Source organism: Azospirillum sp. A23 (assembly GCF_042938965.1).
In the GTDB taxonomy this organism is placed as follows: domain Bacteria; phylum Pseudomonadota; class Alphaproteobacteria; order Azospirillales; family Azospirillaceae; genus Azospirillum; species Azospirillum melinis.
This window is the reverse complement of record NZ_CP170667.1, coordinates 670,620-898,303: the sequence shown is the minus strand read 5'-3', so window position 1 is coordinate 898,303 and position 227,684 is coordinate 670,620. Positions and strand designations below refer to the sequence as shown.

Annotated in this window: 208 protein-coding genes, 5 tRNA genes and 2 other RNA genes (1 of these 215 only partly in view); 101 read left to right on the top strand and 114 right to left on the bottom strand. The window is 67.5% G+C overall.

All coding sequences use genetic code 11. The features are described 5' to 3' along the window. Positions 1-37: 37 nt before the first annotated feature. From ABNQ40_RS21620 to ABNQ40_RS21585, 8 genes are all read right to left on the bottom strand, one after another. Positions 38-1,054: a DNA-directed RNA polymerase subunit alpha gene (locus tag ABNQ40_RS21620; RefSeq protein ID WP_098739536.1), complete on the bottom strand. Its 1,017-nt coding sequence runs from the start codon at positions 1,052-1,054 to the stop codon at positions 38-40. A 135-nt stretch (positions 1,055-1,189) separates the two neighbouring features. After that, positions 1,190-1,588, bottom strand: coding sequence for a 30S ribosomal protein S11 (gene rpsK, locus ABNQ40_RS21615; RefSeq protein WP_012974490.1), 399 nt, complete (start codon positions 1,586-1,588; stop codon positions 1,190-1,192). 15 nt (positions 1,589-1,603) lie between these two features. Continuing rightward, entirely contained in the window at positions 1,604-1,972 is a 369-nt protein-coding gene (rpsM, locus tag ABNQ40_RS21610) for a 30S ribosomal protein S13 (protein ID WP_012974491.1), read from the bottom strand. A 197-nt stretch (positions 1,973-2,169) separates the two neighbouring features. Then, positions 2,170-3,552, bottom strand: a complete 1,383-nt coding sequence (locus tag ABNQ40_RS21605) for a hypothetical protein (protein WP_109049821.1) — start codon at positions 3,550-3,552, stop codon at positions 2,170-2,172. 168 nt (positions 3,553-3,720) lie between these two features. Beyond that, on the bottom strand, positions 3,721-4,197 hold the full coding sequence (locus ABNQ40_RS21600) for a tetratricopeptide repeat protein (protein WP_247879776.1): 477 nt from the start codon (positions 4,195-4,197) through the stop codon (positions 3,721-3,723). Between the two features lie 362 nt (positions 4,198-4,559). Next, positions 4,560-6,701, bottom strand: coding sequence for an elongation factor G (gene fusA, locus ABNQ40_RS21595; RefSeq protein ID WP_098739534.1), 2,142 nt, complete (start codon positions 6,699-6,701; stop codon positions 4,560-4,562). Between the two features lie 229 nt (positions 6,702-6,930). Next, entirely contained in the window at positions 6,931-7,278 is a 348-nt protein-coding gene (locus ABNQ40_RS21590; RefSeq protein ID WP_109049819.1) for a RidA family protein, read from the bottom strand. A 93-nt stretch (positions 7,279-7,371) separates the two neighbouring features. Further along, on the bottom strand, positions 7,372-8,136 hold the full coding sequence (locus ABNQ40_RS21585; protein ID WP_391348846.1) for a trypsin-like serine peptidase: 765 nt from the start codon (positions 8,134-8,136) through the stop codon (positions 7,372-7,374). An 87-nt stretch (positions 8,137-8,223) separates the two neighbouring features. On the opposite strand from ABNQ40_RS21585, the gene ABNQ40_RS21580 reads away from it, so the two are divergent. Next, a complete protein-coding gene (locus tag ABNQ40_RS21580; RefSeq protein ID WP_109490982.1) occupies positions 8,224-10,476 on the top strand; it encodes a DNA topoisomerase in 2,253 nt (750 codons plus the stop codon). Between the two features lie 6 nt (positions 10,477-10,482). Next, entirely contained in the window at positions 10,483-11,796 is a 1,314-nt protein-coding gene (locus ABNQ40_RS21575; protein WP_146255500.1) for a hypothetical protein, read from the top strand. Positions 11,797-12,557: 761 nt separating this feature from the next. Here the strand turns inward: ABNQ40_RS21575 and ABNQ40_RS21570 are convergent. Next, complete coding sequence (locus ABNQ40_RS21570; protein ID WP_109050275.1) at positions 12,558-12,854, bottom strand: hypothetical protein; 297 nt, start codon at positions 12,852-12,854, stop codon at positions 12,558-12,560. Positions 12,855-13,069: 215 nt separating this feature from the next. Here ABNQ40_RS21570 and ABNQ40_RS21565 point away from each other — a divergent pair, with 215 nt between their 5' ends. Next, entirely contained in the window at positions 13,070-13,972 is a 903-nt protein-coding gene (locus tag ABNQ40_RS21565; protein WP_109050276.1) for a DMT family transporter, read from the top strand. 154 nt (positions 13,973-14,126) lie between these two features. Here ABNQ40_RS21565 and ABNQ40_RS21560 read toward each other — a convergent pair. The 11 genes from ABNQ40_RS21560 to ABNQ40_RS21510 all read right to left on the bottom strand — a co-directional run bounded on the left by ABNQ40_RS21560 (position 14,127) and on the right by ABNQ40_RS21510 (position 27,096). After that, positions 14,127-14,201: transfer RNA gene (locus ABNQ40_RS21560), tRNA-Val, on the bottom strand. Between the two features lie 104 nt (positions 14,202-14,305). Then, positions 14,306-14,578, bottom strand: a complete 273-nt coding sequence (locus ABNQ40_RS21555; protein WP_012974523.1) for an HU family DNA-binding protein — start codon at positions 14,576-14,578, stop codon at positions 14,306-14,308. 198 nt (positions 14,579-14,776) lie between these two features. Next, complete coding sequence (gene lon / locus ABNQ40_RS21550) at positions 14,777-17,191, bottom strand: endopeptidase La (protein ID WP_109050277.1); 2,415 nt, start codon at positions 17,189-17,191, stop codon at positions 14,777-14,779. Positions 17,192-17,397: 206 nt separating this feature from the next. Beyond that, entirely contained in the window at positions 17,398-19,425 is a 2,028-nt protein-coding gene (locus tag ABNQ40_RS21545; protein ID WP_158285593.1) for a methyl-accepting chemotaxis protein, read from the bottom strand. Positions 19,426-19,754: 329 nt separating this feature from the next. Beyond that, positions 19,755-21,017: an ATP-dependent Clp protease ATP-binding subunit ClpX gene (clpX, locus tag ABNQ40_RS21540; protein WP_012974526.1), complete on the bottom strand. Its 1,263-nt coding sequence runs from the start codon at positions 21,015-21,017 to the stop codon at positions 19,755-19,757. A 286-nt stretch (positions 21,018-21,303) separates the two neighbouring features. Then, a complete protein-coding gene (clpP, locus tag ABNQ40_RS21535) occupies positions 21,304-21,930 on the bottom strand; it encodes an ATP-dependent Clp endopeptidase proteolytic subunit ClpP (protein ID WP_109050279.1) in 627 nt (208 codons plus the stop codon). Between the two features lie 112 nt (positions 21,931-22,042). Further along, on the bottom strand, positions 22,043-23,386 hold the full coding sequence (gene tig / locus ABNQ40_RS21530) for a trigger factor (RefSeq protein WP_109050280.1): 1,344 nt from the start codon (positions 23,384-23,386) through the stop codon (positions 22,043-22,045). Positions 23,387-23,477: 91 nt separating this feature from the next. After that, a tRNA-Leu gene (locus ABNQ40_RS21525) sits at positions 23,478-23,562 on the bottom strand. 137 nt (positions 23,563-23,699) lie between these two features. Further along, on the bottom strand, positions 23,700-25,253 hold the full coding sequence (locus ABNQ40_RS21520; protein ID WP_109050281.1) for a malonyl-CoA decarboxylase: 1,554 nt from the start codon (positions 25,251-25,253) through the stop codon (positions 23,700-23,702). Between the two features lie 113 nt (positions 25,254-25,366). After that, positions 25,367-26,830, bottom strand: coding sequence for an NAD(P)H-hydrate dehydratase (locus ABNQ40_RS21515; protein ID WP_391348840.1), 1,464 nt, complete (start codon positions 26,828-26,830; stop codon positions 25,367-25,369). Between the two features lie 190 nt (positions 26,831-27,020). Next, positions 27,021-27,096: transfer RNA gene (locus ABNQ40_RS21510), tRNA-His, on the bottom strand. A 368-nt stretch (positions 27,097-27,464) separates the two neighbouring features. On the opposite strand from ABNQ40_RS21510, the gene ABNQ40_RS21505 reads away from it, so the two are divergent. Both ABNQ40_RS21505 and glnA read left to right on the top strand, forming a co-directional pair. Continuing rightward, positions 27,465-27,803 (top strand): P-II family nitrogen regulator, encoded by a 339-nt coding sequence (locus ABNQ40_RS21505; RefSeq protein ID WP_012974531.1) that lies wholly within the window; start codon positions 27,465-27,467, stop codon positions 27,801-27,803. Between the two features lie 294 nt (positions 27,804-28,097). Next, complete coding sequence (gene glnA, locus ABNQ40_RS21500; RefSeq protein WP_109050284.1) at positions 28,098-29,507, top strand: type I glutamate--ammonia ligase; 1,410 nt, start codon at positions 28,098-28,100, stop codon at positions 29,505-29,507. Between the two features lie 46 nt (positions 29,508-29,553). Here glnA and ABNQ40_RS21495 read toward each other — a convergent pair whose 3' ends face one another. Further along, positions 29,554-29,847 (bottom strand): hypothetical protein, encoded by a 294-nt coding sequence (locus tag ABNQ40_RS21495; protein WP_199235346.1) that lies wholly within the window; start codon positions 29,845-29,847, stop codon positions 29,554-29,556. Between the two features lie 175 nt (positions 29,848-30,022). On the opposite strand from ABNQ40_RS21495, the gene ABNQ40_RS21490 reads away from it, so the two are divergent. Together ABNQ40_RS21490 and ABNQ40_RS21485 are read left to right on the top strand one after the other, a co-directional pair. Beyond that, positions 30,023-30,217: a hypothetical protein gene (locus ABNQ40_RS21490; RefSeq protein WP_109050285.1), complete on the top strand. Its 195-nt coding sequence runs from the start codon at positions 30,023-30,025 to the stop codon at positions 30,215-30,217. Between the two features lie 74 nt (positions 30,218-30,291). Then, positions 30,292-30,492, top strand: coding sequence for a hypothetical protein (locus tag ABNQ40_RS21485; protein WP_109050286.1), 201 nt, complete (start codon positions 30,292-30,294; stop codon positions 30,490-30,492). A gap of 72 nt (positions 30,493-30,564) precedes the next feature. Here the strand turns inward: ABNQ40_RS21485 and gatA are convergent, their stop codons facing one another. The 4 genes from gatA to ABNQ40_RS21465 form a co-directional block, all read right to left on the bottom strand. Further along, positions 30,565-32,046, bottom strand: a complete 1,482-nt coding sequence (gene gatA, locus ABNQ40_RS21480) for an Asp-tRNA(Asn)/Glu-tRNA(Gln) amidotransferase subunit GatA (RefSeq protein WP_109050287.1) — start codon at positions 32,044-32,046, stop codon at positions 30,565-30,567. Beyond that, positions 32,046-32,333 (bottom strand): Asp-tRNA(Asn)/Glu-tRNA(Gln) amidotransferase subunit GatC, encoded by a 288-nt coding sequence (gatC, locus tag ABNQ40_RS21475; protein ID WP_042691134.1) that lies wholly within the window; start codon positions 32,331-32,333, stop codon positions 32,046-32,048. The genes gatA and gatC overlap by 1 nt, the downstream gene beginning before the upstream one ends. A gap of 88 nt (positions 32,334-32,421) precedes the next feature. Further along, entirely contained in the window at positions 32,422-32,739 is a 318-nt protein-coding gene (locus ABNQ40_RS21470) for a hypothetical protein (protein ID WP_109050288.1), read from the bottom strand. Positions 32,740-32,865: 126 nt separating this feature from the next. Continuing rightward, entirely contained in the window at positions 32,866-33,408 is a 543-nt protein-coding gene (locus ABNQ40_RS21465; protein WP_109050289.1) for a GNAT family N-acetyltransferase, read from the bottom strand. Between the two features lie 73 nt (positions 33,409-33,481). Here ABNQ40_RS21465 and ruvX point away from each other — a divergent pair, with 73 nt between their 5' ends. Further along, on the top strand, positions 33,482-34,027 hold the full coding sequence (ruvX, locus tag ABNQ40_RS21460) for a Holliday junction resolvase RuvX (RefSeq protein ID WP_391348833.1): 546 nt from the start codon (positions 33,482-33,484) through the stop codon (positions 34,025-34,027). A gap of 23 nt (positions 34,028-34,050) precedes the next feature. On the opposite strand, the gene ABNQ40_RS21455 is transcribed toward ruvX, so the two are convergent. Next, entirely contained in the window at positions 34,051-34,485 is a 435-nt protein-coding gene (locus ABNQ40_RS21455; protein WP_247879839.1) for a hypothetical protein, read from the bottom strand. Positions 34,486-34,502: 17 nt separating this feature from the next. Continuing rightward, on the bottom strand, positions 34,503-35,444 hold the full coding sequence (gene thyX, locus ABNQ40_RS21450) for an FAD-dependent thymidylate synthase (protein WP_109050290.1): 942 nt from the start codon (positions 35,442-35,444) through the stop codon (positions 34,503-34,505). A 120-nt stretch (positions 35,445-35,564) separates the two neighbouring features. On the opposite strand from thyX, the gene ssrA reads away from it, so the two are divergent. The 3 genes from ssrA to ABNQ40_RS21435 all read left to right on the top strand — a co-directional run bounded on the left by ssrA (position 35,565) and on the right by ABNQ40_RS21435 (position 36,877). Beyond that, positions 35,565-35,925: a transfer-messenger RNA gene (ssrA, locus tag ABNQ40_RS21445) on the top strand. 79 nt (positions 35,926-36,004) lie between these two features. Beyond that, the gene (locus ABNQ40_RS21440; protein ID WP_109050291.1) at positions 36,005-36,502 is read left to right on the top strand and encodes an SspB family protein; all 498 of its coding nucleotides are present in this window, start codon (positions 36,005-36,007) and stop codon (positions 36,500-36,502) included. Between the two features lie 12 nt (positions 36,503-36,514). After that, on the top strand, positions 36,515-36,877 hold the full coding sequence (locus ABNQ40_RS21435) for a TfoX/Sxy family protein (RefSeq protein ID WP_098739512.1): 363 nt from the start codon (positions 36,515-36,517) through the stop codon (positions 36,875-36,877). A 37-nt stretch (positions 36,878-36,914) separates the two neighbouring features. Here the strand turns inward: ABNQ40_RS21435 and ABNQ40_RS21430 are convergent, their stop codons facing one another. Then, complete coding sequence (locus tag ABNQ40_RS21430; RefSeq protein ID WP_109050292.1) at positions 36,915-37,610, bottom strand: COQ9 family protein; 696 nt, start codon at positions 37,608-37,610, stop codon at positions 36,915-36,917. A gap of 24 nt (positions 37,611-37,634) precedes the next feature. After that, positions 37,635-38,195: a peptide deformylase gene (def, locus tag ABNQ40_RS21425; RefSeq protein ID WP_109050293.1), complete on the bottom strand. Its 561-nt coding sequence runs from the start codon at positions 38,193-38,195 to the stop codon at positions 37,635-37,637. 216 nt (positions 38,196-38,411) lie between these two features. Here def and rpsU point away from each other — a divergent pair, with 216 nt between their 5' ends. The 3 genes from rpsU (at position 38,412) to ABNQ40_RS21410 (ending at position 42,227) form a co-directional block, all read left to right on the top strand. Then, positions 38,412-38,615 carry a 30S ribosomal protein S21 gene (rpsU, locus tag ABNQ40_RS21420; protein WP_012974546.1) on the top strand — a complete coding sequence of 68 codons (204 nt, stop codon included), beginning with the start codon at positions 38,412-38,414 and terminating at the stop codon, positions 38,613-38,615. A 221-nt stretch (positions 38,616-38,836) separates the two neighbouring features. Next, positions 38,837-39,670: a 3-methyl-2-oxobutanoate hydroxymethyltransferase gene (gene panB / locus ABNQ40_RS21415; RefSeq protein ID WP_109050294.1), complete on the top strand. Its 834-nt coding sequence runs from the start codon at positions 38,837-38,839 to the stop codon at positions 39,668-39,670. Between the two features lie 55 nt (positions 39,671-39,725). Next, a complete protein-coding gene (locus ABNQ40_RS21410; RefSeq protein WP_109050295.1) occupies positions 39,726-42,227 on the top strand; it encodes a ligase-associated DNA damage response DEXH box helicase in 2,502 nt (833 codons plus the stop codon). Between the two features lie 23 nt (positions 42,228-42,250). Here the strand turns inward: ABNQ40_RS21410 and ABNQ40_RS21405 are convergent, their stop codons facing one another. Beyond that, positions 42,251-42,634 carry a 2Fe-2S iron-sulfur cluster-binding protein gene (locus ABNQ40_RS21405; protein WP_109050296.1) on the bottom strand — a complete coding sequence of 128 codons (384 nt, stop codon included), beginning with the start codon at positions 42,632-42,634 and terminating at the stop codon, positions 42,251-42,253. 124 nt (positions 42,635-42,758) lie between these two features. On the opposite strand from ABNQ40_RS21405, the gene pdeM reads away from it, so the two are divergent. The 4 genes from pdeM (at position 42,759) to ABNQ40_RS21385 (ending at position 46,971) form a co-directional block, all read left to right on the top strand. Then, positions 42,759-43,496: a ligase-associated DNA damage response endonuclease PdeM gene (pdeM, locus tag ABNQ40_RS21400; protein ID WP_109050297.1), complete on the top strand. Its 738-nt coding sequence runs from the start codon at positions 42,759-42,761 to the stop codon at positions 43,494-43,496. A 77-nt stretch (positions 43,497-43,573) separates the two neighbouring features. Continuing rightward, a complete protein-coding gene (locus ABNQ40_RS21395; RefSeq protein ID WP_109050298.1) occupies positions 43,574-45,046 on the top strand; it encodes a deoxyribodipyrimidine photo-lyase in 1,473 nt (490 codons plus the stop codon). Positions 45,047-45,322: 276 nt separating this feature from the next. Further along, complete coding sequence (locus ABNQ40_RS21390) at positions 45,323-45,793, top strand: Fur family transcriptional regulator (RefSeq protein ID WP_098739505.1); 471 nt, start codon at positions 45,323-45,325, stop codon at positions 45,791-45,793. Next, the gene (locus tag ABNQ40_RS21385) at positions 45,763-46,971 is read left to right on the top strand and encodes a GTP-binding protein (RefSeq protein WP_109050299.1); all 1,209 of its coding nucleotides are present in this window, start codon (positions 45,763-45,765) and stop codon (positions 46,969-46,971) included. The genes ABNQ40_RS21390 and ABNQ40_RS21385 overlap by 31 nt, the downstream gene beginning before the upstream one ends. 50 nt (positions 46,972-47,021) lie before the next feature. Here ABNQ40_RS21385 and ABNQ40_RS21380 read toward each other — a convergent pair whose 3' ends face one another. Further along, positions 47,022-49,022: a M1 family metallopeptidase gene (locus ABNQ40_RS21380; protein WP_247879840.1), complete on the bottom strand. Its 2,001-nt coding sequence runs from the start codon at positions 49,020-49,022 to the stop codon at positions 47,022-47,024. Positions 49,023-49,100: 78 nt separating this feature from the next. Then, positions 49,101-49,706: a gamma-glutamylcyclotransferase gene (locus ABNQ40_RS21375; protein WP_109050300.1), complete on the bottom strand. Its 606-nt coding sequence runs from the start codon at positions 49,704-49,706 to the stop codon at positions 49,101-49,103. 121 nt (positions 49,707-49,827) lie between these two features. Here ABNQ40_RS21375 and ABNQ40_RS21370 point away from each other — a divergent pair, with 121 nt between their 5' ends. Continuing rightward, positions 49,828-50,892 (top strand): DUF2125 domain-containing protein, encoded by a 1,065-nt coding sequence (locus ABNQ40_RS21370; RefSeq protein WP_109050301.1) that lies wholly within the window; start codon positions 49,828-49,830, stop codon positions 50,890-50,892. 149 nt (positions 50,893-51,041) lie between these two features. Next, positions 51,042-51,809: a class II glutamine amidotransferase gene (locus ABNQ40_RS21365; RefSeq protein ID WP_109050302.1), complete on the top strand. Its 768-nt coding sequence runs from the start codon at positions 51,042-51,044 to the stop codon at positions 51,807-51,809. A gap of 43 nt (positions 51,810-51,852) precedes the next feature. Here the strand turns inward: ABNQ40_RS21365 and ABNQ40_RS21360 are convergent, their stop codons facing one another. The 4 genes from ABNQ40_RS21360 to ABNQ40_RS21345 form a co-directional block, all read right to left on the bottom strand. After that, on the bottom strand, positions 51,853-53,064 hold the full coding sequence (locus tag ABNQ40_RS21360) for an ATP-binding protein (RefSeq protein ID WP_109490985.1): 1,212 nt from the start codon (positions 53,062-53,064) through the stop codon (positions 51,853-51,855). Positions 53,065-53,163: 99 nt separating this feature from the next. Next, positions 53,164-53,613: a DNA polymerase III subunit chi gene (locus ABNQ40_RS21355; RefSeq protein WP_109050303.1), complete on the bottom strand. Its 450-nt coding sequence runs from the start codon at positions 53,611-53,613 to the stop codon at positions 53,164-53,166. Between the two features lie 51 nt (positions 53,614-53,664). Then, entirely contained in the window at positions 53,665-55,173 is a 1,509-nt protein-coding gene (locus ABNQ40_RS21350; RefSeq protein ID WP_109050304.1) for a leucyl aminopeptidase, read from the bottom strand. Between the two features lie 129 nt (positions 55,174-55,302). After that, complete coding sequence (locus ABNQ40_RS21345) at positions 55,303-56,703, bottom strand: RsmB/NOP family class I SAM-dependent RNA methyltransferase (protein WP_391348818.1); 1,401 nt, start codon at positions 56,701-56,703, stop codon at positions 55,303-55,305. 377 nt (positions 56,704-57,080) lie between these two features. Here ABNQ40_RS21345 and ABNQ40_RS21340 point away from each other — a divergent pair, with 377 nt between their 5' ends. From ABNQ40_RS21340 to ABNQ40_RS21330, 3 genes are read left to right on the top strand one after another with little or no spacing between them, the layout of a single operon-like run. Continuing rightward, positions 57,081-58,259 (top strand): murein transglycosylase A, encoded by a 1,179-nt coding sequence (locus ABNQ40_RS21340; protein ID WP_247879841.1) that lies wholly within the window; start codon positions 57,081-57,083, stop codon positions 58,257-58,259. Then, positions 58,256-58,798, top strand: coding sequence for a GNAT family N-acetyltransferase (locus ABNQ40_RS21335; protein ID WP_109050307.1), 543 nt, complete (start codon positions 58,256-58,258; stop codon positions 58,796-58,798). Before ABNQ40_RS21340 ends, ABNQ40_RS21335 begins: the two co-directional genes overlap by 4 nt. 57 nt (positions 58,799-58,855) lie before the next feature. After that, a complete protein-coding gene (locus ABNQ40_RS21330) occupies positions 58,856-59,620 on the top strand; it encodes an RNA methyltransferase (protein ID WP_109050308.1) in 765 nt (254 codons plus the stop codon). A gap of 42 nt (positions 59,621-59,662) precedes the next feature. Here the strand turns inward: ABNQ40_RS21330 and ABNQ40_RS21325 are convergent, their stop codons facing one another. Continuing rightward, entirely contained in the window at positions 59,663-62,212 is a 2,550-nt protein-coding gene (locus ABNQ40_RS21325; protein ID WP_109050309.1) for an HWE histidine kinase domain-containing protein, read from the bottom strand. A gap of 394 nt (positions 62,213-62,606) precedes the next feature. Here ABNQ40_RS21325 and ABNQ40_RS21320 point away from each other — a divergent pair, with 394 nt between their 5' ends. Together ABNQ40_RS21320 and ABNQ40_RS21315 are read left to right on the top strand one after the other, a co-directional pair. Next, positions 62,607-63,221 (top strand): NUDIX domain-containing protein, encoded by a 615-nt coding sequence (locus tag ABNQ40_RS21320; protein ID WP_109050310.1) that lies wholly within the window; start codon positions 62,607-62,609, stop codon positions 63,219-63,221. A 47-nt stretch (positions 63,222-63,268) separates the two neighbouring features. After that, the gene (locus ABNQ40_RS21315) at positions 63,269-64,177 is read left to right on the top strand and encodes a LysR family transcriptional regulator (RefSeq protein ID WP_109050311.1); all 909 of its coding nucleotides are present in this window, start codon (positions 63,269-63,271) and stop codon (positions 64,175-64,177) included. A gap of 31 nt (positions 64,178-64,208) precedes the next feature. On the opposite strand, the gene recN is transcribed toward ABNQ40_RS21315, so the two are convergent. From recN to ABNQ40_RS21265, 10 genes are all read right to left on the bottom strand, one after another. Then, positions 64,209-65,885: a DNA repair protein RecN gene (recN, locus tag ABNQ40_RS21310; RefSeq protein WP_109050312.1), complete on the bottom strand. Its 1,677-nt coding sequence runs from the start codon at positions 65,883-65,885 to the stop codon at positions 64,209-64,211. Between the two features lie 8 nt (positions 65,886-65,893). Next, positions 65,894-66,709 carry an outer membrane protein assembly factor BamD gene (locus ABNQ40_RS21305; RefSeq protein WP_109050313.1) on the bottom strand — a complete coding sequence of 272 codons (816 nt, stop codon included), beginning with the start codon at positions 66,707-66,709 and terminating at the stop codon, positions 65,894-65,896. Positions 66,710-66,835: 126 nt separating this feature from the next. After that, positions 66,836-67,561: a protein phosphatase CheZ gene (locus ABNQ40_RS21300; protein WP_246307267.1), complete on the bottom strand. Its 726-nt coding sequence runs from the start codon at positions 67,559-67,561 to the stop codon at positions 66,836-66,838. A gap of 206 nt (positions 67,562-67,767) precedes the next feature. Then, positions 67,768-68,862, bottom strand: a complete 1,095-nt coding sequence (locus tag ABNQ40_RS21295; protein WP_109050315.1) for a protein phosphatase CheZ — start codon at positions 68,860-68,862, stop codon at positions 67,768-67,770. 113 nt (positions 68,863-68,975) lie between these two features. Further along, positions 68,976-69,341: a chemotaxis response regulator CheY gene (locus ABNQ40_RS21290; protein ID WP_012974572.1), complete on the bottom strand. Its 366-nt coding sequence runs from the start codon at positions 69,339-69,341 to the stop codon at positions 68,976-68,978. A 245-nt stretch (positions 69,342-69,586) separates the two neighbouring features. Further along, a complete protein-coding gene (locus tag ABNQ40_RS21285) occupies positions 69,587-71,641 on the bottom strand; it encodes an aminopeptidase P family protein (RefSeq protein WP_109050316.1) in 2,055 nt (684 codons plus the stop codon). A 158-nt stretch (positions 71,642-71,799) separates the two neighbouring features. Then, positions 71,800-72,270: a TerB family tellurite resistance protein gene (locus ABNQ40_RS21280; RefSeq protein ID WP_098739485.1), complete on the bottom strand. Its 471-nt coding sequence runs from the start codon at positions 72,268-72,270 to the stop codon at positions 71,800-71,802. 96 nt (positions 72,271-72,366) lie between these two features. Further along, positions 72,367-73,257: a 50S ribosomal protein L11 methyltransferase gene (locus ABNQ40_RS21275; protein WP_109050318.1), complete on the bottom strand. Its 891-nt coding sequence runs from the start codon at positions 73,255-73,257 to the stop codon at positions 72,367-72,369. Between the two features lie 120 nt (positions 73,258-73,377). Further along, positions 73,378-74,574: a hypothetical protein gene (locus ABNQ40_RS21270; protein WP_391348809.1), complete on the bottom strand. Its 1,197-nt coding sequence runs from the start codon at positions 74,572-74,574 to the stop codon at positions 73,378-73,380. 159 nt (positions 74,575-74,733) lie between these two features. Next, entirely contained in the window at positions 74,734-77,079 is a 2,346-nt protein-coding gene (locus ABNQ40_RS21265; RefSeq protein ID WP_391348807.1) for an ATP-dependent helicase, read from the bottom strand. Positions 77,080-77,674: 595 nt separating this feature from the next. Here ABNQ40_RS21265 and ABNQ40_RS21260 point away from each other — a divergent pair. Further along, positions 77,675-78,355, top strand: a complete 681-nt coding sequence (locus ABNQ40_RS21260; protein ID WP_376956509.1) for a LuxR C-terminal-related transcriptional regulator — start codon at positions 77,675-77,677, stop codon at positions 78,353-78,355. A 328-nt stretch (positions 78,356-78,683) separates the two neighbouring features. Next, positions 78,684-79,355 (top strand): LuxR C-terminal-related transcriptional regulator, encoded by a 672-nt coding sequence (locus ABNQ40_RS21255; RefSeq protein ID WP_391348806.1) that lies wholly within the window; start codon positions 78,684-78,686, stop codon positions 79,353-79,355. Positions 79,356-79,364: 9 nt separating this feature from the next. Here the strand turns inward: ABNQ40_RS21255 and ABNQ40_RS21250 are convergent, their stop codons facing one another. Both ABNQ40_RS21250 and ABNQ40_RS21245 read right to left on the bottom strand, forming a co-directional pair. Next, the gene (locus tag ABNQ40_RS21250) at positions 79,365-80,069 is read right to left on the bottom strand and encodes an alpha/beta fold hydrolase (RefSeq protein WP_391348804.1); all 705 of its coding nucleotides are present in this window, start codon (positions 80,067-80,069) and stop codon (positions 79,365-79,367) included. Between the two features lie 274 nt (positions 80,070-80,343). After that, positions 80,344-80,892: a hypothetical protein gene (locus ABNQ40_RS21245; protein WP_391348802.1), complete on the bottom strand. Its 549-nt coding sequence runs from the start codon at positions 80,890-80,892 to the stop codon at positions 80,344-80,346. Positions 80,893-81,158: 266 nt separating this feature from the next. Between ABNQ40_RS21245 and ABNQ40_RS21240 the strand changes: the two genes are divergently transcribed. Both ABNQ40_RS21240 and ABNQ40_RS21235 read left to right on the top strand, forming a co-directional pair. Further along, positions 81,159-81,596, top strand: a complete 438-nt coding sequence (locus ABNQ40_RS21240; RefSeq protein ID WP_109052173.1) for a YccF domain-containing protein — start codon at positions 81,159-81,161, stop codon at positions 81,594-81,596. Positions 81,597-81,717: 121 nt separating this feature from the next. Continuing rightward, positions 81,718-82,392 (top strand): hypothetical protein, encoded by a 675-nt coding sequence (locus ABNQ40_RS21235; protein WP_109052172.1) that lies wholly within the window; start codon positions 81,718-81,720, stop codon positions 82,390-82,392. 9 nt (positions 82,393-82,401) lie between these two features. On the opposite strand, the gene ABNQ40_RS21230 is transcribed toward ABNQ40_RS21235, so the two are convergent. After that, positions 82,402-83,619: a DUF3095 family protein gene (locus ABNQ40_RS21230; RefSeq protein WP_109052171.1), complete on the bottom strand. Its 1,218-nt coding sequence runs from the start codon at positions 83,617-83,619 to the stop codon at positions 82,402-82,404. Positions 83,620-83,877: 258 nt separating this feature from the next. Here ABNQ40_RS21230 and ABNQ40_RS21225 point away from each other — a divergent pair, with 258 nt between their 5' ends. Further along, a complete protein-coding gene (locus ABNQ40_RS21225; protein ID WP_109052170.1) occupies positions 83,878-84,243 on the top strand; it encodes a hypothetical protein in 366 nt (121 codons plus the stop codon). A gap of 60 nt (positions 84,244-84,303) precedes the next feature. Continuing rightward, the gene (mutL, locus tag ABNQ40_RS21220; RefSeq protein WP_109491203.1) at positions 84,304-86,220 is read left to right on the top strand and encodes a DNA mismatch repair endonuclease MutL; all 1,917 of its coding nucleotides are present in this window, start codon (positions 84,304-84,306) and stop codon (positions 86,218-86,220) included. A gap of 36 nt (positions 86,221-86,256) precedes the next feature. On the opposite strand, the gene ABNQ40_RS21215 is transcribed toward mutL, so the two are convergent. Together ABNQ40_RS21215 and ABNQ40_RS21210 are read right to left on the bottom strand one after the other, a co-directional pair. Further along, positions 86,257-86,493 carry a hypothetical protein gene (locus tag ABNQ40_RS21215; protein ID WP_109052169.1) on the bottom strand — a complete coding sequence of 79 codons (237 nt, stop codon included), beginning with the start codon at positions 86,491-86,493 and terminating at the stop codon, positions 86,257-86,259. Between the two features lie 124 nt (positions 86,494-86,617). Continuing rightward, positions 86,618-87,229 carry an NAD(P)-dependent oxidoreductase gene (locus ABNQ40_RS21210; protein ID WP_109052168.1) on the bottom strand — a complete coding sequence of 204 codons (612 nt, stop codon included), beginning with the start codon at positions 87,227-87,229 and terminating at the stop codon, positions 86,618-86,620. Positions 87,230-87,375: 146 nt separating this feature from the next. Here ABNQ40_RS21210 and ABNQ40_RS21205 point away from each other — a divergent pair, with 146 nt between their 5' ends. Beyond that, positions 87,376-87,813, top strand: coding sequence for a helix-turn-helix domain-containing protein (locus tag ABNQ40_RS21205; protein ID WP_109052167.1), 438 nt, complete (start codon positions 87,376-87,378; stop codon positions 87,811-87,813). Here the strand turns inward: ABNQ40_RS21205 and ABNQ40_RS21200 are convergent. Beyond that, a complete protein-coding gene (locus ABNQ40_RS21200; protein WP_109052166.1) occupies positions 87,810-89,495 on the bottom strand; it encodes an alpha-amylase family protein in 1,686 nt (561 codons plus the stop codon). The genes ABNQ40_RS21205 and ABNQ40_RS21200 overlap by 4 nt on opposite strands. Before the next feature lie 311 nt (positions 89,496-89,806). On the opposite strand from ABNQ40_RS21200, the gene ABNQ40_RS21195 reads away from it, so the two are divergent. After that, positions 89,807-90,040, top strand: a complete 234-nt coding sequence (locus ABNQ40_RS21195) for a hypothetical protein (protein WP_109052165.1) — start codon at positions 89,807-89,809, stop codon at positions 90,038-90,040. Positions 90,041-90,135: 95 nt separating this feature from the next. Here ABNQ40_RS21195 and oxlT read toward each other — a convergent pair whose 3' ends face one another. From oxlT to ABNQ40_RS21180, 3 genes are all read right to left on the bottom strand, one after another. Continuing rightward, complete coding sequence (oxlT, locus tag ABNQ40_RS21190) at positions 90,136-91,482, bottom strand: oxalate/formate MFS antiporter (RefSeq protein ID WP_109052164.1); 1,347 nt, start codon at positions 91,480-91,482, stop codon at positions 90,136-90,138. Between the two features lie 663 nt (positions 91,483-92,145). Then, positions 92,146-92,706 (bottom strand): 16S rRNA (guanine(966)-N(2))-methyltransferase RsmD, encoded by a 561-nt coding sequence (gene rsmD / locus ABNQ40_RS21185; RefSeq protein ID WP_109052163.1) that lies wholly within the window; start codon positions 92,704-92,706, stop codon positions 92,146-92,148. Further along, a complete protein-coding gene (locus ABNQ40_RS21180) occupies positions 92,687-94,012 on the bottom strand; it encodes a pseudouridine synthase (protein ID WP_109052162.1) in 1,326 nt (441 codons plus the stop codon). The genes rsmD and ABNQ40_RS21180 overlap by 20 nt, the downstream gene beginning before the upstream one ends. A 105-nt stretch (positions 94,013-94,117) precedes the next feature. On the opposite strand from ABNQ40_RS21180, the gene ABNQ40_RS21175 reads away from it, so the two are divergent. Together ABNQ40_RS21175 and ABNQ40_RS21170 are read left to right on the top strand one after the other, a co-directional pair. Beyond that, positions 94,118-94,570 (top strand): nucleoside deaminase, encoded by a 453-nt coding sequence (locus ABNQ40_RS21175; protein WP_109052161.1) that lies wholly within the window; start codon positions 94,118-94,120, stop codon positions 94,568-94,570. Between the two features lie 243 nt (positions 94,571-94,813). Next, on the top strand, positions 94,814-96,319 hold the full coding sequence (locus ABNQ40_RS21170) for a PAS domain-containing methyl-accepting chemotaxis protein (RefSeq protein WP_109052160.1): 1,506 nt from the start codon (positions 94,814-94,816) through the stop codon (positions 96,317-96,319). Positions 96,320-96,393: 74 nt separating this feature from the next. Here ABNQ40_RS21170 and purD read toward each other — a convergent pair whose 3' ends face one another. Next, complete coding sequence (gene purD, locus ABNQ40_RS21165) at positions 96,394-97,680, bottom strand: phosphoribosylamine--glycine ligase (RefSeq protein ID WP_109052159.1); 1,287 nt, start codon at positions 97,678-97,680, stop codon at positions 96,394-96,396. Positions 97,681-97,753: 73 nt separating this feature from the next. Here purD and xseA point away from each other — a divergent pair, with 73 nt between their 5' ends. Beyond that, positions 97,754-99,388 (top strand): exodeoxyribonuclease VII large subunit, encoded by a 1,635-nt coding sequence (gene xseA / locus ABNQ40_RS21160; RefSeq protein WP_199235436.1) that lies wholly within the window; start codon positions 97,754-97,756, stop codon positions 99,386-99,388. Positions 99,389-99,424: 36 nt separating this feature from the next. On the opposite strand, the gene ABNQ40_RS21155 is transcribed toward xseA, so the two are convergent. The 3 genes from ABNQ40_RS21155 to ABNQ40_RS21145 form a co-directional block, all read right to left on the bottom strand. Further along, positions 99,425-101,344, bottom strand: coding sequence for a tetratricopeptide repeat protein (locus ABNQ40_RS21155; protein ID WP_109052158.1), 1,920 nt, complete (start codon positions 101,342-101,344; stop codon positions 99,425-99,427). A gap of 57 nt (positions 101,345-101,401) precedes the next feature. Further along, entirely contained in the window at positions 101,402-102,457 is a 1,056-nt protein-coding gene (gene pyrC / locus ABNQ40_RS21150) for a dihydroorotase (RefSeq protein WP_109052157.1), read from the bottom strand. A gap of 182 nt (positions 102,458-102,639) precedes the next feature. Continuing rightward, on the bottom strand, positions 102,640-103,233 hold the full coding sequence (locus ABNQ40_RS21145) for a hypothetical protein (protein ID WP_109052156.1): 594 nt from the start codon (positions 103,231-103,233) through the stop codon (positions 102,640-102,642). Positions 103,234-103,438: 205 nt separating this feature from the next. On the opposite strand from ABNQ40_RS21145, the gene hisS reads away from it, so the two are divergent. The 9 genes from hisS (at position 103,439) to ABNQ40_RS21100 (ending at position 116,130) form a co-directional block, all read left to right on the top strand. Next, a complete protein-coding gene (hisS, locus tag ABNQ40_RS21140) occupies positions 103,439-104,788 on the top strand; it encodes a histidine--tRNA ligase (RefSeq protein WP_109052155.1) in 1,350 nt (449 codons plus the stop codon). Between the two features lie 95 nt (positions 104,789-104,883). Then, positions 104,884-107,928: a transglycosylase domain-containing protein gene (locus ABNQ40_RS21135; RefSeq protein WP_391348790.1), complete on the top strand. Its 3,045-nt coding sequence runs from the start codon at positions 104,884-104,886 to the stop codon at positions 107,926-107,928. 184 nt (positions 107,929-108,112) lie between these two features. Beyond that, a complete protein-coding gene (locus ABNQ40_RS21130) occupies positions 108,113-110,134 on the top strand; it encodes a S8 family peptidase (protein ID WP_109052153.1) in 2,022 nt (673 codons plus the stop codon). Between the two features lie 132 nt (positions 110,135-110,266). After that, complete coding sequence (locus tag ABNQ40_RS21125) at positions 110,267-110,527, top strand: hypothetical protein (RefSeq protein ID WP_146255533.1); 261 nt, start codon at positions 110,267-110,269, stop codon at positions 110,525-110,527. Between the two features lie 210 nt (positions 110,528-110,737). Beyond that, positions 110,738-111,334 (top strand): 50S ribosomal protein L25/general stress protein Ctc, encoded by a 597-nt coding sequence (locus tag ABNQ40_RS21120; RefSeq protein WP_109052151.1) that lies wholly within the window; start codon positions 110,738-110,740, stop codon positions 111,332-111,334. Between the two features lie 95 nt (positions 111,335-111,429). Further along, positions 111,430-112,002, top strand: coding sequence for an aminoacyl-tRNA hydrolase (pth, locus tag ABNQ40_RS21115; RefSeq protein ID WP_109052150.1), 573 nt, complete (start codon positions 111,430-111,432; stop codon positions 112,000-112,002). 114 nt (positions 112,003-112,116) lie between these two features. Then, positions 112,117-113,217, top strand: a complete 1,101-nt coding sequence (ychF, locus tag ABNQ40_RS21110; protein WP_109052149.1) for a redox-regulated ATPase YchF — start codon at positions 112,117-112,119, stop codon at positions 113,215-113,217. Between the two features lie 148 nt (positions 113,218-113,365). Next, positions 113,366-115,036 (top strand): Na/Pi cotransporter family protein, encoded by a 1,671-nt coding sequence (locus ABNQ40_RS21105; protein WP_109052148.1) that lies wholly within the window; start codon positions 113,366-113,368, stop codon positions 115,034-115,036. A gap of 182 nt (positions 115,037-115,218) precedes the next feature. Then, positions 115,219-116,130 (top strand): EAL domain-containing protein, encoded by a 912-nt coding sequence (locus tag ABNQ40_RS21100; RefSeq protein WP_109052147.1) that lies wholly within the window; start codon positions 115,219-115,221, stop codon positions 116,128-116,130. Here ABNQ40_RS21100 and ABNQ40_RS21095 read toward each other — a convergent pair. Continuing rightward, positions 116,084-116,551, bottom strand: a complete 468-nt coding sequence (locus tag ABNQ40_RS21095) for an NUDIX hydrolase (protein ID WP_109052146.1) — start codon at positions 116,549-116,551, stop codon at positions 116,084-116,086. The two genes, ABNQ40_RS21100 and ABNQ40_RS21095, sit on opposite strands and share 47 nt — an antisense overlap. 122 nt (positions 116,552-116,673) lie before the next feature. Between ABNQ40_RS21095 and ABNQ40_RS21090 the strand changes: the two genes are divergently transcribed. The 7 genes from ABNQ40_RS21090 to ABNQ40_RS21060 all read left to right on the top strand — a co-directional run bounded on the left by ABNQ40_RS21090 (position 116,674) and on the right by ABNQ40_RS21060 (position 121,542). After that, positions 116,674-117,627 carry a LysR family transcriptional regulator gene (locus ABNQ40_RS21090; protein WP_109052145.1) on the top strand — a complete coding sequence of 318 codons (954 nt, stop codon included), beginning with the start codon at positions 116,674-116,676 and terminating at the stop codon, positions 117,625-117,627. Between the two features lie 122 nt (positions 117,628-117,749). Continuing rightward, positions 117,750-119,000, top strand: coding sequence for an MFS transporter (locus ABNQ40_RS21085; RefSeq protein ID WP_109052144.1), 1,251 nt, complete (start codon positions 117,750-117,752; stop codon positions 118,998-119,000). An 11-nt stretch (positions 119,001-119,011) separates the two neighbouring features. Further along, positions 119,012-119,419 (top strand): hypothetical protein, encoded by a 408-nt coding sequence (locus tag ABNQ40_RS21080; protein WP_109052143.1) that lies wholly within the window; start codon positions 119,012-119,014, stop codon positions 119,417-119,419. 134 nt (positions 119,420-119,553) lie between these two features. Beyond that, positions 119,554-119,946, top strand: coding sequence for an NADH:ubiquinone oxidoreductase subunit NDUFA12 (locus ABNQ40_RS21075; protein WP_098739448.1), 393 nt, complete (start codon positions 119,554-119,556; stop codon positions 119,944-119,946). A 103-nt stretch (positions 119,947-120,049) separates the two neighbouring features. Further along, positions 120,050-120,571, top strand: a complete 522-nt coding sequence (gene mlaD, locus ABNQ40_RS21070) for an outer membrane lipid asymmetry maintenance protein MlaD (RefSeq protein ID WP_391348783.1) — start codon at positions 120,050-120,052, stop codon at positions 120,569-120,571. Between the two features lie 118 nt (positions 120,572-120,689). Beyond that, positions 120,690-120,956 (top strand): hypothetical protein, encoded by a 267-nt coding sequence (locus ABNQ40_RS21065; protein WP_109052141.1) that lies wholly within the window; start codon positions 120,690-120,692, stop codon positions 120,954-120,956. A 166-nt stretch (positions 120,957-121,122) separates the two neighbouring features. Further along, on the top strand, positions 121,123-121,542 hold the full coding sequence (locus ABNQ40_RS21060) for a DUF2155 domain-containing protein (RefSeq protein ID WP_391348780.1): 420 nt from the start codon (positions 121,123-121,125) through the stop codon (positions 121,540-121,542). Positions 121,543-121,603: 61 nt separating this feature from the next. Here the strand turns inward: ABNQ40_RS21060 and ABNQ40_RS21055 are convergent, their stop codons facing one another. Next, complete coding sequence (locus ABNQ40_RS21055; RefSeq protein ID WP_085089866.1) at positions 121,604-122,266, bottom strand: alpha/beta hydrolase; 663 nt, start codon at positions 122,264-122,266, stop codon at positions 121,604-121,606. A 346-nt stretch (positions 122,267-122,612) separates the two neighbouring features. Between ABNQ40_RS21055 and epsC the strand changes: the two genes are divergently transcribed. From epsC to ABNQ40_RS21020, 7 genes are all read left to right on the top strand, one after another. Continuing rightward, complete coding sequence (gene epsC / locus ABNQ40_RS21050) at positions 122,613-123,398, top strand: serine O-acetyltransferase EpsC (protein ID WP_391348777.1); 786 nt, start codon at positions 122,613-122,615, stop codon at positions 123,396-123,398. Continuing rightward, on the top strand, positions 123,395-123,880 hold the full coding sequence (locus tag ABNQ40_RS21045) for an Rrf2 family transcriptional regulator (protein ID WP_014248224.1): 486 nt from the start codon (positions 123,395-123,397) through the stop codon (positions 123,878-123,880). Before epsC ends, ABNQ40_RS21045 begins: the two co-directional genes overlap by 4 nt. 45 nt (positions 123,881-123,925) lie before the next feature. Further along, positions 123,926-125,077, top strand: coding sequence for a cysteine desulfurase family protein (locus ABNQ40_RS21040; RefSeq protein ID WP_391348774.1), 1,152 nt, complete (start codon positions 123,926-123,928; stop codon positions 125,075-125,077). 185 nt (positions 125,078-125,262) lie between these two features. After that, a complete protein-coding gene (locus ABNQ40_RS21035) occupies positions 125,263-125,961 on the top strand; it encodes a molecular chaperone DnaJ (protein ID WP_391348771.1) in 699 nt (232 codons plus the stop codon). A 62-nt stretch (positions 125,962-126,023) separates the two neighbouring features. Then, positions 126,024-126,353 (top strand): ferredoxin family 2Fe-2S iron-sulfur cluster binding protein, encoded by a 330-nt coding sequence (locus ABNQ40_RS21030; RefSeq protein ID WP_109086201.1) that lies wholly within the window; start codon positions 126,024-126,026, stop codon positions 126,351-126,353. Positions 126,354-126,484: 131 nt separating this feature from the next. Then, positions 126,485-127,660 carry a tRNA 2-thiouridine(34) synthase MnmA gene (mnmA, locus tag ABNQ40_RS21025; RefSeq protein WP_391348768.1) on the top strand — a complete coding sequence of 392 codons (1,176 nt, stop codon included), beginning with the start codon at positions 126,485-126,487 and terminating at the stop codon, positions 127,658-127,660. A gap of 168 nt (positions 127,661-127,828) precedes the next feature. Then, positions 127,829-127,903: transfer RNA gene (locus ABNQ40_RS21020), tRNA-Met, on the top strand. A 114-nt stretch (positions 127,904-128,017) separates the two neighbouring features. Here the strand turns inward: ABNQ40_RS21020 and ABNQ40_RS21015 are convergent. Next, positions 128,018-128,932, bottom strand: a complete 915-nt coding sequence (locus tag ABNQ40_RS21015; protein ID WP_109052135.1) for a diguanylate cyclase — start codon at positions 128,930-128,932, stop codon at positions 128,018-128,020. Between the two features lie 254 nt (positions 128,933-129,186). Between ABNQ40_RS21015 and ABNQ40_RS21010 the strand changes: the two genes are divergently transcribed. After that, positions 129,187-131,133, top strand: a complete 1,947-nt coding sequence (locus ABNQ40_RS21010; RefSeq protein ID WP_391348767.1) for a sigma-54-dependent Fis family transcriptional regulator — start codon at positions 129,187-129,189, stop codon at positions 131,131-131,133. Between the two features lie 50 nt (positions 131,134-131,183). Here ABNQ40_RS21010 and ABNQ40_RS21005 read toward each other — a convergent pair whose 3' ends face one another. After that, on the bottom strand, positions 131,184-134,879 hold the full coding sequence (locus ABNQ40_RS21005; RefSeq protein ID WP_109052133.1) for a hydantoinase B/oxoprolinase family protein: 3,696 nt from the start codon (positions 134,877-134,879) through the stop codon (positions 131,184-131,186). A 167-nt stretch (positions 134,880-135,046) separates the two neighbouring features. Continuing rightward, positions 135,047-135,628: a GNAT family N-acetyltransferase gene (locus tag ABNQ40_RS21000; RefSeq protein ID WP_109052132.1), complete on the bottom strand. Its 582-nt coding sequence runs from the start codon at positions 135,626-135,628 to the stop codon at positions 135,047-135,049. 286 nt (positions 135,629-135,914) lie between these two features. Between ABNQ40_RS21000 and ABNQ40_RS20995 the strand changes: the two genes are divergently transcribed. The 24 genes from ABNQ40_RS20995 (at position 135,915) to lpxC (ending at position 164,000) form a co-directional block, all read left to right on the top strand. Next, on the top strand, positions 135,915-136,697 hold the full coding sequence (locus tag ABNQ40_RS20995; protein ID WP_109052131.1) for a TerB family tellurite resistance protein: 783 nt from the start codon (positions 135,915-135,917) through the stop codon (positions 136,695-136,697). A gap of 130 nt (positions 136,698-136,827) precedes the next feature. After that, positions 136,828-137,970, top strand: coding sequence for a hypothetical protein (locus ABNQ40_RS20990; protein ID WP_109052130.1), 1,143 nt, complete (start codon positions 136,828-136,830; stop codon positions 137,968-137,970). Positions 137,971-138,099: 129 nt separating this feature from the next. Further along, positions 138,100-139,932 carry an ABC-F family ATP-binding cassette domain-containing protein gene (locus ABNQ40_RS20985; RefSeq protein ID WP_109052129.1) on the top strand — a complete coding sequence of 611 codons (1,833 nt, stop codon included), beginning with the start codon at positions 138,100-138,102 and terminating at the stop codon, positions 139,930-139,932. After that, positions 139,929-140,807 (top strand): DMT family transporter, encoded by an 879-nt coding sequence (locus ABNQ40_RS20980; RefSeq protein WP_109052128.1) that lies wholly within the window; start codon positions 139,929-139,931, stop codon positions 140,805-140,807. Before ABNQ40_RS20985 ends, ABNQ40_RS20980 begins: the two co-directional genes overlap by 4 nt. Positions 140,808-140,814: 7 nt before the next feature. After that, complete coding sequence (locus tag ABNQ40_RS20975) at positions 140,815-141,507, top strand: N-acetylmuramoyl-L-alanine amidase (protein ID WP_109052127.1); 693 nt, start codon at positions 140,815-140,817, stop codon at positions 141,505-141,507. Positions 141,508-141,568: 61 nt separating this feature from the next. Next, an RNA gene (gene rnpB, locus ABNQ40_RS20970) (RNase P RNA component class A) lies at positions 141,569-141,970 on the top strand. A 779-nt stretch (positions 141,971-142,749) separates the two neighbouring features. Beyond that, positions 142,750-143,196 carry a division/cell wall cluster transcriptional repressor MraZ gene (locus tag ABNQ40_RS20965; RefSeq protein ID WP_247880098.1) on the top strand — a complete coding sequence of 149 codons (447 nt, stop codon included), beginning with the start codon at positions 142,750-142,752 and terminating at the stop codon, positions 143,194-143,196. After that, the gene (rsmH, locus tag ABNQ40_RS20960) at positions 143,196-144,170 is read left to right on the top strand and encodes a 16S rRNA (cytosine(1402)-N(4))-methyltransferase RsmH (RefSeq protein ID WP_109052125.1); all 975 of its coding nucleotides are present in this window, start codon (positions 143,196-143,198) and stop codon (positions 144,168-144,170) included. The genes ABNQ40_RS20965 and rsmH overlap by 1 nt, the downstream gene beginning before the upstream one ends. Further along, the gene (locus ABNQ40_RS20955; RefSeq protein ID WP_109052124.1) at positions 144,167-144,994 is read left to right on the top strand and encodes a hypothetical protein; all 828 of its coding nucleotides are present in this window, start codon (positions 144,167-144,169) and stop codon (positions 144,992-144,994) included. The genes rsmH and ABNQ40_RS20955 overlap by 4 nt, the downstream gene beginning before the upstream one ends. Then, positions 144,991-146,862 (top strand): penicillin-binding protein 2, encoded by a 1,872-nt coding sequence (locus ABNQ40_RS20950; protein WP_109052123.1) that lies wholly within the window; start codon positions 144,991-144,993, stop codon positions 146,860-146,862. The genes ABNQ40_RS20955 and ABNQ40_RS20950 overlap by 4 nt, the downstream gene beginning before the upstream one ends. Further along, complete coding sequence (locus ABNQ40_RS20945) at positions 146,828-148,303, top strand: UDP-N-acetylmuramoyl-L-alanyl-D-glutamate--2,6-diaminopimelate ligase (RefSeq protein ID WP_109052122.1); 1,476 nt, start codon at positions 146,828-146,830, stop codon at positions 148,301-148,303. The genes ABNQ40_RS20950 and ABNQ40_RS20945 overlap by 35 nt, the downstream gene beginning before the upstream one ends. Beyond that, positions 148,300-149,799, top strand: coding sequence for a UDP-N-acetylmuramoylalanyl-D-glutamyl-2,6-diaminopimelate--D-alanyl-D-alanine ligase (locus ABNQ40_RS20940; protein WP_109052121.1), 1,500 nt, complete (start codon positions 148,300-148,302; stop codon positions 149,797-149,799). The genes ABNQ40_RS20945 and ABNQ40_RS20940 overlap by 4 nt, the downstream gene beginning before the upstream one ends. Positions 149,800-149,808: 9 nt before the next feature. Beyond that, positions 149,809-150,894: a phospho-N-acetylmuramoyl-pentapeptide-transferase gene (gene mraY, locus ABNQ40_RS20935; RefSeq protein ID WP_098739423.1), complete on the top strand. Its 1,086-nt coding sequence runs from the start codon at positions 149,809-149,811 to the stop codon at positions 150,892-150,894. Between the two features lie 14 nt (positions 150,895-150,908). Further along, positions 150,909-152,330 (top strand): UDP-N-acetylmuramoyl-L-alanine--D-glutamate ligase, encoded by a 1,422-nt coding sequence (gene murD, locus ABNQ40_RS20930; protein ID WP_109052120.1) that lies wholly within the window; start codon positions 150,909-150,911, stop codon positions 152,328-152,330. Next, positions 152,327-153,448 (top strand): FtsW/RodA/SpoVE family cell cycle protein, encoded by a 1,122-nt coding sequence (locus ABNQ40_RS20925; protein ID WP_109052119.1) that lies wholly within the window; start codon positions 152,327-152,329, stop codon positions 153,446-153,448. The genes murD and ABNQ40_RS20925 overlap by 4 nt, the downstream gene beginning before the upstream one ends. Then, a complete protein-coding gene (gene murG, locus ABNQ40_RS20920; RefSeq protein WP_109052118.1) occupies positions 153,445-154,704 on the top strand; it encodes an undecaprenyldiphospho-muramoylpentapeptide beta-N-acetylglucosaminyltransferase in 1,260 nt (419 codons plus the stop codon). Before ABNQ40_RS20925 ends, murG begins: the two co-directional genes overlap by 4 nt. A gap of 8 nt (positions 154,705-154,712) precedes the next feature. Further along, positions 154,713-154,952, top strand: coding sequence for a hypothetical protein (locus ABNQ40_RS20915; RefSeq protein WP_244592762.1), 240 nt, complete (start codon positions 154,713-154,715; stop codon positions 154,950-154,952). Between the two features lie 7 nt (positions 154,953-154,959). Then, on the top strand, positions 154,960-156,378 hold the full coding sequence (gene murC, locus ABNQ40_RS20910) for a UDP-N-acetylmuramate--L-alanine ligase (protein ID WP_109052117.1): 1,419 nt from the start codon (positions 154,960-154,962) through the stop codon (positions 156,376-156,378). Positions 156,379-156,392: 14 nt separating this feature from the next. Further along, a complete protein-coding gene (gene murB / locus ABNQ40_RS20905; RefSeq protein ID WP_247880096.1) occupies positions 156,393-157,337 on the top strand; it encodes a UDP-N-acetylmuramate dehydrogenase in 945 nt (314 codons plus the stop codon). After that, entirely contained in the window at positions 157,334-158,281 is a 948-nt protein-coding gene (locus ABNQ40_RS20900) for a D-alanine--D-alanine ligase (protein ID WP_109052115.1), read from the top strand. The genes murB and ABNQ40_RS20900 overlap by 4 nt, the downstream gene beginning before the upstream one ends. Next, positions 158,266-159,225 (top strand): cell division protein FtsQ/DivIB, encoded by a 960-nt coding sequence (locus ABNQ40_RS20895; RefSeq protein ID WP_109052114.1) that lies wholly within the window; start codon positions 158,266-158,268, stop codon positions 159,223-159,225. Before ABNQ40_RS20900 ends, ABNQ40_RS20895 begins: the two co-directional genes overlap by 16 nt. An 85-nt stretch (positions 159,226-159,310) precedes the next feature. Next, the gene (ftsA, locus tag ABNQ40_RS20890) at positions 159,311-160,585 is read left to right on the top strand and encodes a cell division protein FtsA (protein ID WP_098741034.1); all 1,275 of its coding nucleotides are present in this window, start codon (positions 159,311-159,313) and stop codon (positions 160,583-160,585) included. 122 nt (positions 160,586-160,707) lie between these two features. Continuing rightward, positions 160,708-162,648: a cell division protein FtsZ gene (ftsZ, locus tag ABNQ40_RS20885; protein ID WP_109052113.1), complete on the top strand. Its 1,941-nt coding sequence runs from the start codon at positions 160,708-160,710 to the stop codon at positions 162,646-162,648. A 416-nt stretch (positions 162,649-163,064) separates the two neighbouring features. After that, a complete protein-coding gene (gene lpxC, locus ABNQ40_RS20880) occupies positions 163,065-164,000 on the top strand; it encodes a UDP-3-O-acyl-N-acetylglucosamine deacetylase (RefSeq protein ID WP_247880095.1) in 936 nt (311 codons plus the stop codon). Positions 164,001-164,263: 263 nt separating this feature from the next. Here lpxC and ABNQ40_RS20875 read toward each other — a convergent pair whose 3' ends face one another. Both ABNQ40_RS20875 and ligA read right to left on the bottom strand, forming a co-directional pair. After that, positions 164,264-164,683 (bottom strand): bacteriohemerythrin, encoded by a 420-nt coding sequence (locus ABNQ40_RS20875; RefSeq protein ID WP_109052112.1) that lies wholly within the window; start codon positions 164,681-164,683, stop codon positions 164,264-164,266. A gap of 213 nt (positions 164,684-164,896) precedes the next feature. Then, positions 164,897-167,263 carry an NAD-dependent DNA ligase LigA gene (gene ligA, locus ABNQ40_RS20870; protein ID WP_109052111.1) on the bottom strand — a complete coding sequence of 789 codons (2,367 nt, stop codon included), beginning with the start codon at positions 167,261-167,263 and terminating at the stop codon, positions 164,897-164,899. A gap of 161 nt (positions 167,264-167,424) precedes the next feature. Between ligA and ABNQ40_RS20865 the strand changes: the two genes are divergently transcribed. Beyond that, positions 167,425-167,961 (top strand): hypothetical protein, encoded by a 537-nt coding sequence (locus ABNQ40_RS20865; protein ID WP_109052110.1) that lies wholly within the window; start codon positions 167,425-167,427, stop codon positions 167,959-167,961. A gap of 30 nt (positions 167,962-167,991) precedes the next feature. On the opposite strand, the gene guaB is transcribed toward ABNQ40_RS20865, so the two are convergent. The 4 genes from guaB to ABNQ40_RS20845 form a co-directional block, all read right to left on the bottom strand. Next, a complete protein-coding gene (gene guaB / locus ABNQ40_RS20860) occupies positions 167,992-169,470 on the bottom strand; it encodes an IMP dehydrogenase (protein WP_109052109.1) in 1,479 nt (492 codons plus the stop codon). A gap of 104 nt (positions 169,471-169,574) precedes the next feature. Continuing rightward, positions 169,575-170,285: an RlmE family RNA methyltransferase gene (locus ABNQ40_RS20855; protein ID WP_109052108.1), complete on the bottom strand. Its 711-nt coding sequence runs from the start codon at positions 170,283-170,285 to the stop codon at positions 169,575-169,577. Positions 170,286-170,368: 83 nt separating this feature from the next. Beyond that, positions 170,369-171,391, bottom strand: a complete 1,023-nt coding sequence (locus ABNQ40_RS20850) for a Ppx/GppA phosphatase family protein (protein ID WP_109052107.1) — start codon at positions 171,389-171,391, stop codon at positions 170,369-170,371. A 113-nt stretch (positions 171,392-171,504) separates the two neighbouring features. Beyond that, positions 171,505-172,728, bottom strand: a complete 1,224-nt coding sequence (locus ABNQ40_RS20845) for an ABC transporter substrate-binding protein (RefSeq protein ID WP_109052106.1) — start codon at positions 172,726-172,728, stop codon at positions 171,505-171,507. A 586-nt stretch (positions 172,729-173,314) separates the two neighbouring features. On the opposite strand from ABNQ40_RS20845, the gene ABNQ40_RS20840 reads away from it, so the two are divergent. The 8 genes from ABNQ40_RS20840 (at position 173,315) to ABNQ40_RS20805 (ending at position 184,432) form a co-directional block, all read left to right on the top strand. Then, positions 173,315-174,661, top strand: a complete 1,347-nt coding sequence (locus tag ABNQ40_RS20840) for an AarF/ABC1/UbiB kinase family protein (protein ID WP_109052105.1) — start codon at positions 173,315-173,317, stop codon at positions 174,659-174,661. Between the two features lie 250 nt (positions 174,662-174,911). Then, positions 174,912-176,633: a methyl-accepting chemotaxis protein gene (locus ABNQ40_RS20835; protein WP_109052104.1), complete on the top strand. Its 1,722-nt coding sequence runs from the start codon at positions 174,912-174,914 to the stop codon at positions 176,631-176,633. A 98-nt stretch (positions 176,634-176,731) separates the two neighbouring features. After that, complete coding sequence (queA, locus tag ABNQ40_RS20830) at positions 176,732-177,760, top strand: tRNA preQ1(34) S-adenosylmethionine ribosyltransferase-isomerase QueA (protein ID WP_109052103.1); 1,029 nt, start codon at positions 176,732-176,734, stop codon at positions 177,758-177,760. Then, complete coding sequence (gene tgt / locus ABNQ40_RS20825) at positions 177,757-179,052, top strand: tRNA guanosine(34) transglycosylase Tgt (protein ID WP_109052102.1); 1,296 nt, start codon at positions 177,757-177,759, stop codon at positions 179,050-179,052. Before queA ends, tgt begins: the two co-directional genes overlap by 4 nt. Further along, the gene (gene queF / locus ABNQ40_RS20820) at positions 179,045-179,509 is read left to right on the top strand and encodes a preQ(1) synthase (RefSeq protein WP_109052101.1); all 465 of its coding nucleotides are present in this window, start codon (positions 179,045-179,047) and stop codon (positions 179,507-179,509) included. Before tgt ends, queF begins: the two co-directional genes overlap by 8 nt. Beyond that, on the top strand, positions 179,496-180,584 hold the full coding sequence (gene queG, locus ABNQ40_RS20815) for a tRNA epoxyqueuosine(34) reductase QueG (RefSeq protein ID WP_247880093.1): 1,089 nt from the start codon (positions 179,496-179,498) through the stop codon (positions 180,582-180,584). Before queF ends, queG begins: the two co-directional genes overlap by 14 nt. Before the next feature lie 125 nt (positions 180,585-180,709). Next, positions 180,710-181,909, top strand: a complete 1,200-nt coding sequence (eis, locus tag ABNQ40_RS20810; RefSeq protein ID WP_282187256.1) for an enhanced intracellular survival protein Eis — start codon at positions 180,710-180,712, stop codon at positions 181,907-181,909. 117 nt (positions 181,910-182,026) lie between these two features. Further along, positions 182,027-184,432, top strand: coding sequence for a methyl-accepting chemotaxis protein (locus ABNQ40_RS20805; protein ID WP_109052100.1), 2,406 nt, complete (start codon positions 182,027-182,029; stop codon positions 184,430-184,432). Positions 184,433-184,481: 49 nt separating this feature from the next. On the opposite strand, the gene ABNQ40_RS20800 is transcribed toward ABNQ40_RS20805, so the two are convergent. The 3 genes from ABNQ40_RS20800 to ABNQ40_RS20790 all read right to left on the bottom strand — a co-directional run bounded on the left by ABNQ40_RS20800 (position 184,482) and on the right by ABNQ40_RS20790 (position 185,545). Continuing rightward, on the bottom strand, positions 184,482-184,961 hold the full coding sequence (locus ABNQ40_RS20800) for a CYTH domain-containing protein (protein WP_109052099.1): 480 nt from the start codon (positions 184,959-184,961) through the stop codon (positions 184,482-184,484). Between the two features lie 147 nt (positions 184,962-185,108). Then, on the bottom strand, positions 185,109-185,327 hold the full coding sequence (locus ABNQ40_RS20795) for a hypothetical protein (RefSeq protein ID WP_158285633.1): 219 nt from the start codon (positions 185,325-185,327) through the stop codon (positions 185,109-185,111). Between the two features lie 62 nt (positions 185,328-185,389). After that, entirely contained in the window at positions 185,390-185,545 is a 156-nt protein-coding gene (locus ABNQ40_RS20790; protein WP_042694949.1) for a DUF3309 family protein, read from the bottom strand. A gap of 326 nt (positions 185,546-185,871) precedes the next feature. Between ABNQ40_RS20790 and ABNQ40_RS20785 the strand changes: the two genes are divergently transcribed. Beyond that, complete coding sequence (locus tag ABNQ40_RS20785) at positions 185,872-186,249, top strand: hypothetical protein (protein WP_109052097.1); 378 nt, start codon at positions 185,872-185,874, stop codon at positions 186,247-186,249. A gap of 22 nt (positions 186,250-186,271) precedes the next feature. On the opposite strand, the gene ABNQ40_RS20780 is transcribed toward ABNQ40_RS20785, so the two are convergent. Both ABNQ40_RS20780 and ABNQ40_RS20775 read right to left on the bottom strand, forming a co-directional pair. Then, positions 186,272-187,198 carry a phosphatidylcholine/phosphatidylserine synthase gene (locus ABNQ40_RS20780; protein WP_109052096.1) on the bottom strand — a complete coding sequence of 309 codons (927 nt, stop codon included), beginning with the start codon at positions 187,196-187,198 and terminating at the stop codon, positions 186,272-186,274. Continuing rightward, a complete protein-coding gene (locus ABNQ40_RS20775) occupies positions 187,195-187,893 on the bottom strand; it encodes a phosphatidylserine decarboxylase (protein ID WP_246307006.1) in 699 nt (232 codons plus the stop codon). Before ABNQ40_RS20775 ends, ABNQ40_RS20780 begins: the two co-directional genes overlap by 4 nt. A 131-nt stretch (positions 187,894-188,024) precedes the next feature. On the opposite strand from ABNQ40_RS20775, the gene ABNQ40_RS20770 reads away from it, so the two are divergent. Beyond that, positions 188,025-188,495, top strand: coding sequence for a hypothetical protein (locus tag ABNQ40_RS20770; protein WP_109052094.1), 471 nt, complete (start codon positions 188,025-188,027; stop codon positions 188,493-188,495). 20 nt (positions 188,496-188,515) lie between these two features. Here ABNQ40_RS20770 and ABNQ40_RS20765 read toward each other — a convergent pair whose 3' ends face one another. From ABNQ40_RS20765 to ABNQ40_RS20745, 5 genes are all read right to left on the bottom strand, one after another. Beyond that, positions 188,516-188,956, bottom strand: coding sequence for a DUF29 domain-containing protein (locus tag ABNQ40_RS20765; RefSeq protein WP_109052093.1), 441 nt, complete (start codon positions 188,954-188,956; stop codon positions 188,516-188,518). A gap of 76 nt (positions 188,957-189,032) precedes the next feature. Then, positions 189,033-190,121 (bottom strand): BMP family ABC transporter substrate-binding protein, encoded by a 1,089-nt coding sequence (locus ABNQ40_RS20760; protein ID WP_098739394.1) that lies wholly within the window; start codon positions 190,119-190,121, stop codon positions 189,033-189,035. A gap of 78 nt (positions 190,122-190,199) precedes the next feature. Continuing rightward, positions 190,200-191,129, bottom strand: coding sequence for an ABC transporter permease (locus ABNQ40_RS20755; protein WP_109052092.1), 930 nt, complete (start codon positions 191,127-191,129; stop codon positions 190,200-190,202). Beyond that, complete coding sequence (locus tag ABNQ40_RS20750; protein WP_109052091.1) at positions 191,126-192,202, bottom strand: ABC transporter permease; 1,077 nt, start codon at positions 192,200-192,202, stop codon at positions 191,126-191,128. Before ABNQ40_RS20750 ends, ABNQ40_RS20755 begins: the two co-directional genes overlap by 4 nt. A 27-nt stretch (positions 192,203-192,229) precedes the next feature. Further along, the gene (locus ABNQ40_RS20745; protein ID WP_109052090.1) at positions 192,230-193,807 is read right to left on the bottom strand and encodes an ABC transporter ATP-binding protein; all 1,578 of its coding nucleotides are present in this window, start codon (positions 193,805-193,807) and stop codon (positions 192,230-192,232) included. A 311-nt stretch (positions 193,808-194,118) separates the two neighbouring features. On the opposite strand from ABNQ40_RS20745, the gene ABNQ40_RS20740 reads away from it, so the two are divergent. Together ABNQ40_RS20740 and ABNQ40_RS20735 are read left to right on the top strand one after the other, a co-directional pair. After that, the gene (locus tag ABNQ40_RS20740) at positions 194,119-194,997 is read left to right on the top strand and encodes a YgfZ/GcvT domain-containing protein (protein ID WP_391348744.1); all 879 of its coding nucleotides are present in this window, start codon (positions 194,119-194,121) and stop codon (positions 194,995-194,997) included. Between the two features lie 96 nt (positions 194,998-195,093). Next, positions 195,094-195,636, top strand: coding sequence for a PRC-barrel domain-containing protein (locus tag ABNQ40_RS20735; RefSeq protein ID WP_109052088.1), 543 nt, complete (start codon positions 195,094-195,096; stop codon positions 195,634-195,636). A 42-nt stretch (positions 195,637-195,678) separates the two neighbouring features. Here ABNQ40_RS20735 and ABNQ40_RS20730 read toward each other — a convergent pair whose 3' ends face one another. The 4 genes from ABNQ40_RS20730 to crcB are packed head-to-tail and all read right to left on the bottom strand — an operon-like array spanning position 195,679 to position 198,547. Beyond that, positions 195,679-196,374 carry an ATP12 family chaperone protein gene (locus tag ABNQ40_RS20730; RefSeq protein ID WP_109052087.1) on the bottom strand — a complete coding sequence of 232 codons (696 nt, stop codon included), beginning with the start codon at positions 196,372-196,374 and terminating at the stop codon, positions 195,679-195,681. A gap of 3 nt (positions 196,375-196,377) precedes the next feature. Next, positions 196,378-197,079 carry an HAD-IA family hydrolase gene (locus tag ABNQ40_RS20725; protein ID WP_109052086.1) on the bottom strand — a complete coding sequence of 234 codons (702 nt, stop codon included), beginning with the start codon at positions 197,077-197,079 and terminating at the stop codon, positions 196,378-196,380. Beyond that, positions 197,079-198,146 carry an RluA family pseudouridine synthase gene (locus tag ABNQ40_RS20720; protein ID WP_109052085.1) on the bottom strand — a complete coding sequence of 356 codons (1,068 nt, stop codon included), beginning with the start codon at positions 198,144-198,146 and terminating at the stop codon, positions 197,079-197,081. The genes ABNQ40_RS20725 and ABNQ40_RS20720 overlap by 1 nt, the downstream gene beginning before the upstream one ends. Beyond that, positions 198,146-198,547 (bottom strand): fluoride efflux transporter CrcB, encoded by a 402-nt coding sequence (crcB, locus tag ABNQ40_RS20715; protein WP_109052084.1) that lies wholly within the window; start codon positions 198,545-198,547, stop codon positions 198,146-198,148. Before crcB ends, ABNQ40_RS20720 begins: the two co-directional genes overlap by 1 nt. Positions 198,548-198,656: 109 nt before the next feature. Between crcB and ABNQ40_RS20710 the strand changes: the two genes are divergently transcribed. After that, the gene (locus ABNQ40_RS20710) at positions 198,657-199,220 is read left to right on the top strand and encodes a cysteine hydrolase family protein (protein ID WP_109052083.1); all 564 of its coding nucleotides are present in this window, start codon (positions 198,657-198,659) and stop codon (positions 199,218-199,220) included. 7 nt (positions 199,221-199,227) lie between these two features. Here ABNQ40_RS20710 and ABNQ40_RS20705 read toward each other — a convergent pair whose 3' ends face one another. The 28 genes from ABNQ40_RS20705 to ABNQ40_RS20570 form a co-directional block, all read right to left on the bottom strand. Continuing rightward, positions 199,228-200,085 (bottom strand): dienelactone hydrolase family protein, encoded by an 858-nt coding sequence (locus tag ABNQ40_RS20705; RefSeq protein WP_109052082.1) that lies wholly within the window; start codon positions 200,083-200,085, stop codon positions 199,228-199,230. Positions 200,086-200,208: 123 nt separating this feature from the next. Beyond that, complete coding sequence (locus tag ABNQ40_RS20700; protein WP_109052081.1) at positions 200,209-200,946, bottom strand: ABC transporter ATP-binding protein; 738 nt, start codon at positions 200,944-200,946, stop codon at positions 200,209-200,211. Beyond that, entirely contained in the window at positions 200,939-202,186 is a 1,248-nt protein-coding gene (locus ABNQ40_RS20695; RefSeq protein WP_109052080.1) for a lipoprotein-releasing ABC transporter permease subunit, read from the bottom strand. The genes ABNQ40_RS20700 and ABNQ40_RS20695 overlap by 8 nt, the downstream gene beginning before the upstream one ends. A 137-nt stretch (positions 202,187-202,323) precedes the next feature. After that, positions 202,324-203,637, bottom strand: a complete 1,314-nt coding sequence (gene proS / locus ABNQ40_RS20690; protein WP_109052079.1) for a proline--tRNA ligase — start codon at positions 203,635-203,637, stop codon at positions 202,324-202,326. Between the two features lie 155 nt (positions 203,638-203,792). Next, positions 203,793-204,269 carry a hypothetical protein gene (locus ABNQ40_RS20685; RefSeq protein WP_109052078.1) on the bottom strand — a complete coding sequence of 159 codons (477 nt, stop codon included), beginning with the start codon at positions 204,267-204,269 and terminating at the stop codon, positions 203,793-203,795. A 17-nt stretch (positions 204,270-204,286) separates the two neighbouring features. Then, positions 204,287-205,186 carry a hypothetical protein gene (locus ABNQ40_RS20680; protein ID WP_109052077.1) on the bottom strand — a complete coding sequence of 300 codons (900 nt, stop codon included), beginning with the start codon at positions 205,184-205,186 and terminating at the stop codon, positions 204,287-204,289. 489 nt (positions 205,187-205,675) lie between these two features. Further along, positions 205,676-206,251, bottom strand: a complete 576-nt coding sequence (locus ABNQ40_RS20675; protein ID WP_109052076.1) for a DNA-3-methyladenine glycosylase I — start codon at positions 206,249-206,251, stop codon at positions 205,676-205,678. A gap of 21 nt (positions 206,252-206,272) precedes the next feature. Beyond that, positions 206,273-206,527: a DUF1467 family protein gene (locus ABNQ40_RS20670; protein ID WP_098739377.1), complete on the bottom strand. Its 255-nt coding sequence runs from the start codon at positions 206,525-206,527 to the stop codon at positions 206,273-206,275. 56 nt (positions 206,528-206,583) lie between these two features. Then, entirely contained in the window at positions 206,584-206,988 is a 405-nt protein-coding gene (gene mce / locus ABNQ40_RS20665) for a methylmalonyl-CoA epimerase (protein ID WP_109052075.1), read from the bottom strand. A 69-nt stretch (positions 206,989-207,057) separates the two neighbouring features. Next, positions 207,058-208,773, bottom strand: a complete 1,716-nt coding sequence (locus tag ABNQ40_RS20660; RefSeq protein WP_109052074.1) for a ribonuclease J — start codon at positions 208,771-208,773, stop codon at positions 207,058-207,060. Next, on the bottom strand, positions 208,770-209,543 hold the full coding sequence (locus tag ABNQ40_RS20655) for a type III pantothenate kinase (RefSeq protein WP_098739374.1): 774 nt from the start codon (positions 209,541-209,543) through the stop codon (positions 208,770-208,772). The genes ABNQ40_RS20660 and ABNQ40_RS20655 overlap by 4 nt, the downstream gene beginning before the upstream one ends. A gap of 46 nt (positions 209,544-209,589) precedes the next feature. After that, positions 209,590-210,402: a biotin--[acetyl-CoA-carboxylase] ligase gene (locus ABNQ40_RS20650; protein WP_109052073.1), complete on the bottom strand. Its 813-nt coding sequence runs from the start codon at positions 210,400-210,402 to the stop codon at positions 209,590-209,592. 10 nt (positions 210,403-210,412) lie between these two features. Continuing rightward, complete coding sequence (gene nuoN, locus ABNQ40_RS20645) at positions 210,413-211,861, bottom strand: NADH-quinone oxidoreductase subunit NuoN (protein ID WP_098739372.1); 1,449 nt, start codon at positions 211,859-211,861, stop codon at positions 210,413-210,415. A gap of 13 nt (positions 211,862-211,874) precedes the next feature. Then, on the bottom strand, positions 211,875-213,401 hold the full coding sequence (locus ABNQ40_RS20640; protein ID WP_109052072.1) for an NADH-quinone oxidoreductase subunit M: 1,527 nt from the start codon (positions 213,399-213,401) through the stop codon (positions 211,875-211,877). 25 nt (positions 213,402-213,426) lie between these two features. Next, on the bottom strand, positions 213,427-215,541 hold the full coding sequence (gene nuoL, locus ABNQ40_RS20635; RefSeq protein ID WP_109052071.1) for an NADH-quinone oxidoreductase subunit L: 2,115 nt from the start codon (positions 215,539-215,541) through the stop codon (positions 213,427-213,429). A gap of 9 nt (positions 215,542-215,550) precedes the next feature. Further along, the gene (gene nuoK, locus ABNQ40_RS20630) at positions 215,551-215,859 is read right to left on the bottom strand and encodes an NADH-quinone oxidoreductase subunit NuoK (RefSeq protein WP_014248409.1); all 309 of its coding nucleotides are present in this window, start codon (positions 215,857-215,859) and stop codon (positions 215,551-215,553) included. Positions 215,860-215,861: 2 nt separating this feature from the next. Next, a complete protein-coding gene (locus ABNQ40_RS20625) occupies positions 215,862-216,476 on the bottom strand; it encodes an NADH-quinone oxidoreductase subunit J (RefSeq protein WP_391348735.1) in 615 nt (204 codons plus the stop codon). Between the two features lie 18 nt (positions 216,477-216,494). Further along, a complete protein-coding gene (nuoI, locus tag ABNQ40_RS20620; protein WP_042693501.1) occupies positions 216,495-216,983 on the bottom strand; it encodes an NADH-quinone oxidoreductase subunit NuoI in 489 nt (162 codons plus the stop codon). A 116-nt stretch (positions 216,984-217,099) separates the two neighbouring features. Further along, positions 217,100-218,110 carry an NADH-quinone oxidoreductase subunit NuoH gene (gene nuoH / locus ABNQ40_RS20615; protein WP_098739368.1) on the bottom strand — a complete coding sequence of 337 codons (1,011 nt, stop codon included), beginning with the start codon at positions 218,108-218,110 and terminating at the stop codon, positions 217,100-217,102. Then, the gene (gene nuoG, locus ABNQ40_RS20610) at positions 218,103-220,166 is read right to left on the bottom strand and encodes an NADH-quinone oxidoreductase subunit NuoG (protein ID WP_109052069.1); all 2,064 of its coding nucleotides are present in this window, start codon (positions 220,164-220,166) and stop codon (positions 218,103-218,105) included. Before nuoG ends, nuoH begins: the two co-directional genes overlap by 8 nt. A 15-nt stretch (positions 220,167-220,181) precedes the next feature. Further along, positions 220,182-221,471: an NADH-quinone oxidoreductase subunit NuoF gene (gene nuoF, locus ABNQ40_RS20605; protein ID WP_109052068.1), complete on the bottom strand. Its 1,290-nt coding sequence runs from the start codon at positions 221,469-221,471 to the stop codon at positions 220,182-220,184. Between the two features lie 16 nt (positions 221,472-221,487). Next, positions 221,488-222,114: an NADH-quinone oxidoreductase subunit NuoE gene (nuoE, locus tag ABNQ40_RS20600; RefSeq protein ID WP_109052067.1), complete on the bottom strand. Its 627-nt coding sequence runs from the start codon at positions 222,112-222,114 to the stop codon at positions 221,488-221,490. After that, positions 222,111-223,259 carry an NADH-quinone oxidoreductase subunit D gene (locus ABNQ40_RS20595; RefSeq protein ID WP_244560922.1) on the bottom strand — a complete coding sequence of 383 codons (1,149 nt, stop codon included), beginning with the start codon at positions 223,257-223,259 and terminating at the stop codon, positions 222,111-222,113. Before ABNQ40_RS20595 ends, nuoE begins: the two co-directional genes overlap by 4 nt. Positions 223,260-223,366: 107 nt before the next feature. Next, on the bottom strand, positions 223,367-223,996 hold the full coding sequence (locus ABNQ40_RS20590; RefSeq protein WP_109052065.1) for an NADH-quinone oxidoreductase subunit C: 630 nt from the start codon (positions 223,994-223,996) through the stop codon (positions 223,367-223,369). Positions 223,997-224,083: 87 nt separating this feature from the next. Further along, the gene (locus tag ABNQ40_RS20585; RefSeq protein WP_174470176.1) at positions 224,084-224,629 is read right to left on the bottom strand and encodes an NADH-quinone oxidoreductase subunit B family protein; all 546 of its coding nucleotides are present in this window, start codon (positions 224,627-224,629) and stop codon (positions 224,084-224,086) included. Continuing rightward, positions 224,620-224,988, bottom strand: a complete 369-nt coding sequence (locus ABNQ40_RS20580; RefSeq protein WP_045580751.1) for an NADH-quinone oxidoreductase subunit A — start codon at positions 224,986-224,988, stop codon at positions 224,620-224,622. The genes ABNQ40_RS20585 and ABNQ40_RS20580 overlap by 10 nt, the downstream gene beginning before the upstream one ends. A gap of 314 nt (positions 224,989-225,302) precedes the next feature. Beyond that, positions 225,303-225,379 (bottom strand) — tRNA-Asp (locus tag ABNQ40_RS20575). Between the two features lie 199 nt (positions 225,380-225,578). Continuing rightward, entirely contained in the window at positions 225,579-225,806 is a 228-nt protein-coding gene (locus tag ABNQ40_RS20570; protein WP_109050839.1) for a hypothetical protein, read from the bottom strand. 161 nt (positions 225,807-225,967) lie between these two features. Between ABNQ40_RS20570 and ABNQ40_RS20565 the strand changes: the two genes are divergently transcribed. Both ABNQ40_RS20565 and ABNQ40_RS20560 read left to right on the top strand, forming a co-directional pair. Next, on the top strand, positions 225,968-226,252 hold the full coding sequence (locus ABNQ40_RS20565; protein WP_246307003.1) for a hypothetical protein: 285 nt from the start codon (positions 225,968-225,970) through the stop codon (positions 226,250-226,252). A gap of 96 nt (positions 226,253-226,348) precedes the next feature. After that, a complete protein-coding gene (locus tag ABNQ40_RS20560; RefSeq protein ID WP_247879911.1) occupies positions 226,349-226,798 on the top strand; it encodes a hypothetical protein in 450 nt (149 codons plus the stop codon). A gap of 10 nt (positions 226,799-226,808) precedes the next feature. Here ABNQ40_RS20560 and ABNQ40_RS20555 read toward each other — a convergent pair whose 3' ends face one another. After that, positions 226,809-227,276, bottom strand: coding sequence for a hypothetical protein (locus tag ABNQ40_RS20555; RefSeq protein WP_109050840.1), 468 nt, complete (start codon positions 227,274-227,276; stop codon positions 226,809-226,811). A gap of 174 nt (positions 227,277-227,450) precedes the next feature. Here ABNQ40_RS20555 and ABNQ40_RS20550 point away from each other — a divergent pair, with 174 nt between their 5' ends. Further along, positions 227,451-227,684: the 5' portion of a DsbA family oxidoreductase gene (locus tag ABNQ40_RS20550; protein ID WP_109050841.1), read on the top strand. The gene runs 420 nt beyond the window's last position; 234 of the gene's 654 nt are visible here — the first part of the coding sequence; it begins with the start codon at positions 227,451-227,453; its stop codon lies beyond the right edge, outside the window.

Here is a 227,684-nt window from a genome sequence, read left to right as displayed (position 1 = left end):
CCCGGAGACGGACGGGGCGCGGCAAACGGCGAGATGCTTAGTACGGCTCTTCCAGACGCTTGGCCAGCTCTTCGATGTTCTCCGGCGGCCAGTTCGGGATTTCCATACCGAGGTGCAGGCCCATCTGGGACAGCACTTCCTTGATCTCGTTCAGCGACTTGCGGCCGAAGTTCGGGGTGCGGAGCATTTCCGCCTCCGTCTTCTGCACCAGGTCGCCGATGTAGACAATGTTGTCGTTCTTGAGGCAGTTGGCCGAACGGACCGATAGCTCCAGCTCGTCCACCTTGCGAAGCAGGTTCTTGTTGAACGGAACCTCCTCGTGCTTCTCCTCGGAGACGGCGTGCGTCGGCTCCTCGAAGTTGATGAACAGCTGCAGCTGGTCCTGCAGGATGCGGGCGGCGAGAGCCACCGCGTCGTCCGGCTTGACCGAACCGTTGGTCTCCACCGTCATCGACAGGCGGTCATAGTCGGTGACCTGCCCGACGCGGGCATTGTCGACCTTGTAGGACACCTTGCGGACCGGGGAGAACAGGGCGTCGATCGGAATCAGGCCGATGGGCGCGTCTTCCGGACGGTTCTGGCTGGCCGGGACGTAGCCCTTGCCGGTCTCGACCGTCAGTTCCATGTTCAGCCGCGCGCCGTTGTCCAGCGTGCAGATGATCAGTTCCGGATCCATGACCTGGATGTCGGGACCGGTCTCGATCATGCCGGCCTTTACCTCGCCCGGGCCTTCGGCACGCAGGCGCATGCGCTTCGGGCCGTCGCCGCCCATGCGCAGACCCATCGTCTTGATGTTCAGGACGATGTCGGTTACGTCCTCGCGGACGCCGGGGATGGACGAGAACTCGTGCAGCACGCCGTCGATGTGGATCGACGTGACGGCGGCACCCTGCAGCGAGGAGAGCAGGATGCGGCGCAACGCGTTGCCCAGCGTCAGACCGAAGCCGCGTTCCAGCGGCTCGGCGACCACGGTCGCAAAGCGGTCGGCGTCGTCACCGGGCTGAATGTCCAGCTTGCTCGGCTTAATCAGTTCCTGCCAGTTCTTCTGAAGCACGGATCGACCTCAAGATGCCATCGGGTGAACACGAACCCGCGGGGCCCGAACCATTCCCATGCTGAGGGGGCCGCGATGGCTGCGGCCCCCTGTCCCGGAACGGTCGGTCCCCGCGGGTGCGGAAACAAAGCTAAATCAGACGCGACGCTTCTTCGGCGGGCGAACGCCGTTGTGCGGGATCGGCGTGACGTCGCGGATCGACGTGATCTGGAAGCCGATCGACTGCAGGGCGCGGAGCGCGGACTCACGCCCCGAACCCGGACCCTTCACTTCGACTTCCAGGGTCTTCATGCCGTGTTCCTGAGCCTTGCGGCCAGCGTCCTCGGCAGCGACCTGGGCGGCGTAGGGCGTCGACTTGCGCGAACCCTTGAAGCCCATGGTGCCCGACGACGACCAGGCAATGGTGTTGCCCTGCGCGTCGGTGATGGTGATCATCGTGTTGTTGAACGAGGCGTTCACGTGAGCGACGCCGGCGGTGATGTTCTTGCGCTCGCGACGACGCAGGCGCTGAGAAGCGGCGGAGGGCTTGGCCATTTTGCGTTCGTCCTCTTACTTCTTCTTGCCGGCGATCGGCTTGGCCGGACCCTTGCGGGTGCGGGCGTTCGTGTGGGTGCGCTGGCCGCGGACCGGCAGGCCCTTGCGGTGACGCAGGCCACGGTAGCAGCCCAGGTCCATCAGACGCTTGATGTTCATGGCGACTTCACGACGAAGATCGCCCTCGACGCGGTAGTCGGCGTCGATGGTCTCGCGGATCTTCAGGACTTCGTCGTCCGTCAGCTCGTTCACGCGACGCTCGGCCGGGATTTCCAGCTTCGCGCAGATTTCCTTGGCCTTGAAGGGGCCGATGCCATGGATGTAGGTCAACCCGATCTCCACGCGCTTCTGCGCGGGGATGTTGACGCCAGCAATACGCGCCACGCTACTCTCCTCAGTCTCGATATCTCAACGGCAGCCCGTCGGGCCGCCTACACACCGAGCAAATCCCGCCCGACACAAGACCGGGACCGGGAACGCACAATGTTACCCGCCACCCATGCAGGGCAGCGAGAGGGTGCGACTATAGGAAAACCCTGGAACTTGTCAAGGCCGATTACCGGCAGCAGCCCGACCGCCGGTCATTCGGCGGGAACCGGCACCCGAACCGCAGCCGGGACCGGCTCCTGGCCGGTTCCGGCCTCCCCAACTGCGATATCGGCGACCGCGACCGGCCCCACCGGTGCCCGGCCGGCATTCAGCAGGGCACGGTCGCGCAGCACCTGCGGCAAGTCCATGCTCAACTTCAATTCGATGTTCCGCCAGATCTGGCGCAGGCGCTGGACGTGCAGATCCTCGCCGATGGACAGCACCACCGATTCGAGATTCTCCATCGTGATGCCGCGCTCGGCCAGCAGCACCCCACCCTTCCCGTCCGTCTTGGGACAGTTCAATGCCTGGACCAGCCGCGGCCGCGACTCCGGGCGGCTCATGAAGCGTTCCACGTCGAAGATGGTGCGGATGTTGATGACGCGCAGCGCCTCGATCTGGTCGAGGTCGAGCGCCAGGATCAGCTGCGCCTGCGCCACCCAGTCCATCGTCTCGTAGATGCCGTAAGGTGTTTCGACGAACAGCAGGATCGGGTTGGCCGTGGCGAGATTCTGCACGTCCTCGATCTCGAACTCCGCCAGCCGGAACTTGATGGCCGAGTCGATGCCCAGGATCATGTCGATGGGATACTCACGGATGAAGCTCTGCGCCCGGGGATCGATCCGCCGGATCTGCAACTGCGGCACCCGGCTCAGCAGGGTTTGCAGACCCAGCTTGGGAAAGAAGCCGACCAGAAAGGCGACCAGCAGTTCCGGCACGCGGTCGCCCACCGCCTGCTCCGGCACCATCTGCGCCAGGTCCATATAGGCGTGATGCAGTGTGACCGCGGTAATGCAGGCGAGGATGATGTGCCCTGTCACCCGCAGGAAGGAGATCGGCGACAGATCGTAGTTGGAGATTCGGCGGATCAGATAATCGATCGACCAGACATAGGCGCCGAAGAAGGAAAAGGACAGCACCGCCACGGTCTGAAGCTGGTAATGAACCATGTCGATCCGCGTGATGCCATCGACTCCATACAAGGTCATGCCACTGAACAGGGGCTGGAAATGGTCCAGCCGGTCCTTGCTCAGCAACATGCCGCTGGAGGTCAGGAAACCGCTGAAGGACACCATGATGAAGACCAGAACCGGGAAGAAATAGGCCCGCCATTCCGACGGCTGCGTCCAATCCGGCCCCTGCGGCAGCGCGCGGTATTTGTAGGCGGCGAATTCGAAGGACGGAATCAGCTGGTCGTGATCCTGCCCTTCGATGCGGAAGACCGATTCGAGATCGGCAATGATCTTCTGGCGCACGTTCTTGATGTTGCTGCGGCCAATAAAGATCGTCAGCGGCAGGATGAAGGACAGGCAGAGCAGGCCGAGCGCGCTCAACACCCGCAAGTCACCGATCATCTGGATCGCATGGTCGAACATCCCGCCTCCGCCCGCGACGACGGCACATCCATCCGTCATGGACGCGCGGTCATGACACATCGACCGCATGGCGGTCGTAGCACCGGATGCTATACCCCTATAGCGGGTTTTTCATGATAGTTCTGCGCGCGATAGCCAGCGGGGCGATTGGGAGCGTCGGCCGGCCGCCTACAGATCGGTTCCCGCCCGGCGATTGCGGATCGCATCGGCCTGCGCCCGAACCCGCGCCAGATGCGGATTGATCTTCAGCGCCGCGTCGAAGGCACGCAAAGCAGGCCTCTCGTCGCCCAAAGCCAGATAGACCAACCCCAACTCCACCAGCGCCCCAAAATGGCGGGGCTCCAGCGACAGCGCGCGATGCAGATCCAACATGGCGCCGCGGTAGTCGCCCAGCATGTAGTGGGTGGCGGCGCGCTTGTTCCAACCTTCCGCATAGGACGGGTCGCGGGCGACCACGGCGTCGAACGCGTGCAGGGCCGAATCGTAGTCGTCGCCGTTCAGGCTGTTCACCCCGGCGCGCATGTCGCGCACCATCACCGGGTCGGGATGATCGAGCCAGAAGTCCCAGATATGCTCCTCCACCGATTCGGCATAGGTCGCGTCGGTGGTGGTGTTCAAAGCCTGGAAAAGACTGTCCAGACGCATGTTCCCCTGCCCTGCCCCGGCCGGCACCCCGAGGGTCAGCGTCAAAAGCACAGTCAAGGAAAAGAAGCGTCGAATCGTCATGCTCCAAATTTGGGCACGGATTCGCCGAACTGCCAACTATTTTTTGGTTGCAAAACGATAATGAATTGGTCATTGGCCGCCGTTCCGGTGCCTTAGGCCGCCGACCTATGTCCCTTATGCCATCGGTGCAGACGACGGATCGGCTTGGAACGGAAGGCCTTATGCCGCTGTTTCCATCCTCCGTCCCTTGAAACGGCGAACGGCCGGCGGATCGCTCCGCCGGCCGTCTGCTTTACCGGATGTCTCCCGATTGCCAGCCCCGAAAAGTCGGAGCCAAGCGATCAGGCGGCCTTGTTGCGGCCGGCCACGATTTCATCGGTGACGTTGCGCGGCACCGGCTCGTAGTGGCTGAACTCCATCGTGTAGGACGCGCGCCCCGAGGTCATGCCGCGCAGCTGGCCGATGTAGCCGAACATTTCGTTCAGCGGGACATTGGCCTCGACGGCGATGTTCGAACCACGCTCCAGCTGGCCCAGGACGGTGCCGCGACGACGGTTCACGTCGCCGATGACGTCGCCCAGGTAATCGTCGGGGGTGACGATCTCGACCTTCATGACCGGCTCGAGCAGGATCGGACCGGCCTTCGGCAGAGCCTCGCGGAAGCAGGCCTTGGCGGCGATTTCGAACGTCAGGGCGTTCGAGTCGACGTCGTGGTACTTGCCGTCCACCAGGCGGGCGCTGAAGTCCACAGTCGGGTAGCCGGCGAGGACGCCGTCTTCCTTCTGCATCTCCAGACCCTTCTTGACCGACGGAACGTATTCGCGCGGAACCGTGCCGCCGACCGTCTCGTCGAGGAACTCGAAGCCCTCGCCCCGCTCGCGCGGCGCGAAGACGATCTTCACCTCGGCGAACTGGCCCGAACCACCGGTCTGCTTCTTGTGGGTGTAGGTGTATTCGACCGGCTTGGTGATCGTCTCGCGATAGGCGACCTGGGGCTTGCCCATGTTGCCTTCCACGCCGAACTCCGTGCGCATGCGGTCGAGCGTCACTTCCAGGTGCAGCTCGCCCATGCCGCGCAGGATGGTCTGGCCGGTTTCACGGTCGGTCTCCAGGCGGAGCGACGGATCGGCGCGGACCATCTTGCCGAGCGCGATCGAGAACTTCTCCTGCTCGCCCTTGGTCTTCGGCTCGACCGAGACGCTGATGACGGGGTCGGGGAAGCGCATGCGCTCCAGGATCACCGGCGCGGAGGCGTCGCACAGCGTGTCACCGGTCTCGGTCTCCTGCAGGGAGACGAGTGCGATGATGTCGCCGGCGCGGGCTTCCTCGATCGGGTTGGCGTCCTTCGCGTACATCTCGACCATGCGGCCGATCTTCTCGCGCTTGCCGCGGGTCGAGTTCAGGATCGACATGCCCTTGGTCAGCACGCCCGAATAGACGCGGACGAAGGTCATCGAGCCGTAGGTGTCGTTCAGCACCTTGAAGGCCAGCGCCGAGAAGGGCGCGTCGTCGGAGCTGAGACGCTCGCCGTTCGGGTTGCCGTCCTCGTCCACCGTCTTGATCGCCTCGACGTCGGTCGGGGCCGGCAGCAGATCGACGACCGCGTCCAGAACCTGGCAGACGCCCTTGTTCTTGTAGGACGAGCCGCAGAGCACCGGCGTGAAGGCGCTGGTGATGGTGCCCTTGCGCAGGCAGGCGCGCAGCACGTCGGGCGACGGGTCCTCACCCGATTCCAGATAGGCTTCCATCGCCGCGTCGTCCTGCTCGAGCGCGGTGTCGACCAGCTCGGCGCGGAGCGCCGGGATGCTGGCGATGTTGTCCAGGTCTTCCTTGACGGTCAGGTTGAGCTTCTGGGCGAGATCGTCGGTGATCTCCCAGATTTCCCACTTGGCGTCCTTGTCGTCCGAGAACCAGACATACGCCTTCATCTCGACCAGATCGACCATGCCGCGGAAGTTGTCTTCCGAGCCGAGCGGGACCTGGATGCAGACCGGGCGGGCGTTCAGGCGGGCCTTGATCATGCTGACGCAACGCTGGAAGTTCGCGCCCGAACGATCCATCTTGTTGACGTAGCAGATGCGCGGCACGTTGTAGTTGTCAGCCAGGCGCCAGTTCGTTTCCGACTGCGGCTCCACGCCGGCGACGCCGTCGAACACCACGACCGCGCCGTCGAGCACGCGCAGCGAGCGGTTCACCTCGATGGTGAAGTCGACGTGGCCCGGGGTGTCGATGACGTTGATCTTCTTTTCGCGCCAGAAGGTCGAAACCGCGGCCGACTGGATGGTGATGCCGCGCTTCTGCTCCTGCTCCATGTAGTCGGTCGTCGTCGACGTCTTCAGATCCTTCGTCTCGTGGACGTCGATGATCGTGTGCTTGCGACCGGTGTAGTACAGAATGCGTTCGGTGGTCGTCGTCTTGCCCGCGTCGACGTGGGCGATGATGCCGATGTTCCGAATGTCAGACAGTGGCGTTTGGCGCGGCATGTTGCGGTTCCATTGCAGTAACGCGACAACCGAAGCGCGACCGTCAGGGGTCGTCCGCTTCGGCGGCAGAGGTTGGTCGGGGTTTTACGGGCGATCTGTTAAGGCGTCATTAACATTCCGTAAACCGACAAGCAATTTGTCGGAATATTGAAGCGCGCGGCCCTCACAGCGTTCGGGCCACGCCGGCACACCCCAACCGAGGCTGCCGGGTCGCCCCGTTTCCGCCGCCTTATTTAGCAGCGGTGACCTGAATTTCAACGAGATACTGGGGTGCGGCCAGCTTGGCTTCCACCGTGGCGCGGGCCGGCGGATTGGCCGGATCGACCCAGGCGTCCCAGGCCTTGTTCATCGCGCCGAAGCTGGCGATGTCAGCCAGATAGATGGTGGCCGACAGCAGCTTGCTCTTGTCGCTGCCCGCTTCCGCCAGCAGGGCGTCGATCTGGGCCAGGATCTGGATGGTCTGACGCTCGACGTCGGGCGTCGGCTCGTCGGCGACCTGACCGGCGAGATAGACCGTGTCCTTGTGGACGACCATCTGGCTCATGCGCGGTCCGGTGTGGAAGCGCTGGATCGACATGACGGAAAGACTCCGGGTTCCGGGGCTGAAAAGACGCGGGTACGTCTATGCCATTCGGGGCCGCGCGCGAAGAAAAAAATGCGCATCCGCCGCTCAGGGCTGACCCGCGGCGGTATCCTTCGCCAAAAGTGCGGCGAAATGCGCGGACGGGACCGCAAAATTGCGCACGGCCGGTGCGTTTCCGGCGGCGACGCCGACTCCGGCGACCGCCCACCCCCCGCCGCTCGCCCCGATGCCATCAGCCCCGGCGGCGCCCGCCGTCCGCACCAGCAGCGGCCCGCCGCTGGTCCCGCGCGTGGCGTCGCAGTCGTGCACAAGAAGCCCGGCGCTTTCCCCCAGCAGATGGCAAGCGCTGTCGGCCATCAGAATCTGCGCCCGATCCTGGCTGTAGCCACCGAGCATCAGCGGCATGCCGGGCCGCAGCGGCGCCACGCTGACGGGGAGCGGCGGCACCTGGTCCGGCGCTGGTTCCGCCAGGGTCAGCACCGCCCAGTCGCCGGCGAGCATCGGCACCGCCGCAGCCGGGTCGTAAGCGGGGTCCGTCGCCACCCGCGCCACCGTGACATGGCGGGTGAACTCGCCGCGGTCATAGCCGAACAGGACATGCAGCGACGACGCCTGGAGGAAGCGCCGGGTGCGCGGATTGAACAGGCAATGGCCGGCGGTCACCACCGTGCGCCGGCCGACCAGCGCCCCGGTGCAGCGTCCGGCCAGATTGGTCTGCACCCGCACCACGCTGCGCCAGGGATCGGCGGCGGCATCGACCGGCACCCGCCGGTCGCCCGGGCCAACGCCGGGGAGCAGGGGCCGCTCGGCATGGGCCACGGGCACGCCTGCCAGCATCGTCAGACCGGCCAAGGCTGCGACAACAGCGCCGTGCCGAAAGCCACGCCGGCCGCGCGCATGTTCTTGCTCCGTTTCCTTCATTCCCGTATCCTCCGGCGCATGGCGACGCTGATCATCACCGAGAAATCCAGCCAGGCGAAGGACCTGCGCGCGGCCCTGGGCGACCGCTACGGCCGCATCCTGCCGGCTGAGGGCCATCTGCTGCGGCTTGCCGAGCCTGACGAGGTCGATCCCGCCTGGAAGCGCTGGTCTCCGACCCTGCTGAAACCGGACGGTCTTTATCCGACCCGGCCCGACCAGGGCGGCAACAAGGCGGCGAAGCTGCAGGCGATCACCGCCGCGCTGCGCGGCTGCGACGAGGTGATTCTCGCCACGGACTGCGACCGCGAAGGCCAGTTGATCGGCCAGGAAATCCTGGAGCATGTCGGCTATCGCGGCAAGGTGCGGCGCGCGCTTTTCACAGCCCAGGATCCCAAGACCCTGCGCGACGCCTTCGCCACGCTGAAGCCGAACGACAGCATGCAGCCGCTCTACGAGGCCGCGGTGGCGCGCCAGCAGGCCGACCAGATCTACAACCTGTCGCTGACCCGCACGGCGACCAAGACCCTGCTGGCCCCCGGCACCCGCGGCGTCATCGGCATCGGCCGGGTGAAGACCCCGACGCTGGCCATCGTCTGCCTGCGCGAGCTGGAGATCCGCAACTTCAAGCCGGAGGATTACTTCGAGGTGGTGGCCACCGCCACCGTGGCGGAGGGCAGCTTCCAGATGCGCCATGCCCCAGCGCCGAAGGACCGCATCAAGGACCGCGCCACGGCCGAGGCAATCGCGCGTGCCGCCGACAACCACCGCGGCCCGCTGACCGTGACGATTGAGGAGAAGCGGCAGGCGCCGCCCAAGCTGTACGACCTGCCGTCGCTGCAGAAGACCTGCGGCCAGCGCTGGGGCTGGACCGCCGACCGCACGCTGGCGGTGGCGCAGGAGCTGTATGACGGCGAAGGCAAGAAGCTCATCACCTATCCGCGCGCCGAGGCGCGATACCTGTCGGAGAACCAGATCGCCGATGCGCCGGCCATCGTCGGGGCGCTGACCCGGCTGCGCGGCTTCGCGCATCTGGACATTTCCCGGCCGGTGATCCGCAAGGGCAAGTCCGGCCATTTCTGCGACAAGGCGCTGGAAGGCGTGTCGCACCATGCGGTGATCCCCAACGTCAATGTGCTGGACGATCTGGAATCGCGGCTCTTCCGGCTGAGCGATGACGAGAAGCGGCTGTTCGCGCTGATCTGCCGGTCGTACCTTGCGGCGGTGATGCCGGATTACGAGTATCGCCAGACCAGCGTGACCATGCCGGTCCCGGTGCCGACGCCCGGAGGGGCCAAGCCGGTCGCCTTCCGCGCCGTCGGCCGCATCCCGTTGAAGCTGGGCTGGAAGGCCGCCTTCGGCTCGGCTGAATCCGATGGCAAGCCGGAGGAGGAGACCGAGCAAACCCTGCCGCCGCTGACCGACGGCGAACTGGCGACCCTGAGCCATCCCAAGGTGGAGGCCAAGCGCACCCAGGCGCCGCCACGCTACAATGAAGGCACGCTGGTCGATGCCATGCAGAATGCCTGGAGGTTCGTCGAGGACCCGCCTCTGCGCGACCGGCTGAAGGAGGCCAAGGGCATCGGCACCCCGGCCACCCGCGCCGAGGTGATCAAGGGTCTGCGCAAGCAGAACCTGCTGGGGGCGGACGGCAAATGGCTGGTGCCGACCCCGGCCGGCCTGCATCTGTTCGAGACCCTGCGCGCGGCCGCCCCGACCCTGGTCGATCCCGGCACCACCGCACTGTGGGAAATGAAGCTGGACGAGGTGGTGACCGGCCGTGCCGATTTCCGCCGCGTGATCGATGCCATCGCCAGCGAGGCTCACCGGCTGATCGGTGCGCTGGTCGGACAACGCGGTACCGCGCTCGACCTCGGCCTGCCTGCGCCCAAGGCGCGATTCGCCCGCCAGGGCGCGACCGCAAGGGGGAAGGCAGCCCGCGGCGCTGCAGCAGCACCCGGTGACGCGGCCAAGCCGGTGCGCCGGCGAATGCGCAAAGCCACGGTTTCCATCGACGGGGAAGCTGTGGCGCCGAAGCCGCGGCGCACCCGCAAGGCAAAGGCCGATGGCAATGCCCCGCCGGCTGCCGCCGTTGCGGAAAGCACTCCGGTTGCCGATACGCCGATCTCCGACGCACGGCTTCGGCGCGAACCGACCGAGCGCATGCTCGCCTTCGCCCGCAGTCTGGCCGAGCGCAAGGGCATCGCCCTGCCCGACCCGTGCCTGCGCGATTTCGACCAATGCCGCAGCTTCCTGGATCAGCATGCCCGCTGAGCACCCTTGAATGGCGAGGGCGGCGGTTGCGTCGTCGCCTGGATTAGCGCGTTTTCGGCGATATTGGTTGCTGGATTTCATCCACTTTTCGAGCAATTTTCATGGGATACTCAATCATTGCCGAGCGCTCCCATGAGATTTTACCGTCGGGCTTCGCGTACTGTCACAGCCGCCGCGCTGACGCTGGTTGCAGCAGTCCCTGCGCTGGCCCAGAGCTTGCCGAGCTACGGCGGCGCCGGCGTGACGCAATGCATTCCCTTTGCGAATTTCCAGCCGGTGTCCTTCACCGACCCGCCGAAGCTGAATTTCAGCATCGCCGGCGACAGCACCATCCACACGGTGACGATGGACACCGGATCGGTCGGCGTCGCCATGTCGGCCACCAACATCCCGAACTACGAGACGCTGAAGACGGCGCCCGGTGCCAAGCCGGGAACCCAGTTCCTGTCGAGCAGCAAGGTTCTGTGGGTCGGCACCTGGGTGCCGATGACGGTGACCCTGTATGACCGCGCCGACAACAAGGTCGCTACCTCCGAGGTCTTCATTCTCGGCGTGGAGAAAGCCGGCACCTGCGACAGTTACCAGCATGACCAGCAGATCTGCCCTGGTCTGCCGGCGCCGGCCAAGCCGGTGCTGTACATGGGTGTCGGCTTCGGCCAGGAGGCGGATTTCCAACCGCAGGGTACGCCGGACAAGAACGTCCTGTTGAATCTGCGCAGCGTAAACGGTCAACCCATCGCCGACGGCACGCTGAACGCGGGCTACATCATCGGCCGGCAGGGCATACAGGTCGGATTGACCGCCGGCAACACGTCGGGCTTCCGCTTCGCCAAGCTGGCCCGTTATGCGCAATATCCCGGCGACTGGATGATGCCGCAAGGCTGCATCACCGTGAATCCGGAGGTGAACCGCGATGCCAACGGCCCGATCTGCACATCGGCCAACATCCTGATGGACACCGGCATTCCGCAAAGCTACGTGACGCTGCCGCCGACGATCCAATTCGATACGGTGGAGCAGACCGATCTAAGCGAGCCGACGAAGACGGTGAAGGTGCTGGCTCCCGGGACTTCTGTGGCCGTCAACATTCCAACCGCCGCCGATCCAATCGCCATAGACGCCTTCTTCGTTGGTACCGGAGCGCCGAACGAACCGGCGCAGGTAATCCCCTCCAGCACCGAACCGCCACCCCCCGCTCCCAAGAAGGCGCCCTTCATCAACACCGGCCGCCACGTCCTGCGGCAGTACCAGTTCCTTTACGACGCCAAGCAAGGCTATGTCGGCATGAAGGAACAGCCGAACCTCTGCGGCGAACAGTAAGCGTAACAAGGGGCGCCTACCTGGCGGATTCGCAGCGCGCCCCTTATCGCGGGACTTAATGGCCGCTGCTCCACACAGCGGCCTCCCAGGCACGCCCAAGTTCGAAGAGACCGGAACATCCCCCTGCAGCGTCGGCTGGGGGGGTGGACTGCAGGCGGAATCGTCTTCGTCAAGCCGAGGGCGGAGATCAGAATTTCCTGGAGGGGCTCCAGCCGGGCGAGGTCCTGCATGACGACAATGACCTGCCCTTCGCGCGCCGGCATCACCGCGACGAGTTGGACGGCGACACCGTCACAGACCGGGACGAAGGCCTCACCGCTGCGGCCAGCCGCTACCGACGCGATGGCTTGGTGCAGGCGGGCCGCACTTTGCGCCTCCCCAGAGGTCAACCGATTGCCCAGGCCGCGCTCCAGCACACCGCCGATGCGCAGACGGCGCACCATGAGCGAAGAGCTGTCAATGAGCCGGGCATCGGCGGTTACGACCGCAGATGCCACCCCCATCCGCTCCAGCAACGCCGCAATCGTCGCATGAGCCCGGTTGTCCATCGAAAGCGCCTTGCAGACTTGGCACGGACGAGTCGTCGACGTCGTACAGGGAACGTCGAACCGGCACCCAAATCTGCGCGTTTCAGTCGGCGTTCAGCCCGGGTTTGATACCGGTCATACGGAACGCCGTCTTAGAGCGCGGCTCAAAACCTCTCCTGGGATGATCAAAAACAATGGCTTGGAACCACAAAGGCAAGGTTTTGTTCCGCGCTCTTAGTTGCGGCGAAATTGGAAGCTCCGCTCTCTCGCCTGCGCCATCTTTGCGTAAGCGAGGTGTGCTTCCGGGTCGACAAGGATGGCCGGCTCGGCAATCCGGCCGCGCTGGACGCCGACCTGAAAAATATCGTCGACCGTGATGACTGTGGACCAGTCATGCTGGTGATGCGGCTCCCGATCCTCTGAATTCGCGAATATGACGACGTCCCGCTCATAAATCAGGATCGATCCCCTCACATCGGCTGCGATTTTGATCAAGTCGGAAAGCTTTGCCGGGATCTCGGTTGTTCCCATGGGCTTCCGGAATTCTCGAGCGGCAAATCCGCATTGCCAACGCTACTCACGGGTGGCACGATCAAAATGGCAATTCTGCCACTGAGTGGCAAATTTCGAGACTTGCACACCAGAACTGTTGCTGTCGCGCAACGCATATAAAGCGGCGCACAATGCCGCAACAAATAATTTCATACCCGGCAATGCACGCTTGGTGTGAAAAGAGGTCCTGAAGCATGCGAATCGCAACGAATGGCAGTATAGTCGCCGCTTCATGGGCTGTGGGCTCCGTTGTCGCATTCTGTGCAGGCAGCGCTGCAGCGAAACTGCTTGGAACGAAGCTGCCGGCCATAGAGATGACGTTCATCCGGTCTCTGGTCGCCGCGGTCATGGTGGCAGGAACATGGCGGCTTCTGGCCGACCTCAAGCAGGCCCGGGATTTACGGGGACATGCCATCCGCTGCCTGTTGGGGGTGGTCGCAATCTTTGGCCTGCTCTATGCCGTCACCGTCCTGCCGTTGGCATTGGCGATGGTTCTCTACATCAGCCGGACGTTGATGATGCCCATCGCTGGCCGGTGGATGTTGGGGGAAAGGTCAGGAGCATTGGTGTGGAGCGCCGTCGTGCTGGGCTTCGCGGGCGTCCTCCTATCGTCCTGGCCGGAGATGCAGGCCCCTGAATCGCGAATCGGTATCCTGGCCGCCCTGGCCGCCGCCGTGGCCTCCGCCGGATCGCAGACAGCTGTCCGCAGGCTAACCCGCACCAACTCGGCGCCGCTGATCGTCCTGATCTACAGCGCCGCCGCCGTCATCGGCACACTGCCAGCCGCCCTGCCGGCATGGGTGATGCCGCCCATCGCGGATTGGCCGGTTCTTGTTGTGCTGGGGCTGTGCGCCGCCGGTGCGCAGCTTTCCGCCGCTCGCGCTTTCGCTCTGGCTCCCGTCGGCTTCCTGGCGCCTCTGGATCTGCTTGGCGTGCCGGTCGGAGCCATCATGGGCTGGCTTCTATTTGGCGAGGTGCCGGGCATGCTGGCCGGGGTTGGCGGGATCTTCGTTCTGCTGGCAGCCCTGACTGTGATGATTATCCCCGCGAAAGCCGCAGTTCTCCGCCGTCCGGTTGAGCGGTTCGCGAAAGCATGAGATTCATGCACCTCGCGGCGTTCCTTTTGGAAGGGCAATGCCAGACCGCAGCCCTTCTTGCATTGCTCCCAGATAAGCGCGGCCCAAATGTTGCCCAGAAACGACGAAAGCCCCTGCGAGGGGCTTTGCATAGCAGCTAAGTCATTGAAAAGTTTGGTGGGCGATGAGGGGATCGAACCCCCGACATTCTCGGTGTAAACGAGACGCTCTACCGCTGAGCTAATCGCCCGAACTGGACAAGCCTTCGCACTCAAAGGCAAGCCGGCCGGGAGGGTGCCCGGCCGGCCGCACTATGCCCTGAGCGGACCAAAAACTTCAAGCGCTGATAGGCGCTTAGTTCAAGGCGTCCTTCAGAGTCTTGCCAGCCTTGAACTTCGGCTGCTTGGACGCCGGGATGTCGATCTTCTCGCCGGTGCGCGGATTGCGGCCTTCGGTCGCGGGACGCTCAGCGACCGCGAAAGTGCCGAAGCCGACCAGACGGACCTCATCACCGTTCTTCAAGGATTCGGCAATGCTGTCGAACACGGCGTCGACGGCCTTCGTGGCGTCGGTCTTGGACAAACCGGACGCTTCGGCAACATGCGCCACGAGATCGTTCTTGTTCACGCAATCCCCCTTCGAAATTCAGCAAATACTGAAAGACAAAAGCCGCCCCAGGACTTTTCGTCCACGACTTTTTGGAAGCAAAGGATAAGCACAGCGCTTGCCGCCCGTCAATTCCCGACGGGCGGCAAAGCGGCTCTTGTCCCAAAAGTCACGCCAACGGGTGGCGGTCACGATCCGATCGCGACCGCAGGTCCCGGATCAGTGACGCAGAGCCTCGCCGTCGGCACCCTTCTCCTGGGCCTTCGCCGCAGCCGCATCGACCTCCGGCTCGGTCCACTCGATGGGCTCCAGCGGACGAACCAGCGCGTTGCGCAGCACCTCGTCCACCGTGCCGACGGGCATGATCTCCAGCCCGCGCTTCACGTTGTCCGGGATGTCGGCAAGGTCCTTTTCGTTGTCCTTCGGGATCAGCACATGCTTGATGCCGCCGCGCAGGGCAGCCAGCAGTTTCTCCTTCAGGCCGCCGATCGGCAGCACCCGGCCGCGCAGCGTGATCTCGCCGGTCATCGCCACGTCCTTGCGCACCGGGATGCCGGTCAGCACCGAGACGATGGAGGTGGCCATGGCAACACCGGCCGACGGGCCGTCCTTCGGCGTGGCGCCTTCGGGAACGTGGACGTGGATGTCCTTCTTCTCGAACAGCGTCGGCTTGATGCCGAAGGCGATGGCCCGCGACTTGACGTAGCTCTCGGCCGCCTGGACCGATTCCTTCATCACATCGCCCAGCTTGCCGGTGGTGGTGACGCGGCCCTTGCCGGGCAGGCCGACGGCCTCAATCGACAGCAGCTCGCCGCCGACTTCGGTCCAGGCCAGACCGGTGGTGACGCCCACCAGATCCTCCAGCTCCGCTTCGCCATAATGGAAGCGGCGAACGCCGGCATACTTGTCGAGATTACGGCGCGTGACCGCGACCTTGGCGTTGCCGCCCGACTTCAGCAGGATCTCCTTCACCGCCTTGCGGCAGAGGTTGGCGATCTCGCGTTCCAGCGAACGGACACCGGCTTCCCGCGTGTAGTAGCGGACCAGATCGCGCAGTGCATCGTCGGAGATGGTGAACTCGCCCTTTTTCAGGCCGTTCGCCTCGATCTGCTTCTCGATCAGGTGGCGCTTGGAGATTTCGACCTTCTCGTCCTCGGTGTAACCGGCGACGCGGATGATCTCCATGCGGTCCAGCAGCGGCTGCGGCATGCGCATCGTGTTGGCGGTGCAGACGAACATCACGTCGGACAGGTCGTAATCGACCTCCAGGTAATGGTCGTTGAAGGTGCCGTTCTGCTCCGGATCCAGCACCTCCAGCAGGGCAGACGACGGGTCGCCGCGCCAGTCGGCGCCGAGCTTGTCGATCTCGTCCAGCAGGAAGAGCGGGTTGGAGGACTTGGCCTTCTTCATGCCCTGGATGACCTTGCCGGGCATCGAGCCGATGTAGGTGCGGCGGTGGCCGCGGACCTCGGCCTCGTCACGGACGCCGCCCAGCGACATGCGGACGAAGTTGCGGCCGGTGGCCTTGCCGATCGACTTACCGAGCGAGGTCTTGCCGACGCCGGGCGGTCCGACGAGGCAGAGGATCGGACCCTTGACCTTGTTCATGCGGTTCTGGACGGCGAGATACTCAAGGATGCGCTCCTTGACCTTCTCCAGACCGTAATGATCGTCGTCCAGCACCTTCTGGGCGAGCTTCAGGTCGCGCTTCACCTTGGTGCGCTTCTTCCACGGAATGGACAGCATCCAATCCAGGTAGTTGCGGACCACGGTCGCCTCGGCCGACATCGGGCTCATCGACCGCAGCTTCTTCAGCTCGGCGAGCGCCTTTTCGCGGGCTTCTTTGGAGAAGCGGGTCTTGTTGATCTTCTCTTCCAGTTCCGCCGATTCGTCGCGGCCATCCTCAGTCTCGCCGAGTTCCTTCTGGATCGCCTTTAGTTGCTCGTTCAAGTAGTACTCGCGCTGTGTCTTCTCCATCTGCCGCTTGACGCGGTTGCGGATGCGCTTTTCCACCTGCAGCACGCCGATCTCGCCTTCCATGAAGGCATAGACCCGCTCCAGACGCTCCGACACGGTGGCGCATTCCAGCAGCTGCTGCTTTTCCGGAATCTTCAGCGCCAGATGCGACGCGACGGTGTCGGCCAGCTTGCCGGCTTCCTCGATCTGGTTGATCGAGACCAGCACTTCCGGCGGAATCTTCTTGTTCAGCTTGATGTACTGCTCGAACTGGGAGACGACGGCGCGGCTCAGCGCCTCCAGCTCCTGGTTCTCGCCGGTCTTTTCCTCGACCAGCTCGGCCTGGGCCTGGAAGAACTCCTCATTGTCGGCGAACTTGGTGATGGCGGCACGCTGGCCGCCTTCCACCAGCACCTTGACGGTCCCGTCCGGCAGCTTGAGCAGCTGCAACACGGTGCCGACGGTGCCGACGCTGTAGATGTCGGCCGGAGTCGGATCGTCCTGCGCGGCGTTCTTCTGGGTGACGAGCAGGATCTGCTTGTCATCCTTCATCACGTCTTCCAACGCGCGCACGGACTTCTCGCGCCCGACGAACAGCGGCACGATCATGTGGGGGAAGACCACGATGTCGCGCAGCGGCAGGACCGGGTAGAGGGCACCACGGGAGAGTTCGATCATGGGCAGGGCCTCAATGAATGGATCGCCGCCAGCCCGGACTGGGCCTGACACAGCCCCCGCCTCGGGTTGAGCGCGGGGATCGCCTACGGCACCCGACTAACGTGGCACACGGCCCTGCGGCCTTCAAGGGGGTGACAACCCCCAAGGGCGGTTTCCAAGCCGCAACCTGGCAGGAAACCGCCGCTTCCCTCCCCGTTTTTGCCGGATCAAGCGGTTTTGAGGCGGTTCACATAGCCATCGACGGTCGTACGCAGGGTTCCGGCCTCATGCGACAGGCCGCGCGACGCGGTCAGCAGCTCTCCGGACGCGACGCGCGTGCTTTCGGCGGTGGAAGCGACCTGCCCGATGCTGCCGGACACCTCCACGGTGCCCTGGGCGGCAGCCTGGATGTTGCGGGCGATCTCGCGGGTGGCGGCATTCTGCTGCTCCACCGCGGCGGCGACAGCCGACGCCGCCTCGCTGATCGCGGCGACGGTGCGGCTGATGGCGTCGATGGCGGTCACGGCACTGCCGCTGACGTCGCGAATCTCCCCGACGCGAAGCTGGATGTCGTCGGTGGCTTTCGCGGTCTGACCGGCCAGATTCTTCACCTCGCTGGCGACGACGGCGAATCCCTTGCCCGCTTCGCCGGCCCGGGCGGCCTCGATGGTGGCGTTCAGCGCCAGAAGATTGGTCTGGGAGGCGATGGAGCTGATCATATCGACCACCGAGCCGATGCCGGCGGCACGGTCGGCCAAGGTCGCGACAATCCCGGCCGTGCTGCCGGCCTCGCGCACCGCGTCCTGGGCGATCCGGGACGCGTCGTCGATCCGGCGGCTGATCTCGCCGATGGAGGATTGCAACTGCTCCGCGGCGCTCGCCACCGTCTGGATGTTGCCGTTGGCCAGTTCCGATGCGGATGCCACGGAGGACGAGAGGGACGAGGCGCTTTCCGCGGCCGACGACAGGCGTTCGGAGTTGCTGCGCACGGAGTCCGCCGTGGCGGACAGATGTCCGACCACCGATTCGAGCTGCGCCACGAAATCCTGCGTCGCCCGCTCCATGGCGCGCCGGTTCTCCTCGCGCTGCTCCAGTTCCGTCCGGCGTCGGGCTTCGGCGGCGTCGGCCTCCCGGGCGCTGGTTTGCAGCACGTCGATTGCCGCGGCCATCTCGCCGATTTCATCGGAGCGATTCCGGTGGAGAACGTCGAGGTCACGCCGCCCGCCGGCAATCGCACCGACGATCCGGGCCAGTTCGACGATAGGGCGCGAGGCCCGGCGCGTGATCGCAACCGCCACACCCAGCAATGCGCCGAGCCCGGCGACGATGATTCCGGCCGCCAGCATCAGATGACGCAGAGCCGAGGCATGATGGCTGTCGGCCAGTTCCCGTCCGACGGTGAAGCCGGCGTCGCGGATCGTCAGGAGGTCCTGCAGCAGGGGCGAGGCCGAGCGGCGCCATTCCGCACCGTCCAGGTCATAGGGCCTGCCGGCCCGCGATGCGGTCAGCACGCGGGTCTTGAAGCCGCCAAAACCCTGAATGTAGCCTTTCCGGGCAGTCTCCAGCGCCGTGCGTAGGGTCGGCTCCATCTCGCCGGTGACGATATCGTCCTCGACCGACTCCCAATTGGCCGAGATCCGCCCTTCCAGCGTCATCGCCTCGGCTTCGGCTTCGTGGGTCATCGGCTTGCCGGTTCCCAGTGCGCGCAGATATAGGACCGACTGCTGGCCTGCCATCTCCCGCAGTTGGGCGGCGCGAACCGCGATATCGGCCCGGTCGCCGACGGTCGAATCGAGGTCATTCAAGCGATGGCCGAGGCGGTTCATCGTCACCCCGACCTGGCTCGTGACCTTGACCATGCCGGCGAAGAACTGCGCCGAGGCGTCCGCCGGGCGGCCGGACCGGTCCTTCACCAGCCAGCCGTCGACCTGGGTGCGGACGGTCGCCAGACTGTTGCCCAAGGCGGCGGTCTCGTCGGCGGACTTGGGGTCGCCCAGCGCCCTGGCAGCGGCAACGTAGCGGGCGAGCGCAGCGTCGGACTGCGCACGGGCCTTCTTGAGGGCGTCCCGGCCGGCGTCGTCGATCGCCGCCCCTGCCGTCAGTGGCAGGTTGACGACGCCGCGCTCAAGCGCCATCGACTCGTTCACAGCGGTGGCGGCGCCGAGCACGTCAACCACGTCCCTGGCGGCTGACGCCCGGCCGGCCGAGTTGATTTCCTGCACCGCAAGCCAGGTGGCCGGAACCGAAGCGACCACTCCAACGCACGCCAAGCAAACGTAAAGGAAACTGCGTATTTTCATTTCCCGCCCACCGCAATATTCGTACGCAAACAATGGATAGCGGAGATGCCAAACCTGGAATGAAGGCAGTTCACCCACCTACCCAATGTCTCTGCACCGACATTAGGGCTTTATCTTTTTACATTCGTTAAATTTGTTGAATTGATTCGCTTTTTCAGCGGTTTACATCAGGTAGGCCCAATACAGAGAATGGTTTTATTGGGATATCCGGCAGCAATCGGAAAAAGAAAAAGGGACGCCGGAGCGTCCCTTTTTTGATTTCCGCACCGGGAAAACCCAGACGGTCAGGCTCCCGGCGCTTCGCTGCGCCGCTCCGCATGGACGTAGAGCGGCTTGGCCCGCCCTTCGACCACTTCCTTGTTGACCAGGATGCTCTCGATGCCGGTCAGGCCCGGCAGATCGAACATCGGGTCGAGCAGGATGGCCTCCATGATCGACCGCAGGCCACGGGCGCCGGTCTTGCGGGCAATCGCCTTGTGGGCGATGGCGCGCATGGCGTCCTCGGAGAACTCCAGATGGACGTCCTCCATCTCGAACAGGCGCTGGTACTGCTTGACCAGGGCGTTCTTCGGCTTGCTGAGGATCTCGACCAGCGCCGCCTCGTCCAGATCGGACAGGGTGGCCAGAACCGGCAGGCGGCCGATGAACTCGGGGATCAGGCCGAACTTCAGCAGATCCTCGGGCTCGACCTCATGCAGGATCTCACCGGTGGCGCGCTCGTCGGCGGAGCGCACATCGGCGCCGAAGCCTATGCTGGTGCCCTTGCCGCGCTGGGCGATGATCTTGTCCAGGCCGGCGAAGGCGCCGCCGCAGATGAACAGGATGTTGCTGGTGTCGACCTGCAGGAATTCCTGCTGCGGATGCTTGCGCCCGCCCTGCGGCGGCACGGAGGCGACGGTGCCCTCCATGATCTTCAGCAGAGCCTGCTGCACGCCCTCGCCCGACACGTCGCGGGTGATCGACGGGTTGTCGGACTTGCGGCTGATCTTGTCGACCTCGTCGATGTAGACGATGCCGCGCTGCGCCCGCTCGACATTGTAGTCGGCGGCCTGGAGCAGCTTGAGGATGATGTTCTCGACGTCCTCGCCGACGTAACCGGCTTCGGTCAGCGTCGTGGCGTCGGCCATGGTGAAGGGAACGTCGATGATGCGGGCCAGGGTCTGGGCCAGCAGCGTCTTGCCGCAGCCGGTCGGGCCGATCAGCAGTATGTTCGACTTCGCCAGTTCGACGTCGTTGTGCTTCGTCCCGTGGGCGAGGCGCTTGTAGTGGTTGTGGACCGCCACCGACAGCACGCGCTTGGCGTAGGACTGTCCGATGACGTAATCGTCGAGCACCGCATGAATGTCGCGCGGAGTCGGAACCCCATCGCGGGACTTCACGAGGGTCGTCTTGTTCTCCTCGCGAATGATGTCCATGCACAGTTCGACGCATTCATCGCAGATGAACACCGTCGGACCGGCAATCAGCTTGCGGACCTCGTGCTGGCTCTTGCCGCAGAAGGAGCAGTAGAGCGTATTCTTCGAATCGCCGCTGCTGGACTTGCTCATCGGTACTCCGTCATCTCGCGGGAGGCGTGGCCCCTGGGGCCATGCCCGTTCGCGGCGCCCCCCGACGCCGGTCCTACTCAGGTTATCGCGGACGGCGTCCGCGACAAGGTCATGCGCCGTTTTGGCGACGCATCACGATCCGCATAGCCGGGTCCCTTGCGAGACTCTCCCCATTCGGGACCGGCTCCTTATCGGAACCGGTCCATGACCGGATCGTGTCACTGCCATTCAACAACAGCGTCACGACCCGATCAACCCTTTGTTGGGAGGGCCGAGGACCCGCGGCTCACGAATGGTGGTCGACGCCCGGGCGCTTCTCCACCACCTCATCGATCAGACCGAAGGCCTTCGCCTCTTCCGGCGACATGAACTTGTCGCGCTCCATGGCGGTCTCGATGGTGTCAAGATCCTGCCCGGTGTGCTTGACGTAGATGTCGTTCAGACGCGAGCGCAGCTTCAGGATTTCCTGGGCCTGGATTTCGATGTCCGAGGCCTGGCCCTGGGCGCCGCCCGACGGCTGGTGGATCATGATGCGGCTGTTGGGCAGCGAGAAGCGCTTGCCCGGCGCGCCGGCGGCCAGCAGAAGCGAGCCCATCGAGGCGGCCTGCCCCATGCACACCGTCGACACCTGCGGACGGATGTACTGCATGGTGTCGTAGATGGCGAGGCCTGCCGAGACGTAGCCGCCCGGCGAATTGATGTAGATCGCGATGTCCTTGTTCGGGTTCTCCGACTCAAGGAACAGCAGCTGCGAGCAGACCAGGCTGGCGACGGCGTCGTTCACTCCGCCGATCAGGAAGATGATCCGCTCCTTCAGCAGGCGCGAATAGATGTCGTACGCGCGCTCACCCCGGTTGGTCTGTTCGATGACCATCGGGACCAGAGCATTCATCTTCGGCTCGAAGTCGTACATGTGTTCTTCCCTGCCCCCGCAGTTGGCTGAACCGGTGATCGTTGCCGGCACGGAACCACATATAGGAACCTTTGGGGGCGGATGGTAGTCCGCCCCCACTCCTTTTGGGGAGTTAGGCCGCCGCAGACTCGTTGCCTGCTTCGTCCTCGTCCTTCGTCAGCTCTTCGACGCTGACGGTCTTCTCGGTGACCTTGGCCTGATCCAGGATGTGGTCGACGACCTTGTCCTCGAAGATCGGGGCGCGGAGGTTCTCGAGCGCCTGCTGATTCTGCTTGAAGAACTCGAACACCTGACGCTCCTGACCGGGGAAGCGGCGGGCTTCGTTGATCAGGGCGCGGTTGACCTCGTCCTGGGTGACCTGGATGTTGTTGCGGCGGCCGACTTCCGACAGCAGCAGACCCAGGCGGACGCGGCGCTCGGCGATCGAGCGGTACTCGGCCTTCAGATCGTCCTCGGACTTGTCGGCGTCCTCGCCGGCGGTGCCGTTCTTCAGCTCTTCCTGCAGGCGGGCCCAAATGCCCTCGAACTCGATGTCGACCATGCCGGCCGGCACCTCGAAGGAATGGGCCTCGGCCAGCTTGTCGAGCAGCTGGCGCTTCACGCGCAGGCGCGACAGGCCGTCATACTCGCCCTTGATGCGGTCGCGAATCGCTTCGCGCATCTTCTCCAGGCTCTCCATGCCGAACTCCTTGGCGAGTTCGTCATTGACCTCGGCCGGGACGTTCTTGCGCAGCTCCTTCACGTCGACCTCGAAGACCGTCGCAGCGCCCTTCAGGCGCTCGTGCGGGTAGTCTTCCGGGAAGGTGACGTTGACGGTGCGATGCTCGCCGGCCTTGACGCCGACCAGCTGCTCCTCGAAGCCCGGAACGAAGCGGCCGGCACCCAGCTCCAGCGGGTAGTCCTTGCCGTCCATGCCTTCCAGCGCCTCGCCGTCGACCGTACCGGCGAAGTCGATCACGGCGATGTCGCCGGTCTCGGCAGCGCGATCCTCGGTGACCGGGGCCTGGGTCGAATGGGCGGAGGCCAGACGGGTGACCGCCTCGTTCACCGCCTCTTCGCTCACCTCGGCGACCGGCTTCTCCAGCTCCAGGCCGGTGAAGTCGCCCGGCTCGACGTCCGGCAGCAGCTCGACCGCCATCTTGTAGGTGAGGTCGCCGCCGTCCTCGTACTTCTCGACCTCGATCTTCGGCTGCAGGGCGACGCGCAGGCCACGCTCGCTCAGCGCCTGGCGCGAGCTGTCGGAGATGGCGTCTTCCAGCACCTCGGACAGCACGCCGCCGAAATAGCGCTGCTTGATCACGGTGACCGGCACCTTGCCCGGACGGAAGCCCGGCAGCTGGACCGTACGGCGCAGCTCTTCCAGCTTGCCGTTCACCTTCTCTTCGATGTCCTTGGCGGAAATGACGACCTGAAATTCGCGCTTGAGGCCGTCGGTGCTGGTCTCGGTGATGTTCATCGGAACGAAAGCCTATCTCGTTGGTCCGGCCCGGCGGCGCCCGTCCGGGCGGCCCGAATCCGTGTTGTCCATGCGGTCCAAGGTGTTGCCATGGTGCGGGCGAAGGGACTTGAACCCATACGACCGAAGTCACTGGAACCTAAATCCAGCGCGTCTACCAATTCCGCCACGCCCGCGTTCATGGCAAAGGCAGCCGCGACGGGTGCGCAAACACCCGCCGGACCGCCGGCGAAGTCCGGTCTATAGCACAGCGCGGCGGAAGCAAACAGGCAAATTGGACCCGTCCGAGAGAGTGAGGCCCGGTCTTTTCGCGTCAGCCACCGGCCTTGCCCCCCGCCTTGCTCCCTGCCCTGTCCAGCGACCGTACGGCGGACGATGTGATGATGCGCCCCTCGCCGGTGTAGGCTTCGTGGTTGGCGTCGATCTCGCCCAGCCGGTAGCGGTAGTTGATCATCATCCCCAGCGACTGTTTCAGCCCTTTGGCCGACCTGTCGGCCAGCCAGTTCAGCCGCTCCATCCGGGCGCCGTTGGTCAGGTGGAAATGCGCGACTGGATCCAGCGCGCGGGCGCGGCCACGGCCCTTCGCCTCCTGCACAGTGGTCAGGTAATGGACGCCCAGCCGCATCAGCGGGCCGCGCAGACGTTTCTGCAACTCCTCGTCCTCAGCCCAGCCGGAACGGGCTAGCGCGCGGGCGAGCAGCGGTGATTCGTCGGCGCCGACATCGCCTTCGGTGGAAGCGTCCGCATCGTCCGCCCGGTCAAGTTCGGCCAGCCGCTCGGCGATGCGTTCGGCCTCCGTGTTGGTCAGCAGGGCGTCGCCGTCGCGGTCCAGCGCGCGGTCGAACCAGCGCCGGAACCCCGGAATGGGTGACAGGGTGGCGTAGCAGGTGATGTTGGGGAACTCGGTCGCCAGCCCGTCGACCACGCGTTTGATCAGGAAATTGCCGAAGCTGATGCCGGCAAGCCCGACCTGGGCGTTGGAGATCGAGTAGAAGATGGCGCTGTCGGCGCTTTTCGGATCGCAGACCGGCGCGGTCGGGTCGAGCAGCGCCTGCACATTGTCCGACATGCCCTGGACCAGGGCCACCTCGACGAAGATCAGCGGCTCATGCGGCATGCGCGGGTGGAAGAAGGCGAAGCAGCGCCGGTCCGAATCGAGCCGGTCCTTCAGGTCCTGCCAGCCGCTGATCTCGTGGACCGCCTCGTACTTGATCAGCTTTTCCAGCAGCGAGGCCGGGCTGTCCCAGGTGATGCGGTGCATCTCCAGGAAGCCGACGTCGAACCAGGCGCGCAGCAGATTCTTCAGATCGTCTTCCAGCGCCTGAAGCAGCGGTTCGCCGCGCGCCATCTCCATCAGCTCGGCGCGCAGGTCGACCAGGAACTTCACCCCCTCCGGCAGGGCGTTGAACTGGGTCAGCAGCCGCAGACGCGGCGGTTCCAGCGCGCGGCGCAAGGCCCGTTCGGCATGGCCGCGGGCCACCGGGTCGGCCGCCGCCTGGAAGGTCGCCATCGCGTCCATCACCGCGTCGCGGTCGACGTCGAAGTCGCGCGCGAGCATCAGAAGGAAATTGCGCCGCCCCTGCGGATCGAGCGCCAGATAGGTGCGGCCGAGCTGGGCGGCGCGGGCACGGGCGGAAACCTCGCCACCCCGCGATTCCAGGCAGGCCTCGATCTGCTCCTTAAGGCGCTCGGCGTCCTCCCTGGGCAGATGGGTGCGCGGCGGCGCGCCGACAGCACCGCGGGCCGAGGCCGCGATCTCGCGCCAGCGGGTGCGCAGGTTGTCCAGCGCGCGGTCGAGGAAATTGGGCTGCGCGGCCTGGGATGGCGGCACAGGCTCCAGAATGGTGGTGTCGGGTGCGTCGCTCATACCCCGGAGTCTGGCCCTGCCGGCGCTCTACCGCAAGGGGGCGCGCGGACGCCGTCGTCAGGGGTACCGCCAACGCCGCCGCCGGACCGCCCCCGGTCCGTCCTTGGCAGGGGTTATCCCTGCGCTTTCAACGCCTTCAGCACGCCGGGCAGCGCTCCCGCCAGATCGTCGGAGATCAGACCGGGACCGAGCGCGCGCCCGGCCTCGCCATGCAGCCAGACCGCGGTGCAGGCGGCCTCGAACCCGTTCATCCCCTGCGCCAGCAGCCCCAGCACGATGCCGGCCAGCACGTCGCCGGTCCCGGCTGTGGCCAGATCGGGCGGCGCATTGACGTTGACCACGGCACGTCCGTCCGGGGCGGCGACAACGGTGTCGGCCCCCTTCAGCACGACGACAGCGCCGGAACGCGCGGCGGCGGCGCGCACCCGCGACAGCTTGTCGCCGTCCATCCCCACCGAATCGCCGAACAGCCGGGCGAATTCCCCTTCATGCGGTGTGAGGACACAGCGCTGGTCGAGCCGGTCGAGCAGTTCGTCCGCCGATTCGGCAAAGCTGGTCAGGGCGTCGGCATCCAGCACGCAGGCGCGGCGGGCGTCCAGCGCGGCCATCACCGCGGCGCGGGTCTGCGCGCCCCTGCCCGCCCCCGGCCCGACCAGCACCGCATTCCTGCGCGGGTCCTGCAGCAGCCGGGCAAAGGCGCCGGCGTCCTCCAGCGGATCGACGATCACGCTGGCGCAGCCGGCGGCATAGACCGGAAAGGCCTCCGGCGGGCAGGCGATGGTGACCAGCCCAGCCCCGGCGCGGAGTGCGGCGACCGAAGCGAGCCGCGCCGCGCCCGTCATCCGCGCGCCGCCCAGCACCACCGCATGGCCTCGCGCATATTTGTGGCCGTCCAGCGCCGGCCAGGGGAAGCGGTGGCTCCACAGCGACGGCTCGTTGACCGCGGTCTGCGGCGCGATGCCGTCGAGCACCCGGTCCGGAATGCCGATGTCGGCGACCACCACCTCGCCGCACAGGGTGCGTCCGGGCAGCAGCACATGGCCGGGCTTGCGGCGGAAAAAGGTGACGGTCAACGCCGCCTGCGGTGCGGCGCCGAGCACCCGCCCGCTGTCGCCATGCAGGCCACTCGGCACGTCGACGGCGACGACGGTGCGGCCCTCCATCGCCTCGACGATGGCGCGGGCGAGGCCGTCGAGCGGCCGGGTCAGGCCGGCGCCGAACAGCGCGTCGATGACCAGGGGATTGCCCTTCAGGATGTAGGGATCGGCCGCCTCGATCGGGCCGGGCCAGCGCTCCGCCGCCACCGCGGCATCGCCGGTCAGGGCCGAGCGGGTGCCGAGCAGCGCCAGCCGCACCGGCCAACCGGCCTCCAACAGCAGCCGGGCGATGACGAAGCCGTCGCCCCCATTGTTGCCGGGGCCGCAGAGCACGGCGGTCGGATGCGGCGCCCAGCGCTCGCACACCGCCCGGACCACGGCGGCGCCGGCGGCCTCCATCAGGGCCGGACCGGGCACTCCGGCGGCAATCGTCAGCTGGTCGGCCCGATACATCTCCGCGACGGACAGAAGCTCATCCATCCCCCACTCTCCCCGACCCTGGCTTGCCTTGCCGTTTCCTGGGCGGGCGAAGATGCGCACGCCCGCTCTACCCGTAAGCGATGTCTTCACCCGGGAAAATCCACGCCGACATGCGAAAAACGTCCGCGACGGCGGTCAAGCCGTGCGGACGTTTATAGAACAGAATTTTTCCAAGACGCGAAGAAGAAGATGGGGCGATGGATGGGACTCGAACCCACGACCGCTCGGACCACAACCGAGAGCTCTACCAACTGAGCTACCACCGCCGCCGTCAGCGTTTCCGCCGTCGGGAGCCGCGTTATGCTCCACCGCGGCTGGCCGGTCAAGCGGCTTTTTCACGAAAAGCGAAAAAACTTCTTTCGGAGCGGACCGGCACCCCTTTCTCCCGTCCGATGGGACCTTCGAACGTCGGTTGGCGCGGAGCGCTTGCGCCAGTTGCACAAATATTGTTCACTCCGCTGAATCCTTCGGCAGCACCCTGCCCCATCGGACGGCATCCGACCGTCTTATGACCAGCGTCGATGCCGCCGGACCGGATCGGCCGAATGTGGCACGCTCCATGCTTACCGTCGTCGTTGTCGGCAGTGCCGTGGACGGTGCCTGCCGGCGTTGGCACCTCGTACACGAGAGACCCATGAAGAAGATCGAAGCCATCATCAAGCCGTTCAAACTCGACGAGGTGAAGGAAGCCCTTCACGAAGTCGGGATCAAGGGGATCACCGTCACCGAAGCCAAGGGCTTCGGCCGCCAGAAGGGCCACACGGAGCTTTACCGCGGCGCGGAATACGTCGTGGACTTCCTGCCGAAGGTGAAGATCGAGGTGGTGATGGAAGACTCCCTGGTGGAACGGGCGATCGAGGCGATCCAGCAGGCCGCGCATACCGGCCGCATCGGCGACGGCAAGATCTTCGTCACGCCCGTGGAGGAAGTTGTCCGCATCCGCACCGGTGAGAAGGGCGCCGACGCGATCTGATCGCGCGACGTCCTCGCCTCGACCGTTCCGACCGGCCTCCCTCCGACCAGCATCCGCCAACATGCGCCGCTTTCCCCTCCCCCTCATGCCGGCCCCGGCCGCACACCTCGCCGAACGGCCGAAGGCCGCCTATGGCGAACGTGCGACTTTTTGGGTTGGCGCGTTGTGCGGGGAAGAAAGGCGTGAGATAACGTCCGCCGCGAGCGCCGCCCTCCGCCGCCAAAGCCCCGTAGGGGCTTCGACAGCGGCTTGACGCAGCGGGATCCAACCCTCTTAAAGCGTGGAAAAAGAGACATGTCCGACATCAGCAAGGTCTTCGACCTGATCAAGGAACACGACGTCAAGTACGTGGACCTGCGCTTCACCGACCCGCGCGGCAAGCTGCACCACACCGCTCAGCACGTCTCCACCATCGACGAGGACGTGTTCGAAGACGGCATCATGTTCGACGGTTCCTCGATCGCCGGCTGGAAGGGCATCGAAGAGTCGGACATGATCCTGAAGCTGGACCCGACGACGGCCGTGATGGATCCGTTCGCCGCCCAGCCGACGCTGAACATCCTCTGCGACGTGTACGATCCGGGCACCGGCGGTTCCTATGCCCGCTGCCCGCGCGGCATCGCCAAGGCCGCCGAGCGCTACACCGCTTCGGCCGGCATCGGCGACACCGTCTTTTTCGGCCCGGAAGCCGAATTCTTCGTGTTCGACGACGTGAAGTATTCCGTCGACATGAACAAGGTGTCGTACGAATTCGCTTCGGACGAGGGTTCCTACTCGTCGGGCAAGGACTATGAGGACGGCAACCTGGGCCACCGCCCGGGCACCAAGGGCGGCTACTTCCCGGTCGCTCCGGTCGACAGCTGCAACGACCTGCGCGCCGAGATGCTGAGCGTCCTGGCCGAGATGGGCGTTCCGGTCGAGAAGCACCACCACGAGGTGGCCGCCGCCCAGCACGAGCTGGGCATCAAGTTCGACACGCTGGTCCGCACCGGCGACAACATGCAGTACTACAAGTACGTGGTGCACAACGTCGCCCACGCCTACGGCAAGTCGGCCACCTTCATGCCGAAGCCGGTGTTCGGCGACAACGGTTCGGGCATGCACTGCCACCAGTCGATCTGGAAGGACGGCCAGCCGCTGTTCGCTGGCAACCAGTATGCCGACCTGTCGGAGCTGGCGCTGTACTACATCGGCGGCATCATCAAGCACGCCAAGTCGCTGAACGCCTTCACCAACCCGTCGACCAACAGCTACAAGCGCCTGGTCCCGGGCTACGAGGCTCCGGTCCTGCTGGCCTACTCGGCCCGCAACCGTTCGGCGTCCTGCCGCATCCCGTACGTCGCCTCGCCGAAGGGCAAGCGCGTCGAGGTCCGCTTCCCGGATCCGTCGGCCAACCCGTACCTGGCCTTCGCCGCCATGCTGATGGCCGGCCTGGACGGCATCCAGAACAAGATCCACCCCGGCGACGCGATGGACAAGAACCTGTACGACCTGCCGCCGGACGAGCTGGCCAAGGTTCCGACGGTTTGCGGCTCGCTGCGCGAAGCGCTCACCGCGCTGCGCGAGGACAACGAGTACCTGCGCAAGGGCGATGTCTTCTCGGCCGACATGATCGACGGCTACATCGACCTCCGCACGGAAGAGATGATGGCCTTCGAGACCATGCCGCACCCGATCGAGTACAAGATGTACTACTCGGTCTGATGTTGCCTCGCAGCGTCCGGCAACGGGCGCTGCGGCCGGTCATGCATCATTCGAAAGCCGCTCCCGGTTCGCGCCGGGGGCGGTTTTCTTTTTTGGCCTCTTCGATCCAGGCGCCGACGTCCGGTGGCGTGCATCCCCTGCGTTCTGCGCAGTCCGCCTTGGCGCAGTTACAGGCGGGGAACAGGCAGCCATCGCCGTTCAGGTCGGTTGCCCGCACCGCAAGGTCATAGCGCACACCGCGCATGATGGCCGGTCCGGCGGTGCTGTAGCGCTCGTAATGCTCCACGACATGGCGGACGCGGGTGAGCAGTTCGCGCCGTTGATCGTGTCCCGGATCCATGCTTACGCCCCCAATCGCCATCATTGCCGACGTCTACAGTGACGCTGGAAAGCCTTCCCCTGTTCCGCCATCCAAGCGCAGTACGGCGCATGGACGAGGATAGAGGGCAGGAATGATGCAGCGGTCCGGCTGTTGCCACTGCAGTGATCAAGTTGGCTGACCAAGACGGGAGAGCATGATGGACCGCGATCAACTGCGCCGCGTCGCCAAGGCGCTGGGCGACGTCCGCCTTTACGAAAAGCATCACACCGGCGAACTCATCACCATGCGCCTGCGCGACTCCCTGGCCGACAATCCCGGCTATGACGAGGAGGAGGTGGACAGGAAACTGCTGGAACTGGCGCGGGTGGCGCTGGAGGCCGCGGAATAGCGGGGCCGGGGGTGACGATGCGGCGGATGGCCTGTTGGTGGGGATGAACCGAGCCAACGAAGGAGCGAGCCGCCATGGCCGACGAGAAGACGTCCGATATGCCGCAGAATGACCGGTCCGCCAGCGACCGTCCGGCGGGCAAGCCGGTCCCGGTGAAGCCTGCGGTCGAACCGATGAGCGACAAGGACGAAGCGCCGCCGGGCACGCCGGGGACGGGCGAGAACATCGATCCGAAGACCGGCGAGACCTATGTTCAGGGCATCGGCGGAGCGTAAGGGCCGCCACCCCCTTTCCAAACGAAAAGGGCCGGCTCAGGAGCCGGCCCTTTCGCTGTCAAGACGCCCGCGTCACGCCACGAAGGGCGGAACAGCGGTGAAGTTGGCTGCCTTCTCGACGACCTGACCGACGCGCAGCAGCGTCTCCTCGTCGAACGGGCGGCCGATCAACTGGAGGCCGAGCGGCAGGCCGTCGGCACCGAGACCGGCCGGGACCGACATGGCCGGCAGGCCGGCGAGGTTGATCGGAACGGTGAAGACGTCGTTCAGGTACATCTGCACCGGATCGTCCATCTTCTCGCCGATGGCGAAGGGGGTGCTGGGGGCGGTCGGCGTCAGGATGACGTCGCAGCTCTTGAACGCCTCGTCGAAGTCCCACTTGATGCGCGTGCGCACCTGACGGGCCTTGTTGTAGTAGGCGTCGTAATAACCGGCCGACAGCACATAGGTGCCGATCAGGATGCGGCGCTGCACTTCCTTGCCGAAACCGGCGCCGCGGGTGTTCTCGTACATCTCCTTGAGGTTGCCGCCCTCGACCCGCAGGCCGTAGCGCACGCCGTCATAGCGCGCGAGGTTGGACGACGCCTCGGCCGGCGCGATGATGTAATAGGCGGCCAGCGCATATTTGGTGTGCGGCAGGCTGACTTCGACCGGCTCGGCGCCGGCCTCCTTCAACCAGGCGATGCCCTGCTCCCACAGCGCGGCGATCTCGGCCGACAGGCCCTCGACACGGTATTCCTTGGGAATACCGACGCGCAGGCCGCGGATGTCGCCGGTCAGGGCGGCGCGGAAGTCCGGCACCGGCATATCGACCGAAGTGGAGTCCTTCGGATCGAACCCGCACATGGAGCGCAGCATGATCGCCGCATCCTCGACCGTGCGGGTCATCGGCCCGGCCTGATCCAGCGAGGAGGCGTAGGCGACGATGCCCCAGCGCGAGCAGCGGCCGTATGTCGGCTTGATGCCGACGGTGCCGGTGTAGCCGGCCGGCTGGCGGATCGAGCCGCCGGTGTCGGTGCCGGTGGCACCCAGCGCTGCACGCGCGGCGATCACCGCGGCGGATCCGCCCGACGAACCGCCGGCGACGATCTTCTTTTCCCAGGCGCCGGGCGCGCCGGGGCTCCACGGGCTGACCGTCTCGCCCTGATGGGCGGTGATGGTGGCGGAGCCCATGGCGAACTCGTCCAGGTTCACCTTGCCCAGCATGACGGCGCCGTCGCGCCACAGCTGGGAGGTCACCGTGGACTCATATTCCGGCTTGAAGCCGTCCAGGATGTGGCTGCCCGCGGTGGTGGCAACGCCCTTGGTGCAGAACAGATCCTTCACCGCGATGGGCAGGCCGTCCATCGGACCGGCGGTACCCTGCGCGCGGCGCTCGTCGCTGGCCTTCGCCATCGACAGGGCGGCGTCGGGGGTCTCGGTGATGAAGATGTTGAAGGGGCGCAAGGCCTCGACCGCGCGCACATGCGCCTCGGTCAGCTCGACCGCGGTGAACTCCTTCTTGGCGAGGCCGTCCAGGGCCTCGGCCATCGTCAGATGCGTGAGCGCCGTCATCACTCGACCACCTTGGGCACGACAAAGAAGCCTTCGGCCGTTTCCGGACCGTTCGACAGGACCTGCGCGGCGTAGCCGCCGTCGGTGACCTCGTCCTTGCGGCGGCGCAGCTTCTGCGCGGCGACGCTGGTCATCGGCGGCACGTCCTTCGTGTCGACCTCGTTGAGCTGTTCCACGAAGGTCAGAATCTGGCTCAGTTCCCCAGCCAGGGATTCCAGTTCCTCGTCCGGCACCTTGATGCGGGCCAGATGCGCGATCTTGGCCACCGTGGCCTTGTCGAGCGACATGCCTCTACTCTCTTCCAAAACATTGGAAATCGGCCGCGAAGCTAGCACCCGCCGGCTTCATCCGCAACGATTGCGGCCATTCCGCCGCTCAGAAGGCGCCGGCATCGCCTTTCGCAAGCCCGGCGGCCAGCGCCAGCGGGCATCCGCAGGACGGGCATTGGGTGCGCTGCAACGCCTCCACCACCCGCGCGTCGGGGAGAAGGACGCCCAGAGTCGTCTCCACCGCCGTGATCTGACGCTTGTGGTCGGCGCTGGCGCCACAGGCGGCATCCAGCATGGCGCCGTAATCCGAACCGGACTGCGCGGTGATCGCCTTCGCCCCACCGGCGGCAAACAGCCCGGCACCGCCGGCGACAAGTCCGGCCAGCACCGCACGCCGGTTCGCATCCGCGCCCAATTTGCTCATCCGTCCGCTCCGTCGATGGTTCGGGCCACGCGGCAGCCGCGCCCGAGGCAGCCGCGTCCACAGGCGACCGACTATACGCCTCATGTCCCGCCCCGCCAGCGGCCCAATCATTAAATATTCGGAAGGTCAGGCGGCGATGGGGGCGGCCGAACACCAGCTGGCGTGATCCATGCGCAGCTTGAGCAGCGCAATGGGCCGGCCCGATGGCGTCACCCGCGTCTCCAGCGCGACGGGCGCCATGCCCATCTTGGCATAGAGCAGCAGGGCCGGTGTGTTGGTGTTGAAACAGTAGAGCGTCAGTTCGGGCAGGCGGTAATGGTTGAAGGCGCGGTCGATCATCGTCCGCACCAGATATTCGGCGATGCCGCGCCGACGCAGGGCCGGATCGACACTGACATTGCCGATGCTGGCGGTGCGGCCATCCTCGAAGGTGGCGTAGTTTGCATAGCCGACCACACGCTCCCGCCCATTCTCCGCCAGGGTGACGACGGTGGGATCGCGGCGGATGCCCAATGTCGCCCTGACCTGATCCGGGGTCAGCGGCCAGACCGCCCGCGGAAACAGGAAATAAAGTTCTTCGGCCGTGCGGGGAAAGCCGCAGATCGTAGGGATGTCGGCGTCGGCAAGCGGCCGGTGCGACAGGAGGGCATGGGAGAGGGGGCTGCTCATACTTAGAAGAGTAAGTATCTTTAACAACAACTCAAGCGATCTTGCGGTGACAAGGCTGCGGCCCTATGGTCGGATGATGATCCACACTCTCTGCGAACTCGCGGCCCGGCTGGGCAAAAACCAACGATTGCTTGGCCTTGACGTCGGCACCAAGACCGTCGGGCTGGCGGTGGCCGATCCCGGACTGATCGTCGCATCCCCAATCGGCACGCTGAAGCGCACCAAATTCACCCAGGACGCACGCGAGCTGGGCAAGACCATCCACGATTACAGCATCGGCGGGCTGGTGGTCGGATTGCCGCTGAACATGGACGGGACGGAGGGGCCGCGCGCCGAGTCGGTGCGCGCCTTCGCAAATAATCTGCTGGAGCGCTCCGACCTGCTGGGCTGGGAGGCGGAGATCGCCTTCTGGGACGAGCGGCTGTCGACCTCCGCCGTCGAGCGCTTCATGATCGGCGAAGCCGACATGACCCGCAAGCGCCGGGACGAGGTGGTCGACAAGATGGCCGCCGCCTACATCCTCCAGGGCGCGCTCGACATGCTGGCCAACCAGCGCCGCCTCGCCGCCGAAGCGGACGAAGGCGAGCGGGACGACGAAGACTACGACGACCGGGACTGACCGCGGCCCCGGCGGCGGTTCGGTCAGGCCTGGCGTTCGGGCTGAAGCAGTGCGGCACGGCGCAGCAGTTTGGACGGGTCGACCCCCTGCACCAACATCAGGGCGCTTGCCTTGACGAGAGCGGCCCGCGTGCCGGGGGCGAGCGCCAGCGCGCGACAGTAACAGCCCTCCGCCAGATCGGCGTGGCCGGCAGCGGCCAGCGTCTCCGCCGCCGCCAGCAGGCCGTCCATCGCCATGGCGAGATCGCCGTCGAGGTTCAGCGCCCCGGCGAAGGCCTGCACCGCCCCCGGCAGATCGCCCTGGCTTTCCATCACCAGCCCATATGTGGCCCACCAGACGGCGACGCCGGGACGGGCGGTGATGGCTTGGGCAATCGCCTCCTGCGCCTCGGCCCAGCGGCCGGCCTGCGCGGCGATCAGGCCTTGGCGATAGATGCTTTCGGCCTGATCCGGCGTCATCGTCCTGGTTCCCCCTCTTACGACTCGCTACGGCCGAGCTGGTCCATCAGTTCGCGCCACTCGCGCTTTGACAGGCCGCTGGCCTCCTGGGTCACCGGCTCGCCGGCCAGCAGGCGCTTCACCACGTCCAGGCCGGTGCGCGACAGGTGGGCGCCGCCCATGCGGTATTCGGTGAAGGACTCGTAGACCGCCGGGACCCAACGCTTCACCACGTCCAGCATCGCGTCGGCATAGACGCGGATCTCATACTGGGCATGGGCATCGGCGCGCAGCGACAGGAAATGCAGAAGGTTGTGGAGATCGACCTTCCAGTACCACTGCGTGTAGTAGTTCAGCGACAGGTTCATCCGCGCCAGCTCGCGCGCCAGCCCCTGGCGGGAAGGATCGATGACCGAACCGTCCTCGCGGTGGTTCAGCATCTCCTCATAATGGCCGTAGGCGCGTTCGGAATCCTCGCGCAGCAGCCGCATCACATTGGCGGCCTCCTCGCCCTCCAGCACGTCGCCGCGGCCCTGGCGGTTGACCACGGCCTGGGCGCCCAGCTGTTCCGGCGCCGGCACGTAGAACTCGCGGTCGAGGATGGAATAGCGCGCCGAATATTCGTTCACGTTCGCGGTGCGGTGGCGAATCCACTGGCGGGCGACGAAGATCGGCAGCTTCACATGGAACTTGATCTCGCACATCTCGAACGGGGTCGAGTGGCGATGGCGCATCAGATACTTGATGAGGCCGGAATCCTCGCTGACCTTCTTGGTGCCCTTGCCATAGGACACGCGCGCCGCCTGCACGACCGCAGCATCGTCGCCCATATAGTCGATGACGCGGACGAAGCCGTGGTCCAGCACCTCCAGCGGCTGATAGAGGATGTCCTCCAGGGCCGGGACGGTGGCGCGGCGGGTGGTGGCGGTGACGGCGCGCAGGCGATCGATTTCGTCGCGCTGCTCGGGCGTGATCGGCATGGTGACTCCGGGGCTGCAACGGCCGGACTCTTAAGCAGTGCGGGACGAGGGTGCAAGCCGCCTTTCTGGAATGCGCCCTACCCGCGTCACCGCAACGCATTTGGCGATCACGTCACACAAGCCCTTCCCTTGCCGGGCGGGAGTGCCTATATTCGCGACGTCGGTTCGCCGACTATGGCGATAAACGCCTTGTGGAATAAGCGTTGTGGACCCGGGGGCGGTACCCGGCGCCTCCACCAACCATACACCGGACTCGTTGACCGGGGTCGTTGGGGGCGAAACAGGATCGACACGCGTAGTAAAGGCATGGTTTTCGCTCGGCATGGTTCCGCCGTTATCGGGCCGTTGCAATAGTTGCCAACGACAACGTTGCTCAGGCTCGCCTCGCTGCCTAACGGCGGCTGGTAGCCTAAACCTAATCCCCGAGGGTTAGCGCCTAAGGGTGGGGCCGTGGGCCGCCTAGCAACAGAAGGCCCACACCTCTCTTCCCAGCGTTTCGTGCCGGCCCTTGGCCAAGGCGGGACGCAAGACCGATCGCGTTACCAGGGACCCGCCCAAGCATGCCGAAAGAGCAGCTCCGCTATGACCGGATGGTCGAAACCGCGTTGCGAGGCGTTGTCCGCGACGCGCTGACCGAGGTTGCCGAGCGCGGCTTGCCGGGCAATCACCATTTCTACCTGACCTTCCGCACTGGCTTCCCCGGTGTCGAGATCCCGGATTACCTGTCCTCTCAGTATCCGAACGAGATGACCATCGTCCTCCAGTTCCAATATTACGGGCTGGACGTGACGGATGATCATTTCGAGGTCACGCTGAGCTTCAACAACGTGCATGAGCGGCTGGTGATTCCCTTCGCCGCCATCACAACCTTCGCCGACCCGTCGGTGAACTTCGCCCTCCAGTTCCAGCCGCTGGCCGCCGCCGAATCGGCGGAGGTCGCGACCATGCCGCCCCGTGCCGCCGCCGAGCGTGCGGAGGAGAAGGCAGAGGAAAGCGCCCCGGCCGAAGAGCCGAAGCGTGGCGAGGTCGTGGCCCTGGACGCCTTCCGCAAGAAGTAACTTTCCGAACAGATGCCCGCCCAGCCGCCCAGCGAGTATGTCGCGACACTCTGCGAGATGCTGGCGCCGCTGGGCGACGTGCGTGTGCGCCGCATGTTCGGCGGCTATGGCCTGTCCATCGACGGGCTGACCTTCGCGCTGATCGCCGACGAAATTCTCTATTTCAAGGCGGATGACGTGAACCGAGCGTCCTTTGCGGAGCTGGGCCTGGAGCCCTTCCGGCCGATGCCGGACAAACCCACCACCCTGTCCTACTACCCACCTCCCGATTCGGCGTTCGACGACCGCGATGAACTGCTGCCCTGGGCCCGGTCGGGGTTCGAGGCGGCGCTGCGGGCCGCGGCGAAGAAAGCCGCAAAGGCGAAGCGGACATAAAGCGCCCTCTCCCGCGTCGGGAGAGGGCGTATTCCCCTCAGATATTCTCGGCCATGTGGACCGTCGCGTTGCTCGCCTGGGCGCCGGTGGTGCGCTGGCGCATCTGACGGGCGAAACGCAGGGGGTTGGGAATGAGGTTCAGCATCGAGCCGAGCTTGCCGACCGACGAGGTCGCCTTGCCCACCGCCATCACGTCGGCCAGACGGCGGTCGATGAAGGCGCGGGTCTCGGCATGGTCGTCCGACTTGTCGTCCAGCCAATAGAAGGTGGAGGAGCTGACCACCGCCGCCAGCAGCGCCCGCTTGGTGTAGTGGTTGTAGTCGGTCGAACTGTCGCCGGCGGCGAACCACATGGCATCGACCGTGCGGTAAAGCAGCCGCAGGCCGAGCGCCACATTCTGCGGCATGGCCAGATAGGACAGCTGCCGGCGCTTGGCCTCGCGGTACGGCTCCAGCACCTCGAAATAAGTGCGAACGGCGAGCGAGATGCGCTCGCGCACCTTCATCTCGGCCAGCGGCTGGGCCTCCAGCCGGTCGAGCATCTGACGGTCGGCCCAGTCGGCGAAATGCTCCACCGCATCGGTGACGCCGCCGGGGAAGGCGCGCAGCAGCGCCGACGGCTCATGTCCCGCCGTCTGGGTGCCGTCGCGCAGGGACTGCAGGCTCCAGCCGTCGAAAACGACGTTGGGCAGGCTCGCCACCAGGATCTCGTCGCGAAGCGTGTCGATGCTCATAGCAAACTCTCCCTGCGCCGGCCCTCAGGTCCGGGACGGCGCGTCGGTGTCACGAGTCGCCGCGGCCAGCGCGGCGTTGAGGTGATGCATCTCCTCGGTGCAGACCAGGAGCTGCAGATCGTCCATGCGATCAAGATAGAGCACGCCATCCAGGTGGTCGACCTCGTGCTGGACCACGCGGGCATGGAAACCCGAAGCCTCCCGCTCGATCCGGGCGCCGTCGAGGCCATAGCCGCGGTAGCGGATGCGCTTGTAGCGCGGCACCAGCCCGCGCAGGCCCGGAATCGACAGGCAGCCTTCCCAGCCCAGAACCTTTTCGTCGGTCAGCGGCTCGATCACCGGATTGACCAGCACGGTGTTGGCCACCTCCTCCCCCTCGCCACGGTCGGCGGGGACGCGGAAGACGACGATCCGGCGCAGCTCGGAGATCTGCGGAGCGGCAAGGCCGACTCCGGGCGCGTCCAGCATGGTGGCAATCATGTCGGCCGCCAGCCGGGCGACTGCCGGATCGGTCGGGTCGGCGATGGGCTCCGCGATCTTGCGGAGTACGGGATTGCCCATCCGGGCGATTGGAAGCACTGGCATGTCTCTATATCTGGAGTGTGGGCACGGCCGGGGCAACCGTTTCCTGTGGTTCCCAACAGAGCTTATGGCCGGGCTTATGCTGGTGAACCGAAGACTCCCCTTCACAAAGGCGATGGGGCGTGCTACACACTGCGCCCACACAAGGGGTGCGCCCGCCGCGCATGCCTATTTGTTGCCTTGGCGCAACATGCTTCACTTGGAAGGGTGACGGTTAACGTGCAAGTTCTGGTCCGAGATAACAACGTCGATCAGGCCCTCCGCGCGCTCAAGAAGAAGATGCAGCGCGAGGGCATTTTCCGTGAAATGAAGCTCCGCCGTAACTACGAGAAGCCCTCGGAGAAGCGTGCGCGTGAGAAGGCTGAAGCGGTGCGTCGCACCCGCAAGCTGCTCCGCAAGCGGATGGAACGCGAGGGCTACTAATCGTCGGTCGCGCTTAGCGACTGCGAAGGGCGCGTGTGATGCGCGCCCAAGACCCCTTGTGTCTTGCACCCGACCGTCCCGCGAACCTCGCGTGGGCGGTTTTGGTGTATCTGCGCCATTTTTCTTGGCTCGACTGTGCGTCGGCCAAGCGTATTGAATGGTCAGCGAGCTGCACCGCCCCCCCTTCGGCCCGCTGCGTCCAGCCTTGGAAAGGCCCGATCATGAGCGCTTCCAACCTCACCGCCCGCCATTCGGTCCCGGCGCTGCGCGCCCGCAAGGGGGGCGAGCCCATTGTCTGCCTGACCGCCTACACCGCCCCGGTGGCCCGCCTGCTCGACCCGCATGTCGACATCCTGCTGGTCGGCGATTCGCTGGGCATGGTGGTCTATGGGCTGGACAGCACGCTTCCGGTGACGCTCGACATGATGATCGCCCACGGCGCCGCCGTGGTGCGCGCATCGGAGCGCGCCTGCGTGGTGGTCGACCTGCCCTTCGGCAGCTATCAGGAGAGCAAGGAGGCGGCCTTCCGCGCGTCGGCCCGCGTGATGGCGGAGACCGGCGCCCAGGCGGTCAAGCTGGAGGGCGGCATCGAGATGGCCGAGACCGTGGCCTTCCTGACCGCCCGCGGCATCCCGGTGATGGGCCATGTCGGTCTGACGCCGCAATCCGTGAACACGCTGGGCGGCTACAAGGCGGTCGGCCGCGATGCCGAGGCGGCGGAGCGGATCGTCGCCGACGCCCGCGCCATCGCCGAGGCCGGTGCCTTCACCCTGGTGATCGAAGGCACGATGGAGGCGCTGGCCCGCCGCATCACCGAGGAGGTGGCGATCCCCACCATCGGCATCGGCGGCTCGCCGGCCTGCGACGGTCAGGTCCTGGTCACCGACGACATGCTGGGACTGTTCGGCGCCTTCCAGCCGAAATTCGTCAAGCGCTACGCCAATCTGGGCGAGACGGTCAGCGAGGCCGCCGCGACCTACGCCGCCGAAGTGCGGGCCCGCGCCTTCCCCGGACCGGAGCATTGCTTCGGGATGAAGAAGGCGGCGGCGGTGTAACCACCCCCACTTCGTTCTTTCTACGTTCCAGGCGTTCCGGTACAGTCCGGCCGCCATGGATGCATCCCCCCCTGCCTTGATCCCGCCCAACGTCGCCGCGTGGTTCCGGTCGCGCGGCTGGGCACCCCACCCGCATCAGGTCGCGATGGTGGAGGCAGCCGAACGGGGCGAAAGCGCGCTGCTGATCGCGCCGACCGGTGGCGGCAAGACGCTGGCCGGCTTCCTGCCCTCGCTGATCGAGCTGGCGGAACGGCCGCGCGAGGGGCTGCACACGCTCTATATCTCGCCACTGAAGGCGCTGGCGGTCGACATCCAGCGCAATCTGGAACAGCCGATCGCCGAGATGCGGCTGCCGATCCGGGCGGAGAACCGCACCGGCGACACGCCGGAGGCCAAGCGCCGCCGCCAGCGCACCCATCCGCCACACATGCTGATGACGACGCCGGAAAGCCTGGCGCTGCTGCTGTCCTATACCGACGCCGACAAGCTGTTCCGCAATCTGCGCTGCGTCATCATCGACGAACTGCACGCCCTGGCCGGCACCAAGCGCGGCGACCTGCTGGCGCTCGGGCTGGCCCGGCTGTCGCGGCTCGCCCCCGCCGCCCGCCGCGTCGGGCTGTCCGCGACAGTGGCGGAACCGGAGCGTCTGCTGGCCTGGCTGTCGCGCCGCGGCCAGTATGACGGAAGCGAATCCTGCGACGTGCGCCTCGTGCTGGGCCGCAGCGGTGCCCAGGCGGAGGTCGAGATCCTGACCTCGCAGGAACGCGTGCCCTGGGCCGGCCACATGGCGATGCACGCCATGAAGGAGATCTACGAGCGTATCCGCCGCCAGCACACCACCCTGCTGTTCGTCAACACCCGTGCCCAGGCCGAGCTGGTGTTCCAGGCGCTGTGGCGGGTCAACGACGACAATCTGCCCATCGCGCTGCACCACGGCTCGCTGGCGGTGGAGCAACGCCGCAAGGTCGAGGGCGCCATGGCGCGCGGCGAACTGCGTGCAGTGGTCGCGACATCTTCGCTCGATCTCGGCATCGACTGGGCGGCGGTCGATCTGGTGGTGCAGATCGGCGCGCCGAAGGGATCGAGCCGGCTGGTCCAGCGCATCGGCCGCGCCAACCACCGGCTGGACGAGCCGAGCCGCGCCCTGCTGGTCCCCGCCAACCGCTTCGAGGTTCTGGAATGCCGCGCCGCGCTGGAGGCGGTGCACGACCACACGCTGGACGGCGAGGCGCCGCGGCCGGGCGGGCTCGACGTACTGTCCCAGCATCTGCTCGGCATGGCCTGCGCCGCCCCCTTCCTGCCCGACGAGCTGTATGAGGAGGTGGTCTCCGCCGCCCCCTATGCCGCGATGACGCGCGACGAGTTCGACGACGTGCTGGATTTCGTCACCACCGGCGGCTACGCGCTCGGTGCCTATGACCGGTTCCAGCGTCTGAAGCTGCGCGAGGATGGTCGGATGGCGGTGGCCGGCCCGGCGGTGGCGCGCCAGTACCGCATGAATGTCGGCACCATCACCCAGGAGGCGCTGTTGCGCGTCCGCCTGAACCGCGGGCCGGTGCTGGGCGAGGTGGAGGAGTATTTCATCCAGGGCCTGACGCCCGGCGACACCTTCCTGTTCGCCGGCCAGCTGTTGAAATTCCTCGGCGTGCGCGAGATGGAGGCCCAGGTCGCCAAGGGCGGCACCGGCGATCCGAAGGTTCCCGCCTATGCCGGGGGGCGGCTGCCGCTGTCCACCCACTTGGCCGAGCGCGTGCGCGCCATGCTGGCCGATCCGCGCCAGTGGAACGGCTTGCCGGAGGATGTGCAGGAATGGCTGCGGCTTCAGCGCTACCGCTCCGTCCTGCCCAGCCGCGACGGGCTGCTGGTCGAAACCTTCCCCAAGGCCGGCAAGCAGTTCCTCGTCGCCTACGCCTTCGAGGGGCGCAATGCCCACCAGACGCTGGGCATGCTGCTGACCCGGCGGATGGAGCGCTTCGGGCTGGGACCGCTGGGCTTCGTCGCCACCGATTACGTGCTGGCGGTATGGTCGCTGCGCTCGCCGACGGATATGGACGCGCTGTTCGACCAGGACATGCTGGGCGACGATCTGGAAGCCTGGATGGACGAATCGTCGATGCTGCGGCGGACCTTCCGCAATGTGGCTCTGATCGCCGGGGTGATCGACCGCCGCCATCCGGGACAGGAGAAGACCGGGCGGCAGGTCACTTTCTCCTCCGACCTGATCTATGACGTGCTGCGCAAGCACGACCCCGGCCATGTGCTGCTGCGGGCGACGCGGGCCGATGCGGCCGGCGGACTGACCGACATCCGCCGCCTGTCCGATTTCCTGGCACGGGTGCGCGGGCGCATCACCCACAAGGATCTCGACCGCATCTCGCCGCTGGCGGTGCCGGTGATCCTGGAGATCGGCCGCGAGCGCGTGGACGGCAGCGCCACCGACGAACTGCTCGCCGCCGCCGAGGCCGAACTGCTGGCCGAGGCGATGCCGGAACTGGCTCCGCCGCGGCCCGCGAAAACGGAAACGGGGCGCCCGCAGCAGGGACGGTTGTCGTTGTGACACCGCCCCATGCCGATCGCAGGTTACTTGCGCAGTTCCGGCTCCACACCCGGCTCGCCGCTGAACTCGACCAGAATGGTCTCGTCACGGACGATGAACTGGCAGGCCAGACGGTAGGGCGGCGGACGGTGGGCGTTCTCCGCCGCCTCCAACAGGTCCCGGTTCAGCTTGCCGTTGACGGACAGGGTAACCTTCTCCTTTTCGGTCAGATCGATGGCCATCGGGGTCTTCCCGTCGAGATAACTCACCTTGACGAGGCAGGACCCGCACTCGCCGTCCTGGCACTGGAACGGGATCGGGATGTCGTGCTTCTTCGCCAACGCCAGCAGAGTGCCGGTATCGCCGGCGACCGCGTAGACGGTCATGTCCTTGGGCATGTTCAGGCCGGTGAACGTCACTGTGGCCATGGGTATCCTCCGAGTATGGTTGTGATCCGCCATGCCTCCACGGCGGCGGCCCGTCCGGCTGCAAACATCATGCCCTTAAAAATTTCATGGATATTGGCCATTTCCGATGATCGCCGGTAAACGAATGTTGTCAGCTTCCTCCCAAGCTCCCGGCCCTGCCTGTCAGGGCGATGACAGCCGCGCCGCCCTGACACTCCGCGGCGCCGCTCTGCTTGCCGATCCGTCGGGCGCGCTGCTGTGGCAGGCGGAGAGCATCCTCGCCGTCGCCGACCTGCATCTGGAGAAGGGTTCGGCCTTCGCCGCGCGCGGCCGCTTGCTGCCGCCCTACGACACGCGGGCGACGCTGGACCGGCTGGCGGAGTTGATCGCACGGGACAAGCCGTCGCGCGTGCTGTGCCTTGGCGACAGCTTCCACGACCGTCGGGCGGCGGAGCGGATGGACCCGGCGGATGTCGGGCGGCTGCGCGCCCTGACCGAAGCCGTTGCCGACTGGGTGTGGATCACCGGCAACCACGACCCCGAACCGCCGCAGGGCTTCGGCGGCCGGGTGGTGGAAGAACTGTCCATCGGCCCGCTGACCTTCCGGCACGAGGCCGAGCCGGGAGCCGTCGGCGAGCTGTCGGGCCACCTGCATCCGGCCGCCGCGGTGGCGCTCGCCGGGCGGCGGGTGCGCGAGCGCTGCTTCGCCCATGACGGGGCCAAGCTGATCCTGCCGGCCTTCGGCAGCTTCACCGGCGGGCTGAATGTGCTGGACGCCGCCTTCGACGGGCTGCTGGCACCGGGGTTCGAGGTGCTGATGACGGCGCGCGGCCGGGTCTACCGTTTCCCCTGCGCCCGTTTGTCGCCGGACCGCGCGCGCTGACTCTGCCGAATGCTCTGGCCGAAGCGTGAGCGCAGCCTATATCGGGTGGTCCGGAGACGTCCAACCGAGCGCTGTGCATGTCCGCCTCTCCCATCATCGTCTGGTTCCGCAACGACCTGCGCCTTGCCGACAACCCGGCGCTCACCGCCGCCGCCCAGGCCTCGGCGGAACGCGGCGCGCCGGTCATCCCGCTCTACATCCTCGAAGAGGAGACCGGCGATCCCTGGCCGCTGGGCGGAGCGCAGCGCTGGTGGCTGCACGGCAGCCTGGAACGGCTGGCCACCTGCTGCGCCCGCCATGGCTCGCCATTGCTGCTGCGCCGGGGCGAGCCGGGGGCGGTGCTGGAAAAGCTGATCGCGGAAACCGGTGCGGACTGCGTGCTGTGGAACCGCCGCTACGCCCCCGCCCAGACCGCCCGCGACGCGACGATCAAGGAACGGCTGAAGGCACGCGGTGTCGATGCGCGCAGCTTCAATGCCGGCCTGCTGGCCGAACCCTGGACCGTCAAGAACAAGAGCGGCGGTCCGTTCAAGGTCTTCACCCCCTTCTGGCGGCATCTGTCGGCCACTCTCGACCCGCCGCTGCCGACCCGCGCCCCCGCCGCGCTGAAGGCGCCGAAATCCGCGCCGGCCAGTGACGCGCTCGAAAGCTGGGACCTGTTGCCGGCCAAGCCCGATTGGGCCGCGGGCCTGCGCAAGCGCTGGGTGCCGGGGGAGACGGCCGCGCGCTCGCGGCTGGCCGATTTCCTCGACGGGCCGGTCGGGGTCTATGGGACGGAGCGCGACCGGCCGGACCATCCCGGCACCTCGGCCCTGTCGCCCTATCTGGCCTTCGGAGAGATCGGGCCGCGGCAAATCTGGCACGCCGCCCGCCATGCCGCCGACGCCCGGCCGGAACTGGCACCCGGCGTCGAGGTCTTCCTGCGCGAAATCGGCTGGCGCGAGTTCCAGCATCACCTGCTGCACCATGCGCCGGAGCTTCCCGACAGCCCGCTCGACCGCCGCTTCGCCGACTTCCCCTGGCGCAAGGACGCGGCCGGCCTGCGGGCCTGGCAACGCGGGCGTACCGGCTATCCCATCGTCGATGCCGGCATGCGCCAGCTGTGGGAAACCGGCTGGATGCACAACCGGGTGCGGATGATCGTCGCCTCCTTCCTGATCAAGGACCTGCTTCTGCCCTGGCAGGAGGGGGAGCGCTGGTTCTGGGACACGCTGGTCGACGGCGATCTGGCCCAGAATGCCGGCAATTGGCAATGGGTGGCCGGCTGCGGTGCCGACGCCGCTCCCTTCTTCCGCGTCTTCAATCCCGTCCTGCAGGGCGAGAAGTTCGATCCGGAGGGCGATTACGTCCGCCGCTACGTGCCTGAACTGGACCGGCTGCCGCCGCGTTGGATCCACCAGCCCTGGGCGGCGCCCACCGAGGTTCTGCGGCAGGCCGGCGTCAAGCTGGGCGACGATTACCCGCGCCCGATCCTCGACCATGCCGTTGCGCGCGACCGGGCGCTGGCGCTCTACAACGAGCGCAAGGGCAAGGCGGAGACGGCCGACTGACGGGCAATCTTCATCGAACGGTCACCGGCACGCCTGCAAACGGTCATGCCGGCCCGCTATCCTGCCAACAGCGGCCCGGTGCGGCCGCCCTGCCCGTCCCAAATGGGTCAGCGAGAAGGACGGCGACCTCCGCCCCGCGGTCGCGCCACGTCCCGGCTCTTGAAAAAGACGGCCCCAAAAAAACAATCGCCACTCGGCAAGGCGGCCCCTCCCCCGGGGCCGCCTTTTCCCTTGGCCGGGTTGCAACGGCCAACAGAGTGTTATAAAGTAACACCCATGTCCGCGCTTCACGACCATACCCACTGCATCGCCGATGCCCTGACCCGTGCCGACGCGCTCTGCGCCGAACGGGGGGCGCGGCTGACCGCACTGCGCCGCCGCGTGCTGGAGCTGGTGTGGTCCAGCCACCGCCCGCGCGGCGCCTATGCGATCCTGGAGGATCTCAGCCAGCAGGAGGGCAAGGCGGCGGCACCGCTGACCGTCTACCGCGCGCTGGAGTTCCTGGTCGAGCAGGGGCTGGTCCACCGCATCGAATCGCTGAACGCCTATGTCGGCTGTGCCGCGCCGGGGGATGTCCATTCCGGGCAGTTCCTGGTGTGCGAGGCCTGCGGCGACGCCGCCGAGATCGACGATCCGGGTGTCGGCGCCGCCATCGACGCCGCGGCGGCCGGGCGCGGCTTCCGTGTCCAGCGCCCCACCGTCGAGGTGCGCGGCCTGTGCAAATCCTGTCAGGAGAATCCCCGTTGAGCGCTCCCGCCGCCCCTCCCGCCCGTCTTCCCGTCTCGGTGCTGACCGGCTTCCTCGGCAGCGGCAAGACCACGCTGCTCCAGGCCCTGCTGCGCAACCCGGCCATGGCCCGCACCGCCATCGTCATCAACGAGTTCGGCGAGGTCGGGCTCGACCATCTGCTGGTCGCCAAGGCGTCGGAGAACATGGTGCTGATGGACAGCGGCTGCCTGTGCTGCACCATCCGCGGCGATCTGGTCGACACGCTGCGCGACCTGTTCCTGAAGCGGGTGAAGGGCGAGATCCCCGATTTCGACCGGGTGGTGGTGGAGACGACCGGCCTCGCCGACCCGGCCCCGATCATCCACACCCTGATGTCGGACCCGCTGCTGGCCGCCCGCTTCCGCCTGGACGGTGTCATCGCCACGGTCGATGCGGCACACGGCTCGCTCCAGTTCGACCGCCAGCCGGAAAGCGTCAAGCAGGCCGCCGTCGCCGACCGCATCGTGCTGACCAAGACCGACGTCGCCACCCCGGCGGCGACCGTCGCCCTGATGCAGCGCCTCGCCGCCATCAACCCGGCCGCCCCGGTCATTCCCGCCGCCCATGGCGACATCGATCCGGCCAAGCTGTTCGACGCCGGTCTCTACAATCCGGAGACCAAGAGCCCCGACGTCGCCCGCTGGCTGCGCGAGGAGGCCTATCGCGACGAGCAGGCCAAGGCGCACGAGCATCATCATGGGCATCACGACCACGGGCACGAGCATCACGACCATGATCACCACGGGCATGATCACGGCCATCACCACGATCACGACCATGGCGACCATTGCGGTCCCGACTGCGGCCATGAGCATCATCACCACGACGCCAACCGCCATGACGACCACATCCGCGCCTTCTGCATGGTGATCGACCGGCCGATTCCCTGGAACGGCTTCGTCGACTTCATGGAAGCGCTGATCGCCCAGGCCGGCGAGAACCTGCTGCGGGTGAAGGGGCTGCTGAACGTTCAGGAAAGCGAGCTGCCCGTGGTCGTCCACGGCGTCCAGCACATGTTCCATCCGCCGGTCCGGCTGGAGGACTGGCCCAGCGACGACCACCGCACCAAACTGGTCTTCATCACCCGCGACGTCGGCCAGCCGGTGATCGAGCCGCTGTTCAACGGGCTGGTCTGGGGCGAAGGGAAAGAGGGATAAGGTCGAAGGCAGGGCGCCACACCCGCTGCATGTGTGGCGCCCGCTCTCTCCTACCTGTCCACCACCCGACGCAGCGGGCTGTCGCCGACGGTCCATACGCCGCGGTCCACTGCCTTCGCCCCCTCGAACACCAACCAGCTTTGCCGTCCGTAATGCGGCAGCGGCCGGAGCAGCGCGCGCAGCGCCTCGGCATCGACGCCCGACACCACCAGGGCCGTCCGCCCGTCCGCCGCACGCGACACCCACACCCTGGCACTGCCACGCCCGGCGAGTTCCGCTGGAACCGGGGACAGCCCCCGCCGCGCCAACTCCCGCGCCACCGCCGCGTCGGTTCCCACCAGCAGCACCGGCGCAGCCTTGTCGCCGCCCTCCTTCCCGGCATCGTCCATCAACCGCCCGGCCAAAGTCCGCGCCGCGTCCGCCGCGTCACCATCCGCAGCGATCACCCGCCCGGCACCCGGCCGCAGGGTGACGTCGCGCAGGATCAGCGGCGCCTCCCCCGGCGCCAGACGGCGGAACAGGTCGAAATCGGGGTCGACCGTCACCGCCCTTACCACCGCTTTGGCGGGCAGCCGAAGCGTCGCCTGTCGGCCGTCGAGACGGACGATGCGGTCCTCCACCCCGGCCGCCGTCTCCAACCGCACCGGCACCGCCAAAGCATAGGGCGCATCAGCCTCCTGCCGCAGGGTCAGCAGCACACCGTCGCCGTCGGCGCGGACATCGGCCAGGGTCAGCATCGGCGCGCCCCGCCGCTCCACCCATTGGCCGAACAGCCCGCCGAGGTCGCGGCCGGACGCCGCCTCGAAGGATCGGCGCAGGTCGGACCAGCCGGCATTGCGGAAGGCGAAGCCGCTCCAGAATTTCCGGATGCCGGCGTCGAAGGCGTCGCGGCCGATCTCCGCCTCCAGCATGTGGAACAGCATCGCCGCCTTGCCATAGCCGACGATCTGCGAGGCATCGTGCGTCTTGGACAGGAAGCCGGTCAGCGGCCGGTCGCGCTCCGCCGGCAGGGCGGCATAGTCGCGCAGCCAGTCGAGCCGCATCGCCCGCGCCGCGTCATCGCCGCGCGCCTGGGCGGCGGCATAGTCGGCCATGTAGGTGGTCAGCCCTTCCGCCCAATTGCCGCCCTCGCCCACCCTGACGCCGTTGCCCCACCAGTTGTGCATGATCTCGTGGGTCAGCGACTGACTGCGGATGAAGGGCAGCGGCAGCACCGCCCGGCCGATGGCGGTCAGGCAGGGGAAGCCCAGCCCGACCGGGGGCGGAACCGAGACGATGCTGAAGCCGTCGAAGGGATAGGCACCGATGCGCGCGGCCCCGGCGGCGATCGCCTGCTCCGACAGGCCGAGATAGCCGTCGGCCAGCCCGGCCTGTTCCGGATGGCGGTAGAGCCGCAGGCGCAAGGGTCCGGCCAGCCGTTCCTCCACCGTCCAGGCGCCGGCGAAGACGGACGGTTCCTCGACGCTGCGATCCTCCGCGAACACCGCGCGGTAGCCGCCGGCCTCATTCCCCTCCTCCACCAGCCGGCCGGTGGCGACCGCGACATAGGGGGCCGGCACCCGCACCGACAGGCGCCAGCTCGGCGGCTCGTCGGCGGCCGAAGCCGGATCGGGCAGCCAGCCGCCCAGCCCCGGCAGGAAGGCACCCTCGCCATCCAGCGCCAGACCGGTGCCGGCAGCGAATCCGGGCAACCGCCCGCCATACCGGATGGTCACCACCTCCGCCCCTTCCGGCACCACCAGCCGCAGACGGTCGCCGCGCCGATCCACCGGAACCGGCCTGTCGCCGGCCCGCACCTCCTGCACCGCCAGCGCCGGGTCCAGCCGCAGGGACTGCGCCCCGGCCGGCAGGGTCAGCCGGTCCACCGCCTCCATCCGTCCGGTGGCCGGATCGAGCGTCAGGTCGATGTCGTGGTGAAGCGGTGCGGCACCGGCGGGGGCGACCACGCCCAGAGACAGCACCGCTCCCGCGAAGGCCAGAGCCGGAATGCGCAGGATCGTCATGCCCATGAAGATGGTCGCCCCGACGACGGAGCGCCAGCGCGGCGTCACACCGCCCAGATCCAGCGCGGCATCACGCCGCCCAGATGCTGTCCAGGATGCCGTCCGCCTCCCTGAACGACCGCCGGATCACCCCGGAACGCCACGCACCCGGTCATACAGCTTCGACAGCCGGGCGTCGCAGATGCCAAGCTCCTTCAGATGCTCGACCGTGTTGGCGAGGTAATCGATGTTGGGGCCGCGCTGGCCGCAGCAGTCGGCGATGCGGCAGACGACCGACGCCTCGTCCAGACCGCGGCAATATTGCGGATGGCCGCGGTCGACGATGAAGCAGCAGGCGCTGACAGGCTCCCCCCCTTCAGCAGCCCCGCCATCGCGCAGGCGCACCCGCAGCATCCTCGGCAGATAGACGCGGTTGTCCATCTCCCGCTCCCACAGGTAATCGAGCGTGGCCGGCACATCGGCAGCCGCCACCCGGAAGACGATGCCGCGGCAGGAGCCGCCACGGTCCAGCCCCAGCACCAGCCCCGGCCGCTCCGGCGTCCCGCGGTAGCGGTGGGAGGCGACGCAGAAGCTGCGGTGGTATCCCGGCAGGGTCGCCGCGTGCCGCTCCACAAAGGGGAAACCGGGGTTCCACATCAGCGAGCCATAGCCGAAGACCCACAGGTCGGCGCCGGGCTCGACGGCGATGTCGTGCGTCCAGGCGGGATGGGGAAGCGATGAGTCGGGGGCCATTGAGGATCGCTGAGGAAGATCGCTGGGAAAATTCGCAGGGGAAAACAGGACCGAATCGGCAGCCACCGAGCCTAGCATGCGGGTTCCGGGGTCGCTATAACGGTACGGAGATGGAACGGACATGCCACCGATGCAACCCAACGCCCTTTCTCCCACGCCACGCCGCCTGCTGACCGGCCGCCGGATCGCGACCATCCTCGCGCTGATGATGGTGCTGCTGCCGGCCGTCGCCTATTCGCTGTGGTGGTGGCAGGCGGCCCGCACCGTGCGCGACGGACTGGAGAGCTGGGTCGCCGACCAGCGCGCCAACGGCGCGGTGGTGGAGCATGGCGGACTGACCGTCCATGGCTTCCCCCTCACCCTGCGGGCGGAACTGGACAAGCCTCATCTGGCCACGCGCGGTGCCGAGTGGCAGGGCGCGCGTCTGGTGGCGGAGGCCGCCCCCTGGAACCCCACCCACATCGCGCTCACCTTTCCCGGCGAACATCGCCTGTCCGTCGTCCAGCCCGGCCAGCCGCCGCTCGACATCCTGGCCCCGAATGGCGGAAACGGCGACCTGACCATGCGGATGTCGGGTACGCTGGAACGGCTCGCCCTGCGCTTCACCGGCCTGACCGCACAGGTCGCGGGCCAGACGGTGCCGGTCGCCGCGCTGGACATCGGCGCCGCCCAGCCGGAGCAGCCGCCGGCCGAACGCGGGACCGCCGGCCTGACCCTGACGCTGACCGCCGACGGGCTGACCCTGCCCGACGGCATGCCGCCGAACCTGGGCCGCGAGGTGAAGCGGACCGAACTGACCCTGCGCGTCATGGGAACCCCGCCGCGGCCGGAGCCGGCCAGCCTGTCGGCCTGGAGCCGCGACGGCGGCACGGTCGAGGTCGACCGACTGGCGCTGGACTGGGGGCCGCTGGGGGCGGTGCTGTCGGGCACGCTGGCGCTGGACGCCCAGTTGCAGCCGCAGGCGGCGCTGACCGCGGAAATCCGTGGCGCCCCCGCGGTTCTCGATGCGGTCAAGCCGATGATGCGCCCGAACGAGGCGGCCATCGCCAGGACCGTGTTGGCCATGCTGGCCCGTCCGACCGGCCCTAACGGCGAACAGGTGGTTACCGCCCCGGTCACCGTGCAGGACCGGTCCCTGTTCGTTGGGCCGCTGCGTGTCGCCGCCCTCCCCAAACTCGTCTGGTGACAAAAACGGGGCGGCACCCTGTCCGAACGGCGGAAATGCAACACCTGCCGGGGCGCATGACGGTTCCGTGACCGGCGCATCTTGTTTCACACGGCGCATCGGGTCAAATTGACGCAGTCCTTGTCGCGGCTGCCATGGTGCGTCGGTCGATGTGTCGGTTTCTTGCCTATTGCGGCGAGCCCGTGTTCCTGGAAACGCTGGTCTGCACGCCCTGTCATTCCCTGATCGAGCAATCGATGCACGCCGCGGAGGCGAAGACCGAGACCAACGGCGACGGCTTCGGCGTCGGCTGGTACAGCGAGCGGACCGAGCCCGGCCGCTATTGCGAGATCCGCCCGGCGTGGTCGGACGAGAATCTGCAATCGATCTGCAGCCATGTCCGCTCCCACCTGTTCTTCGCCCATGTGCGGGCGGCGACCGGCACCGCGGTCAGCCGGGCCAACTGCCACCCCTTCAAGGCCGGGCGCTTCCTGTTCATGCACAACGGACAGGTCGGCGACTGGCCGCGCCTGCGCCGTCGGGTCGAGGCGATGATCCCGGACGAGCTGTACAGTGTCCGCACCGGCACTACCGACAGCGAGGCGATCTTCCTCGCCGCCCTCGGCGAGGGGTTGGAGCGTGATTCGGTCGGCGCTTTCCAACGCGTGCTGCACGCCATCCGCGACAAGATGCGGGCGCTGGATATCACCGCCCCCCTGCGCTTCACCGCCACCTGGACCGATGGCGACCGGGTGTGGGCGGTGCGCTGGGCCTCCGACGACAAGCCGCCGAGCCTTTATTGGCGCCATGGCGAGAATGGCCTGATCGTGGTGTCGGAACCGGTCGATTCCCAGCGCGACCAGTGGCGTCCGGTGCCGCCCAGCGGCGGGCTGGTGGCGCGCGTCGGCGCCGCGCCGGAGATGTTCACCTTTCATTGAGCCGGGAGGATCCGGGGGGGGCGTCCGGCGCCCTCCCCTTACCTTACAGCAGCCGGTCCTTCGGCAGCAGGATCGTCACCGCCGTCCCACGGCCCGATGCGCTGTCCAGTTCCACCCCGCCGCCATGCAGTTCGGCGAAGCGCCGCACGATGGGCAGGCCCAGCCCGACCCCTTCATGCTGGCGCACCAGCGAGCGCTCGGCCTGGGTGAAGGGGTTGAAGATGCGCCCCATCAGTTCGGTGGGGATGCCCGGCCCGTCGTCGCGCACGGTCAGCCCGACGAACTCGCCGCGATCCTCCACCGTCACCGCGACATGGCCGCCGGACTGGGTGAACTTCACCGCATTGTCCAGCAGGTTCAACACCATCTCGCGCAGCCGCCGTCGGTCGATGCGCATGCGGAAGGACGGACAGGGCTGGACGGTCAGCGACAGCTGCTTGCCCACAGCCTTCGGCGCCAGCATGTCGGCGCAGCCGGCCAGCAGTTGCGGGATGTTGACGTCGCTTTCCTGGATCTCGATGGAGCCGGTGGAGCCGCGCGTATAGTCGAGGATGTTGTTGACCATGGTCAGCAGCGACCGGCCGCTTTCCTCGATCAGCTTCACATATTCCAGATAATCGGGATGGCCCAGCTTGCCCATCCCCTCGGCCGCCAGCACGTCGGCGAAGCCGATGATGGAGTTGAGCGGGGTGCGCAGCTCGTGGCTCATCACCGCCAGGAAGTCCAGCTTGGCGCGGTCTGCCTTGCGCGCCGCCTCCAGCGCGTCCGACAGTTCGGCGGTGCGTTCCGTCACCCGAAGCTCAAGCTCGCGGTTCTGTTCGGCGGCGCGGCGGTAGAGCTTGCGGATCTCCACCATGTTGCGGACACGGTGCAGCAATTCCCAGGCGATGAAGGGTTTGGTCAGGAAATCGTTGGCACCCAACTCCAGCGACTTGCGCCGGGTTTCCTGATCAGTCTGGGCGGTCAGCACGAGGATTGGCACGTAGTCGCCGTCGAAGATCGGCTTCAGCCGCTCCATCAGGTCGAAGCCGCTCATGTGCGGCATGCGGATGTCGATCAGCAGCAGGTCGAACGGCTCGGCCACGCAGAGGTCCGGCACCTTGCGCGGGTCGGTCTCGCCGCGGACCCGGCTGTAGCCGTCATGACTGAGGATTTCCCGCAGGAGTTCGACGTTGGACGGGTTGTCGTCCACGATCAGGATGCTCGCGTCCTTGACCTGCTGGGCGAGCGCCGGGTCGATCTGGCTCCTGTTCATCGGAGCATGCACCTTTGAACCGTCCGCATAGGCAATCAATTTTGCCCCTGAACGGATCGAATGCAATGGAAATGAACGGACACCGTCAAAGGCAGCCGCTCAGGCACGCTTTTCCCAACCGCCCCGGTCGGTCTGCTGCCAATAGGTCAGGCTGTGGCCGGCTGCCTTGCAGGCCTTCCAGCGCTGGCGGGCGGCCAGCACCGCCTCGTCGTCGTTGCCGTCGAACAGATCGCAGACGAGGTCGTACCCATCCATCCGGTCACTGACGCAGCCGTCCACCGTGACCAGCACGGTGGCGCTGTTCGGATTCTCGTCGGTGTCGGTCAGCCACACCGGCTGGCGCTCGGCGAAGCCGTCGCGCGCAGCACCGTGCGGCAGGAAGGAGCCGGGATCGTAGGTCCACAGGTGCTGGTTCAGCATGTCCACCCGCTCGGCTGAGCCGGCAAGCACGACGGCACGCCAGTTCCGCTCAAGAACCTTCTCCAGGATCTTGGGCAGCGCCTGTTCCATCGTGCGCCGTTGCAGGTGGTAGAAGCGGACTTCCGTCATGGCCCCTTCACGCACGCAGACATTTCCTTTCGCGATCAGGCCCTGCCGCGGTCAGGCTTCGTGGAAGTCGGCCACGAAGCGGTCGAGCAGCCGCACACCGAAGGCCGACGCCCCCTTCGGAACCGTGGCGCCGTCCTTCTTCGCCCAGGCGACGCCGGCGATGTCGATGTGCGCCCACGGCGTGTCGTTGACGAAGCGCTTCAGGAACTGCGCGCCGACGATGCTGCCGGCGCCGCCGCCCGAGCCGGTGTTCTTCATGTCGGCGGCCGGCGACTCGATCTCCTTGTCATAGGCGTCGCCCATCGGCATGCGCCACACCGGTTGGCCCACCTTCAGGCCGGTGGCCGTCAGGTTCATGGCGAGATCGTCGTCGTTGCAGAACAGGCCGGCATGCTCGTGGCCCAGCGCCATGATGATGGCGCCGGTCAGGGTGGCGAGGTCGACCATCAGCTTGGGCTTGTAGACATCCTGCGCGTACCACAGGCAGTCGGCCAGCACCAGGCGGCCTTCGGCGTCGGTGTTGATGACCTCGATGGTCTGGCCCGACGCCGAGGTGACGATGTCGCCCGGACGCTGCGCGGTGCCGGACGGCATGTTCTCCACCAGCCCGACGATGCCGACGGCATTGACCTTCGCCTTGCGGGCGGCCAGCGCGTACATGGTGCCGATCACGGTGGCCGAGCCGCCCATGTCCCACTTCATGTCTTCCATGCCGGCCGCACCCTTGATCGAGATGCCGCCGCTGTCGAAGGTCACGCCCTTGCCGATGAAGGCGACCGGACGCTTGTCGTCGGCCTCCGGGTTGCCGTTCCAGCGCATGACGACGACGCGCGGCTCGCAGGCGCTGCCCTGGGCGACGCCCAGCAGGGCGCCCATGCCGAGCTTGCGCAGCTTCTTCTGGTCGAGGATCTCGACCTCGACGCCGAACTGCTCCAGCTCCTTCGTCTTCTCGGCGAGGCTTTCCGGATAGATGACGTTGGCCGGCTCCGACACCAGATCGCGGGTGAAGCGGATGGCGTCGGCCAGCGTATCCAGTTTCTTGAAGGCCGACTTGGCCGCACCGTCATCCTCGACCAGCAGCGTCAGCTTGCGCAGGCTGGGCTTCGGCTCCTTCTTGTCGGACTTCCGGTCGTTGGTGCGGTACTTGTCGAACTTGTAAGAGCGCAGCTGCGCGCCGAAGGCGATCTCGGCAGCGGCGGATGCCGGCGACAGGGTGGTCCCCTCCGGCAGTTCGACCAGCAGCGCGGCCTCGTCGGCGGCCTTGTCCAGCTGCACGGCGATGGCGCCGCCGGCGGACTGGAGAACCAGATCGGTCAGGTCGGCGCCCTTGCCGATGCCGACCAGCAGGATGCGGTCAAGCTCGGTCCCGGCCGGGGCGAGCAGCGTCAGCGTCTCGTCCTTCTTGCCATTGAAGCGGGCGGCGGCCATGGCGCGGGCCAGCGCCCCGCCGGTCTTCTGATCCAGCTCGCGCCCGATCGGGCCGAGGCTGCGGTCGGCGGCGACGGTCACGGCGAGCACGCCGGAGGCCGGCAGGGACAGCTTGGCGAAGGAGAACTTCATCTGGTCCTCTTGAGGGGTTGGGCGAACGCGCCCGGATGGTCTCGACGGCGGAAAGCCTACCCCACCGATAAGGAGCGCGCCACCCCGGCTGTCAAGGGTGGGGAGAGGGAGAGGCCCCCTCCCCTGCACTCACGCATCGATCGCCTTGCCCAGCTCGACCGGATCGACCTCGCCCTGCTCCATTCCGACGTCCGCAACGCTCTCCTCCGACACCGTCTCCTCGGCGCGGCGTTCCAGCACGGCGGCAAAGAAGCCGTCGGTGTCGTGGCGGGCAGGCGTCAGGCGCAGGTACGGACCGTCGACCGGCGGCGGCGCGCCGGTCTCCTCCTCCGCCCAGACCTCGGCGACCGGCTTCACGATGAAGTCGTGATGGGTCTGCAGGAAAGCCTCGACCTGCGCCTCGTTCTCGTCATGCAGCATGGAGCAGGTGGCGTAGATCAGCCGCCCACCCGGCTTCACCAGACGCGCCGCGCTGTCGAGGATGTTGGCCTGAAGCGGCAGCAGCTGCTCCAGCCCCGGACCCAGCTGGCGCCAGCGGGCGTCGGGGTTGCGGCGCCAGGTGCCGGTGCCGGAGCACGGCGCATCGACCAGCACGCGGTCGAACTTGCGCTTGTGGCGCTTCACCCAGGGGTCGCGCTCGCTGGTCAGCGGATGCGCCTCGATGTTGTGCAGGCCGGCGCGGCGGAACCGCTCGGCGGCGCGCTTCAGCCGCTTGTCCAGCACGTCGCAGGCGACGACCCGGCCCTTGTTCTTCATCAGCGCGGCCACGGCCAGCGTCTTGCCGCCGGCACCGGCGCAGAAATCCACCACCTGATGGCCGGGCTTCGGCGCGACGGCCAGCGCGACCAGCTGCGAGCCCTCGTCCTGGATCTCGACCAGACCGTCCTTGAAGGCGTCGACGCTGCCGAGCGGCGGACGGCCCTTGACCCGCAGGCCCAGCGGCGACCATTGCGTGGTTTCCGCCGTGATCTGCGCCTTGGCCAGCGCCTTGATCGCGCTCTGCTGGTTGGCCTTCGGCGGGTTGATGCGCAGGTCGAGCGGAGCCGCCTCCAGCAGCTTCTCCATCTCGACCCCGAAGCGGTCGCCCAGCGAGGCGCGCATCGCCGCTTCCGCCCAGTCCGGACATTCCACCCGCACCGTTTCCGGCATGTCGGGATGCTCCATCGTGTGGCTTTCCAGCTTGCCGACCATCGCCAGCTCGTCGTCGGTCAGGCGGGCCGGGGCGAACTTGCCGCCGCTGAACATCTCCAGCACCACGCCGGCGTTGCGGTTCTCCTCCAGCAGCAGATAGGCCAGGACGCGGGCGCGCGGGGTGGCGCGCTCATAGCCGCCGCGCTCGATCCACCAGCCGAGCCGGGCATGGCGGCGCAGGATCGCGTAGGCCATCTGGGCGACGGCGGTGCGGTCCTTCGAGCCGATGTAGCGGCGGTTGCGGAAATAGGCGCTCATCACCGCGTCGGCGGGGCGAGGGGTCTCGTCGATCTCGGTCAGCAGATCGATGACCGCCTGGAGGCGGGCGGCGGGTGTCATGGCGTCTTGTCCCTTGGGGTGTCTCACGGCGACGAACAGGACCGGCCGCCCGCATCGTCCCCCCGTATGATCCGGGGGCGAGATGCGTTTTCGAACGGTCCTTCGCGTATGAGCTGTCGATACCGCGTTTGTCGCCTCCTGTCACGCCTTGCCGCCGCGCGTCTGCCCCGCTCGCCCCTTGGCTCGCCCCCCGCCTCCACCCCCCGTGACAAGCGGACGCGACCTATCCGAAAGTTCAGGTTGGGGATTGACGACTCGGGGTAACCACCGGCACAAACGGTCGGGTGATGTGACCTTGTCGTGACCGGACCGCCAAGGGCGGGAGACCGGTCGGGGGTCTTCGACGGACATATCGGATGCTGGTGGCGGAGTGCGCGATGGCGGCTGCGGCTGGGGTGGCGTGTGCGCGTGAGGTGAAGAAAGCCGCAGGCCGCGGCCTGCGGATGGCGCTGATGGGAGGGTTGCTGGCGACGCTGGCGGCCTGCGCCGGCACCGCCCCGACGGTGGACGGGCAGCGGCGAACCGCCCAGCGCCCGACCTGGGATCAGGTCTCGCCCGATTTCCGCCACCTCGCCGGCTGGATCGACGACGACCACGCCCAGGCGGTCCCGGCGGTGCAACGGACCTGCGGCTGGGTGAAGAACCAGCCGCCGGGCAAGTCGCTGGGACAGCTGCGCGCCGCCGGCACCACCGACGACTGGCGCGCCATCTGCGCCGCCGCCCGCGACCTGCCCCCCGGCGACAGCGAGGCGGCCCGCCGCTTCTTCGAGACCTTCTTCACCCCGCGCGACGTCAGCAACGGCGAGAACGGCCTCTTCACCGGCTATTACGAGATCGAGCTGCACGGCAGCTGGACCCGGACCGAGCGTTACAACGTCCCGCTCTATCGCATGCCGTCGCGCGGCAAGAACGGCATGCCCAGCCGCGCCCGCATCGAAAACGGCGCCTTGAAGGGCAAGGGCCTGGAACTGATGTGGGTGGACGACCCGGTCGACGCCTTCTTCCTGGAAATCCAGGGCTCCGGCCGGGCGATCATGGCCGACGGCTCGGTGGTCGGCATCCATTACGCCGGCCAGAACGGTCACAGCTATTACCCGATCGGCCGCCATATCATCGACATCGGCGACGCCACGCCGGAACAGATGTCCTTGCAGACGATCCGGCGCTGGCTGAAGGACCATCCGGCCGAGGCCCAGCGGGTGATGAACCTCAACCCCTCCTACGTCTTCTTCAAGGTGAAGCCCGAGGTTGGCGCCCGCGGCGCCCGCAACATGGAGCTGACCCCCGGCCGCAGCCTTGCGGTGGATGCCGAGCATATCCCGCTGGGCGTGCCGCTGTGGCTGGAGGTGCGCGACGCCCCGGTTCCGGGCGGCGCCATCAACCGGCTGGTGATGGCGCAGGACACCGGCGGCGCCATCAAGGGGCCCGTGCGCGGCGACCTGTTCTGGGGCCACGGCCCGCAGGCGGAGGAAGGAGCCGGCGTGATGAAGGCGCGCGGTCACTACACCATGCTGGCGCCGCGCAACCTGTCGGTCGAGACCGCCCAACGGAAATGACCGCAGAGGACCGCATCCGGCTGGAACGGCTGACCGCCCTGTCCGACCGCAGGGCGGCGCTGGCGGCATTGGAGGAAATCTTCTTCGCCTCCACCAGCCGGACGGAGTTCGCGTCCGCTGCCGAGCGCGCCGCCTTCCTCGCCACATGGACCGGCTGGTTCGTGGATGAGGCACCGCGGGACATCTGGATGGCGGTGGCGGCCGACGGACAGGCCGTTGGCTACCTCACCGGCTGCAAGGACAGCGCCGGCTCGGTCGAACTGGCCCGGCGCGTCCCGAAATACGAGATCTTCGCCGATCATTTCGCCGCCTACCCCGCCCATTTCCATGTGAATGTCCGGCCGGGCTGGCGGGAACACGGGCTGGGACGGCGGTTGGTCGACCGCTTCGCCGAGGATTGCCGGGAGGACGGCCTGCCCGGTGTGCATCTGGTCACCGCCGTCTTCGCCCGCAATGTCGAGTTCTACCAGCGCGCCGGCTTCACCGACGCCTGCCAGCGCGGCCCCCTGCTGTTCCTCGGCCGCCGCCTCAACACCTGACTTCCGCGGCGCTGCTGTGCTAGGCAGGGGCATCTCCCTGCCGGAAAGCCTGCCGCCATGACCCGTCCGCCCCTGCTGATCGAAAGCCCGCAGAACCCGCAGTTCAAGCTGTGGGAATCGGCGCTGGAAAGCCGGGGGCTGAAGAAGAACGGCAAGTTCCTGCTGGCCGGCCTGAAGACCGTTCCGGAAGCGCTGCGCCAGCATCCGGAGCGGTTCGAGCGGCTGCTGTTCACCGACCCGGCGCAAATCGTCGGCTGGCGCCTGCCGCCGGGGGTGGAGCCGGTGCAGCTGGCGCCTGCCCTGTTCCGGATGCTGGACGTGTCGGGCACCGGCTTTCCGCTGCTGGTCGGCGCCGTGCCGAAGATGCCGGCCATCGATTTGTCGCAGCCGCCGCAGGGGCTGGAGCTGCTGTGCGCGCTGGGCGATCCCAGCAACCTCGGCGCCCTTCTGCGCAGTGCTGCGGCCTTCGGCGTGTCGCGGATCGTCCTGCTGGAAGGGGCGGCGCATCCCTTTCACCCCAAATGCCTGCGCGCGGCGTCGAACGCACAGTTCACGCTGACCCTGCTGCGCGGACCGCGCTGGACGGCGGTGAACGAGGCGGCGGGGCCGCTCTACGCCCTGGACGGCGGAGGAGAGGATCTGACCCGCTTCGATTGGCCCGCGGACATGCGGCTGATCCTGGGCGAGGAAGGCCAGGGCGTGCCGGCCGACTGCCCGGCGACGCGGCTCTCGGTGCCGACCACCGGGGCGGTGGAGTCGCTGAACGCCACCGTGGCGGTCAGCGTGGCCCTGTTCACACGGTATGCGGCGGTCAAGGGGTGACCGCCGCGGGGGCTGGGCGACGGCGATCAGGTGACGGACGCCCTACCCCATCACCGACGCCAGCACCTGCACCACCTGATCCGACCCATAGGGCTTCTTCAAGACCGGCACATCGGCGAACCGCTCCGGCACCGCGGCGCTCTCGCCATAGCCGGTCGCGAACACGAAGGGGATGCCCAGCTCCCGCAGCCGTTCGGCCACCGCAACCGACGTCTCGTTGCCCAGATTGATGTCCAGCACGCCGACCACCGGCGGATCCTCGTCGATCAGGCGCAGGGCGTGGCGAACGCCGGCGGCGGTGTTGACGCGGCTGGCGTTGAAGCTGAGCAGCACGTCCTCCGTCGCCATGGCGATGATCATGTTGTCCTCCAGCAGCAGCACCGGGCCGCCAATGGAGAAATCGGCAGCAGGAACCGGCAGGCTGCGCCGGCTGCCGGTGGGCAGGCTGTCGGCGATGGTGACGAACCGCGCCGGGATCATGAAGCGGGCGCGCAGACCGGACAGGGCGTAGGTCACCTCCGCCTCGCCCTGGAGATCGTGGGGAACCGACCGCTCGATCACCGTGGTGCCGAAGCCGGTGCGCGACGGCGCCCGCACCGGTGGGCCGCCATTCTCCTGCCAGTCGATCAGCAGCCGCCCGCCCTCGTCGACCGACCAGTCGGCCTCGACCCAGCCGCTGCTGTCGCTGAGCGCACCGTATTTGGCCGAATTGGTGGTCAGCTCATGCACCACCAGCGCGAAGACGGAGAAGGCCTGCGGCGCCAGCAGCACCTCCGGCCCGGTCAGCCGCACCCGCTCGCTCTTGGCCGACAGATAGGCGCCGATCTCCGCCACGACCAGGGCCCGCAGCGAGGCCGGCCCCCAATTGTCGGCGGTGATCTGGTCATGGGCGCGGGCCAGCGCCTCGATGCGGCCGGCGACGATGGCGGCGAACTGCTGCACCGTTTCCGCTCCGGACTCGCTCTGCCGCACCAGGGCGCGGACGAGGCTGAGGATGTTGCGGACGCGGTGGTTCAATTCGGCGATCAGCAGTTCCTGCCGCTCGGTCGCCTCCTTGCGGGTGCGCCCGGCGACATCGGCCAGCCGCAGCACCACCTCCAGCAGGGTCACCCGCAGGGATTCGGCATTGCGCTCGTCCAGTTCGGTCCAGGGCTTGGAGCGGCCATGCACCGTCTCCTTCCAGGCCTCGAAGCTCTTGCGCGGGGTCAGGCGCGGACCGTTGGGACCATACTGCGCCGGCTTGGTCGGGTCGCCGCCCCAGGTGACGGTGCGGACCAGTTCCTTGCGGAAGAAAACCAGATAATCGCGCGGCATCCGCGACACCGGGATCGCCAGCAGGCCGCAGGCCCGCTCGGTGAAGTCGCGGGCCGGCGGATGCACCGCCCCCAACTGATCGGTCAGGTAGATCTTGCTGGGCGGCGTCCGGTGCAGGAAGCGCATGACGCCCTGCGTCTCCTCCCGCGTCGGCGTCTCGCCTTCCATATGCAGCTGGCCGTCGATGCAGCAGGCGAAGCCGTCGCAGTCGATCAGAGCCCGCAGTTCCGTCGCGAAGGTGACCAGACTGTCCAGCGGCGATTCGCTGTCGGCCAGCATCGACATAATGCGGACATGGGCGCGGCGGGCCTGGGCCTCCTGCTGGCTTTCCTGCTCGCGCTCCCGCCCCTCCAGCAGCAGCGAGACCATCTGGCCGAACAACTCGGCGGTGGTCCGGCGCTCGAAGGAGAGCGAGCGGGCATGGCGGTGGTGACAGGCGAACAGTCCCCACAGCTTGCCGTGCCGCAGGATCGACACCGACAGCGAGGCGTTCACCCCCATGTTGCGCAGATACTCGACATGGATCAGCGAGACGCTGCGCAGCAGGCTGAGCGACAGGTCCAGCGGCTGGCCCATCGGATCCACCATCGGCACGATCGGCACCGGCGGCGCGTTCACGTCGGAAATGCAGCGCAGCCAGCTTCGCTCATACAGGCGCCGAGCCTGCTGCGGGATGTCGGAAGCCGGATAGCGCTGGCCGAGGAAGCTGCCGATGCCATGCACCGCCGATTCCGCGATCACCTCGCCCGCCCCATCGTCGGCGAAGCGGTAGACCATCACCCGGTCGAATCCGGTGAGCGCCCGCATCTGGCGCGCCGCCTCGCGGCAGAAGCCGTCGAAGCCGCGGGTGTTCTGGACCCGCGCGATCATCGAGCGCAGCAGCGATCCCGAATCCTGCGCCCCCTCGCCCTCGCTCGGCTCCGCCTCGATGACGATTGTGGAGCCGGACAGATGGACCGCCACGTCGCAGACCGGGGCGATGTCGGACAGATGGACGCTGAAGGCGCGCTCGACGCTGCCGTTGATGTGGGCGACCTGCAATCGGCCGCGGATGGTGTGCAACGCCTCGCCCGCGAGGAAGGTGGCCAGCGGATGCCCCAGCAGATCGTCGGGTTCCACCCCCAGCCAGCGCCCGATATTGGCAGAGACATGGACGACGATCCAATCGGCCGTGACGGCGATCAGGAAGCCGGTCGGTTGGATAAGGCCCAGCTGGTGGATGGGCTCCCGGTCGCAATCGGTGAGGTCGACAGACCCCATAGGAACCGGGCCGCTCATCGAACGAAGACTTCAGACAAACGCGACCTCTGGCGGAAGCTGGACCGGCGTCGTTTGTCACGCGCAGCCAAGGGAATTCATCAACATTTTAGGCAGGAGCCTGGAACGCTGCAACGCTCCAAAATGGCTATTCCTATGTTCTCGTCTAGGCCTGTTAACTTAACATAGGATAAGATTTAGAACGTGCTTGCGTATGATAATGACTATCAGGCCTTGGCTGCACCGGCAGCGCCTTCGCTCCTCCAGAACTTTTCCTCAACTGCAAATAAGTATCGTTGCTGAAGGTCGGTGGCAGCCACAAATTTCCGCAAGGCGCCCTTTCATCTTCGGCGGGCTGCCCGCAAGCCGCTCATGACGCAGGGTAACGGCCGTTCCATGACCACCAAGGCGCGCCATGACGATCCTTTTTCCAGCCGACGATTCCATTGCCTCGGACGAGCGCATCCGCATCCGCGAGGTCACGCTGCTGTCCGACGACTGGTATGTTCTGAAGAAGACCATTTTCGACTATCGGCGGAGTGACGGCAGTTGGCAGACACTAAGCCGGGAGACGTATGACCGTGGCAATGGGGCGGCCCTGCTGCTCTACGATCCGACCCGCGCCACCGTGCTGCTGACGCGGCAGTTCCGCTTCCCGGCTTATGTCAACGGCCATCCGGAACCGCTGCTGGAGGTCTGCGCCGGCCTGCTCGACGACCGCAGCCCGGAGGAGGCGATCCGGGCCGAGGCGGCCGAGGAACTAGGCGTGACAGTCCAGGCGCCGCGCCGGGTGTTCGACGCCTTCATGAGCCCCGGCTCGGTGACGGAGCGGCTGGCCTTCTTCGTCGCCGAGTACCGCGCCGCCGACCGCAGCGAGGGGGGCGGGCTCGCCGAGGAGGGCGAGGACATCGAGGTGGTCGAGTTGACCTTCGCCGATGCCCTTGCCATGGTCGGCAGCGGGGAGATCCTGGACGGCAAGACCATCATGCTGTTGCAGTATGCCGCCCTTCACGGCCTGCTGCCGCGGTGACGGCCTCCGCCCGCCCCGCCGGACCGGGCGATTCGGACGGGGACTGGATGATCGACGACGCGGATTTGGGCAGCGGGCATTTGGACTGGGAGGACATCCGCGCCTTCCTGGCCACGGCACGGTGCGGCAGCCTGACCGGCGCGGCCCAGCGGCTGCGATTGAGTCCGCCGACCCTGGGCCGCCGGCTGAAACGGCTGGAGGACGCGTTGGGCGGTTCGCTGTTCGACCGGCTGCCCAACCGGCTGGAACTGACGGCGCTCGGCCGCTCGGTGCTGGACAGCGCGGCGGTCATGGGCGATGCCGCCGCTGCTTTTGCCCGTAACGCCGACCGGCTGTCCGCGACGGCGCAGCCGGTGCGGGTGACGGCGACGACCTCCGTCTCCGCCTTCCTCACCCTGCATCTGGCCGACCTGCTGGCGGAGACCGGCGCCGACCTGACCATCCTCAGCACCCGCAGCGCCCTGAACCTGGCCCAGCGCGAGGCCGACATCGCGTTGCGCATGGACCGGGTGCCGGCCGAAGGCGATCTGGTCACCCGCCGGCTGGGAGGCTTCGGCTTCACCCTCTACGCGATGCGGGGGCTGCGCGACGACTGGTCCGGACGCTGGGACGGCGCGCCCGTGGTCGGGCTGCCGGAAACACGGCGGCGGCCATCGCAATCGGGATGGGTGGACGACACGGTCCGGGACCGCGGCGCCCGCATCGTCGCCCGGCTCAGCGAACTGCCGATGCGGCTCGACGCCGCCCGGCGCGGGATGGGGCTGACGCTGCTGCCCTGCGTGCTGGGCGATGCCGAGCCGGCGCTGGTCCGCGTCGTCGATCCACCGGCCGCCCTGCGTGAGGATGTCCATCTACTGGTCCACCGCGACCGGCGCGATGCGCCGGCGGTGGCCGCGGTGGTGGATGCTCTCGTCCGGCTGTTCCGCCGCCATGCCGAGGCGCTGGCGGCGGAATAGCATGTCTTTTCGGAGCATACGCTCCGAGGGATCAGCCGCGGCCGGCGATCAGGCTGTCGGCCGCCGCGCGGGCCTCGGCGGTGACGGTGGCGCCGGACAGCATGCGGGCGATCTCCTCGCGCCGCTCGTCGCCATCCAGTTCGGCGACGCCGGTGGTGACCTGCTCGCCCTTCTGCGACTTCTGCACCTTCAGATGGACCGCACCGCGCGCCGCGACCTGCGGGCTGTGGGTGACGACCAGCACCTGCAGGCCATGGCCCAGCGTTTCCAGCCGTTCGCCCACCGCGGCGGCGACGGCGCCGCCGATGCCGGTGTCGACCTCGTCGAACACCAGCGTGCCGACGGTTGAGGTCTGGGCCAGCACCACCTTCAGCGCCAGCATGAAGCGCGCCAGTTCACCGCCCGACGCGATCTTGTTCAGCGCGCCCGGCGGCGAGCCTGGGTTGGTCGCGACCTGGAAGGCGACGCGGTCGATGCCCGACGCGCTCCATTCCGACTCGTCCACCGGCTCGACCAGCGTGCGGAACTTCGCCTTCTCCATCTTCAGCGGCGCCAGTTCGCCGGCGACTGCCACGTCCAGCCGGCCGGCAGCCTCGCGGCGGGCGGCGCCCAGCGCTTCGGCGGCCTTGTGGAAGACGGCGCGGGCCTGTTCGGCTTCCTTCGCCAGCTTGGCCAGCAGGTCGCCCTGATCCTCGATCAGCAGCAGGCGGCCGGCCATTTCCTCGCGCAAGGCGGCAAGCGCATCGACATCGACGCCATGCTTGCGGGCAGCGGCGCGCAGCGCGAAGAGCCGCTCCTCCAGCTTTTCCAGCGCCCGCGGGTCCATGTCGACACTGCTGGAGACTGCCTGGAGGGCGGCAATCGCCTCCCCCGCCTCGGTCGCGGCCCGGTCAAGGGCGGCGATCACCGGATCCAGCGTGCCGCCGGCCCGGTCGGCGATGCGGCTGAGCGTGCGGATGGCCGAGGACAGGGCGCGCTCGACGCCGCGGTCGCCCGACAGTTCGGCATAGGCAGCGTTCATGCCGTCGACCAGCTTCTCACGATGCATCAGCACCGCGCGGGTCTCCGACAGTTCCTCCTCCTCGCCGGCCTTGGGGGCGAGGGCGTCCAGCTCGGCCACGGCGTGGCGGAGATATTCCTCTTCGGAGCGGGCGCGGGCGATGTCGGCGGCGGCGGAATGGCGCGCATCCTCCACCTGCCTCCAGGCACGGTGGGACGCGGCGACCTGCGCCGCCTGGGCCGACAGGCCGGCATAGGCATCGAGCACGCCGCGGTGGGTCTGCGGGTTCAACAGCCCGTGAGTGTCGAACTGTCCATGCACCTCGACCAGTTCGGCGCCCAGCGTCTTCAACAGGCCGACGCCGACCGGCTGGTCGTTCACCCAGGCGCGGCTGCGCCCATCGGTGTTGACGGTGCGGCGAATCACCAGCGCACCATCGCCGGAATCGGAGTCGAGACCCTGTTCCTTGAGGATGGCGAAGGCCGGGTGGTCGCCCGAAAGCTCGAACTCCGCGGTGACGGAGGCCTGATCGGCGCCGTGGCGCACCAGGCCTGAATCCGCGCGTGCACCGAGGGCCAGCCCTAGCGCGTCGAGCAGGATCGACTTGCCGGCGCCGGTCTCACCGGTCAGGGCGCACAGGCCCTTGCGGAAGGACAGGCTCAGTCGCTCGATCAGGACAACGTCCCGGATCGTCAGCGACACGAGCATGGAGCGTCCTAGAACAGGGAGTTCCAGGCTCGATTGAGCCACGACTTCTCGTTTCGCTCGGGACGCAGATTGGCGTCCACCAGCAGTGCGTAGCTGTCCGTGTACCATTCGCTGCCGGGGAAGTTGTGGCCGAGCACGGCCGCGGCGGCCTTCGCCTCGTCGGTCACGCCCAGCGCCAGATAACACTCCACCAGGCGGTGCAGCGCCTCAGGCACATGGGACGTGGTCTGATAGTTTTCAACGACGGCGCGGAACCGGTTGATCGCGGCGGTATACTGATGCTGACGCAGGTAGAAGCGCCCGACCTCCATCTCCTTGCCGGCAAGGTGATCGTTGGTCAGGTCGATCTTCAGCTTCGCGTCGCGGGCATATTTGCTGTCGGGGAAGCGGCGGACCACCTCCTGGAGGGCGTCGAGCGACCGGCGCGTCATCCGCTGGTCGCGGCGCACGTCGGTGATCTGCTCGTAATAGCACAGCGCCCGCATGTAATAGGCGTAATCGACATCCGGGCTGCCCGGATGAAGCTGGATGAAGCGGTCGAGCGCCAGGATGGCGTCATCGTACTTCAGATCCTGGTATTGGGCATAGGCGGCAAGAAGCTGCGCCTTGCTGGCCGCATCCGCATAGGGATGCTGGCGCTCCACCTCGTCGTAGAGCTTTGCGGCCTTCTTGTAGGATTCCTCGCGCATCGCCGCGTCGGCTTCCGACATGAGCTGGTCGGCCGGACGCTCGACATATGCGTCCTCCTTGGTGGAGGAGCAGGCGGAGAGGGCGGCGGACAGGAGAATGGCCGTCAGCGGCAGGCGGTACGGGCGAGGAAGCATCGTCGTCTTGGGCGCTTTCGAAGTTGCCCCTGTATAGCACGCCGGGGTAAGGGCGCCGCAAGCGGTAACGCGGGGGTGGGCGATATGCCCCTCCCCGCCCGCGGCGGAATTTGGATCGGAAGCGCCTTAGCCGAACAGCGCGTCGATGTCGGCCTGGCTGATGTTGCCGCTGTCGGGCGTGGCCTCGGCCGGACCGTGCAGGTCCAGGTTCTCGTCCTTCTTGGTGACGGACGGCGGCAGCGGCATCGCCTCGAACTCGCGCCTGTTCCACAGGCCCATCATCGCGTCGACCCGCTCCTCGATGAAGGACATGGCGCGGACGACCTTGGTGATGCGCTGGCCGGTCAAATCCTGGAAGTTGCAGGCCTCATAGATGCGGACGATCACATCGACCATGTCGTTGACCCGGTCGTTGTGATAGCCCTCCGGCAGCGACGACTTCAGTTCCGACACCACCTCTTCAAGCTCTTCGGCACAGGCCATGATGGTGTTGGTCGCGGCCTCCGTCGCGGAAACGACGGCACTCAGCTCCTGGCTGGCCTGCTGGAACTTGTCGTCGCCGGCCAGCGGATGGCGGATGGCGGCCATTTCCACCTTGGTCGCCTTGATCCGGCCGGAGATGTCGGCGATCTCCACCTGGATCTGATCGATCTGCGCCGCATCCATGGTCAGGAACCGGTCGAGCTTGGCGCCGAGATCGCCGATGGCGCGCAGCACCTCGGTGTTGTCGGCCTGAACCACCTGCGTCGGCGCCGGAAGCGCCGCCGCGGCGGCGCCATCTTCGATCAGCGCCTGGAACGGGTGCCCGGATTTGCGGGCTTTCTGAAGCTCGGCCATGAAGGGCTTGGTCATCTGCTTCATCCTCGGTCCCGCCTCTCGGAAACGGCCGCCTTGTGGCCTGTGGTGGTGGATGTCTGGTCGCGCGTCGGTTCTGCGTTCTGATCGGCTGACCCGTGCCCCATCCGGCCATCGGCGGGCTGGGGCGGTCAATCCGGGAAACCCATGAGGTTCTGTCGGCACAGGTTGTCGGTTCGGAGTCCGCCGGCCGAGGGCCGGCCTTACCCGAACAGAGCGTCGATGGCCGCCTGATCCAGCGGAGGCGGCGGTTCCGCCGCTGCGGGCGGCGGAGGCGGCGGAGCGGGCTTGGCGGCGGCCTTTGCCTTCGGTGCGGCACCCTGCGGCTTCGGAACCGGCTTCTTCGCGGGGGCGGGCGCATCGAACATGCTGTCGATGTCGGACTGGCTCGCCACCGCGGGGGCGGCTGCCGGTGCCGGGGCATCGAACATGCTGTCGATATCCGCCTGGCTGGCCTTGACCGGAGCGGCCACGGGGGCCGCAGCGGGCATTGGCGCGTCGAACATGCTGTCGATGTCGGCCTGGCTCGACTGTACCGGCGCCGGCATAGGAGGCGGCGGCGGAGCGGCAGGGGCGGCGGGGGCCGGACTGTCGAACATGCTGTCGACATCGGCCTGGCTGACGCCATGGCCATCCAGCTGCGGACCGTTCAGCAGATGGGCATCCGGACGGGTGTCCGTCTGCTCTTCCTTGACCATGATGCCGGCCAGCCCGTCCTCACCCCAGATGCTGATCATGGCCATGACGCGCTGTTCTATGTAGCGGAGCGCGTTGACGACCTTGCTGGTGCGCTGGCCGGTCAGATCCTGGAACGAACAGGCGGTGAAGATGTCGTTCACCTGGGTGTCGATGTCGCTGCAGATCGCCGGATCGGCGCCGCCGGCCCGCAGCTTCCCCGACAGGTCCATCAACCGCTCGGCGGCGTTCAGGATTTCGAAGGACGCGCGTTCGGTGGAGATGACGATGGCGTCCAGCTCGTTGGTCGCCGACAAAATCTTGTCGCCCGACCCGTCGGGGGGACGCAGCGCCGCCACTTCCCGCCTCGCCTGCTCGATCGAGGCGGCCATTTCCATCAGCTCGCGGCGCAGAACGCCGACATGCTTGCCGGCCTCCACCGCTTCGTTCTGCCGACCCCAGGAGTCGCGGAACTCCTGAAGCATGGCGCGCACTTCCTCCGTCGCGGCCCCGAGGGACCGCCGGTGGAGCCGCCGCAGGAATGCCCTGCCCTTCGCCGATCGGGCAATGGCGTCCTCGATCTGCTCGAACTCTTCATCGGACAGCTGCGGAAGCTGCTCCAAACCGGTCCACTCCCCAAACTGGATCAGCCGGCCGCCCCGCTGACCCGGGCGGCCGAACCGGGCGCCGGACGGCGGGTGCCGTCCTTGCTACTCCCACATCGCAAACCCGAAGATCAGCCGCCGATAACGGCCTGGATCTTCTGCTTCAGCGTGTCGGCGTTGAAGGGCTTGACGATGTAGTTGTTCACGCCGGCCTGCTTGGCGGCGATGACGTTCTCGGTCTTGCTCTCGGCGGTGACCATGATGAAGGGCGTCGCCGCCAGCTTCGCATCCGCGCGGATTTCCTTCAGGAGCTGCAAGCCGGTCATCGGCTCCATGTTCCAGTCGGAGATGATGAGGCCGAACTTGCTCTCACGCAGCTTCGCCAGCGCCGACACGCCGTCGCCGGCCTCGTCGATGTCGGTGTAGCCGATCTGGGTCAACAGGTTCCGCACGATGCGCCGCATGGTGGCGTAATCATCGACGACGAGGATCTTCATCTAGACGTCTCCGCAATAATCCGTTGCCGGTGTCTGACCGGCCGTTACGCCCACCCGGCGCGGGGGCTGCGCCGTAATCCGGGAAGTGATGCCGACTGTAGTGCCCTAACTGCCGCCAAAAGTCATCCCCTTGGGTCACACTGAAGCAGCTGGGTAAAGAACGTGTTACCACGGGCGGCAACATCTTGCGGAATCAGGGGCGCCCCCAGCCTCCGGCCGACAATTGCTACAGCCGCCCGCTCCGCTCACAGGGGTGCGGTCGCCTGCTCCAGCCAGCGGCGGGCCGCATCGTCGAGCAGCGGCGACAGCGACTCGCGCACCCTTGCATGATAAGCGTCGACCCAGGCGGCCTCCGCGTCGCTCAGCAGCGCCCGCTCGATCAGCGCGCGGTCGATCGGCACCAGGGTCAGCGGTTCGAACTCCAGCATCGGGCGCTCGGCCCCGGCCAGCTCACCCGCCAGTTCCTCAACCGGCTGGACGACGATCAGATTCTCGATGCGGATGCCATAGGCGCCGGTCTTGTAATAGCCGGGCTCGTTGGACAGGATCATGCCCGGCTGCAAAGCGACGGTGTTGCCGACCTTCGACACCCGCTGCGGCCCCTCATGCACCGACAGGAAGCTGCCGACGCCGTGGCCGGTGCCGTGGTCATAGTCCAGCCCCGCCTGCCACAGCGGCAGACGCGCCAGCACGTCCAGCTGCGAGCCGGTGGTGCCGCGCGGGAAACGCGCGGTGGACAGAGCGATGTGGCCCTTCAGAACGCGGGTGAAGCGGTCACGCATCTCCGCCGCCATCGCCGGGTCGGGCTCGCCGACCGCCAGCGTGCGGGTGACGTCGGTGGTGCCGTCCAGATACTGGGCGCCGCTGTCCAGCAGGAACAGGCTGCCCGGCTCCAGCCGGCGGTCGGTCTCCGGCGTCACCCGGTAATGGACGATGGCGCCGTTCGGCCCGGCCCCGGCGATGGTGTCGAAGCTGACGCCGCGGAAGCGTTCGTTCTCCCGCCGGCAGGCCAGCAGCCGCTCCACCACCGCCAGCTCGGTCAGGGTGCCGGTCGGCGCCGCTTCGGAGAACCAGTGCAGGAAGCGGACGAGGGCGGCGCCGTCGCGGACATGGGCGGCACGGGTGCCGGCCAGCTCCGCCGCGTTCTTGCAGGCCTTGGGCAGGGCACAGGGATCGCCGTCGCGCTCCACCCTGGCGCCGGCCAGATGCAACCGGTCGACGATCCAGGCCGAGGTGCAGGTCGGATCGGCCAGCACGCGGGCGGAACCGCGGGCGACGGCATCGAGCGCGGCACCGAACTCCTCGACCGGCCGCACCCGCACCCGATTGCCCAGATGGGCACGGGTCTGCGGCGCCAGCTTGCGCGGGTCGAGGAACAGCTCCACCGACGCATCGGCGGACAGGATGGCGAAGGACAGCGGCAGCGGCGTGCAGGGCACATCGGCGCCGCGGATGTTCAGCAGCCAGGCGATGCTGTCCGGCTGGGTCAGCACCGCGGCGGCGATGCCCTTCTGCCCCAGCTCGTCGGCCAGCCGCGCCCGCTTGTCAGCGGAACTTTCACCGGCGAAGGCCTCGTCCTGCGGCACGACCGGGGTGAGCGGCGCCGGCGGCTGGCCCTGCCACACCGAATCGAGCGGGTTGTCCTCGCACGCCACCAGCAGGATGCCGGCGCGCTCCAGGGCGGCGCGGGTCTTCTCCACCCAGCCGATGGTGTGCAACCAGGGATCGAAGCCGAAGCGTCCGCCTTCGGGCAGCGCCGCGACGATCCAGTCGGCCAGAGGGTCCTCGATCAGATGCCTGTACTCGTACAGGTCGGCCGGCACCTCGCTGCGGACCTGGAGGGTGTAGCGGCCATCGACGAAGATCGCGGCATGGTCGGTTGTCACCACCGCATTGCCGGCCGAGCCGGTGAAGCCGGTCAGCCAGCCCAGCCGCTGGGCGCGCGGCGGCACATATTCGCCCTGATGCTCGTCCCCGCGCGGCACGATGAAGCCGTCGAGGTCACGGCGCTTCAGCGCGGCGCGCAGATCGTCCAGCCGCTGCGCCGGACCGGGATTGGCCGTCGGCGCCTCGGCGGCGAGCTGCGCTTTCAGCGCGTGGAGCTGGTCGGCCAGGGCCGGCGGGAGGTTTTCGCCAACCAGGACGGTCCAGGCGGCGGGCTCCTCCCCCTCCGGCGCCGCCAGCACGCCGGCCAGCAGTGCGCGGACATCGGCGGGAGACCGGCCGGTCCCGGCCTCGGTCAGCAGGGTCGCAAGGGCGTCGTCGCCACGATAGGCAGCGGAGGGAATCGCGCTGGGCACGGAACCTGTTCCTCGGAAGAGTGAATCCTGTGGACACAGGCTAGGCACCCCGCCGGCCCTGCGCAAGCGGCGGGGTGGTGGCTATGCCGGTTGGAGTGGGGCCGGTTGGAGTGGGGCGCGGTTGGGGTGGGGCGCGGTTCCGGCCCCCACCCGATCCGTCACACCGGCAGCCCGGCGTCGTCCGGCAACCCCAGACGCGCCAGCACGCGCTTGCGGGCCTCGCCGCGTTCGACGTCGGAGATGTGCAGCAGGCCGCCGATCCGCCGCAGCAGGCTCGATTCCAGATCGTTCAGCACGCCGTCGGCGTAGGCGACCTCCCACAGCATCTCGATGATCCAGAGGCGGTGGCCGGGCGGGCAGCGGTCCATGATGACGCTGACGTAGCGGAGATAGGGCGAGACGTCCTCGGTGTCGAACACCGCGGCGGACAGCAGGTCCTGCGCCTCCTCCTCGCTCAGTTTGAAATGGCTGCGGACGACCGACAGGATGCGGTCGCGCTCCGCCTCGGAGATGGTGTCGTCGGTGCGCGCGGCCTCGACCATCAGGGCGGCGGCGGCGGCCTGCAGGGCATCCTCGCCCGGCTCGACGCCGTCGTCGCCCGTGAACAAGGACCGGATGCGGTTCAGCATGGTGGCTCCCCAGCAAGATTTCGGAACATCGTCCCTAGGGGAAGTCGCAAGCCGGCCCTTTTGTTTCAACGGCCCCCGAATTAACGCCTCACTGGATCAGCGCTTCACCACGAGAGTGGTCCATTCCCCGACCGGAATGCGCGCGACCAGACGCAGGCCCTGGTTGCGGTGGGCCTGGATGACGTGGCGTTCCTGCCGGTTCAGCAGGCCGGCAAGCACGGCATAACCGCCCTTCTTCAGGTGGCGGCGCAACTGCGGCGCCATGCGCGACAGCGGGCGGGCCAGGATATTGGCGGTGATCAGGGTGTAGGGCTTGTGCCGGCCGACGATACGGGTGTGATAGCCGTCGCCGCCCTGGGCGCGGATCATGCCCTTCTGACCGTTCAGCGCCGCGTTGATGCGGGTGACGCGCACCGCCTCCGGGTCGATGTCGACCGCCGTCACCGGCACGCGCCAGCGCTTGGCAACGGCCAGCGCCAGGATGCCCGAACCGCAGCCCATGTCGAGCGCGCCGCGTTTCCCGCCGCGCGGCAGCTTCAGGTGGCGCGACAGCCGGTCGAGCGCCTGGAGGCAGCCGTTGGTCGAGCCATGCTCGCCGGTGCCGAAGGCGGTCGCGGCATCGACCAGCAGCGGGATGCTGCCGGCCGGCACGATGCCCTCATGGTGGGAGCCGTGGACGAAGAAGCGCCCGGCGCGAATCGGCGGAAAGCCCTGGTAGCTGTGCGACACCCAGTCGATCGGCGGCAGGTTCTCGACAGCCAGCCGCGGCTCCTCGATGCCCAGGGCCTTGGCCAGCACAGCGACGCGGGACTGCAGCCGCGCCTCGTCCGGGGCGCCGTACAGGGTCGCCTCCACCAGCCAGTTGCCGCCTTCCTCCAGTTCGAAGGTCGACACCGCATCGGCATGGTCGCCCACCGCCTCGGCAAAGGCGGGCGCATGGGCTTCGGGAACGACCAGCGCGATGCGCCAGAGCGGGGTTTGCGACATGACAGGGGCTTTCCGACGACGACGCGAGAACAGAAGCCGCGTTTTTAGCATCAAGCCCGAAAGAGACCAAGGATTCCGGAGACCGTCCCGTTTCGATAAAAACCCTTACCGGCCGTCCTCCTAACGACCTGCCAGCCGGTCGGCGATGTCGTGCATGCCCTGGGCGCGCAGGACCGACTGGCGATGGCGCAGCAGGCGGCGCTCCAGCGCCTTTTCCATGGCCGTTCCGCCGAGCGTCGCACCGTCCGCCCCCTTCAACCGGTCGGCGAGGTCATGGGTCAGCACCGCTTCCACCTTGGCGTCGCGGCGGTCGAGCGGCTGGTCGCCGGCGATGCTCTGGCGCAGGCGCTCCAGCAGGACGGCCCGGCTCTGCGGCAGGCGGCCTTCCAGGGCAAGGCGGCAGACCCGGCGCAGCGAGGGGGCCATCGGCGCCAGTGCCGGGTCGGGATCGCGGTCGAACAGGGCGTCGGCAAGGGTGCCGAGCCCGGCATGGAGGCTCGGCTGCGCGCCCAGCAACTCCTTCACAGTGTCGGCGGATCCCATGATGTCGGCGATCACGCCGTCGAGCAGGACCAGATGCCGCGGCTCGACATCGTCGCCCGTCAGCGCCAGCAGCATGTCCAGCTTCCCGGCGAGCGGTCCGCCGGCCTCCAGATGCTGGGACAGCAGCATGAGGAACAGCGCGTCATGGCCCTCACGCCCGACCGCTCCGTCGATGGCGCGGCTGGTGCCCGGCAGGTCGGCGGCATCGAAGTGCGGCAGCCGGCGCCGCTCGGCCAGGGCATCGCGGGCGGCCCCGCTGACCGCCTCCACCAGCTGGCGCAATTCGCGGGCGCGGGCGGCGTGGGAAACGCCGTGGACATCGGCATGGTGGCGGGCGGCGGCATGGATGGCGGCCCCCAGCAGCGCGCCCTGCTCCTCCAGCCTGCGGAACAGCGGCCAGGAATGCAGCAGTTCGGTCGGGGTGATGCGCTGGGCGTCCAGATAGGGGCGCAGCAGCCGGCCGATCACCACCCGGCTTTCGAATCCGCGCAGGTCGTCCGGCGTGCGGCAGAAAGGCGCACCCTCCGCAGTGCCGCCCAGGGTCAGGCCCTTGCGCTGGGTCTGGGGCACCGTCTTGTGCAGGATCACCGTTTCCAGCGACAGGCCGGCGACGGTGCGGAACTTCACCACCTTCGCCTCTTCCACGCCCGTCGCCGCCAGTTGCGAGCGGGCGGCCGACAGCGCAGCCTCCTGGTCGGTATAGGCCCCCTCGATGCGCCAACGGCCTTCGCGGCGGCTCTGCACCTCGTAACTGACACTGCCCGTTCCGAACACGGTGGTTGGCCTCCGGCTCCGTTGCACCGCTGCGATCTTGGGCGGCTGCGGCCGCCGCGGCTGTGATGGCCGTCACAGTGCGGCAAGCCGTCCAGTGCCGTGTAACGGCATAGCGCGCCCTGCCGGCGGACGCAGCTTAGGATCAACCCGCCTTGTGACTCAGCTCGCCTTGTCGGCGGGCACGACGAAGCTGTCCATCACCTTCTTGCTGCCGGAATGGTCGAAGTCGATCTCCAGCTTGTCCTCCGACACGCCGACCACGGTGCCGTAGCCGAATTTCTGGTGGAAGACCCGCACGCCCTTGGCGAAGGGCGCATCGGGCCGCGGCCGCGGCGCCACCGCATAGGCGCCCTGGTCCAGCGTGATCGTCTTGGGCACCGGCGCCTGACGGGTGGAGCCGCGGAACTGGAAGCCGCCGCCGAAACCGCCCGCCGACCCGCCGGCCCCGTAAGCCCCTGCCCCGCCACCGAAACCGCCGCGCCCGCCGCTGCCGGCGAACAGGCCGTTGGCCGCCTCGGCCTCCACATTGTCCTGCGGGATCTCCTCGACGAAGCGGGACGGGACGGCGCTGACCCAGTTGCCGTAGAGCCGGCGGTTGGCGGCATGGCTGACATAGGCGCGGCGGCGCGCGCGGGTCAGGCCGACATAGGCCAGCCGCCGCTCCTCCTCCAGCCCGGCGATGCCGGTCTCGTCCAGCGCGCGCTGGTTGGGGAACACGCCCTCCTCCCAGCCCGGCAGGAAGACATGGTCGAACTCCAGCCCCTTGGCGCCGTGCAGGGTCATCACCGTGACCTGCTCGATGCCGGCGGCCTCGGCATTCTCCATCACCAGCGCGACGTGCTCCAGGAAGCCCGGCAGGTTCTCGAACTCCGCCATGGCGGTGATCAGTTCCTTCAGGTTCTCCAGCCGGCCGGGAGCCTCCGGCGTCTTGTCCTCCTGCAACATGCGGGTGTAGCCGGACTCGTCCAGGACGGTGCGGGCAAGCTCGGTGTGCGGCACCGTCGCCATCAGCGTCCGCCAGCGGAAGAAGTCCTGCAACAGCCCGCGCAGGGTGGCGCGCAGCTTCGGCTTCAGCTCGTCCGTCTCGGTCAGCGCCCAGCCGGCTTCGGTCAGCGACAGCCCCCGGGCGCGGGCGGCGGTGTAGAGGCTCTGCATCGCCGCCGGACCGACGCCGCGCTTGGGCAGATTGACGATGCGTTCGAAGGCCAGATCGTCGTCGCCGGAATTGACGACGCGGAAATAGGCCAGCGCATCGCGGATCTCCTGCCGCTCGTAGAAGCGCGGTCCGCCCAGCACCTTGTAGGGCAGGCCGAGCGTGATGAAGCGTTCTTCGAACTCGCGGGTCTGGAAGCCGGCGCGGACCAGCACGGCGATCTGCGCCAGGGAGGTGCCCTTGCGCTGGAGAGTCTCGATCTCCTCGCCGACCCAGCGCGCCTCCTCCTCGCCGTCCCACACCGCCTTGACCTTGACCCGCTCGCCGCCGTCGGCCTCGGTCCACAGCGTCTTGCCCAACCGGCCCTGGTTGTTGGCGATCAGACCGGAGGCCGCCGCCAGGATATGGCCGGTGGAGCGGTAGTTCTGCTCCAGCTTGACGATGGTGGCGCCGGGAAAATCGGTCTCGAAGCGCAGGATGTTGCCGATCTCGGCACCGCGCCAGGCGTAGATCGACTGATCCTCGTCGCCGACGCAGCAGATGTTCTTGTGCGCCTGAGACAGTATTCTAAGCCACAGATACTGCGCGACGTTGGTATCCTGATACTCGTCGACCAGCAGATATTTGAACTTGCGGTGATATTCCGCCAGCACGTCCGGATGGTTCTGGAAGATGGCGAGGTTGTGCAGCAGCAGATCGCCGAAATCGCAGGCGTTCAGGGTGCGCAGGCGCTCCTGATAGGCCCGGTAGATCGCCACCACACGGCCGCCCGCCACATCGCCGCCGTCGGCGTCGCCGAGCCGGTCGGGGGTTAGGCCGCGGTCCTTCCAGCGCTCGATGGCGCCCAGCACCTGACGGGGCGGCCACTTCTTGGAATCGATGTTCTCGGCTTGCAGCAGCTGCTTGATCAGGCGAACCTGATCGTCGGTGTCGAGGATGGTGAAGTTCGACTTCAACCCGACCAGCTCGGCATGGCGGCGCAGGATGCGGGCGGCCAGCGCATGGAAAGTGCCGAGCCACCAGCCCTCAGGCTCGATCCCCATCAGATGGCCGACACGCTCGCGCATCTCGCGGGCGGCCTTGTTGGTGAAGGTCACCGCCAGGATCTGGAAGGCGGCGGCGCGGCGCGTCATCAGCAGATGGGCCAGCCGGGTGGTCAGCACCCGCGTCTTGCCGGTTCCGGCGCCGGCCAGCACCAGGACCGGCCCATCCAGAGCCTCGACCGCCGCCCGCTGTGTCGGGTTGAGCCCGTCCAGATAGGCGAAGCGCTGCGCTGCCGCCGGAAAACCCGAAGCGGGACCGGCGGCGGGAGCGGCGTGGCTCAACGGATCATCATCATAAGCGTCTGACATGGCGTCCCGGCCTGGGGATGGACGAAAGGGAATGGACGGAAAAATCGGCTCGAACGTGCGAATGCTCTGTCGCGGCTGGAACGTATACAGCACAGAACGCCCCGGCACGACCCCCGTCGATGGCGGCATACCCCGCCCGGCGACGGAGAGCGGCCCGGCCACGCTTATGCCTAATGGCAAATTTCCGGGACATAGGACTCCAACCATCGGGCGATGACGTAGTTCTGCCCGGCCGAGGCCCTTCGTCGTTAAAGTCACCCGACACTATCGTTCAGTGTCCTTACGAAGTCACGGCATGACCGTTAACGATTTCCCCTTTTCTGTCACAGACAGTTATTCCACCCGACCAGGGCAAGCCGCATTATGTCCTCATCTTGTCTTATGCGGGCTTACGGCATATGTCCATTGCTCGACGCGAAATTTACCTAAGCGAAATTTTGCGCGGCGCAAATCGGGGGTATCTATGGATCACAAGGAGGCACCCCCGAACCCTGAGGGGGAGCGGACCGGACGCAGGAGCGGAAGGTCGGGGATGCCTCCGAAGCGCCACCCGGCGCGACTTTGATCGGAACGGAACAAAAGGCGGGCTTGGACCATGGATGCCATCAACGTTTTCCTCATCGATGCCAACAAGCTTTTCCGTGAGGGTATGAAGCGTCTGTTCGAAGGCACCCCCTTCAACGTCGTCGGCGAAGCCGGCAGCCTGCGCGAGGGCCTGTCGACGCTCGGCACCGGCCAGAACCCGGACCTGATCCTCATCGACCTGCCGAGCGGCGCCGACGAGGAAGTCGAAGCGATGCGCAGCCTGCGCGAGGCTCACCCGTCGATCCGGATCGTCATTCTGACCAACGATCTGGAAACCCGCCGCCTGTCGGCCGCGCTCGGCGCCGGTGCCGGCGGCTACCTGCTGAAGGACATCGCCTGCGAGGCGCTGATGCAGTCGCTGAAGCTGGTGATGATGGGCGAGAAGGTGTTCCCGACCCACCTCGCCGAGCTGCTGGTCAGCGGCCGCACCGAGGACATGGGCGCCGAGCTGCCGACCCGCCGCAAGGGCCTGTCGCAGCGTGAGGTGCAGATCCTGCGCTGCCTGCTGAACGGCAACAGCAACAAGATGATCGCCAACCACCTGAGCATCACGGAAGCCACCGTGAAGGTTCACCTGAAGAGCCTGCTGCGCAAGATCAACGCCTCCAACCGCACCCAGGCCGCCATCTGGGCGCTGAACAACGGCATCGGCGATCAGGCCGCCGAAACCGGCGTCGCCGCCACCGTCTGATTGCCGCCCGATCCGACGGATCGGCATACCGCTCTGCCGAATGGCCCCGCCCGCCTTCCGTCCCGGCCGTCCGCCCCTTCCATCCGGGGCAGGCGGCCGGCGGAGCGGGACGTTGCCTTTTGCAGCGCTCTTCCGTTTCCGCAGGCCGTCCGGGCAACCCGTGGCAAGCTCCCCGCCAGCCCCATGGCCGGTAAGGACGGCAGGCATAGAGGAAGCGGTCTAAGACCAAAAGCGAACTACAGCGTGAGAATGGACGTGCTTATGTGAACTGCGGGCCGATGACGCCATCCCGGTGTGAGATCGCCGCAACCTTCTGGAAATGCCCGCGATGAACGTGCTGATCGCCGACGATCACCTGCTGTTCCGAGACGGTCTGCGCCGACTGCTGGCGCAATTCGACGCCGACATGACGTTTTTCGAGGCAAGCACCTATGACGAGGTGAGGGCGCTGTGCGACGGCACCAGACCGTTCGACCTGATCCTGCTCGATCTGGGGATGCCCGGCTGGACCGGCTTCTCGGCGCTGGGCGACATTCATGTCAACCTGCCGAAGGCGCTTCTGGTGGTGGTGTCCGGGTCGGAAAAGCGGTCCGACCTGCTGGCGGCCCTGGAAAACGGCGCTGCCGGCTATATCCCGAAATCCTCCAGCGCCAAGGTCCTGCTGGGCGCCTTGCAGCTGGTGCTCGCCGGTGGAATCTATCTTCCCGAACAGGCCATCCGCGGCGCCGACCGTGTCGAACAGACGCATGGCGGCTATGGCGGGCACGGTTCCGGCGAGGCGATGGACGACAATGCCGGGATGGCCAATGCCAACGGCGACCAATTGACGCCACGTCAGCGCGATGTCCTCGCCCGGCTGCGCGACGGCAAGTCGAACAAGCAGATCGCCCATGAGCTGGGGCTGACAGAAGGCACGGTGAAGGTCCATGTCACCGCCATCCTGCGGCACCTCGGCGTCCGCAACCGCACCCAGGCAGCGCTGACCGCCCAGAGCCTGTAAGAAACTCCCTTACCGTTGCGCCCGCTCCACGGCGGAGACCAGCGCCAGCAGGGCGCCGCGCAGTTCGGTCGCATGGGTGCGCGGGCGGATGGCGGCGGCGTCGGACACGGCGACGACCGTCAGGGTGCGGCACCCCGTCAGCCCGCTTTCGAGCCGCGCGAACAGCCCGGCCGGGTCGCTGCCCTGAATTAGGATCACCGGCACCCGCACCGCCGGCAGTTCGGATTCAAGGTCCCCGAGATCGCCCGTCGGCATCGTCGGCAACGGCCGGCCGAAACAGGCGGTCAGCGCGTTCCAGCGCCGGCGCATCGGCGATTCGGCGCCGACATCGTCGACGATCATCACGCCGCCGACCTGTTCCGGGAAATCCAGCGCCGCGGCGATGGCGAGCGGCGCCGTCACCGCACCGGCGACCAGAACCGGCCGGCGCCCGCCACGCTCCACCAGCAGCGGGGAGAGCATCGCCGCTCCGGCGGCGGCCGGCACGGTCAGCCATTCCTGGCCCGCCGGAACATGGTCCAGCAGGCGCCACCACGCCCCCTTGCCGGGATGAAGGAAGATCACCCGCCGCCCGGACGGATCGCCGGCACGGTCGGCCGTGCGGTCTCCCGTCCAGGCAGCCCCCACCCCGTCCGCGGTCAGACCGTTCACCGGACAGCGGGCGGCGTCTGCCCGTCCGGCGCGGACGGTGGAAGGCTGGGTGTGAAAGAACACGGTCGGGTCCCCGATGGTGGCGTTCCGCGATGGGACCGTCCCACCGCCGAACCCAACCGTAACGAAGCCGAACCGAAGTCGTCCCGTTCGATAAATCGGGCAAAACCCTGAAAAGGGGCTAAAACCCCACCCTGCCCGCAAAAGGTTTCAGCCACCGTCGAAACACGACAAAAGCAAAGCAAATTCCATGACTTGCCGGCCGGTTCCCGGCCGCTTTCGATCACAGGCGGTCAGCCTGCCGATCACCGGCCGAGACAACTGCCGTGGCGACCGGTCAATGCAGCGTCACCTCCTCGCCTTCGAGGTCGGGTGCGACCGCCAGGGGACGGCGCAACTCGCCGACAAGGCTGCGCCACTCCGGCGCTCCACCCAGCTGTTGCAGCAACTGTGCGGTGAAGGCGAAGACCGCGGTTTCCAGCGGTCCGTTGTCCTCCGCATGGGCATTGACGGTCAGGCAGGATTCCGCTGCGCTCTCGAAGATGGCGGCGGCGGCGCTGGCACCCGGTCCGGGCTCCGGCAGCGGGACGGCCTGCGGCTTCTCTCCGCTAACGCGCAGGCGCGACAGGTTGTCGGCCAGCAGGCGGGTGCGGATGGCGTTGTCGACGGCGGCGGCCATGGTGTAGCCGGCCTCTTCCTCGACGGTGGCGCGCAGGATGCGCAGACCCGCGATCAGCCCGCGGACCACGTCGCCATTGCCGCCGCGCTTGACCGCGGCCGCGACGGCGGTGCCGAGGATGGCGGCGACCACCGGCGAGAGCGATTCGCCCTCGCCCGGCATGTTCGGCGCGTCGGCGCCGGCGTCGGTGTTCAAAGCCTCGTTCATGCGGCCTCCGATCCGTGTGATCCGGAAGGCGGCCCGCCGGCGGTGCTGCCGGCAAAGGGCCCGTCCGGATGCGTCGTCATGATGCCTGATTCGGATCTGTGGACCGTACGGATCCGGTTCAAGGCATGGATGGCATGAGGCTCTCCCTCTTTCGCGCCGCCGGACGGGGTGCCCCATCTTCGCATCTGCCGATATCTGTCCGGCCCACCTCTAGGCGCGCCGTATGACCATCCCCACATCTGCGGCGAAAGGGAGGGTTACGTGTCATGCCTCTGCTCAGTCTTCTCCTCAATCTGCTCTGGCTGGTCACGGGTGGCATCTGGATGGCGCTCGGCTGGCTGTTGGCCGCGGTCCTGATGGCCGTGTCCATCATCGGCCTGCCCTGGGCCAGGTCCGCCCTGACCATCGCCCATTACACCCTGCTCCCCTTTGGACAAACCGCCGTGCGCCGGGATGAGTTCCGCGGGCGCGAAGACATGGGCACCGGCGCGCTCGGCTTCATCGGCAACATCGTGTGGTTCGTGCTGGCCGGCTGGTGGCTGGCGCTCGGCCATCTGGTCGCGGCGGTGGGGCTCGCCATCACCATCATCGGCCTGCCCTTCGCCTGGGCGCATCTGAAGCTTGCGCTGCTGGCGCTGTGGCCGGTCGGAACCGAGATCGTGCCGTCGGAAGGCGTCGGCCGGGGGGTGACCGGCCGCATCTGATCCCCGCCTGCGGCATTTCCGACAATTTTATCGAAGCCGCACGGTCACCCGCATTCCGGTGCGCAGGAGTCCCATGCCTCCCCCGTACTGCCTCTTGTGAGGCTATCCGTTGGAGAGTGCCATGTCGGTATCCATGGTGAGTGCGTCGGCCGTCGGCCAGACCTATCAGCGGCCGCAAGGGCCAGGTAAAGAAATCCGCGAGGGCATCGACGGCCTGAAGAAGGCGGTGGAGTCCGGCGACATGACCGCCGTCCAGTCCGCCTACGACTCCCTGTCGAAGCTGCAGTCCGACAAGCAGGGCAGCAGCAGCGGGTCAAGCACCAGCGCCAGCACCGGTAAGGACCCGCTGTCGAAGCTGCTGTCCAGCGTGGGAGAGGCGCTGAAAAGCGGTGACATCGGTCAGGTCCAGCAGGCGATGTCCAAGAACGGCCCGCCCAGCGGCGGTCCCGGCGGCGCCGGCGGCCCACCGCCGAACGGCCCGCCGCCGGGCGACGAGGGCGGGTCGGACGAGCTGCGCAGCACCGTCGGCAGCCTCGCCCAGTCCCTGCAGTCCGGCGACGTGTCGGGCGCGCAGGATTCGCTGTCGGCTCTGTCGGATATGCTGAAGAGCGCCGCCGACAGCGACAGCGGGGACGACAGTGGCAGCGACAGCAGCTCCACCGACTTCCTGGGCACCCTGAAGAAGAATCTCAGCAGCCTGAGCAGTTCGCTCAGCTCCGGCGACCTCTCCGGCGCGCAGAGCCTGTTCGCCAGCCTGACGCCGCGCGGCTCGCAGGGTGTCGACATCACCGCCTGACCGGCTGGATCACGACAGGGCGGCGGCGGTCTCCGGTTCCGTCGCCTGCCCGGCCTTTTCCCGCGCCTTCATCGCTTTCAACATGACCGAAGCGCGCCAGAACCCCAGCCCGGCCCCATCGACGAAATGCACATGACGGTCGGCCGTCACGTCGCCGACCAGACAGGTGACGGTGGTCGCATCGGCCCGCGCGGTGCCGTAGCGGATCAAGCCGGCCTGCGCCGCCCGGGCCAGCAACGCCTCTATGGCATCGGCCTCGCCCTCCGTCACGTCCAGCACCAGCCGCGGCCCGCCGGCCGATTTGCGGAAATCGGTGCGCTCCGCCATGTGGCGGCGGTAGCGCTGCGGATCGAAGCTGCCGAGCGACAGGCCCAGCCTCAGCAGCAGGACCAGCAGTCCCGACCCGGCCAGCGCCTTGCCCACCCGGCGGACGCGCGTGCCCAGACTTGGCCCGAGACCGGCATCATCCCGGCCGCCGCGCACCTCCATCAGCAGGGAACGCCAGTCCGGCGGCCAGCGCGCCTCCAGCCGTTCCCCCACTCCCAGCGGGGCGGCGCCGGCGGTGGGCACGATGGCCTCGATGGCGCGCTGGACACGGGCAAGCTCCAGCAGCCCCGCGGCCCCCGGATCGACCGCATCGACGATCACGCACAGCACGGTTCCGCGCCGCGGCGGCACCGGGTTCCAGCGGCAGGAGACCGACTCCAGCCCAGGCAACGGCCCCTGCTGCGGCGGCAGGCGCCAGCGCGCATCCTCCTTCACCCAGGCATCGGCCGCCACCACCCCGGCACCCAGAAACAGGCCGAAGCTGTTGCCGTTGCCGACATCGTGCAGCGCCGCCATCACCTCCAGCCCCTGGTCGAGCAGAGCCTGCACCGGCACCAGCCCGACGCGCAGCGGCACGTCCATCACCTCCGCCGACCAGTGGGCGAGCGCGGACAGCGCCGCCCGCGCCCCGTCCTCCCGCCCCGGCGGCACCGCGGCGATGGCGCCGTCGCCGCCGAACTGGCAGGCGGCAGGCTCCTGCCCGATGCGCACCGCGTCGGACAGCACCGCGACCACCCCGGCGGCGACGAAATTCACGTCGCGATGGCGTCCCTGCGTGGCCAGCAGCGTGCTGCCGGTGACGTCGGCAACCGCCAGCGACCAGCCGCCGTCGAGCGCAGCATAGCGCCGGGGATCCGACGCCTCCGCGGCGAAATCGCGGATCATCGGCAACAGAGGCATGGCGGTTCCCCCAACAGGCGGCAACGGGACGAGGTCGAAGCCTAGCATGACCGCAGCCGAAGCGGCAGGGAGGAGGAACCCCGAAAGTCACAGCCCGGTCAGCGAAGCCGGCATCGTCAATGCGCGGTCCCGGCACGGAAATTACCGGGCCGTAACGAATGCTTACGTCATTAACCGTTGTTAAACGATGTGCCCCCAAAACTGTCTGAATATGTCGGTATGGTTTCAGGGTTTCGGAACAAGAGGACGTCGCTCTTCATGTCTTGGCTGTCGAAATTCTCTGGAGGCAACAAGGAGTCGGGCGGCGCCAAGTCCGCGGCCGAGCCGCGCAAGGAGCGCCCCTCCACCCCGCCGAAGATCGTCATCGACCATCACGAATATGTGCCGGAGGAGTTCGTCATCGGCTCTTTCCGCATCCGCCCCTATGACGGCGACCTGATCGCCAAGCAGAAGTTCGATTTCCGCCTGCAGTTCGACCTTGGCGGCGATCCGGTGGATGTTTCCTGCATGGGCATGGTGGTGAAGATGACGGCGGAAGCCGGCCTCGTCGCCCGCTACCAGCCGCCGCAGCCCTTCTACGAGCGCAAGCTGGTCGAATACATGAAGGCCCTGAAGGGTCTGTAAGCGCGAATAGCTGCCTGATGATGGTGGTGTCGGCCGACGGTCGGCACTATATCTATGGGCATGCCGATCCGTCTGCTCCCTGAAACACTGGTCAACCGCATCGCTGCCGGCGAGGTGGTCGAACGTCCCGCCGCCGCCGTGAAGGAGTTGGTGGAGAACGCCATCGACGCCGGCGCCACCCGCATCGACGTGGTGGCGCGCGACGGCGGCAAGTCGCTGATCGCCGTCACCGACGACGGCTGCGGCATGACGCCGGACGAGCTTGTGCTGGCGGTCGAACGCCATGCCACCTCCAAGCTGCCGGGCGACGATCTGCTCGACATCCGCTCTCTCGGCTTCCGCGGGGAAGCGCTGCCGTCCATCGGCGCCGTCAGCTGCCTGACCATCACCAGCCGCGCCCGCGACGCCGACAGCGCCTGGAGCCTGACGGTCGATGCCGGCGCCAAGGGCCAGCCGCAGCCGGCGGCGCTGGCCCAGGGCACGCGGATCGAGGTGCGCGACCTGTTCGCCGCCGTGCCGGCCCGGCTGAAATTCCTGAAAGCCTCGCGCACCGAATACGACCACATCGCCGATTGCCTGGAACGGCTGGCGATGGCCCATCCCGGCGTCGCCTTCACGCTCAGCGACGGCGGGCGCGGCGGCCTGCGGCTGAGTGCGGCGCAGGGCGACCTGCTGGACGCCCGGCTGACCCGGCTGGGTGCCTTGATGGGCCGCGATTTCCAGGAGAATGCCGTCCCGGTGACGGCGGTGCGCGAGGGGGTGTCGCTGGCCGGCTGGATCGGTTTGCCGACCCTGCACCGCCCGACCGCCAAGCACCAGCATCTGTTCGTCAACGGCCGGCCGGTGCGCGACAAGCTGATGGTGGGGGCGGTGCGCGCCGCCTATGCCGATTTCCTGCCGCGCGACCGCCACCCGATGCTGGCGCTGTTCCTCGACATCGACCCGCAGGAGGTCGACGTGAACGTCCACCCGGCCAAGGCCGAGGTGCGCTTCCGCGATCAGGGTCTGGTGCGCGGCCTGATCGTCGGCTCGCTGAAGCACGCGCTGGCCGAGGCCGGCCACCGTGCGTCGACCACCGTCGGCCTCGCCACGCTGGGCGCCCTGCGGCCGGAACCTGCCGGGGACACCGACAGCGGCTTCACCCCCTCCCCCCTGCCCTACGGCCGCGGGTCGGGCGGTGGCACAGGGAGCAGTTGGGGCGGTTCCTACACGCCCACATCCGTCCCGCGCGGTCTGGCGGAGCGCTCCGCCGCCTTCCAGGCACCGACCCAGACGGGGCTGCCGCCATTGCAAGGCCGCCTCAGCGGCTTCGGCAACGGCTTCGCCCCGGCAGCCCGCCCGCCGGAATACCGCGCCCCCGACCCGGCCGCACACAAACCCGAACCGCCGCCCGACAGCCACCCGCTGGGGGCGGCGCGGGCGCAGGTCCACACCACCTACATCGTGGCTCAGACCCGCGAGGGCATCGTCATCGTCGACCAGCACGCCGCCCATGAACGGCTGGTCTACGAGCGGATGAAGACCGCGCTGCTGGAAGGCGGGGTGAAGCGTCAGGCCCTGCTGATCCCCGAACTGATCGAGCTGGACGAACCGTCCGCCAACCGCCTGCTCGGCCGCAGCGCCGAACTGGCCGAACTCGGTCTGGTGATCGAGGGTTTCGGCCACGGCTGCGTCATGGTGCGCGAGGTGCCCGCCCTGCTCGGCCAGTCGGATGTGAAGAACCTGATCCGCGACCTTGCCGAGGAACTGTCCGAACTGGGCGACGCCCTGTCTCTGAAGGAACGGCTGGAGGAGGTTTGCGCGACGATGGCCTGCCACGGCAGCGTCCGCGCCGGCCGCAGCTTGAGCGTCGACGAGATGAACGCCCTGCTGCGCCAGATGGAGGCGACCCCGCACAGCGGGCAGTGCAACCACGGCCGGCCGACCTATGTGGAGCTGAAGCTGGCGGACATCGAGAGATTGTTCGGGAGGCGGTAGACCGGCAGTTCCGCTGCCAGTTCCGGTTGCCGGGCCTCACCCCTTCAGAATCATCGCGATCATGATGGCGGCAAAGCTGACGATGGCGACCGAGCCGACGATGATGCTGGCGAGCATCTGCGCCGAGATGTAGGAGCCGGCGACAGTCCCGGCGATCCGCGCCATCCCGTCGCGGTCCCCCTTCGCGTTCGCACCAGGGTGTCCGCAGGACGGGCAGGACGGAGCTTCGGTGGAGATCGTGTGGCCGCAGGCGGCGCAGGGGATCAGAGCCATTCCGTTCCTTCCCATGTCTTGTCTTGCCGGGCTTGATTTGCCCTTGCCGAAGACATGGGAGAGGTAATGGAAGATTGCAGCCCCCTGCGCCGGACAACCTACCGGAGAGATATCCCGGCCGCGCTCAGTACCCCACCGTGAAGCGCTTGCGCTCGTGCTTCGGCGTCTCGATCTCGTCGACCAGCGCCACGGCGAAGTCCTCGTAGGAAATCCAGCTGCGGCCGGTCTCGTCCGCCAGCAGCGAGTCGGAGCCAATGCGGAACTTGCCCGTCCGCTCGCCCAGCACGAATTCGGCCGACGGCGACAGGAAGGTCCAGTTCAGGGTCGGCTCGGCCTTCAGGCGGTCGAGGAACTCGGCGCCCTTGGTGGCCTCGGCCTTGTAGATCTCGGGGAATTCCGGCAGGTCGAGAACGCGCACGCCCGGTGCCACCTCCAGGCTGCCGGCGCCGCCGACCACCAGATAGCGCGGCACGCCGGCACGCTTCGCCGCACCGATCAGCGTCTCGGCATCGCTCATCAGGAACATGACGGCGCTGACCACCGCATCATGGCCGGCCAGCAGCGGAGCCAGCGTCTCGCCGTCGTTGGCGTCGCCGGCCTTCACCGTCAGGCCAGGGGCGGCAGCCACCTTGGCCGGGTCACGGACGATGGCGGTGACGCTGTGGCCGCGGCGGAGCAGTTCGGCCTGGATGCGGCTGCCGGCGCGGCCGGCGGCACCGATGATGGCGACGTTCATGACGGGTGTCCTCCAACTAGGTTTCCAATGGTGACTTGATGCCGCTTTAGAAATCTGGTGTAAAGAAGGCACCTTTTCGTGACATGGTCACCCGTGCGTAACCGCCGGGTCGTCGGTCTGGATGACTGAACTGGGAGTGGATACGGATGGACAGGACCCTGCTGGGGCTGGGCGGCAAGCGGCCGTCGGAGGTCGATCAACTGCCCGACGCCTATGCCTCCGCCTGCCCGACGCGGCAGGCGCTGGACCGGATCGCCGACAAATGGACGGTGCTGATCCTCGGCTTGCTGGAAAGCGGACCGATGCGCTTCAATCAGTTGCGCCGCGAGATCGAGGGCATCTCGCAGAAGATGCTGTCGCAGACGCTCAAAAGCCTGGAGCGCGACGGGCTGGTCAGCCGCAAGGCCTTCGCCACCGTGCCGGTCACCGTCGAATACTCCATCACGCCGCTGGGCGCCACGCTGGCCGAAACGCTGGTGCCCCTGCGGATGTGGGCCGAGACCCACATCGCGCAGATGCTGGAGGCCCGCGCCGCCTATGACCGGACGGAAGACGGCGCGCCGGTCCGGCTGGACGTCGCCTAGACGTCGTCGCCGGGCTTCCCGTCCCCCTCCGTCCGCCGCAGCAGATAGTCCAGCCCGCCGACCCGGAACCAGCGATAGCCGTAGGCCTCCATCACCAGATGATGGCGGCCTTTGGCATCGGGTTCGCTGTGGTCCTCCGACAGAAGATTGACCAGCCGGCAGCCCTCGCCATGGCCGTCCACGTCCAGGACGATCTCGCAGGGCGTGTCCGACAGGTTGTGCAGGACGACCACCCCGTTGTTGCGCCAGTCGTAGCGCAGGGCCAGCACCTCCGGCCGGCCGGTCTTCAGGATTTGGAAGTCGCCCCAGCCGATTTCCGGACACTCCTTGCGCATGCGGATGATGCGCTCGGTCCAATTCAGCAGCGATTGCGGGTCGCGGCGCTGGATCGCGGCGTTGATCCGCTCGTACCCGAAGACACCGCCGCTGATCACCGGGTTTTCAGGCTCGTCGGACTTGGTGAAGCCGCCATGCGGTTCATCCGACCATTGCATCGGCGTGCGGGCACAGTTCCGTTCGGGCAGCGACAGGTCGTCGCCCATGCCGATCTCGTCGCCATAGCGGATGACCGGCGTCCCCGGCAGGGTGAACATCAGGCTGTAGGCCAGCTCGACCCGCCGCCGGTCGGCGTTCAGCATCGGCGCCAGCCGCCGCCGGATGCCGCGGTCATAGAGCTGCATCGACTTGTCCGGCCCGAAGGCGGCAAACACCGCCTGCCGCTGCTCCTCGGTCAGCCGGCCCAGATCCAGTTCGTCATGGTTGCGCAGGAAGGTGCCCCATTGGGCGGTGGCCGGCCGCGGCTTCGTCACCTCCAGCGCCTTGGCGAGCGGTGCGGTGTCCGCGGTCGCCAGCGCATAGAACAGATGCTGGTTGACCTGGAAATTGAACATCATGTGGCAGCGATCGCCGTCGGTGCCGAAATATTCCAGATCGTCTTCCGGCAGGATGTTGGCCTCGGCCAGCAGCATGGCGTCGCCGCGCCGCCACTGCACGAATTCGCGGAAGCTGCGCAACATGCCGAACTGCTCCTTCGGCGTGGTGACGTCCGCCCCCTTCTCCGCGATGATGAAGGGCACGGCGTCCATGCGGAAGCCGGCGACCCCCAGCTGGATCCAGAAGCCCATGATCTTCAGCAGCTCGGCGTGCACCTCCGGATTGGCGGTGTTCAGGTCGGGCTGGAATTTGTAGAAGCGGTGGAAATACCAGGCCTTGGCTTCGCGGTCATAGGTCCAGGTTGATTTCTGCACGCCGGGAAAGACCATGCCCTGGTCGGCATTCTCCGGCTTCTTGTCGGACCAGACATACCAGTTGCGATATTTGCTGTCGGGATCGCTGCGGGCGGCCTTGAACCAGGGATGCTCGTCGGAAGTGTGGTTGATCACCAGATCGATGATCACCCGGATGCCGCGCTGTTCGCAGGCGTGGGTGAACTCGACGAAATCGCCCAGCGTGCCGTACCGCGGATCGACGTTGTAATAGTCGGCGACGTCATACCCGTCGTCCTTCATCGGCGAGGTCTGGAACGGCCCCAGCCACAGGCAGGTCACCCCCAGCCCGTGCAGATAGTCCAGCCGGCGCAGAAGCCCCTGGAAATCGCCGACGCCGTCGCCGTTGGCGTCCATGAAGGTCGACAGCGACAGATTGTAGATCACTGCATTCTTGTACCAGAGGTCCCGGATCATGGCCGCTCCATCGCGATGCCCTACCCCCGGCCCGATGCGGGGAGGACAGGCGGGGAACAGCGGCAAGGCCACTTTGGTTGCGGGGCGAACCGGTCTTCGGCGGTAGAGACGCCTGCGGCAAAGTTGCAGGTCAGGCATCCGGCATCTGGTATGCAAAACTTTTTGCGGTAGCATGCCGGCCTGCTTATGTTGCAGCACAGCATGACTGAGCCGCCACCGTGGGCATCCGCTGCCCGCGGAGGATGTCGTTTGGCCTCACGCACTGTTGTTCCTGTCGATGCCCCTCCCCTCCCGATAAGGACGTTTCCGCCATGATCGAGACCCAGGCCCTTCTGTTCCTCGCGCTGACCGGCATGATCGGCCACGCCGTCTACATGGCCAGCGGCCGCGGCGGCTTCACCGTGATCGAGCCGGAGAAGGACGAGACGGAAGACGAGCCGGGCATCCTGTTCTCCTCCGACCGCTTCCAGCAGGCGGCGCAAGCCGAAAACAATTCCGAAGGCAAGCCCGGCAAGGCAAAGGACCGTCCCTTCTGGATCGAATGAACGATGCGGACCGGGGCGCTCTCGCGCATCCCGGCCCGCATCCGTCAGTCAGTCTTCCGAGCGAAGCCCCCCGACTGTCTCTCTAACCGCTCCCCTTACCCGTTGGCGGTGCCGGCGGCGGCTCCGACCGGGACGGCGCGGGCTGCATCGCCATGTTCGGCGCGGCGTGCCAGTTCCTCGTTCCGGGCATGGTGCCGGGCCAGCATCGGCTTCAGGACCAGCAGCGCACAGGCCGCGGCGGTCAGATCCATGGTGGCGGTCACATACAGCACGGTCGCCCAGGTGCCGGTGGCTTCCATCAGCAGGTTGCCCAGCGGGACCAGCAGGGCGGCGACACCCTTGGCGCAGTACAGGACGCCGTAGATCTTGCCGGCATGCTTGGTGCCGAAGGTGTCGGCCGAGGTGGCACTGAACAGGCTGTACACTTCGCCCCAGGCCAGGAAGACCATGCCGCTGAGGATCAGGAACATCATCGGGTCGTGGCCGAAGCGGCTCAGCATGATGATGCCGACGCCTTCCAGGGTGAAGGCGACGAACATGGTCGCCTCACGGCCGATATGGTCGGAGATGAAGCCGAACAGCGGACGCGAGATGCCGTTCATCACGCGGTCCAGCATCAGGGCGAAGGGCAGAGCCGCCATGGTCAGGCCGAAGACGCTGACGGGTGCTTCCTTCACGCCCAGATCGTGGGCGATGACGCCGAGCTGGGCCACAGCCATCAGGCCGCCGGTGACGGTGCCGATGAACATCGCCCACATGACCCAGAACACCGGGGTACGGACGGCTTCGCCCAACGTGTAGTCGCGGCGGGTCTGCGCGACCTTGGTGGAGGCCTTGACCTGCTCCTTCTGCGGCATGCGCAGGAACAGCGCGGCGCAGATGATGATGGCGCCCTGCACCAGGCCGAACCAGAAGAAGGCCGACTGATAGCCGCTGCTGTGGATCATCGCCGAGATCGGCAGGATGGTCAGGGCAGAACCGGCGCCATAGCCGCCCGCCGTCAGGCCGACCGCCAGACCGCGCTTTTCCGGGAACCACTTCAGCGCGTTGTTGACGCAGGTGGCGTAGACGCAGCCGACGCCGATGCCGCCGATGGCCGAGCCGACATACAGCATGGTGAGCGTGCCGGCATAGCTGTCGATGATCCAGGACAGGCCGGTGAAGAAGCCGCCGGCGGCGACGATCACCTTGGGGCCGTACTTGTCGATGAAGTAACCCTCGATCGGCGTCAGCCAGGTCTGCACGACGACGAAGATGGTGAAGGCGGTCTGGATCGATGCGCGCGTCCAGCCATGGGTCGCCTGGATTTCCGGGACGAACAGCGTCCAGGCATACTGGATGTTGGCCGCCGCCACCATGCAGACGATACCGACGACGATCTGCGTCCAGCGCACCGCATCGGTCACCGGCGCCGCGGATTCCGCCGCCGGTTGTGAATTCATATGAGCCATCGTGCCTCCCTTAAACTTGCCTGAGCCGGCGGCACGGCCCCTCTCCCGGGGACCGGCACGCCAATCACGATTGCGGAATGACCCGGACGGACCGCTCTTGCTGACGGTTCCTTTCCGGAACTCGGCGCGGATGCCGACAATCGCTCGGAGTTCGATTGTCCCGATTTAGGAATGCCAGATATGTAATCTGGTATGCCAAAACCGGGGACAAAAAGACACCGACGGACGGATCGACGCCGTAGGCATACTGTCCGATCAAGTAAAACTTACCTTACACACCACATCCGGCGAGCGGTCCACACCGGTTCTATTATCGGATCACCCGATCGGTCGCGTGTTCTGTAAAAAGAAGCCGTGCCGGTACCTGCACGGCCCCCTCAAACGAGGGTGTGCAGTCTTAGGAGATAGATAGATGCCGCCGTTTCCATAGAGGAACCGCATCGGCGACACATAATGTTTTGCTCGGATTGTTTTGGAACTCAACAATCCGTTTCGTCTTTCCGCATGATGGAAAAACACGGGCGGCAGCCTTGGAACGCCAGGGATGCGTCCCCATCGGCGGGTGGGCGGGGCAGGCAAAAAATGGAACTCGGGGGGTTCTAAAGGACTGACCCGCAACGCCTGGGGCAGGGCAAGCGGGAACCGTCCATGCGGTCAGGCCAGGTGGCGGACCGTCAGGAAGGCGACGCGGGTGTCGCCATAGCGGCGCTCGTCGAGCGCCGAAAAACCATCGGGAAGAGGCAGCGGGTCGCGGTCGGCGACCTCAACCACGGCGAGCGCGCCGTCGGCCAGCCAGCCGGCGCGCAGCAGCCCCTCCAGCGCGCGCGGCGCTAGCCCCTGGCCATAGGGCGGGTCGAGGAAGGCCAGCATGCAGGCACGGGGGGCCGGCGGCGGCTTGGCCGCATCGGCACGCAGAATCTGGGCGTTCGCCGTTTCGCGCAGAGCCTCGACATTGGCGCGCACGGCGTCGAGCGCCGGCCGGCCCATGTCGAGGAAGCCGCACCAGGAGGCGCCGCGCGACAGGGCTTCCAGCCCCAGCGCACCGGTACCGCAAAAGGCATCGACGACCGCGGCGCCCTCGAACTCGGGCGCCCAGTCGGCGTGGGCCAGGATGTTGAAAATGGCTTGCCGGGTGCGGTCGGTGGTGGGGCGGGTATCGCGCCCGCCCGGCGCCACCAGACTGCGGCCGCGGTGCTTACCGCCGACGATCCGCACGCGGGCGCTCCGTCCGTCCGCCAGCCCCGCCGCCAGGACGGTCGCCGGACCTCTCGCCACCGGCCTTCGGCCCGCCCCGCGGCGCCGGACCGGCACCCTTCGGGCCAGCCCCCTTCGGACCGGTTGGCTTGGAGCCGGGAGCCTTGCCGTCCCGCGGCCGGTCTTCCCGGGCCCTGTCATCGCGGGGCCGGTCGTCGCGAGCCCTGTCATCGCGAGAACGTGCACCCTCGGACCGCGGGGCGTCGGACCGGGCGCCCTCCGGCTTGCCGGAACGGCCCGGCTTCGCCGAGCCGCCGCCGAGCGACAGGGTGCCGCGGGTGGCCCCGCCGCGCCGCGCCGGCTTGGTCTCTTCGGTGCGGGCCGCTTCGGCCTCGTGCCGCTTGGTGGCGGACCGCGGCGCGCGTTTCGGCGCCGCCTTGGCATCGACCGCCGCCGCCCCGCCTTTCGAGGGTGCGGCCTTCGGACCGGACTTCCCCGCCGCTTCGGCACGGGCCTTGGCGCGCTGCTTGGTGCCGGACTCGGTCGATTCCGCCCCTTCGGGCGTGCCGAAGAAGGGGGCGATCTGTTCGCGGACGACGCGCTTCGGCACCTCCTCGACGGCACCCTCCTCCAGCTTGCCGAGCTGGAACGGACCATAGGCGACGCGGATCAGCCGGTTGACCTGGAGCCCCAGCGACTCCATCACCTTGCGGATCTCGCGGTTCTTGCCTTCCTTCAGGCTGACGGTCAGCCAGGCGTTGCGGCCCTGGATGCGGTCGAGCGCGGCCTCGATTGGGCCGTACTTCACGCCTTCGATGGTCGGCCCCTTCTCCAGCGCCGCCAGTTGCCTCTCGTCGACCTCGCCGAAGACGCGCACGCGGTAGCGGCGGGTCCAGCCGGTGGCCGGCAACTCCAGGAAGCGGGCCAACTCGCCGTCGTTGGTCAGCAGCAGCAGTCCCTCGGTCGTCAGGTCGAGACGGCCGATGGAGACCACGCGCGGCAGGTCGGGCGGCAGGCGGTCGAAGACGGTCTCGCGCCCCTTCTCGTCACGGGCGGTGGTGACCAGCCCCGACGGCTTGTGATAGCGCCACAGGCGGGCCGGCTCCGGTTCCGGAATGACCTTGCCGTCGACCTGCACGATGTCGCCGGGGCGCACCACGCAGGCCGGGCTGTCCAGCACGCGGCTGTTGACCGCGACGCGGCCCTCGGCGATCCAGCGTTCGGCGTCGCGGCGCGAGCATAGACCGGCACGCGCCAGTCGCTTGGCGATGCGTTCACCGCCATTATTGGCGGAATCGGATTTCTTGACAGTATCGGAGCGGTCCATGGCCGGACCATAGGGCCTGGACGCGCCGCCCGCAACACTGGTCCAGCGCTCCGACACCGGAATCCGGTTGACGGGCTCGGCGGCCGGTAGGCACCCTGCCCGGCCATGCCCTCTCCCTCCTATATGAACCTCGCCTTCGCCGCCGCCGAGGCCGCTGCCGCGCGCGGCGAGGTGCCGGTCGGCGCCGTCGTTGTCGATCCCGCAACGGGTGCGGTGCTCGCCGCCGCCGGCAACCGGACGGAGGAGCTGTGCGACCCGTCCGCCCATGCCGAACTGCTGGCGATCCGCGCCGCCTGTGCCGGACGCGGCCAGCCCCGCCTGCCGGGCTGCGACCTGTATGTGACGCTGGAGCCCTGCGCGCTCTGCGCCGCGGCGATCAGCTTCGCCCGCATCCGGCGGGTCTATTACGGCGCCTACGATCCCAAGGGCGGCGCCGTCGACCACGGCCCGCGCTTTTTCACCCAGCCGACCTGCCACCACGCGCCGGAAGTCTACAGCGGAATCGGCGAGACCCGGGCCGGGAAACTGCTGCGGGACTTCTTCAGGGAGCGCCGGTAGGCCTTCGCCGACGGTTGGACTCTCGGTACGCGCATTATTGTTATCGCCATGCCGGAACAGAATTTCTCAACAGCAAACGTATGCAAACAAATTCACCCCACAGAAAATCCGGACGAAATTCATCAGATCGCAGCAACCGTCGCATATAATACGTATAAACAAGGTATGCTCTGTTAAGTGTTTGTTTAACGAATATACTCCCATGATGCGTCTGTCGCCTTCAGCCATCGGGAGTTAAAAAGAATGCTGTCGTTCCGCAAGCCCCAGGACAATCAGGCAGCCGAAGAGTTGGCTCTGCTGGGACGCCATGCGGGTGTCGGGTTGTGGGACGCCGTGATTCACAATGGCGACCCGATGCATGCGCAGAGCCGCTGGCACTGGTCGCCGGAGTTCCGCCGCCTCGTCGGCTTCGGCCACGACGACACGGCCGGTTTCCCCGACAAGGTCGGATCCTGGGCCGACCGGCTGCACCCCGACGATGCCAAGCCAACCTTCGACAGCTTCATGGCCTGCCTGAACGACCGCAGCGGCCGCACCGGCTATGACGTGAATTACCGGCTGAAGGTGAAGGACGGCAGCTATCGCTGGTTCCGCGCCATCGGCGGCGTCGCCCGCGACAGCAGCGGCCTTGCGCTCCGCGCCTGCGGGTCACTGATCGACATCGATGCCGAGCGCAACGAGTTGGAGCGGGCCAAGCTGCTCGACCGCCATGCCGGTGTCGGCCTTTGGGATGCGGTGTTCTACAACGCCGACCCGATGCATGCGCAGAGCCGCTGGCACTGGTCGCCGGAATTCCGCCGCCTCGCCGGTTTCGACCGTGACGACAAGGTCGGTTTCCCCGACGGCGTCAATTCCTGGGCCGACCGGCTGCACCCGGACGACGCCAAGCGGACCTTCGACGGCTTCATGGCCTGCCTGAACGACCGCAGCGGCCGCACCGGCTACGACGTCGATTACCGGCTCAAGCTGAAGGACGGCACCTATCGCTGGTTCCGCGCCATCGGCGGCGTCGCCCGCGACGGCAACGGCCTGGCCTTGCGCGCCTGCGGGTCGCTGATCGACATCCACGGCCAGAAGATGGCCGAACTGCGGCAGGCGGAACTGGACGGCGAACGCCGCAGCAGCATCGCCAACCTTGCCGCGTCTCTGGACCGCGAAGTCGGCACCGCCGCCGACCGCGCCACCGCCAACGCCCAGACCGTCGCCGCCGCGACGGAGGAGCTGTCGGCCTCGATCTCCGACATCAGCAACCGCGCCAACGAGGCGTCGGGCGCCTCGCTGAAGGCATCGGAGGAGGCGACCCGCACCAACGCCGCGGTGGAAGCCCTGGTCACCTCGGCCGAGCGCATCGGTGCCATCACCAAGCTGATCAACAGCATCGCCTCGCAGACCAACCTGCTGGCGCTGAACGCCACCATTGAAGCCGCCCGCGCCGGCGAGGCGGGCCGCGGCTTCGCAGTGGTGGCGAACGAGGTGAAGTCGCTGGCCCAGCAGAGCGGCAGCGCTGCCGACGACATCGCGGCACAGATCGCGTCGGTCCAGCAGGAGGCGCTGCACGCGGTCGATGCCATCCGCCGCATCGGCACGATCGTCACCGACGTTCAGCAGATCTCCACCACCATCGCCGCCGCCGTGTCGCAGCAGGAATCGGCGACCAAGGAGATCGCCCACAGCGTCACCCGCGTGGTCCGCGACATCGAAGTTGTGTCGCAGAACATCGCCTCCACGTCGGAGCGGCTGCGGGCCTAAAGGGAAAAGAATCTGAGGGAAAAGAAAAGGGGGCGCATCGCTGCGCCCCCCGATTTCCTGTCCGACAGCGGAGCTTACCGCCCCACCGCCCGCCAGCCGATGTCGCGGCGGCAGAAGCCGCCCGGCCAGTCCAGCGCATCCACCGCCTTGTAGGCCGCCGTCTGAGCCTCCGCCACCGTCGGCGCCAGCGCGGTCACGCCCAGCACCCGGCCACCGGCCGACAGCACCCGGCCATCCTCGGCCCGCCTGGTGCCGGCATGGAACACGGTCACGCCATCCACCGCGCCGGCCTTGTCCAGCCCGCGGATCTCGGTGTTCTTGGCGTAATCGCCGGGATAGCCGTTGGCCGCCATCACCACGCACAGCGCGGTCCGGTCGTGCCAGCGCAGATCGATGCTGTCCAGCACTCCGTCGGCCGCCGCCACCAGCGCCGCCAGCGCGTCGGACTTCAGCCGCATCATCAGCGTCTGGCATTCCGGATCGCCGAAACGGACGTTGAACTCCAGCGTCTTCGGCACCGGGCCGTCCGGCGTCTGCATGATCATCAGGCCGGCGAACAGCACGCCCTTGAACGGCTTGCCTTCCGCCGCCATGCCCTTGACCGTCGGCAGGATGATCTCGCGCATCACGCGGTCCTGCAGGTCGGCGGTCAGCACCGGGGCCGGGGAATAGGCGCCCATGCCGCCGGTGTTCGGGCCGGTGTCGCCGTCGCCGACCGCCTTGTGGTCCTGGGCCGAGGCCAGCGGCAGGGCGTTCTCGCCGTCGCACAGCGCGAAGAAGCTGACCTCCTCGCCGTCCAGGAACTCCTCCACCACCACCTCGGCGCCGGCGGCGCCGAAGCGGCCACCGACCAGTGCGTCGTCGATGGCCTCGAAGGCCTCCTGCTCGGTGCGGGCGACGGTGACGCCCTTGCCGGCGGCCAGACCGTCGGCCTTCACCACGATGGGGGCGCCATGCTTGCGCACATAGGCCTTGGCGGCTTCGGGATCCTTGAAGCGTTCGTAGAAGGCGGTGGGCACCCCATATTTCGCCAGGATGTCCTTCATGAAGCCCTTGGAACCCTCAAGCTCCGCCGCCGCCGCACTCGGCCCGAAGGCCTTGACGCCCAGCGCGGTCAGCCTGTCCACCAGACCCAGCACCAGCGGCCCTTCCGGACCGACGACGACGAAGTCGATGGCATTCTCCTGGACGAAGCGCACCAGCGCGTCGACATCCTCCGACCCGATTGCCACCAGCGTGGCGACGTCGGCGATGCCGGCATTCCCCGGCGCGCAATAGAGCGCATCGCACAGCGGCGAGTTGGAAATGGCCCAGCAGAGCGCGTGCTCACGACCGCCCGATCCGACGACGAGGACTTTCATGGGGGGGCGCTCCTTCCGCCTTGTTGCGATCTGCGCGCCTTGTATCATGGCGGCGCCCCAACTCAAGAGCGCCATGACGTCCGAAAACGCACCCCAAACCTCCACGCCGCTGATTGCCCCGGAACCGCGCCCCGGCTCCAACCTTCCGGAATTCACCGTCGGCGACCTCGCCCGCCGGCTGAAGCGCAGCATCGAGGAGGAGTTCGGCTTCGTCCGCGTCCGCGGCGAGATCAGCCAGCCGAAGAAGCACAGCTCCGGCCACTGCTACATGCGCCTGAAGGACGACACCGCGGTGATCGAGGCGGTGTGCTGGCGCGGCACCATGGCGAAGCTGGCCGTCCGGCCGGAAGAAGGGCTGGAGGTCATCGTCACCGGGCGCATGACGACCTATCCCGGCCGCTCGCAATATCAGCTGATCGTCGAGTCGATGGAGCTGGCCGGCGAAGGCGCGCTCCTGAAGATGCTGGAGGAGCGCAAGCGCCGGCTGGCGGCGGAGGGGCTGTTCGATCCCGCCCGCAAGAAGCGCATCCCCTTCCTGCCCGACGTGATCGGCGTCGTCACCTCTCCCACCGGGGCGGTCATCCGCGACATCCTGCACCGGCTGAACGACCGCTTCCCCCGCCATGTCCTGCTGTGGCCGGTCGCGGTGCAGGGCGAACGTGCGGCGGCCGAGGTGACGGCGGCCATCGAGGGCTTCAACCGCATCCAGCCGGGCGGACGCGTTCCCCGGCCCGACCTGATCATCGTCGCGCGCGGCGGCGGCTCGCTGGAAGACCTGATGGCCTTCAACGAGGAGAATGTCGTCCGTGCCGCCGCGGCCAGCGCCATTCCGCTGATCTCCGCCGTCGGCCACGAGACCGACACCACGCTGATCGACTTCGCGTCGGACCTGCGGGCGCCCACCCCGACCGCCGCCGCCGAGATGGCGGTGCCGGTGCGCGGCGAACTGCTGGCCCAGATCCTCGATGACGAGCGCCGGCTGCTCGCCTGCGCCTCGCGCGCGGTGGAGGACCGCCGCAACCGGGTGGAGGGGCTGGCCCGCGGCCTCGGCGATCCCCGCGCCCTGCTGGAAGGCCATGCCCAGCGGCTGGACGACCGGGCGGAGCGCCTGAACCTTGCAGCGATGGCCCTGCTGGAGCGCCGCCGTACCCGCGTCGGCGAACTGGCCGCAAAGCTGCGCCATCCGCGCGAGAAGCTGGGCCAAGCCGAGCAGAAACTGGCGTCGGAAAGCCGCGCCCTCGATTCGGGCCTGCGCCATGCGGTGACCACCGCCGGCGGTCGGTTCGACCGGGTTGCCGGCCGGTTGTCGCTGACCCCGGCGCGGGTGAAGCTGGACGAAGGCACCCGCCGCATCGCCGACCTGACGCCGCGCCTCGACCGCAGCTATGCCAAGGGGGTTGCCGACAAGGCGGCGTCTCTGGCGTCGCTCGGCCAATTGCTGGAAAGTTACAGCTACAAGGGCGTGCTGGCCCGTGGCTTCGCCCTGGTCGAGGACCGCGACGGCCGCCCGGTCACCCGTGCCGATCAGGCGACGCCGGGTCTGGCCGTGAACATCGTCTTCGCCGACGATGCCAAGGTTGCAGCAACCGTCGATGGCGGCGTGCCCAATGTGGAGGTGAAGCCCGAGGCGCAGGCGGAACCCAAGCCGGAGAAAAAGGAGGCACCGCGCAAGCCTCGGCCGGTGCCGGTACAGGGCAGCCTGTTCTGAGACTGCGTGGCCTGGGTCGGACAGGAGCGGAGCTGGCTATCCGCCGGCCAGTTCGTCGCGCTGTTGCCGTGCAAGCCGAAGCGGCACGCTCCAGTCCCTTGGCGCCTGTTGGCGGCATAGTGTGACGGTCGGATACCAGGGGGTGTCCGTCCGGTCGCGCAGCCAGCGCCATTCGGCGGCATAGGGCAGCAATGCACAGGTCGGGCGCCCCAGCGCCCCGGCCAGATGCACGGTGACATTGTCGATGGAGACCACGAGGTCGACGGCGGCGACCGCCGCAGCCAACCCGTCCAGATCGGCCCAGGGATCGAGGCCGGGCAGTCCGCCGATGTCGATTCCCTCCGCCGTCAAGGCGGCGATCTCCTGCGTCCAGTCGCCATATTGCAGCACCACGAGTCGGACGCCGGGCCGGTGGAGCGCATGCGCCAGCACGCGCAACGGAATATTGCGACTGCGCCCATGCTTGGGATTGGTCGTGTGCCAGGCGATGCCGACCGCCAGCGTGCCGGGCGGAATCGCCGCGCGAAAACCCGAAACCCTGGCCGGATCGGCCAGCAGATAGGGCGCGGCGGAACGCGGTACGCCCTTGGCGTCCGCCAGCAGGCGCGGCAGGCTGCCCGCCGGGATTTGCACGGCAATCGGGGCACGGTCCGGGTCGGCCGCCTCGGTCCGCGTCAGGCTTGGATCGGGGGGCCAGCCACGCGCGACCACCTCCACCTCCGGCAGCGAGCGCGCGAACAGCGGAACCAGCCGCGATTCGCATTCCAACACACAGCTGACACCCGCCCGGACCAGCAGAGGCAGCAGGCTGGCGAACTGGATTTCGTCGCCGATCCCCTGTTCGCCCCAGACCAGCAGACGGTTCCGACCCAGCGGCCCGCCCGTCCAGGCCGGTTGCGGGAACCGTCCGGCGGCGAACAGCCAGGGCGGCACGGTCCAGCGCTCTTCCCAGGCCGCCCACCCCTCTTCGAAACGGCCGAGGGTCAGCAGGGCCAGGGCGCGGAGCAGCCGGGATTCCCCCAGGTCGGGAGCGAGCGCCAGCACCGCCTGCGTGTTCGCCAAGGCTTCCTCCGGATGGCCTGCGAGCAGCAGCGCGTCACCCAGATTGCTGCGGATGCCGATCTCGTCCGGCCGCAACGCCGCCGCCCGGCGCTGGCCTGTCAGCGCGGCGTCCAGCTCATCCAACCCCTTCAGGACATTCGAACGATTGTTCCACAGCTCCGCCGCCGCCGGATCGACCACAAGACCGGACTCGTAGGCCCGGTGCGCCTCCGTCAATCGTCCGGCCTCCTTGTGCAGTCTGCCCAGCCCGTTCCAGATGCCGTGATGCAGCGGGTCGAGGATCAGGGCACGCCGGAGCGTCCGTGCCGCCTCGCCATCGGGAGCCTGCCGGCCCACCTGCAGGAGATACTCCCCCAGCAGCCGCAGCATCTCGGCGGCATCGGGGGCCAGCAGCAGGGCGATGCGGCGCTCCACCGCCGCCGTCGCGACCTGCCTGTCGGCGACCAGCGCCACCGCGAGGTTGCAGCGCAGCTCGATGGAAAGCGGTTGCAGCCCGACCGCGACACGAAGTGCCTGCGCGGCCTCGCCGGGGCGGCCCGCCTTCAAGGACCGCATCGCAAAATCGTTGAGCTGGACGATCCGGGTCGGGTCGAGGGTGGCGGCGCAGACCATCGGATCGAGAGCCTCGCCGGGCCGGCCCAGCGCCTCCAGCAGGCCGGCGAGATTGGTATGGAAATCCGGCTGCGTCCCATCGCCGGCGATTGCCTGCCGGATCAGGGCGCAGCCCTCCTCCAGCCTGCCGCTCTGCCCCAGCAGGATGCCGCGCAGGTGGAGCGTCATGACATGGTCGGGGACGGCATCCAGAATCTGGCGATAGATGGCATCCGCCTCGTCGAAGCGCCGCTCCTGGTGCAGGTCGAAGGCGATGAGCAGAGCTTCCTGGATCGTCGCCATGACCGTTCCGTCCTTTCCTTGTCTGCGCCCTTTTCCGCGAAACCGGTCCGCAGACCGTCACACCGCGCCGGCGAAGCTCCAGCGCAGGGTCTCGCCGCTGCGGAAGGGCAGCACGGCATCGCCCTCGCTGACCAGGATCAGGTCGGGGGCGACCGACGGACGGCGCTCCAGCGCCACCCGCTCCTCGCTGACCGGGAGGTTGTAGAAGCGCGGGCCGTTCAGGCTGGCGAAGGCCTCCAGCCTGTCGAGCGCGCCGGCCTCGTCGAACGCCTCGGCATAGAGTTCCAGCGCGTTGGCGGCGGTGAAGCAGCCGGCGCAGCCGCAGGCGGCCTCCTTGGCGGTCACGGTGTGCGGGGCGGTGTCGGTGCCGAGGAAGAACGGCCCCTCGCCACTCGTCGCCGCCTCGACCAGAGCCACCCGGTGCGTCTCGCGCTTGGCGATCGGCAGGCAGTAGAGGTGCGGGCGGATGCCGCCCTGGAAGATGTGGCTGCGGTTGATCAGCAGATGATGCGCGGTGATGGTGGCGGCGATCCGGCCGCTGACGGCATGGGCCCGCACGAACTGGACGGCATCGGCCGTCGTCACATGCTCCAGCACGACGCGCAGGGTCGGGTGACGCTCCAGCAGCGGGGCCAGGATGGTGTCGATGAACACCGCCTCGCGGTCGAAGATGTCGACCGACTGGTCGGTCACCTCGCCATGGATCAGCAGCGGCATGCCGATTTCCGCCATGCGCTCCAGCACCGGGGCGATGCGGGCGATGTCGGTGACGCCATGGGCGCTGTTGGTGGTGGCGTTGGCGGGATAGAGCTTGGCGGCGGCGAAAACCCCGTCCTTGAAGCCCTGGGCCAGATCGCCGGCGTCGGTGCCGTCGGTCAGGTAGGCGGTCATCAGCGGGGTGAAGGCGACGCCGTCCGGCAGGGCCGCCAGGATGCGCTCGCGATAGGCCACGGCGTCGGCGGCCGTCGCCACCGGCGGCTTCAGGTTCGGCATGACGATGGCGCGGCCGAACTGGCGGGCGGTGAAGGGCAGAACCGCCTTCAGCATGGCACCGTCGCGCAGGTGGACATGCCAGTCGTCGGGACGGCGGATGACAAGACGGTCGTTCGGCATGGATCGGGTCCCGGCGCTGGTGTCGAGGGGCGGTGAGCTTGGACGACGTTCTATCGCCATCGCCGCGGCATCTCAACAGAGGCGGTCCCCCAAACTGGAAACGCAGACTGGAAGCATGAGGCGAAGCCGGCAGCCCCCCGCCGGCCGGCGTTGGCGGGGGGCTGGCCGTCTTGGCCCGGACCTTACTGGATGGTGGTCGAGGTCTTCAGGCCGAGGATGCCGTCGATCTTCGCGGCCTGCTCCGCGGTCACCGGCTTGCCGCCGATGCCGGCGAGCTGCTGCCGGGCTTCGGTCACCGCCTTGTCGCGGGCGGCGCTGTCCTTCAGCGCATGGGCGGCCAGCATCTGCTCGTGGTACTTGCCGAGCTGGACGGGCAGCTGGTCGGTCGGCTTGGCACCCAGTTCCTTGGCGACGGCGTCGGCCTGGGTCTTGGTCACTTCGGCCTTCGGGGTGGCCGCGACCTGCTCATGCTTGGTCTTGCCCGCCTCGGTCTTGCCGGCATCCGCCTTGGTGGCGTCGGCCTTCGGAGCCTCGGTCTTGGTGGCTTCGGTCTTGGTGGCCTCGCTCTTGGTGACAGCCTTCTGATCGGCCTTCTGGTCGAACTTCGGAGCCGTCGTGGTGGAGTCGGTCGTCGCGGCGGGGGCCGGCGTTGCCGGAGCGGCCGGCGCGACCGTTACCGCACCCGCGCTCAGCACGGGGGCCGTCGCCATCAGGGCGACGAACGCAAAGGTCGAAACGGACGAGCGGATACGCGACCCAAAGACGGTGCCGGACATTTGGTTTCTCCATTTCGGTGAGCGATCCTCGTTGCGGGATCGTGCTTAGATGAACGTGGCCCCGCTGCCGTTCATTCCACGCCCTTCCAAAAATTTTCGAGGAGCCTGAAAATTTTTCCGCCGCCTTTTTTGGCCGCAGGTGACGGGGCCGGCGAAAGGGGCTAGAAAACCCACGCTTTTCCTATCCAAGCGCGGACCTTCTCCGATGAGCCTGATCACGCCCCGCACCCCGCCCGGAACGATGGAGCTGCTGCCGCGCCAGCAGGTGGCCTTCCAGCGCATGCTGGACACCATCCGCCGCGGCTATGAGCGGTTCGGCTTCGTCCCCGTCGAAACCCCGGTATTCGAGACGGTCGACACGCTGCTGACCAAGTCGGGCGGCGAGACGGAGAAGCAGGTCTATTTCGTCCAGTCGACCGGCGCGATCCAGCAGGGCAACAAGCCGGAGCTGGCGCTGCGCTTCGACCTGACGGTGCCGCTCGCCCGCTATGTGGCGGAGCATGAGCGCGACCTCGCCTTCCCCTTCCGCCGCTACCAGATCCAGCGGGTCTACCGCGGCGAGCGGGCGCAGCGCGGGCGCTTCCGCGAATTCTACCAGTGCGACATCGACGTGATCGGCAAGGACAGCCTGTCCGCCCATTACGACGCTGAAATCCCGGCGGTCATCCACCATGTCTTCACCGAGCTGAACTTCGGCGGCTTCACCATCAACGTGAACAATCGCAAGATCCTGCTGGGCCTGCTCGACGGTCTGGGCGTCGCCGACGCCGACACCCGCGTCCTGGTGCTGCGCGAAATCGACAAGCTGGACAAGATCGGCCAGGACAAGGTGCGCGCGAGCCTGCTGGGCCTCGGCGTGACCGAGCATGCCGCCGACACCATCCTGTCGCTGATCGCCATGAAGGGCACCAACGCCGAAACGCTGGCCGCACTCGGCGCGCTCGACATCGAGACCGACCTCTTCCGCGAAGGCGTGGGCGAGCTGACCACCGTCATCGAGGGGCTGAAGGCCTTCCAGGTGCCGGAAGGGACGGTGCGCATCAACCTCGCCATCGCGCGCGGCCTCGATTACTACACCGGCACCGTCTACGAGACCTTCCTGAACGACCATCCCGGCATCGGCTCGGTCTGCTCCGGCGGTCGCTACGAGAATCTCGCCAGCCACTACACCAAGTCGAAGCTGCCGGGCGTCGGCATCTCCATCGGCGCCACCCGCCTGTTCTACCAGTTGATGGAGGCCGGCATCATCAAGGACGCCACCCCCACCGCCCAAGTGCTGGTGACACAGATGGACCCGGCCCTGTCCGCCGATTATTTCCGCATGGCCAGCGAGTTGCGCGCCGCCGGCATCAACACCGAAATCCAGCTGGACGGCGGCAAGATCGCCAAGCAAATGAAGTATGCCGACCGCGCCGGCATCCCCGTCGTCCTGCTGATGGGCTCCGACGAGAAGACCCGCGGCACCGCGACCCTGAAGCATCTGGTCAAGGGCGAGCAGGTCGAGGTCCCGCTGACGGAGCTGGCCGCCCGCGCGAAGACGCTGCTGGAGGGGTAAGAGGCACCCCCTTAAACCCCCGTTAACCATAATTCGCCTATCGTTCCGACCTACACCGGCCGGGTGGGTCGGGCGACAGGGGGTGCGCATCCGATATGGCCAAGCGGTGGATGCAGGTTGGACGCTGGGCTCGGTGGGCGGCGGTCGCGGCAACGCTGGCGACCACCGTGGCCGCTGCCGGCTATGCCGGCTGGCAGGAGATGCAGACCTCGCGCCTCCAGGCCCGGCTGCTCTCCGGCGTCGCCCAGTCGATGACCGTCAGCTTGCGCGAAGGCCCCAATCCCCAGGCACGCCATCCCAAGCATGGGCCGTACAACGAGCGGCTGGGATACACCGCCCTGCCCGGCCAGCTCGACGCGCTGACCCATGACGTCTACGCAATCGAGCGGCAGGCGGTGCTGTCACCGGCGCTCGACCGCTTCATGGCCGGCGGCGGCTTTCCGATCTACCGCGAGAAGACGCAGGCCGGGCTGACCCTGCTCGACCGCAACGGCGCGGTCATGTATTCGGCGCGCTATCCAGAACGGGTGTTCGACAGTTTCGACGATGTGCCGAAGCTGGTCGCCGACACGCTGCTGTTCATCGAGAACCGCGAACTTCTGGACGAGGACCAGCCGCGCCGCAACCCGGCGGTGGAATGGGACCGCTTCGGCGCCGCCGTCGCCATGCTGCCGCTCCAGATGATCAGGCCGGGCCAGCGCTCTCCCGGCGGCTCGACGCTCGCCACCCAGATCGAGAAATACCGCCATTCTCCCGACGGCCAGACCGTCGGCAGCGTGGAGAAGCTGCGCCAGATGACCTCGGCCAGCGTCCGCGCCTACAGCGACGGCGAGGACACGACCCAGGCCCGCCGCCGCATCCTGGTCGATTACCTGAACTCCACCCCGCTGACCGCACGCTCGGGATTCGGCGAGGTGAACGGGCTGGGCGACGGGCTGTGGGCCTGGTTCGGCACCGACCTCACCATTGCCAAGCGCGTCCTCAGCGACCCCGCAGGCGACCCGCGCACCCTGAAGCTGAAGGCGCTGGCCTACAAGCAGGTGCTGGCTCTGCTGCTGGCCCAGCGGCGGCCCTCCCATTACCTGATCCAGGACCGCGCCGCTCTCGACCGGCTGGCCGACGCCCATCTGCGCGCCCTGGCCCAGGCCGGAACGATCGATCCCGCCCTGCGCGACACGGCACTCGCCACCCCGCTGGTCTTCCGCGAGGAGGCGCCGGCCAGCCCCGCCACCTCCTATGTCGAGCAGAAGGCGACCAACGCCATCCGCGCCCGGCTGCTCGGCATGCTCGGCGTCTCCAACCTCTACGCGCTCGACCGGCTCGACCTGACCGCGCAGTCCACCCTGGACGCCGAAACCCAGGCCCGCGTGGTGGAGGTGCTGGGCAGGCTGAACGAGCCCGACTATGCCCGCTCGCTGGGACTGACCGGCGAACGGCTGCTCGACGCCCGCAACAACGACCTGTCGAAGCTGGTCTATTCGATCACCCTCTACGAGCGCGGCCCCGAGGCCAATTACCTGCGCGTCCAGGCCGACAACCTCGACCAGCCGCTGGACATCAACGACGGCGCGAAGCTGGACCTCGGCTCCACCGCCAAGCTGCGCACGCTGACCACATATCTGCAGATCGTGGCGGAACTGCACAGCCGCTACGCCCATCTGCCGAAGGAGTTGCTGGGCGATGTGGAGGACGAGGCGTCGGACAACCTGACGCGCTGGGCGACCTCCTGGCTGGCTTCGGCACCCGACCGCCGGCTGCCGGTCATGCTCGATGCGGCGATGGAGCGGCGCTATTCCGCCAGCCCCGGCGAAGTGTTCTTCACCGGCGGCGGCCAGCACAGCTTCGTCAACTTCAACAAGGACGACAACGGCCGCATCCTGACCGTGCAGGAGGCGTTGCGGAACAGCGTCAATCTGCCCTTCATCCGGCTGATGCGCGATGTCGTCCAGTTCTACATGGACGAGGGGGCGGACGACGGCGCCGACATCCTGCGCACCCCCGACCATCCCGCCCGCCAGGCCTATCTCGCCCGCTTCGCCGACCGCGAGGGCACGGACTTCCTCAACCGCTTCTACAACGACTACCGCAAGCGCACCCCGGACGAGGCGTTGGCCCGGCTGGCGACCCGCTCGCGTCCGGTGCCGCACCGGCTGGCGGTGATCTTCCGCACCGTGCGGCCCAAGGCCGGGCTGGCAGAGTTCTCCAGCTTCCTGCGCGGCCGGCTGCCGGGAAAGGCGCTGTCCGACACCGAGCTGTCGGCGCTCTATTCCAAATACGGGCCGGACCGCTTCCCGCTGAACGATCTGGGATATCTCGCCCGCGTCCATCCGCTGGAGCTGTGGCTGGTCGCCTATCTCCAGCAGCATCCCGACGCCAAGCGGGCCGAGGTTCTGGCCGCCAGCGCCGACGAACGCCAGGAGAGCTATCGCTGGCTGTTCAAGAAGGGCATGGCCGCCCAGAACACCCGCATCCGCATCGGGTTGGAGGAGGAGGCGTTCCAGCGCATCACCACCCAATGGCGCAGCGTCGGCTATCCGTTCGAAACGCTGGTGCCGTCGCTGGCGACCGCCATCGGCAGCTCGGCCGACCGCCCGGCGGCGCTGGCGGAACTGATGGGGCTGATCCTGAACGACGGGGTGCGCCAGCCGACGGTGAAGATCCGCTCGCTGCACTTCGCCGCCGGCACGCCCTACGAGGCGAAGCTGGGCCTCGGCCCCTTGCAGGGCGAGCGCGTTCTGCGGCCGGAGGTCTGCGCCACCCTGCGCCGCACCCTGATGGATGTGGCGCAGAACGGCACCGCCAAGCGCGTCTGGGGCTCCTTCAAGGACCCCACCGGCGCGCCGATCCCGATGGGCGGCAAGACCGGCACCGGCGACCACCGGCTCGACCGCTGGGGGCCGGGCGGCGTGCTGCTCGAATCGAAGGCGGTCAACCGCACCGCCACCTTCGTCTTCTACATCGGCGACCGCTTCTTCGGCACCATGACCGCCTTCGTCCATGGGCCGGAAGCCGACAATTACCGCTTCACCAGCGCCCTGCCCGCCCAGCTGCTGAAGAGCCTCGCCCCGGCGCTCCAGCCGCTGATCGACCAGGGCACCACCCGCACCGCCGACACCCGACAGACCCCGACGGGGCTGTGAGGGCGGGATCGTCCTGAACGGTTGCAATTCGAAAAGTATCTTCCGTAAAAGTATATACAGCCCGCAGACGACAGTCTTTCGCATGCATCGCGGCTGGACCTGCGCCTTCCCGTAGAGGTCCTTCCCGTCCGGCTGGCCGGAGTGCGGTCTGCGGTTCGGATCCCGCTTACGGAGGCCCCTGCCAATGGCGTCACGGTTACCGCTGCATGCCCACCATATGGGCCTGGCCCCGGTCGATTCTCCCGATCTTTCCGCCGCGCGGAGCCTTCCGGGCGGTACCGGCACCCCGATGGATCACCGGCTCCAGCTTCGCATCGTCAACCGCGACAGCCACGGCCGCAGCCATGCCCGCTCCGCATCGGGCAGCGTGGCCGCGGCGCCGGCAGCGTCCGAAGAGGTGCCGGTCATCGCCCGTGTCACCTCGCCGGACGACTGGGCGGCCCTGCCGGGCGTGAAATCCGCCAGCACCATCGGCAAAGCGGCCGACGGCTCGTGGATCGTCACCGGCCGCCTGCATGCCGATCAGCTCGAGGCGGTTCACGCCCATGCCGTGGTGCTCAGCCTGAAGGCGGCGCAGCCGACCCATTCCGCCCTGAACGCCACCATTTCCGAGATGGGGCTGGGCACGCTCGCGGTCCCGGGATTGCCCGAACCCGCGACACCGGGTCTGCTGCCGCCCTGGGTCCAGCATGCGCACCGGGATGGCGAGGGCGTCATCGTCGGCGTGGTCGATTTCGGCTGCGATTACGTGCACCGGAACTTCCGGCAGGCGGACGGGCGCACCCGCCTGCTGGCGGTGTGGGACCAGTCCGGCACGCCCAATTCGCCCTTCCCCTACGGCGCGCTCTACACGCCCGAGCAGATCGATGCGGCGCTCGCCACCGACGATCCTTACGACGCCCTCGGCTACGCCCCCGCCAAGGACAACCCCAGCAAGCCCCAGGAGAACGGCACCCACGGCACCCATGTCATGGACATCGCCGCGGGCAACGGGCTGGGGTCGAAGCAGCCGGGCGTGGCGCCGAAGGCGTCGCTGATCTTCGTCGACGCCAAGCTCCCCAACCCGGTCAACACGCCCGACCAGCTGAACCACACGCTGGGCAGCACCGTCCAGCTGCTGGAGGCGGTCAACTACGTCTTCAACGCCGCCGGCAACCGCCCTTGCGTGGTCAATCTCAGCCTGGGCACCAACGGCGGTCCGCATGACGGCACCTCCCTGGTGGAACAGGGGCTGGACGCCATGGTCAACGCGGCTCCCTACCGGGCCGTGGTGATCGCCGCCGGCAATTCCCAGCAGAGCGGAACCCACACCAGCGGCACCGTCCCGGCCGGCGGCGAGTGTTCCATCGGCTTGGGCATCCCCACGCTCAGCATCGCCGGCTACGAGACCACGTCTGCCGGCGGCGAGGTGGAGCTGTGGTATCCCGGCCGGCGGCGCCTGTCGGTGACGCTGGTCGCCCCCGACGGCACCGAGATCGGCACGGTCGATCCGAACGGCTCGCTGCCCTACGGCGTTCCGGGCAAACCGCCGGCGGTGTTCATCGTCAACCGGCTGGACGACCCCAACAACCACGACAATGTGATCGGCATCTGGATCGCCATGGGGGCGCCGAAGGGGGAATGGACCATCCGGCTCCGGGCGCTGGACGACGGCCCCGTCGACTATCATGCCTGGATCGAGCGGCTGGACGCCGGTCAGGCGCAGTTCCTCCAGCCGGTCGCCTCCCATATGCTGGGCTCGATCTCCACCGGCCATTCGACGATCATTGTCGGCTCCCACGATGCCCATTCCGACGGCACGCCGATCTCCTTCTTCTCCAGCGCCGGCCCGACCCGCGACGGGCGGCGGAAGCCGGACCTCTCCGCCCCCGGACACCGCGTCAAGGCGGCGTGGTCGCGGACGGTGACCGGCGTGGTCGAGAAGTACGGAACCAGCATGGCCGCCCCGGCGGTGACCGGACTGATCGCGCTGATCTATGCCCGGTCGATCCGCAAGGGCCTGCCGATGGACAATGCGGCGCTGCGCGAGCGCCTGATCCGCATGGTCCGCCGCGATCCGCCCGACGGAGCGGACTGGGATCCGCAGCACGGTCACGGACGGGCGTCGGCCGCGGCCATCCTGGAGGAGTTGGACTACGACTCCGCCCGCAACCCGGACTTCGACGAATGGCATGCCGCCCAGGGCGGGGGCCAGGCCAAGGTCTGAACCGTCAAAATGTGACGATGGGCCGCCATCGCCGCGTGCTTGCCTTGACGGGGGGTGGGGCTCATCATCGCCCGGACGCGGAGGGCAGATTTTTCCCCGTCGCCCTTCGCCCCTTCCCTATGGATGGCCGGCATGCCGATTGACCTCGCCTCGCTCAGGAAGCTGGAAAGCCCCTCCCCGTCGATGCTGGCCCAGCCGCTGGACGATGCCCAGCGTGTCGCCGTGATCGTCCGCCTGCATGCGGGCACCGCCGCACCCGACTGCCTGTCCTGCGGCAGGCCGATCGCGCCGGGCATCGTCACCGCCGAAATCGCCGCGGCCGACCTTGCCGGGCTGGAGGCCGATCCGGCCGTACGCTCCATCGCCCTGTCGCGCCCGCTCCAGTCTTCTTGACGATAATTTCACCCGCTCCGCCCCGCCGTGGCAGACTGGCGGCGACGGATGGGAAGGGTGTGGGGATGGAACAGTGAACAGCCGGCGGCGCGATGTTTCAAATGTTCCATTCCGAGCGGACCTTGACGTGCCTCGCCATTTGCCGTATGCACGCCGCGCACGCGTCGGCACCCCTGGAGGCCGGCGCCCTTTTCGTTTTGGAGCATCGTCATGACCAAGATCATTCCGCTCGGCGCTGAGACGCGCGAACGGGCCGGCAAGGGGACCGCCCGCCAGACCCGCCGTGACGGCCGTATTCCGGCCGTCATCTACGGTGGTAAGCAGGCTCCTGTCACCATCTCGCTCGAGAAGTTCGAGTTCACCCGCGTCCTGCATCAGCCGGGCTTCTTCACGCACCTGTTCGACGTCACCGTCGACGGCTCTGCCCACCGCGTCCTGCCGCGCGACGTGCAGTTCCACCCGGTGACCGACGTCCCGCTGCATGTCGACTTCCTGCGCGTTTCGTCCGACACCCGCATCAACGTGCAGGTTCCGGTCGAGTTCGCCGACCAGGACAAGTCGGCCGGCCTGAAGCGCGGTGGTGTGCTGAACATCGTCCGTCACGAGCTGGAGCTGAGCTGCCCGGCCGACAGCATCCCCGAGCACATCACCATCTCGTGCGAAGGCTTCGACGTTGGCGACTCGATCCACATCTCCGCGGTCAAGCTGCCGGAGGGTGTGACCTCGACGATCACCGACCGCGATTTCACCATCGCGACCATCGTTGCGCCGTCGGGCCTCAAGTCGGAAGAGGGCGCCGCTGCCTGATCGGGAGCGTCCGTTCTTCGAAGATGGTTACGGTGGGGGGCTTCGGCCCCCCGCTTCGTTTGTGGAGCCTGGGTTCCGAATAAAGGGTGAGGGACATGCTGCTTCTGGTCGGATTGGGCAACCCCGGCAACGAGTATGCCCGCAACCGCCACAACATCGGCTTCATGGCGGTGGAGACCATCGCCCAGCGCCACCGCTTCACCCCGTGGAAGAAGCGGTTCCAGGGCCAGACCGCCGAGGGCACCGTCGCCGGCGACAAGGTGCTGGCGCTGGAGCCCGCCACCTTCATGAACCTGTCCGGCCAGTCGGTGGTGGCCGCCCTCCAGTTCTACAAGCTGAAGCCCGAGAACGTCGTCGTCATCCATGACGAGCTGGACCTGCCCCCCGGCAAGATCCGGGTGAAGAAGGGCGGCGGCCATGGCGGCCACAACGGCCTGCGCTCCATCGACGCGCATATCGGCAAGGACTACTGGCGCGTCCGGCTCGGCATCGGCCATCCCGGCAACAAGGATCTGGTCAGCGGCTATGTGCTGCACGACTTCGCCAAGGCCGACCAGAGCTGGATCGACCCGCTGCTCGACGCCGTCTCCGACAATCTGCCACTGATCGTGGACGGCCAGCCGGAGCTGTTCATGAACAAGGTGACGGTGGCGACGCAGGGCAGATAGGCCCCAGCCGGGCCTTGCCGGTTCCGGCATTCCCCCACTTCGCGTTTGCGCTTTGGTCCCCATCGTAGGATAAAGCGCGTCAATTCCAGCATTTCCGACGGCGAGCACCCACCCATGGGCTTCAATTGCGGCATCGTCGGCCTGCCGAACGTCGGCAAGTCGACCCTTTTCAACGCCCTGACCGCCACCCAGGCGGCCGAGGCGGCGAATTTCCCCTTCTGCACCAAGGAGCCGAACGTCGGCCGCGTCAGCGTCCCCGACCCGCGGCAGGACAAGCTGGCCGAGATCGCCAAATCGCAGAAGGTCGTCCCGACCCAGTTGGAGTTCGTGGACATCGCCGGCCTGATCCGCGGCGCGTCGAAGGGTGAAGGGCTGGGCAACCAGTTCCTCGCCAACATCCGCGAGGTGGACGCCATCGTCCATGTGCTGCGCTGCTTCGAGGACGACGACATCACCCATGTCGAGGGCAATGTCGATCCGCTGCGCGATGCCGAGGTGGTCGAGACCGAGCTGATGCTCGCCGACATGGAAAGCCTTGAGCGCCAGCTGACCAGCCTGCAGAAGAAGGCCAAGGGCGGCGACAAGGACAGCAAGATCAAGGCCGACCTGATGGAGCGCGCCCTGAAGGTGCTGCAGGACGGCAAGCCCGCCCGCGTGGTCGAGGTGTCCGAGGAAGAGAAGCCGGTGTTCAAGCAGTTCATGCTGCTGACGTCCAAGCCGGTGCTCTATGTCTGCAACGTGGAAGAGGCGTCCGCCGCCACCGGCAACAGCTTCTCGGCCAAGGTCGCCGAGAAGGCCAAGGCCGAAAATGCCGAGGTCGTCGTCATCTCCGCCGCCATCGAGTCCGAGGTCGCCCAGCTGTCCGATCCCGCCGAGAAGGCGGAGTTCCTTGAGTCGATGGGGCTGGAGGAAACCGGCCTGAACAAGCTGATCCGCGCCGGCTTCAAGCTCCTGGACCTGATCACCTTCTTCACCGTCGGTCCGAAGGAGACGCGGGCCTGGACCGTGCGCCGCCACGCCAAGGCCCCGGAAGCCGCCGGCGTCATCCACACCGATTTCGAACGCGGCTTCATCCGCGCCGAAACCATCGACTACACCAGCTACGTCACCCTCGGTGGCGAGCAGGGAGCGAAGGACGCCGGCAAGATGCGCCAGGAAGGCAAGGAATATGTCGTCCAGGACGGCGACATCTTCCACTTCCGCTTCAACGTCTGACGCATGCCGACCCGGGGGACGGAGGCTTCATGGCCCCCTTCCCCCTACGCTGTCACCCAACTGTCATATTGTCGTAACAATCCGCGCACCCTACCCTTCAGTTAGGGGTGCCGCCTGACCGCATCCCCGATCCGACAGAGGGGGTGCGATGCAGGCGACACGGGTGCTGCTGGAACTCGCCGGAAATGTCGTGCTGCTCCTGTGGGGGCTGCACATGGTGCAGAGCGGGCTGACCCGCGCGCTGGGCGGCGACCTGCGCCGCATCCTCGGGGCCGGTCTGCGCAACCGCTGGACCGCCTTCCTGTCCGGCATGGGCATCACCATGCTGCTGCAAAGCAGCACCGCCACCGGCCTGATGGCGACCGGCTTCACCGCCACCGGGCTGGTGTCGCTGATGCCGGCGCTGGCGGTGATGCTGGGGGCCAATGTCGGCTCCACCCTGATCGTCCAGATTCTCGCCTTCGACGTCGCCCATGTGGCGCCGGTCCTGCTGCTCGGCGGCTTCATCGCCTTCCGCCGCGGGGCGCGGACGCGCAGCCGTGACCTGGGCCGGGTCGCCATCGGGCTCGGCCTGATGCTGCTGTCGCTGCACCTTCTGCTGGCGACCATCGCCCCGGCGGAGAATGCGCCGATGCTGCGGCGGATGCTGGCGATGCTGACCGCCGATCCGGTGGTGGCGGTGATGCTGGCGGCACTGCTGTCCTGGGCCGCCCATTCCAGCGTCGCCGCCATCCTGCTGATCGCCTCGCTGGCCGGCGGCGGGGTGATCGGTCCGGAAGCCGCAATCGCCATGGTGGCCGGCGCCAATCTGGGAAGCGCCGTCAATCCGGTGATCGAGGGGCCGGGCGGCGACGGCCGCAACCCGGCGGCCCGGCGGCTGCCGGTCGGCAACCTGATCAACCGCCTTGTCGGCTGCCTCATCGTCGTGCCGCTGCTGGGGCCGATCACCGCCGGCCTGCAGGCGGTGTCGCCGGACGCCACGCGGCTCGCCGCCAACTTCCACCTCGCCTTCAATCTGGCGATGGCCGGGCTGTTCATCGGCCCGCTGCCCTGGTTCGCGAGGATCCTGACCCGGATTCTCCCGGAGCGGGTGGCGGTCGCCGACCCGGCGATGCCGCTCTATCTCGACCGCAGCGCGCTGCGCATCCCCCACCTCGCCATCGCCAATGCCTCGCGCGAGGCGCTGCGCATGGCCGACACGGTGGATGGCATGCTGCGTGGGGCCTTGGACGTGATCCAGACCGACGACCGCAAGCGGGTTCAGGAAATCCGCCGGATGGACGATGTGCTGGACCGGCTGCACGAGGCTATCAAAGGCTACCTCACCCAGATCAATGTCGAGGATCTGGACGAAAGCGACGCCAGCCGGATGTCGGACGTGCTGACCTTCACCATCAACCTCGAGCATGTCGGCGACATCGTCGACTGCAATCTGATGGAGACGGCCTCGAAGAAAATCCGCCGCAAGCTGCGCTTCTCCACCGAGGGGGCCGGCGAGATCGCCGGCATGCTGGAACGGCTGAGCGAAACCCAGCGGCTGGCCGCCGCCGTCTTCGTGTCGCGCGACGTCCGCTCCGCCCGCGCTCTGATCCATGAAAAGGAGGTAATCCGCGATCTGGAGACCAGCGCCACCGAGGCGCATTTCGCCCGCCTGCGCGCCGGCCGCAAGGAAAGCGTGGAGACCAGCGCGCTCCACCTCGACATCCTGCGCGACCTGCGCCGGATCAACGCCCATCTGGTTGCCGCCGCCTATCCAGTGCTCGATCAATCGGGTGAGCTGCTGCCCAGTCGCCTCAAAAGGGGAGCAGCCCGGGCGTAAGTGTTCACGTCCCATAGAATAGCTGCGCCGCCTGAGCTTCGACCTTTTCTTGTCACCAGCGCAGCAACGTTAACACTTTCGTAACCATATAAAATTCGTCAAGCTCTTTCGCGACATAGTTAACAAACCCCTCCTGTGGTTGTTATGGCAGCGAACCCCAAGGGGTTTTGAAGAGCCAAGGAATGGTTGTCGAGAGGGAGCGGACGGTGGCGAACACGCACGCGACGTCGAACGGACCCGCGAACGGACCCGGCACACAGGGGATATCCGACGCCGGATTCGCCGCGCGGGTGCGCGACGCCATCGACCGGCAGGAACTGTCCCTGGTCTTCCAGCCCCAGGCCGATGTCGTCACCAACCGCCTGACCGGGTTCGAGGCGCTGTCGCGCTGGCGCCTGTCCGACGGCACCATGCTGCCCCCCGATGTCTTCGTGCCGATGGCCGAGCAGGGGGAGGCGATCCACCTGCTCGGCGAATGGACCCTGCGGACGGCCTGTGTCGCGGCGACCGGCTGGCTGCGCGCCGGCTATCCCGACATTCCGGTGTCGGTCAACCTGTCGGCGCGGCAGCTCGACGATCCGGGACTGGTGCTCAAGGTGCTGGGCATCCTGGCGGAGACCGGCCTGCCCGCCGCCAACCTGAAGCTGGAGCTGACCGAAACCAGCATGTTCAGCCAGACCGCCGAGGCGCGCGAGGCGCTGCTGCGGTTGCGGGGCGCCGGGATCAGACTGGTGCTGGACGATTTCGGCACCGGCTGGTCTTCGCTGGCGACCCTGCGCCGGGTGCCGGTGGAGGCGCTGAAGATCGACAAGCAGTTCGTCCAGGCGATGGTGGAGGACCGTGACGCCGCCGCCATCGTCCAGGCGGTGGTGGCGCTGGCCCACGCGCTGGAATTGGGCGTGGTGGCTGAGGGGGTGGAGACGCCGGAGCAGCGGCTCTACCTGCAAGCCTACCGCTGCGATGTTTTGCAGGGCTATTGGCTGTCGCGCCCGCTGACCGCCGACGGGGTGGATGATTTCCTGGCCGAGCGCAGCGCGATCCTGCCGCCTATCGGGTCGGGGGGCTCTGCCGCTGGGCAGCAGACATCAGGATGACCCGGCGGGTTTCGTCCCACTCCGTCAGTTCGCCGGCCTCATCGGCGGTCGCCCAGCAGGCCTCCAGCGCATCGTCGGCGCAGAGCGGCTCGCCCTCCGCACTCTCCGCCGCCACCTCGACGAGTGTGTAATGGTAGTGGACGCGCCCCTCGGCATCGGGGGTGATGGCGTCCACCACGGTGACGATCCCGGTCGGCACCACCTCCAGCCCGGTCTCCTCCCGCACCTCGCGCACCGCGGTCTCGAACACCGTCTCACCGACCGACTGGGCTCCGCCCGGCAGGCTCCATTGCCCCATCCGCGGCGCCTTGCCCCGCCGGATCAGCAACACCTTGTCGCCGCGCCAGACGACGGCCCCGACGCCGACCCAGGGGCGGTCGGGATATTCGCGGCTGGAACGGTCGGGCAGAGTGGCGGACATGAACGGCTCCCTATCGATGTCTTGACCCGAAGGGTAGCGCGGTCCGACACTGGTACACCAGTCGCGAAGACGCAGTGCCGCGTCCTGCCGGTGTACACCCCACCCGACCGTATGGCCGCCCCATGAAGCTCAACGAGATCCGCACCTTCATCGCCGTTGCCGATGCGCAGTCGGTGCAGGAGGCCGGCAATCGGCTGGGGCTGACGCAGTCCGCCGTGTCGCGGCTGATCCAGCGGCTGGAGGCAGAGCTTGGCGTCGTGCTGTTCGACCGGCAGACCAAGCCGCTGGCCTTGACCCGCGACGGCGAACTGGCGCTGGCCCATGCAAGGCGCATCCTGGCGGCGGCCAGCGACTTCGCCGACGCTTTCGCCGGGTCGGCCGAACCGCGCGGGCTGCTGCGGCTCGGCATGGCCCATGTGCTGACCGCTCTGGCCACCGGACGGCCGCTGGACGAACTGCGTGCTGGCTTCCCCGGCCTGACACTGCGGCTGCATTCGGATTGGAGCAACCCGCTGATCGAGCAGGTCCGCGCCGGTACGCTGGACGGCGCGGTGATCCTGCTGTGCGAGGAGCAGATGCCTCCCGACGACCTGCCGGTCCGCCGGATCGGCACCGAACCGGTCAACATCATCGCCTCTCCCGACGACGCATCCAGCGATCTCGCCGCCATGAACCGGCGCGGCTGGGTGCTGCAACCGAACGGCTGCCGCTATCGCGAGGCGTTGCAGCAGGCGTTGGCGCCGCTCGGCTTGCAGCCCAACGTAACGGTGGAGGCCTACGACCAGAGCCTGCTGGTATCATTGGTGACCCGCGGCGTCGGCTTCGGCCTGGCACCGATGGGGCTGATCGCGCCGATCCCCGATGCGGCGGCGGTGCGCCCGCTCGACCTTCCCAATTTCCGGATGTCGGTGACGATCTGGCTGATCCAGTCGCGGACGGCCGGACGCATCGCCCCGGTCTTCGACCGGCTGGAAGAGGCGCTTCGGCGCGAACTGGCGGCTGGACGCCTGCCCGAGTGCACAGCAGCCAAGCATGCGATGGACGAACATCCCTTCCTGCATTCCGCTGCGGAATGACCTGATTGCCGATTATGAATTTGCCGAACTGTTGAGGCCCGCCTATCGTCGCAGGCAGAGCAGTTCCATAACACCGGCGCGCAGCGACACCCCGCAGCGGCGCCCGGATCCGGGAGGATGCCTTGACCACCGTTACCCCTGCACCGGCGCCCTCCTGGAGGACGCCCGCACTCGTCGTCGTCTGCGGCTGCCTGATCTCGATGCTGGCCTTCGGACCGCGGTCCAGTATGGGCCTGTTCATCGGCCCGCTTTCGGAAACCCGCGGTTGGGGCCGCGACGTCTTCGCGCTGGCGATGGCGATCCAGAACATCCTGTGGGGCGCCGGCGGCCCCTTCGCCGGGGCGCTGACCGACCGCTACGGTCCGGCCCCTGTGCTGGCCGGTGGCGGGATCCTCTATGCCGCCGGGCTGGCGCTGATGCCCTATGCCACCACCAGCGTCGAGCTGTACCTGACCGCCGGCGTGCTGATCGGACTCGGCCTGTCCGGCGCCTCCTTCGGCATCATCATCGCCGGCTTCACCCGGCTGCTGCCGCCGGAACAGCGCAGCTGGTCGGTCGGCATCGCCACCGCCGCCGGATCGATGGGCCAGTTCCTGTTCGCGCCGATGGGCCAGGCCTTCATCGCCGGCTTCGGCTGGCAGACCGCCCTGTTGCTGCTGGCAGCCTCGATGATCGCGGTGCCGCTGCTGGCCGGCGTCTTCCCCGGCCCGAAGGGCATGACGGCGAGCGGCACCCCGGCGGTGACCGGCGCCAACATCGGCTACATCGCCGCGGTGCGTCAGGCCTTCCAGCACCGCAGCTATGTGCTGCTGGTCGCCGGTTTCTTCGTCTGCGGCTTCCAGCTGGCCTTCATCACCACCCACCTGCCGCCCTACCTGACCGCCGCCGGCATCAGCCCGACGCTGGCCGCCTGGGCGCTGGCGCTGATCGGCCTGTTCAACGTCGTCGGTTCCTATGCCTCCGGCATCCTGGCGGGCAAGGTCAGCAAGCGCTACCTGCTGTGCGCCAACTATTTCTCGCGCGGCATCGCGACGGCGGTCTTCATCCTGCTGCCGATCTCGTCGGTCACGGTCATCGCCTATGCCGCGGTGATGGGCCTGCTGTGGCTGTCCACCGTACCGCCGACCTCCGGCCTCGTCGCGTTGATGTTCGGCACCCGCTACATGGGCACCCTCTACGGCTTCGCCTTCTTCAGCCATCAGGTCGGCGGCTTCCTGGGCGTCTGGCTCGGCGGCGTGCTGTATGAGCGGACGGGGTCCTACGACGTGGTCTGGTGGCTGGGCGTGGCGCTGGCCATGTTCGCGACCATCGTCCACTGGCCGATCGCCGAGAAGCCCGCCCCGTCGCTGGCGGCGGCCGAGGCAAAGGCGTAAGATATACACCCATGAGCGACAGCCCCGCCCCCTCCTCAGCAGCATTACCCATTGGCCACGGCCTTGCCGCGGCGCTGCTGGGCGGCATCCTGCTGGTCTGGGCCGGGCTGATGGGGCTGTCGCTGCAACGCGCCGCGCTGCCCGACACGACCGACGGCATGATGCTGGCGGTCTTCTCGCCCGGCACCAGCGATGCCGAGGCGATGGCGGCGATGGTGCGGGCCGGGGGCGAGCCGGTGCGGTCCACCTGGCTCGGATTCGCCTGGGTCGCCCGCGGGGTGGAACCCGGATTCGTCGGCCGGCTGAAGGCGGAGGGCGCGCTGGCGGCCTTCGGCGAGCTTCCGGTCGGCCCGACGCTGGGCGGCTGCACCGCCACCCCGGTCGATACGGCCAAGATCGCCGCGACCCGCCTGCAATAGCTCCCCTCTTTCCACCCTGTGGGCAGCTTGGGCCTCACCAACGGTGGACGCGCGTGCCTTGCGGTGTCATAGTGCGGCCCGCATTCGACCAGCCCCGTTTCCGCGGGGCCAGACTCCGGAATTCGTGAGCGACGATGAGCGAGCCGATCTCCCTGTTCACCAAACTGGCGAACATTCACATCCGTTACGTCACGTGGCGTCGGGGCGCCAAGGTCGGCAGCGACCGCTTCGGCAACGTCTATTACCGCAACAAGGACACCAAGCCCGGCACGCGCGAGCGCCGCTGGGTCCTGTATGCCGGTGAGCCCGACGCCTCCAAGATCCCGCCGGAATGGCACGGGTGGCTGCACCACACCACCAAGGAGCCGCTGCCCGAGGGGTCGAGCGCCTATCACAAGCCGTGGCAGAAGGAACATCTGCCCAACATGTCGGGCTCGGTCCAGGCCTACCGTCCGCCCGGCCATGTGCTGGCCGGCGGGCAGCGTGTGCCGGCCACCGGCGATTACGAGCCCTGGACTCCGAGCTGATCCACACCGGCACCGACCATCGGGTCGGAACGGAAAGCGGAGCGGAAAGCCCGGCCCCATGCGGGCCGGGTTTCGATTCGGGAATTCGCAGCAGGATAGCTCTATGCGCCGGAATGTGATTGAAACCGTGCTTGGCGGCGTCGTGCTCGCCGTGGCCGCCGTGTTCCTTGCCTTCGCCTACAAAAGTGCGGACCTGCGCAAGGTGCAGGGCTATGACATCACCGCCAACTTCAACAGCATCACCGGCCTGCAGAGCGGCGCCGACGTGCGGATCAGCGGCGTGAAGGTCGGCACGGTCACCGGGCTGACGCTCGATCCCAGCACCTATCAGGCAGTGGTTCACCTGTCGGTCGACAATTCGGTGAAGCTGCCGAAGGACACCGCGGCGGTCATCGCCTCGGAAAGCCTGCTGGGCGGCAAGTTCCTGTCGCTGGAGCCGGGCGGCGATCCCGACGCCATCAAGCCGAACGGCAAGATCGAGTTCACCCAGAGCACGCCGGGCCTGGAACAGCTGCTGGGTCAGGTCATCTTCTCGCTGCAAAGCATGAGCAAGTCGGGCGATCAGGCCAGCGGCCAGCAGGGCCAGGCCCCCGGACAGGCTCCGGCCCAGCCGCCGAAGCTGTGATTTCCAACGAGCTGTGATGTCCAACCCAGGGCGTAGCCGGAACCGACGGCCGCGCTCAAGCGTTCCTTCTCCAGTCCGGATGGACCTTACAACCGGATCACGAAGCAGGAGGAACGCGATGCGTCTGTTCCATTTGGCCGCTCTCGGCCTGGCTCTGGCGACCGCCGCCTGCGGCGCCGACATGGAAGAGAAGTCGGCCACCGGCGGACTTGGCGGTGCCGCAGCCGGTGCCGTGGTCGGCGGACCGGTGGGTGCCGTGGTCGGAGCGGCTGCGGGGGCCGGCGCCGGTGCGGCGACCCAGAAGATCGAGGACCGCAACGCCACGCAGAGCGGGTCCGGTGCCACCTACAGTGCGCCGGCGTCGCGCAGCACCGTCACGCGCTGACCCGCAATTTCCGCACAACGCACCCCGGCAGCGTCGCCACTGGACCCCGCCACTAGACGGTGACCCCGCTTCCGGGATAGAAGGCGGAGCGCCCCGGCAGAGTTTTCCCGCTGACAGGCTGGGTCTTGCCATTGGGTGCCGTCCGCAATTACGGAAGCGATCCGACGTGACGAGACTTTCTAGTTATCTCCGGCCCAACCTTGTTCGGCCGGTCGCCCGCCTGCTGAGTGCCGCGGCGCTGCTGGCATCCGTGGCCGTTCAGGCCGCTCCGGTGCCGAGCCAGATGATCGAGCGGCCGGCGGCCAAGCTGCAATGGCTGGACAAGGTGACCGCCCGCACCTCCACCTTCACCATGAAGGTCGGGGAGACCAAGGCGATGAGCAGCCTGCGCATCACCCTGCGCGCCTGCCGCGAAAATCCGCCGATCGAGACGCCGGAATCCGCCGCCTTCCTGGAAGTAACGGAGATCAAGCCCGGCGAGCAGGCGGAACAGGTCTTCAGCGGCTGGATGTTCGCCTCCAGCCCCGCCCTGTCGGCGATGGAGAACCCGATCTACGACGTGTGGGTTCTGGGCTGCGAACAATGAGGAGGTGGGGAGGTCCGAGGGCCGCGGCCCCCCTCCCCCGCTCTCCGTTGCTTGACCCTGCTTACTCGGCCACCGCCGCGATGGGATTGCCCAGCGCCTTGTCCAGATAATCGTCCACCTGGGTCGCCAGATCGTCGGTGCGGTTGACGAAGAAGTGGCTGGCGCCGGGAACGACGCGGTGGTCGATCCGGATGTCCTTCTGGTGCGACAGCTTGGTCACCAGCTTGGTCACCGCGGCCTGGGGCACCACCTCGTCCTTGTCGCCATGGATGATCAGGCCCGAGGACGGGCACGGCGCCAGGAACGAGAAGTCGAACAGGTTGGCCGGCGGCGAGACCGACACGAAACCGTCGATCTCCGGGCGGCGCATCAGCAGCTGCATGCCGATCCAGGCGCCGAACGACACGCCGCCGATCCAGCAGAGCGGAGCGTTGGGGTTGTAGGTCTGCAACCAATCTAGCGCCGCCGCCGCATCGGCCAGCTCGCCCTCCCCCTTGTCGTAGGTGCCCTGGCTGCGCCCGACGCCGCGGAAGTTGAAGCGGAGCGCCGAATAGCCGCGCTTGGTAAACGATTGGAACAGGGTGAAAACCACCTTGTTGTTCATCGTCCCATTGTGCTGCGGGTGCGGGTGCAACAGCAGCGCGACCGGGGCGTTCGGCTGCTTGCCGTGGGTGTAACGGCCTTCCAGGCGACCGGCGGGACCGTTGAAGAGCACTTCAGGCATGGGAACGACGTTCCTGACGCGGACAAAGGGTTGTTGGAACCGCCGCGACGACCGGCCGGACTTTCATCCGGCAAACCGCCCCGGCGCACGGGCCGTCCGGCCCGTCACGGATTTTCCCGTCTTGGAGTGGGGTTTTCCGCACACAATTCTTGACCGTTTTGCTTGGTCATCATATATGCGTCGTAACGTCCTCCGGGACAACCCGCCTGACCCGCCCGATCGGCTCCAGCGCTAGCCGGACCCATCGATAAGTCCGGGTCCCTACCGGTCGGAGCCGTCGAGGTTCCGGACCGGAAGGTCCTGAACCGCAAGGGTCCGACAGGCCGAAACCGGGCACGGGCGGCCGATGAGAGCGGCGGACTATACCACGGCGGGTGATGGCGTGTTCAAGCATCTTCGCGAAGAGATCGATGGGATCATGGCGCGCGATCCCGCCGCGCGGTCCCGGCTCGAGGTCGCGCTCTGCTACCCCGGCTTGCACGCGATCGTTCTCCACCGCATCGCCCGGCGCGCCCGCGACGCCGGATTGCACACCACCGCCCGCCTGATCTCGCAGATCACCCGGTCGCTGACCGGCATCGAAATCCATCCCGGCGCCACCATCGGCCGCCGCTTCTTCATCGACCACGGCATGGGTGTCGTGATCGGCGAGACGGCGGAGATCGGCGACGACGTCATGCTCTATCATGGGGTGACGCTGGGCGGCACCTCGCTCAATCCCGGCAAGCGCCATCCGACGCTGGGCGACGGCGTCATCGTCGGCGCCGGCGCCAAGATCCTGGGCGCCATCACCATCGGCCGCGGGGCGCGCATCGGCGCCAATGCGGTGGTGGTGGCCGACGTTCCGGCCGACACCGCGGTGGTCGGCATCCCGGCCAAGCCGGTGGTGGCGCGCGACCGCGCCGAAACCCGCAAATTCATGCCCTACGGCACACCCTGCGGCGACATCCCCGACCCGGTGGCCCGCGCGCTGACAGGCCTGCTCGACCAGATGACGGCGTTGCAGGCCCGTGTCGGCGAGTTGGAGGCGGATCGTCCGCCCGCTGCCCTCCCCCGTTCAACACCCACACCGCCAGAGACGGTGGCGTCCCTCGCAAATGGGATGCACGAAGCGCAAGGAGAATCGCGATGAGACTCAGCACCAAGGGACGCTATGCCGTGATGGCGATGGTCGATCTGGCCGCCACCAGCCAGGGCAGCCCGGTCGCGCTGGCCGACATCGCGGAGCGGCAGGAGATTTCCCTGTCCTATCTGGAGCAACTGTTCGCCAAGCTGCGCAAGGGCGGTCTGGTCAAGAGCGTGCGCGGCCCCGGCGGCGGCTATCTGCTTGCCCACCCGGCCGATGCGACCCGGGTGTCCGACATCATCCTGGCAGTGGACGAGCCGATCCGCACCACCCGCTGCGCCAACGGCACGCCGCAGGGCTGCCGCACCAACCGCTCGCGCTGCCTGACCCACGATTTGTGGGAAGAACTGGGCAACCAGATCCATATGTATCTCAGCTCGGTCACTGTCGCCGATGTGGTGGAACGGCGGATCATCGGCACCAGCGGCCTGAACCTGCTGCGCCCGGCCCCGGCCGCCGACAGCGCCGCCGTCGCCGCTGCCGAGTGATCCGGCGGAGCGAGATTGGCCTTCCACGTTGAGCGTGCCTGAAAAGTGACTTCACCGCCCGTTGCCCCGTATGTCGCCCCGTTCCGGCGGACCGGCGTCTATCTCGACCACAACGCCACCGCTCCGCTGAAGCCGGAGGTCAAGGCGGCGATGGGTCAGGCGATGGATCTGGTCGGCAATCCGTCCTCCGTCCACGCCTTCGGCCGCAACGCCCGCCGGGCGGTGGAGGAGGCGCGTGCCGCCGTGGCGGCGCTGGTGGGCGTGAAGCCGGCCCAGGTGCTGTTCACCGGCAGCGGGACGGAGGCGAACAACTTCGCGCTCCGCGGCTTCCCCGGCCGCCGCACGCTGACCTCCGCCATCGAACATGAGTCGGTGCTGGCCGCCGAGCCCGAGGCGGAGCGCTTCGGCGTGGACCGCGATGGCGTCGCCGACCTGGAGGATCTGGAACGCTGGCTGGCCGCGGCGGACCATCCGGCGCTGATCTCCCTGATGCTGGTCAACAACGAGACCGGGGTGATCCAGCCGGTGGCCGACGCCGCCCGGATCGCCCACGCCCATGGAGCGCTGGTCCATTGCGACGCGGTGCAGGCAGCCGGACGGATGCCACTGTCCCTGCGCGCTCTCGGCGTCGATCTGATGACGCTGTCGGCCCACAAGCTGGGCGGACCGACCGGCGTCGGCGCCCTGATCCTGACGGAGGGGCTCGAACCCGACGCGCTGATCCGCGGCGGCGGGCAGGAACGGCGCAAGCGGGCCGGCACCGAGAACCTGCTGGGCATTGTCGGCTTCGGCGCCGCGGCCCGGCTGGCGCTGGACGGGCCGGCGGAGGCCGCCGACCTCGCATCCCTGCGCGACCGGCTGGAGCGGGAGGCGCTGGTCGCCGTCCCGCACGCCCGGGCGATGGGCGCCGGTGCGGCGCGGGTCGCCAACACCAGCTGCCTGATGCTGGCCGGCCTGCCCGGCGAAACCCAGGTGATGACGCTGGACCTCGCCGGCGTGGCGGTCAGCGCCGGATCGGCCTGCTCCAGCGGCAAGGTGAAGCCATCCCATGTGCTGGCGGCGATGGGCGAGGACGAGCGGGCCGCCGCCAGCGCCATCCGGGTCAGCCTGGGCTGGACCAGCGACGACGAGGCGGTCGACCGCTTCCTGACCGCCTGGACCGCGATGGCGCGGCGAAGCGCGCCCGCGGATGGCTGATCCCGCCACCCGCCATGGCTGCGCGACCATCTGTCTCCGGTCCGGAAAGCCCGCATTCGCGCATTGCGCCGGATGCGGCTTATCGGTATGACCCCGCGGAAGGCGGCCTTCGTGACAACAGGGGCCTCATGTCGGGTAAACCATCCCATCGGCCGAGCCTTTCGGCGTTTTGACGGACTGCGCGCATGACCAGCTCCAAATCCGGCCCGCCCAAATCCGGTCCGCCCGGCAACAGCAGCGGCGGCATTTCCGGCGCCATCGCCGGCGATCTGGAGCCCTGCGGCACCTGTGGCCGCTCGGTGGCGCCACGCGCCCTGTTTTGCCATGCCTGCGGCGCGGTTCAGCCGCCGCGGCCGCTCGACCCCTTCACCCGGCTGGGCCTGGAACGCCGCTTCGACATAGAGCTGGAGCAGTTGTCGAAGCAGCATGCCGGCTTCACCCGCGCCATGGACCCGGAACGCTTCGCCGCCCGTGGCCCGCGCCAGCAGGCCAACGCCAAGGCCCAGGTCGAGGCGCTGCGCGACGCCTATGAGGTGCTGCGCGATCCCATCCGCCGTGCCCATGCGCTGCTGGAGCTGATCGGCGGCACACCGGCCGATGGCGAAGAGGACGGCGACGAGGAAATCGCCGACCTCGCGGCCCGGCTGGCTCGTGCCGGCGACGTGCTGGAACTGGACCGCATCGGGCTGGACCTCAACCAGCGGGTCGAGGCCTGCATCAAATATCTCGCCCCCGCCTTCCGAAAGGCGCAGACGGCGTCGACACCCGACAGCCCGCCGGCAGCCGACGGTGCCGCCCGCATCCTGGCCAGGCTGGAGCGGCTGGAGGCGCTTGCCGCCGAGGTGCGTGACCGCCGTGCCGCGCGGACGCCCCCACGGCCGTGATTCACATTTTTCTTACAATCGCCCTATAAATCGCTAGGCAACCGTAAAAGAACGAGGACCCCATGCCCAAGATGACCTTCATCGAGACCGACGGCACCCGCCGCGAGGTGGACGCCCCGCTCGGCCTGTCCGTGCTGGAGATCGCGCACAAGAACAGCCTGGATCTGGAAGGCGCCTGCGAGGGCTCGCTGGCCTGCTCCACCTGCCATGTCGTGATCGAGCCGGAGTGGTTCGACGTCCTGCCGGACGCGCAGGAGGATGAGGAGGACATGCTGGACCTCGCCTTCGGCCTGACCAAGACCTCGCGCCTGGGCTGCCAGATCATCATGACCGAAGAGCTGGACGGCCTTGTCGTCCGCCTGCCGGGCGGCAGCAACAACGCGATGAAGTAAGCGTTCGGGGGAACCCTGTTCCGGCCGCCGGGGCGGCGCCGCACGCTGCGGCACCCGGCGGTCGCTTGTGTTGTTACCCTGCTGCGCATTCCTGCCTTTTCCGGGCGCCTGCCCGCCTTATATAGGGCGCCATGAACTCCCTCGGTCTTCCCAAGCGCCCCCAGGACACCCGCGTCGTCGTCGCGATGTCCGGTGGAGTGGATTCCTCCGTCACCGCGGTCGTGCTGCGGGAGGAGGGCTATGACGTCGTCGGCATCACGCTGCAGCTCTACGACCACGGCCTCGCCTTGCAGAAACCGGGCGCCTGCTGTGCCGGCCAGGACATCTACGACGCCCGTCAGGTTGCCGACCGCATCGGCATCCCGCATTACGTCCTGGATTACGAAGGCCGCTTCAGCCAGGACGTGATGGACGATTTCGCCGACAGCTATCTGCGCGGCGAAACGCCGATCCCCTGCGTGCGCTGCAACCAGCGCGTCAAGTTCCGCGACCTGCTGAACACCGCCCGCGACCTGGGTGCCGAAGCGCTGGCCACCGGTCATTATGTCCGCCGCATCGCCGGCCCGCAGGGCGCCGAGCTGCACCGCGCGGTCGATCCCGCCAAGGACCAGAGCTATTTCCTGTTCGCCACCACGCGCGAACAGCTGGAGTTCCTGCGCTTCCCCCTCGGCGGCCTGACCAAGCCGGAGACCCGCGCTCTGGCCGAGCGCCACGGGCTGGAGGTGGCGGCCAAGCCCGACAGCCAGGACATCTGCTTCGTTCCCAACGGCAACTATGCCGAAGTGGTGGCGAAGCTGCGCCCCGGCTCCGTCGAGCCCGGCGACATCGTCCATGTCGATGGCCGCGTTCTGGGCCGCCACAAGGGCGTCGTCCACTACACGGTCGGCCAGCGCAAGGGGCTGGGCATCGGCGGTATCCGTGGCCAGGAGGAGGAGGCGCTCTACGTCGTCCGCCTGGAGCCTGCCCGCCGCCGCGTCGTTGTCGGCCCCCGCCGTGACCTCGCCCGCTCGCTGGTGACGGTGCGCGACGTGAACTGGCTGGGCCCCGATATGGCCGATGGCGCCGGGATCGAGGTGTCGGTGAAGCTCCGCTCCACCCAGCCGGCCGCCCCTGCCCTGTGGCGCGCCGGCCCGGACGGCACCGCGCGCGTCGAGCTGCTGGAGCCCCAGCACGGCATCGCTCCGGGCCAGGCCTGTGTCGTCTATCAGGGAGACCGCGTGCTGGGTGGCGGCTGGATTTCCGCCACCGCCGGCGGCGTGGGCGAGGACGCGGCCAAGCTTGTGGGGGCAGGGGAAACGGCGGCCTGAATCAGAGGGTTATGCGACTTTCCGCCGGTCGGCCAAAAAAAATCGTACCCCCCGAAAATTCCGCGTTGACAGGCCAAGTCGCCCTATCCTATATAGCGGCTCCCGGCGGCAACGACGGGACACGATGGTAGCCACGGCGGCGGAAACGCCAACAACGGCGAACACGATGGCAGCGTAGCTCAGTGGTAGAGCAGGGGAATCATAATCCCTTGGTCGGGGGTTCAAATCCCTCCGCTGCTACCATCATAGAAAACCCCCTGATTTCCGGAAGGACGTCAGGGGGTTTTTCTTTGCGCACTCTCAGCTTGATGCAGCGTGGACTGCGGAACGGCGACTGTGGGGAACCGGTGGCTCCCCCTACCCCGTCATCGACTTCGGCAGTGCGATCTGCGGCTCGACCTCCACACGGTTGCGACCGGCGTTCTTTGCGCGATAGAGGGCGGCGTCGGCACGGGCCAGCAAGGGCTCGATACCGGTGTCGCTGCCGGTCAGCCAGCTCAGCCCCAGGCTGACGGTCAGGAACAGCTCTCCGCCGTCCTCCCGCTTCACCGGTTGGGCGGCGATTGCCTGGCGCAGGCGCTGGGCAGCGGCGAAAGCGTTCACGGGCGGGGTTTCCGGCATCACCACGGCGAACTCCTCGCCACCCAGCCGGCCGATCAGGTCGCAGGCGCGCAAGCTTTCCTTGCAGGCACGAACCGTGCTGCGGATCGCCTCGTCACCGGTGGCGTGGCCATAGCTGTCATTGACCCGCTTGAAATGGTCGATGTCCAGCATCACCACCGACAGCGGGCGCTCGTATCGTCGCGAGCGGGTAAACTCTTCAGCCCCCCTCTCCAGAAAGCGGCGGCGGTTCATGGCGCCGGTCAGGGCATCGGTGGTCGCCAGCCGCTCCAGGTCGCGCTGCATCGCCACGACGCGCGAGGCCGCCAGCAGGCGCGCCGCCGTCCATTTCCAATCCAGAGGTTTTCGCAGAAACTCGTCGGCGCCGGCCTCCACCAGTTCGTGGAACTGGTCAGTCATGCTGCCGGGGATCATCAGGATCAGGTAGAGGTGGCGAAGCCCCTGGGCCGTGCGCAGGTGCCAGCACAGTTCCAGCCCGGTCATGTCGGCCAGACGGATATCCGCCATCACCACATCGAACCGCTCGTTCGCCACCGCCTCGATGGCGGCGGCGCCATTGTTGACCACGCTGGTGGCGTAGCCGAGCTTGTTCAGCTCGTACACCATCATGGTCAAGTGGCGCGGTGAATCGTCGACGATCAGAATCCGCAAATCGAAAGCTCCCGGCGATCCCTGCCCGTTTATGGAGCATGCGACCTTACTTGTGCAAATGTCCTTAACGTCATGCCATGGCAGGATAACCAAAAGCAGAGGTCATACGCTGGTATGCCGGGGTAATGGGTGGCGTCCAGCCGGTGGAACGATCTGATGCTTTTGCACATGTTGCCTATCGGGCCGGCCGGTTGATATTGTCCGCCCCAATATGTTCGTGGAACAAGCGAACGATGAGTGCGGGAGGCACGACCATGGACAGCGCGCGCGCGGCCCACATCGATGAACTCGTCCGTGTCTCCACCGGCCGTATCGCCGCAGGGGGGCCATCCGCCCGCGATCCGATCATCGAAAACTCGTGGCGCCGCTGTGTCGCCGACCACAAGCTCGACCCCACCGTCGGGCGCGAGGCGCACATCCTGACGCAGGAGCGGCTGCGCGAGCATCGCGACGCGATGGACGAGTTCCTGCGCATGGCCCGCTTCGGGCTGGAGGCGCTGTACCGGCAGGTCGCCGGCATGGGCTATGTCCTGCTGCTGACCGACAGCAACGGCGTCACGGTGGACTTCATCGGTGACCCGACCTTCGACAACCATCTTCGCCGGGCCGGGCTGTATCTGGGGTCGGACTGGAACGAGGGGCATGCCGGCACCTGCGCGGTCGGCACCTGCATCGCCACTGCCCAGGCGTTGACCGTGCACCAGACCGACCATTTCGACTCCACCCACATCCCGCTGACCTGCACCGCGGCACCCGTCTTCGACAGCGGCGGCGAACTGGCCGCCGTGCTGGACATCTCCGCCCTGCACTCGCCGGAACCGAAAATCAGCCAGTATCTGGCGTTGCAGATGGTGCGTGCCTATGTCCACAAGATCGAAACAGCCAACCTCTACAACAACTTCCGACGCGACTGGGTGCTGAAGCTGTCGGCATCGCAGGAGTTCGCGGAGGTCGACCCCGACTTCGTCCTGGCGCTGGACGCCGGCGGGCGGGTGGTCGGCTTCAACCACAAGGCCCATGATCTGCTCGCGGAGGACGGAGCGTCACCGCTCGGCCGCTCCTTCGCCGAACTGTTCGATTGCGAGGTGGACGATCTGGTCCATTTCGTCCGCTCGCTGCCGACCGAGCAGCGCACGCTGCGCCTGCGCCGCACCGGACTGCCGCTGTTCGCCCAGGCGATGCCGCCGCCCGCCGTGTCGCTGCCGCGCAGCCATGCGCCGGACCATGGCGGCGATCCGTTACCGGAGCCGCTGCGTGTGGTGTCCGGCGGCGATCCGGCGCTGAAGGCGGTGCTGACGCGGGCGGCCAAGCTGGTCAACACCCGCATGAGCCTGCTGATCCACGGCGAGACCGGCACCGGCAAGGAGCATCTCGCCAAGGCCCTGCACAAGGCCAGTATCCGCCGCAACAAGCCCTTCGTCGCCGTCAATTGCGCGGCATTGCCGGAGAACCTGATCGAAAGCGAGCTGTTCGGCTACGAGCCCGGCTCCTTCACCGGGGCGACGGCGCGCGGCAAGAAGGGGCTGATCCTGGAGGCCGACGGCGGCACCCTGTTCCTGGACGAGATCGGCGACATGCCGCTGTCGTCGCAGACCCGGCTGCTGCGCGTGCTGGCCGAGCGCGAGGTGACGCCGATCGGCCGGACCAAGGCGGTGTCGGTGGATGTCCGCGTCATCGGCGCCACCCACCGCGATCTGGTGGAACTGGTCAAAGCCGGACAATTCCGTGACGACTTGTACTTTCGTCTCAATGGCGCAGTGTTCACCGTGCCGCCCCTGCGCCAGCGCGGCGACCTGGATTGGCTGATCGAACGGCTGCTGGCCGAGCGGGCGGAACGTGACGACGTCGGCTACCGTCTCACCCCGTCGGCGCTCGCGGCCCTGCGCGGCCATGGCTGGCCGGGCAATGTGCGGGAACTGGTGAATGCGCTGGACTATGCCTGCGCGGTCAGCGACGGCGGGTTGATCGACCTCGGCGATATCCCAGAGCCGGTGCAGCACAGCGGCCTGTTCCGGGCCTGGCCCGAGGAAGAGGCGCGGACGGTGGCGACGGACGAGGACCCGGCCGCCCGGCTGCGCGAAACGCTGCGGCGGCACCATTGGAACATATCGGCGACGGCACGCGCGGTGGGGGTCGACCGCTCGACCGTCCATCGGCAGATGCACCGTTTCGGCATCGTGGCGCCGCATCGGGCGGAGTGAAGGGGAGGGGCGGCGAGAGTCTGTCTCGGCCGCCCCCCAAACTTTCCCCTTTACCCCGCGGCTCCGAACCCGCCGCCGCCCGGCGTTTCCACCACCAGGGCGTCGCCCGGCCGCATCGCGGCGCTGTCCTGGGAGGCCAGTTCCTGCACGCTGCCGTCGGTGCGCTGGACCCAGGTCCGGCCGACGGCACCGTCGGCACCGCCCTTCAGGCCGAAGGGAGCGATCTTGCGGTGGTTGGCGAGGATGGCGGCGGTCATCGGCTCAAGGAAGCGCAGGCGGCGGATCACGCCGTCGCCGCCGCGCCAGCGCCCTGCCCCGCCGGATCCCCGGCGGATGCGGAAGCTCTCCACCAGCACCGGGAAGCGCCATTCCAGCACCTCCGGATCGGTCAGGCGCGAGTTGGTCATGTGGGTCTGCACGGCGTCGGTGCCGTTGAAGCCGTTGCCGGCGCCCGACCCGCCGCAGACCGTCTCGTAATACTGGTGCCACTCGTTGCCGAAGGTGGTGTTGTTCATCGTGCCCTGGGCCGACGCCATCACCCCCAGCGCGCCGAACAGAGCGTCGACGATGCACTGGCTGGTCTCCACATTGCCGGCGACCACCGCGGCGGGCGGGTTGGGCGACAGCATGGAGCCCGGCGGAATGACGATCTCGATGGGGCGCAGGCACCCCTCGTTCATCGGGATTTCGTCGTCCACCAGACAGCGGAAGACATAGAGTACCGCCGCCCGGCAGACCGCCGACGGGGCGTTGAAGTTGTTGGTCAGCTGGGTGCTGGTGCCGGAGAAATCGACGATGGCCGAGCGCGCGCCATGGTCGATGGACACCCGCAGCTTGATGACCGCGCCATTGTCCAGCGTCACCGCGAAGTCGCCGTCGCTCAGCACGCCGATGGCGCGGCGGACCTGCTCCTCGGCATTGTCCTGGACGTGGCGCATATAGGCGATGACGGTGGACAGGCCGTGCAGGCGGACGACGCGGTGCAGCTCGCGGGTGCCCTGCTCGTTGGCGGCGACCTGCGCCTTGAGGTCGCCGATGTTCTGCACCGGGTTGCGCGCCGGATGCGGGCCGGAGCGCAGAAGCTCAACCATCTCCTGCTCGCGGAACTGGCCGCTCTCGACCAGCGGCACGCAGTCCAGCAGCACGCCCTCGTCGGCGATGGTTCTGCTGTCCGGCGGCATCGAGCCGGGGGTGATGCCGCCGACGTCGGCATGGTGCCCGCGCGAGGCGACGAAGAACAGCAGCTCCTTGCCCGCCTCGTCGAACACCGGCGAGACGACGGTGATGTCCGGCAGATGGGTGCCGCCGTGATAGGGATCGTTCAGCGCGAAGCTCTCACCGGCGGTGAAGGTGCCGCCGCGGCGCTGGATGACGGCACGCACGCTCTCGCCCATCGATCCCAGATGGACAGGCATGTGCGGCGCGTTGGCGATCAGGCCGCCATCGCGGTCGAACAGGGCGCAGGAGAAGTCCAGCCGCTCCTTGATGTTCACCGACCGGGCGGTCTTCTCCAGCGTCACGCCCATCCGTTCGGCGATGGACATGAACAGGTTGTTGAAGACCTCCAGCGTCACCGGATCGACCTTCGCCCCGCCCTTGACCCCGGCGGCCTGACGCTGGGCCGCGGGCTCCAGCCGGGTCAGCACCAGATGGTTCTTGCGGGTGACTTCCGCCATCCAGCCGGGCTCGACCACGGTGGTGGAGACCGCTTCGGCCAGAATCGCCGGACCGACGACACGGTTGCCGGGTTGAAGCTGACGACGGTCGTAGAGCGGCGCCTCGCGGCGCTGCCCCCCTCCAGGGCCGCCGCTGTGGATGGCGACGGTGGCGAGCCGGCGCGGCAGCACCGCGGTGGTGGCGGGAAGCTCCGGATCCTCCAGAACGTCGGTCAGGCCGACCGCCTCCAGCGTCACCGACTCGACCTCCAGCGCGGTGCCGGGGGTGAGGAAGCCGTAGCGGCGGCGGTGCGCCTCCTCGAAGGACTTGGTCATCGCCACCTTCGACCCGAAGGTGACGGTCAGGGTGGTGTCGGAGCCGGCGGCCTTCAGATGGACGCGGCGGTTGATCGCCTGCCGTCCGGCATCGACACCCTGGCGGGTCAGCTCCGCCCGCCCTTCGGTCTCCAGATCGGTGAACAGCATGGTCAGCCGGTCGACGACGGCGTCGCTCAGCGGGCCTTCGACCGCGCGTTCGCGGATGGCGACGGTGTCGGCCAGACCGATGCCGTAGGCCGACAGCACGCCGGCCTGCGGGTGCAGGAACACCCGCGTCATGCCCAGCGCGTCGGCGACGGCGCAGACATGCTGGCCCGCCGCCCCGCCGAAGCCGTTCAGCGTGTAGCCGGTGACGTCATAGCCGCGCTCGACCGAGATCTTCTTGATGGCGTTCGCCATGTTGTCGACGGCGATGCGCAGGAAGCCCTCGGCGACCTCCTGCGGGGTCATCGCCGTGCCGAGCTTGGCGTTGACGGTGGCGGCCAGTTCGGTGAAGCGGGCCTTCACCACCTCGGCGTCCAGCGGCTGGTCGCCATTGGGGCCGAAGACATTGGGGAAGAAGCGCGGCTGGATCTTGCCGACCATCACGTTGCAGTCGGTGACGGTCAGCGGACCGCCGCGGCGGTAGCAGGCGGGGCCGGGGTTGGCGCCGGCGCTGTCCGGCCCGACGCGGAAGCGGGTGCCGTCGAAGACGCAGAGCGAACCGCCGCCAGCCGCCACCGTGTGGATGTGCATCATCGGCGCGCGCACCCGCACGCCGGCCACCACCGCGTCGAAGGCGCGCTCATACTCGCCCGCATAATGCGACACGTCGGTCGAGGTGCCGCCCATGTCGAAACCGATGACCCGGTCGAAGCCGGCCATGCCGGCGGTGCGCACCGCACCCACCACGCCGCCGGCCGGCCCCGACAGGATGGCGTCCTTGCCCTGGAAGCGGCGGGCGTCGGTCAGGCCGCCGTTCGACTGCATGAACATCAGCGGCACCGGCGTGCCGTCGACGCTGAGGTCATTGGCGACCCGGTCGACATAGCGGCGCAGCACGGGGGAAAGATAGGCGTCAGCCACCGTGGTGTCACCGCGGCCGACCAGCTTCATCAGCGGGCTGACCAGATGGCTGACCGACACCTGGGTGAAGCCGACCGCGCGGGCCAGCGAGGCGACCTGCCGCTCATGCTCCGGATAGCGGTAGCCATGCATCAACGCGATGGCTGCGGCGCGGAAGCCCCGGCGATAGGCCTCCTCCAGCCCTCGGCGCACGGCATGCAGATCAACCGGCTTCAGCACGCGGCCATCGGCCATCACCCGTTCCGGCACCTCCACCACATGGGAATAGAGCTGGTCGGGCAGATCGATGCGGCGGGCGAAAATCTTCGGACGGGCCTGATGGCCGATGCGCAGCTGGTCGGCGAGACCTTCGGTGATCAGCAGGACGGTCGGCTCGCCCTTGCGTTCCAGCAGGGCGTTGGTGGCGACGGTGGTGCCCATCTTGACCACCTCCACCGTGTCCGGCGGGATCGGCTGGCCCGGCTTCAGACCGAGAAGCTCACGGATGCCCTGGACGGCGGCGTCGGCATAGCGCTCCGGATTTTCCGACAGCAGCTTGTGGGTCACGACCGACCCGTCCGGCCGCCGGCCGACGATGTCGGTGAAGGTGCCGCCGCGATCCACCCAGAACTGCCACCGGGCCGGCCTGGTCTCCGCCGTTCCGGCCACCGCCCCTCCGGCCACCGCCGCGTTCTTCGTCTCACCCATTGTCGCACCCGCCGAAGTCCATGCGCGGCAACCGCACCGCGCGTGGGCCGGAGTTTCGCGATCCGGCAGCGAATTTCAACCGCCTGAGTGGCTCGGCCCCATCAGGAAGGAAGGACGCGGCGGAAAGAACACAGGATGACGGACGACCGACCTTGCAGATGTCGCCGTCAGGCGGCCAGCCGTTCCCGCGGGCGGGTGGACAGACAGGACTGAATGGCATTGCCCGACAGGATGCTGTTGAAGGCGCCGCTGCCATCCTCCAGCGCTTCCAAGGCGATGGAGAATTGGTTCGGCGCCGGCAGCTCGAACATCGAGGTGATCTCGCCTCCGTCGAGCACCAGCCGTCCGCCGAACCGGCGGGCCAGGGCGCGCATGCGGGAGTTTTCCGCCAGGCACACCATATGGACATGGCGGATGCCACGGTTGCGGGCGACGGTCAGGATGCGGCGGACCAGCGTGGTGCCGACACCCTTGCCCTGCAATCCCGACTCGATGCTGATGCCGAATTCAGCCTGTTCGGGCCAGAGGAGACGGTCGCCGCACAGTTCGATGGCGCCGCGCAGCACGCCGTCCTCGAACGCGCCGAGAATCACCGTCCGGCCCCAGTCGATGGCCGTGCAATGCCGCTCCACCGCGTCGTCCGACAGGGTGCCGGCGAAGCGGGCATAACGGTCCGTGCGGTCGAGGCGGAGAAGATGCGCCCGGTACTGGGGCAGCTCGGTCGGCATGATCTTGCGGATGACAGGCATGGCTCTGCTCACGGTTCTCGAAATCCGAAAACGCATTCGTGCAGAACGTTTTCCCCAGGCTCCGGCACCGCCGTCGGCAGGCACCGTCTTATCGCGAACGGCGCTCTCTCCGGCGCCTTTTGTTGCATTGCAACATGGCGTGGCCGGCGGGATTCGCAAGCGCTTATTAGAAATTCGCGATACCAACAATGCTGGCCTGTTGCCGGCAAGCCACAGTTGGCCTGCCCTTTCCCGGCCGCTATGCTGCGCTCACGGGTGGGGTGGCCTGTGCACAAAAGGGCATGACATGAGCATCTGGGGCAAGATCCTGGGCGGCGCGGCCGGCCTGTTCACCGGCGGTCCGCTCGGCGCCCTGCTGGGCGGTCTGGCCGAGCATGCGGTCGACCTGTGGTCACCCTGCGGCGCGGACGAGCAACCGCGCCGCGGCATGAGCGATGCCGAAGCCGAAGCGGCCAAGCAGACCGTCGCCTTCACCATCGGCGTGATCGCGCTGGCCGCAAAGATGGCCCGGGCCGACGGCGTGGTGAAGCGGGTGGAGGTCGACACCTTCAAGCGGCTGTTCCGCGTCCCGCCGGAGGAGTTGGACAATGTCGGCCGGGTCTTCGACCTCGCCCGCCGCGACACCCGCGGGTTCGAGGAATATGCCCGCCAGATCGCCAAGCTGTTCGAGGACAAGCACGCGGTGCTGGAGGAGTTGCTTGACAGCCTGCTGATGATCGCCGAGGCCGATGACGAGCTGCACGAGACGGAGGTGGAGTATCTGCACGCCGTCGCCGTGATCTTCGGCTTCGACGAGGCCGATTTCCGCCGCATCGTCGCCGGTCACCATCTGGCCGGCACCCCGACGGAAACCGACCCCTATGCCGTGCTCGGCGTGGCGCGTCTGGCCGGCGACGATGCGGTCAAGGCCGCACACCGGGCGCTGGTGCGGGAACACCACCCGGACCGGCTGATCGCCCAGGGCATGCCACAGGAATTCATCGATCTGGCGACGCAGAAACTCGCGCTGATCAACGCCGCCTACGACCGCATCCGCCGCGAACGGGAAGGTGCCGCCGCCCTATCCTAACCTGTCGCGAATCGCTGTAGGTCGAGTTCATTTCAAATTGCTTTCCCATGGCCTTTATCCCGTTTCCTGACGTATCGTCCCCGGCGGGGCGGGCGACCGGTTGCCCGCGTGTTTTGGGGACGACACGACGATGCGACGCACGATCATCCGAACGGTCTTCGCCGCTGTACTGGGAACGACGATTGCCATGGGGTGCGGCGCCCAGGCGCAGGTGGCGCCCCCCGCAACAGCCGGCGACGCCACGGTGGTGCTGGGCCAACCGCTGACGCTGAATCTGGGGGCGGCGCCTGCCGGTACCGACTGCGCCACGCAGGCGGCAATGCTGAACGCGCAAGCGCTGGTCCTGGTCGCCAACGGCCAGACCATTCCCGGCGCCCGCGCCAGCTTCGCCTGCTCCGCCAAGGGCGAACTGGTGGGCACCGCCTCGACCTCCATCGCCGGCAACGGCGACGACGCGGCGAAGCGGCGGACATCCTGGCAGACCGCCTTCAGCGGCTTCTTCAGCCTCGCCGGGGCCAAGACCCTGCCGGTCGCCTTCGGCCCGGCCACCGGCGGCATGACGACCGCGCCGCAGATGGTGTCCATCCAGGGCGCCAGCGACCGCGACCTCGGGCTGGCGGCGGTGTGGTTCGCCCTGGTGGCGGCGGTGTTCCTGTTCGCCTTCTTCCGCCATTTCGGACGCACCGATGCCATCACCCCGATTGCCGGCGTGCCGATGCCGGCCAACTATCGGGCACCCTACAGCCTCGCCCGCTTCCAGCTTCTGTGGTGGAGCGGGATCGTCACCGCCTCCTACGCCGCCATCCTGACCATCACCGGATCGATGGACACCATCACCACCGGCACCATGGCGCTGATGGGGATCGTCGGCGGCACCTCGGTCCTGGCCGCCTTCCAGGACCGCCGGCCGAGCGACGACCAGACCCGACGCCAGCAGCATGCCGCCCTCTACATCGCCGCCTCCACGGCCACCCCGCCCGACCGGACGGCCATGGCCGCCAGCCTGGAGCAGGTCTATCCACCCACCCAGGGGCTGCTGCCCGATCTGCTGAGCGATGCCGCCAGCTACAACATTCATCGCCTGCAATTGCTGGCCTGGACCGGCGTGCTGGGCATCACCTTCCTCTACGAGGTCACCCGCACGCTGGGCATGCCGGAGCTGTCGGCCAACCTGCTGGCCCTGACCGGCATCAGCAACGGCACCTATTTCGGCTTCAAGATGCAGGAACAGCAGGTGCCGGCGCCGACCGGCATCGCCCAACTACCGGCCTGATCCCGGCCTGACGGCGGGGGCGGTTCCACCGGGCGCAACCCGCCCAACCGTTTTTCCGGGTCGCGGTGGAGGGGGACGGCGCGCTATAACCCATCCCCTTCCCTCGATTTTCCGGCGCACGAACGGTCCATGGCTCCTCCCGCACCCATCACGGCGCTCCAGGGCGTCTCCGTCACCTTCGGCGGCCGTCCGCTGTTCGACGGCATCGACCTGTCCATCGGCCGCGGCGACCGCGCCTGCCTGGTCGGACGCAACGGGTCGGGCAAGTCGACGCTGATGAAGGTGCTGGCCGGGATGATCCAACCCGATGGCGGCACCGTGTTCGTCCAACCGGGCGCCCGCCTTGCGTATCTGCCGCAGGAGCCGGACTTCACCGGCTGTGCCACCGTCCAGGACTATGTCGTGAAGGGCCTGCCCGCCGACGAGCAGGACGAGGCGCACCGCGTCGACGCCGTGCTCGACCGGCTCCAGGTCGACGGCAACCTCGACCCCCGCACCCTGTCGGGCGGCGAATCGCGCCGTACCGCGCTGGCCCGCACGCTGGTCGGCAACCCCGACGTCATGCTGCTGGACGAGCCGACCAACCACCTCGACCTCCCCACCATCGAGTGGCTCGAAGAGGAGCTGCTGTCCTTCCGCGGCGGCCTGCTGCTGATCAGCCACGACCGTGCCTTCCTGAACCGGCTGGCCAAGCGGACGCTGTGGCTCGACCGCGGCACGGTGCGCGCCACCGACCGCGGCTTCGCCGAGTTCGAGACCTGGCAGGCCGAGGTGTTCGAGTCGGAAGAGGCTGCGGCCCACAAGCTGGACCGCAAGATCGAAAGCGAGATGAAGTGGCTGCGCGAGGGCATCTCCGCCCGGCGCACCCGCAACATGGGACGCGTCCGCAATCTGCTGGACCTGCGGGCCGGGCGCGCGGAGCAGATCAAGGGCGGCCAGCAGGCCAAGCTCGCCATCGCCGAGGCCGAGCGCGGCGGCCGGCTGGTGATCGAGGCGACCGGCATCTCCAAGGGCTTCGACACGCCCGACGGCCGCAAGACCATCGTGAAGGACTTCTCCACCCGCATCCTGCGCGGCGACCGGGTCGGCCTGATCGGGCCGAACGGCGCCGGCAAGTCCACCCTGCTGAAGATACTGACCGGCCAGCTCGATCCCGACGAGGGCACGGTGAAGCTGGGCACCAACCTCGACACCGCCTATTTCGACCAGCGGCGCGAAGGGCTGAACCCGGAGGACACCATCCGAAAGGTGCTGTGCCCCTTCGGCGGCGATGCGGTGGTGGTCAACGGCGTGTCGCGCCATGTCGCCGGCTACATGAAGGATTTCCTGTTCGACACCCGGCAGTTGGACAGCCCGGTCAAGGCACTGTCGGGCGGCGAGCGCAACCGGCTGCTGCTGGCCCGGCTGTTCGCCAAGCCCAGCAACATGATGATCCTCGACGAGCCGACCAACGACCTCGACATGGACACGCTGGACCTGCTGGAGGATGTGCTCGGCGACTATCAGGGCACGCTTCTGCTGGTCAGCCACGACCGTGACTTCCTCGACCGGCTGGTGACCGCCACCATCGCGCTGGAGGGCGACGGCACCGCCACCGAATATGCCGGCGGTTATTCCGACTATCTGGTGCAGCGCCCGGCCAAGGCGGCTCCCGCCGCGGCCGCCGCCAAGCCGAAGCCCGCCGCCCAGGCGCCGGCCGCCGCAGCCAAGCCGCGCGGCAAACTGAGCTACAAGGACCAGCGCGAGCTGGACGAGCTGCCCACCCGCATGGACACGCTGGGGGGCGAGATCGCCAAGCTGGAGAAGGCGCTGGCCGATCCCGACCTGTTCACCCGCGACCCCGCCAAATTCCAGAAGACGAGCGAGCAGCTGCACGCCAAGCAGGCGGCGCTGGCCGCGGCGGAGGAGCGCTGGCTGGAGCTCGAGGCGATGCGCGAGGAGTTGGAAGGCGGGCGGGCATGAGTTTTGCCCACACGCTCCAGGCGCTGGCGGTGATGGCGCTGTGGGGGCTGAACTTTGTGGTGGCGAAATGGGCGCTGGCCGAATTTCCGCCGCTGTTCGTGATGTTCCTGCGCTTCGCCCTCGTGGCGGTGCTGATCATCCCCTTCTTCCGCGTGCCGCGCGACAAGCTGTGGAAGATCGCCCTCCTGTCGGTCACGCTGGGCAGCATCCATTTTCCGATGATGTTCAGCGGGCTCAACGGGATCGACGCCGCCACCGCCTCGCTGGCGGCACAGGTGCAGGTCCCCTTCTCCTCCCTGCTGGCGGCGCTGGTGTTCAAGGACAAGCTGGGCTGGCGCCGCGGCATCGGCATGGCCGCCGCCTTCGCCGGCGTGGCGGTGATCGCCGGAGAGCCGCGGCTGGGCGAGTCGCTCCATTCGCTGCTGCTGATCCTGGCCGCGAGCTTCGCCTTTGCGGTGGCGAGCGTGCAGATGAAGCTGATCGGCGCGGTGAACGGTTTCGCCGTCAACGGCTGGATGGCGCTGTTCGCCATGCCGCAGCTGCTGGTCCTGTCGCTGCTGACGGAGCATGGGCAGATGGCGGCGCTGGCGAACTCGACCTGGGTCGGCTGGGCATCCATCGCCTACATGGCCGTCGCCGTCACCATCATCGCCTACGGGCTGTGGTATCCATTGCTGGGACGCTATTCCGTCAACCAGACCATGCCCTATCTTCTGACCGTCCCGGTCTTCGGCGTGGCCAGCGGCGTGCTGCTGATGGGCGATCCGGTGACGATCAACCTCGCCATCGGCGGGCTGTTGACCATCGGCGGCGTCGCGGTCATCGTGAAGCGCCGTCCGCGCACCGTCAGCGAGACCGTCACCAACCCGACCTGATGCCGACATGAGCGCCTTCCGCCGGATCGACCGCCCCTCCCCCAACCACGGCCCCCGGGCCGACGGTGCACGGGTGGAACTGCTGATCCTGCATTACACCGGCATGCCCACCGCCGCCCATGCGCTGGAGCGGCTGTGCGATCCGGCGTCCCAGGTCAGCGCCCATTACACGGTGGACGAGGATGGCACCGTCTATGCCCATGTGCCGGAGGACCGGCGCGCCTGGCATGCCGGCCGGTCGAGCTGGCGCGGAGCGGAGGATGTCAACAGCCGCTCCATCGGGGTTGAGATCGTCAATCCCGGCCACGAGTTCGGCTACCGGCCTTTCCCGCCGGTGCAGATGGCCGCGGTCGCCGAGCTTTGCCTGGGCATCGTCGCCCGGCACGGCATCGCCGCCGCCGACGTGCTGGGCCATAGCGACGTGGCCCCCGCCCGCAAGGAGGATCCGGGCGAGCTGTTCGATTGGCCGGGCCTCGCCGCCCGGGGACTCGGGCTCTGGCCCACGCCGTCCCGGGCAGAAGACGGCCCCGCCGACACAGTGGAGGTCGCCGCACTGCTGGGACGCTATGGGTACGACCCGGCCGAGCCGCGGGCGCTGCTGGCCTTCCAGCGCCACTTCCATCCCGACTGCCTGACCGGCCTTCCCGACCCCGAGACGGTGCAGCGCCTGCGCGCGCTGCTGCGGCTTACAGAACGGTAACGGTCGGAGCCCGCGATTTGGGATTTGCCCCCACGGCCGCTTCCCTATATGAACGACCGCGCCAGATGGCCGGATGGCCGCCTTCGGTTTCGACCGGGGGAGGAAAGTCCGGGCTCCACGGAAACACGGTGCCGGCTAACGGCCGGCGGGGGCGACCCTAGGGAAAGTGCCACAGAAAGCAAACCGCCGGCGTTTCGACGCAGGTAAGGGTGAAAGGGTGCGGTAAGAGCGCACCGCGGACCCGGCAACGGGGACGGCACGGTAAACCCCACCGGGAGCAAGACCGAATAGGAGCGGCCCGACCACTGTCCCCGCAACGGGACGGGCGTGGGTCAAGCGCGTTTCCGCGCCGTCGCTCGGGTTGGTCGCGCGAGGCGTCCGGGCAACCGGCGTCCCAGACGAATGGCCATCGCCTGCCCCTCGGGGCGGGATACAGAACCCGGCTTACAGGCCATCTGGCACTTTCCCATCTCTTTTGCCCAGCCCGTCCCAAATCGGCTCCCCCATCGGGGCGGCCGATCCCATGGCGCCCCATGGCGGCACCCGTTTGCCCTCGCCCTGCCCCTTTCGATGGGCGGGCATGGGACGGCGTGGGCGGGAGACGGGCGGTTTCCGATGTCATCCACAGGGCGGATGCGACCACTCCTCCCCCGGCACCCCGCAGTCCGCCGGGCTTTTCCGCTGCCATCCCCAGGATGTGCACGGCCCCATCCACATTTTCCCCAGACTAATCCACAGCCGGTGGATAACTGTGGGGCGATTTCCCATGCTGTCCCATGCCGGACCGGGGTTTCCCACCCAAGGTTCTATGCCGTCCGAGGGGGTCGATTCGACAGTCCGACAAACCATGGGTACGCAGCATTTTCTTAAAATTTTGGAACGTTCGAAGAACGTGTGTGGATAACTTTATCCACATCGCGAGAGTCCAGCGGAATACTGCGAAGATTCTGAGATTTCGTACACCAACTTGCCCGGATGCCACAGCATGACCCAAAAGTCTTGACACCCCCGTCTGAATACTCGGGGGAGCGTTGACGCCCATGCCGTCCCATGCTATCCCAAGAATGCCCATTTAAGGGGGGCTCTTACCCATTCTGGTTAACACCGGGGGCGGGGGCTGAATGGGCCAAGCGGGGCTAGCGCGGAGCACCCGACCGCGCATGGGGGATAGCAGGGGGGATCGCCGGGCCTATGGCCGTTTTCCTGTCCACATACGTCAACAAAGTTGACAGGAAAGGGCGTGTGTCCATCCCGGCACAGTTCAGGCAGTCGCTTGCCAAGACGTCGGCTCCCAGCACCGTCTATCTCTGGCCCTCGCTGAACCACCAGGCGCTGGAAGGCGCCGACCAGGACTATCTCGACGTCCTCTCCGAAAGCCTCGAATCCCCCGACCTCGATGCCGACGAGCGCGACATGATCGAGACCTTCATCTTCGGAAAGCTGATCCCCGTCTCCTCCGACGCCGAAGGTCGCATCGTCCTGCCCAAGGAGCTGGCGGAGTTCGCCGGCATCACCGAAGAGGCCGCCTTCATCGGCCGCCGCAAAACCTTCCAAATCTGGGAACCCAACGCCTTGAAAGCCCACGAGGCGGCACTGCGCGAACAGGTCGTGCGCAAAGACATCTCCCTCAGCCAGATCGTCGCCAAGGCGTCCCGCGGCGCCGCCAGCCGGAGCGGGGAAGGCGTCTGATGACCGGCACCCGCATTCACATTCCCGTCCTGCTGGACGAGGTGATCGCCGCGCTGTCCCCGCGCGACGGCGGCCTCTATGTGGACGGCACCTTCGGCGCCGGCGGCTACAGCCGCGCCCTGCTGCAATCGGCTTCCTGCCGCGTGATCGGCATCGACCGCGACCCCGCCGCCATTGAGCGCGGCCGTGCGCTGGCCCAGGAGTTCCCCGGACGGCTGGAGGTGATCGAGGGCCGATTCGGCGATATGGACCGGCTGCTCGCCGACCATGGCGTCGGGACGGTCGACGGCGTGGCGCTCGACGTCGGCGTCTCCTCCCCCCAGATCGACGAGCCGGAACGCGGATTCTCCTTCCGCTTCGACGGCCCGCTCGACATGCGGATGGGACGGGATGGGCCGACCGCCGCCGACGTGGTGAACACCGCCGACGAATCGGATCTGGCCGACATCGTCTACCACCTGGGCGAGGAGCGGATGGCGCGCCGCGTCGCCCGCGCCATCGTCGCCGCCCGCCGCGAGGCGCCGATCGAGCGCACGGGACGGCTGGCCGAGATCATCCGGTCGGTGGTGCCGAAGGGGAAGGGAGACGGGATCGACCCGGCCACCCGCACCTTCCAGGCGCTGCGCATCCATGTGAACGACGAGCTGGGCGAACTGCGGCGCGGCCTGTCCGCCGCCGAGTCGCTGCTGGCGCCCGGCGGGCGTCTCGCCGTCGTCTCCTTCCATTCGCTGGAGGACCGCGAGGTCAAGGCGTTCCTGCGGGAACGCTCCTCGCCGCCGCCCTCCCCGTCCCGCCACACGCCCGTGACCGCGGTCGCGGCGCATCACCCATCCTTCCGCCTGCTCTCCCGGAAACCCGTGGACCCGAGCGAGGCCGAAGCCCGTAACAATCCCCGCGCCCGGTCCGCCCGGCTGCGCGCGGCTGAACGTACCGAGGCGCCCGCGTTCCCGGCGTCCGGCAAGGAGGCAGCATGAAAGGCAAGACCTGGCTGTTCTGGGGTGGCCTGATCGCGGCCGCCGGTGGCGTGCTGTTCCAGACCAGCTACGACGTCCAGGATCTTGAGGAGAAGCTCGCCGGGCTGAACCGCAAGATCATTCTGGAACAGGAGTCGATCCAGGTCCTGAAGGCCGAGTGGAGCTACCTGAACGACCCCACCAAGCTGGAGCAGATGGCCCAGGCCTATCTGACGCTGCAGCCGACCGAGCCGCGCCAGTACCTGGCGATGGACATGATCCCGATGCGCCCGGCCGACGCGGTCCCGCCGCCGGCCCAGGCCCTGCCCGGCAAGGCCATGCCCGGCGCCCCGCTGCCGCCGATGGTCCGCGCGCCCGGCACCGGCAATTCCCAGCTGGCCGCCGCCCGCGTGCCCGCCGCACCCAACAACAACGCCGCTGCCGGAATCGTTCCGGTCAGCGCGCCGGTCGGGCTGGCGAAGCCTCTGCCGATGGAAAAGGCGCTGGAACGCGCGCCTGTCGTCGTGCCGGCGTCCCTGCCCTCCGGCACCGCCCTTGCCGACCCGTCCCGCACCAACCGGATCAAGCCGGCCGCCCTGGTGCCCGGCTCCGCCCGTGCGCCTGCAGAGAAGTCGGCGGCTCCGGCTGCGCCGGCCGCCGCCGGCAAGCTGGCGCCTAACGCCCCGACCGCGCGCCCGACCGAACTGGCCTCCCGCCCGATCCCGGCGCCGGCGCCCGCACCTAATAAGGTTGCCGCCGCGGCTCCGGCCGCGCAGCAGCCCTATCAGCCCAAGCCGACCGACAGCCTCGGGCTGCTCGTTGCGCGCCTGGGGGCCAATCGATGATCGGTCACGACCACGGCGGCCCGGCCGGCTACGGCCAGCCCGGCGCAAGCACCGGCAGCACCTATGTGCCGCCGCCGGCGCCCTCGCCCTTTCCCCAGTCGGCCCCGCAGCCGTCCGCCAAGCCGCGGACCTCGCTGGCGGTCGCGCTGGAGCAAAGCCGTTACCGCCTGATGGTGACGGCTGCCGTGGTCACGACCGTCTTCACCGCCATCAGCGTCAAGCTGGCGATGGCCACGCTGCTCGCGGGCGGTGGCGAGCCGCGCCAGCATGTGGCGCTCGAGGTGGGCGACACCACCACCAACCGCGCCGACATCACCGACCGCAACGGCAACCTGCTGGCGACCTCGCTGGTCACCCAGTCGCTCTATGCCGACCCCAAGCTGGTCTCGCGTCCGGAAGAGGCCGCGCAGAAGCTGGTCAGCGCCCTGCCCGACCTGGATTACAAGGACGTCCTCGGCAAGCTGAGCGGCGACCGCCGCTTCGTCTGGCTGAAGCGCAACCTGACGCCGAAGCAGCAGGCCGCCGTCCACCGTCTGGGCATCCCCGGCGTCGCGTTCGAACGGGAGGAGCGCCGCTTCTATCCGGCCGGCCCGCTGACCTCGCACATCGTCGGCTTCACCGGCATCGACAACAACGGCCTTGCCGGCATGGAGCAGGGCTTCAACAAGCGGCTGACCGAGGAGCCGGGAACGCCGCTCCAGTTGTCCATCGACCTGCGGTTGCAGCATGTCCTGAAAAAGGAACTGGCCGCGACGGTGCAGGAATTCAGCGCCATCGGCGCCGCCGGCATCGTCTTCGACGTGCGCAGCGGCGAAGTGCTGTCGATGGTTTCGCTGCCCGATTTCGACCCGCAGGACCCGACCGGCCTGAACCCCGACACGCTGTTCAACCGGGCAACGCTCGGCGTGTACGAGATGGGTTCCACCTTCAAGATTTTCAACTCTGCGTTGGCCTTCGACACCGGAAAGATCCGGGTGTCGGACATGTTCGACGCGGCACACCCGGTCAAGATCGGCCGCTTCACCATCAACGATTACCACAACCTGCACCGCGCCCTGACGGTGGCGGAAGTGTTCCAGCACTCCTCCAACCTCGGTTCCGTGCGCATGGTGCAGCAGGTGGGCGTGGCGGCGCAGAAGGCCTTCATGACCAAGATGGGCTTCACCAAGCCCACCGGGCTGGAGTTGCCGGAAAGCGGCTGGCCGCTGGTGCCCAACCCGTGGCGCGAGGTCAACAGCTACACCATCTCCTTCGGCCACGGCATCTCGGTCAGCCCGATGCACACGGTGGCCGCCGCCGCGTCCGTCATCAACGGCGGCCTCTTCCACAAGCCGACGCTGTTGAAGCGCCAGCCCGATGGCGAGGTTCCGACCGAACAGGTGGTGTCGCGCCAGACCTCCGACATGATGCGGCGCATGTTCCGCTTCGTCGTCACCGAGGGCACCGGCAAGTCGGCGGAAGTGAAGGGCTATGTCGTCGGCGGAAAAACCGGCACCGCCGACAAGCAAAAGGGCAAGCATTACCAGAAGAACTCGCGCATGTCGTCGTTCCTGGGCGCCTTCCCGATGAATGATCCGCGATACATCGTCTATGTGCTGGTCGACGAACCGCAGGCGACGGCCAAGACCTACGGCTACGCCACTGGCGGCTGGGTCGCCGCCCCGGCGGTGGGCCGCATCGTCAAGCAGATCGGCCCGCTGCTGAACGTGCCGGTGGTGGACGAGAACACGCCGGAGATCCTGAACTCCACCTACCTGAACGCCGCCGGTTCCACCAACTGGCAGCAGTCGCTGCCGCCCGTCACCGCCCCACCTCCCGCGAAGGGAAGCACCGTTGCGTCTTTCCCAACTCAGACCAAGCCGCGCTGACGCCACCCGCGGCGCTGCCGACCCCGACATCGCCGGGCTGACCGCCGACAGCCGAGCGGTCAGGCCCGGCTTTGTCTTTGCCGCCCTGCCCGGCGTGAAGGCCGATGGCCGCGCCTTCATCGCCGACGCACTCGCCAGGGGCGCCGTCGCCGTGCTGGCGTCCGAGGGCACCGAGCTGCCCGCCGGTTCGACCGCCGTCCTGCTGACCGACCCGCAGCCCCGCCTCGCCTTTGCGCTCATGGCCGCCGCCTTCCATGGCGGGCGCCAGCCGGAGACGGTGGTGGCGGTGACCGGCACCAACGGCAAGACCTCCACCGTCCAGTTCGCCGCCCAGATCTGGACGCGCCTCGGCCTGCCCGCCGGCAGTCTGGGCACGCTGGGCCTGCTCGGCCCCGGCCTGCACGGCTATGGCGGGATGACGACGCCCGATCCGGTGTCGCTCCACCGCGACCTCGCCGCCGCCAAGGATGCCGGCATCGAACATCTGGCGATGGAGGCGTCGAGCCATGGGCTGGAGCAGTTCCGGCTGGACGGAGTGGCGATCAAGGCCGCCGGCTTCACCAACCTGACGCTGGACCATCTCGACTATCACGGCACGATGGAGGCGTACCGCGACGCCAAGGCGATGCTGTTCGACCGCGTCCTGCCGCCGGGCGCCGTCGCGGTGCTGAACGCCGACTCTCCGGAATTTCAACATTTTGCCACCATTTGTAACGACCGTGGCCACCGGGTCCTGTCCTATGGTCTGGCCGGCACCGAGCTTCGGGTGACCGGGGTGGAGCCGCTGGCCCATGGCCAGCGCCTCTCCCTGTCCGTGCTCGGCCGCGACGTGACGGTGGACCTGCCGCTGGCAGGTCGGTTCCAGGCCTGGAACGTGCTCTGCGCGCTGGGGCTGGTCATCGGATCCGGCGGTGACGCCGGGCGGGCACTGGACAGCCTTTCCTCGCTGGAAGGTGTGCCGGGCCGGTTGCAGCATGTCGCGACCCATCCCAACGGGGCGACGGTCTACGTCGATTTCGCCCACACGCCGGACGCACTGGAAACGGTGCTTCTGGCGCTGAGGTCGCATGCCGCGCGCCATCTGGTGACGGTGTTCGGCTGCGGCGGCGATCGCGACCGCAGCAAGCGGCCGGTGATGGGGGCTCTGGCGGCCAGACTGGCCGACCGCGCCATCGTCACAGACGACAACCCGCGGACCGAGGATCCCGCCTTCGTGCGGGGTCAGGTGCTGGCCGGAGCCACCGGGGATCTGGCCGGCAGGCTGGAGGAGATCGGCGACCGGGCCGAGGCGATCCGCACCGCGGTGCGGCAGCTTCAGCCCGGCGACGTGCTGGTCATCGCCGGCAAGGGCCATGAACAGGGACAAACGATCGGCACCGAGGTGCGTCCGTTCGACGACGCGGACGAGGCCCGGAAAGCCGTAGCGGAGGTTGGAGCATGAGCGGGGACAAGACGGTCCTTTGGACAGCGGATGAAGCGGCCGCCGCCACCGGCGGGCGTCTCTCCGGCCCGTCCGCCTGGACCGCGACCGGCGTCGCCATCGACAGCCGCAAGGTGGCGGCGGGCGATCTGTTCGTCGCTATCCGCGGACCGAATTTCGACGGGCATGCCTTCATCGGCGCCGCGCTGGCCGCCGGTGCCGCGGCGGCGATGGTCGACCATCTGCCGGACGGCCTGCCTGCGGACGCACCGCTGCTGATCGCCCCGTCCGACACGCTGGAGTCGATGGCGGCGCTGGGCGTGGTGGCGCGGGCGCGTTGCGGCGCGCGCTTCGTCGGCGTCACCGGCTCCGTCGGCAAGACCGGCACCAAGGAGACACTGCGCCACGTCCTGTCGGCGCAAGGGGCGACCTATGCCAATGAAGGCAGCCTGAACAACCATTGGGGCGTGCCTCTGTCGCTCGCCCGCCTGCCGGCCGACAGCCGCTATGGCGTGTTCGAGCTGGGGATGAACCACGCCGGCGAGCTCGGCCCGCTGTCGCGGCAGGTCAGGCCGCATGTCGCCGTCATCACCACCATCGAGGCGGTGCATCTGGAGTTCTTCTCCGGCGTCGAGGCCATCGCCGACGCCAAGGCCGAGATCTTCGAGGGGATGGATGCCGGCGGCATCGCCGTGCTGAACCGCGACAACGGGCAGTTTGCCCGGCTGGCCGCTGCCGCCCGCCGTCAGGGACTGACTGACATCTGGAGCTTCGGCACCCATGAGGAGGCCGACGCCCGGCTGGTCGACTGCTCGCTGCACGCCACTTGCAGCGCGGTGACAGCACTGATCCGCGGCGAACGGGTGCAATATTGCCTGTCGCAGCCGGGCCGGCACTGGGTGATGAACAGTCTGGCGGTGTTGCTGGCGGCGAAGGCGCTGGGCGCCGATGTCGCCGCCGCCGCAAGATCGCTGTCCAGCCTGCCGCCGGTGAAGGGGCGCGGCACCCGCAAGCGCATCCAGCTGCCGCAAGGCGCCTTCACGCTGATCGACGAGAGCTACAACGCCAGCCCGGCCGCCATGGCCGCAACACTGGAAGTGCTGGGCAAGATCGACCCCGGCGCCGGCGGCCGGCGCATTGCCGTGCTGGGCGACATGCGGGAACTGGGCGAGCGCGCCGACGCGCTGCACATCGGGTTGGCCGAGCCGCTGCGCGCCGCGAATGTCGACGCCGTCTATGCCTGCGGGCCGCACATGAAGACGCTGTTCGACCGCCTGCCGGCGGCGATGCGCGGCGCCTGGACCGAGACCAGCGTGGAGCTGGCCCCCATCGTGACCGGGACCGTAAAGGGCGGCGACGTCATCATGGTCAAGGGGTCCCTGGGCAGTCGTACAGGTCTGATCGTCGATGCGCTCGCGGCACTCGACAGCGGGCGCGAAAGCGAGGACAAAGCCGCCTCCCGAACCACCAACCAGCCGCAGGCGGCCGCGCAATCCGCGCTGGCCCCGCGAGGCTGACGGACCCAAATGCTCTACAACCTCCTCTTCGGTCTGGCCGACGTCTTTTCGCCGTTCAACCTGTTCCGGTACCTGACCTTCCGGACCGGCGGCGCCGTGATCACGTCGCTGGTCATCAGCTTCGTCTTCTTTCCGCGCCTGATCGCCTGGCTGAAGCGCAAGCAGGGCGAAGGCCAGCCCATCCGCGCCGACGGCCCGGAGAGCCATTTCAAGAAGAAGGGCACGCCCACCATGGGCGGCCTGATGATCCTGATCGCCATGACGGTCAGCACCCTGCTGTGGGCCGACCTGACCAATGCCTACATCTGGATCGTCCTGCTGGTGACCATCGGCTACGGCCTGATCGGTTTCGGCGATGATTACCTGAAGCTGACCAAGCGCAACACCAAGGGCCTGTCCGGCCGCTTCCGCCTGGGCTGGGAGATCGCCATCGGGCTGGTCGCCTCGGCACTGATCATGTGGGTGTCGGCCCCACCGCTGTCGGGCGGCGTGGCGGTTCCCTTCGTCAAGGATTTCCTGGTCCAGCTGTCCTGGTTCTTCGTGCCCTTCGGCGCCTTCATCATGGTCGGCGCCTCCAACTCGGTGAACCTGACCGACGGGCTGGACGGGCTGGCCATCGTGCCGACGATGATCGCCGCCGGCTGCTTCGGCCTGATCTCCTACCTGTCGGGCAACGCCATCTTCGCCAACTATCTCCAGATCCACCATGTGCCGGGCTCCGGCGAACTGGCGGTGTTCTGCGGCGCGCTGGTCGGCGCCGGGCTGGGCTTCCTGTGGTACAACGCCCCGCCGGCCATGGTCTTCATGGGCGACACCGGGTCGCTGTCGCTGGGCGGCGCGCTGGGTGCGGTCAGCGTGGTGACCAAGCATGAGATCGTGCTGGCCATCATCGGCGGCCTCTTCGTGCTGGAGACGGTGTCGGTGATCGTGCAGGTCGCCTCCTTCAAGCTGACCGGCAAGCGCGTGTTCCGCATGGCGCCGCTGCACCATCACTTCGAGAAGAAGGGCTGGGCCGAACCGACGGTGGTGATCCGCTTCTGGATCATCGCCTCGATCCTGGCGCTGGTCGGCCTGTCCACGCTGAAGCTGCGCTGAGGGGGGCATCGGCGATGATCGACCTGTTCTACATGCAGGAACTGCCGGTCGCGGTGATGGGGCTGGGCAAGTCCGGCCTCGCCACCGCCCGCGCGCTCCGCGACAGCGGGGCCGAGGTGCGGGTGTGGGACGACAACCCCGCCTCCCGCGCCGCGGCGGAGGCCGAGGGCTTCGCCGTGGTCGATCTCGCCAGCGCCGACCTGTCGGACCTGACCACCATCGTCTGGTCGCCCGGCATCCCCCACACCCACCCCAAGCCGCATCCGGTGGCCGAGCGCGCCCGCGCGCTGGGGATCGAGCTGATCTGCGACATCGAGCTGCTGGGCCGGGCGGAGCGCGACTGCGCCTTCATCGGCATTACCGGCACCAACGGCAAGTCGACCACCACTACCCTGATCGGCCACATCCTGGCCGCCGCCGGCCGCAAGGCCGCGGTGGGCGGCAACCTGGGCACGCCGGTGCTGACCTTCGATCCGATCGGGTCGGGCGGCACCTGCGTGCTGGAGATGTCGAGCTATCAGCTGGAGCTGACCCACTCCATCACCTTCGACATCGCGGTCCTGCTGAACATCACGCCCGACCATCTCGCCCGCCATGGCGGGATGGAGGGCTACATCGCCGCTAAGAAACTGATCTTCCACCGCCAGACCTGGCCGCGCACCGCGGTGATCGGGGTGGACGACGAGCATTGCCGCAAAATCCACGCCGACCTCGTCGCCGCCGGCGACCAGCGCATCTGGCCGATTTCCGCCCAGGGGCCGGTGGCGGGCGGCGTCTATGCCGCCGACGGCTGGCTGGTCGACGACACCGACGGCGAGGCGACCAAGGTCGTGGAGCTGTCCAGCCTGCCCAGCCTGTTGGGTGCCCATAACTGGCAGAACGCCGCCGCCGCCTTCGCCACCTGCAAGGCCGCTGGACTGCCGGTGCCGGCCATCGTCGCGGCGATGGCGACCTTCCCCGGCCTCGCCCACCGGCAGCAGCTGGTCGGCACGCTGGACGGGGTGCGCTTCGTCAACGACAGCAAGGCGACCAACGCCGACGCCACCGAAAAGGCGCTGGCGACCTTCGACCCGATCTACTGGATCCTCGGCGGACAGGCCAAGGACACCGGACTGACCGGTCTGGAGGGCTACATGGGCCGCGTCCGCCACGCTTTCCTGATCGGCGAGGCGCAGGAACAATTCGCCGCATGGCTCGACGCGCACGGTGTTGCTTATACACGCTGTGAAACGCTGGATGTTGCGACCGCGAAGGCGGCCGGACTGGCCCTGGCGGAACGGCTGGAGGGCGCTTGCGTGCTGTTGTCGCCGGCTTGCGCGTCATGGGACCAGTTCGCCAGTTTCGAGAAGCGCGGCGAAGCCTTCGCGGTCTATGTCGCGAACATCGTCGCGGCGCATGAGAGCACCGGGGACGGCACCAGCGGGGGCGTTGCATGATCACCTTCGACCGTACCGACCAATCGATCTTCGGCCGCTGGTGGTGGACCGTCGACCGCTGGCAGCTGGGCGCCGTTGCCCTGCTGATGTTCCTGGGCACCGTCCTGATCACCGCGGCCAGCCCGCCGGTGGCCGAGCGCATCGGCATCCAGGACACCTTCTATTTCGTCGAACGCCACGTGATGATGCTGATCCCCGCGATCGTCATCATGGTCGGCGTCTCCCTGCTCAGCCCGCGCGGTGTGCGGCGGGTGGCGCTGGGCGTGTTCCTGATCTCGGTGGCGCTGGTCTATGCCACGCTGGTTGTGGGCGTGGAGATCAAGGGCGCCCGCCGCTGGATCCATATCCCCGGCCTGTCGATCCAGCCGTCGGAGTTCGTCAAGCCGGCCTTCGCCGTGGTCGCCGCCTGGCTGTTCTCGCTGTCGCGCACCAACCCCGGTTTCCCCGGCGCGCTGGTGTCGATGGCGCTTTACGGCCTCACCATGGCCGGCCTGATCCTTCAGCCCGACCTGGGCATGACCTTCGTCGTCTCCGCCGTCTGGTTCACCCAGTTCTTCCTGGCTGGTCTGAACCTCGTGCTGGTGATGGGGCTCGGCGGGCTGGGCGTGGTCGGGCTGGTCGGCGCCTATTACACGCTGCCGCACGTCACCAGCCGCATCAACCGGTTCCTCGACCCGCATGCCGGCGACAACTATCAGGTCAACCGCTCGCTGGAGGCCTTCGCCAACGGCGGGCTGATGGGCACCGGCCCCGGCCAGGGCACGGTGAAGTTCTATCTGCCCGACAGCCATGCCGACTTCATCTTCGCGGTCGCAGGCGAAGAGCTGGGCCTTATCTTCTGCCTGGGGTTGGTGGTTCTGTTCGCCTTCGTCGTTCTGCGCGGGTTCGCTCGTGTCTTCAACGACAACAATTATTTCGTCTTGCTGGCCGCCGCCGGTCTTCTGATCCAGTTCGGGCTTCAGGCGGCGATCAACATGGGTTCGTCCTTGCATCTTATGCCGACCAAGGGCATGACCCTGCCGTTCATCTCCTACGGCGGCTCCTCGCTGCTCGCTCTCGGGTTCGGCATGGGTATGGTTCTGGCACTGACACGCAAACGCTTCGGCCCCGCGGAATGAGGAGGCCGACCGACTTGAGCACGACGGGCTCCAATGCGGGCTTCCCTGCGGGCTTCGACGCCAACGCCAACAAGGTGATCGTGCTGGCCGCCGGCGGCACCGGCGGGCACATGTTCCCGGCCGAAGCGCTGGCGCGCGAGCTGCTGGCCCGTGGCCGGGCGGTGACGCTGGTCACCGACAAGCGCGGCCATGCCTTCGGCGAGAACCTGCCGGAGGTGCCGGTACACCGCATCCGCGCCGCCTCCCCCGGCGCCGGCATCGTCGGCAAGCTGAAGGCCGCCCTGCAGATGGGCCTCGGCCTGCTGGAGGCGCGGGCGCTGATGCGCCGGCTCGATCCCGCCGCCGTGGTCGGCTTCGGCGGCTACCCGTCGGTCCCCACCGTCTATGCCGCCATCCAGTCGAAGCGACCGGCGCTGCTGCACGAGCAGAACGCCGTGCTGGGCCGCGCCAACCGGATGCTGATCGCCGGGGCCAGCCGGATCGCCGTCGCCTTCTCCGACATCGAAAAGCTGGGCGAGGCGCAGCGCGCCAAGATCGTCCGCACCGGCAACCCGGTCCGCCCGGCCGTCGCCGCCCGCCGCCTGTCCCCCTACGAGGCGCCCGGTGCCACCGGCCCCGTCCGCCTGCTGGTGATGGGCGGCAGCCAGGGCGCCCGAGTCTTCTCCGAGGTGATCCCCGCGGCGCTGGCCCTGCTGCCCGAGGAGATACGCACCCGCATCCATCTGGCGCAGCAATGCCGTCCGGAGGATCTCGAGGCCGCCCGCAACGCGCTGGAGCCGCTGGGCCTCGCCCGGCTGGAGTTGCAGACCTTCTTCCGCGACGTGCCGGAACGGCTGGCCGCCTGCCACCTCGCCGTCACCCGCGCCGGGGCTTCCACCATCGCCGAGCTGACCTGCGTCGGCCGTCCGGCGATCCTGGTGCCCTACCCGCACGCCACCGACGACCACCAGACCGCCAACGCCCGCCATCTGGCGCAGGCCGGCGCCGCCTGGCTGGTGCCGCAGCCCTCATTCACCGCCCAGGCTTTGGCCGAGCGGCTGTCCGCCCTGCTGGCCGATCCGCAGACGCTCGCCGCCGCGGCCCGGGCCGCCCATGGCTGGGGCACCGCCGACGCCGCCACCGCGCTGGCCGACGCCGTGCTGGCGATGCTGGGGGGCGGCCCAGCCGCTCACGATCACGCCCACTCCGACCACGACCAATCCCAACACGCCCGGCGCTCCTCCGCCGGTGCCAGCGCCAAGGGGGCCGCGGAATGATGAAACCCATGCGGAATCTGACCCGGCCGACGCCGCGGCCGCTGCAGGACTGGCCGGCGGACATGACTCGGACCGAGGGCGGCTGGTACAACCGTCCGGGCTGCCCGCTGGTGCCGCGCTTCCTCGCCGAAGGCGGCTTCCTGCGCGACCGCCTGTCGATGATCCACGGATCGCAGCCCCTCCCCAACGACCTGTCCGACGGGGCGGTCGACGCCACCCTTCGCCTGATGCTTCGCCGCGGAAAGTAAGCCTGACATGCGCGCCCTCCCCCTCTCGATCGGCACCATCCACTTCGTCGGCATCGGCGGCATCGGCATGAGCGGCATCGCCGAGGTGCTGCGGAACCTGGGCTATACCGTCCAGGGTTCCGACCTTGCCGAGAACGCCAACGTCAAGCGCCTGCGCGAACTGGGCATCAAGGTGTTCGTCGGCCATCGCGGCGAGAACATCGCCGGGGCCGCCGTCGTCGTCGTCTCCTCCGCCGTCAAGCGCGACAATCCGGAAGTCGTGGCCGCCCGCGCCGCCCTGGTGCCGGTGGTCCGCCGCGCCGAGATGCTGGGCGAGCTGATGCGCCTGAAATGGGCCATCGCCATCGGCGGCACCCATGGCAAGACCACGACCACCTCGATGGTCGGCCATATGCTGGAGCATGCCAACCTCGACCCCACCGTCATCAACGGCGGCATCATCAACGCCTACGGCTCCAACACCCGGCTCGGCACCGGCGACTGGATGGTGGTGGAGGCGGACGAGAGCGACGGCACCTTCGTGAAGCTGCCGGCCTGCATCGCCGTCGTCACCAACATGGATCCGGAGCATCTGGACTTCTACGGCACCTTCGACAACGCGCGGGCCGCCTTCGACAGCTTTGTCCAGAACATTCCCTTCTACGGCTTCGCGGCACTCTGCATCGACCATCCCGAGGTGCAGGCGATGATCCCCCGCGTGTCGGACCGCCGCATTGTCACCTACGGCTTCTCGCCGCAGGCCGACATCCGCGCGGTGAACGTCGAGCTGGGCCCCGACGGAGCCAAGTACGATGTGCTGATCTATGACCGCCACACCGGCGAGAGCCGCGCCATCGCCGGCGTGCGCCTGCCGATGTACGGGCCTCACAACGTCCAGAACTCGCTGGCCTGCTTCGCGGTGGGCAACGAGATGGGCCTGCCCGACGTGGTGATGCGCGACAGCATGGCCAAGTTCCAGGGCGTGAAGCGCCGCTTCACCAAGACCGGCGAGACCAACGGCATCACCGTCATCGACGATTACGGCCACCATCCGGTGGAGATCGCCGCGGTGCTGAAGGCCGCGCGCACCGCCGGCACCGGCCGCACCATCGCCGTGGTCCAGCCGCACCGCTATTCCCGCCTCGCCGCCCTTTTCGAGGAGTTCTGCACCTGCTTCAACGACGCCGACGCCGTGATCGTCGCCGACGTCTATGCCGCCGGCGAGGCGCCGATCGAAGGTGTCAGCCGCGACAGCCTGGTCGAGGGTCTGCGCATGCATGGCCACCGCCATGTCGTCGCCCTGCACGGCCAGCCGGAACTGGCCCAGGTGGTGCGCGAGATGGCAAAGCCCGGCGACTTCGTCGTCTGCCTGGGGGCCGGCAACATCACCCAGTGGGCGAACGCCCTGCCGGGTGAGCTGGCCTCCCTCTACGGCGCGGCGCGATGACGGCAGCGCCCAGCATGAGCCCGGCTGACGGTCATCCGCCCAGCGGCCACCTGATCCAGCGGTTGCCCGCCGTACGCGGCCGGCTGACCGCCGACGCCCCGCTGGCGCCGGTGACGTGGTTCCGCGTCGGCGGGCCGGCGGAGGTGATGTTCCGCCCGGCCGACGCCGACGACCTTGCCGACTTCCTGGCCGCCCTGCCGGCCGAGGTCCCGGTGACGGTGATCGGGGTCGCCTCCAACCTGCTGGTTCGGGACGGCGGCGTGCCGGGCGTCACAATCCGGCTCGGCCGCGGCTTCACCGACATTGCGGCGGACGGGATGACCGTGACCGCCGGGGCGGCGGCGCTCGACCTGAATGTCGCCATGGTCGCCCGCGACGCCGGCATCGCCGGGCTGGAGTTTCTTTCCGGCATTCCCGGCACCATCGGCGGCGCCCTGCGCATGAACGGCGGCGCCTATGGCCGCGAGCTGGCCGACGTGCTGGTCTCCGCCACCGCCGTGGCGCGCGACGGCCGGCGGCTGGAGTTCAGCCATGCCGGGATGGGCTTCACCTACCGCCACAGCACCACACCGGAAGACTGCATCTTCACCGGTGCCGTCCTGCACGGCGAGCCAGGCAACCCGCTGGAGATCGCCCGGCGCATGGCCGAGATCTCTGACAAGCGCGCCGACAGCCAGCCGGTCCGCTCCCGCACCGGCGGCTCGACCTTCAAGAACCCGGAAGGTCATAAGGCCTGGGAGCTGATCGACAAGGCCGGCTGCCGCGGCCTGTCCATCGGCGACGCCCAGGTGTCGGAAAAGCACTGCAACTTCCTGATCAACAACGGCACGGCCACCGCCGCCCAACTGGAAGCGCTGGGCGAGGAAGTCCGCCGCCGGGTGTTCGAGACCAGCGGCGTCACGCTGGACTGGGAAATCAAGCGCATCGGCGTTCCCGCCGAAGGAAGCACCGCCCCATGACCGAAGCTCTTCTCCACGCCCACAAGAAGCATGTCGCCGTCCTGATGGGCGGCTGGTCGGCCGAGCGCGAGGTGTCGCTGGTCAGCGGGGCCGGCGTCGCCAAGGCGCTGGAGGAGGAAGGCTACCGCGTCACCGCCATCGACGTGCAGCGCGACCTGGGCGGGCTGATGCACGCCCTGAGCAGCCCGCGCCCCGACGTGGTGTTCAACGCCCTGCACGGCCGCGGCGGCGAGGACGGGACGATTCAGGGCGTGCTGGAGTTCCTGGGCCTGCCCTACACCCATTCGGGCGTCCAGGCCGCCGCCATCTCCATGGACAAGGCGATGACCAAGCGCGTGCTGGACACCGTCGGCGTCCGCTCGCCCAAGGGCATGGTGCTGTCGCGTGGGGAGATCACCGGCGGCAGCCACCCCATGCCTGCGCCCTATATCGTCAAGCCTGTGGACGAAGGCTCGACCGTTGGCGTAACCCTGGTCCGCGAGGGGCAGAACAGCCCGGTCGGCGACGCGTGGACCTTTGGCGAGCGTGCGCTGATCGAGGAGTTCATCCCCGGTCGCGAGCTGACCGTGGGCGTCATGGGTGACCGTGCTTTGGCGGTGACCGAGATCGTCTTCCAGGCTCAGCTCTACGACTACACCGCGAAATACAGCGCCGGACACGCCGTTCACACCGTCCCCGCCGCGATCCCCGAGGTCGTTGCGGAGGAGGCGAAGCGGCTGGCGGTGCTGGCGCACAACACCCTGGGCTGCCGGGGCGTGTCGCGCAGCGACTTCCGCTGGGACGACAGCCGGCCGGGAACGGACGGTCTGTATTTCCTGGAGATCAACAACCAGCCGGGCATGACGCCCCTGTCGCTGGTGCCCGAACAGGCCGCGCATGTGGGGATCACCTACGGCGCGCTGGTCGGCTGGCTCGTGGAGAATGCCGCATGTCAGCTCGCCTGATGGCCGACCCGGACTTCCGCGCCGCCGCCGGCGCGCGCGCCCGGGACGAGATGCCGACCCCGCCGCGCGCCATGGCCGCGTCGGCGGAAAAAGGCAAGCGGCGCCGCGCCTGGCCGCGCTGGACCCGCTCCGCCGTCAAGGCGGCGCTGCTGCTGGTGCCGGTGCTGGGACTGGTCGGTGCCGCCGGCTCCACCTGGAAGCGCGGCAATCTGGCCGAGACGATGGAGGCGGCGCAGGAAAGCGTCATCCGCCTGACCGGCGACATGGGTTTCCGCCTGTCCGAGATCCTGGTGGTCGGCCGCAGCGAGACCGAGCGCGACGTCGTGCTCGACGCGCTGGGCGTGCGCCGTGGCGAGCCGATCCTGTCCATCGACCTTGCCGATGCCAAGCAACGGCTGGAGGAGTTGCCCTGGGTGTCGTCCGCCTCCATCGAGCGGCGTCTGCCCGGTTTCCTCTACATCCGCCTGTCCGAGCGCCAGCCGATGGCGATCTGGCAGCATGACCGCCAATTCACCGTCATCGACCGCGCCGGCCGTCCGCTGGCCGACGCGGCGGAACTGGCGCGCCGCGGCAACCAGCGGATCGAGACTCTGCCGCAGGTGATCGGTGCCAACGCGCCTCAGCAGGTCCACACCCTGCTGTCGGCGCTGGACGGCGCGCCGACCATCGCGCCGATGCTGTCATCCGCCAGCTGGATCAGCGACCGCCGCTGGAACCTGCAGCTCAGCAACGGCGTGACGGTGAAGCTGCCGGAAGGCAATGGCGAGATGCGCCGCGCGCTGCGCCAGCTGGAGCAGATGCACACGGCCAGCCATGTGCTGGACCGCGACATCGTCGCCATCGACCTCCGTCTGCCCGACAAGGCCGCGATCCAGACCTCCGCCACCGCCCAGCTTCCGGGCTGGGAGGACGACACGAAGAAGAAGAACGGCAAGAAATCGTAAGTTTCGATGGCGTCAGGCGCTTTTGGGGAAGCGCCCGTCGCCGGCGGACAGGAGTCGAGGGAAAGTCTTGGGGGGCATGTTCGGGATGGGATTCAACGGCGCCAAGAAGCCGAAGCGGCCGGCCCGTGGCGGGATCGTCACGGCGCTGGACGTCGGCTCGACGAAGGTGTGCTGCGTCATCGCGCGGATGGAGGAGCCCGGCTCCCTCCGCGTGATCGGCGTCGGCCACCAGATCGCCACGGGCATCCGCGCCGGAACCATCATCGACATGGAGGCGGCGGAGACCTCGATCGGCGCCGCTGTGCATGCCGCCGAGCAGATGGCCGGCGAGACGGTGCATGACGTCGTCGTCAACCTGTCGATGGGCCATCCGCGCTCCCACGCCTTCACCGCCACCGTCCCGGTCTCCGGCCAGGAGGTGACGGAGGGCGACATCCGGCGCGCCATGGCCCATGCCCGCACTTTGCAGGCCGGCCCCGATCAGGCGCTGATCCACACCATCCCGCTTGGCTTCACCCTGGACGGCAGCCGCGGCATCCGCGATCCCAAGGGGATGAGCGGCCACACGCTGGGCGCCCAGCTGCACGTCGTCACCGCCGCGGCCGGCGCCATCCGCACGCTGCACGCCTGCATCGCCCGCTGCCACCTGAACATCGAGTCCATCGTCGTCAGCCCCTTCGCCTCCGGCCTCGCCTGTCTGGTCGAGGACGAGATGGAGATGGGGGCGGCCTGCGTCGACATCGGCGGCGGCGGCACCACCATCTCCATCTTCGCCGAAGGCAATCTGGTGTGGACCGGCTTCGTCCCCCTGGGCGGCCGGCACGTCACCAACGACATCGCCCACGGGCTGGCGACTCCGCTGGTCCATGCCGAGCGGCTGAAGGTGCTCTACGGCAGCGCTCGGGTGAACCCGGCCGACGAGCGCGAGATGATCGAGGTGCCGCAGATCGGCGAGGACGAGCGCAGCGGCAGCGGCACCGCCAGCCACCCGCGCTCCTTCCTGGTCAGCATCATCCAGGCGCGGATGGAAGAGATCTTCGAAGAGGTGCGCAGCGCCATCGAGCAGTCCGGCCACTCCCAGCTGGTCGGCCGGCGCGTCGTCCTGACCGGCGGCGCCAGCCAGTTGCCCAACACGCGCGAGATGGCCGCCCCCATCCTCGACAAGCAGGTCCGCATCGCCCGCCCCACCCGGATCGCCGGCCTCAACGAGGCGCATGGCGGACCGGCCTTCTCGACGGTGGCGGGCCTTCTCCTACATGCCGTCCGCAACCCGACGGAGCTGATGGTGACCGGCCAAGAGGCGGTCGCGTCAACCGGGCTCCTCGGCCGCGTCGGCCTGTGGCTGCGGGAGAATCTCTAGATGATTCGCCCCGCCGCCATTCACCGATTCCCGAACGGACAGACACCGGACACAACCGGGCGCCGGTCGCGGCATATCAAACATCAAACCCAACGAAAACAGGTTGTGGAGGCCTGAATAGAATGATCAACGTGACTATCCCCCAGATCGAGCCCGAACTGAAGCCGCGCATCACCGTGTTCGGCGTCGGCGGGGCCGGCGGCAACGCCGTCAACAACATGATCAAGTCGAACCTGGAAGGCGTGGACTTCGTCGTCGGCAACACCGACGCGCAGGCGCTGAAGGGTTCCTTGTGCGAGAAGCGCATCCAGCTGGGCACCGGCACCACCCGCGGCCTGGGCGCCGGCTCCAAGCCGGACGTCGGCCGTGCCTCGGCCGAGGAGCAGATCGACGAGATCGTCCAGTATCTCGAAGGCTCCAACATGGTCTTCATCACCGCCGGCATGGGCGGTGGCACCGGCACCGGTGCGGCACCGGTCATCGCGCGTGCGGCCCGCGAGCGCGGCATCCTGACCGTTGGCGTCGTCACCAAGCCCTTCCATTTCGAGGGCGGGCACCGCATGCGGCTGGCGGAAGGCGGCATTGCCGAACTGCAGCAGTATGTCGACACCCTCATCATCATCCCGAACCAGAACCTGTTCCGCATCGCCAACGAGAAGACGACCTTCGCGGACGCCTTCAAGATGGCCGACGACGTTCTGCATTCGGGCGTGCGCGGCGTCACCGACCTGATGGTGATGCCCGGCCTGATCAATCTGGACTTCGCCGACATCCGGTCCGTGATGACCGAGATGGGCAAGGCGATGATGGGCACCGGCGAGGCCGGCGGCGAACGCCGCGCCATCGAAGCCGCCGAGGCCGCCATCTCCAACCCGCTGCTGGACGACGTGTCGATGAAGGGTGCCCGCGGCGTCCTCATCAACATCACCGGCGGCTACGACATGACCCTGTTCGAGGTCGACGAGGCGGCCAACCGCGTCCGTGACGAGGTCGATCCCGACGCCAACATCATCTTCGGCTCGACCTTCGACAGCTCGCTGGACGGCGTGATGCGTGTGTCGGTCGTCGCCACCGGCATCGACGCCGCAGCGATGAGCAACCCGCGTACCCTGCACCCGGTCAACCTGTCGCTGGTCGGCGACCGCGCCAAGAAGCCGGGCGCTCCCGGCAACCTGACCGGCGCCCCGGCTCCGGCCGTCGCCCAAGGCTCGGCCATTCCCAGCGCCGCCGCCGGCCTGCGCACGCCGCAGCCGGTCACCGCCGGTGCCGCCGCCATCCAGCACGACCCGGCCCAGCAGCAGCCGGCCCAGCAGTATGGCCAGCAGCCTGTCGAGGCTCCGAAGCCGGCCGCCGGTCCGCTGCATGGCGAGAACCAGGGCGGCCACTTCTTCGCGCCGAAGCCGGCCGACGCCGGTCCGCGCCAGCCGGTGACCGTCGGCGCCGCGCCGCTGTCGACCCCGCAACAGCCGGCCCTTCAGCAGCACGCCCCGCAGGCGCCGCAGATGCAGGGCCACCAGCAGCCGCAGCACCAGCCGCAGCAGCCGGCCCCGATGGCGCCGCAGCATCACCATGCCGCCCCGCAGGGCCATCAGCAGCACCCCGGCCAGCAGCATCCGGGCGGCCTGTCCGTCGGTCCGGCACCGGCGCCTGCGCCGGAACCGGCGCCGGCCCGCAAGGGCAACTTCCTGTTCGGTCTGGTGACCGGCCTGGGCCGCAAGTCCGAACCGGCGCCGCAGCCGGTGCAGCAGCAGCCCGCGCCGCAGGCCTATCAGCCGCAGCCGGCTCCGCAGCAGTACCAGCCGGCCCCCCAGGGCTATCCGCAGCAGCAGCCCGCCTACCCGCAGCAGCAGCCGCAGGCTCCCCACCAGGGCTACCCGGCGGGCCAGCAGTATCCGGCGGCGCCGCAGCAGCCGGTCTATCCGCCGCAGCAGTCCGCTCCGCAGCATGCCCAGGCCTATCCCGCCGCTCCGCAGACGCAGGCTCCGGCCCCGCGGGCCGATGGCAAGCCGGGCGAACAGGAGGAGCTGGACATCCCGGCCTTCCTGCGCCGTCAGGCCAACTGAGCCGCCGGAACGTCCGGACGTAAACCGATCTTGGCCGCCTTCCCCGACGACATATCGGGTTGGGCGGCCGGCCGATCCCGGCGAAAGCCGGAGATAACCGCCGTCGCCGCAGCCTCCTAATCGCGGCGCCGGCGGCTCCACAACCTGACCGAACCTTTCGGACCCCGGTGATGCCGTCGTGCGTCGCCGGGGATTTTTTATTTCACGCTACTTTCACCAAACAACTGATTGCTTGTAATGCGCACCACTTTTGCCTTGCAACAAACGGTAACAATGAGTGATTTGCCGATTTCCGATCCCCGGTGTTACCTATCAGCATGGTCGAAAGCGAAAGCCGCCGACGCGATGATCTCCCAAGATCAAGCGGCGCGGATCGCCGGAAACCTCTCCTTCACGACCAAGATGGAAAAGACATCGTGGCCAACAATCGCAGCAACATGGACGGCATGTTCCAGCAGACCCTGAAGAAGTCGGTGACCATCGCCGGCGTCGGGCTGCATTCGGGCGTCATCGTCACGCTGACGATTTCGCCGGCCGATGCGAATTCCGGGATCACCTTCCTGCGCACCGACCTCCGTGGTGCTGCTGCCGTAATTCCGGCGCGCTGGGACACGGTTGTCGACACCCGCCTGTGCACCGTGATCGGCAACGACCACGGCACCACCGTCGGCACGATCGAGCATCTGATGTCCGCGCTGGCCGGCTGCGGCATCGACAATGCCGTGGTTTCGCTGGACGGCATCGAGGTGCCGATCATGGACGGCAGCGCCGCTCCCTTCGTCGCCGCCATCGAACAGGCCGGCATCGCCGTGCAGAAGTCGCCCCGCCGCTTCATCCGCATCCTGAAGCCGGTCGTCATCGGCGACGGCGTCAAGAGCGCGTCCTTCACCCCGGACGATGCGACCAGCTACAGCTTCGAGATCGACTTCGACAGCGCCGCCATCTCCCGTCAGGCCCGCGCCCTGGAGATCGATCCGGACAGCTTCAAGGACGAGATCAGCCGCGCCCGCACCTTCGGCTTCCTGCATGAGGTCGAGGGGCTGCGCAAGATGGGCCTCGCCCGCGGCGGCTCGCTGGACAACGCGGTGGTCATCTCCGGCGACACGGTGATGAACGCCGAGGGACTGCGCTTCAAGGACGAGTTCGTGCGTCACAAGATCCTGGACGCCGTCGGCGACCTGTATCTGGCCGGTGCGCCGATCGTCGGCCACTTCCACGGCGTGCGCTCCGGCCATGCCCTGAACAACCAGCTGCTGCGTGCGCTGTTCGCCGACCGCAGCGCCTGGCGCTACGAGACGGCGGTGTCGCTGCCGGTCGCGCGCCGCGGCCTGGAGCAGCTGGCGGTCGCCTGATCGCCGCCATATTTCCAGGATGGTTTTTCGAGAGGTCTGCCCCTGCCCTCCCCCACCGGGGAGGGCTTTTTCTTTGGCGCACGCCCCTCCCCTGCCGCCGCGATCCACGCAAAGGAAAAGCGCCCTCCCCTCTCGGAGCGGGCGCTCTGCGCAATTTGGTGGAATTTCCCGATTTCTGATTTATTACAGTATTTTAGGTAATTTTCTTTATGTGAAATCTGCACAGGTGCCGAGAGCCCCCTTCTCGGGACAGGCAGGGTTCCCTACCCCGCCGTCACCATCTCCGCCCCAGTGCCGGCATATTCGCCGAAGCGGGTGTCTTCCTTGAGGATGTGCTTGCCCAGCCAGTCGGAGCAGAACAGGAACACCTCTTCGCCGCTGATCCGGCTGCCACCTGCGCGGAATTCGTCGCGGTAGCTTTCGACCTGCTGGGTCAGCCGGTCGTGCAGGGCCTTGTGGGCGGCGAAGGTCGGATAGTTCAGCTGCTCCATCTGCGCCTCCTCCTCCGCGAAGTGATGGCGGGTGTAGGCAATAAGCTCGTCCAGGATGGCTTCGATCAGGGTCGGGTCCTGGCGGTTCGTGTCGTCATACAGCTTGTTGACGATGGCGATCAGGACGCGGTGATCCTCGTCCAGCGCGTCGTTGCCCACGCTCATCCAGCGCGACCACTGAATTGGCTCCATGGCGTTTCCTTCATCCCCTTCGTTGGCAGCCGGGCAGGCGGGTGCGAGCGTTGACCGCCCGTCGGCGCCGTCCCGTTTTCGGGGCGGTTCCCCTGTCCGGCATCGTTGCGCTTCTGACTATAAGCGTTTTCTGATCTCACTCCCCCAATCCCCGTCCGTCAATCCGGTCGAACGGGGATGCGACATTTTGGCGAAGGCCGGAGGTGACGCCGGTCAGCCGCCGATCCTGGCCAGCCACTCGTCCTCGGTCAGGATTTCGACGCCCAGTTCCTTGGCCTTGGCCGCCTTGCTGCCGGCGTCCGCCCCGGCGACCAGATAGTCGGTCTTGCCGGAAACGGAGCCGGCCACCTTGGCGCCGAGCGCTTCGGCGCGGGCCTTCGCCTCCGAGCGGGTCATCCGCTCCAGCGTTCCGGTGAAGACCACCGTCTTGCCGGCGATGGGGGAATTGCTGGCCTTCGGCAGCTCGGCCTCCAGCACGGTCAGCCGATCCATCAGGCCGCGGACGATGACGAGGTTACGCTCCTCCGCGAAGAAGCCGGCCAACTCTTCGGCCGCCACCTCGCCGACATCGGGGGTGGCGACCAGATCGAGCCAAGGCTGACCCGGAGCCTGCGCCACCGCACGCTCCATCGCCGCCCGCCAGTCGGACAGGGTGCCGTAGCGGGTGGCCAGCGCCTGGGCGGCGCGGGTGTTCAACCGTTTGATGCCGAGCGAACCGATGATGGTCTCCAGCCGCAGCGCATCGTTGCCAGCATAGAAGTCCAGCTTGGACGCGCTCTCGGGATCGGCAAACCAGGCGAGGATGGTGTCGGCTGTGACCGGACCGACACCGTTCAGCGCGTGCAGGTCGCGCCATTCCTGACCGGGCATCGCCTGTCCCGCCGCCAGCATGCCGTCGACCCAACCCTGCATCGTCTTGTAATGGCGGGCCAGCGATTTGGCCGTCACCTCGCCGACATGACGGATGCCGAGCGCGTAGATCACCCGATGCAGGTCGATGCCGTCGCGTCGCTGCTGGATGGCCTTGAACAGGTTCTGAACCGACTTTTCCTTCCAGCCCGGCCGGCCGATCAGTTCGACGCGACCCTCAAGGGTGAAGATGTCGACGGGCGACTTGATGAAGCCTTCGTCCCAGAATTCCTCGATGATCTTCTCGCCGAGTCCTTCGATGTCGAAGGCGTCGCGGGAGACGAAATGGCGCAGCCGCTCCTTCGCCTGGGCGGCACAGATCAGCCCGCCGGTGCAGCGCCGCACCACCTCGCCCGCCTCGCGGATGGCGAGGCTGCCACAGACCGGGCAGGTCTCCGGCGCCACATAGGGGATCGAGTCGGCCGGGCGCTGCGACAGCACCACCTCCACCACCTGCGGGATGACGTCGCCGGCACGCTGCACCACCACGAGATCGCCGACACGGATGTCCTTGCGGGCGATCTCGTCCTCATTGTGCAGGGTGGCGCGGCTGACGACGACGCCGCCGACGGTGATGTCCTCCAACTCCGCCACCGGGGTCAGAGCGCCGGTGCGGCCGACCTGGATGGTGATGTCCTTCAACCGGGTCTGCGCCTGTTCGGCCGGGAACTTGTGGGCAATGGCCCAGCGCGGCGCCCGGCTGACGAAGCCCAGCCGCTGCTGTAGCTCCAGGCTGTCGACCTTGTAGACGACGCCGTCGATGTCGAAAGGCAAACCGGCGCGCCGCCGGCCGATGCCCTCGTAATAGGCCAGCAGTTTGTCCTTGCCGTCGCACAGCTCCGCCGGGCGGTTCAATTGGAAGCCCCAGCCCTTCAGCCGCTCGCGGATGCCCCATTGCGTGTCGGCAATCGGCTCCGACACTTCGCCCAGCGCATAGCCGAAGAAGCAGAGCGGCCGGGACGCGGTGATGGAGGAATCGAGCTGGCGCAGGCTGCCCGCCGCCGCGTTGCGCGGGTTGGCGAACAGCTGCTCGCCCTTCTCGGCACGGGCGGCGTTCATCGCCAGGAAATCGTCGCGGCTCATATAGACCTCGCCGCGGACCTCCAGCACCTCGGGAAATGGCGCCGGCAGGCGGTGCGGCACGTCGCGGATGGTGCGGACATTGGCGGTGACGTTCTCGCCCTCCGCCCCGTCGCCACGGGTGGCGGCCAGAACCAGTTCGCCCTTCTCATAGCGCAGCGAGCAGGACAGCCCGTCGATCTTCGGTTCCGCGACGAAGGTCAGCGGCGCATCCTCGGACAGGCCGAGGAAGCGGCGGACACGGGCATCGAACTCTGCCACATCCTCCGGCGCGAAGGCGTTACCCAGCGACAGCATCGGGATGGCGTGGCGCACCTTGCCGAAACCGGCGGCCGGGGCGGCGCCGACACGCAGGCTGGGCGAATCGGCGCGGCGCAGCTCGGGGAAACGGGTCTCAATGGCGAGGTTGCGGCGGACCAACGCGTCATAATCGGCGTCGGAGAGCTCCGGCTGGTCCTGCTGGTGATAGAGCCGGTCATGGTGGGCGATCTCGGCGGCCAGCGCCGCCAACTCCGCCGCCGCCTGTTCCGGCGTCAGGGCATCGACGGCGATGCTGCGGGGATTGGGCGGCGTGTCGAACAGGTCCTGCATGGCGCGTCTCGTGACGAATCGGGGTCTTCCGGAGAAGGGCCGCGCAGGATAGCGCCTGGGAACCGGTTTCGGGAGTCTGTCGGGGCGCGGACCTCATCGGGGCGACGGCCGGCGTAAGTCCCTATATACTATGGGCACACCCTTCGGAGTCCCTTGGCCTGATGAGCAAAGCCACTGCACCGGACCTGCGCATCGACGACCGCATGATCGTCGCCGCCGCGCTGGACCGCATCCTCTACGACGACCCCGACCATTTCGTGGCCGACGACGCACGCACGGTGCGCCGGCTGATCCCGCACAGCCGCTCGGCCTGGCTGCGGCTGGGCTTCCGCGCCGAACGGCAGGGTCCGTCGATGAAGGGCGAGGCCGCCGGGATCGGCGACGTGCGGATGGAAGGCGACAAGAAGGTGGTGGAAGGCAGCGTCGGCGAAGCCGCGACTTGGCGCTGCGGCCAGTACAAGATCACCAACCACGGCAGCGACCTGGAAATCTGGCAGGTGATGAGCGACGAGTATGCGCCCGAGCCCAAAGGCGCCCGGCTGGAGTTCGACGACCGGGGCGAACCGGAACGGCTGACCTTTTTCCAGCCGCGGGACATCGAACTGCGGATCCCCTTCACCAGCCTCGCGGTCGGCGTGCGGCTGGGGGGATGGCAGGCCTGGAAGATGGTGGCGGAGGGGAGCGTCGCCGCCGAGTGACTGCCGGCGGCGACGCTCCCGAAGTCACCGTCAGCCCTGCCGGTAGTTCGGCGACTCGTTGGTTATGGTGATGTCGTGGACGTGGCTTTCGCGCAGGCCCGCATTGGTGATGCGGACGAACTGGCACTTCTCGCGCATCTCGGCGATGGACGCGCTGCCGGTGTAGCCCATGGCCGCGCGCAGGCCGCCGACCAGCTGGTGGATGACCGCCGACACCGGGCCCTTGTAGGGAACGCGGCCCTCTACGCCTTCCGGCACCAGCTTCATGGTCGAAACCTCCTGCTGGAAGTAACGGTCCGCCGAGCCGCGCGCCATGGCGCCGACCGAGCCCATGCCGCGGTAGCTCTTGTAGGAGCGGCCCTGGAACAGGATGACCTCGCCCGGGCTTTCGTCGGTGCCGGCGAACAGGCTGCCCAGCATGGCGACGCTGGCGCCGCCGGCAATCGCCTTGGCCAGATCGCCCGAATACTTGATGCCGCCATCGGCGATCACCGGGATGCCGTGCTTCTCGCACTCGTCCACCACATCCATCACCGCGGTCAGCTGCGGCACGCCGACACCGGCGATGATGCGGGTGGTGCAGATCGAGCCCGGACCGATGCCGACCTTGACGGCATCCACACCGGCGTCGATCAGCGCCTTGGCCGCTTCGGCGGTGGCGACGTTGCCGGCGATGACCTGGGTGTAGCTGGACAGGGCGCGGGCGGCGCGGACCTGATCGAGCACCTTCAGCGAATGGCCGTGAGCGGTGTCGACCACCAGCACGTCGACGCCGGCGTCGAACAGGGCCTCCGCACGGGCCAGACCGTCGCTGCCGGTGCCGGTGGCGGCGGCGACGCGCAGCCGGCCCTTGCTGTCCTTGCAGGCGTTCGGATAGGCCTGCGCCTTCTCGATGTCCTTGACGGTGAGGAGGCCGATGCAGCGGTAATCCTCGTCGACGACCAGCAGCTTCTCGATGCGGTGCTGGTGGAGCAGACGCTTGCCTTCCTCCTGGCTGACGCCCTCGCGGACGGTCACCAGATCCTTGGTCATCAGTTCGCTGACCGGCTGCTTGGGATCGGTGGCGAAGCGGACGTCGCGGTTGGTCAGCATGCCGACCAGCTTGCCGCTGCCGCGCGCGTCACGGCTCTCGACCACCGGGATGCCGGAGATCTTGTGGTAGGACATCAGCTCCAGCGCGTCGGCCAGCGTCGCGTTCGGCGTGATGGTGATCGGGTTGACGACCATGCCCGATTCGAACCGCTTGACCTTGCGGACCTCTTCGGCCTGCTGCTCGATGGTCAAGTTGCGATGGACGACGCCGATGCCGCCGGCCTGGGCCATGGCGATGGCGAGACGGCTCTCGGTCACCGTGTCCATCGCCGAGGACATCAGGGGGATGCCCAGCTCGATGGTCTTCGTCAATCTTGTCCGGGTGTCCACGTCGTTCGGCAGCACCGAGCTCTCAGCCGGAACCAGCAGGACGTCGTCGAAGGTCAGGGCTTCGCGGATTTTGGTGTCGCGCGCCATGTGTCTAATCTCCCGGAAGATAAACGTGGCGCACTTATACACAAGACCATGGGCTTGTGAACCCGTGCGCACACAGCATCTGTTATGCAAGTGCGAAAAACGGCCTATTCGTCGTTCACGTTGCCGCCACGGAAGCCGGTGGCGACGACATAGGTCTCCGACGATTCCGCGCGGCTGGCCGGCGGCTTGGCATGTTTGACGACGGCGAAGTCGCGCCGCAGCCGGTCGAGCAGCGAGCGCTCGGCCCCACCCTGGAACAGCTTGGCGACGAAGGCACCGCCGGGGGCCAGCACCTCCTCCGCGAAATCATAGGCGGCCTCGGCCAGCCCCATGATGCGCAGATGGTCGGTCTGCTGGTGGCCGGTGGTGGGGGCAGCCATGTCGCTCAGCACCAGATCGGCCGGCCCGCCCAGCGCGTCCTTCAGCCGGTCGGCTGCACCCTCTTCCAGGAAGTCGGCCTGCATGGTGGTGGCGCCGGGGACGGGGTCCATCGGCAGGATGTCCAGCCCGACGACTTTCCAGCCCTCCTTGGCGGTCTGCACCCTCTCCACCGCGATCTGGGTCCAGCCGCCGGGGGCGGCGCCGAGATCGACCACCCGCTTGCCGGGGGCGAGCAGGCGGAACTTCTCGTCCAGCTGCAACAACTTGAACGCCGCGCGCGAGCGGTAGCCGCGCTTGGTCGCCTCGGCCACATAGGGGTCGTTCAGGTGGCGCTCCAGCCAGCGCTTGGAGGATTCCGTGCGCTTGCCGGCGGTCTTCACACGGACCGTGGCACGGCGTCCGCCCGGACGCGTCGACGGAGTCTTTTCGGTCATGATCGCTGCTGTTCCTCGGTCATCCGGCGCAGGCGGGAAGCCTTCCCCACCTGCCCGATCATACATCCGGTGTCGTTACCGGTTCATTCGCCGGCGGCCCCGATCAGGTCCACCAGAATTCCTTCGCGCAAACCACGGTCGGCGATACGCAGCCGCTCCACCGGCCAGACGTCGCACAGCGCGTCCAGAACGGCGCAGCCGGCGACCACCAGATCGGCACGGTCCTGGCCGATGCAGGGATGGCGGGCGCGGCCGTCGAAATCCTGCGCGACCAGATGGTCGATCACCGCCCGGGCGTGGTCCACCCGCAGATAGCTGCCGTCCACCGCCCGGCGGTCGTAACGGCACAGCCCCAGATGCACGCCGGCCAGCGTCGTCACCGTGCCCGAAGTGCCGAGCATCTGCACCTTGCCGGCGGCGACGCGGCTCTGAATGCGGTTGCGCGCCTCGAACGGGGCGATGGCGTCGGCGACCGCCTCCACCATCTGGGTGTAGTTGGCGCGGGTGACGTTGGGGCCGCCATATTCCTCGGTCAGGCCGATGACGCCGCAGCGGATCGAGGTCTGGTCGAGCAGGCGCGGCGCCCTGCCCTTCTCCACCTGCAACCACATCAGCTCGGTCGAGCCGCCGCCGATGTCGAAGACGATGGCATAGGGATGGGTCGGCTCCAGCAGTGCGGCGCAGCCGGCCAGCGCCAGCCGTCCCTCCTCCTGGCTGGAGATGATTTCCAGGGGGATGCCGGTCTCGCGCTCCACCGTCTCGACGAAGGCGGCGGTGTTGCTGGCGCGGCGGCAGGCCTCGGTCCCGACGGCGCGGACGGCGGTGCAAGCGCGGCGCTCGATCTTGGAACCGCAAACGCGCAGGGCCGCGATGGTGCGTTCCATCGCGGGCTCCGACAGATGGTCGTTGCGGCTCAGCCCCTCGCCCAGGCGGACGATGCGGGAAAAGGCGTCGATGACGCGGAAGCCGCCCGGCGCCGACTTGGCGATCAGCAGGCGGCAATTGTTGGTGCCGAGGTCCAGCGCGGCGAAGACCGGGCGCACCAGCGCCGACGAACGCAACCGTCCGGTGTCGTTCTGCCGCTCGCTTTGCACCTGTAGATCCACGTACCGTCCCCGCAGCACCTAAAGAGCGGAGTGTAACCCGGATCGCAGTCCGGCGGGAACCCCTCTCGACTCGGATTCCGCCGGCGGCGACCCGCAGGTCACCTCTGCGCCAGTCACTGGGCTTTCACGAAGGGACAGCTGCTGGTTTCGATCGGCAGGAAGGCTTCCGCCGCCGGAATGCTGCGGACCTGCTTGTAATAGTCCCACGGCGCCTTGCTCTCCGCCGGACTCTTCACCTGGTACAGCTCAAGATCGTACAGCACGCGGCCGTCCTTGCGGATGCTGCCGGGGGTGCCGAAATAATCGGTCGGCATCGCCTTCATTGCGGCGGTGACCGCCTCGGACTCGGTGGTGCCCGCCGCCTTCACACCCTTCAGCCAGTGCAGGGTGGCGAGATAGGTGTTGGCCTGCTCCTTGGTCGGCATCTTGCCGTGGCGCTCGAAGAAGCGCTTGGACCATGCCCGGGTCTGGTCGTTGCGGTCCCAATAGAAGCCGCTGGTGACATAGAGACCCTTGGCGAGGTCGAGACCCAGCGAGTGGATGTCGGTGATGAAGACGATATAGCCGACAAGCCGCTGGCCGGACTCGGTCAGGCCGAACTCACCGGCCTGCTTGATGGTGCCGATGGTCTCCGCTCCCACATTGGCGAGCGCCACCACCTTGGCGCCGCTGCCCTGGGCGCTGAGCAGGTAGGAGCCGAAATCGCTGGTGCCCATCGGGTGGCGCACGCCGCCGACCACGGTGCCGCCGGCCTGTTTGATCGCGTCGGTCGCCGCCTTCTCCATCGCCGTGCCGAAAGCGAAGTCGGCGGTGATGAAGTACCAGCTGGTGCCGCCCGACTGCACGACCGCCTTGGTCGTGCCGACGGCCAGCGACGCGGTGTCGTCGGCCCAGTGGATGCTGTAGGGCGAACATTGGGAGTTGGTCAGCTCGGTCGTCGTCGCGGCGCTGATCATCAGCACCTTCTTCTTCTCGCGCGCGACCGCCTGCACCGCCAGCGCGACCGAGGAGACCGGGATGTCGGTCACCATGTCGACACCGTCGATGTCGAACCAGCTGCGAACGATGTTGGAGGCCACGTCCGGCTTGTTCTGCATGTCGGCAGACAGCACCTCGACCGGCCGGCCGAGCACAGTGCCGCCGAAATCCTCCACCGCCATCCGGGTGGCGAGCACGGCGCCCTTGCCGCCGATGTCAGACGCGAATCCGGCCTCGTCCGCCAGCACGCCGATTCGCACCGGCTTGGCGGTCTGGGCGTGAGCCGACATCGCGGCAGCAGACAATGCCGTCGTCGCAAGCAGCGCCGCCAGCGCGAAAGGCTTCAGCAACCGACCCATGCGATCCTCCCCATCCTCTTTTCGTGTGACGGGTGCGCACGCCGACCTGCGGCGTCCTGCCGCACCGTTCGGTTCCGTGGATAACGGGATTTGATTTCATATGCAAACAGTATCGTTTGAAACGTATTGCCGGAGGCTTTGCTCTTGCCGGCCCTGGGATAGGGGTAATGCTCCGGCCAAAACAAAAGCCCTCGCTCCGAGGTGAAGCGAGGGCTTTCGCAGCGGGCATCTACGGCCCGGATGAAGTCGCCAATCAGGCGAAAGAATTCGGAACTGAAAGCTCAGTTATGATGGCCGAACAGATCGGCATAATCAGGTAAGCGCCGGTGGAGTCATGATCTTACTCACCCTCCCTGGTATCGGTCTCTACTGTTCCGCCCAAGCTATCCGCTTGAACGGTAAGGCGTTTCCGATGCTCGCTCACTTCACCTCGGCGTTGATTACTGTAAGACGAAGCCTGCGCTCCTTTCACAGAGCTGTCAAGAAAATCGCATGCTGCGTCGCAGCGCCATTCGGAGGCATTCCATCAGCGGTCTCCGACCGGGCGGGGCTGGCCTTTTCCCCGAGGCGAACCCACCTTGTGAGCATGCCGGAACACGATGAGAACACATGGGGCGGACGGGTCGCGCGGTATGCGCGGGTCGGCACCGCCGTTGGCGGGTTGGCCGCGAGATTGGCGGGCGAACGCGTGCTGGGAATTCGCGTGGAGCGGGAGCGCCACGCGGCGGAACTGCGGGCCGCACTCGGCGGGCTGAAAGGGCCGCTTATGAAGGTGGCGCAGATTCTCTCGACCATCCCCGATGCCCTGCCGAAGGAATACACCCAGGAACTGGCGCAGTTGCAGGCCGACGCGCCGTCGATGGGCTGGCCCTTCGTCAAGCGGCGGATGGCAAGCGAGCTTGGCCCCAGCTGGCAGTCGCGCTTCCAGAGCTTCGAGCACATCGCCGCCGCCGCCGCGTCGCTGGGTCAGGTCCATAAGGCCATCGGGCCGGACGGGCGGGAGCTTGCCTGCAAGCTGCAATATCCCGACATGGCCTCGGCGGTGGAAGCCGACCTGCGGCAGCTCGGCCTGATCTTCGCGATCTTCGAGCGCACCGACAGCGCCATCTCCACCCGCCAGATCCAGAAGGAGATCGGCGCCCGCCTGCGCGAGGAGCTGGATTACGAGCGCGAGGCGAAGCACACCCGCCTTTATCAGTCGATGCTGGCCGGCACGCCCGGCGTCCATGTGCCGGACGTGGTGCCGGAGCTGTCGAGCAAGCGGCTGCTGACCATGGGATGGGTGCATGGCCGCAAGATCCTGGACTTCGTCGCCGAACATCCAGAGGCACGCGACGAACTGGCGATGAACATGTTCCGGGCCTGGTATGTGCCCTTCTACAATTACGGCGTCATCCACGGCGACCCGCATCTGGGCAACTACACGGTCCGGCCCGACCGCTCGATCAACCTGCTCGATTTCGGCTGCATCCGCGTCTTCAAGCCCAGCTTCGTCAAGGGCGTGATCGACCTTTACAATGCGCTGCGCACCGACAACCGCGAGCAGGCGGTGGAGGCCTACCGCACCTGGGGTTTCGTCAACCCGTCGAACGAGCTGGTCGACGTGCTGAACATCTGGGCGCGCTTCGTCTACGCCCCGATCATGGAGGACCGCCAGCGCAAGATCGAGGAGACCAACGGCGGCCATTACGGCCGCGAGACGGCGGGCAAGGTCCATGCCGAACTGCGCCGCGTCGGCGGCGTGGAAATCCCGCGGGAGTTCGTCTTCATGGACCGCGCCGCGGTCGGGCTGGGCTCGGTCTTCCTGCATCTGAAAGCGGAGCTGAACTGGTACCAGATGTTCCAGGGGCTGATCCGCGACTTCGACGTGAATGTACTGGCGGCGCGGCAGGCGGAAGCGCTGACGGCCCAAGGATTGCCTCCAGCGGACTGAGAATAAATCGCAATCGCCCCGACCGCTCACTCAATGACCGGCCAATCAATATAAAGACGAAACCATCCGGAAATCTTTTTGAACCCTGTTCGGATTTTTATGGCTTTCTGTTTGAACGCGAACGGAACCGCTCGACAGCATCGTTATTGATCACTTATTCAAAAACAGGATGCCTGACAGCGGGTCCGTCGACCCTGCGCTTCGTCCGGCCTGATCCAAATCAGCGGATTTGAGCGAGGGAAACATAGGAATGTCGATCAAGCGCAGACTGTCGATCGCAATGGCCCTGATTGCGGCCATCCTGCTGTTCTCGATGGCGGCGACCTGGATGACGGTGAGCGAGGAGCACGACTCGCTGAACACAATGGAAAGCTCGTCCGACCGCGTGACCGAAAACGGTCTGGAACTGGTCAAGTCGATCAAGGAAATCCAGATCCACATCATTCAGGTTCAGCAATGGCTGACCGATGTGTCTGCCACCCGCGGGCTCGACGGGCTGGATGACGGTCCGGCCAAGGCGGCCGAGCATGCCGAAGGGTTCAGGGCCGAGATCGCGCGTGCCGCGGCACTCGCCTCCACGCTCGGCCTGACCGACGTTCAGGAGGCGTTGCGCGAGACGGCAGGCGCGTTCGCCCCTTATTACGACACCGGCAAGCGGATGGCCGAGGCCTTCATCGCCGACGGCCCGGCTGGCGGCAACCGCCTGATGGGCGAGTTTGACAAGACGGCGGAAGCCATCACCGACAGTCTGGAGGCGCTGGTCAGCAAGACCGATACGGCCGCCGCCGCGGAGATCGCCAAGCTGAACCGGTCGATCGACACCGTGCGGGCCGATGTCGATTCGCTGAAGCTGGTGGTGATTGCCGGCGGCCTGATCGGGTTGGTCGCCTGTCTGGGCACCGCCATCATGATGACGCGCGGCGTCACCCGTCCACTGTCCGCTATGACCGACGCGATGCATCGTCTGGCCGACGGCGACACCGCCGTGATCGTGCCGGCCGAAGGTCGATCCGACGAAATCGGAGCCATGGCATCGGCGCTCGTCATCTTCAAAGGCAATGCCATCGAAAAACGCCGGCTGGAGGAGGAGCAGCGCAACGCCGACCTGCGGGCGGAAGAGGAACGCATCCAGGCCATGCGGCAGCTGGCCGACCGGCTGGAACAGAGGATTGGCGGCATCCTGCGCACGGTCGCCGGCGAGGCGCGGGTGCTTCAGCAGGCGGCGAAGATGATGACCGACACGGCGGACCAGACCAATCTCCGGTCGGAAGCGGTCGCCGCAGCAACCCAGCAGACCTCCGCCAGCGTCGAGACGGTCGCCGCTGCGGCGGAGGAACTGTCGGCATCGGTCGGGGAAATCGGTCGCCAGGTCTCGCAGTCGACGGGCATCGCCGAGGAGGCGGTGGAGCGCGCACGGCATGCCAACGCCAAGGTCGATGGCTTGGCCGCCGCGGCCCGGCAGGTCGGCGACGTGGTCCAGTTGATCAACTCCATCGCCTCACAGACCAACCTGCTGGCGCTGAACGCGACCATCGAAGCCGCACGGGCCGGAGAGGCCGGCAAGGGATTCGCCGTGGTGGCGAGCGAGGTGAAGAATCTCGCCAACCAGACCGCCAAGGCGACGGAGGAAATCTCCGCCCAGATCACCGCCATCCAGACCGCCACCGGCGAGGCCGTCTCCGACATCCAGGGCATCACGCGCGTCATCGAATCGATGAACGAGATCGCCACCGGCATTGCCGGAGCGGTTTCGCAGCAGGCCGCCGCAACCGGGGAGATCGCCCGCAACGCACAGCAGGCCTCCACCGGCACCCGCGACGTGAACCACAACATCACCGGCGTGTCGGCGGCCGCGGGAGAAACCGGCACCGCCGCCAAGAATGTGCTGAACGCCTCCACCACCCTGTCGCAGGAGGCGGTGGCGATGGAGCGTCAGCTTGCCGAGTTCCTGTCGCAGTTGCGCGCGGCGTGAGAAGACTGCGGATCGGGACAGGGCCGGTCCAGCAGGACTGTGTCCCGTTCCTGTCCCTTCACAACGGGGGCCGGTTCGGTCTATAGCTTGCGCCTCCCATGAAGACCGCCGATTTCGACTTCGACCTGCCGCCCGACCGGATCGCCGAGCATCCCGTCCGGCCGCGTGACGCCGCCCGCCTGCTGGAGGTGGGCTCCACCTTGCGCGACTTCATCGTGCGGGACCTTCCGACGCTGTTGCAGCCGGGTGACCTGATGGTCGTCAACGACACCCGCGTCATCCCGGCCCGGCTCGACGGCCGGCGCGGCGAGGTGGCGGTGGAGATCACGCTGCACAAGCGGCTGGGCGAACGGGAATGGGCGACCTTCTCCAAGCCCGGCAAGCGGCTGAAACCCGGCGACACCATCGTCATAGCCGATGACTTCAGCGCCGAGGTGATCGCCAAGGACGGCATGGAGGTACAGCTGCGCTTCTCCGCCGGCGGGGCGAATCTCATGGAGGCGCTGCACCGCCACGGCCGGATGCCGCTGCCGCCCTACATCCGCCGCAAGGCCGACGAGGGGGACAACGCCGATTACCAGACCGTCTTTGCCGCCCGCGAGGGTGCCGTCGCCGCCCCCACCGCCGGGCTGCACTTCACGCCCGAGTTGCTGGCGGCGCTGGACGAGCGCAGCGTGCGGCGGGTGCCGGTAACGCTGCATGTCGGGGCCGGCACCTTCCTGCCGGTGAAGGTCGACGACATCGCCGACCACAAGATGCACAGCGAATGGGGCGAAATCTCTGCCGAGACCGCCGCCGCGGTGAACGAGACGCGCAAGGCCGGCGGCCGGATCGTCTCGGTCGGCACCACGGCGCTGCGCATCCTGGAGACGGCGGGCCGGCCGGACGGGACGCTGGTCCCCTTCAGCGGCGACACCGACATCTTCATCACCCCCGGCTACCGCTTCCGCATCGTCGATTTGCTGTGGACCAACTTCCACCTGCCGAAATCGACCCTGTTCATGCTGGTCTGCGCCTTCGCCGGCTATGACCGCATGCGCGCGGCCTATAGGCATGCCATCGACACCGACTATCGCTTCTTCAGCTACGGCGACGCCTCGCTGCTGCACAGGACGGACCCAACATGACCGGCATCGGCTTTGACCTTCTGGCGACCGACGGGCGGGCGCGGCGCGGCCGCGTCACCACCGCCCACGGCACCATCGAGACGCCGGCCTTCATGCCGGTCGGCACCGCCGCGACGGTGAAGGCGATGACCACCGACGCGGTGGCCTCCACAGGTGCGGAAATCCTGCTGGGCAACACCTATCACCTGATGCTGCGCCCGACGGCGGAGCGGGTGGCGCAGCTGGGCGGCCTGCATCGCTTCATGAACTGGGACAAGCCGATCCTGACCGACAGCGGCGGCTTCCAGGTGATGAGCCTGTCCGACCTGCGCACGATGTCGGAGGAAGGCGTCACCTTCAAATCGCACCTGGACGGCAGCCGGCACCACCTGACGCCGGAACGCTCCATCCAGATCCAGCACATGCTGGACAGCAACATCACCATGTGCCTGGACGAATGCACGCCCTTCCCGGCGACGGAAGCGCAGGCGGAATCCTCCATGCGGCTGTCGATGCGCTGGGCGCGGCGCAGCAGGGACGCCTTCGTCGAACGGCCCGGCTACGGCCTGTTCGGCATCGTCCAGGGCAGCATCTATCCGGAGCAGCGGGCGGAGAGCGTTGCCGCCCTGACCGACATCGGCTTCGACGGCTACGCCATCGGCGGGCTGGCGGTCGGCGAAGGCCAGGAGACGATGTTCCGCGTGCTCGACTTCACCGAGCCGCTGATGGTCAAGGACCGCCCGCGCTACCTGATGGGCGTCGGCCGGCCGAGCGACCTGATCGGCGCGGTACGGCGCGGCGTCGACATGTTCGACTGCGTGATGCCGACGCGGTCGGGCCGCACCGGCCAGGCCTTCGTCCGCCGCGGCACCATCAACATCCGCAACGCCCGCCATGCCCATGACGAGCGCCCACTCGATGCCGAGTGCGGCTGCCCGACTTGCCGGAGCTACAGCCGGGGCTATCTGCATCATCTGTTCAAGGCGGACGAGATGCTGGGGCCGATGCTGCTGACTTGGCACAACCTGCATTACTACCAGGACGTGATGCGGACGATGCGGCAGGCCATCGCCGACGGCAATTTCGAGAAGGTCGCCGGCGCCATGGAAGCCCGCATGAACGAAGGCGACATCGAGGCGACCGTGGACCCCATCGCCAAGCCCGGCAAGCCGCCGAAGCAAGGCCGCCCGCCGAAGGCGGGTAAAGACAGTGTTCCGCCGAAGGCGGACAAGGACAATGCTCCGCCGAAGGCGGACAAGGACAGCGCCCCGCCGGAAGCCGAGCGGGTGGCGGAGGAAAACACCGATGAGTGAGAACATCTATGCCGGCCTGACCCAGCTCGGCGGCTCCACAATCCAGCCCAGTACGCCGGAAGAGGCCGTGCTGGAGCGGGTGCCGAACCCGAACCCCGGCACTCCCTACTGCGTGCGCTTCACCGCACCCGAGTTCACCTCGCTCTGCCCGATCACCGGCCAGCCGGACTTCGCCCATCTGGTCATCGACTATGTGCCCGGCGACTGGCTGGTCGAATCGAAGTCGCTGAAGCTGTTCCTGACCAGCTTCCGCAACCACGGCGCCTTCCACGAGGCCTGCACGGTGGGCATCGGCAAGCGGCTGGTGGACGAACTGTCGCCGGTCTGGCTGCGCATCGGCGGCTACTGGTATCCGCGCGGCGGCATCCCCATCGACGTGTTCTTCCAGACCGGGGAGCCGCCGAAAGGCGTCTGGATCCCGTCGCAGGACGTGCCGACCTACCGTGGCCGCGGCTAAGCCCGCTCCGCTGTCTTCCGCCGACCTGGCGCGGCTGCGGGACGCCATCCGCGACCGCGCGCTGGCGGTGGGGTTCGACGCGGTGGGCTTCGCCCCGGCAGCACTGGGGCCGGAGGCGCGCGAGCGTCTCGCGCAGTTCGTTGCCGAGGGCCGGCACGGCGACATGGGCTGGATGGCCGAGCGCAGCGACCAGCGCAGCCATCCGCAGTCGCTGTGGGACGAGGCGCGCACCGTCATCGCGCTCGGCACCAGCTACGCCCCGCACGACGACCCGCGCCGTCTGGCGGAGCATCCCGACCGCGGCATCGTCTCGGTCTATGCCCGCAACCGCGACTATCACGACCTGATCAAGGGCCGATTGAAGACGCTGGCGCAATGGCTGACCCATCAGACCAAGGCCGGCGTGAAGGTGTTCGTCGACACCGCCCCGGTGATGGAAAAGCCGCTGGCGGCGCAGGCCGGGCTGGGCTGGCAGGGCAAGCACACCAATCTGGTGTCGCGCGACCATGGTTCCTGGCTGTTCCTGGGCGAGATCTACACGACGCTGGAATTGCCCCCCGACCCGCCGGCACGCGACCGCTGCGGCTCCTGCGACCGCTGTCAGGTCGCCTGCCCGACCGCCGCCTTCCCGGCGCCCTACCAGATCGACGCCCGGCGCTGCATCAGCTATCTGACCATCGAACACAAGGGGCCGATTCCCGAAGACCTCAAGCCGCTGATGGGCAACCGCATCTATGGCTGCGACGATTGCCTTGCCGCCTGTCCCTGGAACAAGTTCGCCCGCGCGACCCGCGAACCCGCCTTCCTGCCGCGGGCCGAGCTGACCGCGCCGCGGCTGGCCGATCTGGCGCAGTTGGATGATGCTGGCTTCCGGCAGGTGTTCAGCGGCTCCCCAATCAAGCGCATCGGCCGCGACCGCTTCGTCCGCAATGTCCTCATCGCGATCGGCAACAGCGGCGATCCGTCCCTGAAACCGGTGGCGGAGGCCCTGGCACAGGATGCCAGCGAGGTGGTGCGCGAGTCGGCCGGGTGGGCAGCAGCGAGATTGAGCGGCGCGACGAGCACGGACGCCTGAACGGCATTTCCTCTACGCGCGCTCTCGTCCTCCGCTCACTCTGTTGCCGCCAACGCTGTTTCGTTGTCATATGAACAAACTCGCATCTTTGCTGCACGAAGCCCGCGCCGCGGTCCCGCCGGCCGCTGAACGAGTGGAGGCCGGTCGTCACCCTTCCTGCTCACCATCATGAATACGGGCCGGCCCAGCCGGAGGAGCTGAACGCCGTCGCCCGGCTGGCGCGGCTCGGCTTCGGGCTGTCGCGCGACCTGTTCGACCGCTACGCCGGCCTGTTCGGCATGGACAGCATCCGCGTCCTGCGTGTTCCTCGGTCCACCGGCACCGCATTGGCCGCCTGTGCCGCCTTTTGGACGATGAATCAGTGGTTCGGCGGGCGGCCGGTTCCGGTGCAGGCCATCGCCATGGTGGCGGTCGACCCGGCCCTGCGCGGCGCCGGCCATGGCAGTGCGCTGATGCGGGCCCTGCTGATGGAGGGGCGGCAGGCCGGGGCGGCGTTGGCGGTGCTCTGCCCGGCAACCCTTCCTTTCTATCATCGGCTCGGCTTTGGCCGCGGCGGCGTCACCTGCCGCTGGAGCGCACCGCCATCGGCCTTTGCGCAGTCCAGGGCTGCCGCAAGCGACTTGTGGCCGGCGGACCCGCTCGACGCCGTGCCGTTGGCAATGCTCCGCCAACCTCTGCTGGAGGAGCAGAGCGGCCTGCCGGAAAGGACCGAGGCGCTGTGGACGCTCGCCCTCTGCCCGGACGGCGAGCCGTCGGAGCTTTACCGCAACCAGGATGGCTACATCGCGGTGACGCCGCCTCAGGATCGGCGCCTCGACGTCGCCGACCTCTGCCTGCCCTCCTCACGGTCGCTGAAACCGGCCATGACCATGCTGGCCGGTTTCAGGGCTCAAGTGGACCGGGTGACATGGCGCGGCGGTCCGGATGACCCGCTGGCGCTGCTTGCCGGCGATGGCGTGGCGCTCGAGTGCCGCGAGGAGTGGCTGGTCCGCCCCCTCGATGCCGGCAAGGCCCTGGAGGCGAGGGGATACCCAGCCGACATACAAGAGTATGCCATTTTTGAGATAAATGACGATTTAATTTTCGACAATTGCGCGCGCCACCACCTTGAGGTTGTCAGCTCTGCTGGAAATATCTCGAAAACAGCGCAAGTCCTTGACCCGCCGGCTCGGATCGGCACCGCCGCTTTCGCCAGTCTGTTCACGGGGCACGCAAGCGCTCGCACACTTTGGAGAGCTGGTTTGCTTCATGGTGAAGAAAAGATGATCGGCCGTTTGCACCGCGTATTTCGCGGCGCACCGTGCTGGATGCCCGACCGCTTCTGAAATAAGTGGGATTCCTGACTTGAATCAAACCGGACATAAAGCGTCCTGTGGTTCAATCGTCCCAATGATCGGGGAGAAGCATCGCCACTTGCGATGCCATCGGGGAGTCCATAATCCATGACGATCGGAACGCGGATAGCGCTTGGCTTTGCCGCCGTGCTGCTCCTGACGGTTGGCGTGGCGTTCGTCGGCTGGAACAGCCTGAGCACCTACGCCGAACGGGTCGGTCTGGAAGCCCATACCGCCGACCTCGACACAAGGCTGAAGTCGGTGCGGCTGGAGGAGGCGCGATTCGTCACCGAACGCGACGCCAAGGCCGCGACCAACGTTCCGGGCATGCTGGACGCCCTGCAGGCCGAGGCGCAGCAGACGCGCGCCGCCCTGACCGACGGCGAGGGACGCCGGCTGCTGGACGAAGTGCTGTCCGGCATCGACGGCTACCGCGCCGCCTTCAACAATTTCGTCGCCCAGGACGGTGAGGCGCACGCCCGCACCGCCAGCATGGAACTGCGCGCCCGCGCGCTGCGCGAGATCGCCGAGAAGATCGGCAAGCAGCAATCGGAGCGCTATGACCTGAATATGGCCAGCAAGCGCGATGCCGACACCGAGCTGCGCCACAGCATGGACACGGCGGAGCGCGCGAACCGCGTCATCGAACGGGTGCTGGAGGTCCGGCGCCAGCAGAGCGATCTGCGCCGCAACGCCGATCAGGCCCTGGCCGACCGGATCGTCGCGGCGCTGGACGAGCTGGTGCAGATTACCGACACCGTCGCCAAGGACCTCGTCGGCACCAATGACGAGGAATCCGCCGCCCGGATCGCCGGCGACGCCCGCGCCTACCACGACACCGTGCGCGCCCTGCACGGCAAGGGCATCGCCGCGCTGACCGAGGTCGGCGTGGCCGCCGGGCTGGACGAGGCGGCCCGCGGCGTGCAGGAGCGCGCCATGGAACTCCAGAAGAACCAGGCCATGGTGACCGAAGCGCTGACCGAAGCCTCGAAATACGCCCAGAGCGAGGTGAACGAGGCCGTCATGCTGCGCGGTCTGGCAATGCGGCTGGTGCAGGACGCGCAATCGGCGATGCTGGCCCAGCGCGATTTTCTGCTGACCGGCTCGGCGGACGCCAAAGTCGCGGCTGCCGCCGCGGTGAAGGAGATCCTGGCGATTGCCGGAGAGGCCGGCGCCGTCCTGGTCGATCGGGAAGGGCGGGCGCTGATCGCCGCCATCACCGAGGCCGCCCGCGCTTTCGACTCGGAATTCACCGCACTGTCCTCCGCCGTCGCCAAGCAGCATGACGCGTCGGAGGCGATGGCCAAGGCATCGGCCGCGGTCAGCGGTCAGGTTGGCCGTCTGGTCACCCTGCAGCGTGAGGATCGCGAGGCCGGCCGCGCCAGCGCCGGCATGGTGATCGCCATCGGTGCGGCGGTGGCGCTGCTGCTGGGCGCACTGATGGCCTGGATCATCGACCGCGCCATCACCCTCCCGCTGCACGCCATGACCGGCGCCATGGGCCGGCTCGCCGAGGGCGACCTGAGCGTCGACATTCCCGGTGGCGACCGCAAGGACGAGTTGCGCAACATGGCCGCCGCCATGACCATCTTCAAGGACAACGCCCTGGAGATGCGGCGGATGGAGCGCGAGCGGGAGGAGATGCGCATCCAGATCGATGCCGACCGCCGCCGCACGATGAACGAATTCGCCAACGGCTTCGAACAGGCGGTGTCGGGCGTGGTGACCTCGCTGACCGAGTCGGCCGGCTCGCTGGGCCGCGATGCGCAGGAGATGTCGTCGGACGCGGCGCTGACCACCGCGAAATCCACCGCCGTCGCCACCGCCTCGCAGCAGGCGACCGCGAATGTGCAGACCGTCGCCGCGGCGGCGGAACAGTTGTCGGCCTCGATCGCCGAAATCTCGCGCCAGTTGAACGCCAGCTCCGCCACCGCGTCGGGGGCCGCCGACAAGGCGGTGCAGACCAACAGCATCGTCGAGGGTCTGTCGATGGCTGCCGAGCGCATCGGCCAGGTCGTCGGCCTGATCGGCGAAATCGCCGAGCAGACCAACCTCTTGGCGCTCAACGCCACCATCGAAGCCGCCCGCGCCGGCGAGGCCGGCAAGGGCTTCGCCGTGGTGGCGACCGAGGTTAAGAACCTCGCCGGCCAGACCGCCAAGGCGACCGAGGAGATTTCCGCCCAGGTCGCGGAGATGCAGACCGCTACCACCAGCGCGGTGGAGGCCATCCGCACCATCTCCGACGCGGTGACCGCGATCAGCGGCACGGTTACCGACATCGCGCTCGAAATGGAACAGCAGGGCAGCGCCACGCGCGAGATCGCCCAGAATGTCCAGCAGGCCGCAGAAGGCACCCAGCAGGTGATGCGCAACATCGCCGAGGTGACCACCGCCGCCACCAAGACCGGCGGCGCCGCCGATGCGGTTCTGGATGCCAGCCGCACTCTCGCGACCCAGGCCGACCGCCTGCGTGGCGAGGTTCAGGGCTTCCTGAACAAGGTACGGACGGCCTGACCCACTCTGCTGGCTTATCGCCGCTCGGGTCGCGCCCACACGCGACCCTTCAAGCGGCGGCAGCGGACCAGCGCCGGATCGGCGCACGGGAAAGGGCGGAGTTGCCGTAGGCACGCAACGTGGTGACCTCCGCGCCGATCCAGTCCGGCAGCGGCACCGTCTGGTCGGGGGACTTCAACTCGACCTCCGCAATGACGAGGCCGGAATTTTCGCCATCGAAGACGTCGATCTCCCAGCACAGGCCGTCCTGGCAATGGCGGTAGCGGGTCTTTTCGATCACCCGGCCTTCGCAGCCGTGGAGAAGAAGCTGGCGCGCGAAATCCAGATCCAGCGGGTGCTCCACCTCGTCCCGGCAAGCTCCGCGCTTCAGCGATTTGATGGTCAGGGTCGCCCGGTCCTCCGCGATGCGGACGCGGACCGTGCTGACGCCGTCGGACGGCAGGTATCCCTGGACCATTCGGACGCCATTCCGGCAGAGATGCCGGACATCCTTGCGGACGAGAAAGCGCCGCTCGATTTCCAGTGCCATGGCTAGGCCCTTCGGACGATCTTGTCGACGACCCTAGCCGAAAGTCCCCACCGGCTTCAACCTCGTTGCCCTGTGTGCAGCGCAACCGAGGCTGCATGCATCCGCATTATGCCGTGACGATCGGTCGCAACAGCTTGAAGATCGATGCTATCGTCGGAGGATGAATGCCGATCTTTCCGCCATGATTCCCTGGCCCGCGATCCCCTGGCTGATCCTGTTCGCCTTATACGGGCTGCCACTGCTGCATGTGGCCTTGTCGCGCCGGGGTGGCGGGTGGCGGCCGCCGGCCGGATCGCGCTGCCCGTTCGGACCGCGCGCCGGATGGCTGGTGATGGTGCTGATGCTGGGGCCGGTCGGATGGCTCATGTTCGCGCTCCGCCGGCCCCGCCGCCCATCGGGCAGATAGCATCAGGTCGACAGGTTGCGGATCAGATCCGGCCCATCAGCAGCAGAACGATCAGGACGATCAGCAGCACGCCGAGGATGCCGCTGGGACCATAGCCCCAGCCGCGGCTGTGCGGCCAGGCCGGAACGGCGCCGAGAAGCATCAGAATGAGGATGATGAGCAGAATCGTGCCGAGCATGGCCTTCTCCCTTATGATGGAGCATTTGTGACGGACAAGCGGAACCTCAACGGGATCCTCTGGACTTTGTTCCTGTCCGGCTCGAACGTGACGGTTCTCCACCACCAAGGAGGGATGTCGCGCCACCGGCGCTCCCCGAACGCGACACTGCCGATCTTTCGGCGAGTTCGCCCCTGTTGACGGACGGTGCGTGGCCGCTTAGGCTCCTATCCCATGAACGTGCATCGCATCGACGGCATTCTGCGAATTAGCGGCCCGGTTCTCCTTTGAGAGCCGGGGATTTCGCTCGTCCAGTCCGCAGAACCGTCTGAAGACCCGATCACGCCATGTCCAGCACCGTGAACACCAATTCCCTGAACGCCAATTCTTCGAATGCCGCCCCCGTGTCCGCTTCGGACGCGCGCGCGACAGCACCCGGCCGCCGGGTCGTCTTCTCCCTGGTCGCCGACGCCGATCCCGGCACCCTGCCCCGCGTTCTGGAATATGTCGCCAAGCGCGGATTGGTCCCGCTGGCCCTGCACAGCCGGCTGACCGGCGACATGCTCGACATCGCCATGGAAATCGGCGATCTGCCCCAGGCGGAAACCGACCATGTCGGCCGTTGCCTGGGGCAGATCCCGATGGTGGCGCGCATCACCGTGACCGAACTGGCTGCCGAAGTCGCGGCAGCCGAGCGGTTCAAGGAATTGGCCGCGGCAGAATAGGAAAAGGGGGAGAGGAAGCCGGTCAGACCGGCTTCCGTGCCTCGTCCTCGGGCGTCGCCCCTTCCGGAGCCTGCGATCCGGCTCCCTGCGCCTCGGTCTCCTGCGTCTCCGGTAGCGGCTCGCCGATCTCCGTGCGCATCAGTTCCGCCGCCCGTTGCAGCTTGCGGAACTGGGCGATGGAGAATGGCAGGCTGACCATATAGGCGATGCCGACGATGGAGAGCGTCCACCAGGGCTGGCTGACCATCATCGCCGCCAGCAGCCCGACGCCGGCCAGGGCCGGCACCACCCAATGGGCCGGGACCCGCGCACCCTTGAAGGAGAAGGTCGGCAGGATGCTGACCATCAGCCCGCCGATCAGCAGGGTCCACGGCACGATGACGGCCGGATGGCCGGGGAACTCCGGACCGATCTCGAACCCCAGGATCATCGGCAGCAGGACGAGGCCGGCCCCGGCCGGCGCCGGCACGCCGGTAAAGTAGTTGTAGGCCCAGGGCGGCAGGTCGACCACGCCGAGCCGCGAGTTAAAGCGCGCCAGCCGCAAGGCGCAGCACACGGCATAGGCCATGGCGGCGATCCAGCCCAGGCTGCCCGCACCGTTCAGCCCCCACAGATACATCATGAAGGCGGGGGCGACGCCGAAGCTGATGGCGTCGGACAGGCTGTCCAGTTCCGCCCCGAACTTGCTCTGCCCGTTCAGCAGGCGGGCGATCCGGCCGTCCAGCGCATCCAGGATGGCGGCGATGACGATGGCGATGACCGCCGGCTCCCACCGCTCCTGCATGGCGAATCGGATCGCGGTCAGGCCGGAGCAGAGCGCCAGCACAGTCAGCACGTTCGGCAACAGGTGGTTGATCGACAGCCCTTTCAGCCGCGGGTGCGGCCGGCCGGGACGGCGCGCCCGGTGCGGGCGGAAGATCTGCTGGCGGAAGACGGGCGGTCGTTTCATCGCCGCACATCCCCCTGCCGCTGCGCTTCGGTCCCGTCCAGGTCGGCCAGGATCGTCTCGCCCCCAATGGCGGTCTGGCCGACGCAGACCAGCGGGGCGACGCCGTCGGGCAGATAGATGTCGGTGCGGCTGCCGAATCGGATCAGGCCGAACCGTTCGCCCGCCTTCACCTGCTGCCCGGCCTTGACCCACCACAGGATGCGGCGCGCCACCAGGCCGGCGATCTGGACATAGGCGATCTCGCGCCCGTCCGGCAGGCGGTGGCGGAAGGCCATCCGCTCGTTCTCGTCGCTCGCCTTGTCCAGCGCGGCGTTGACGAAGGTGCCCTTGTGGTATTCGGCGGCCACGATGGTGCCATCGGCCGGCACGCGGTTGACGTGGACGTTGAAGACGTTGAGGAACACGCTGATCCGGGTCAGCGCCTTGTCCCCCATGCCGAGCTCTTTCGGCGGAACCGCCTGGACGATCATGGTGACGCGCCCGTCGGCCGGGCTGACCAGCAGTCCGGGCCGCGTCGGCGTGACCCGGTCGGGATCGCGGAAGAAGTAGGCGCACCACAGGGTGAGCACCAGACCGATCCAGCCGAGCGGCGCCCAGACGGCGAGACCCAGGATCAGGGAAACCACCGCGAAACCGGCGATGAAGGGCCAGCCGGCACGGTGGATGGGGACGACGACGGTATCGATGGCGGACATCGCCTGCTTTCTTCGTATTTTCAGACCACAGCGAACAGCCATTCTAGCTGTGCGTTGCAAGCCTTTACAGAATTTTAGCGGCCGGAGCCCATGCTGTCGTCTCCATTGCCCCTGAAGCCGAGCGTGCCGCCTTGTCCGTTCCCGATCTGAAGACCATTCAATCGCTGGCCGAAGTGCCGGACGGCGCCCTGCCCATCAATCCCGGCTCCATCGAGATGACGCCGGAGGGCGTTCTCGGCATCGCCAAGCCGCCCCGCCCCTGCAAGCTGACCTTCATGGCCGACGGCCTGCCCTTCAACGTCGCCGTGCGGCATGAAGGGCCGGAGGACGGCGGCGGCTCGATCTGCCAGATCTGGGCGGATGTCGGCCACGTGCCCTATACGGCCCAGGCCCCCGAGCGCCGCCGCGCCCTGCTGGCGGTCCTGCGCGGAATCGAAGGGCTGCCGCATGTCCGGTTCATCGTCCAGGGCGGACAGAAGATCATCCTGTTCTCAGAAATCCGGCTGGAACACCACGCCTCGCCCGAGGACCTGTTCCATCAGACCATCCTGGTCCTGCAGGAAGCGCGTCCGTTCCTGCGGCTGCTGGGCGAGTATCTGTAGGCCGGGACGGCTGGAACTCTTCAGCCTTCCGGCCAGAACCCCTCGTCCATGATATTGGCAAAGCTCCACGGGCACTGAACGGGGAACACAGCCTCGTCGATGCCCGTCTCGGCGGCGGCATCGCGCCGCGCCAGCCGGTAGGCGTCGGCAATCGATTCGCCGAGCTTCGACTTCAGGCTCGGATTGTCACGCAGGTGCGTTTCGATTTCGTCGCGGCTGTTGGCAACTGAAAGGCGCCAGGAGTTTCCGCGGCGGGCGGGTTGATGTTCCCATTTCAGAAGATGGTGCAGGAGCACGCGCAGCCGGTTGACCAGTTCCCTCTTCTCGGTCTTGCCCATACTCTCGATCTCCTCGGCGATGTGCTCGATGTCGACCGCGTCGAGCCTGCCGGCCCGCAGCAGGGCGGCCTGTTCGTTCGCCCAGGCGTAAAAATCGCTGTCGTAGAGGCTGCTTCCGTCCATCGCCCACCTCCCCACATCGCCGGAACGCGCGACGGACCGAGGGTCATCACCCTCGGTCCGCCACACAGTACACTGCTTACTTCGGAACCTTGCCCTGCACGCCCTCGACGTACCAGTCCATCTTTAGGATCTGCTCGTCGGTGGCGGTTTTGCCTTCCGGGATCACGACCTTGCCGGACTGGTCCTTGACCGGGCCCTGGAAGGAGTGCCGCTTGCCGGACACGATGTCGGCCTTGATCTGGTCGGCCATCTTCACGACGTCGGCCGGGATCGCCGGATTGTAGGGGGCCAGCTCAACCATGCCGGTGCTGATGCCGCCCCAGGTGTCGATCGGCTTCCAGCTGCCGTCGAGAACCGCCTTCACCCGGTCGACATAATATCCGTTCCAGTCCTCGACGATCGCGGTCAGGTGCGACTTCGGACCGAAGCGGGTCATGTCGGACGACTGGCCGACCGACCACAGCCCACGCTCCTGGGCGGTCTGGATCGGGGCCGGGCTGTCGGTGTGCTGGACGATGATGTCGGCACCCTGGTCGATCAGCGCCTTGGCCGCCTCGGCTTCCTTGCCGGGGTCGTACCAGCTGTTGACCCAGACCACGCGGACCTCGGCCTTCGGGTTCTGCTCGCGCAGCGCGATGGTGAAGGCGTTGATGCCGCCGACCACCTCGGGAATCGGGTAGGAGCCGATGTAGCCGATGATGTTTGACTTGGTCATCTTGCCGGCGATGGCGCCCACCACCGTGCGGCCTTCATAGAAGCGGCCGGAATAGGTCGCGACGTTCTCGGCGCGCTTGTAGCCGGTGGCGTGCTCGAACTTCACGTCGGGATGGCGCTTGGCCACCTTCAGCGTCGGGTTCATGAAGCCGAAGGAGGTGGTGAAGATCAGCTTGTGGCCGCTGGCCGCCAGCTGCTCGATCACGCGCTCGGCGTCGGCGCCTTCCGGCACGTTCTCGACGAAGGTGGTGGTGACCTTGTCGCCCAGCGCCTTCTCGACGGCCAGACGGCCCTGGTCGTGCTGATAGCTGTAGCCATGGTCGCTGACCGGGCCGACATAGACGAAGCCGACCTTCAGCTTCTCCTGCGCGAAGGCGGAGCCCATGCCCGCGCCCAGCCCCACGCTCAGCGCGATCGCGGCACCGGCCAGACCCAGCACCGTCTTGCCCATCGTCCTTCTGTTCACGTCGACGCTCCTTATTCTTGATGTCGTGAGATATGGGCTTTGTTTCGTTTTCAAAACGACGCGTCAAGCATCGGGATGAAACAGTTTTCCCAGACAGGCCGGCGCGTTCAGGCGGATGCGGGCGACATCCCGCGAAATCAGCACCAGGACCAGAACGGTAGCCAGATACGGCAGCATCGACAAGAGCTGCGACGGCACGTCGATCCCCAGCCCCTGGACATGCAGCTGCAGGATGGTGACGCCGCCGAACAGCCAGGCGCCCAGCATGGCGCGGACCGGCTTCCAGGTGGCGAAGACCACCAGCGCCAGCGCGATCCAGCCACGGCCCGAGGTCATGTTTTCCGCCCACATCGGCGTGTAGTCCATCGACAGGAAGGCGCCGCCCAACCCGGCCATGGCGCCGCCGAACAGCACGGCGAAGAAACGGATGCGCAGGACCTTGTAGCCTAGCGCATGGGCGGCCGTGTGGTTCTCTCCCACCGCGCGCAGAACGAGGCCGGCACGGCTGCGGTAGAGGAACAGATGGACCAGCGGGACGGCGGCAACAGCCAAATAGACCATGATGTCCTGGCCGAACAGCGCCTGCCCCACCACCGGCAGGTCGGTCAGGCCGGGGATGTGGAGCTTCGGCAGACCTTCCAGCGGGATGCCGACGAAACCCTGGCCGATCAGCGCCGACAGGCCGACGCCGAACAGGGTCAGCGCAAGGCCGGTCGCGACCTGGTTGGCCAGCAGGAACAGGGTCAGCACGGCGAACAGCGAGGCGGTGGCAGCGCCGGCGAAGGCCGCGACGAGGAAACCGGTGACGGGGCTGCCGGTCTGAACCGTGACGGCGAAGCCGCAGACAGCGCCGACCAGCATCATGCCCTCGACCCCCAGGTTGAGGACGCCCGACTTCTCGACGACCAGCTCGCCCAAGGCAGCGAACAGCAGCGGCGTCGCCGCCGCGAACATGGCGGCCAGGATCGGGCCGATCAGGGCAAGGTCGCTCATGCCGCGGCCCTCCGCGCACCGAAGCGGACCCGGTAGCGGATCAGCACGTCGCTCGCCAGCAGGAAGAACAGAAGCATGCCCTGGAACACTCCGGTGATGGCCTTGGGCAGGCCCATGGCGATCTGCGCCGCCTCGCCGCCGATGAAGGACAGCGCCATCAGCAGCGCCGCCAGCAGGATGCCGACCGGGTGCAGGCGGCCGAGGAAGGCGACGATGATGGCGGTATAGCCATAGCCGGGCGAAATGCTGGCGGTGATCTGGCCGATGGGGCCGGCGACCTCGCCCATGCCGGCGATGCCGGCCAGCGCGCCCGACAGCAACAGGGTCAGCCAGACGATCCGCTTCTGGTCGAAGCCGGCATAGCCGGCCGCGGCCGGAGTCAGGCCGATCACCTTGATCTGGAAGCCGATGAAGGTCCGGGCGATCAGCAGCCAGCCGCCCGCCACCGCCAGCAGGGCCAACAGCGCGCCGAGATGGACGCGGGTCCCGGCCCACAGGATCGGCAGCGTGGCATCGGCTTCGAACAGCCGCGATTCGGGGAAGGCGAAGCCGTCGGGATCGCGGAAGGGACCATGGACCAGATAGTTCAGCAGCAGCAGCCCCACATAGTTCAGCATCAGGCTGGTCAGAATCTCGCTGGCGTTGAAGCGCAGCCGCAGAAAGGCCGGCACCGCCGCCCAGACCGCCCCGCCGATGGCCCCGCCGATCACCATCATCGGCAGCAGCCACCAGCTGCCTTCGCCATAGAAGGCCAGCGCCAGCCCGCCGCCGGTGATGGCGCCCAGCGTCAGCTGCCCTTCGGCACCGATGTTCCAGACATTGGCGCGGAAGCCGATGGCGAGCCCGACGGCGCACAGCACGAGCGGCGTCGCCTTCACCACCAGCTCGCCGACACCGCGGACCGAAGTCACGGGCGCGACGAAGAAGGAATAGAGCGCCTTCAACGGGTCGAAGCCCATTGCCAGGAACAGGATGAAGCCGCTGAGCAGGGTCAGCGCCACCGCCAGCAGCGGCGTGACATAGACCATGGTCTTCGACGCCTGCCCGCGCGGTTCAAGACGGATGAAGCTCATGCGGCGTCTCCGGTGCTCAAAAAACCATCAGACCGCACGCGTGATCTCCCCATCTTCGTCCGGTGGCGTGCCGAACAGGCCGCCCATCAGCAGGCCGATGCGCTCCACCGTCGTTTCGTGCGTCGGCCGGCTGTCGGACAGGCGGCCATGGAACAGCACGGAAATCCGGTCACTCAGCACGAACAGCTCGTCCAAATCCTGGCTGATGACCAGCACCGCCGCCCCCGACCGCGCCAGATCGATCAGCGCCTTGTGGATCGCGGCAGCGGCGCCGGCATCGACGCCCCAGGTCGGCTGGCCGACCACCAGAAGCTTGGGCTTCTGCAGGATTTCGCGGCCGATGATGAATTTCTGCAGATTGCCGCCCGACAGCGACCGCGCCTCCGCCCGATGACCATGCGCCACGACGTTGAAGCCGCGGATGATCGTCTCGGCATAGGCGCGGGCGCGGGCGAAATGGACCATGCCGCCGCGCACCAGCGGCTCGCGGGCATAGCCGGACAGCAGTGCGTTCTCCGACAGGCTCAGTTCCGGCACGGCACCGCGGCCCAACCGCTCCTCCGGCACGAAAGCGAGGCCGAGCGTCCGACGGGCCCGCGGCCCGAGATGCCCGGCCGACGTGCCCTCGATCACCACGGCGTCGGCATCGGCGAGCAGAACCTCGCCGCTCAAGGCCGCCATCAGTTCCGCCTGCCCGTTGCCGGCGACACCGGCGATGCCGAGAATTTCGCCAGCCCGCACTTCGAAATTGACGTCCTTCAGGTTGGTGGCGAAGGGATTGTCGGAGGTGGTGGACAGGTGGCGCACCGTCAGGCGGGCAACGCCGGCCACACCCTGCGGCGGCCGTTCGGGGGTGGACAGTTCCGCCCCCATCATCATCTCGGCGAGACTGCGCGCGGTCTCCTGCCGCGGATCGGCGGCACCCACCACCTTGCCGGCGCGCAGCACGGTGGCGCGGCTGCACAGCGCGCGGATTTCCTCCAGCTTGTGCGAGATGTAGAGGATCGTGCAGCCCTCCGCCGCCAGGACGCGCAGCGTCTCGAACAGCTTGGCCGCCTCCTGCGGCGTCAGGACGGAGGTCGGCTCGTCCATGATCAGCAGCTTCGGATCCTGCAACAGACAGCGCACGATCTCCACCCGCTGGCGCTCGCCCACCGACAGATGGAAGACGTGGCGGCCGGGGTCCAGCGCCAGACCGTAGCGTTCCGACACCTCGCGGATGCGGCCGGCGAGCTGGTCCATCGGTCCGGCATCGTCGAGGCCGAGCGCGATGTTCTCGGTCACCGTCAGCGTGTCGAACAGGGAGAAATGCTGGAACACCATGCCGATGCCGAGACGGCGCGCGCCGGCCGGGTCGGGAACAATCGTTTCCGCCCCCTGCCACAGCATGGTCCCGGAATCGGGGTGCAGCACCCCGTAGATCATCTTGACCAGGGTCGACTTGCCGGCTCCGTTCTCACCCAGCAGCGCATGGATCTCACCCGGTTGCAGGACGAGATCGACATGGTCGTTGGCCAGACAGCCGGGGAATCGCTTGGTGATGCCGCGCAGCTCCAAACGGGGCGGCGGAGCGTCCGGGGGGTAGGTCTCGGCGTGCGAAGGCAAGGAGGAGCAATCCGGAAAAAGGTCAAACCTGTATGGCATTGCCAAAGCCGTGCCACCGCTACCAACAGAGTAATCCGGCGGCACCACCGGCCGTCAACAACCGATCCTCTGCCCAACGGTGATGCATCTGCCGCTTTGGTCATCATGTCACAGTCGGCTCCCGCAACCCAGCCCTTCGCCCAACTCATTGCGCGGCGCATTGCAGCGCGGCAAGCCCTTGCCAGGCGGGCTGTTCCGCCCAACACTTCAGTCGATTGGATGATGTGGAGGCGACGATGTCGGCGGGTTACGCAGTTTTGGACCAGCGGAGCGTGGTGGCGGTTTCTGGCGAGGACCGCAAGGCGTTCCTGCAAGGGCTGGTGTCCAACGACGTGCTGCGGGTCACGCCGGACCGTGCCACCTATGCCCTGTTCCTGACGCCGCAGGGCAAGTTCCTTCATGATTTCAACCTGGTCGAGTCGGGAGCAGAATCGGACGCCGCACTGCTGCTGGACCCGGAGACGGAGCGCCGCGCCGACCTGCTGCGCCGGCTGAAGATATACAAGCTGCGCTCAAAAATCTCGCTGCAGGACCGGACGGAGCAGCTTCGCGTGGTCGTCGCCTTCGGGGACGGCGCGCTGGAGGCGCTGGGCCTGCCGGCCGAACCGGGTGCGGCCCGGGCTTTTGCCGGTGGCGTCGCCTTCACAGACCCGCGTCTGCCGGCGCTGGGGGCCCGCCTGTTCCTGCCGGCGGAAGGGCTTGCGGCGCTGGAGGCGGCCGGTCTGGCACCGCGCGAGGTCGTGGATTACGACCGGCATCGCCTGTCGCTCGGCATCCCCGACGGCACGCTGGACCTCATCCCCGAGAAATCGATCCCGCTGGAAAGCCGGATGGATGCGCTGAATGCCATTTCCTGGGACAAGGGCTGCTACATGGGGCAGGAGTTGACCGCCCGCACCAAGTACCGCGCCCTCATCAAGAAGAAGCTGTTCCCGGTCACCGTCAATGGACCGGCGCCGGACGCCGGCACTCCGGTGACGCTGGACGGCAAGGACGTTGGCGAAATGCGCAGTGGCCGCGACGGCGCCGCACTCGCTTTGCTGCGGCTGGAGGATGTGCAGCGTGCGGCCGAGAACGGGCTGACCTTCCAGGCAGGGCCGGCGGTTCTGACGCCGCGCGAACCCGGGTGGGACCATACCACGAAGGGTTAGCCCCACACCGAAAGAGTTCCCGGAAGGAGTGATCAAACGGGCTTCGCTCCTGTTGTTGTGATGTCCTAAGACACAACGACATAAGGAGCCACCCTCATGCGTCGCACCCTGATCGTCACCGCCGCCTCGCTGGCTCTCATGACGGGCGTCGCCGTCGCGCAGACCTCGTCGCCGACCGTGGGCAACCCGTCCTCGTCCACGTCCAGCATGTCGAACACCGCAACACCGGACAGCGCCACCAACAGCGGCATGACCAAGTCCGGTCCGACGGGCGGCCAGCTCGCCAGCGCCGACGAACTGATCGGCAAGAACGTCTATGGCCGCGATAACAACAAGATCGGCGAGGTTGACGACGTCATCCTCGACGGCACCGGCCAGGCCAAGCAGCTGGTGATCAGCTCGGGCGGCTTCCTCGGCATCGGCGAGAAGCAGGTCGCGGTCGATTACAGCGCCGCCAACTGGGATTCGCAGAACAACCGCCTGAACCTCGCCGGCATGAGCCGGGACGACGTCAAGGCGATGCCGGAATTCAAGTACGACGACACCATGACGTCGCTGAACAAGAACCGCAAGCCGGCGGAAAAGGAAACGGTCGCCCCAGGCGCCGCCCCGACGACCGGCACCACCACGGCGAAGTAAGGGCCGCTTGCGGTTTGAGGTGGGGGCATCCGCCCCCGCCCGTCATCCCCGCAGCAAATCCACGAAACGCCGACAGGCCACGATCTCCGCGCGAACGTTCGCGCGGCGTTTCGTGGCCTCTGCGTCTTCGCCCCACTGCTCGATCTGGTAGGTTTCGTCCAGCTGCGAGACCTCGAACGCCTCTTCGGCTCTGAGACGGCCTTCCAGCAAAGCCAGTGCCACGATGATCGACCCGCACACACCGGTCGCGGTCTGAAGCGCCGACAGATACCAGTCGTCCGTCCGCTCCACCACCCGGCGCAGGGCGGCCAGAGCCTCCTCCGGCTGCGGCCTGGGCATCAGCCCGGCACACACATGCAGCGGGGCGTCATAGGTCAGCGCCGCCCAATCCAGCAGAGGCTGCCAGAGCTGCGCCTGCCGCTCAACCAGCGGCTGGGGATGTTCGGCGCGGTAGCACAGCAGGTCGGTTTCGGCATAGGCGCTGATGGCGGGGACGATTTCCGGCCGCTTGGCCGGGATCAGGTCGACGGCGGTGCTCGACAGCTGCATCAGCGGCATGGAATGGGCATCGATCCGGTCGCCCTGTGTTGCCCATTCGTCGGCCACGCCCTGGGCCAGCGGCAGGCTGGGGAAGACCAGCGGCGCCTTGGCCGGGCTGCGCACCGGACGGCCGTCCAGTTCGACCCGGAAACCGCCTTCGGTCTCGCCGACGCCAGCCGCCTTGTAGAAACGCTTCATCGCTTACCCTTCCAAAAGCTCCAGCACCGCGGTGGCGACGTCGCGCCCGCGGTGGACGATGCGGTCGGCCCCGGCCCGCTCCAGCTCCGGCACCGCGTGGTAGCCCCAGGAGACGCCGACCGACCGCACCCGCGCGTTGCGGGCCATCTGGATGTCGTAGGTCGTGTCGCCGATCACAACCGTCGCCTCCTCCTCCGCACCGGTCTCCGCCAGCGCACGCTGCACCATGTGCGGGTTGGGCTTGCCGGGACCGACATCGGCGGTCTGCAAGGTGACGAAGCGCCCGGTCAACCCATGGCCCTTCAACACCGCATCCAGCCCGCGGCGCGACTTGCCGGTGGCCACACCCAGCAGCACCCCTGCCTCCCCCAGCGCGGCCAGCGTGTCGAGGATGCCGGGGAACAGCGGTTCGTCCACCTCGCCGCGGCTGCGGGCGCTGGAAAAGGCGCGCTTATAGCTTTCCGCCACCGCGACATGCAGGTCGGCATCCCGCTGCGGCAGCAGCAGGGCCACCGCCTCCACCAGCGACAGCCCGACCATGCGGCGAACGTCCGCCGGATCGGGCTCACCCAGCCCATGCTCGGCCCAGGCCCGTGTCATGGCGTCAATGATGGCGAACTGGCTGTCGACCAGCGTGCCGTCGCAATCGAAGAGGGCGAGGCGCAGCGGCGATTTCCCCAATGGAGCCGTCACGAGTGGAGCCATCACTCGAAATCCTCGAACGGGTCGTCGCGCAGGTTGGGGCTGAAGCCGAAATACTTCCAGGTCGCCAGCATGTGGTCGGGCAGCGGCGCCGTCACGTCGATGGTCTTGCCGCCGCGCGGATGCGGCAGGATCAGCCGGCGGGCGTGCAGGTGCAGCTTCTTCGCCACCTCTGCCCCGCCGGCCAGGAAGGCGCCCTGCCCGGCATATTTTCCGTCGCCCAGGATCGGCGTACCGACGGCGGCCATATGGACGCGCAGCTGGTGGGTGCGCCCGGTCAACGGCCACATGGCGACGAAGGCCGCCTGCTTGCCGACATTCTCCTGCACCGAATAGACGGTGATGGCGCGCTTGCCCTCTTCCTTGTTCTCCGCCACCCGCTCGCCATGCGGGCCGCCTTCCTTGGCCAGCGCCAGATCGATCTTACCCTGGTAGGGCGTCGGCACTCCGACGGTGACGGCCCAATAAATCTTGCGCACCGCACTGCCGCGGAACAGCTCCGTCAGCTTGCTGGCGGCGAAAGTGGTGCGGGCCAGCAGCAGGACTCCGGAGGTGTCCTTGTCCAGCCGGTGGACCAGCTTCGGCCGCTCGTTGCCGTCGAAGCGCAGGGCATCGAGCATGGCGTCGAGATGCTTGGAGGTGCCGGTGCCACCCTGCACCGCCAGACCGGCCGGCTTGTTGATGGCGATCACGTCGGCGTCGCGGTAGAGCACCAGGGCCTGCAACTCGGCGATCTGCTTGTCCGACATGCCCTTGGGCTTGCTGCTCCCCTGACCCGGTCCCCTTACCGGTGCGGCCCAGGCGGCCAGCGGCGGGATGCGCACGCCCTGCTTGGCCGCCAGCCGCGTCGAGGTCTCCGCCCGCTTGCCGTCGACACGGACCTGACCGGTGCGCAGCAGCTTTTGCAGGTAGCTGTGGTTCACGTCGGGAAAATGCCGCTTGAACCAGCGGTCGAGCCGCATGTCGGCCTCGTCGGCCGTGACGATGCGGGTTTCGACCTTGCTGTCGCTTTTGGCTTCGGTCGACGCGGTATCGGCGTGATCGGCAGTGGGCTTGGGAGAGTCAGTCATCAGAGGGACACCGAAACAAGAGAACGCACGGCCCACAGGCCGGCAAAGAAGCCCACCACGCTGAACAGCGTCGAGGCGAGGAAGTATCCCGCCGCCGCGGCGATCTCGTCACGGGCGACGAGGACACCGATGTCCAGCGTGAAGGAAGAGAAGGTGGTGAAGCCGCCCAGGATGCCAACCAAAAGGAAGGCGCGCAGTTCGGGCGACGGCGACCATGTCAGCGCCGCCAGTTCCGACAGCACCCCCATCACCGTACAGCCGATCACGTTGACGATGATCGTTCCCACCGGAAAGCGGCTGCCGATCCATTGTGCGATCGCGAGCAGCATCAGGTAGCGCGCCACCGAACCGGCGGCACCGCCGACGGCGACGGCGAGCAAGGACAGGGGGGATGCGAGCACGGCGCCTCCGGACGAGCGCTGGGATAGGGAAACGGGGATTGAGCGCCGGATTAGAGCCAGAAACCGGCGGACTTGTCACGCGATGGACAATCGCGGCAGGATCGCAGTCATGGAAAAGCTTCCCTTCAACGCCGCTTTGCTGGTCATCGACCTGCAAAAGGCCATCGACGACCCGCGCTGGAGCCTGATCGGCCCGCGCAACAACCCGCAGGCGGAGGCCAACGTCGCGGCCCTGCTGGCCGCATGGCGGCGGGACGGTCGGCCCATCGTCCATATCCGTCACGATTCGGTGGAGCCGGACTCCAGCTACCGCCCCGGCGGTCCCGGCCATCCCTTCAAGGAGGAGGCGAGGCCGCTGCCCGGCGAGACCGTGATCGGCAAGCGGGTGAACAGCGCCTTCATCGGCACCGGGTTGGACGAGTGGCTGCGCGGTCGCGGCATCGCCACGCTGGTGGTGGCCGGCGTCATCACCAACAACAGCGTCGAGGCGACGGTGCGGATGGCCGGCAACCTCGGCTACGACGTACGTCTGGTGGCCGACGCCTGCTTCACCTTTGCCAGGAAAGACCGGTCGGGAAGGCTAAGGACGGCCGACGAGGTCCACGACCTGTCGCTCGCCAACATGGACGGCGAATATGCGACGGTCGTGGATACGGCGGCCGTGCTGGGCTGAACGCCTCTTACGCCAGCTTCGCCTTCAGGAACTCCACCGTCCGCTTCCAGGCCAGATCGGCGGCGTCCTTGTTGTAGCGCTCCGCCGACGTGTCGTTGTGGAAGGCGTGGTTGACGCCGTCATAGACGTAAATCTGGTGTTCGACATGCGCCTTCTTCAGCGCCTCGTCGTAAGCGGGGATGCCGGCGTTGATGCGCTGATCCAACCCGGCATAATGCAGCAGCAGCGGCGACTTGACCGTGGCGACCAGCGCCGGATCGGGGGTCGGGCCGTAGAAGGCGACGCCGGCCTTCAGGTCAGGCGCCTTGATCGCCAGCCGGTTGACCATGCCGCCGCCCCAGCAGAAGCCGACCGCCCCGACCTTCGCCGAGGAATAGCGGTAGGCCATCAGATAGCTCATCGCCGCGATCAGGTTGTTGACCGTCTTGTCGGTGTCGAGCTGGCCGATCATGTCGCGCGCCTTGTCGGCATCCTGCGGCGTGCCGCCCAGCGGCGACAGCAGATCCGGGGCAAACGCCACGAAGCCTTCGGTGGCGAGGCGACGGGTGACGTCCTCGACATAGGCGTTCAGGCCGCGGTTCTCGTGAACGACGACCACCGCCGGAGCCTTGTCCGCCAGCTTCGGCCGGGCGATATAGCCGGACACGTCGCCGGTCGCTCCCTGGAAGGATACTTTTTCCGCCGCCAGACGGGTGTCGTCCTCACCGACCACGGCGGCGCGGGCATAGTTCGGCTCGATCGCCGACAGGATCGCGGGAATCGCTGCCGCACTTCCGGCCAGCGCCGCCAGCCGTTCCAGGAAGACCCGGCGCGGCAGCGGCGCGTGGGTGTATTCGTCGTAAAGATCGATGATCCGCTGGTCCATCCCCGATGCCCCTGTTTTGCCTCATGCCGCAGCTCAGCCGGTGCGGTCGCGCATGAGAGTGGTGGCGACGCACCGGCTTGGCAACCGGGAGACGGATCCGCTTTCGGCCTATGACGCTGCTTATCAGGTTTCCGACGCCACCTCGGTCAGCGGCACCAGTTCTGACGGCCGGTATTCCACCAGAAGGCCGTCGCGCATCTCCAACACCCGGTCCATGCGGCGGGCAAGGTCCAGATTGTGGGTGGCGACCAGGGCGCCGACCTTGGCCTGACGGACGATGGCCGACAGCATGGTGAAGACATGCTCGGCCGTATGCGGGTCGAGGTTGCCGGTCGGCTCGTCGGCGATCAGCAGCGACGGAGCGTTCGCCAGCGCGCGGGCGATGGCGACGCGCTGCTGCTCACCGCCCGACAGGCGGGCCGGGCGGTGGGTGCCGCGTTGCTCCAGCCCGACCATGCGCAGAAGTTCGTCGGCGCGCTGCCTGGCGACCGATTTCGACACGCCGGCGATCATCTGCGGCAGGACGATGTTCTCCCGCGCCGAGAATTCCGGCAACAAATGGTGGAACTGGTAGACGAAGCCGATGGAGCGGCGACGCACCTCGGTCCGTTTGCCGTCGTCCAGATTTGACACGTCGGAGCCCGCGATGCGCACCGTGCCGCTGGTCGGCCGTTCCAGCAGGCCGGCGATGTGCAGCAGCGTCGATTTGCCGGCACCCGACGGGCCGACCAGCGCCACCAGTTCGCCACCGCCGACCGTCAGGTCGACTCCGCGCAGCACCTCCAGCGTCTCGCCCGCCTGCTCGAAGCGGCGGACGATCCCCTTCAGCTCAAGCATCGGCTGCATGACGGCGTCACTCATAGCGCAGAGCCTCCACCGGGTCGAGCCGGGCGGCCCGCCAGGACGGGTAGATGGTCGCGGCGAAGGACAGGCCCAGCGCCATCAGCGTCACCTGAATCACCTCGCTCCAATCGATCTTGGCCGGCAGGTGGGACAGGAAATAGATCTCGGCATTGAACAGGTTGGTGCCGGTCAGCCCCTGGATGACCTGCCGGATGCTCTCGATGTTCAGCGCGAAGGACACGCCGAGTGCGAGACCCAGCAACGTTCCGGTGACGCCGACACTGGCGCCGGACAGGAAGAAGATGCGCATGATCATGCCGCGCGTCGCCCCCATGGTGCGCAGGATCGCAATGTCGCGCCCCTTGTCCTTCACCAGCATGATCAGGCTGGAGATGATGTTGAAGGCCGCCACCATGATGATCAGCGACAGGATCAGGAACATCACGTTGCGTTCGACCTGGAGTGCGGTGAAGAAGCTGGCGTTCGACTGCTGCCAGTCGACCACCCTGCCCTCCCCCGCCACCGCCGACTGGACGGCGGACCGGGCCGCGGCGATCTGCATCGGGTCGCTGACGAAGACCTCCAGCGAGGTCACTGCGTCGCCGGTGCGGAAGAAGGCCTGCGCCTCCTCCAGCGGCAGAAAGATGAAGCTGTTGTCGTATTCGAACATGCCGACGTCGAAGATCGCGCCGATGGGATAGCTGCGCATCCGCGGCACGGTGCCGAAGGCGGTGACGTTGCCCTGGGGTGCGATCAGCGTGATCTGGTCGCCGACCGACAGGCCCAACCGCTGGGCCATGCGCACGCCGATGGCGACGCGATCCTCCCCGAACTCGTCGACCGAGCCGCGGATGACGTTGTTGGCCAGCGTCGGCCGCACCTTGAAGTCTTCCGCCCGCACGCCGCGGATGACGGCTCCGGACGCGACGCCGCGCACCGACACCAGCGCCTGCCCCTCCACCGTCGGGGTGACGTTGACCACGCCCGGCGTGTTGCGCAGCTTGCCGGCCAGGATGTCGAAGTCTGGCAACGGCCCGCCCCGCGAGCTGTAGACGTTGAGATGTCCGTTCAGACCGAGCACCCGGCCCAGCAGCTCCGCCCGGAAGCCGTTCATCACCGCCATCACGATGATGAGCGTCGCCACGCCGAGCGCGATGCCCAGCAGCGAGAACCCCGCGATGACCGAGATGAACCCTTCCTGGCGGCGTGCCCGGAGGTAACGCATCGCGACCATGCGTTCGAAGGCGTTGAAGATCATGCGGCTGGGGTCCTGTGGCGGAGGCCTGTGGGCAGGCGGAAACGATGCCCTACATAAGAACGTGAGCGTGGCAGGAAAAGGGCAAAGCCCGGATCGCCGACTTTGGCAGTCCGGGCTTCCTCTTCGAGCTAAGCCGATCAGCCCAGCAGCTTCGCCAGCGCCGCCTCGACCGGCAGTTCTTCCTTCTCGCCAGTGGCGCGGCGCTTCAGCTCGACGACGCCACTCTTCAGGCCGCGCGGCCCGACGACGAGCTGCCAGGGAACGCCGATCAGGTCCATGTCGGCGAACTTGGCGCCGGGACGGTCGTCGCGGTCGTCATAGGCGACCTCCAGCCCGGCCGCTTCCAGCTTCGCATACAGCTCGGCGCAGACGCGGTCGGTCTCGGCGTCGCCGGACTTCAGGTTGATCAGGCCGACATTGAAGGGAGCCACGGCGTCCGGCCAGATGATGCCGTTGTCGTCGTGGCTGGCCTCGATGATCGCACCCATCAGACGCGACACGCCGATGCCGTAGCTGCCCATCTCCACCGGGATCGACTCGCCGTTCGGACCGGCGACCACCGCGTTCATCGGCTTGGAGTACTTGGTGCCGAAGTTGAAGATGTGGCCGACCTCGATGCCGCGGGCCGACACCAGATCGGCCTCCGGAACCGGGCTGTTGGCCGGGTCGTGCTTCTCGTCGGTCGCCGCATAGATCGAGGTGATGCGGTCAAAGAAGGGCTGCAGGTCGTCCTCCATGCCGGGGGCGTCCTTCAGCACATCCAGGTTCATCCAGTCCTTGTGGCAGAAGACGCCGCTCTCGCCGGTCTCGGCCAGGATGATGAACTCGTGGCTGAGGTCTCCGCCGATGGGGCCGGTGTCGGCACGCATCGGGATCGCCTTCAACCCGATGCGGGCGAAGGTGCGCAGGTAAGCCAGGAACATCTTCTGGTAGGAACGGCGGGCGCCGGCCGCGTCGATGTCGAAGGAGTAGGCGTCCTTCATCAGGAATTCACGGCCGCGCATCACGCCGAAGCGCGGACGGATCTCGTCACGGAACTTCCACTGAATGTGGTAGAGGTTCAGCGGCAGCTGACGGTAGCTTTTGACGAAGGACCGGAAGATGTCGGTGATCATCTCCTCGTTCGTCGGACCGAACAGCATCTCGCGGTCGTGACGGTCGGTGATGCGCAGCATCTCCTTGCCGTAATCGTCGTAACGGCCGCTCTCGCGCCACAGATCGGCCGACTGGATGGTCGGCATCAGCAGTTCCTGCGCGCCGGCGGCGTCCTGCTCCTCGCGGACGATCTGCTCGATCTTGCGCAGAACCCGATAGCCCAGCGGCAGCCAGGCATAGATGCCGGCGCTGGTCTGGCGGATCATCCCGGCCCGCAGCATCAGGCGGTGCGAGACGATCTGCGCCTCGGTCGGGGTCTCCTTGAGGGTCGGCATGAAGAAGCTGGACAGCCGCATGGCTCTGCTCTCGTGTGCGAGGTGTTCGACAAGGCCGACGCGACCGCTGCTTCGCAACGAAAGAGCGGACACGACGGCGGGTGAGCGACTTTAGGAAGGTCGCCCTCACTTGTCCACTGTAAGCCCCCCGCCGGCAGTCCCGCCTGCCTCTCTCCCTACCGGGTGCGGCAATAGGCGTAGAGGCGCTCCTCGGCGCCCGGATCGATCGGCTGGCCGTTCAGATAGAGCCGGTCGCCGACGACGCTGAGCCAGACCGCGGTGATGTCGTTGGGCAGATAGGGAACCGACGGCAGGGCGACGCCCATCCGCCGGGCAAGATCGACCGACAGTGGCAGGTCGATGGGAATCGGCGGCTGCGCACCGGCACTGCCCGGCAGATCGGCCGGCGCCACCGCCCGGCCATTGACGTCGACGCCCGGCCGATATTCGACATCGGCGGCCGGCACATGGCGGGTCAGCCGCTGGCACAGCGACAGGTCGATCACCGGCCGGTCGCCGGCCGGACTGCTGCGGGCCGCATCGGGTGTCAGCGGGATCGGACCGGGAAGCGGCTGCGGCGACTGCGCCGGGGCCGGAACCGGGGCCAGGGAAAGCACCAGGGCCGTCAGTCCGGCGCGCACAGACCGGCGCACAGGGGCTCCGCGCGGGGTCAAAGCGTGTGCCGTTCGGCCACCGGGGCCGGATTGCGCATGGCCTTCCAGTAGATCGACAGGTAGGGCATTCCTTTTTCCGCCTCCTCCTGGGTCCGCGCCGACTGGCGGATGTATTTGCCGATGAAGGGCTTGTTCACATGCTCCAGGTCGACAGCCGCCTTCAGCACCAGGAACTCGCCGATCTTGTCCGGCAGATTGTAATGCCATTTCTGCAGGCAATCGGAGGTCACACCCGGCTTCGCCTGTTCGGGCTCGGGCAGATAAAACTCCTGATGGTGGTACTGCGAGATTTCCTTCCAAGCCTGCGCCACCCGGCCCGGCTTCAGGCGCGGCAGCGCCTTCAGGATGCGGACATCGTCATGGAACAGCGGCTGGAAGCCGCGCTTTTCCGCCAGTTCGGTCAGCATCGTATGAAGGCCGGCCATCACACTGCCTTCCGCACCGCCGCCGCCGTCGCTGCCCGTCTTTTCCTCCCGCCTTCGGCCGAACAGGGCGCTGAAGAAGCCCTTCTTCGGCTTGGACTGGCTGCTGTTGCCGCCATCCTGCCCGATCTTGCGCTCGTCCCACAGCGAGTCCCAGGCAAATTCCCAGGCCGTGAAGATGGCGTTGGAGCGGTCGTCGAGAACGGTCAGCAGATACTCCCGCCCTTCCCGCGCCCAGTCGACGTCACCGACGATGGCGCGTACCGGACGGCGGCTGAGCACGACCGGCAGAATGCCGACGCGCACCAGTTCCTGATAGAACTCAACGAAGGACGGAGTCTGGATGAAAGGCAGGACCGAGCATGGCTGTTGCTCAGGCGCCAGCAGCTCCATGCTTTTCTTGGTACGCTCCAACAGTTCGGCCGCCACAACCGCCGCGAACTGATTGAACCGTTCGTTTTCATTCGCGGCCATCGGCGCCTCGACTGTCGTCCCTTTCCTGCCGCCCGCCGGAGCGGGCAAAGGTCCAGCTGGATACGCGAGCAAAGCGGAAAGCCCCCGGACGGCATGCCCCCGGCGGCGATCTGACAAACCCGGCTGAACGCCCGCACTGGGGAAACCCCACCACAGGAACTAAGCCGAGCAACGCTACCAAGTAAACCGTTAACGTTTTCTGGACCATCGGCGGAAATTTCCTGTCCCCGCCGGATCGCCCGATGCCGACCCGCATCGGATGGAAAAGAAAAGGCCGCGCGGCGAATGCGGCGCGGCCTATCGAGTTTAGGGAGGAATCGCCACCAGGCGTCGGAAAGGGGGGAAGATCCCCCCTCGTCACCAGAAAAGAGTGGACCCGCGCCGTGTCCATAGCAAGCCTAAAACAGAGGCAAAGCCACCTCCTGCACAAAATACTTGCATTTTTGCCCAGGCTTTCAGCGTTTGCCGCGGTTCTGGGCGGGCTTTTGCTTATTCCTTAGGCTGATACCCGCGATAACCGGCGTCCATTGCGGCTTTCCACGGCGGATTCAGCCCCAGCACCACCGCCTGGACCGGACAATCGGCCTGATGGGCACCCGGCAGGTAACCCAGGCTCATTAGGAACTCGCCGACGATCTCGCCGCCGGTGAAGCGGAAGGTACGGCCGAACAGCTTCACCCACTCCGCCTTGGACAGCGGATGGTGGGCACGCAGCCAGCCGTCGAAGGAGCCGTGGGTTTCCCGCAGCGCGACGATGCGCCGGGCATTCTCGATCACAGCATCGACCTTCAGGCGGTTGCGGATGATCCCGGCATCGGCCAGCAGCCGCACCCGCTCCGCCTCGCCATAGGCGGCGACCCGTTCGATGTCGAACCCGTCGAAGGCAGCACGGAAAGCATCCCGCTTCTTCAGGATGGTCAGCCAGGACAGGCCGGCCTGGTTGATCTCCAGCACCAGACGCTCGAACAGCACCCGGTCATCGCTGCTGGGAAAGCCGTATTCGCCGTCGTGGTAGGGACCATGGTGGGAATGGCCGGGTGCGGCCGCGCAATAGGTCAGGCTCACCCGCCCTGCTCCTTTGTGTCGTCAGAACATATCCCGCGCCATGTCCCGGAAGGAAACGAGGCCGGACCGCTCGATGCCGAAGATCACCAGCCACACCAGCAGGGCGACCAGTGACGTGATGATGAATTTGCGCAGAATGCGCGGCTCGACCGGTGCGGAGGAGGCCATACCGGGTTCCGGCGTCTCCGGGGTCCTGACGCCCCAGGGCAGCACCGCGAACAGCACCACCCACCACACGACGATGTAGACGAAGGCCGCAGTCACCCAGTTGTCCATCGCCCTCTCCGCATTTCAGTCGATCAGGCCCGCAGCAGGCCCGCGGCAGTCCACGATCAGGCCTCTTCCAGCTCCACCAGCGTCCCGCAGAAATCCTTCGGATGCAGGAACAGCACCGGCTTGTCATGGGCACCGATCTTCGGCTCGCCGTCGCCCAGCACGCGGGCCCCCTGCTCCTTCATCCGGTCGCGGGCGGCCAGGATGTCCTCCACCTCGTAGCAGATGTGGTGGATGCCGCCGGCCGGGTTCTTTTCCAGGAACCCGGCAATCGGCGACTTCTCCCCGAAGGGATGCAGCAGCTCGATCTTGGTGTTGGGCAGCGTGACGAAGACGACGGTGACGCCATGCGGCGGCAGGTCCACCGGCTGCGACACCGCGGCGCCCAGAGTATCGCGGTAGAGCGCGGTCGCCGCCGGCAGGTCCGGAACGACGATGGCGACGTGGTTGAGCTTCCCGATCATGCGTGTCCTCTCGATGGCTGTCCCTGGCCCGTTAGGGGGCTCTGATAAGCCTGTTATACAGTGTTTCACTCAGACGCGGACCAGATGGACCTCCGTCACCGGCTTCTTGCCATGGGACGCATTGAAGCAGCGGCGCACGGCGATCCGTGCCGCCTCCTTCACCTGGGCGTCGTCGGCCCGCGCCGATTTGGGCAGCATCGCCACCGACTCGCGCACCGCATCGACCACGTCCAGCAGCAGGTCGCGGTCGGTCGCTTCGTCGATCAGCCCCATCACCGCCACCTGCGGCGCGGTCATCAGCTCGCCCGTCGCGCTCATCACCAGCGTCACCACGGCGGCACCGTTGTTCACCATCCGGTTGCGCGCCCGCATCATGCCGGTGTCGAGCGGCACCAGACGCTTGCCGTCGACCGCCATGCGACCGGCACGGACATGGGCGACCACACGGGCACCCTCCGCTCCGTCCAGGCGGAGAATCTCGCCGTTGGCGGGCACGATGCTGTGGGGGATCTGGCAATCCTCCGCCAGGGCGGCGTGCGCCTGCTGGTGGCGCTGCTCGCCATGGACCGGCACGGCGATGCGCGGGCGCACCCACTGGTACATGCGCACCAGCTCGTCGCGCGCCGGGTGGCCGGACACATGGACCGATGCCTCGTCCGCCGTCACCAGTTCGACGCCCTGGGTGACGAGCTGGTTCTGCATGCGGCCGATGGCGCGCTCGTTGCCCGGAATCTCGCGAGAGGAGAAGATCACCACGTCGCCGCGCGACAGCGTCACCTGCGGATGGTCATTGGTGGCGATGCGGGCAAGGGCGGAGCGCGGCTCGCCCTGGCTGCCGGTGCAGATCAGCACCAGCTTTTCCCGCGGCAGATAGCTGGCGTCATGCTCCGACAGGAATTTCGGCACATCGGCCAGATAGCCGGTGGCCCGCGCCGCCTCGTTGATGCGCCACAGCGACCGGCCGACCAGCGCCACATGGCGGTCATGCGCGGCGGCGGCGGCGGCGATGCTCTCCAGCCGCGCCACGTTGGTGGCGAAGCAACTGACGGCGATGCGGCGGTCGCGGTAGCGGCCGAACAGCTCCATCAGCGCGTCACGGACGGTCGCCTCCGACCCGGACGCGCCGGGCACCAGCGCATTGGTGCTGTCGCCGACCAGCGCCAGCACCCCCTCGTCGCCGATGGCGCGCAGCCGTTCCTCATCCGCCGTCTCGCCGACCAGCGGATCGGGATCGAGCTTCCAGTCGCCGGTGTGCAGGATGGTCCCGGCCGAGGTGCGGATGGCGAGCGCGTTCGGTTCGGGGATCGAATGCGTCATGGTGACATATTCGACGGAGAAGGGACCGACCTCCACCGTGCCGCCCAGCGGGATCTCGTGGATCGGCACCGTGCTGCTGAGGCCCTTCTCATGCAGCTTGGCGCGCAGGAAGGCCGCAGTGAAGGGCGTGCAATAGACGGGGCAGCGCAACTCCGGCCACAGATACTGGACGGCGCCCAGATGGTCCTCGTGCGCGTGGGTCAGTACGAGCCCGACCAGATCGTTGCGCCGCGCCGCGATGAAGGCCGGATCGGGCATGATGACGTCGAGCCCGGGCATGGTGTCGTCGGCGAAGGAGATGCCGAGATCCACCATCAGCCATTTGCCCTGATGGCAGTAGAGGTTGAGGTTCATCCCGATCTCGCCGGAACCGCCGAGCGGGAGGAAATACAATGCGCCATCCTCCGGAACGAAGGTGTCCGCCGGGGCTTCGGACAGTCCGGCGGCGGTCTTGGAGGATTGTGTCATTGGACCGTGTTGCGCTTGTGGATCAGGAGGAGACCGCGGAGCGTCAGCTCGTTGTCGGTGTGTTCGATGACATGGGTCGCCTTGGCGAAAAGAACAGCCAATCCACCGGTGGCGACCACCCGCATCGGCTCGCCGTACTCCGCCCGGATGCGGGAGACCAGCCCTTCGATCAGGCCGACATAGCCCCAGAAGATGCCGGACTGCATGCAGGCGATGGTGTTCCTGCCGATCACCTCGGCCGGCGGTTGGATTTCGACGCGCGGCAGCTTGGAGGCCGCCATCTGCAGCGCCTCCAGCGACAGGTTCAGCCCCGGCGCGATCACGCCGCCGCGGTAATTGCCCTCGGCATCCACCACGTCGAAGGTCGTCGCCGTGCCGAAATCGATGACGATCAGCGGCGTCTTGTAGGTCGCGGCGGCTGCCACTGTGTTGACCAGCCGGTCGGCACCGACCTCCTCCGGCCGGTCGACCAAGGCCTTGGCCCCCAGATCGACGCCGGGCTGGCCGACGATCACCGGCTCGCAGCCGAAATGGTCCTTGCACAGCCGCTTCAGGTTGAAGGTGGCGCCGGGCACCACGCTGGCGATGATCGCGCCATGGATGTCGACCGGCTTCAGACCCTTCAGCGCCATCAGGTGGGTCAGCCAAACCATGTATTCGTCGGAGGTGCGCTTGGGATCGGTCGCTGTGCGCCAGATGCCGCGCTGGCGGTCGCCGTCGTAGATGGCGAACACCACATTCGTGTTTCCGGCGTCGATCGCGAGCAGCATGGCAAAGTCCTGAAGGCGGTGAGCGTTTGAAATCGGAGGCGGAGGCTCAAGAGTCCGGTGGTCCGGGGTCAGCGGGTGGCGGCGCGAAGAACACGTCGCCGGCAGCGATCCGCTGGCGCGGTCCGCCGTCCGTTGGATCAAGCAACAGAACGCCGTCGCTGTCCAGATCGGCGAAGGTGCCGGGGATCGTCCGATCGGCCAGCCTGACCAGGATCGGCCCACCCAACCCCTTGGCCCGCGACATCCACGCATCGCGCACGGGACCGAAACCATGGGCACGCCAGCGGCCATACCAAGCCGCCAGATGTTCCGCATAGACCTCCAGCAGCGCGCCGGGCCCCATGGTCGGAGCGCCTTCGGCGATCAGGGAGGTGGCACCGTAATCGGCGGTGGGGGGAAAATGCCGCAGGTTGATGCCGACACCCAGCACCACCCAGGCGACCTTGCCGTCGGGCGCCGGTTCCGACTCGAGGAGGATGCCGGACAGCTTGCGGTCATGCACCAGCACGTCGTTCGGCCATTTGCAGCGCACGCCGCCGGGATCGGGCAGCACCGATTCGGCAGTTTCGGCAATGGCGAGCGCGGCCACGAACGAGACCTGGGCGGCTTCCGCGGGAGGCAGGCCGGGCCGCAGGATGGTCGTGCTGTAAAGGTTGCCTTCCGGGGAGGTCCAGGCCCGGCCCCGGCGGCCCCGGCCGCTCTCCTGCCGACGGGCCCAGACGACGGTGCCTTCCGGTGCCCCGGAACGCGACAAGGCCTTCGCTTCGTCGTTCGTGCTGCCGACGGAGTCGAAGGCCTTGATCTGGAAGCCCGGAGGCAGGCGCAGACGCGCTGCCTCCGCTTCGAGCGATGACGTCATCGGTCGGATATCACCCGGCGAACAGAGCCGCCGCAGCCGCAGCCGCACCGTTCAGGATCGGCGCCGGAGCGACGAAGAACAGCAGGGTGAACAGGCTGGTCAGCACTAGGACGCCGGTCATGCCGTCGTCATCGACCTTGTCGACCACCACCGCGGGCTCATCGAAATACATGATCTTGATGATGCGCAGGTAGTAGAAGGCACCCACGACGCTGGTCAGCACACCGATAACGGCCAGCGTGTATTCCTGGGCGGCGACGGCGGCCAGGAAGACGTAGAGCTTGCCGAAGAAGCCCGCCATCGGCGGGATGCCGGCCATGGAGAACATGAAGATCGCCATGGTCGCGGCCAGCATCGGGTTGGTCTTGGACAGGCCGGAGAAGTCCTTGATCTCTTCCAGCATCTGGCCCTTGGCCTTCATGCTGAGGATGACGGCGAAGGCGCCGATGTTCATGGCGATGTAGAGCGCCATGTAGATCAGCACGCCGCGCACGCCGTCCTGCGTGCCGGTGGTCAGGCCCACCAGCGCGTAGCCGACATGGCCGATGGAGCTGTAGGCCATCAGGCGCTTTATGTTGGTCTGCATGATGGCGACGAAGGAACCGATCACCATCGACAGGATGGCGGTCGCCACCAGAACCTGATGCCACTGGGCGGCGAGATGGCCGAACGGCTCCATCACCACGCGGGTCAGCAGGGCGATGGCCGCAACCTTCGGCGCCGCCGCGAAGAAGGCGGTCACCGGGGTCGGCGCACCTTCATACACGTCCGGCGTCCACATGTGGAACGGAGCGGCCGAGACCTTGAAGGCCAGACCGGCCATCACGAACACCAGACCGATCACCAGACCCGGCGAGACATGGGCGCCGCCGGCGAACAGGGCGGCCACCTTGTCGAAGGAGGTCGTGCCGGCGAAGCCGTAGACCAGCGAAGCACCGTACAGCAGCATGCCCGAGGAGAGCGAGCCGAGGACGAAGTACTTCAGGCCGGCTTCCGACGACTTGGCGCTGTCGCGGCGGAAGGCGGCGATGACGTAGAGCGCGAGGCTCTGCGTCTCCAGCCCGACATACAGCGAGATGAAATCGTTGGCCGAGATCATCATCAGCATGCCGAGCGTGGCGAAGATCATCAGCACCGGGAACTCGAAGCGGGCCATCTGCTCCCGCTCGTTGAAGCCCAGCCCGAGGATCACCGCGAAGGCAGCGGAGACCAGCACCAGTACCTTCATGAAGACGCCGAAGGCATCCATCACGAACATACCGTTGAAGGTGACGACGCGGCCGCTGCCGTAGCCCATCGCCAGGATGGCGGCGAGCAACATGCAGACGATCGACAGGTAGGAGACGGGACGGGTGAAGCCGTCGCCGCGGAACACGCCCAGCATCAGCAGGGCGACGCCCGAGAGCGCCAGGAAGATCTCCGGCAGGGCCGGCCAGATGTCGGGAAACACTGCGGTCATGTCGAAGAACCCCTTACCGAGCGGCGACCGAGACACCGGACGCGGCGTGCGACGCGGCCAGCTTGGTCTGGTAGGTCTGGATCAGCTGCTCGACCGATGCCGAGGTGACGTTCAGGAAGCTGCTGGGATAGATGCCCATCCACAGGACGACGGCAATCAGCGGCACGAACACCGCGATCTCGCGCGGGGTCATGTCGAACATCGCCTTGACGTCCGGCTTGGTCAGCTTGCCGTAGACGACGCGGCGGTACAGCCACAGCGCATAGGCGGCACCGAGAACCATGCCGGTGGCGGCGAGGGCGGCAACCCAGGTGTTGTCGCGGAAGACGCCCATCAGCACCAGGAACTCGCCGACGAAGCCGGCAGTGCCCGGCAGGCCGACCGAGGCCATGGTCATGAACAGGAAGACCACCGCATATTTCGGCATGTTCTTCACGAGGCCGCCGTAGCGGGCGATCTCGCGGGTGTGCAGCCGGTCATAGACGACGCCGACGCACAGGAACAGCGCACCCGACACGACGCCGTGCGACAGCATCTGGAACACCGAGCCTTCGATGCCCTGCTGGTTCAGCGCGAACATGCCGATGGTGACGAAGCCCATGTGGGCGACCGACGAGTAGGCAATCAGCTTCTTCATGTCCTCCTGGGCGAGAGCGACCAGCGAGGTGTAGATCACGGCGACGACCGACAGGGTGTAGATCAGCGGCGCGAAATACTCGGTCGCTTCCGGCAGGATCGGAATGTTGAAGCGCAGGAAGCCGTAACCGCCCATCTTCAGCAGCACGCCGGCCAGGATGACCGAACCGGCGGTCGGCGCCTCGACGTGGGCGTCCGGCAGCCAGGTGTGGACCGGCCACATCGGCACCTTCACCGCGAAGGAGGCGAAGAAGGCCAGCCACAGCCACAGCTGCATGTTGCGCGGGAACTGGGTGGCGGTGATGGTCGGGATGTCGGTGGTGCCGGCCACGTAATACATGGCCAGGATCGCCAGCAGCATCAGGACCGAGCCGAGCAGCGTGTAGAGGAAGAACTTGAAGGCGGCATAGACGCGGCGCGGGCCGCCCCAGATGCCGATGATCAGGAACATCGGGATCAGGACGCCTTCGAAGAACATGTAGAACAGAACGAAATCCAGCGCGCAGAACATCCCGATCATCAGGGTTTCCAGCGCGAGGAAGGCGATCATGTATTCCTTGAGGCGGACCTGCACCGACTCCCAGCTCGCCAGGATGCACAGCGGCATCAGGAAGCCGGCCAGGACGACGAACAGCACCGAGATGCCGTCGACGCCCATGTGGTAGTTGATGCCGAACTCAGGAATCCAGCCCGCCTTCTCGACCATCTGGTAGCCGGGATTGCGCGGATCGAAGTTGGCCCAGACCAGCAGGGTCAGGACGAAGGTGACGAGGGTCGTCCACAGCGCGATGTACCGCACGTTCCGCTGAACGTCCGGGGTGTTGCCCCGGCAGAACAGCAGGATCAGCGCGACGCCCACGAGCGGCAGGAAGGTCGCGAACGACAGGATCGGCCAGCTAGCCATGGTTGTTGTTCTCCTTCGAAACCGCTCAGCCGAAGACCGACAGCCAGGCGACGAACAGGACGACCCCGATCACCATGGCAAAGGCGTAGTGATAGACGTACCCCGACTGCAGCCGGCTGGTGCGTGCCGCGATGTCGCGGGTGGCAGCGGCAACGCCGTCCGGACCCACGCCGTCGATCACCGCCCCGTCGCCCGACTTCCACAGGCCGTAGCCCAGGGCCTTGGCCGGACGGGTGAACAGCGCGTCATACAGCTCGTCGAAATACCACTTGTTGTAGAGGAACTTGTGGATGCCGCTGAAGGTGCTGGCGATCCGACCCGGCAGGCGCGGCATCATCACATAGCCGATGTAAGCCATGGCGATACCGATCAGGCCGACGACCAGCGGAGCGATCGCGACCCAACCCGGGGTATGGTGGTGCGCAGCCTCGATGGCGTCGTGGCCGTGCAAGGTCATGATCGCCTTGCCCCAGAACTCCGCACGGTCGTGGCCGATGAAATACTCGTGGAAACCGACACCGGCGAACAGCGCGCCCAGCGTCAGGACCGCCAGCGGGACCAGCATGACGACCGGCGACTCATGGGCGTGGTCGTAGACTTCCTTGTCCATACGCGGCGTGCCGTGGAAGGTCATGAACAGCAGGCGCCACGAGTAGAAGGCGGTCAGCAGAGCCGCCGCGATGCCGAGGGCGAAGGCGAAGCGCCCCACCCCGCTGCCCGAGGCGAAGGCCGCCTCCAGGATCATGTCCTTGGAATAGTAACCGGCGAAGAAGGGCAGACCGGCGAGCGCCAGATTGCCGATCCACATCATCGCATAGGTGAAGGGGATCTTGCGCCAGACGCCGCCCATCTTGCGCATGTCCTGCTCATGGTGCAGGGCATGGATGACCGAGCCGGCACCGAGGAACAGCAGGGCCTTGAAGAAGGCGTGCGTGAACAGGTGGAACATGGCGGCGCCGTAGGCGGAGACGCCGGCGGCGAAGAACATGTAGCCGAGCTGCGACATCGTCGAATAGGCGATGACGCGCTTGATGTCGAACTGGGTGAAGCCGATGGTCGCCGCGACAAAGGCGGTCAGGCCGCCGACCACCGTCACCACTTCGAGCGCCGTCGGTGCGTATTCGAAGACCGGAGACAGGCGGCAGACCATGAAGACGCCGGCGGTGACCATGGTGGCGGCATGGATGAGCGCCGACACCGGGGTCGGGCCTTCCATCGCGTCCGGCAGCCAGGTGTGCAGGCCGAGCTGTGCCGACTTGCCCATCGCGCCCATGAACAGCAGCAGGCAGGCGATGGTCAGGCCGTTGAAGTCCCAGCTGAGGAAATGCAGCGTCTGGCCGGTCAGCGTCGGGGCCTTGGCGAAGATCGCATCGAACTGGACCGAGCCGGTCAGCACGAAAATCGCGAAGATGCCGAGCGCGAAGCCGAAGTCGCCGACGCGGTTGACCAGGAAGGCCTTCATCGCGGCGGCGTTGGCCGAGGGCTTCTCGTACCAGAAGTTGATCAGCAGGTAGGAGGCCAGACCGACGCCCTCCCAGCCGAAGAACAGCTGGACCAGGTTGTCCGCCGTCACCAGCATCAGCATGGCGAAGGTGAACAGCGACAGGTAGCCCATGAAGCGCGGCTTCTGCGGATCCTCGGCCATGTAGCCGATGGAATAGACGTGCACGCAGGCCGAGACGGTGTTGACGACGATCAGCATCACCGCGGTGAGCTGGTCGACGCGCAGCGCCCACTTCACGTCGAGCGTCCCGCTCTGGATCCAGGTCATCAGCTCGATCGTGCGCGGATGGCCGTGCACGGCGACGTCGTAGAACAGAGTCCAGGACAGGATCGCCGAGACGATGACGGCACCCGCGGTCACGAACTGCGCGACGCGGTCGCCCACGGTCGGCGGGCCGGCGACGACATGGTGGTCGTCGTGGGCATCGTCGTACGCGTGGTTCAGCTCGTCGTGCGAGATGTGGTGGGCATGATCGTCATGGGCATGGGCGATCTGGGCGTGCCCGTGATCGTCATGGCCATGACCGTGGCTTCCGTGACCCGCGGCCGCCGGCTCGGCCTTCGGCCCGCCGAACAGCGCGATCGATCCGGCGACGAGGAACGCCAGGAGCGGAAGGAATACGACTAGCACTTCCATGGCGCCGCCTCAGCCCTTCATCATGTTGATGTCTTCGACTCGGATCGAGCCGCGGTTGCGGAAGTAGACCACCAGGATGGCGAGGCCGATGGCCGCCTCGGCGGCGGCGACGGTCAGGATGATCATGGCGAAGATCTGGCCGACCAGATCGTGCAGGAAGGTCGAGAAGGCGACGAGGTTCAGGTTCACCGCCAGCAGCATCATCTCGATCGACATCAGGATGATGATGACGTTCTTCCGGTTCAGGAAGATGCCCAGCACACCCAGCGTGAAGATGATGGCCGAGACCGTCAGGTAATGTCCGAGACCGATCTCCATGATCACACGCCCTCCCCGGTCGAGACCTTGCGGATGGCGACCACGTCTTCCCGGCGACGGGCGATCTGGGCGCCGACATTCTGTTTGCGCACGCCCGGACGGTGCCGCAGCGTCAGCACGATCGCGCCGATCATGGCGATCAGCAGGACGACGCCCGACGCCTGGAACAGGTAGACGTACTGGGTGTACATCAGCCGGCCCAGCGCCTGGGTGTTCGACACCTGATCGAAGGCCGGGGTCGGCGCGCCGGCGATGGCGGCGACGTTCGGCGCGACGATCCAGCCGCCGAGCACCGCAGCCAGTTCGGCCAGCAGGATCAGCCCGACCAGCGCGCCGAGCGGCAGCGCTTCCATCGCGCCCTTGCGCAGCTCGCGGAAGTTGATGTCGAGCATCATCACCACGAACAGGAACAGCACGGCGACGGCGCCGACATAGACGATGATCAGGATCATCGCGATGAACTCGGCCCCCATCAGGAGGCAGAGACCGGCGGCCTGGAAGAAGGCGAGGATCAGGAAAAGGACGGAGTGAACGGGGTTCCGCGCCGAGATGACCATCACACCGGAGGCCACCAGCAGCGCGGCGAACACGTAGAAGGCGATGCCTTGGAGTATCATCGTTTTTCTCGCTTCCGCTTACCGGTAAGGAGCCTCGGCCGCGAGGTTCTGGGCGATTTCCGCCTCCCAGCGGTCGCCGTTCGCCAGCAGCTTCTGCTTGTTGTAGAAGAGCTCTTCCCGGGATTCGGTGGAGAACTCGAAGTTCGGCCCCATGACCACCGCGTCGACCGGGCAGGCTTCCTGGCACAGGCCGCAGTAGATGCACTTGGTCATGTCGATGTCGTAGCGCGTGGTGCGGCGGCTGCCGTCGTCACGCGGCTCGGCCTCGATGGTGATGGCGAGAGCCGGGCACACCGCTTCGCACAACTTGCACGCGATGCAGCGCTCCTCGCCGCTCGCATAGCGGCGGAGCACATGCTCGCCGCGGAAGCGCGAGCTGATGGGGCCCTTCTCATAGGGGTAGTTCAGCGTGACCTTGGGCTTGAACATGTAGCGCAAGGTCAGCGCCATGCCGCCCAGCAGCTCGGTCAGGAACAGGCTGCGCGCCGCGCGGTCGAGGAACGCCATGGCCTCTTCGTCTCCTTCCTCGCCGGCGGCCGCCCGTTTGATGGGTTGGCTCGCCGGCACTCAAATCGACACGTCAATGGTGGGTTCGGTGCAGGCTGGCTTTGCGGCGATGCCGCTTACTTCGGCAGCCAGCCGAAGGTCACCAGGACGCCGGCGGTCAGCACGACCCAGAACAGCGACAGGGGCAGGAAGACCTTCCAACCCAGCCGCATCAGCTGGTCGTAGCGGTAGCGCGGCACGGTGGCGCGAACCCAGACGTAGGTGAACAGGCAGAACGCGATCTTCAGCGCGAACCACACGATGCCCGGCACCCAGGTGAAGGGCGCGAAGGGCAGCGGGGGCAGCCAGCCGCCGAGGAACAGGATGCTCGTCATCGCGCTCATCAGGATCATGTTGGCGTATTCGCCAAGGAAGAAGAGCGCGAAGGGGGCCGAGCTGTACTCCACCATGAAGCCGGCGACCAGCTCCGACTCGCCTTCCGGCAGGTCGAAGGGGGCGCGGTTGGTTTCCGCGAGCGCCGAGATGAAGAACATCACGAACATCGGCAGCAGCGGGATGCAGAACCAGACCTTCTCCTGGGCCCGAACGATGTCGGTCAGGTTCAGCGAGCCGACGCACAGCAGCACGGAGATGATGATGAGGCCCATCGAGACCTCATAGGACACCATCTGCGCCGCGGAGCGCAGCGCGCCGAGGAAGGCGTAGCGCGAGTTCGAGGCCCAGCCGGCCATCACGATGCCGTAGACGCCCAGCGAGGAGATCGCGAACAGGTACAGCACGCCGACGTTGATGTTGGACAGCACCACCCCGTAGTCGAACGGGATGACCGCCCAGGCGATCAGCGCCAGGAAGAAGGTCAGCATCGGCGCGACGTAGAACACGACACGGTTGGCGCCTTCCGGCAGGATCTGTTCCTTGGCGAACAGCTTCAGGCCGTCGGCGAAGGGCTGCATCAGGCCGAAGGGGCCGACGATGCTCGGACCCTGGCGCATCTGCATCGCACCCATGATCTTGCGCTCGGCGTAGGTCATGAAGGCGACGGCGACCAGCAGCGGCACGGTGATCGCCAGGATCTGCAGGACCATAATGATCAGCGGCAGGAGAAAGCCGCTCCAGAACTCAGCCATGGGTGCCAGTCCTCTCCTGAGCAGGGCCCACCAGCGCTTCCGTGCAGTTGGCCATCGTCACCGACGCCCGGCTGATCGGGTCGGTCATGTAGAAGTTGGTGATCGGCGTCACGAAGGGGGCGGCGTCCACCGGCCCCTGCGCGCCGAACGGCGCCCAGCTGGCCGGGGTCATCTCGCCCACCGCGCCGAAGATCGGATTCGCCGCCATCAGCCGCTGACGCAGCTGGCCGTGGGTGTCGAAGGGCAGCGTGGTGCCCAGGACTTCCGACAGGGCGCGGACGATCTTCCAGTCCTCGCGCGCTTCGCCCGGCGGGAAGACCGCGAGGCGGGCGAGCTGCGGGCGGCCTTCGGTGTTGACGTAGACCGCGTTCTTCTCGGTGTAGGCCGCACCCGGCAGGATGACGTCGGCGCGGTGGGCGCCGGCATCGCCATGGTGGCCCTGATAGACCACAAAGGCATTGCCCAGCTTCGCCATATCGATCTCGTCGGCACCCAGCAGGTAGACGAAGTCGATCTCGCCCTTCGACGCACCGTCGAGGATGCCGTGAACGTCTCGGCCGCCCTCGCCCGGCAGGAAGCCGGCTTCGATGCCGCCGACCCGCGCCGCGGCGGTGTGCAGAACGTTGAAGCCGTTCCAGTCGTCGCGGAACATGCCGTAGGCCTCGCCGACCAGACGGGCGGCGGCCTGCACCGCAAGACCGTCGGCGCGCTGGAAGGCGCCCATGCCGACGATGATCATCGGGTTCTTGGCGGCGCGCAGCGTCTCGGAGAACGGGTGGCTGCCGTCGACCAGTTGCTGCAGCGCGTCCGGACCGGAACCGATCACGCTGTAGGGGTAGGTCAGGTCGCGCTGCTCGCCGATGGAGGCGATGGTGACGCCGCCGGCCATATAGCGCTTGCGGATGCGAGCGTTGACCAGCGTGCCTTCCCAGCGCGGGTTGGTGCCGACCAGCAGGATGACGTCGGCCTTCTCGATGCCGGCGATGCCCGAGTTGAACAGGTAGCCGGCCCGCACCGAGGTGTCGAACCGGGCGCCGTCCTGGCGGCAATCCAGGTTGGCCGAGCCGAGCCGCGACAGCAGCTCCTTGAGCGCGAACTGAGCCTCGACATCGACCAGATCGCCGGCGATTGCGGCGACGCGGTTGCCGGACAGGCCCTTCAGACGCGCCGCGATCGCGGTGAAGGCCTCGGCCCAGCTGGCCGGGACCAGCTTGCCGTTCTGGCGGATGTAGGGGCGGTCCAGACGCTGGCGCTTCAGACCGTCATACGAGTAGCGGCTCTTGTCGTTCAGCCACTCCTCGTTGATGTCGTCGTTGACGCGCGGCAGGACGCGCATCACTTCGGCGCCACGCGCATCGACGCGGATGTTCGAGCCGACGGCGTCGAGGACGTCGACGGTCTCGGTCTTGCGCAGCTCCCACGGGCGCGCCGTGAAGGCGTAGGGCTTGTGGGTCAAAGCACCCACCGGGCAGACGTCGGCGAGGTTACCCGACAGCTCGGAGCCGATGGCCTTCTCGACGAAGGTGGTGATCTCCATGTGCTCGCCGCGATAGACGGCGCCGACATCGGGAACACCGGCCACTTCATTGATGAAGCGGATGCAGCGGGTGCAATGGATGCAACGGGTCATGATGGTCTTGATGACCGGACCCATATACTTGTCCTTGACCGCCCGCTTGTTCTCGCCGTAGCGGCCGCGGTCGAAGCCATAGGCCATGGCCTGGTCCTGCAGATCGCACTCGCCGCCCTGATCGCAGATCGGGCAATCCAGCGGGTGGTTGATCAGCAGGAACTCCATGACGCCCTTGCGGGCCTTCAGGACGGTCTCGCTGTTGGTGCGGACGACCATTCCGTCGCCGCAGGGCATGGCGCAGGACGCGACCGGCTTGGGCGCGCGCTCCATCTCCACGAGGCACATGCGGCAGTTGGCCGGCACGCTGAGACGCTCGTGGTAGCAGAAGCGCGGAATCTCGATCCCCAGCTGCTCGCAAGCCTGGAGGATCGAGGTGCCCGGCTCGACCTCGATCTCGATCCCGTCGATGGTCAGTTTCGGCATGGGAACGGGAACTCCTTACTCGGCCGCCAGCGGGGCGCTGTTGCGGTAGGCCTGGATGCGCCGCTCCACTTCCGGGCGGAAGTGGCGGAACAGGCCCTGGATCGGCCAGGCGGCAGCGTCGCCGAGCGCGCAGATGGTGTGGCCTTCGACCTGCTTGGTGACCTGCAGCAGCATGTCGATCTCTTCCATGCGCGCGTTGCCGGTGACCATGCGCTGCATGACGCGGCTCATCCAGCCGGTGCCTTCGCGGCAGGGAGTGCACTGACCGCAGGACTCATGAGCATAGAAGGACGACAGGCGGGCGATGGCCTTCACGATGTCGGTGGACTTGTCCATCACGATCACCGCGGCGGTGCCGAGGCCCGACTGCACTTCGCGCAGGCTGTCGAAGTCCATCAGGACGGTGTCGCAGATCGACTTGGGCAGGACCGGGACCGACGAGCCGCCGGGAATGATGCCCAGCAGGTTGTCCCAGCCGCCACGCACGCCGCCGGCATGCTTCTCGATCAGCTCCTTCAGCGGGATGCCCATCTCCTCTTCCACGTTGCACGGCTTGTTGACGTGCCCGGAGATGCAGAAGAGCTTGGTGCCCGAGTTCTTCGGACGGCCGAGGCCGGCGAACCAGGAGGCGCCGCGGCGCAGGATGGTCGGAACGACGGCGATGGATTCGACGTTGTTCACCGTGGTCGGGCAGGAATAGAGACCAGCCTGGGCGGGGAACGGCGGCTTGTTGCGCGGCTGGCCCTTCTTGCCCTCGATCGACTCGATGAGCGCGGTTTCCTCGCCACAGATGTACGCGCCCGCACCGCGGTGGATGTAAACGTCGTAATCGTAGCCGGTGCCGCAGGCGTTCTTGCCGATCAGCCCCGCCGCATACGCCTCGTCGATGGCGCGCTGGACGTTGGAGCCCTCGTTGTAGAACTCGCCGCGGATGTAGATGTAGCAGGCACTGGCACCGATGGCGAAACCAGCGATCAGGCAGCCTTCGATCAGCTTGTGCGGATCGTGGCGCAGGATGTCGCGGTCCTTGCAGGTGCCGGGCTCGCCCTCGTCGGCGTTGATGACGAGGTAGACGGGCTTGTCGGTCACGTTCTTCGGCATGAAGGACCACTTCATGCCGGTCGAGAAGCCGGCGCCGCCACGGCCGCGCAGCCCCGATTCCTTCACCTGCTCGATGATCCAGTCCCGGCCATTGGCCAGGAAGGATGCCGTGTTGTCCCAGTCACCGCGCTTGCGGGCCCCGTCAAGACCGAAGTCCTGGTAGCCGTAGAGGTTGGTGAAGATGCGGTCCTCATCGCGAAGCATCGCTGTCCCCTCCCCCTCAATCTTCCGCTTGCGCGGTGGTAAAGGCCTTCAGCGTCGTCGGGCCGCCGACCGGCTCCGAGGACTGACGGCCGCTCTGCGAACCGGGCTTCGGCGTCTCGCCGCGCGCCAGCGCGTCGAGGATGCGCTCCATATGCTCCGGGGCCACGTCTTCGTAGTAATCGTCACCGATCTGCACAACCGGCGCGTTGACGCAGGCGCCCGAGCACTCGACCTCGCCCAGCGTAAACTGGCCGTCGGCCGTGGTCTCGCCCACATCGATGCCGAGCTTCTTCTTGCAGGTGTGGACGATGTCGTCCGACCCGCGCAGCCAGCAGGGGGTGGTAGTGCAGACCTGGATGTGGTGCCGGCCGACCGGGTTCTTGTTGTACATCGTGTAGAAGGTCGCGACCTCGTACACGCGGATGCGCGGCATGCCGAGCAGATCGGCCACAGCGTCCATGGCGACGCGCGGCAGCCAGCCGCCGTTCTGGCGCTGGGCCACGTCCAGCAGCGGCATGCAGGCGCTGGCCTGCTTGCCGGTCGGGTACTTGGCGATGATTCGCTTCGCCAGCTCCAGATTTTCCGGAGTGAAGGTGAAGCTGGTCGGCTCGGCGTGGCCGTGATCGGAAGCGGGCGCGCTCATCGATCGATTTCTCCGAAAACGATGTCCATCGAGGCGATGTTGGCGACGGCGTCGGCCAGCATGTGCCCCTTCGACATGAAGTCCAGGCCCTGAAGATGGGCGAAGCCCGGCGCGCGGATCTTGCAGCGGTAGGGCTTGTTGGTGCCGTCGGACACCAGATACACGCCGAACTCGCCCTTGGGCGCCTCGATGGCGGTGTAGGTCTCGCCGGCGGGAACGTGGAAGCCCTCGGTGAAGAGCTTGAAGTGGTGGATCAGCGCTTCCATCGAACGCTTCATCTCGCCGCGCGGCGGCGGGGAGACCTTGCGGTCCTCGATCTTGTAGGGACCGGCCGGCATCTCCTTGCAGCACTGGCGGATGATGCGCAGCGATTGCTTCATCTCCTCCATGCGGACCAGATAGCGCGCCCAGCAGTCGCCGGTCAGGCCGACCGGGACGTCGAACTCCATGCGGTCATAGACCTCGTAGGGCTGCGACTTGCGCAGATCCCAGGCGACGCCGGAGCCGCGCAGCATCGGACCGGTGAAGGCCCAGTCGAGCGCCTGCTCCTTGGTGACGATGCCGATGTCGACCGTGCGCTGCTTGAAGATGCGGTTCTCGGTCAGCAGGCTCTCGAGGTCGTCCATGAACTTCGGAAAACGCTCGGTGAAGGCCCAGATGTCGTCGAGCAGCCCGTCCGGAATGTCCCAGGCGACGCCGCCCGGCCGGAAATAATTGGCGTGCAGACGGGCACCCGACACGCGCTCGTAGAACTCCATGAGGATTTCGCGTTCCTCGAAGCCCCACAGCGCCGGGGTGATCGCGCCGACGTCCAGCGCACCGGTCGTGATCGACAGGATGTGGTTCAGGATGCGCGTGATTTCCGAGAACAGCACGCGGATATACTGGGCGCGCAGCGGCGCCTTGATCTGCAGCAGGTTCTCGATGCCGAGCACATAGGCGTGCTCCATGCACATCGGGCTGACATAGTCCAGGCGGTCGAAATACGGCACGGCCTGGATGTAGGTCTTGTACTCGATCAACTTCTCGGTGCCGCGGTGCAGCAGGCCGATGTGCGGATCGCAACGCTCGACCACCTCGCCGTTCAGCTCCATCACCAGACGAAGCACGCCGTGGGCGGCCGGATGCTGCGGCCCGAAATTCATCGTGTAGGGCTTGATCTGCGTCTTGGTCTCCGGACCGGAGGCGCTGATCGCCCCGTTCGGACCCGTCGAGACGACGCCGGTCGCCGATTCGGTCGAAACGGTCATGCTCACGGCTTCTTGCTCCCGTCCTGGAGGGCCGCCTTTTCATCGCCGGGCAGCATGACGTTGGTCATGCCTTCCCACGGGCTTAGGAAGTCGAAGGCGCGGAAATCCTGGGTCAGACGGACCGGCTCGTAGATCACGCGCTTCTGGTCCTCGTCGTAGCGGGCTTCGACGTAGCCGGTCAGCGGGAAGTCCTTGCGGAAGGGGTGCCCCTCGAACCCGTAGTCGGTGAGGATGCGGCGCAGGTCCGGATGGTTCTCGAAGAAGACGCCGAACAGGTCCCACGCCTCGCGCTCGAACCAGTTCGCGGCGCTGAAGACGGAAACGGCCGACGGGACGGGCGTGTCCTCGTCGGTGGCCAGCTTCACGCGCATGCGCCGATTGTGGGTGTAGCTGAGCAGCTGGTAGACGACCTCGAACCGCTCCGCGCGGTCGGGGTAATCGACCGCGGTGATGTCGGTCAGCTGCTCGAACCGGGTGTCCGGGTCGTCGCGCAGCGCGGTCAGCACCGCCAGGATGGCCGGCCGTTTGACCGTCACCATCAGTTCGCCGAGCTTCACCTCGACCTTGAGAACGTCGCCGCCGATCTTGGCGGCGATGACGTCCCCGAGTTCCTTCAACGCCTGTTCGGACATGGGTGGGACCCTGCCTTCCTACTTGTCTTCAGCGCGCTTGTCGTTCGTCCCGCCTCCGGCGGCCGGAAGCGGGACGGTACGCCGTGGTCAGCGGGCGATGCGATTGCCGCGCTTGATCTTCTTCTGGAGCTGGAGGATGCCGTAAATCAGCGCCTCCGCCGTCGGGGGGCAGCCCGGCACATAGATGTCCACCGGCACGATCCGGTCGCAGCCACGCACCACCGCGTAGGAATAGTGGTAGTAGCCGCCGCCGTTGGCGCAGGACCCCATCGAGATGACCCAGCGCGGCTCCGGCATCTGGTCGTAGACCTTGCGGAGCGCCGGAGCCATCTTGTTGGTCAGGGTGCCGGCGACGATCATGCAGTCGGACTGGCGCGGGCTGGGACGCGGAATGACGCCGAAGCGGTCCAGGTCGTACCGGCTCATATAGGCGTGGATCATCTCCACCGCGCAGCAGGCCAGACCGAAGGTCATCGGCCACAGCGAGCCGGTCCGGGCCCAGGCCAGCAGATCCTCGTACTTCGCCAGCACGAAGCCCTTGTCCTGGATCTCGTCGGAGACCGCGCGGATGTAGGCGTCCTGTTCCGGTCCGGGCGGAATCGGCGCCAGCGGCTTGGCGACCTCTACTCCCATTCCAGAGCTCCTTTCTTCCACTCATAAATGAAGCCGATGGTCAGGATGCCCAGGAACAGCATCATCGACCAGAAGCCGAACAGCCCGATGTCACCGAGGGCGACCGCCCACGGGAACAGGAAGGCGACTTCAAGGTCGAAGATGATGAACAGGATCGAGACCAAGTAGAACCGCACGTCGAACTTGGTGCGCGCGTCCTCGAACGGCTCGAAGCCGCATTCGTAGGGGGAGACCTTCTCGGCGTCCGGGTTCTTCGGGCTGATGACGTAGGATGCCCCAACCATCACCGCGGCCAGCGCGATGCCGATCAGCAGAAACACCAGGATCGGAAGATACTCAATGATCAGCGGAGTCGACACCGCGTTCCTCCCATAAGCCCACGACCACGGGCGCCGTTCCGGCCGGGAAATCGGCGGAAGCGCAAAGCCGTGGCAGCCATGCCTTGGATTAGCCCATCAGACGGGCCGGAATATATGCCGAGACCGTGGGCAAGGAAAGCGCTTTGAATCGCTTTTCACCACGCGGAAGGACAAGCCAGCCCCCGCGCCAGACCCTGGTAATACCACGTTTTTAAAATAGGGGAAAGGGAAGACAATATGCATGCGAAAAAGGACCCGCAATTTGCGAGTCCTTGGAGCATACTGGCGCTTGACGCCGAATTTGAAAGAGAAAGTGGCGCGAGTGACGGGACTTGAACCCGCGGCCTCCGGCGTGACAGGCCGGCGCTCTAACCAACTGAGCTACACCCGCGCAGAGCGACTTGTTCGAAACACCTGATCGTTACTCAGCCAAAGGCTTGTTTCGCTTGGTGTTTTTCACCGGCGCCGTTGAGGCCCCCGTCGTTCGGTGGGCGGTTTGTAGTCGTCCGGGCCGCTGCCTGTCAATCACCAAATTACAAAAAATTCCTCTCCGGCGAGGCCTGCCGGTCGCGGGCGTTTCACCGGCGCCCTCAGGGCAGGCGATGGGCGGCGCGCCGCAGTTCATCGAGCCGGTCGAAGGCTTGCAACATACCGGCCGAGAGTTCGCGGTGGTCGACGGCATCGGGTCCACCGAAGCGGGTCAGCGTTTCCTCCAATGCGCGGGCCAGATGTTCGGCGACATCGAGATGCTCCTGCTCCAACGACAGTTCCAGCGCGGCGAGAATGCGGTCGCCCAGCCGCCGATCGTTCGAAGTCATGCGTTTCCCCCCCTGGTCCTGAACCGCGCGGCAAGGCGCCACCCCGGTCACGTTGCCTCGACCATACCAGCTTAGACCCGGCGGCGCGGGGTGATTCGCATCGCTGCGACATTTCGGAGGCAGCCCTTCCGGAGCGCCCTACCCCGTGCGATAGTCGCGCCATGCCGATCCACAGCTCTCCCCGTCTACGACTGACCGCCCTGCTGCCGTCCCTCGTCCTGTTCGCCGCGGGACCGGCGATGGCCGCCGCGAATGTTTCCGCTGCCCAGTCGGAAGCCAAGGAGATCGCCAAATCGATGGGCAACTGCACGCCGGCGAAGGTGGAGGTGCTGCGCTACACCGTGGGACGGGAGGGAGCGACCACCTTCAAGGTCGGCTGCACGGAGGACAAGGATGCCTTCGTCGTCGTGCAATGCCGCTCGCGCATCTGCACCCTGTTGCGCTGAGGCCCGCCCCAGCAGTGAATTCACCGCTTGTTAACCGCGTCCGCGTGCACTGTGCGGGATCGGTCGCGGCACATGCATAGCGATGGGAACTGCTGGATGGTGGGCACGGGCATGGTCGCAGGGTTGGGCGCGACGCGAATTGGCCGGATGCGGGGTTGGGTCGCCGTTTCCCTTGCGATTCCGGCACTGGCTCTTGCCGGCTGTACCTCCCCGCTCGGGCTGGCGGCGGCCGGTGCGGATGTCGTGACGCTGAACGCCACCAAGAAGACCATCGGCGACCATATCGTGTCGGCCGCCACGGGACGCGATTGCTCGATCCTGAGTTTCGAGAAAACCGGCGACTATTGTCCGGACAAGGTCGAGGTCGACCGGTCCCGCGTCTACTGCTACCGCACGCTGGCAGATGTCGAGTGCCACCACATCCCCGATCCCTACCGCAACGGCAACACCGCGCTCGCCAGCCCGCCGCCGGACATCCGCACCCTGCCGCGCAAGAAAGGCTGGTTCGACGACGCGACGCCCTACGCCCCCAACAGCGGCTCGTAAGGGGCTCGCCTCAGCGCACCTTCTTCGCAACGAAGGCCTTGGCAATCGCCATCATCGCCTTTTCATGATTCGGCCCGCCCGCCGGGGCATCGTGGATCGTGCCCCCCTTCGCAGCGCCCGGCCCGGCAGACTTGCCGGCAGGGGCGGTCCGTTGCGGGGCCTGCTGCTCGTCCGATTCGCGGCCCAGCTGGTTCAGCAGATTCTCAAGCGCGTCACGGCTGAGACCGGAGGCGGACGGCCGCCCTCCCCCCGCACCGCCCGCGGCAGCCGGGCGCGCGGCCGGCCTGCTGCTGGCCGGACGGCCGGCGCGTTCGATGGCGGCGGCGGCGATGGCCTTCAGGAAGGGCTGGGCAATGCCGCGCAACAGGTCGGGATCCTCGACGGCCCAGGCCATCAGGAGCTTCTGCGCATTCATCCGGCTGCCTTTGGCCGCCAGGATCGCTTCGCGCACCTTGCCGTCGACGTAGGAATTGCTCATCGGGAATCGCCCATCGGGATATGTCCGCCGGCCGCAGAATGACGGGCGGAGCCACCCCGGACTGTCGGGCCAACTCGGTTAACAAACGGTTGCGGGCCAGGAGGGGGCCGATGATGGCGGGACGGCATGGAAGAAGCGGTTGCCCGATCCGGGGCAGGCGCCGATAGTGGCGGGATGCTGATCGAAACCTTCGCCGACCTGATCTGCCCCTGGTGCTACATCGGCAAGCGCCGGCTCGACCGGGCGCTGATGCAGCGGCCCAACCTGCGCCCGGAACTGCGCTGGCAGCCTTTCCAGCTGAACCCTGACATGCCGCGGGGCGGGATGTCGCGCGAGGACTATCTCGCCGCCAAGTTTGGCGGATCGGAACGGGCGCGGCAGATTCATCGGGTCGTGGAGGACACGGCG

Coding starts and splice junctions, on each gene's coding strand:
- pdeM (WP_109050297.1), top strand. CDS start 42,759: ATGTTGTCAGCTTCCTCCCAAGCTCCCGGCCCTGCCTGTCAGGGCGAT.
- ABNQ40_RS20650 (WP_109052073.1), bottom strand. CDS start 210,402: ATGACGTCATCGCTCGAAGCGGAGGCAGCGCGTCTGCGCCTGCCTCCG.
- ABNQ40_RS21035 (WP_391348771.1), top strand. CDS start 125,263: ATGACCAGCTCCAAATCCGGCCCGCCCAAATCCGGTCCGCCCGGCAAC.
- pth (WP_109052150.1), top strand. CDS start 111,430: ATGCTGCTTCTGGTCGGATTGGGCAACCCCGGCAACGAGTATGCCCGC.
- ABNQ40_RS20570 (WP_109050839.1), bottom strand. CDS start 225,806: ATGACTTCGAACGATCGGCGGCTGGGCGACCGCATTCTCGCCGCGCTG.
- ABNQ40_RS21300 (WP_246307267.1), bottom strand. CDS start 67,561: ATGACCAAGCCCTTCATGGCCGAGCTTCAGAAAGCCCGCAAATCCGGG.
- ABNQ40_RS21565 (WP_109050276.1), top strand. CDS start 13,070: ATGCGAATCGCAACGAATGGCAGTATAGTCGCCGCTTCATGGGCTGTG.
- mce (WP_109052075.1), bottom strand. CDS start 206,988: ATGATCGGGAAGCTCAACCACGTCGCCATCGTCGTTCCGGACCTGCCG.
- ABNQ40_RS20855 (WP_109052108.1), bottom strand. CDS start 170,285: ATGACCGAAAAGACTCCGTCGACGCGTCCGGGCGGACGCCGTGCCACG.
- mnmA (WP_391348768.1), top strand. CDS start 126,485: ATGAACTCCCTCGGTCTTCCCAAGCGCCCCCAGGACACCCGCGTCGTC.
- ABNQ40_RS21605 (WP_109049821.1), bottom strand. CDS start 3,552: ATGTTCGACCATGCGATCCAGATGATCGGTGACTTGCGGGTGTTGAGC.
- ABNQ40_RS20590 (WP_109052065.1), bottom strand. CDS start 223,996: ATGTCCGAACAGGCGTTGAAGGAACTCGGGGACGTCATCGCCGCCAAG.
- ABNQ40_RS20800 (WP_109052099.1), bottom strand. CDS start 184,961: ATGGCACTGGAAATCGAGCGGCGCTTTCTCGTCCGCAAGGATGTCCGG.
- ABNQ40_RS20835 (WP_109052104.1), top strand. CDS start 174,912: ATGTCGATCAAGCGCAGACTGTCGATCGCAATGGCCCTGATTGCGGCC.
- nuoI (WP_042693501.1), bottom strand. CDS start 216,983: ATGGCGTTCCTCGACCGCGCGGCGCGCAGCCTGTTCCTGACCGAGCTG.
- ABNQ40_RS21240 (WP_109052173.1), top strand. CDS start 81,159: ATGCCTCTGCTCAGTCTTCTCCTCAATCTGCTCTGGCTGGTCACGGGT.
- mraY (WP_098739423.1), top strand. CDS start 149,809: ATGCTCTACAACCTCCTCTTCGGTCTGGCCGACGTCTTTTCGCCGTTC.
- fusA (WP_098739534.1), bottom strand. CDS start 6,701: ATGCCGCGCCAAACGCCACTGTCTGACATTCGGAACATCGGCATCATC.
- nuoL (WP_109052071.1), bottom strand. CDS start 215,541: ATGGAAGTGCTAGTCGTATTCCTTCCGCTCCTGGCGTTCCTCGTCGCC.
- ABNQ40_RS21490 (WP_109050285.1), top strand. CDS start 30,023: ATGATGGACCGCGATCAACTGCGCCGCGTCGCCAAGGCGCTGGGCGAC.
- ABNQ40_RS20790 (WP_042694949.1), bottom strand. CDS start 185,545: ATGCTCGGCACGATTCTGCTCATCATCCTCATTCTGATGCTTCTCGGC.
- ABNQ40_RS21515 (WP_391348840.1), bottom strand. CDS start 26,830: ATGGATGAGCTTCTGTCCGTCGCGGAGATGTATCGGGCCGACCAGCTG.
- ABNQ40_RS20995 (WP_109052131.1), top strand. CDS start 135,915: ATGAGCATCTGGGGCAAGATCCTGGGCGGCGCGGCCGGCCTGTTCACC.
- pyrC (WP_109052157.1), bottom strand. CDS start 102,457: ATGCCGAACGACCGTCTTGTCATCCGCCGTCCCGACGACTGGCATGTC.
- murG (WP_109052118.1), top strand. CDS start 153,445: ATGAGGAGGCCGACCGACTTGAGCACGACGGGCTCCAATGCGGGCTTC.
- ABNQ40_RS21265 (WP_391348807.1), bottom strand. CDS start 77,079: ATGTCAGACGCTTATGATGATGATCCGTTGAGCCACGCCGCTCCCGCC.
- ABNQ40_RS20695 (WP_109052080.1), bottom strand. CDS start 202,186: ATGATCTTCAACGCCTTCGAACGCATGGTCGCGATGCGTTACCTCCGG.
- ABNQ40_RS21100 (WP_109052147.1), top strand. CDS start 115,219: ATGGTTGTCGAGAGGGAGCGGACGGTGGCGAACACGCACGCGACGTCG.
- ABNQ40_RS21470 (WP_109050288.1), bottom strand. CDS start 32,739: ATGAGCAAATTGGGCGCGGATGCGAACCGGCGTGCGGTGCTGGCCGGA.
- glnA (WP_109050284.1), top strand. CDS start 28,098: ATGTCCGACATCAGCAAGGTCTTCGACCTGATCAAGGAACACGACGTC.
- ABNQ40_RS21125 (WP_146255533.1), top strand. CDS start 110,267: ATGCCGATTGACCTCGCCTCGCTCAGGAAGCTGGAAAGCCCCTCCCCG.
- ABNQ40_RS20555 (WP_109050840.1), bottom strand. CDS start 227,276: ATGAGCAATTCCTACGTCGACGGCAAGGTGCGCGAAGCGATCCTGGCG.
- ABNQ40_RS21105 (WP_109052148.1), top strand. CDS start 113,366: ATGCAGGCGACACGGGTGCTGCTGGAACTCGCCGGAAATGTCGTGCTG.
- ABNQ40_RS21135 (WP_391348790.1), top strand. CDS start 104,884: ATGGCCAAGCGGTGGATGCAGGTTGGACGCTGGGCTCGGTGGGCGGCG.
- ABNQ40_RS21360 (WP_109490985.1), bottom strand. CDS start 53,064: ATGAACAGGAGCCAGATCGACCCGGCGCTCGCCCAGCAGGTCAAGGAC.
- ABNQ40_RS21570 (WP_109050275.1), bottom strand. CDS start 12,854: ATGGGAACAACCGAGATCCCGGCAAAGCTTTCCGACTTGATCAAAATC.
- ABNQ40_RS21075 (WP_098739448.1), top strand. CDS start 119,554: ATGAGCGAGCCGATCTCCCTGTTCACCAAACTGGCGAACATTCACATC.
- nuoK (WP_014248409.1), bottom strand. CDS start 215,859: ATGGAGATCGGTCTCGGACATTACCTGACGGTCTCGGCCATCATCTTC.
- ABNQ40_RS21410 (WP_109050295.1), top strand. CDS start 39,726: ATGGATGCATCCCCCCCTGCCTTGATCCCGCCCAACGTCGCCGCGTGG.
- ABNQ40_RS20730 (WP_109052087.1), bottom strand. CDS start 196,374: ATGAAGCGTTTCTACAAGGCGGCTGGCGTCGGCGAGACCGAAGGCGGT.
- murD (WP_109052120.1), top strand. CDS start 150,909: ATGATCGACCTGTTCTACATGCAGGAACTGCCGGTCGCGGTGATGGGG.
- ABNQ40_RS21405 (WP_109050296.1), bottom strand. CDS start 42,634: ATGGCCACAGTGACGTTCACCGGCCTGAACATGCCCAAGGACATGACC.
- xseA (WP_199235436.1), top strand. CDS start 97,754: ATGACGTCCGAAAACGCACCCCAAACCTCCACGCCGCTGATTGCCCCG.
- ABNQ40_RS20760 (WP_098739394.1), bottom strand. CDS start 190,121: ATGGGCAAGACGGTGCTGGGTCTGGCCGGTGCCGCGATCGCGCTGAGC.
- murC (WP_109052117.1), top strand. CDS start 154,960: ATGCGCGCCCTCCCCCTCTCGATCGGCACCATCCACTTCGTCGGCATC.
- ABNQ40_RS21370 (WP_109050301.1), top strand. CDS start 49,828: ATGCCACCGATGCAACCCAACGCCCTTTCTCCCACGCCACGCCGCCTG.
- epsC (WP_391348777.1), top strand. CDS start 122,613: ATGAGAGCGGCGGACTATACCACGGCGGGTGATGGCGTGTTCAAGCAT.
- queF (WP_109052101.1), top strand. CDS start 179,045: ATGAGTGAGAACATCTATGCCGGCCTGACCCAGCTCGGCGGCTCCACA.
- ABNQ40_RS20795 (WP_158285633.1), bottom strand. CDS start 185,327: ATGAGCCATCCGACCGGCCCCAGCATCAGCACCATCACCAGCCATCCG.
- nuoG (WP_109052069.1), bottom strand. CDS start 220,166: ATGCCGAAACTGACCATCGACGGGATCGAGATCGAGGTCGAGCCGGGC.
- ABNQ40_RS21465 (WP_109050289.1), bottom strand. CDS start 33,408: ATGAGCAGCCCCCTCTCCCATGCCCTCCTGTCGCACCGGCCGCTTGCC.
- murB (WP_247880096.1), top strand. CDS start 156,393: ATGAGCCCGGCTGACGGTCATCCGCCCAGCGGCCACCTGATCCAGCGG.
- ftsA (WP_098741034.1), top strand. CDS start 159,311: ATGGGATTCAACGGCGCCAAGAAGCCGAAGCGGCCGGCCCGTGGCGGG.
- ABNQ40_RS20705 (WP_109052082.1), bottom strand. CDS start 200,085: ATGGACCAGCGGATCATCGATCTTTACGACGAATACACCCACGCGCCG.
- ABNQ40_RS21230 (WP_109052171.1), bottom strand. CDS start 83,619: ATGCCTCTGTTGCCGATGATCCGCGATTTCGCCGCGGAGGCGTCGGAT.
- gatA (WP_109050287.1), bottom strand. CDS start 32,046: ATGACGGCGCTCACGCATCTGACGATGGCCGAGGCCCTGGACGGCCTC.
- ABNQ40_RS21205 (WP_109052167.1), top strand. CDS start 87,376: ATGGACAGGACCCTGCTGGGGCTGGGCGGCAAGCGGCCGTCGGAGGTC.
- ABNQ40_RS20595 (WP_244560922.1), bottom strand. CDS start 223,259: ATGAATTTCGGGCCGCAGCATCCGGCCGCCCACGGCGTGCTTCGTCTG.
- ABNQ40_RS21210 (WP_109052168.1), bottom strand. CDS start 87,229: ATGAACGTCGCCATCATCGGTGCCGCCGGCCGCGCCGGCAGCCGCATC.
- ABNQ40_RS20900 (WP_109052115.1), top strand. CDS start 157,334: ATGACCGAAGCTCTTCTCCACGCCCACAAGAAGCATGTCGCCGTCCTG.
- ABNQ40_RS20585 (WP_174470176.1), bottom strand. CDS start 224,629: ATGGGAGTAGAGGTCGCCAAGCCGCTGGCGCCGATTCCGCCCGGACCG.
- ABNQ40_RS20720 (WP_109052085.1), bottom strand. CDS start 198,146: ATGACTGACTCTCCCAAGCCCACTGCCGATCACGCCGATACCGCGTCG.
- ABNQ40_RS21005 (WP_109052133.1), bottom strand. CDS start 134,879: ATGGGTGAGACGAAGAACGCGGCGGTGGCCGGAGGGGCGGTGGCCGGA.
- ABNQ40_RS21120 (WP_109052151.1), top strand. CDS start 110,738: ATGACCAAGATCATTCCGCTCGGCGCTGAGACGCGCGAACGGGCCGGC.
- ychF (WP_109052149.1), top strand. CDS start 112,117: ATGGGCTTCAATTGCGGCATCGTCGGCCTGCCGAACGTCGGCAAGTCG.
- ABNQ40_RS21365 (WP_109050302.1), top strand. CDS start 51,042: ATGTGTCGGTTTCTTGCCTATTGCGGCGAGCCCGTGTTCCTGGAAACG.
- ABNQ40_RS21375 (WP_109050300.1), bottom strand. CDS start 49,706: ATGGCCCCCGACTCATCGCTTCCCCATCCCGCCTGGACGCACGACATC.
- ABNQ40_RS20955 (WP_109052124.1), top strand. CDS start 144,167: ATGAAAGGCAAGACCTGGCTGTTCTGGGGTGGCCTGATCGCGGCCGCC.
- ABNQ40_RS21495 (WP_199235346.1), bottom strand. CDS start 29,847: ATGGATCCGGGACACGATCAACGGCGCGAACTGCTCACCCGCGTCCGC.
- ABNQ40_RS21200 (WP_109052166.1), bottom strand. CDS start 89,495: ATGATCCGGGACCTCTGGTACAAGAATGCAGTGATCTACAATCTGTCG.
- ABNQ40_RS20660 (WP_109052074.1), bottom strand. CDS start 208,773: ATGACACAATCCTCCAAGACCGCCGCCGGACTGTCCGAAGCCCCGGCG.
- thyX (WP_109050290.1), bottom strand. CDS start 35,444: ATGCCGATCACGCCCGAGCAGCGCGACGAAATCGATCGCCTGCGCGCC.
- ftsZ (WP_109052113.1), top strand. CDS start 160,708: ATGATCAACGTGACTATCCCCCAGATCGAGCCCGAACTGAAGCCGCGC.
- ABNQ40_RS21175 (WP_109052161.1), top strand. CDS start 94,118: ATGCCCTCTCCCTCCTATATGAACCTCGCCTTCGCCGCCGCCGAGGCC.
- nuoN (WP_098739372.1), bottom strand. CDS start 211,861: ATGACCGCAGTGTTTCCCGACATCTGGCCGGCCCTGCCGGAGATCTTC.
- ABNQ40_RS20950 (WP_109052123.1), top strand. CDS start 144,991: ATGATCGGTCACGACCACGGCGGCCCGGCCGGCTACGGCCAGCCCGGC.
- ABNQ40_RS21055 (WP_085089866.1), bottom strand. CDS start 122,266: ATGCCTGAAGTGCTCTTCAACGGTCCCGCCGGTCGCCTGGAAGGCCGT.
- ABNQ40_RS21325 (WP_109050309.1), bottom strand. CDS start 62,212: ATGAGCGGCCCGGTTCCTATGGGGTCTGTCGACCTCACCGATTGCGAC.
- mutL (WP_109491203.1), top strand. CDS start 84,304: ATGCCGATCCGTCTGCTCCCTGAAACACTGGTCAACCGCATCGCTGCC.
- ABNQ40_RS21090 (WP_109052145.1), top strand. CDS start 116,674: ATGAAGCTCAACGAGATCCGCACCTTCATCGCCGTTGCCGATGCGCAG.
- ABNQ40_RS21235 (WP_109052172.1), top strand. CDS start 81,718: ATGTCGGTATCCATGGTGAGTGCGTCGGCCGTCGGCCAGACCTATCAG.
- ABNQ40_RS21395 (WP_109050298.1), top strand. CDS start 43,574: ATGTCCGCCTCTCCCATCATCGTCTGGTTCCGCAACGACCTGCGCCTT.
- ABNQ40_RS21195 (WP_109052165.1), top strand. CDS start 89,807: ATGATCGAGACCCAGGCCCTTCTGTTCCTCGCGCTGACCGGCATGATC.
- ABNQ40_RS21505 (WP_012974531.1), top strand. CDS start 27,465: ATGAAGAAGATCGAAGCCATCATCAAGCCGTTCAAACTCGACGAGGTG.
- ABNQ40_RS21000 (WP_109052132.1), bottom strand. CDS start 135,628: ATGCCTGTCATCCGCAAGATCATGCCGACCGAGCTGCCCCAGTACCGG.
- ABNQ40_RS20895 (WP_109052114.1), top strand. CDS start 158,266: ATGTCAGCTCGCCTGATGGCCGACCCGGACTTCCGCGCCGCCGCCGGC.
- ABNQ40_RS20990 (WP_109052130.1), top strand. CDS start 136,828: ATGCGACGCACGATCATCCGAACGGTCTTCGCCGCTGTACTGGGAACG.
- ABNQ40_RS21315 (WP_109050311.1), top strand. CDS start 63,269: ATGATCGACGACGCGGATTTGGGCAGCGGGCATTTGGACTGGGAGGAC.
- ABNQ40_RS21305 (WP_109050313.1), bottom strand. CDS start 66,709: ATGCTTCCTCGCCCGTACCGCCTGCCGCTGACGGCCATTCTCCTGTCC.
- ABNQ40_RS21145 (WP_109052156.1), bottom strand. CDS start 103,233: ATGTCCGGCACCGTCTTTGGGTCGCGTATCCGCTCGTCCGTTTCGACC.
- ABNQ40_RS21600 (WP_247879776.1), bottom strand. CDS start 4,197: ATGCGTCTGGACAGTCTTTTCCAGGCTTTGAACACCACCACCGACGCG.
- def (WP_109050293.1), bottom strand. CDS start 38,195: ATGCCAGTGCTTCCAATCGCCCGGATGGGCAATCCCGTACTCCGCAAG.
- ABNQ40_RS21440 (WP_109050291.1), top strand. CDS start 36,005: ATGCCGAAAGAGCAGCTCCGCTATGACCGGATGGTCGAAACCGCGTTG.
- proS (WP_109052079.1), bottom strand. CDS start 203,637: ATGCGGCTGTCCAGCTTCTTCATGCCGACCCTCAAGGAGACCCCGACC.
- ABNQ40_RS21355 (WP_109050303.1), bottom strand. CDS start 53,613: ATGACGGAAGTCCGCTTCTACCACCTGCAACGGCGCACGATGGAACAG.
- purD (WP_109052159.1), bottom strand. CDS start 97,680: ATGAAAGTCCTCGTCGTCGGATCGGGCGGTCGTGAGCACGCGCTCTGC.
- ABNQ40_RS21275 (WP_109050318.1), bottom strand. CDS start 73,257: ATGTCGCAAACCCCGCTCTGGCGCATCGCGCTGGTCGTTCCCGAAGCC.
- guaB (WP_109052109.1), bottom strand. CDS start 169,470: ATGGCGCGCGACACCAAAATCCGCGAAGCCCTGACCTTCGACGACGTC.
- rsmH (WP_109052125.1), top strand. CDS start 143,196: ATGACCGGCACCCGCATTCACATTCCCGTCCTGCTGGACGAGGTGATC.
- ABNQ40_RS21030 (WP_109086201.1), top strand. CDS start 126,024: ATGCCCAAGATGACCTTCATCGAGACCGACGGCACCCGCCGCGAGGTG.
- ABNQ40_RS20640 (WP_109052072.1), bottom strand. CDS start 213,401: ATGGCTAGCTGGCCGATCCTGTCGTTCGCGACCTTCCTGCCGCTCGTG.
- ABNQ40_RS21430 (WP_109050292.1), bottom strand. CDS start 37,610: ATGAGCATCGACACGCTTCGCGACGAGATCCTGGTGGCGAGCCTGCCC.
- ABNQ40_RS21280 (WP_098739485.1), bottom strand. CDS start 72,270: ATGCTGAACCGCATCCGGTCCTTGTTCACGGGCGACGACGGCGTCGAG.
- ABNQ40_RS20655 (WP_098739374.1), bottom strand. CDS start 209,543: ATGCTGCTCGCGATCGACGCCGGAAACACGAATGTGGTGTTCGCCATC.
- ABNQ40_RS20670 (WP_098739377.1), bottom strand. CDS start 206,527: ATGGACAACTGGGTGACTGCGGCCTTCGTCTACATCGTCGTGTGGTGG.
- ABNQ40_RS20980 (WP_109052128.1), top strand. CDS start 139,929: ATGAGTTTTGCCCACACGCTCCAGGCGCTGGCGGTGATGGCGCTGTGG.
- nuoH (WP_098739368.1), bottom strand. CDS start 218,110: ATGGCTGAGTTCTGGAGCGGCTTTCTCCTGCCGCTGATCATTATGGTC.
- ABNQ40_RS20780 (WP_109052096.1), bottom strand. CDS start 187,198: ATGAAACGACCGCCCGTCTTCCGCCAGCAGATCTTCCGCCCGCACCGG.
- ABNQ40_RS20700 (WP_109052081.1), bottom strand. CDS start 200,946: ATGAGTGACGCCGTCATGCAGCCGATGCTTGAGCTGAAGGGGATCGTC.
- rpsK (WP_012974490.1), bottom strand. CDS start 1,588: ATGGCCAAGCCCTCCGCCGCTTCTCAGCGCCTGCGTCGTCGCGAGCGC.
- ABNQ40_RS21130 (WP_109052153.1), top strand. CDS start 108,113: ATGGCGTCACGGTTACCGCTGCATGCCCACCATATGGGCCTGGCCCCG.
- ABNQ40_RS21095 (WP_109052146.1), bottom strand. CDS start 116,551: ATGTCCGCCACTCTGCCCGACCGTTCCAGCCGCGAATATCCCGACCGC.
- ABNQ40_RS20975 (WP_109052127.1), top strand. CDS start 140,815: ATGAGCGCCTTCCGCCGGATCGACCGCCCCTCCCCCAACCACGGCCCC.
- ABNQ40_RS21170 (WP_109052160.1), top strand. CDS start 94,814: ATGCTGTCGTTCCGCAAGCCCCAGGACAATCAGGCAGCCGAAGAGTTG.
- ruvX (WP_391348833.1), top strand. CDS start 33,482: ATGATGATCCACACTCTCTGCGAACTCGCGGCCCGGCTGGGCAAAAAC.
- ABNQ40_RS21045 (WP_014248224.1), top strand. CDS start 123,395: ATGAGACTCAGCACCAAGGGACGCTATGCCGTGATGGCGATGGTCGAT.
- ligA (WP_109052111.1), bottom strand. CDS start 167,263: ATGCAGGACCTGTTCGACACGCCGCCCAATCCCCGCAGCATCGCCGTC.
- tgt (WP_109052102.1), top strand. CDS start 177,757: ATGACCGGCATCGGCTTTGACCTTCTGGCGACCGACGGGCGGGCGCGG.
- lon (WP_109050277.1), bottom strand. CDS start 17,191: ATGATCGAACTCTCCCGTGGTGCCCTCTACCCGGTCCTGCCGCTGCGC.
- tig (WP_109050280.1), bottom strand. CDS start 23,386: ATGAACATCACCGAGACCAGCACCGACGGCCTCAAGCGCGAATTTCAG.
- ABNQ40_RS21260 (WP_376956509.1), top strand. CDS start 77,675: ATGGATGCCATCAACGTTTTCCTCATCGATGCCAACAAGCTTTTCCGT.
- ABNQ40_RS21485 (WP_109050286.1), top strand. CDS start 30,292: ATGGCCGACGAGAAGACGTCCGATATGCCGCAGAATGACCGGTCCGCC.
- ABNQ40_RS20765 (WP_109052093.1), bottom strand. CDS start 188,956: ATGGACGGAAGCAGCCTCTACGACAGCGATTTTTACGCCTGGGCGAAC.
- recN (WP_109050312.1), bottom strand. CDS start 65,885: ATGCTCGTGTCGCTGACGATCCGGGACGTTGTCCTGATCGAGCGACTG.
- ABNQ40_RS20875 (WP_109052112.1), bottom strand. CDS start 164,683: ATGGAGCCAATTCAGTGGTCGCGCTGGATGAGCGTGGGCAACGACGCG.
- ABNQ40_RS21520 (WP_109050281.1), bottom strand. CDS start 25,253: ATGAGCGACGCACCCGACACCACCATTCTGGAGCCTGTGCCGCCATCC.
- ABNQ40_RS20755 (WP_109052092.1), bottom strand. CDS start 191,129: ATGAGCGACCTTGCCCTGATCGGCCCGATCCTGGCCGCCATGTTCGCG.
- mlaD (WP_391348783.1), top strand. CDS start 120,050: ATGCGCCGGAATGTGATTGAAACCGTGCTTGGCGGCGTCGTGCTCGCC.
- ABNQ40_RS21245 (WP_391348802.1), bottom strand. CDS start 80,892: ATGAACGAGGCTTTGAACACCGACGCCGGCGCCGACGCGCCGAACATG.
- ABNQ40_RS20625 (WP_391348735.1), bottom strand. CDS start 216,476: ATGATACTCCAAGGCATCGCCTTCTACGTGTTCGCCGCGCTGCTGGTG.
- queA (WP_109052103.1), top strand. CDS start 176,732: ATGAAGACCGCCGATTTCGACTTCGACCTGCCGCCCGACCGGATCGCC.
- ABNQ40_RS21330 (WP_109050308.1), top strand. CDS start 58,856: ATGACCCGTCCGCCCCTGCTGATCGAAAGCCCGCAGAACCCGCAGTTC.
- ABNQ40_RS21340 (WP_247879841.1), top strand. CDS start 57,081: ATGGCGGCTGCGGCTGGGGTGGCGTGTGCGCGTGAGGTGAAGAAAGCC.
- panB (WP_109050294.1), top strand. CDS start 38,837: ATGAGCGCTTCCAACCTCACCGCCCGCCATTCGGTCCCGGCGCTGCGC.
- ABNQ40_RS20940 (WP_109052121.1), top strand. CDS start 148,300: ATGAGCGGGGACAAGACGGTCCTTTGGACAGCGGATGAAGCGGCCGCC.
- ABNQ40_RS20840 (WP_109052105.1), top strand. CDS start 173,315: ATGCCGGAACACGATGAGAACACATGGGGCGGACGGGTCGCGCGGTAT.
- gatC (WP_042691134.1), bottom strand. CDS start 32,333: ATGTCGCTCGACAAGGCCACGGTGGCCAAGATCGCGCATCTGGCCCGC.
- ABNQ40_RS21455 (WP_247879839.1), bottom strand. CDS start 34,485: ATGACGCCGGATCAGGCCGAAAGCATCTATCGCCAAGGCCTGATCGCC.
- ABNQ40_RS20775 (WP_246307006.1), bottom strand. CDS start 187,893: ATGTCCGCCATCGATACCGTCGTCGTCCCCATCCACCGTGCCGGCTGG.
- ABNQ40_RS21255 (WP_391348806.1), top strand. CDS start 78,684: ATGAACGTGCTGATCGCCGACGATCACCTGCTGTTCCGAGACGGTCTG.
- ABNQ40_RS20735 (WP_109052088.1), top strand. CDS start 195,094: ATGCGTCGCACCCTGATCGTCACCGCCGCCTCGCTGGCTCTCATGACG.
- ABNQ40_RS20680 (WP_109052077.1), bottom strand. CDS start 205,186: ATGGCCGCGAATGAAAACGAACGGTTCAATCAGTTCGCGGCGGTTGTG.
- ABNQ40_RS20785 (WP_109052097.1), top strand. CDS start 185,872: ATGTCCAGCACCGTGAACACCAATTCCCTGAACGCCAATTCTTCGAAT.
- ABNQ40_RS21320 (WP_109050310.1), top strand. CDS start 62,607: ATGACGATCCTTTTTCCAGCCGACGATTCCATTGCCTCGGACGAGCGC.
- ABNQ40_RS20565 (WP_246307003.1), top strand. CDS start 225,968: ATGCCGATCCACAGCTCTCCCCGTCTACGACTGACCGCCCTGCTGCCG.
- ABNQ40_RS20725 (WP_109052086.1), bottom strand. CDS start 197,079: ATGGCTCCACTCGTGACGGCTCCATTGGGGAAATCGCCGCTGCGCCTC.
- clpP (WP_109050279.1), bottom strand. CDS start 21,930: ATGTACGACTTCGAGCCGAAGATGAATGCTCTGGTCCCGATGGTCATC.
- ABNQ40_RS21435 (WP_098739512.1), top strand. CDS start 36,515: ATGCCCGCCCAGCCGCCCAGCGAGTATGTCGCGACACTCTGCGAGATG.
- ABNQ40_RS20560 (WP_247879911.1), top strand. CDS start 226,349: ATGGTGGGCACGGGCATGGTCGCAGGGTTGGGCGCGACGCGAATTGGC.
- ABNQ40_RS21290 (WP_012974572.1), bottom strand. CDS start 69,341: ATGAAGATCCTCGTCGTCGATGATTACGCCACCATGCGGCGCATCGTG.
- ABNQ40_RS20750 (WP_109052091.1), bottom strand. CDS start 192,202: ATGAGCTTCATCCGTCTTGAACCGCGCGGGCAGGCGTCGAAGACCATG.
- ABNQ40_RS21390 (WP_098739505.1), top strand. CDS start 45,323: ATGTCCGCGCTTCACGACCATACCCACTGCATCGCCGATGCCCTGACC.
- ABNQ40_RS20925 (WP_109052119.1), top strand. CDS start 152,327: ATGATCACCTTCGACCGTACCGACCAATCGATCTTCGGCCGCTGGTGG.
- ABNQ40_RS21010 (WP_391348767.1), top strand. CDS start 129,187: ATGGACAGCGCGCGCGCGGCCCACATCGATGAACTCGTCCGTGTCTCC.
- ABNQ40_RS20915 (WP_244592762.1), top strand. CDS start 154,713: ATGCGGAATCTGACCCGGCCGACGCCGCGGCCGCTGCAGGACTGGCCG.
- ABNQ40_RS21225 (WP_109052170.1), top strand. CDS start 83,878: ATGTCTTGGCTGTCGAAATTCTCTGGAGGCAACAAGGAGTCGGGCGGC.
- ABNQ40_RS21180 (WP_109052162.1), bottom strand. CDS start 94,012: ATGGACCGCTCCGATACTGTCAAGAAATCCGATTCCGCCAATAATGGC.
- ABNQ40_RS21335 (WP_109050307.1), top strand. CDS start 58,256: ATGACCGCAGAGGACCGCATCCGGCTGGAACGGCTGACCGCCCTGTCC.
- oxlT (WP_109052164.1), bottom strand. CDS start 91,482: ATGAATTCACAACCGGCGGCGGAATCCGCGGCGCCGGTGACCGATGCG.
- ABNQ40_RS21155 (WP_109052158.1), bottom strand. CDS start 101,344: ATGGCGACGATCCAGGAAGCTCTGCTCATCGCCTTCGACCTGCACCAG.
- ABNQ40_RS20710 (WP_109052083.1), top strand. CDS start 198,657: ATGGAAAAGCTTCCCTTCAACGCCGCTTTGCTGGTCATCGACCTGCAA.
- nuoE (WP_109052067.1), bottom strand. CDS start 222,114: ATGAGCGCGCCCGCTTCCGATCACGGCCACGCCGAGCCGACCAGCTTC.
- clpX (WP_012974526.1), bottom strand. CDS start 21,017: ATGAGCAAGTCCAGCAGCGGCGATTCGAAGAATACGCTCTACTGCTCC.
- ABNQ40_RS21590 (WP_109049819.1), bottom strand. CDS start 7,278: ATGTCGATCCAGCGCTTCCACACCGGACCGCGCATGAGCCAGATGGTC.
- ABNQ40_RS20985 (WP_109052129.1), top strand. CDS start 138,100: ATGGCTCCTCCCGCACCCATCACGGCGCTCCAGGGCGTCTCCGTCACC.
- ABNQ40_RS20845 (WP_109052106.1), bottom strand. CDS start 172,728: ATGGGTCGGTTGCTGAAGCCTTTCGCGCTGGCGGCGCTGCTTGCGACG.
- ABNQ40_RS21580 (WP_109490982.1), top strand. CDS start 8,224: ATGGCGACGCTGATCATCACCGAGAAATCCAGCCAGGCGAAGGACCTG.
- ABNQ40_RS21065 (WP_109052141.1), top strand. CDS start 120,690: ATGCGTCTGTTCCATTTGGCCGCTCTCGGCCTGGCTCTGGCGACCGCC.
- ABNQ40_RS20805 (WP_109052100.1), top strand. CDS start 182,027: ATGACGATCGGAACGCGGATAGCGCTTGGCTTTGCCGCCGTGCTGCTC.
- ABNQ40_RS20865 (WP_109052110.1), top strand. CDS start 167,425: ATGAGCAAAGCCACTGCACCGGACCTGCGCATCGACGACCGCATGATC.
- ABNQ40_RS21080 (WP_109052143.1), top strand. CDS start 119,012: ATGAGCGACAGCCCCGCCCCCTCCTCAGCAGCATTACCCATTGGCCAC.
- ABNQ40_RS21215 (WP_109052169.1), bottom strand. CDS start 86,493: ATGGCTCTGATCCCCTGCGCCGCCTGCGGCCACACGATCTCCACCGAA.
- ABNQ40_RS21350 (WP_109050304.1), bottom strand. CDS start 55,173: ATGAAGTTCTCCTTCGCCAAGCTGTCCCTGCCGGCCTCCGGCGTGCTC.
- ABNQ40_RS21345 (WP_391348818.1), bottom strand. CDS start 56,703: ATGACACCCGCCGCCCGCCTCCAGGCGGTCATCGATCTGCTGACCGAG.
- nuoF (WP_109052068.1), bottom strand. CDS start 221,471: ATGCTTCGCGATGAGGACCGCATCTTCACCAACCTCTACGGCTACCAG.
- hisS (WP_109052155.1), top strand. CDS start 103,439: ATGAGCCTGATCACGCCCCGCACCCCGCCCGGAACGATGGAGCTGCTG.